Source organism: Shinella fusca (genome assembly GCF_014203155.1).
Taxonomy (GTDB): domain Bacteria; phylum Pseudomonadota; class Alphaproteobacteria; order Rhizobiales; family Rhizobiaceae; genus Shinella; species Shinella fusca.
The window spans coordinates 56,912-282,531 of the sequence record NZ_JACHIK010000002.1; the positions used below are offsets into that span (position 1 = coordinate 56,912).

At 66.8% G+C, this 225,620-nt stretch carries 201 protein-coding genes and 1 pseudogene (2 of these 202 running past the window's edge); 129 read left to right on the top strand and 73 right to left on the bottom strand.

Annotated features, from left to right (window positions below):
* From HNQ66_RS02615 to HNQ66_RS02625, 3 genes are all read left to right on the top strand, one after another.
* A protein-coding gene (locus HNQ66_RS02615; RefSeq protein ID WP_184140566.1) for an amidohydrolase crosses the window boundary here: on the top strand, window positions 1-571 show its end. The gene continues 1,100 nt to the left of window position 1, outside the view; the window shows 571 of its 1,671 coding nt (coding positions 1,101-1,671); its start codon lies off the left edge, out of view; the stop codon is at window positions 569-571.
* Between the two features lie 111 nt (window positions 572-682).
* Entirely contained in the window at window positions 683-970 is a 288-nt protein-coding gene (locus HNQ66_RS02620) for a type II toxin-antitoxin system RelE/ParE family toxin (RefSeq protein ID WP_184140568.1), read from the top strand.
* Window positions 970-1,266 (top strand): addiction module antidote protein, encoded by a 297-nt coding sequence (locus HNQ66_RS02625; RefSeq protein ID WP_184140570.1) that lies wholly within the window; start codon window positions 970-972, stop codon window positions 1,264-1,266. The genes HNQ66_RS02620 and HNQ66_RS02625 overlap by 1 nt, the downstream gene beginning before the upstream one ends.
* A 10-nt stretch (window positions 1,267-1,276) precedes the next feature.
* Here HNQ66_RS02625 and HNQ66_RS02630 read toward each other — a convergent pair whose 3' ends face one another.
* From HNQ66_RS02630 to speB, 6 genes are all read right to left on the bottom strand, one after another.
* Window positions 1,277-2,059: a carbon-nitrogen hydrolase family protein gene (locus HNQ66_RS02630; protein ID WP_184140572.1), complete on the bottom strand. Its 783-nt coding sequence runs from the start codon at window positions 2,057-2,059 to the stop codon at window positions 1,277-1,279.
* A gap of 4 nt (window positions 2,060-2,063) precedes the next feature.
* Window positions 2,064-2,861, bottom strand: a complete 798-nt coding sequence (locus HNQ66_RS02635; protein ID WP_184140574.1) for an ABC transporter permease — start codon at window positions 2,859-2,861, stop codon at window positions 2,064-2,066.
* A complete protein-coding gene (locus HNQ66_RS02640) occupies window positions 2,858-3,712 on the bottom strand; it encodes an ABC transporter permease (RefSeq protein ID WP_184140577.1) in 855 nt (284 codons plus the stop codon). Before HNQ66_RS02640 ends, HNQ66_RS02635 begins: the two co-directional genes overlap by 4 nt.
* Window positions 3,709-4,743 (bottom strand): ABC transporter ATP-binding protein, encoded by a 1,035-nt coding sequence (locus HNQ66_RS02645; protein ID WP_184140578.1) that lies wholly within the window; start codon window positions 4,741-4,743, stop codon window positions 3,709-3,711. Before HNQ66_RS02645 ends, HNQ66_RS02640 begins: the two co-directional genes overlap by 4 nt.
* Before the next feature lie 77 nt (window positions 4,744-4,820).
* Window positions 4,821-5,909: an ABC transporter substrate-binding protein gene (locus HNQ66_RS02650; RefSeq protein ID WP_210308654.1), complete on the bottom strand. Its 1,089-nt coding sequence runs from the start codon at window positions 5,907-5,909 to the stop codon at window positions 4,821-4,823.
* 64 nt (window positions 5,910-5,973) lie between these two features.
* Entirely contained in the window at window positions 5,974-7,026 is a 1,053-nt protein-coding gene (gene speB / locus HNQ66_RS02655; protein WP_184140579.1) for an agmatinase, read from the bottom strand.
* A gap of 172 nt (window positions 7,027-7,198) precedes the next feature.
* Between speB and gcvA the strand changes: the two genes are divergently transcribed.
* The 6 genes from gcvA (at window position 7,199) to HNQ66_RS02685 (ending at window position 14,129) form a co-directional block, all read left to right on the top strand.
* A complete protein-coding gene (gene gcvA / locus HNQ66_RS02660) occupies window positions 7,199-8,209 on the top strand; it encodes a transcriptional regulator GcvA (RefSeq protein WP_184140581.1) in 1,011 nt (336 codons plus the stop codon).
* A gap of 17 nt (window positions 8,210-8,226) precedes the next feature.
* Window positions 8,227-9,399 carry an aminotransferase gene (locus HNQ66_RS02665; protein ID WP_184140583.1) on the top strand — a complete coding sequence of 391 codons (1,173 nt, stop codon included), beginning with the start codon at window positions 8,227-8,229 and terminating at the stop codon, window positions 9,397-9,399.
* 52 nt (window positions 9,400-9,451) lie between these two features.
* Entirely contained in the window at window positions 9,452-9,664 is a 213-nt protein-coding gene (locus tag HNQ66_RS02670; protein WP_184140585.1) for a heavy-metal-associated domain-containing protein, read from the top strand.
* A gap of 64 nt (window positions 9,665-9,728) precedes the next feature.
* Entirely contained in the window at window positions 9,729-12,206 is a 2,478-nt protein-coding gene (locus HNQ66_RS02675; RefSeq protein ID WP_184141306.1) for a heavy metal translocating P-type ATPase, read from the top strand.
* On the top strand, window positions 12,203-12,610 hold the full coding sequence (gene cueR / locus HNQ66_RS02680; RefSeq protein ID WP_184140587.1) for a Cu(I)-responsive transcriptional regulator: 408 nt from the start codon (window positions 12,203-12,205) through the stop codon (window positions 12,608-12,610). Before HNQ66_RS02675 ends, cueR begins: the two co-directional genes overlap by 4 nt.
* 85 nt (window positions 12,611-12,695) lie before the next feature.
* Window positions 12,696-14,129 (top strand): aldehyde dehydrogenase family protein, encoded by a 1,434-nt coding sequence (locus HNQ66_RS02685; RefSeq protein WP_184140589.1) that lies wholly within the window; start codon window positions 12,696-12,698, stop codon window positions 14,127-14,129.
* Window positions 14,130-14,165: 36 nt separating this feature from the next.
* Here the strand turns inward: HNQ66_RS02685 and HNQ66_RS02690 are convergent, their stop codons facing one another.
* Together HNQ66_RS02690 and HNQ66_RS02695 are read right to left on the bottom strand one after the other, a co-directional pair.
* Window positions 14,166-14,525 carry an IS1 family transposase gene (locus HNQ66_RS02690; RefSeq protein WP_184140591.1) on the bottom strand — a complete coding sequence of 120 codons (360 nt, stop codon included), beginning with the start codon at window positions 14,523-14,525 and terminating at the stop codon, window positions 14,166-14,168.
* Window positions 14,522-14,872 carry an IS1 family transposase gene (locus tag HNQ66_RS02695; protein ID WP_184140593.1) on the bottom strand — a complete coding sequence of 117 codons (351 nt, stop codon included), beginning with the start codon at window positions 14,870-14,872 and terminating at the stop codon, window positions 14,522-14,524. Before HNQ66_RS02695 ends, HNQ66_RS02690 begins: the two co-directional genes overlap by 4 nt.
* A gap of 250 nt (window positions 14,873-15,122) precedes the next feature.
* On the opposite strand from HNQ66_RS02695, the gene HNQ66_RS02700 reads away from it, so the two are divergent.
* From HNQ66_RS02700 to HNQ66_RS02710, 3 genes are all read left to right on the top strand, one after another.
* Window positions 15,123-15,404 carry a type II toxin-antitoxin system RelE/ParE family toxin gene (locus tag HNQ66_RS02700; protein WP_184140595.1) on the top strand — a complete coding sequence of 94 codons (282 nt, stop codon included), beginning with the start codon at window positions 15,123-15,125 and terminating at the stop codon, window positions 15,402-15,404.
* Window positions 15,405-15,417: 13 nt separating this feature from the next.
* Window positions 15,418-15,717: a HigA family addiction module antitoxin gene (locus tag HNQ66_RS02705; protein WP_184140597.1), complete on the top strand. Its 300-nt coding sequence runs from the start codon at window positions 15,418-15,420 to the stop codon at window positions 15,715-15,717.
* A gap of 217 nt (window positions 15,718-15,934) precedes the next feature.
* Window positions 15,935-16,813: a DMT family transporter gene (locus tag HNQ66_RS02710; RefSeq protein ID WP_184140599.1), complete on the top strand. Its 879-nt coding sequence runs from the start codon at window positions 15,935-15,937 to the stop codon at window positions 16,811-16,813.
* A 6-nt stretch (window positions 16,814-16,819) separates the two neighbouring features.
* Here HNQ66_RS02710 and HNQ66_RS02715 read toward each other — a convergent pair whose 3' ends face one another.
* Window positions 16,820-18,604 (bottom strand): IlvD/Edd family dehydratase, encoded by a 1,785-nt coding sequence (locus HNQ66_RS02715; protein ID WP_184140601.1) that lies wholly within the window; start codon window positions 18,602-18,604, stop codon window positions 16,820-16,822.
* A 147-nt stretch (window positions 18,605-18,751) separates the two neighbouring features.
* Here HNQ66_RS02715 and HNQ66_RS02720 point away from each other — a divergent pair, with 147 nt between their 5' ends.
* On the top strand, window positions 18,752-19,654 hold the full coding sequence (locus HNQ66_RS02720; protein ID WP_184140603.1) for a DMT family transporter: 903 nt from the start codon (window positions 18,752-18,754) through the stop codon (window positions 19,652-19,654).
* Here the strand turns inward: HNQ66_RS02720 and HNQ66_RS02725 are convergent.
* Window positions 19,651-20,466 carry a MerR family transcriptional regulator gene (locus HNQ66_RS02725; RefSeq protein WP_184141308.1) on the bottom strand — a complete coding sequence of 272 codons (816 nt, stop codon included), beginning with the start codon at window positions 20,464-20,466 and terminating at the stop codon, window positions 19,651-19,653. The genes HNQ66_RS02720 and HNQ66_RS02725 overlap by 4 nt on opposite strands.
* 174 nt (window positions 20,467-20,640) lie before the next feature.
* Here HNQ66_RS02725 and HNQ66_RS02730 point away from each other — a divergent pair, with 174 nt between their 5' ends.
* Window positions 20,641-21,918, top strand: coding sequence for a 4-aminobutyrate--2-oxoglutarate transaminase (locus tag HNQ66_RS02730; RefSeq protein WP_184140605.1), 1,278 nt, complete (start codon window positions 20,641-20,643; stop codon window positions 21,916-21,918).
* 85 nt (window positions 21,919-22,003) lie between these two features.
* Window positions 22,004-23,485: an NAD-dependent succinate-semialdehyde dehydrogenase gene (locus HNQ66_RS02735; protein ID WP_184140607.1), complete on the top strand. Its 1,482-nt coding sequence runs from the start codon at window positions 22,004-22,006 to the stop codon at window positions 23,483-23,485.
* A 36-nt stretch (window positions 23,486-23,521) separates the two neighbouring features.
* Here the strand turns inward: HNQ66_RS02735 and HNQ66_RS02740 are convergent, their stop codons facing one another.
* The 4 genes from HNQ66_RS02740 to HNQ66_RS02755 are packed head-to-tail and all read right to left on the bottom strand — an operon-like array spanning window position 23,522 to window position 25,879.
* Window positions 23,522-23,917, bottom strand: coding sequence for a type II toxin-antitoxin system VapC family toxin (locus tag HNQ66_RS02740; protein ID WP_184140609.1), 396 nt, complete (start codon window positions 23,915-23,917; stop codon window positions 23,522-23,524).
* Entirely contained in the window at window positions 23,917-24,156 is a 240-nt protein-coding gene (locus HNQ66_RS02745) for a type II toxin-antitoxin system VapB family antitoxin (RefSeq protein ID WP_184140611.1), read from the bottom strand. Before HNQ66_RS02745 ends, HNQ66_RS02740 begins: the two co-directional genes overlap by 1 nt.
* Window positions 24,157-24,214: 58 nt before the next feature.
* Window positions 24,215-24,859, bottom strand: coding sequence for a maleylacetoacetate isomerase (gene maiA / locus HNQ66_RS02750; RefSeq protein ID WP_184140613.1), 645 nt, complete (start codon window positions 24,857-24,859; stop codon window positions 24,215-24,217).
* A gap of 3 nt (window positions 24,860-24,862) precedes the next feature.
* Window positions 24,863-25,879, bottom strand: coding sequence for a fumarylacetoacetate hydrolase family protein (locus HNQ66_RS02755; RefSeq protein ID WP_184140615.1), 1,017 nt, complete (start codon window positions 25,877-25,879; stop codon window positions 24,863-24,865).
* Between the two features lie 84 nt (window positions 25,880-25,963).
* Here HNQ66_RS02755 and HNQ66_RS02760 point away from each other — a divergent pair, with 84 nt between their 5' ends.
* Complete coding sequence (locus HNQ66_RS02760) at window positions 25,964-26,524, top strand: DUF2585 domain-containing protein (RefSeq protein ID WP_246434148.1); 561 nt, start codon at window positions 25,964-25,966, stop codon at window positions 26,522-26,524.
* Window positions 26,525-26,526: 2 nt separating this feature from the next.
* On the opposite strand, the gene hmgA is transcribed toward HNQ66_RS02760, so the two are convergent.
* Entirely contained in the window at window positions 26,527-27,867 is a 1,341-nt protein-coding gene (hmgA, locus tag HNQ66_RS02765) for a homogentisate 1,2-dioxygenase (RefSeq protein ID WP_184140619.1), read from the bottom strand.
* 80 nt (window positions 27,868-27,947) lie between these two features.
* On the opposite strand from hmgA, the gene HNQ66_RS02770 reads away from it, so the two are divergent.
* From HNQ66_RS02770 to HNQ66_RS02800, 7 genes are all read left to right on the top strand, one after another.
* On the top strand, window positions 27,948-28,406 hold the full coding sequence (locus HNQ66_RS02770) for a MarR family winged helix-turn-helix transcriptional regulator (protein WP_184140621.1): 459 nt from the start codon (window positions 27,948-27,950) through the stop codon (window positions 28,404-28,406).
* A gap of 88 nt (window positions 28,407-28,494) precedes the next feature.
* Window positions 28,495-28,749, top strand: coding sequence for a WGR domain-containing protein (locus HNQ66_RS02775; protein WP_184140623.1), 255 nt, complete (start codon window positions 28,495-28,497; stop codon window positions 28,747-28,749).
* A 211-nt stretch (window positions 28,750-28,960) separates the two neighbouring features.
* Entirely contained in the window at window positions 28,961-30,163 is a 1,203-nt protein-coding gene (gene repA, locus HNQ66_RS02780) for a plasmid partitioning protein RepA (RefSeq protein ID WP_380778155.1), read from the top strand.
* Window positions 30,164-30,165: 2 nt separating this feature from the next.
* A complete protein-coding gene (gene repB, locus HNQ66_RS02785; protein ID WP_184140627.1) occupies window positions 30,166-31,185 on the top strand; it encodes a plasmid partitioning protein RepB in 1,020 nt (339 codons plus the stop codon).
* A gap of 156 nt (window positions 31,186-31,341) precedes the next feature.
* Window positions 31,342-32,625 carry a plasmid replication protein RepC gene (gene repC, locus HNQ66_RS02790; protein ID WP_184140629.1) on the top strand — a complete coding sequence of 428 codons (1,284 nt, stop codon included), beginning with the start codon at window positions 31,342-31,344 and terminating at the stop codon, window positions 32,623-32,625.
* Between the two features lie 90 nt (window positions 32,626-32,715).
* Window positions 32,716-33,009, top strand: a complete 294-nt coding sequence (locus HNQ66_RS02795; protein WP_184140631.1) for a DUF6074 family protein — start codon at window positions 32,716-32,718, stop codon at window positions 33,007-33,009.
* Between the two features lie 96 nt (window positions 33,010-33,105).
* Entirely contained in the window at window positions 33,106-33,834 is a 729-nt protein-coding gene (locus HNQ66_RS02800) for an SDR family oxidoreductase (protein WP_184140633.1), read from the top strand.
* On the opposite strand, the gene HNQ66_RS02805 is transcribed toward HNQ66_RS02800, so the two are convergent.
* Window positions 33,785-34,708, bottom strand: a complete 924-nt coding sequence (locus HNQ66_RS02805) for a LysR family transcriptional regulator (RefSeq protein WP_184140635.1) — start codon at window positions 34,706-34,708, stop codon at window positions 33,785-33,787. The two genes, HNQ66_RS02800 and HNQ66_RS02805, sit on opposite strands and share 50 nt — an antisense overlap.
* Before the next feature lie 146 nt (window positions 34,709-34,854).
* On the opposite strand from HNQ66_RS02805, the gene HNQ66_RS02810 reads away from it, so the two are divergent.
* The 5 genes from HNQ66_RS02810 (at window position 34,855) to HNQ66_RS02830 (ending at window position 41,252) form a co-directional block, all read left to right on the top strand.
* Window positions 34,855-36,678 carry a sensor histidine kinase gene (locus HNQ66_RS02810; protein WP_184141310.1) on the top strand — a complete coding sequence of 608 codons (1,824 nt, stop codon included), beginning with the start codon at window positions 34,855-34,857 and terminating at the stop codon, window positions 36,676-36,678.
* Window positions 36,675-38,030: a sigma-54-dependent transcriptional regulator gene (locus tag HNQ66_RS02815; RefSeq protein WP_184140637.1), complete on the top strand. Its 1,356-nt coding sequence runs from the start codon at window positions 36,675-36,677 to the stop codon at window positions 38,028-38,030. Before HNQ66_RS02810 ends, HNQ66_RS02815 begins: the two co-directional genes overlap by 4 nt.
* A 197-nt stretch (window positions 38,031-38,227) precedes the next feature.
* Complete coding sequence (locus HNQ66_RS02820; protein ID WP_184140639.1) at window positions 38,228-39,211, top strand: tripartite tricarboxylate transporter substrate binding protein BugD; 984 nt, start codon at window positions 38,228-38,230, stop codon at window positions 39,209-39,211.
* Between the two features lie 62 nt (window positions 39,212-39,273).
* The gene (locus HNQ66_RS02825) at window positions 39,274-39,735 is read left to right on the top strand and encodes a tripartite tricarboxylate transporter TctB family protein (protein ID WP_184140641.1); all 462 of its coding nucleotides are present in this window, start codon (window positions 39,274-39,276) and stop codon (window positions 39,733-39,735) included.
* A gap of 11 nt (window positions 39,736-39,746) precedes the next feature.
* Window positions 39,747-41,252: a tripartite tricarboxylate transporter permease gene (locus tag HNQ66_RS02830; RefSeq protein WP_184140642.1), complete on the top strand. Its 1,506-nt coding sequence runs from the start codon at window positions 39,747-39,749 to the stop codon at window positions 41,250-41,252.
* Between the two features lie 56 nt (window positions 41,253-41,308).
* Here HNQ66_RS02830 and HNQ66_RS02835 read toward each other — a convergent pair whose 3' ends face one another.
* Window positions 41,309-42,067, bottom strand: coding sequence for a DeoR/GlpR family DNA-binding transcription regulator (locus tag HNQ66_RS02835; protein WP_184140644.1), 759 nt, complete (start codon window positions 42,065-42,067; stop codon window positions 41,309-41,311).
* A 225-nt stretch (window positions 42,068-42,292) separates the two neighbouring features.
* On the opposite strand from HNQ66_RS02835, the gene HNQ66_RS02840 reads away from it, so the two are divergent.
* Together HNQ66_RS02840 and HNQ66_RS02845 are read left to right on the top strand one after the other, a co-directional pair.
* Entirely contained in the window at window positions 42,293-43,204 is a 912-nt protein-coding gene (locus HNQ66_RS02840) for a choline/ethanolamine kinase family protein (RefSeq protein WP_184140646.1), read from the top strand.
* Complete coding sequence (locus HNQ66_RS02845) at window positions 43,201-45,642, top strand: GcvT family protein (RefSeq protein ID WP_184140648.1); 2,442 nt, start codon at window positions 43,201-43,203, stop codon at window positions 45,640-45,642. The genes HNQ66_RS02840 and HNQ66_RS02845 overlap by 4 nt, the downstream gene beginning before the upstream one ends.
* Here the strand turns inward: HNQ66_RS02845 and HNQ66_RS02850 are convergent.
* On the bottom strand, window positions 45,639-46,301 hold the full coding sequence (locus HNQ66_RS02850; protein ID WP_184140649.1) for a GntR family transcriptional regulator: 663 nt from the start codon (window positions 46,299-46,301) through the stop codon (window positions 45,639-45,641). The genes HNQ66_RS02845 and HNQ66_RS02850 overlap by 4 nt on opposite strands.
* A 153-nt stretch (window positions 46,302-46,454) precedes the next feature.
* Between HNQ66_RS02850 and HNQ66_RS02855 the strand changes: the two genes are divergently transcribed.
* Genes HNQ66_RS02855 through aguB form a run of 4 tightly spaced genes read left to right on the top strand, consistent with a single transcriptional unit; the run spans window position 46,455 to window position 51,472 of the window.
* Complete coding sequence (locus HNQ66_RS02855; protein WP_184140650.1) at window positions 46,455-47,216, top strand: LamB/YcsF family protein; 762 nt, start codon at window positions 46,455-46,457, stop codon at window positions 47,214-47,216.
* Between the two features lie 5 nt (window positions 47,217-47,221).
* Window positions 47,222-48,817, top strand: coding sequence for a 5-oxoprolinase subunit B/C family protein (locus HNQ66_RS02860; protein ID WP_184140651.1), 1,596 nt, complete (start codon window positions 47,222-47,224; stop codon window positions 48,815-48,817).
* Window positions 48,814-50,541 (top strand): acetyl/propionyl/methylcrotonyl-CoA carboxylase subunit alpha, encoded by a 1,728-nt coding sequence (locus HNQ66_RS02865; RefSeq protein WP_184140652.1) that lies wholly within the window; start codon window positions 48,814-48,816, stop codon window positions 50,539-50,541. The genes HNQ66_RS02860 and HNQ66_RS02865 overlap by 4 nt, the downstream gene beginning before the upstream one ends.
* A gap of 43 nt (window positions 50,542-50,584) precedes the next feature.
* Window positions 50,585-51,472 (top strand): N-carbamoylputrescine amidase, encoded by an 888-nt coding sequence (aguB, locus tag HNQ66_RS02870; protein ID WP_184140653.1) that lies wholly within the window; start codon window positions 50,585-50,587, stop codon window positions 51,470-51,472.
* A gap of 3 nt (window positions 51,473-51,475) precedes the next feature.
* Here the strand turns inward: aguB and HNQ66_RS02875 are convergent, their stop codons facing one another.
* Complete coding sequence (locus tag HNQ66_RS02875) at window positions 51,476-52,261, bottom strand: glutaredoxin family protein (RefSeq protein ID WP_184140654.1); 786 nt, start codon at window positions 52,259-52,261, stop codon at window positions 51,476-51,478.
* 51 nt (window positions 52,262-52,312) lie between these two features.
* Between HNQ66_RS02875 and HNQ66_RS02880 the strand changes: the two genes are divergently transcribed.
* On the top strand, window positions 52,313-52,717 hold the full coding sequence (locus HNQ66_RS02880; RefSeq protein ID WP_184140655.1) for a MerR family transcriptional regulator: 405 nt from the start codon (window positions 52,313-52,315) through the stop codon (window positions 52,715-52,717).
* A gap of 16 nt (window positions 52,718-52,733) precedes the next feature.
* Here HNQ66_RS02880 and HNQ66_RS02885 read toward each other — a convergent pair whose 3' ends face one another.
* The 3 genes from HNQ66_RS02885 to HNQ66_RS02895 form a co-directional block, all read right to left on the bottom strand.
* The gene (locus tag HNQ66_RS02885) at window positions 52,734-59,507 is read right to left on the bottom strand and encodes a beta strand repeat-containing protein (RefSeq protein WP_184140656.1); all 6,774 of its coding nucleotides are present in this window, start codon (window positions 59,505-59,507) and stop codon (window positions 52,734-52,736) included.
* Between the two features lie 209 nt (window positions 59,508-59,716).
* Complete coding sequence (locus HNQ66_RS02890) at window positions 59,717-60,739, bottom strand: LLM class flavin-dependent oxidoreductase (RefSeq protein WP_184140658.1); 1,023 nt, start codon at window positions 60,737-60,739, stop codon at window positions 59,717-59,719.
* Between the two features lie 122 nt (window positions 60,740-60,861).
* A complete protein-coding gene (locus HNQ66_RS02895; protein ID WP_184140660.1) occupies window positions 60,862-61,440 on the bottom strand; it encodes a tyrosine phosphatase family protein in 579 nt (192 codons plus the stop codon).
* Between the two features lie 255 nt (window positions 61,441-61,695).
* On the opposite strand from HNQ66_RS02895, the gene HNQ66_RS02900 reads away from it, so the two are divergent.
* The 3 genes from HNQ66_RS02900 to HNQ66_RS02910 are packed head-to-tail and all read left to right on the top strand — an operon-like array spanning window position 61,696 to window position 64,408.
* Window positions 61,696-62,547: a D-amino-acid transaminase gene (locus tag HNQ66_RS02900; RefSeq protein WP_184140662.1), complete on the top strand. Its 852-nt coding sequence runs from the start codon at window positions 61,696-61,698 to the stop codon at window positions 62,545-62,547.
* Window positions 62,548-62,573: 26 nt separating this feature from the next.
* Window positions 62,574-63,611, top strand: coding sequence for a DmpA family aminopeptidase (locus tag HNQ66_RS02905; RefSeq protein ID WP_184140664.1), 1,038 nt, complete (start codon window positions 62,574-62,576; stop codon window positions 63,609-63,611).
* Window positions 63,608-64,408: a M55 family metallopeptidase gene (locus tag HNQ66_RS02910; protein ID WP_184140666.1), complete on the top strand. Its 801-nt coding sequence runs from the start codon at window positions 63,608-63,610 to the stop codon at window positions 64,406-64,408. The genes HNQ66_RS02905 and HNQ66_RS02910 overlap by 4 nt, the downstream gene beginning before the upstream one ends.
* Here the strand turns inward: HNQ66_RS02910 and HNQ66_RS02915 are convergent.
* Both HNQ66_RS02915 and HNQ66_RS02920 read right to left on the bottom strand, forming a co-directional pair.
* The gene (locus HNQ66_RS02915; protein ID WP_184140668.1) at window positions 64,398-65,345 is read right to left on the bottom strand and encodes a LysR family transcriptional regulator; all 948 of its coding nucleotides are present in this window, start codon (window positions 65,343-65,345) and stop codon (window positions 64,398-64,400) included. The genes HNQ66_RS02910 and HNQ66_RS02915 overlap by 11 nt on opposite strands.
* 35 nt (window positions 65,346-65,380) lie before the next feature.
* Complete coding sequence (locus HNQ66_RS02920) at window positions 65,381-65,944, bottom strand: cupin domain-containing protein (RefSeq protein WP_184140670.1); 564 nt, start codon at window positions 65,942-65,944, stop codon at window positions 65,381-65,383.
* 265 nt (window positions 65,945-66,209) lie between these two features.
* Between HNQ66_RS02920 and HNQ66_RS02925 the strand changes: the two genes are divergently transcribed.
* The 6 genes from HNQ66_RS02925 (at window position 66,210) to HNQ66_RS02950 (ending at window position 74,932) form a co-directional block, all read left to right on the top strand.
* Window positions 66,210-67,955 (top strand): ABC transporter substrate-binding protein, encoded by a 1,746-nt coding sequence (locus HNQ66_RS02925; RefSeq protein ID WP_246434153.1) that lies wholly within the window; start codon window positions 66,210-66,212, stop codon window positions 67,953-67,955.
* 105 nt (window positions 67,956-68,060) lie between these two features.
* Window positions 68,061-69,905 (top strand): dipeptide ABC transporter ATP-binding protein, encoded by a 1,845-nt coding sequence (locus tag HNQ66_RS23740; RefSeq protein WP_184140672.1) that lies wholly within the window; start codon window positions 68,061-68,063, stop codon window positions 69,903-69,905.
* A complete protein-coding gene (locus HNQ66_RS02935; protein WP_184140674.1) occupies window positions 69,902-70,870 on the top strand; it encodes an ABC transporter permease in 969 nt (322 codons plus the stop codon). Before HNQ66_RS23740 ends, HNQ66_RS02935 begins: the two co-directional genes overlap by 4 nt.
* Window positions 70,867-71,820, top strand: a complete 954-nt coding sequence (locus HNQ66_RS02940) for an ABC transporter permease (protein WP_184140676.1) — start codon at window positions 70,867-70,869, stop codon at window positions 71,818-71,820. The genes HNQ66_RS02935 and HNQ66_RS02940 overlap by 4 nt, the downstream gene beginning before the upstream one ends.
* A 9-nt stretch (window positions 71,821-71,829) precedes the next feature.
* Complete coding sequence (locus tag HNQ66_RS02945; RefSeq protein ID WP_184140678.1) at window positions 71,830-73,128, top strand: alpha/beta fold hydrolase; 1,299 nt, start codon at window positions 71,830-71,832, stop codon at window positions 73,126-73,128.
* A 16-nt stretch (window positions 73,129-73,144) separates the two neighbouring features.
* Complete coding sequence (locus tag HNQ66_RS02950) at window positions 73,145-74,932, top strand: aminopeptidase P family protein (protein ID WP_184140680.1); 1,788 nt, start codon at window positions 73,145-73,147, stop codon at window positions 74,930-74,932.
* On the opposite strand, the gene HNQ66_RS02955 is transcribed toward HNQ66_RS02950, so the two are convergent.
* A complete protein-coding gene (locus HNQ66_RS02955) occupies window positions 74,929-76,314 on the bottom strand; it encodes an NAD(P)/FAD-dependent oxidoreductase (RefSeq protein ID WP_184140682.1) in 1,386 nt (461 codons plus the stop codon). The two genes, HNQ66_RS02950 and HNQ66_RS02955, sit on opposite strands and share 4 nt — an antisense overlap.
* Before the next feature lie 75 nt (window positions 76,315-76,389).
* Window positions 76,390-77,292 carry a LysR family transcriptional regulator gene (locus HNQ66_RS02960; protein WP_184140684.1) on the bottom strand — a complete coding sequence of 301 codons (903 nt, stop codon included), beginning with the start codon at window positions 77,290-77,292 and terminating at the stop codon, window positions 76,390-76,392.
* Between the two features lie 184 nt (window positions 77,293-77,476).
* Between HNQ66_RS02960 and HNQ66_RS02965 the strand changes: the two genes are divergently transcribed.
* Both HNQ66_RS02965 and HNQ66_RS02970 read left to right on the top strand, forming a co-directional pair.
* Window positions 77,477-79,216 carry an amidohydrolase family protein gene (locus HNQ66_RS02965; protein ID WP_184140686.1) on the top strand — a complete coding sequence of 580 codons (1,740 nt, stop codon included), beginning with the start codon at window positions 77,477-77,479 and terminating at the stop codon, window positions 79,214-79,216.
* Between the two features lie 158 nt (window positions 79,217-79,374).
* Entirely contained in the window at window positions 79,375-80,085 is a 711-nt protein-coding gene (locus HNQ66_RS02970) for a YczE/YyaS/YitT family protein (RefSeq protein WP_184140688.1), read from the top strand.
* 49 nt (window positions 80,086-80,134) lie between these two features.
* Here the strand turns inward: HNQ66_RS02970 and HNQ66_RS02975 are convergent, their stop codons facing one another.
* The 3 genes from HNQ66_RS02975 to HNQ66_RS02980 are packed head-to-tail and all read right to left on the bottom strand — an operon-like array spanning window position 80,135 to window position 83,979.
* Window positions 80,135-82,135: a beta-N-acetylhexosaminidase gene (locus tag HNQ66_RS02975; protein ID WP_380777963.1), complete on the bottom strand. Its 2,001-nt coding sequence runs from the start codon at window positions 82,133-82,135 to the stop codon at window positions 80,135-80,137.
* A 7-nt stretch (window positions 82,136-82,142) separates the two neighbouring features.
* Window positions 82,143-82,613, bottom strand: a complete 471-nt coding sequence (locus HNQ66_RS23490) for a GNAT family N-acetyltransferase (RefSeq protein ID WP_380777965.1) — start codon at window positions 82,611-82,613, stop codon at window positions 82,143-82,145.
* Window positions 82,614-82,653: 40 nt separating this feature from the next.
* The gene (locus HNQ66_RS02980) at window positions 82,654-83,979 is read right to left on the bottom strand and encodes an MFS transporter (protein WP_184140692.1); all 1,326 of its coding nucleotides are present in this window, start codon (window positions 83,977-83,979) and stop codon (window positions 82,654-82,656) included.
* Window positions 83,980-84,238: 259 nt separating this feature from the next.
* Between HNQ66_RS02980 and cyoA the strand changes: the two genes are divergently transcribed.
* The 5 genes from cyoA (at window position 84,239) to HNQ66_RS03005 (ending at window position 89,198) form a co-directional block, all read left to right on the top strand.
* Entirely contained in the window at window positions 84,239-85,342 is a 1,104-nt protein-coding gene (cyoA, locus tag HNQ66_RS02985) for a ubiquinol oxidase subunit II (protein ID WP_184140694.1), read from the top strand.
* Between the two features lie 84 nt (window positions 85,343-85,426).
* Complete coding sequence (gene cyoB, locus HNQ66_RS02990; protein WP_184140696.1) at window positions 85,427-87,430, top strand: cytochrome o ubiquinol oxidase subunit I; 2,004 nt, start codon at window positions 85,427-85,429, stop codon at window positions 87,428-87,430.
* A gap of 4 nt (window positions 87,431-87,434) precedes the next feature.
* The gene (cyoC, locus tag HNQ66_RS02995; RefSeq protein ID WP_184140698.1) at window positions 87,435-88,055 is read left to right on the top strand and encodes a cytochrome o ubiquinol oxidase subunit III; all 621 of its coding nucleotides are present in this window, start codon (window positions 87,435-87,437) and stop codon (window positions 88,053-88,055) included.
* On the top strand, window positions 88,052-88,438 hold the full coding sequence (cyoD, locus tag HNQ66_RS03000; protein ID WP_184140700.1) for a cytochrome o ubiquinol oxidase subunit IV: 387 nt from the start codon (window positions 88,052-88,054) through the stop codon (window positions 88,436-88,438). Before cyoC ends, cyoD begins: the two co-directional genes overlap by 4 nt.
* Before the next feature lie 37 nt (window positions 88,439-88,475).
* Window positions 88,476-89,198, top strand: a complete 723-nt coding sequence (locus HNQ66_RS03005) for an SURF1 family protein (RefSeq protein ID WP_184140702.1) — start codon at window positions 88,476-88,478, stop codon at window positions 89,196-89,198.
* A 194-nt stretch (window positions 89,199-89,392) separates the two neighbouring features.
* On the opposite strand, the gene HNQ66_RS03010 is transcribed toward HNQ66_RS03005, so the two are convergent.
* The gene (locus tag HNQ66_RS03010) at window positions 89,393-90,403 is read right to left on the bottom strand and encodes an AraC family transcriptional regulator (protein WP_184140704.1); all 1,011 of its coding nucleotides are present in this window, start codon (window positions 90,401-90,403) and stop codon (window positions 89,393-89,395) included.
* Window positions 90,404-90,606: 203 nt separating this feature from the next.
* Here HNQ66_RS03010 and HNQ66_RS03015 point away from each other — a divergent pair, with 203 nt between their 5' ends.
* Genes HNQ66_RS03015 through HNQ66_RS03025 form a run of 3 tightly spaced genes read left to right on the top strand, consistent with a single transcriptional unit; the run spans window position 90,607 to window position 95,041 of the window.
* The gene (locus HNQ66_RS03015) at window positions 90,607-92,808 is read left to right on the top strand and encodes a TonB-dependent siderophore receptor (protein ID WP_184140706.1); all 2,202 of its coding nucleotides are present in this window, start codon (window positions 90,607-90,609) and stop codon (window positions 92,806-92,808) included.
* A gap of 41 nt (window positions 92,809-92,849) precedes the next feature.
* Window positions 92,850-93,953, top strand: coding sequence for an ABC transporter substrate-binding protein (locus HNQ66_RS03020; RefSeq protein WP_246434154.1), 1,104 nt, complete (start codon window positions 92,850-92,852; stop codon window positions 93,951-93,953).
* 8 nt (window positions 93,954-93,961) lie between these two features.
* Window positions 93,962-95,041 (top strand): siderophore-interacting protein, encoded by a 1,080-nt coding sequence (locus HNQ66_RS03025; RefSeq protein WP_184140708.1) that lies wholly within the window; start codon window positions 93,962-93,964, stop codon window positions 95,039-95,041.
* 7 nt (window positions 95,042-95,048) lie between these two features.
* On the opposite strand, the gene HNQ66_RS03030 is transcribed toward HNQ66_RS03025, so the two are convergent.
* The 12 genes from HNQ66_RS03030 to HNQ66_RS03085 all read right to left on the bottom strand — a co-directional run bounded on the left by HNQ66_RS03030 (window position 95,049) and on the right by HNQ66_RS03085 (window position 112,101).
* A complete protein-coding gene (locus HNQ66_RS03030; RefSeq protein ID WP_184140711.1) occupies window positions 95,049-97,751 on the bottom strand; it encodes a sensor histidine kinase in 2,703 nt (900 codons plus the stop codon).
* 141 nt (window positions 97,752-97,892) lie between these two features.
* A complete protein-coding gene (locus HNQ66_RS03035) occupies window positions 97,893-99,284 on the bottom strand; it encodes a virulence factor family protein (protein WP_184140713.1) in 1,392 nt (463 codons plus the stop codon).
* Complete coding sequence (gene mprF, locus HNQ66_RS03040) at window positions 99,281-101,878, bottom strand: bifunctional lysylphosphatidylglycerol flippase/synthetase MprF (protein WP_184140715.1); 2,598 nt, start codon at window positions 101,876-101,878, stop codon at window positions 99,281-99,283. The genes HNQ66_RS03035 and mprF overlap by 4 nt, the downstream gene beginning before the upstream one ends.
* 105 nt (window positions 101,879-101,983) lie before the next feature.
* Entirely contained in the window at window positions 101,984-102,901 is a 918-nt protein-coding gene (locus HNQ66_RS03045; protein WP_184140717.1) for a LysR family transcriptional regulator, read from the bottom strand.
* Window positions 102,902-102,960: 59 nt separating this feature from the next.
* Window positions 102,961-104,493, bottom strand: a complete 1,533-nt coding sequence (locus HNQ66_RS03050) for an ABC transporter ATP-binding protein (protein ID WP_184140719.1) — start codon at window positions 104,491-104,493, stop codon at window positions 102,961-102,963.
* Window positions 104,494-104,498: 5 nt separating this feature from the next.
* Window positions 104,499-105,431 (bottom strand): ABC transporter permease, encoded by a 933-nt coding sequence (locus tag HNQ66_RS03055; RefSeq protein ID WP_184140721.1) that lies wholly within the window; start codon window positions 105,429-105,431, stop codon window positions 104,499-104,501.
* Window positions 105,432-105,508: 77 nt separating this feature from the next.
* Entirely contained in the window at window positions 105,509-106,570 is a 1,062-nt protein-coding gene (locus tag HNQ66_RS03060) for an ABC transporter permease (RefSeq protein ID WP_343059415.1), read from the bottom strand.
* 103 nt (window positions 106,571-106,673) lie between these two features.
* Window positions 106,674-107,654, bottom strand: coding sequence for a BMP family protein (locus tag HNQ66_RS03065; RefSeq protein WP_184140725.1), 981 nt, complete (start codon window positions 107,652-107,654; stop codon window positions 106,674-106,676).
* A gap of 43 nt (window positions 107,655-107,697) precedes the next feature.
* The gene (locus tag HNQ66_RS03070; protein ID WP_184140727.1) at window positions 107,698-108,684 is read right to left on the bottom strand and encodes a BMP family protein; all 987 of its coding nucleotides are present in this window, start codon (window positions 108,682-108,684) and stop codon (window positions 107,698-107,700) included.
* Window positions 108,685-108,735: 51 nt separating this feature from the next.
* Window positions 108,736-110,031 carry an amidohydrolase family protein gene (locus tag HNQ66_RS03075; protein ID WP_184140729.1) on the bottom strand — a complete coding sequence of 432 codons (1,296 nt, stop codon included), beginning with the start codon at window positions 110,029-110,031 and terminating at the stop codon, window positions 108,736-108,738.
* Between the two features lie 221 nt (window positions 110,032-110,252).
* Entirely contained in the window at window positions 110,253-111,053 is an 801-nt protein-coding gene (locus tag HNQ66_RS03080; RefSeq protein ID WP_184140731.1) for an aldolase, read from the bottom strand.
* 151 nt (window positions 111,054-111,204) lie between these two features.
* On the bottom strand, window positions 111,205-112,101 hold the full coding sequence (locus HNQ66_RS03085; RefSeq protein ID WP_184140733.1) for a LysR family transcriptional regulator: 897 nt from the start codon (window positions 112,099-112,101) through the stop codon (window positions 111,205-111,207).
* A gap of 161 nt (window positions 112,102-112,262) precedes the next feature.
* Here HNQ66_RS03085 and HNQ66_RS03090 point away from each other — a divergent pair, with 161 nt between their 5' ends.
* From HNQ66_RS03090 to HNQ66_RS03135, 10 genes are all read left to right on the top strand, one after another.
* On the top strand, window positions 112,263-113,663 hold the full coding sequence (locus HNQ66_RS03090) for a nucleobase:cation symporter-2 family protein (protein WP_184140735.1): 1,401 nt from the start codon (window positions 112,263-112,265) through the stop codon (window positions 113,661-113,663).
* Between the two features lie 64 nt (window positions 113,664-113,727).
* A complete protein-coding gene (locus HNQ66_RS03095) occupies window positions 113,728-114,591 on the top strand; it encodes an FAD binding domain-containing protein (RefSeq protein WP_184140737.1) in 864 nt (287 codons plus the stop codon).
* Window positions 114,588-115,070 carry a (2Fe-2S)-binding protein gene (locus tag HNQ66_RS03100; RefSeq protein WP_184140739.1) on the top strand — a complete coding sequence of 161 codons (483 nt, stop codon included), beginning with the start codon at window positions 114,588-114,590 and terminating at the stop codon, window positions 115,068-115,070. The genes HNQ66_RS03095 and HNQ66_RS03100 overlap by 4 nt, the downstream gene beginning before the upstream one ends.
* Window positions 115,067-117,373, top strand: a complete 2,307-nt coding sequence (locus tag HNQ66_RS03105) for a xanthine dehydrogenase family protein molybdopterin-binding subunit (protein WP_184140741.1) — start codon at window positions 115,067-115,069, stop codon at window positions 117,371-117,373. Before HNQ66_RS03100 ends, HNQ66_RS03105 begins: the two co-directional genes overlap by 4 nt.
* The gene (locus tag HNQ66_RS03110; RefSeq protein WP_184140743.1) at window positions 117,370-118,509 is read left to right on the top strand and encodes a CobW family GTP-binding protein; all 1,140 of its coding nucleotides are present in this window, start codon (window positions 117,370-117,372) and stop codon (window positions 118,507-118,509) included. Before HNQ66_RS03105 ends, HNQ66_RS03110 begins: the two co-directional genes overlap by 4 nt.
* Window positions 118,510-118,911: 402 nt before the next feature.
* Window positions 118,912-119,835 (top strand): amidohydrolase family protein, encoded by a 924-nt coding sequence (locus HNQ66_RS03115; protein ID WP_184140745.1) that lies wholly within the window; start codon window positions 118,912-118,914, stop codon window positions 119,833-119,835.
* A 16-nt stretch (window positions 119,836-119,851) separates the two neighbouring features.
* Window positions 119,852-120,799 (top strand): amidohydrolase family protein, encoded by a 948-nt coding sequence (locus HNQ66_RS03120; protein WP_160786443.1) that lies wholly within the window; start codon window positions 119,852-119,854, stop codon window positions 120,797-120,799.
* 208 nt (window positions 120,800-121,007) lie between these two features.
* A complete protein-coding gene (locus HNQ66_RS03125; protein WP_184140747.1) occupies window positions 121,008-122,381 on the top strand; it encodes a UbiD family decarboxylase in 1,374 nt (457 codons plus the stop codon).
* 3 nt (window positions 122,382-122,384) lie between these two features.
* Window positions 122,385-122,969 carry a UbiX family flavin prenyltransferase gene (locus HNQ66_RS03130; RefSeq protein WP_184140749.1) on the top strand — a complete coding sequence of 195 codons (585 nt, stop codon included), beginning with the start codon at window positions 122,385-122,387 and terminating at the stop codon, window positions 122,967-122,969.
* A 1-nt stretch (window position 122,970) separates the two neighbouring features.
* Window positions 122,971-123,909, top strand: a complete 939-nt coding sequence (locus tag HNQ66_RS03135) for an XdhC family protein (RefSeq protein ID WP_184140751.1) — start codon at window positions 122,971-122,973, stop codon at window positions 123,907-123,909.
* Between the two features lie 4 nt (window positions 123,910-123,913).
* On the opposite strand, the gene prmB is transcribed toward HNQ66_RS03135, so the two are convergent.
* Window positions 123,914-124,828, bottom strand: a complete 915-nt coding sequence (gene prmB / locus HNQ66_RS03140; protein WP_210308655.1) for a 50S ribosomal protein L3 N(5)-glutamine methyltransferase — start codon at window positions 124,826-124,828, stop codon at window positions 123,914-123,916.
* 112 nt (window positions 124,829-124,940) lie between these two features.
* Here prmB and HNQ66_RS03145 point away from each other — a divergent pair, with 112 nt between their 5' ends.
* Both HNQ66_RS03145 and HNQ66_RS03150 read left to right on the top strand, forming a co-directional pair.
* A complete protein-coding gene (locus tag HNQ66_RS03145) occupies window positions 124,941-125,738 on the top strand; it encodes a pseudouridine synthase (RefSeq protein ID WP_184141318.1) in 798 nt (265 codons plus the stop codon).
* A 49-nt stretch (window positions 125,739-125,787) separates the two neighbouring features.
* Entirely contained in the window at window positions 125,788-127,149 is a 1,362-nt protein-coding gene (locus HNQ66_RS03150) for an amidase (RefSeq protein ID WP_184140753.1), read from the top strand.
* Between the two features lie 2 nt (window positions 127,150-127,151).
* Here the strand turns inward: HNQ66_RS03150 and HNQ66_RS03155 are convergent, their stop codons facing one another.
* The 5 genes from HNQ66_RS03155 to HNQ66_RS03175 all read right to left on the bottom strand — a co-directional run bounded on the left by HNQ66_RS03155 (window position 127,152) and on the right by HNQ66_RS03175 (window position 134,820).
* Window positions 127,152-128,018, bottom strand: coding sequence for a sulfurtransferase (locus HNQ66_RS03155; protein WP_184140755.1), 867 nt, complete (start codon window positions 128,016-128,018; stop codon window positions 127,152-127,154).
* 16 nt (window positions 128,019-128,034) lie between these two features.
* Entirely contained in the window at window positions 128,035-129,765 is a 1,731-nt protein-coding gene (locus HNQ66_RS03160) for an NADPH-dependent assimilatory sulfite reductase hemoprotein subunit (RefSeq protein WP_184140757.1), read from the bottom strand.
* 8 nt (window positions 129,766-129,773) lie between these two features.
* The gene (locus HNQ66_RS03165; protein WP_184140759.1) at window positions 129,774-131,576 is read right to left on the bottom strand and encodes an assimilatory sulfite reductase (NADPH) flavoprotein subunit; all 1,803 of its coding nucleotides are present in this window, start codon (window positions 131,574-131,576) and stop codon (window positions 129,774-129,776) included.
* 254 nt (window positions 131,577-131,830) lie between these two features.
* On the bottom strand, window positions 131,831-132,673 hold the full coding sequence (locus HNQ66_RS03170) for a LysR family transcriptional regulator (protein WP_184140761.1): 843 nt from the start codon (window positions 132,671-132,673) through the stop codon (window positions 131,831-131,833).
* A gap of 134 nt (window positions 132,674-132,807) precedes the next feature.
* Window positions 132,808-134,820 (bottom strand): methyl-accepting chemotaxis protein, encoded by a 2,013-nt coding sequence (locus tag HNQ66_RS03175; protein ID WP_246434156.1) that lies wholly within the window; start codon window positions 134,818-134,820, stop codon window positions 132,808-132,810.
* Between the two features lie 516 nt (window positions 134,821-135,336).
* Between HNQ66_RS03175 and HNQ66_RS03180 the strand changes: the two genes are divergently transcribed.
* On the top strand, window positions 135,337-135,828 hold the full coding sequence (locus tag HNQ66_RS03180; protein ID WP_184140763.1) for a GAF domain-containing protein: 492 nt from the start codon (window positions 135,337-135,339) through the stop codon (window positions 135,826-135,828).
* Between the two features lie 4 nt (window positions 135,829-135,832).
* Here HNQ66_RS03180 and HNQ66_RS03185 read toward each other — a convergent pair whose 3' ends face one another.
* The 5 genes from HNQ66_RS03185 to HNQ66_RS03205 are packed head-to-tail and all read right to left on the bottom strand — an operon-like array spanning window position 135,833 to window position 138,560.
* Window positions 135,833-136,021 (bottom strand): hypothetical protein, encoded by a 189-nt coding sequence (locus HNQ66_RS03185; RefSeq protein ID WP_184140765.1) that lies wholly within the window; start codon window positions 136,019-136,021, stop codon window positions 135,833-135,835.
* A 41-nt stretch (window positions 136,022-136,062) separates the two neighbouring features.
* Window positions 136,063-136,326 carry a cell division topological specificity factor MinE gene (gene minE / locus HNQ66_RS03190; protein ID WP_184140767.1) on the bottom strand — a complete coding sequence of 88 codons (264 nt, stop codon included), beginning with the start codon at window positions 136,324-136,326 and terminating at the stop codon, window positions 136,063-136,065.
* Window positions 136,323-137,138: a septum site-determining protein MinD gene (gene minD / locus HNQ66_RS03195; protein ID WP_184140769.1), complete on the bottom strand. Its 816-nt coding sequence runs from the start codon at window positions 137,136-137,138 to the stop codon at window positions 136,323-136,325. The genes minE and minD overlap by 4 nt, the downstream gene beginning before the upstream one ends.
* A gap of 35 nt (window positions 137,139-137,173) precedes the next feature.
* Window positions 137,174-137,914: a septum site-determining protein MinC gene (gene minC / locus HNQ66_RS03200; RefSeq protein WP_184140771.1), complete on the bottom strand. Its 741-nt coding sequence runs from the start codon at window positions 137,912-137,914 to the stop codon at window positions 137,174-137,176.
* A 52-nt stretch (window positions 137,915-137,966) separates the two neighbouring features.
* Window positions 137,967-138,560, bottom strand: a complete 594-nt coding sequence (locus HNQ66_RS03205) for a histidine phosphatase family protein (RefSeq protein WP_184140773.1) — start codon at window positions 138,558-138,560, stop codon at window positions 137,967-137,969.
* Window positions 138,561-138,780: 220 nt separating this feature from the next.
* Between HNQ66_RS03205 and HNQ66_RS03210 the strand changes: the two genes are divergently transcribed.
* The 10 genes from HNQ66_RS03210 to HNQ66_RS03255 all read left to right on the top strand — a co-directional run bounded on the left by HNQ66_RS03210 (window position 138,781) and on the right by HNQ66_RS03255 (window position 148,166).
* Window positions 138,781-138,990 carry a CbtB domain-containing protein gene (locus HNQ66_RS03210; protein ID WP_184140775.1) on the top strand — a complete coding sequence of 70 codons (210 nt, stop codon included), beginning with the start codon at window positions 138,781-138,783 and terminating at the stop codon, window positions 138,988-138,990.
* A 9-nt stretch (window positions 138,991-138,999) separates the two neighbouring features.
* Window positions 139,000-139,749, top strand: coding sequence for a CbtA family protein (locus tag HNQ66_RS03215; RefSeq protein WP_184140777.1), 750 nt, complete (start codon window positions 139,000-139,002; stop codon window positions 139,747-139,749).
* 64 nt (window positions 139,750-139,813) lie between these two features.
* Window positions 139,814-140,398, top strand: a complete 585-nt coding sequence (locus HNQ66_RS03220) for a hypothetical protein (RefSeq protein ID WP_184140778.1) — start codon at window positions 139,814-139,816, stop codon at window positions 140,396-140,398.
* Window positions 140,399-140,529: 131 nt separating this feature from the next.
* On the top strand, window positions 140,530-142,140 hold the full coding sequence (locus HNQ66_RS03225) for an ABC transporter substrate-binding protein (RefSeq protein WP_184140780.1): 1,611 nt from the start codon (window positions 140,530-140,532) through the stop codon (window positions 142,138-142,140).
* A gap of 231 nt (window positions 142,141-142,371) precedes the next feature.
* On the top strand, window positions 142,372-143,361 hold the full coding sequence (locus HNQ66_RS03230) for an ABC transporter permease (RefSeq protein ID WP_184140783.1): 990 nt from the start codon (window positions 142,372-142,374) through the stop codon (window positions 143,359-143,361).
* Window positions 143,358-144,188 (top strand): ABC transporter permease, encoded by an 831-nt coding sequence (locus HNQ66_RS03235; protein WP_184140785.1) that lies wholly within the window; start codon window positions 143,358-143,360, stop codon window positions 144,186-144,188. Before HNQ66_RS03230 ends, HNQ66_RS03235 begins: the two co-directional genes overlap by 4 nt.
* Entirely contained in the window at window positions 144,185-144,967 is a 783-nt protein-coding gene (locus tag HNQ66_RS03240) for an ABC transporter ATP-binding protein (RefSeq protein WP_184140787.1), read from the top strand. Before HNQ66_RS03235 ends, HNQ66_RS03240 begins: the two co-directional genes overlap by 4 nt.
* Window positions 144,964-145,731 carry an ATP-binding cassette domain-containing protein gene (locus tag HNQ66_RS03245; protein WP_184140789.1) on the top strand — a complete coding sequence of 256 codons (768 nt, stop codon included), beginning with the start codon at window positions 144,964-144,966 and terminating at the stop codon, window positions 145,729-145,731. The genes HNQ66_RS03240 and HNQ66_RS03245 overlap by 4 nt, the downstream gene beginning before the upstream one ends.
* Window positions 145,732-145,739: 8 nt before the next feature.
* On the top strand, window positions 145,740-146,840 hold the full coding sequence (locus tag HNQ66_RS03250) for an aminotransferase class V-fold PLP-dependent enzyme (RefSeq protein WP_184140791.1): 1,101 nt from the start codon (window positions 145,740-145,742) through the stop codon (window positions 146,838-146,840).
* A 96-nt stretch (window positions 146,841-146,936) separates the two neighbouring features.
* A complete protein-coding gene (locus HNQ66_RS03255) occupies window positions 146,937-148,166 on the top strand; it encodes an aromatic ring-hydroxylating oxygenase subunit alpha (protein ID WP_184140793.1) in 1,230 nt (409 codons plus the stop codon).
* Between the two features lie 207 nt (window positions 148,167-148,373).
* Here HNQ66_RS03255 and pncB read toward each other — a convergent pair whose 3' ends face one another.
* The gene (gene pncB, locus HNQ66_RS03260) at window positions 148,374-149,678 is read right to left on the bottom strand and encodes a nicotinate phosphoribosyltransferase (RefSeq protein ID WP_184140794.1); all 1,305 of its coding nucleotides are present in this window, start codon (window positions 149,676-149,678) and stop codon (window positions 148,374-148,376) included.
* Between the two features lie 7 nt (window positions 149,679-149,685).
* Entirely contained in the window at window positions 149,686-150,474 is a 789-nt protein-coding gene (locus tag HNQ66_RS03265; RefSeq protein WP_184140796.1) for a pyrroline-5-carboxylate reductase, read from the bottom strand.
* 239 nt (window positions 150,475-150,713) lie between these two features.
* On the opposite strand from HNQ66_RS03265, the gene HNQ66_RS03270 reads away from it, so the two are divergent.
* Complete coding sequence (locus tag HNQ66_RS03270) at window positions 150,714-151,829, top strand: ABC transporter substrate-binding protein (RefSeq protein WP_184140798.1); 1,116 nt, start codon at window positions 150,714-150,716, stop codon at window positions 151,827-151,829.
* Between the two features lie 234 nt (window positions 151,830-152,063).
* Here HNQ66_RS03270 and HNQ66_RS03275 read toward each other — a convergent pair whose 3' ends face one another.
* The gene (locus tag HNQ66_RS03275) at window positions 152,064-152,927 is read right to left on the bottom strand and encodes a MurR/RpiR family transcriptional regulator (RefSeq protein WP_184140800.1); all 864 of its coding nucleotides are present in this window, start codon (window positions 152,925-152,927) and stop codon (window positions 152,064-152,066) included.
* A 165-nt stretch (window positions 152,928-153,092) separates the two neighbouring features.
* Here HNQ66_RS03275 and HNQ66_RS03280 point away from each other — a divergent pair, with 165 nt between their 5' ends.
* The 3 genes from HNQ66_RS03280 to HNQ66_RS03290 all read left to right on the top strand — a co-directional run bounded on the left by HNQ66_RS03280 (window position 153,093) and on the right by HNQ66_RS03290 (window position 156,414).
* Window positions 153,093-154,586: a M81 family metallopeptidase gene (locus HNQ66_RS03280; RefSeq protein ID WP_184140802.1), complete on the top strand. Its 1,494-nt coding sequence runs from the start codon at window positions 153,093-153,095 to the stop codon at window positions 154,584-154,586.
* A gap of 54 nt (window positions 154,587-154,640) precedes the next feature.
* Window positions 154,641-155,033 carry a RidA family protein gene (locus HNQ66_RS03285; RefSeq protein WP_184140804.1) on the top strand — a complete coding sequence of 131 codons (393 nt, stop codon included), beginning with the start codon at window positions 154,641-154,643 and terminating at the stop codon, window positions 155,031-155,033.
* A 67-nt stretch (window positions 155,034-155,100) separates the two neighbouring features.
* Complete coding sequence (locus tag HNQ66_RS03290; protein WP_184140806.1) at window positions 155,101-156,414, top strand: replication-associated recombination protein A; 1,314 nt, start codon at window positions 155,101-155,103, stop codon at window positions 156,412-156,414.
* Here the strand turns inward: HNQ66_RS03290 and HNQ66_RS03295 are convergent.
* Window positions 156,411-157,001, bottom strand: coding sequence for a CDP-alcohol phosphatidyltransferase family protein (locus HNQ66_RS03295; RefSeq protein WP_184140808.1), 591 nt, complete (start codon window positions 156,999-157,001; stop codon window positions 156,411-156,413). The two genes, HNQ66_RS03290 and HNQ66_RS03295, sit on opposite strands and share 4 nt — an antisense overlap.
* Window positions 157,002-157,121: 120 nt before the next feature.
* Between HNQ66_RS03295 and HNQ66_RS03300 the strand changes: the two genes are divergently transcribed.
* The 6 genes from HNQ66_RS03300 to HNQ66_RS03325 all read left to right on the top strand — a co-directional run bounded on the left by HNQ66_RS03300 (window position 157,122) and on the right by HNQ66_RS03325 (window position 162,632).
* Entirely contained in the window at window positions 157,122-158,858 is a 1,737-nt protein-coding gene (locus tag HNQ66_RS03300; RefSeq protein WP_184140810.1) for a bifunctional alpha/beta hydrolase/class I SAM-dependent methyltransferase, read from the top strand.
* A gap of 7 nt (window positions 158,859-158,865) precedes the next feature.
* Window positions 158,866-160,200: a phosphatase PAP2/dual specificity phosphatase family protein gene (locus HNQ66_RS03305; protein WP_184140812.1), complete on the top strand. Its 1,335-nt coding sequence runs from the start codon at window positions 158,866-158,868 to the stop codon at window positions 160,198-160,200.
* Window positions 160,197-160,622, top strand: coding sequence for a hypothetical protein (locus HNQ66_RS03310; protein ID WP_184140814.1), 426 nt, complete (start codon window positions 160,197-160,199; stop codon window positions 160,620-160,622). Before HNQ66_RS03305 ends, HNQ66_RS03310 begins: the two co-directional genes overlap by 4 nt.
* Window positions 160,619-161,260 carry a lysophospholipid acyltransferase family protein gene (locus HNQ66_RS03315; protein ID WP_184140816.1) on the top strand — a complete coding sequence of 214 codons (642 nt, stop codon included), beginning with the start codon at window positions 160,619-160,621 and terminating at the stop codon, window positions 161,258-161,260. Before HNQ66_RS03310 ends, HNQ66_RS03315 begins: the two co-directional genes overlap by 4 nt.
* Window positions 161,257-162,189, top strand: a complete 933-nt coding sequence (locus HNQ66_RS03320) for a phosphatidate cytidylyltransferase (protein ID WP_184140818.1) — start codon at window positions 161,257-161,259, stop codon at window positions 162,187-162,189. Before HNQ66_RS03315 ends, HNQ66_RS03320 begins: the two co-directional genes overlap by 4 nt.
* 104 nt (window positions 162,190-162,293) lie before the next feature.
* Window positions 162,294-162,632 carry a RidA family protein gene (locus HNQ66_RS03325; RefSeq protein ID WP_184140821.1) on the top strand — a complete coding sequence of 113 codons (339 nt, stop codon included), beginning with the start codon at window positions 162,294-162,296 and terminating at the stop codon, window positions 162,630-162,632.
* Window positions 162,633-162,790: 158 nt separating this feature from the next.
* Here the strand turns inward: HNQ66_RS03325 and HNQ66_RS03330 are convergent, their stop codons facing one another.
* Entirely contained in the window at window positions 162,791-164,107 is a 1,317-nt protein-coding gene (locus tag HNQ66_RS03330) for an aspartate aminotransferase family protein (protein WP_184140823.1), read from the bottom strand.
* Window positions 164,108-164,109: 2 nt separating this feature from the next.
* Window positions 164,110-165,159, bottom strand: coding sequence for a phosphotransferase (locus HNQ66_RS03335; RefSeq protein ID WP_184140825.1), 1,050 nt, complete (start codon window positions 165,157-165,159; stop codon window positions 164,110-164,112).
* A 132-nt stretch (window positions 165,160-165,291) separates the two neighbouring features.
* Here HNQ66_RS03335 and HNQ66_RS03340 point away from each other — a divergent pair, with 132 nt between their 5' ends.
* From HNQ66_RS03340 to HNQ66_RS03365, 6 genes are all read left to right on the top strand, one after another.
* A complete protein-coding gene (locus tag HNQ66_RS03340; RefSeq protein ID WP_184140827.1) occupies window positions 165,292-165,972 on the top strand; it encodes a GntR family transcriptional regulator in 681 nt (226 codons plus the stop codon).
* Window positions 165,973-166,046: 74 nt separating this feature from the next.
* Window positions 166,047-166,787, top strand: a complete 741-nt coding sequence (locus HNQ66_RS03345; RefSeq protein ID WP_184140829.1) for an SDR family NAD(P)-dependent oxidoreductase — start codon at window positions 166,047-166,049, stop codon at window positions 166,785-166,787.
* Between the two features lie 179 nt (window positions 166,788-166,966).
* Complete coding sequence (locus HNQ66_RS03350) at window positions 166,967-168,019, top strand: ABC transporter substrate-binding protein (protein ID WP_184140831.1); 1,053 nt, start codon at window positions 166,967-166,969, stop codon at window positions 168,017-168,019.
* A 197-nt stretch (window positions 168,020-168,216) separates the two neighbouring features.
* Window positions 168,217-169,296, top strand: coding sequence for an ABC transporter ATP-binding protein (locus tag HNQ66_RS03355; RefSeq protein WP_380777992.1), 1,080 nt, complete (start codon window positions 168,217-168,219; stop codon window positions 169,294-169,296).
* A complete protein-coding gene (locus HNQ66_RS03360) occupies window positions 169,293-170,471 on the top strand; it encodes an ABC transporter permease (protein ID WP_184140835.1) in 1,179 nt (392 codons plus the stop codon). The genes HNQ66_RS03355 and HNQ66_RS03360 overlap by 4 nt, the downstream gene beginning before the upstream one ends.
* 2 nt (window positions 170,472-170,473) lie before the next feature.
* On the top strand, window positions 170,474-171,256 hold the full coding sequence (locus HNQ66_RS03365; RefSeq protein ID WP_184140837.1) for an ABC transporter permease: 783 nt from the start codon (window positions 170,474-170,476) through the stop codon (window positions 171,254-171,256).
* Here the strand turns inward: HNQ66_RS03365 and HNQ66_RS03370 are convergent.
* The gene (locus HNQ66_RS03370; protein WP_246434158.1) at window positions 171,253-172,647 is read right to left on the bottom strand and encodes an aminotransferase-like domain-containing protein; all 1,395 of its coding nucleotides are present in this window, start codon (window positions 172,645-172,647) and stop codon (window positions 171,253-171,255) included. The genes HNQ66_RS03365 and HNQ66_RS03370 overlap by 4 nt on opposite strands.
* A 113-nt stretch (window positions 172,648-172,760) precedes the next feature.
* Here HNQ66_RS03370 and HNQ66_RS03375 point away from each other — a divergent pair, with 113 nt between their 5' ends.
* The gene (locus HNQ66_RS03375) at window positions 172,761-173,624 is read left to right on the top strand and encodes a DMT family transporter (RefSeq protein WP_184140839.1); all 864 of its coding nucleotides are present in this window, start codon (window positions 172,761-172,763) and stop codon (window positions 173,622-173,624) included.
* Window positions 173,625-173,659: 35 nt separating this feature from the next.
* On the opposite strand, the gene putA is transcribed toward HNQ66_RS03375, so the two are convergent.
* The gene (putA, locus tag HNQ66_RS03380) at window positions 173,660-177,340 is read right to left on the bottom strand and encodes a trifunctional transcriptional regulator/proline dehydrogenase/L-glutamate gamma-semialdehyde dehydrogenase (RefSeq protein ID WP_184140841.1); all 3,681 of its coding nucleotides are present in this window, start codon (window positions 177,338-177,340) and stop codon (window positions 173,660-173,662) included.
* 280 nt (window positions 177,341-177,620) lie between these two features.
* On the opposite strand from putA, the gene HNQ66_RS03385 reads away from it, so the two are divergent.
* The 5 genes from HNQ66_RS03385 to HNQ66_RS03405 all read left to right on the top strand — a co-directional run bounded on the left by HNQ66_RS03385 (window position 177,621) and on the right by HNQ66_RS03405 (window position 180,181).
* On the top strand, window positions 177,621-178,091 hold the full coding sequence (locus HNQ66_RS03385; protein WP_184140843.1) for an Lrp/AsnC family transcriptional regulator: 471 nt from the start codon (window positions 177,621-177,623) through the stop codon (window positions 178,089-178,091).
* A gap of 63 nt (window positions 178,092-178,154) precedes the next feature.
* Window positions 178,155-178,346, top strand: a complete 192-nt coding sequence (locus HNQ66_RS03390; protein ID WP_184140845.1) for a DUF3008 family protein — start codon at window positions 178,155-178,157, stop codon at window positions 178,344-178,346.
* 81 nt (window positions 178,347-178,427) lie between these two features.
* Window positions 178,428-178,661: a DUF2171 domain-containing protein gene (locus HNQ66_RS03395; RefSeq protein ID WP_184140847.1), complete on the top strand. Its 234-nt coding sequence runs from the start codon at window positions 178,428-178,430 to the stop codon at window positions 178,659-178,661.
* 119 nt (window positions 178,662-178,780) lie between these two features.
* Complete coding sequence (locus HNQ66_RS03400) at window positions 178,781-179,800, top strand: GlxA family transcriptional regulator (protein ID WP_184140849.1); 1,020 nt, start codon at window positions 178,781-178,783, stop codon at window positions 179,798-179,800.
* A 57-nt stretch (window positions 179,801-179,857) separates the two neighbouring features.
* Complete coding sequence (locus HNQ66_RS03405; protein WP_184140852.1) at window positions 179,858-180,181, top strand: hypothetical protein; 324 nt, start codon at window positions 179,858-179,860, stop codon at window positions 180,179-180,181.
* A gap of 194 nt (window positions 180,182-180,375) precedes the next feature.
* On the opposite strand, the gene HNQ66_RS03410 is transcribed toward HNQ66_RS03405, so the two are convergent.
* Window positions 180,376-180,681: a hypothetical protein gene (locus HNQ66_RS03410; protein WP_184140854.1), complete on the bottom strand. Its 306-nt coding sequence runs from the start codon at window positions 180,679-180,681 to the stop codon at window positions 180,376-180,378.
* Between the two features lie 185 nt (window positions 180,682-180,866).
* On the opposite strand from HNQ66_RS03410, the gene HNQ66_RS03415 reads away from it, so the two are divergent.
* The 3 genes from HNQ66_RS03415 to HNQ66_RS03425 are packed head-to-tail and all read left to right on the top strand — an operon-like array spanning window position 180,867 to window position 186,236.
* Window positions 180,867-181,625: an ImuA family protein gene (locus HNQ66_RS03415; protein WP_184140856.1), complete on the top strand. Its 759-nt coding sequence runs from the start codon at window positions 180,867-180,869 to the stop codon at window positions 181,623-181,625.
* Window positions 181,540-183,063: a DUF6504 family protein gene (locus tag HNQ66_RS03420; protein WP_184140858.1), complete on the top strand. Its 1,524-nt coding sequence runs from the start codon at window positions 181,540-181,542 to the stop codon at window positions 183,061-183,063. Before HNQ66_RS03415 ends, HNQ66_RS03420 begins: the two co-directional genes overlap by 86 nt.
* Window positions 183,060-186,236: an error-prone DNA polymerase gene (locus HNQ66_RS03425; RefSeq protein WP_184140860.1), complete on the top strand. Its 3,177-nt coding sequence runs from the start codon at window positions 183,060-183,062 to the stop codon at window positions 186,234-186,236. Before HNQ66_RS03420 ends, HNQ66_RS03425 begins: the two co-directional genes overlap by 4 nt.
* Window positions 186,237-186,243: 7 nt before the next feature.
* Here the strand turns inward: HNQ66_RS03425 and HNQ66_RS03430 are convergent, their stop codons facing one another.
* A complete protein-coding gene (locus HNQ66_RS03430) occupies window positions 186,244-188,241 on the bottom strand; it encodes a CocE/NonD family hydrolase (RefSeq protein ID WP_184140862.1) in 1,998 nt (665 codons plus the stop codon).
* A 178-nt stretch (window positions 188,242-188,419) separates the two neighbouring features.
* On the opposite strand from HNQ66_RS03430, the pseudogene HNQ66_RS03435 reads away from it, so the two are divergent.
* Both HNQ66_RS03435 and HNQ66_RS03440 read left to right on the top strand, forming a co-directional pair.
* Window positions 188,420-189,832 (top strand): annotated as a pseudogene (locus HNQ66_RS03435) (NAD(P)-dependent oxidoreductase); the annotation flags it as partial.
* 59 nt (window positions 189,833-189,891) lie between these two features.
* The gene (locus tag HNQ66_RS03440) at window positions 189,892-190,263 is read left to right on the top strand and encodes a hypothetical protein (RefSeq protein ID WP_184140866.1); all 372 of its coding nucleotides are present in this window, start codon (window positions 189,892-189,894) and stop codon (window positions 190,261-190,263) included.
* Between the two features lie 6 nt (window positions 190,264-190,269).
* On the opposite strand, the gene HNQ66_RS03445 is transcribed toward HNQ66_RS03440, so the two are convergent.
* The 4 genes from HNQ66_RS03445 to HNQ66_RS03460 are packed head-to-tail and all read right to left on the bottom strand — an operon-like array spanning window position 190,270 to window position 194,213.
* Window positions 190,270-191,388, bottom strand: a complete 1,119-nt coding sequence (locus HNQ66_RS03445) for a DmpA family aminopeptidase (protein ID WP_380778000.1) — start codon at window positions 191,386-191,388, stop codon at window positions 190,270-190,272.
* Window positions 191,385-192,215, bottom strand: a complete 831-nt coding sequence (locus tag HNQ66_RS03450) for an ABC transporter permease (protein WP_184140870.1) — start codon at window positions 192,213-192,215, stop codon at window positions 191,385-191,387. The genes HNQ66_RS03445 and HNQ66_RS03450 overlap by 4 nt, the downstream gene beginning before the upstream one ends.
* 11 nt (window positions 192,216-192,226) lie before the next feature.
* A complete protein-coding gene (locus HNQ66_RS03455) occupies window positions 192,227-193,129 on the bottom strand; it encodes an ABC transporter permease (protein WP_184140872.1) in 903 nt (300 codons plus the stop codon).
* 1 nt (window position 193,130) lies between these two features.
* Window positions 193,131-194,213, bottom strand: coding sequence for an ABC transporter ATP-binding protein (locus HNQ66_RS03460; protein ID WP_184140874.1), 1,083 nt, complete (start codon window positions 194,211-194,213; stop codon window positions 193,131-193,133).
* 161 nt (window positions 194,214-194,374) lie between these two features.
* On the opposite strand from HNQ66_RS03460, the gene HNQ66_RS03465 reads away from it, so the two are divergent.
* Together HNQ66_RS03465 and HNQ66_RS03470 are read left to right on the top strand one after the other, a co-directional pair.
* Window positions 194,375-195,445 carry a polyamine ABC transporter substrate-binding protein gene (locus HNQ66_RS03465; RefSeq protein WP_184140876.1) on the top strand — a complete coding sequence of 357 codons (1,071 nt, stop codon included), beginning with the start codon at window positions 194,375-194,377 and terminating at the stop codon, window positions 195,443-195,445.
* 56 nt (window positions 195,446-195,501) lie between these two features.
* Window positions 195,502-196,356: a MurR/RpiR family transcriptional regulator gene (locus HNQ66_RS03470; RefSeq protein ID WP_184140878.1), complete on the top strand. Its 855-nt coding sequence runs from the start codon at window positions 195,502-195,504 to the stop codon at window positions 196,354-196,356.
* 4 nt (window positions 196,357-196,360) lie between these two features.
* On the opposite strand, the gene phnF is transcribed toward HNQ66_RS03470, so the two are convergent.
* Window positions 196,361-197,113, bottom strand: a complete 753-nt coding sequence (phnF, locus tag HNQ66_RS03475; protein ID WP_343059432.1) for a phosphonate metabolism transcriptional regulator PhnF — start codon at window positions 197,111-197,113, stop codon at window positions 196,361-196,363.
* A 90-nt stretch (window positions 197,114-197,203) separates the two neighbouring features.
* Here phnF and phnG point away from each other — a divergent pair, with 90 nt between their 5' ends.
* The 13 genes from phnG (at window position 197,204) to phnN (ending at window position 209,129) form a co-directional block, all read left to right on the top strand.
* Window positions 197,204-197,656 carry a phosphonate C-P lyase system protein PhnG gene (gene phnG / locus HNQ66_RS03480; protein WP_184140882.1) on the top strand — a complete coding sequence of 151 codons (453 nt, stop codon included), beginning with the start codon at window positions 197,204-197,206 and terminating at the stop codon, window positions 197,654-197,656.
* Window positions 197,656-198,264: a phosphonate C-P lyase system protein PhnH gene (gene phnH / locus HNQ66_RS03485; protein ID WP_184140884.1), complete on the top strand. Its 609-nt coding sequence runs from the start codon at window positions 197,656-197,658 to the stop codon at window positions 198,262-198,264. Before phnG ends, phnH begins: the two co-directional genes overlap by 1 nt.
* 3 nt (window positions 198,265-198,267) lie before the next feature.
* Window positions 198,268-199,368, top strand: coding sequence for a carbon-phosphorus lyase complex subunit (locus tag HNQ66_RS03490; protein WP_184140886.1), 1,101 nt, complete (start codon window positions 198,268-198,270; stop codon window positions 199,366-199,368).
* Window positions 199,365-200,249, top strand: coding sequence for an alpha-D-ribose 1-methylphosphonate 5-phosphate C-P-lyase PhnJ (locus HNQ66_RS03495; RefSeq protein WP_184140889.1), 885 nt, complete (start codon window positions 199,365-199,367; stop codon window positions 200,247-200,249). The genes HNQ66_RS03490 and HNQ66_RS03495 overlap by 4 nt, the downstream gene beginning before the upstream one ends.
* A 214-nt stretch (window positions 200,250-200,463) precedes the next feature.
* On the top strand, window positions 200,464-201,240 hold the full coding sequence (gene phnK / locus HNQ66_RS03500; RefSeq protein ID WP_184140891.1) for a phosphonate C-P lyase system protein PhnK: 777 nt from the start codon (window positions 200,464-200,466) through the stop codon (window positions 201,238-201,240).
* Between the two features lie 2 nt (window positions 201,241-201,242).
* On the top strand, window positions 201,243-201,947 hold the full coding sequence (phnL, locus tag HNQ66_RS03505; RefSeq protein ID WP_184140893.1) for a phosphonate C-P lyase system protein PhnL: 705 nt from the start codon (window positions 201,243-201,245) through the stop codon (window positions 201,945-201,947).
* Between the two features lie 151 nt (window positions 201,948-202,098).
* Window positions 202,099-202,947, top strand: a complete 849-nt coding sequence (gene phnC, locus HNQ66_RS03510; protein ID WP_184140895.1) for a phosphonate ABC transporter ATP-binding protein — start codon at window positions 202,099-202,101, stop codon at window positions 202,945-202,947.
* An 80-nt stretch (window positions 202,948-203,027) separates the two neighbouring features.
* On the top strand, window positions 203,028-203,933 hold the full coding sequence (gene phnD / locus HNQ66_RS03515; RefSeq protein ID WP_184140897.1) for a phosphonate ABC transporter substrate-binding protein: 906 nt from the start codon (window positions 203,028-203,030) through the stop codon (window positions 203,931-203,933).
* 212 nt (window positions 203,934-204,145) lie between these two features.
* Complete coding sequence (phnE, locus tag HNQ66_RS03520) at window positions 204,146-205,108, top strand: phosphonate ABC transporter, permease protein PhnE (RefSeq protein WP_184140899.1); 963 nt, start codon at window positions 204,146-204,148, stop codon at window positions 205,106-205,108.
* 9 nt (window positions 205,109-205,117) lie between these two features.
* A complete protein-coding gene (gene phnE, locus HNQ66_RS03525) occupies window positions 205,118-206,617 on the top strand; it encodes a phosphonate ABC transporter, permease protein PhnE (protein WP_184140901.1) in 1,500 nt (499 codons plus the stop codon).
* Between the two features lie 94 nt (window positions 206,618-206,711).
* A complete protein-coding gene (locus tag HNQ66_RS03530; protein WP_184140903.1) occupies window positions 206,712-207,419 on the top strand; it encodes a DUF1045 domain-containing protein in 708 nt (235 codons plus the stop codon).
* 1 nt (window position 207,420) lies between these two features.
* Complete coding sequence (locus tag HNQ66_RS03535; RefSeq protein WP_184140905.1) at window positions 207,421-208,560, top strand: alpha-D-ribose 1-methylphosphonate 5-triphosphate diphosphatase; 1,140 nt, start codon at window positions 207,421-207,423, stop codon at window positions 208,558-208,560.
* A complete protein-coding gene (phnN, locus tag HNQ66_RS03540; RefSeq protein ID WP_184140907.1) occupies window positions 208,557-209,129 on the top strand; it encodes a phosphonate metabolism protein/1,5-bisphosphokinase (PRPP-forming) PhnN in 573 nt (190 codons plus the stop codon). Before HNQ66_RS03535 ends, phnN begins: the two co-directional genes overlap by 4 nt.
* 2 nt (window positions 209,130-209,131) lie before the next feature.
* On the opposite strand, the gene HNQ66_RS03545 is transcribed toward phnN, so the two are convergent.
* Window positions 209,132-209,503 carry a DUF454 family protein gene (locus HNQ66_RS03545; RefSeq protein WP_184140909.1) on the bottom strand — a complete coding sequence of 124 codons (372 nt, stop codon included), beginning with the start codon at window positions 209,501-209,503 and terminating at the stop codon, window positions 209,132-209,134.
* A gap of 87 nt (window positions 209,504-209,590) precedes the next feature.
* Entirely contained in the window at window positions 209,591-209,878 is a 288-nt protein-coding gene (locus HNQ66_RS03550) for a DUF2934 domain-containing protein (protein ID WP_184140911.1), read from the bottom strand.
* Window positions 209,879-210,338: 460 nt separating this feature from the next.
* Here HNQ66_RS03550 and HNQ66_RS03555 point away from each other — a divergent pair, with 460 nt between their 5' ends.
* From HNQ66_RS03555 to HNQ66_RS03600, 10 genes are all read left to right on the top strand, one after another.
* Window positions 210,339-210,656: a hypothetical protein gene (locus HNQ66_RS03555; protein WP_184140913.1), complete on the top strand. Its 318-nt coding sequence runs from the start codon at window positions 210,339-210,341 to the stop codon at window positions 210,654-210,656.
* 94 nt (window positions 210,657-210,750) lie between these two features.
* On the top strand, window positions 210,751-213,669 hold the full coding sequence (locus HNQ66_RS03560) for a monovalent cation/H+ antiporter subunit A (RefSeq protein ID WP_184140915.1): 2,919 nt from the start codon (window positions 210,751-210,753) through the stop codon (window positions 213,667-213,669).
* Entirely contained in the window at window positions 213,669-214,007 is a 339-nt protein-coding gene (locus HNQ66_RS03565; RefSeq protein WP_184140917.1) for a Na+/H+ antiporter subunit C, read from the top strand. Before HNQ66_RS03560 ends, HNQ66_RS03565 begins: the two co-directional genes overlap by 1 nt.
* Complete coding sequence (locus HNQ66_RS03570; protein WP_184140919.1) at window positions 214,004-215,638, top strand: monovalent cation/H+ antiporter subunit D; 1,635 nt, start codon at window positions 214,004-214,006, stop codon at window positions 215,636-215,638. The genes HNQ66_RS03565 and HNQ66_RS03570 overlap by 4 nt, the downstream gene beginning before the upstream one ends.
* Before the next feature lies 1 nt (window position 215,639).
* Complete coding sequence (locus HNQ66_RS03575; RefSeq protein WP_184140921.1) at window positions 215,640-216,116, top strand: Na+/H+ antiporter subunit E; 477 nt, start codon at window positions 215,640-215,642, stop codon at window positions 216,114-216,116.
* On the top strand, window positions 216,113-216,394 hold the full coding sequence (locus HNQ66_RS03580; protein WP_184140923.1) for a K+/H+ antiporter subunit F: 282 nt from the start codon (window positions 216,113-216,115) through the stop codon (window positions 216,392-216,394). The genes HNQ66_RS03575 and HNQ66_RS03580 overlap by 4 nt, the downstream gene beginning before the upstream one ends.
* A 5-nt stretch (window positions 216,395-216,399) precedes the next feature.
* Entirely contained in the window at window positions 216,400-216,771 is a 372-nt protein-coding gene (gene mnhG / locus HNQ66_RS03585; protein WP_184141323.1) for a monovalent cation/H(+) antiporter subunit G, read from the top strand.
* A 418-nt stretch (window positions 216,772-217,189) separates the two neighbouring features.
* Complete coding sequence (locus HNQ66_RS03590) at window positions 217,190-219,592, top strand: DNA translocase FtsK (protein WP_425503347.1); 2,403 nt, start codon at window positions 217,190-217,192, stop codon at window positions 219,590-219,592.
* 245 nt (window positions 219,593-219,837) lie between these two features.
* Window positions 219,838-220,881, top strand: a complete 1,044-nt coding sequence (gene fba / locus HNQ66_RS03595) for a class II fructose-bisphosphate aldolase (protein ID WP_184140927.1) — start codon at window positions 219,838-219,840, stop codon at window positions 220,879-220,881.
* Between the two features lie 164 nt (window positions 220,882-221,045).
* Window positions 221,046-222,194: an alpha-hydroxy acid oxidase gene (locus tag HNQ66_RS03600; protein WP_184140928.1), complete on the top strand. Its 1,149-nt coding sequence runs from the start codon at window positions 221,046-221,048 to the stop codon at window positions 222,192-222,194.
* Between the two features lie 6 nt (window positions 222,195-222,200).
* On the opposite strand, the gene HNQ66_RS03605 is transcribed toward HNQ66_RS03600, so the two are convergent.
* The 3 genes from HNQ66_RS03605 to HNQ66_RS03615 form a co-directional block, all read right to left on the bottom strand.
* Complete coding sequence (locus tag HNQ66_RS03605; protein ID WP_184140930.1) at window positions 222,201-223,589, bottom strand: type I glutamate--ammonia ligase; 1,389 nt, start codon at window positions 223,587-223,589, stop codon at window positions 222,201-222,203.
* Window positions 223,586-224,959, bottom strand: a complete 1,374-nt coding sequence (locus tag HNQ66_RS03610) for an aspartate aminotransferase family protein (protein WP_184140932.1) — start codon at window positions 224,957-224,959, stop codon at window positions 223,586-223,588. The genes HNQ66_RS03605 and HNQ66_RS03610 overlap by 4 nt, the downstream gene beginning before the upstream one ends.
* Window positions 224,960-225,035: 76 nt before the next feature.
* A protein-coding gene (locus tag HNQ66_RS03615; RefSeq protein ID WP_184140934.1) for a helix-turn-helix domain-containing protein crosses the window boundary here: on the bottom strand, window positions 225,036-225,620 show its 3' portion. 465 nt of this gene lie beyond the right edge of the window; 585 of the gene's 1,050 nt are visible here — the last part of the coding sequence; the start codon falls outside the window, past its right edge; the stop codon is at window positions 225,036-225,038.

The window sequence follows — 225,620 nt, forward strand, 5'->3', positions numbered from 1 at the left end:
GCGCATGGTGCTGAATGGCTACGAGGCCGCCATCAGGGCGAACGGCAAGCGCGACAGCCGCAACCGCATCGAACATATCGAGGTGGTGCATCCCGACGACATCCCGCGCTTTAAGGAACTCGGCACCGTCGCCTCCATGCAGCCGACCCATCCGCCGGGCAGCGCCGGCCTGCCGGTCGAACCCTACCTTTCCTATATCGGCGAAGCGCGCTGGCCCTACGCCTTCGCCTGGCGCACGCTCACCGATGCCGGCGCGCCCATCGTGTTCGCCACCGACTGGCCGGTCTCCCCGCTCGATCCCATGAACTGCATCGAATGCGCCATGATGCGGGACGTGTGGAAGGAAGGCATGAAGGACGAGCGGCTTTCGCTGCACGAAACGCTGGCCGCCTACACGAGGAACGGCGCTTGGGTCGAGTTCATGGAGGACCGTAAAGGCATGCTGAAGCCCGGCTATCTCGCCGACATCATCGTGCTCTCCGCCGATGTGGAGGCAACGGATTTTGCAAGTCTCGCAAAGGTGCGCCCCGTCACGACCATGTGCGACGGCCGCATTATCTACCAGGCCTGATCGTTGCAGGCCGGCTCATCAACGCGGCGGATTCTCCGCCTGTGGATTCGGCTGTAATCTATAGTTCACGATCTCCTTGACGCCATCTCCATTGTAGTCTAAAGATTACAGATGGTCGAGGTTCGTGAGACAGACGTTTTTTCCCGGTGGTTCAAATCCCTCCGGGACGTCAAAGCCCAGGTGCGAATCCAAACGCGGATCAACAGGCTGACAATCGGGCTCTTAGGCGACGTCAAGTTCTTTGGCGGCATCGGAGAGCTTCGTATCGATTATGGCCCCGGATACCGCATCTACTTCGTGCAGCGGGGCAATGAGCTGATCATTCTGCTTTCCGGCGGCGACAAGGCAACGCAGGAGCGCGATATCAAGCGCGCTATAGACATGGCGAAGGAGGTCTGATGGCAATCAAAACCACGAAATGGGACCCGACGGCTATTCTAACCAGCAACGAAGCTATTGAGGCCTATGTCGAGGCTGCCTTCGAAGATGGCGATCCCAAAATGATCGCAATGGCCCTTGGGGATATTGCCAAGGCAAAGGGCATGACCCAGGTCGCCAGAGATGCCGGCATTACCCGCGAAGCGCTTTACAAGTCCCTCAGTGAAAAGGGCGATCCGAAGCTTTCCACGCTTCTTGCGGTGATGAAAGCCCTTGGCTTGCGTTTTACGGTGACCACGGCGCACGAGGCGGCTTGATCCGCCCTACTCAAGCCTGTCGGCCGAGGTCGAGGAGATAGGTGTTTTCCGCGCGGGACTGCGCATAGTTCTCGGGGCGGATCTCGGCGAAGAGCAGGGTTTCGCCTTCGGCTGGGGCTTCGGCGAGCAGCGTGCCGTCCGGTGCGGCGATGCGCGAAAGGCCCGCATAGGTGAAATTGTCGTCGGCGCCGCAGTGATTGACATAGGCGACGAAGACCTGGTTCTCGAAGGCGCGTACCCGGATCATTTGCCCGGCGATGAAGCTGCCGGAGGCGCCCTTCGGCAGGGCCGTCGGCACGACGACGAGGTCGGCGCCGGCAAGCGCGAGGCGGCGCACGTTCTCCGGAAACTCCACGTCGTAGCAGATCAGCATGCCGAGCCGGATGCTGCCGATATCCACCATCACCGAATCCGGGACGGCGGGCTTGAAGGCGGCGCGCTCGTAGTCGCCGTAGAGATGAGACTTTCGGTAGACGGCGTTCGTCCCGATGCCGTCGGTGAAAAGCGCGCTGTTGTAGGTCGAGGAGCCCTCCCGCTCGGCAAATCCGGCGATGACGGCGATGCCGTTGTCCCGCGCGATGGCGCTGAGGCGTTCGGCCACCGTGCCGCTTGCGGGCGAAGCCAGCCTTTCGAAAGCCGCCCTGCCCACCCCGTAGCCGGTGACGGCAAGTTCCGGGACGATCAGCAGCATCGCGCCGCCGGCCGCGGCATCGGCGGCCGCCGATGCGATCCGCTGAAGGTTGGCCTCGTCGTCGCCAGCTATGGCATGCATCTGGAGGGCGGCGATCCGCATGGCGTTAATCCCTTGACGACATGGCGCCGAGCAGTTTCGGCAGGTCCCCGAAGCGGGCGACGAGGCCGAAGATGGTCGCGGCGATCGCCACGAACAGGATCGTCACCGAGGCCATCGTCGGCGTATAGCCGTAGCGTAGCGCATTGAAGATCTTGATCGGCAGCGTCTCCATCGTGAACCCGATCGTCATGTAGGCGACGATATATTCGTTGAGCGACAGCACGAAGGCGAAGGCATAGCCGGAGATGAGATAGGGCAGGATCAGCGGCAGGACAACGGTGCGGAAGACCGTGCGGTCGTCGGCGCCCATGGTCGCAGCCGCCTCCACTAGCGAGCGGTCGATGGAGGAAAAGCCGAGCGAGAGCGTCACCAGCGGCAGCGTCACGAAGAAGATGGCGTGGCTGATGACGGCGGTCGCCGGCTGGCCGTAAAAGCCCGTCGTCGCCCAGAAGGTAAGGAGGCCGAGCGCGGTAATGACCGGCGGCAGCGTGAAGGGCGCGATGCCGAGAAGCTGGAAGACGTTCGCCCAGGGCGCATGGCGCCGCCACAGGAACCAGGCGAGCGGCAGCGCGATGAGGAGCGCCAGCGCGGCCGAAAGCGCCGCAAGCGTGATGGAGGCGACAAGGGCGTTCCGCCATTCCGGATTGGCGAAGATCTCGCCGTACCAGCCGAGCGAGAAGCCCTTCGGCGGGAAGGCGAGGTCCTGCTTGGCATTGACCGAGACACCGGCCACGACGATGATCGGCAGGACGAGGAAGAGGCCGACGAGGCCGAAATAGACCCGTTGCAGGAGCGCGTTCATGCGGCTTCCCCTTTTCGCCCGGCATAGACGGTGAGCGCGACAAGGCCGAGCGTGACCAGCACGAGGAAGACGGCCATGGCGGCGGCGAACGGCATGTTCGACTGGTAGATCGCCTGGTCGGTGATGAGCACGGAGAGCGTCCAGTGCTGCGGCCGGCCGAGGATCTGCGGCAGGAGGTAGGAGCCAAGCGCGAAGATGAAGACCATGATGAGTGTCGCAACAACGGTGTTCCTGAGCGCTGGCACGACGACGGTGAAGAAGGCCTTGAGCGGCGAGGCGCCGAGCGTGCGCGCGGCCTCCGTCAGCGTCGGGTCGAGCCGGACGAGCGCGGGATAGAGCACGAGCACGGTATAGGGCAGCGCCTGGTAGACCATGGCGGTCAGCACCGCGCCGAAGCTCGGATTGAGCGCGATCGGCTCGCTCATGATGCCGAGCATGACGAGGAGATTGGTGATGCCGGCCGTGCGCGAGAAGAGCGTCGACCAGGCAAAGCCGATGATCACCTCCGACAGCGACAGGACCGACAGTAGCGCGACGAGCCAGAGCACCTGCGTCCTGCGCTTCGTGCGCGAGAGGAGATAGGTGAAGGGCAAAGCTATGACGACGCAGCATATTGCGACCGCGACGGCGAGGAACAGGGAGAAGCCGAGCACCTTGCCGAAGAACAGGCTGAGGAAGCGGGCATAGTTGTCGAAGACGAAATCCGGCGAATAGAAGCCGGCCGGATCGCGCCGGAAGAACGAAACGGCGATCATCGTGGCGAAGGGCACGACGAAGAAGACGATCAGCATGCCCGCCGGGAAGGCGAGCGGGGCATAGTCCGTCAGCTTCTGCGGGGCCTCGCGCCTCATGACTTCAGCACCACGCAGTCGGCTGGATCGAGCGCGATGCCGACGCTCTGGCCCACGGCGACATCGGGCCGGGCGTTCGGCACGGAGACGGCGACGATCTGTTTGCCGGCCGCCTCCACGAAGGTCTCGATCGTGCCGCCGAGGTCGCGGATGAAGATGACGGTGCCGGTGATCGGCGCATTGCCGGGCACGGTGAGGTGGACGTCCTCCGGGCGCACCGAGACGATGCCGGAGGCAAGGCCATTCGGCACGACAAGGCCGGGGATTGATGCGCCGAGCACCGTTGCGCCCGTGCCGTCCGCCTTGAAATCGAGAAGGTTCGTCATGCCGATGAAGTCGGCGACGAAGGTGTCGGCCGGACGACGGTAGATGTCGACCGGCGGGGCCGCCTGGCGGATCTCGCCGCCGTTCATGACGACGACGGTGTCGGCCATGGTCATCGCCTCGCGCTGGTCGTGGGTGACGACGATGGTGGTGATGCCGAGGCGCTGCTGGAGCTGGCGCAGTTCCACCTGCATCGCCTCGCGGAGCTTCGCGTCGAGCGCCGACAGTGGCTCGTCGAGCAGGAAGAGTTTCGGCGAGATGGCGAGCGCACGGGCGATGGCGACGCGCTGGCGCTGGCCGCCGGAGAGCTTTGCGACCGGCCGGTCGGCATAGCCGGAAAGGTGGATCATCGAAAGAAGCTCGTCCACGCGCTTCTTTTGCTCGTCCTTGCCCGCGCCGCGGATGCGCAGCGAATAGGCGATGTTCTCGCCGACCGTCAGGTGCGGGAAGAGCGCCAGCGACTGGAAGACCATGCCGAGGTCGCGCTTGTGCGTCGGGACGTTGGTGATGTCCTTGTCGTCGAGGCGGATTTCGCCTTCCGTCGGCAGATCGAGGCCCGCGACCATGCGCATCAGCGTGGTCTTGCCGCAGCCGGAGGGGCCGAGGAGGCAAACGAAGGTGCCGTGCGGCACGGTGAGCGCCACGTTCCTGACGGCCGTGAACGTGCCGAATTGCTTGGTGACGTTCTGAAGGGTCAGTCCGGACATCGGGTCTCCGCTCGGGCCTTGGTTTCTGGCGCCCGGCCGCATCCCGCAAAGGGCGGCCGGGCGGAAGGGTATCGCCGTCAGCCGGCGATCATCTCCGTCCACTTCTGGTTCAGCCAGTCGGCCTTGGACGTATAGAGGTCATAGCGCGGGATGATCGGCTCGATGTCGGAGGAGACCGCGGCGAATTCCTCGGCCGTAAGGTCGAGCAGGTCGCGCTTGACGGTCGGCGCGGTGCCGACCTTGCGCGACAGCGTCGCCTGGATGGCCGGCTGGCACATGTAGTTGATGAAGGCATGCGCCTCCTCGGTCTTCTGCGAGGCGCGCGAGAGTGCCCAGCAGCCCGAATCCATGATGCCGCCTTCCTTCGGGAAGGTGGAGCGCACCGGCTGGCCATCCTTGGCTGCAAGGCCCGTCACGTCGTGGTAGTACTGGCCCATCGGGATTTCGCCGGACTTCAGCGACTGCTCGAACTGCGCCTCGTCGCGATACCACAGCCGCACGTTCGGCTTGACCTCGGCGAGCTTCTCGAAAGCCTTGAGAAGGCCCTCTTCGGTGTCGAGCGCATTCGTGCCGCCGAAATGGGTCTTGGCCGTCACTTCGAGCAGGAACGAGTTGGAGACGAGGGCAAGGAGGCCCAGCTTGTCGGCATTCGCCGGATCCCAGAGCGCGGCCCAGGAGGTCGGCGCCTCCTTGTAGACATCGGTATTGGTGACGAGCGTGATGTACCAGGCGACGGCGCCGATGCCGGCGATGCGGCCGTCCGGATACTTGTTGACGAAATGGTCGATCAGGTTGGAGCCGTTCGGGATATTGCCCATGTCGAGCGGCGCCCAGAGCTCGGTCGACTGGCCCTTCAGCATGGCGACCTGCGACATCATCGAGACGTCGGCCGGCGCCTGGCCTGCCTTGGCGGCCTGTTCGAGCTGGACCAGCCAGGCCTCGCCCGTCGGCTCGGCGACGGATTCCACGGCGATGCCGGTCGCCTTGGTGAAGTCCTCGAAGATGTTCTTGTCGAAGGAATCCTTGAAGTAGCCGCCGTAGACGCCGACCTTCAGCGACTTGTCCTGCGCGCGCAGGATGGCGGGCATGGCGAGCAGCGAGGCGCCGGCAACGCCCGCGCCGAGCACGGCGCGGCGGCTAACAGTGGTCTTGAGGATATCACCCATCGTCGTTTTCTCCTGTTTATAGGCCGGGCTCCGGCCGGTTCGTTCCCTTGTATTCCATTCTACGTCAGGCCGTCCGGGCGACGGAAGGGCTGAATACCATGAGGCTGAGGATTTCGAAGAGCACCTGCGCGCCGGCCTGCGCGGTGTTGGTCGTCGCGTCGTATTGCGGGGCAACCTCCACGACGTCGCCGCCGACGAGGTTGACGCCTTTGAGGCCGCGGATGAGCTCCAGCACCTCGCGGGTGGTGAGTCCACCGATCTCGGGCGTTCCGGTGCCGGGCGCAAAGCCCGGGTCGAGACTGTCGATGTCGAAGGAGAGGTAGGTCGGCCCGTCGCCGACGATGGCCTTCGCCTTCTCGATGATCGCCGGGATGCCGAGGCCGGGGATCTCCTCGGCATGGATGACGGTCATGCCGGAATCGTAGGAGAACTCCCAGAGATATTCCGATGAGCCGCGGATGCCGATCTGGATGGTGCGGGCGGGATCGAGCACGCCGTCGAGCACCGCATTGCGGAACGGGCCGCCGTGGTGGAATTTCGTCTGGTCGAACATGCCGCCCGTGTCGCAATGGGCGTCGATATGGATCATGCCGACCGGCTGTTTCCTGCCGACCGCCTTCATGATCGGATGGGTGATCGAATGGTCGCCGCCGACGGCGAGCGGGATCACGCCGGCATCGACGATCTGGTTGAAGCGCTTCTCGATGTCGTCGTGGCTGAGCTCCAGCCGATAGCGGCTCTGGAACGGCACATCGCCGATATCCGCCACGCGCAGCTCCTGCACCGGCGCGCAGTCGAGCACATGGTTGTAGGGGCCGATGCGCTCGATGGAGCGCAGGGCCCGCGGCCCGAAGCGCGAGCCCGGCCGGTTGGTGACGCCGAGGTCCATCGGAACGCCGGTGATGGCGACCTGGAGGTTGCCGAAATCCGGGTTCTCCGCCTCGACGGGCATGTGCGGGGCGGACAGGAACGTCGGCACGCCGGCATAGGGCGCAAGGCGCGTGCCGTTCTTGGTGAAGATCTTGTCGGCGACCTTGCGGAAGGCGGGATCGAACATCTCGCCGCCGTGGCTCGCGCCGTACTTCGCCCTCAGTTCGTCGAGCTTGCTGCCGCCCATGGGATACCTCGCCTCGCGGATGCGGGCAGGCCGGGGCCGGCGAAAAGGATTTCGATGTGTTCCCCGGGGCCTTGCCCTCGTTTTTCACAGTATCGGTGCAAATCGTCTGGAAAAGCAATTCACGTTGTTATAGCAGTTGCCGTGAGAAAAATTCACATAAGGCTTTCCTCTCGTGTCCTCCCGCCTGCCGCCGCTCAATCCGCTGCGCGCCTTCGAGGCGACGGCCCGCCGCGGCGCGGTCTCGGCCGCCGCGCGCGAACTGAACGTCACGCACGGCGCGGTGAGCCACCAGATACGGGCGCTGGAGGATTCGCTCGGCACGTCGCTCTTCGAGCGCGGCGGCAGGCGGCTGAAGCTGACGCCGCAGGGTGCCCTGCTGCTGCCCGCCGTCACCAACGCCTTCGGCGAGATCGCTGCGGCGACGGCCCTGATGCGGCAGCCGGAGACCCACGGCGACCTTACCGTCACCTGCGTGCCCGCCCTCCTCTCGCTGTGGCTCATCCCGCGCCTCAATACCTTCACCGACCAGTTCCCGGGCGTGCGCGTCACGCTCGTCGCCTCCAACGATCCGGGCAACCTGCGCTCGCTCGACACCGATGTCAGCGTGCTCTACGGCGACGGCAACTGGCCGGACTGCTGGACGCGGCTGTGGTCGAACCTCGCGCTGTTTCCGGTCGCGAGCCCCACCCTCCTCAACAGCCGGCCGCTGCGCTCGGTGCGCGATCTTTCCGACCACACGCTCTTCCACGGCGACGACGGGCGCGAATGGAACACCTGGCTTTCGGCGGCCGACGCCGTGGGGCTGGTGAACGGCCGCCAGCACTTCATGAGCGACGCCCGCCTTTCCACCGAGGCGGCGCTGCACGGCCAGGGCATCGCGCTCGGCGACACGATCACCGCCAGCAACCTGATCGCCCGCGGCGAGCTGGTCGTGCCCTTCGATCTCACGGTGCCGGCGAACGACGCCTTCTATGTGGCCTGCCGACAATCGGCGCGGCAGGCGCCCATCGTCAAGGTGTTCATCGATTGGCTGTTCGCCTCGCTGGAACAGAGCCTCGCCGAGCCGCAGGCCTCCGCCCGCCTCGTCCTTCGCGGACGTGCAGGCCGTGCGGCCGAGCCGCCCCGCCCCCTTTCCGCGCCGGCCAAGCGCCGCGCCGATCCACCGCGCAAGACCCGCGCCTGACACTCACGGAAACGCCCATGCCCCGCTTCAATCCGCTCGTCGAAACCCTTGCCGCCCCACCCATCCCCGCCGTCTTCGCCTGGGGCCGGGCCTATGACGGGCGTTCCGGGCCGATGATCGACCTCTCGCAGGCCGTGCCCGGCTATCCGCCCCATCCCGAGATGCTGCGCCTGCTCGGCGAGTGCGCCGCCGCGCGTGCCTATACCGGCTACGGCCCCATCGAGGGCGAGGACGCGCTGCGCGCGGCCTATGCGGCGCATCTCACGGAGGTCTACGGCGCGCCGCTTGCCGCCGGCAACACGCACATCACGTCCGGCTGCAACCAGGCCTTCATCTGCGCCGCCATGGCGGTGGCCGGCGCAGGCGATGCCGTGCTGATGACCGATCCCTACTATTTCAACCAGGAAACGACGCTCGCCATGCTCGGCATCCGCACGCGGTTCGCCGCCTGCGATCCCGAGAACGGTTTCCTGCCGGGCCTCGATACGCTCGCCGCGGCCATCACGCCGGACGTGCGGGCGCTCGCCCTCGTTTCGCCGAACAACCCGACCGGCGCCGTCTATCCGCCGGACCTGCTGGCGGCGATCTACGATCTTTGCGCTGCGCGGGGGATATGGCTGATCCTCGACGAGACCTATCGCGATTTCCTGCCGGAGGGCGCCGGCCGGCCGCACGATCTCTTCGCCCGCAAGGGCTGGGAGGAGACACTGATCGGCCTCTACAGCTTCTCGAAATCCTTCTGCATTCCCGGCCATCGCCTCGGTGCGATCACGGCGGGCGCCGCCGTGGTGGAGCAGATCGCCAAGATCATGGACAACCTGCAGATCTGTCCGCCGCGCTCGGCGCAGGCCGCCGTCGCGGCCGCCCTGCCTCTCCTTTCCGGCTGGCGCGAGGAGAACCGCCGCGAGATCGCCCGCCGCGTCACGGCCCTCGAGGAGACGATGGCCGGCGTGCCCGACTGGCGGGTCGCCGCCGTCGGCGCCTATTTCGCCTTCATCGGGCACCCCTACGGCGACAAGTCCTCGGCCTTCGTCGCGGAGAGGCTGGCGAAGGAAGCGGGCGTTCTCTGCCTGCCGGGAAGCTATTTCGGCGCGGGACAGGAAGGCTATCTCCGCTTTGCCTTCGCCAACGCCGACGTCTCCACCATCGGCCTCCTGAAGGACCGGCTGAACGGTTTCGAGAGGGCTTGACCTTCCCATGGGGGAAGGGTTCAGCCTGAGCCAACCTATCGGGAGGCCTCGCATGACGGACCAAGATACCCTCGCCTTCACCGTTGCGGACATGACCTGCGGCCATTGCGTCAAGGCGATCACGGGGGCGGTTCTTGCCGCCTATCCGGCAGCAAGGGTCGAGATCGACCTGCCGGCAAAGCGCGTCCTCGTCGAAAATGCCGGCGACCGGGCGGCGGTCGCCGCCGTGATCGAGGCCGAAGGCTATTCGCCGGCCGATGCCTGAAAGGGCTTGACCTTGACATGATGGGAAGGTGCAGGCTTCGTTCGATACGGATGAAAGGCGCACCATGCTCACCACCCCGCAAAACCGGCAAACGATAAAGCTCTCCATCGAGGACATGACCTGCGCCTCCTGCGTGCGTCGTGTCGAAAAGGCGATAGGCAGGGTGCCGGGCGTTGCCGGCGCGGCCGTCAACCTTGCGACCGAGCGGGCGGACGTCACCTTCGCCGGCGTGCCGGATGTTCCGGCGGTCGTCGCCGCGGTGCGCGATGCCGGCTACGGCGTTTCGGAAGAGGTACTGGAATTTCCCGTCGAGGGTATGACCTGCGCCTCCTGCATCGGCCGTGTCGAGAAGGCGCTGAAGGCCGTTCCCGGCGTTCTCGACGCCACGGCGAACCTCGCGCAGGAGCGCGCCCGCGTGCGCTTCCTCAAGGGCGCAGCCTCTTTCGACGACTTTGCCGCCGCCGTCGAGCGCACCGGATACAAGGCCATCCGCGAAACGGCCGCTGCGCCCGAGGAGGATCGCCGCGCCGCCGAGGCGAAGAGGCTCCGGCGGGACCTCATCATCGCCGCTGTTCTCACGGCGCCGCTCTTCGTCATGGAGATGGGTGCGCATGCCTTTCCCGCCTTCGGCCACTACATCCACGAAACGCTCGGCATGCAGGAGAGCCGCATCCTCCAGTTCGTGCTGGCGACGCTGGTGCTGGCGGGGCCGGGCCTGCGCTTCTTCCGCAAGGGCATTCCGGGGCTCCTGCGCCTTGCGCCGGACATGAACGCGCTGGTCGTCCTCGGTACGCTCGCCGCCTGGGGCTTTTCGACCGTCGCGACCTTCGCGCCCGGTCTCCTGCCGGGCGGCGCGGCCAATGTCTATTTCGAGGCGGCGGCGGTCATCGTCACGCTCATCCTCGCCGGGCGCTACCTGGAGGCGCGGGCCAAGGGCCGCACCGGCGAGGCGATCCGCCACCTTGCCGGCCTCAACGCCCGCTCCGCCCGCGTGCTGCGCGGCGGCAAGGCGCTGGACGTGCCGCTGGAAAGCGTCGTGGCGGGCGATATCGTGCTGGTGCGGCCGGGCGAGAAGGTGCCGGTCGACGGCGAGGTGACGGAGGGCGCCTCCTATGTCGACGAATCCATGATCACCGGCGAGCCCATGCCCGTCTCGCGCCGGCCGGGCGACAGGGTGACGGGCGGCACGGTCAACACGACCGGCTCGCTCACCTTCCGCGCCACGCGGGTCGGCGCCGACACGGTGCTCTCGCAGATCATCCGCATGGTCGAGGATGCGCAGGCGGCCAAGCTGCCGATCCAGGTGCTGGTCGACCGCGTCACGCAATGGTTCGTGCCGGCGATCATCGCGGCCGCGCTCCTGACCTTCGGTCTCTGGCTGGCGCTCGGCCCCTCCCCTGCCCTTGCCCATGCGCTGGTCAATGCGGTCGCCGTGCTCATCATCGCCTGCCCCTGCGCCATGGGGCTCGCGACGCCCACGTCCATCATCACCGGCACGGGCCGGGCGGCCGAACTGGGCGTGCTCTTTCGCCAGGGCACGGCGCTCCAGACGCTGGAGGCCACCAACGTCGTCGCCGTCGACAAGACGGGCACGCTCACCCTCGGCCGCCCGACGCTGACGGAGATCGTGCCGGCTGATGGTTTTTCGCGGGATGACGTGCTGGCGCTGGTCGCCGCCGCCGAAGGCCATTCCGAGCACCCCATCGCTGCCGCCATCCAGGCCGCCGCAACGGCGGAAGGCCTCGACCTTGCTCCCGCCTCCGGCTTTGCCGCCATTTCCGGCGAAGGCATCGTCGCTGAGGTTACGGGCCGCAAGGTGGAGGCCGGCTCGGCGGGTTTCATGGCGAGTAAAGGGCTCGACGTCTCGGTTTTCGCCGCCCGCGCCGCGGCGCTTGCCGCCGAGGGTGCCTCGCCGCTCTATGCCGCCGTGGACGGAAAGCTCGCCGCGCTCTTCGCCGTCACCGATCCGGTCAAGCCGACGAGCAGGCAGGCGGTCGCCGCACTGAAGGCGCTCGGCGTCGAGGTGGCGATGATCACCGGCGACAACCGCCGAACCGCCGAAGCCGTCGCACAAAGCCTCGGTATCGGCCGGGTGATCGCGGAGGTGCTGCCCGAAGGCAAGGTTGCGGCGGTGCGTGAGCTTGCGGCCGGCGGCGCGAAGAAGGTCGCCTTCGTCGGCGACGGCATCAACGACGCGCCGGCGCTCGCGGCCGCCGATACGGGCGTTGCCATCGGCACGGGCACGGATGTCGCCATCGAGAGCGCCGACGTGGTGCTGATGGCCGGCGACATGCGGGGCGTCGCCACCGGCATTTCGCTTTCGAGGGCGACCATGCGCAATATCCGCCAGAACCTTTTCTGGGCCTTCGGCTACAATGTCGCGCTGGTTCCCGTTGCCGCGGGGCTCTTCTATCCCGCCTTCGGCCTCCAGCTCTCGCCGGCACTCGCGGCCGGCGCCATGGCGCTTTCCAGCGTGTTCGTCGTGTCGAACGCGCTCCGGCTGAAGCGTTTCCAGCCGCCATTCAGGAGGGACGGGACATGAATATCGGCGAAGCGGCATCGGCAACCGGCGTTTCGGCCAAGATGATCCGGCATTACGAGGAGATCGGCCTCATCCGCCCGGCCGGCCGCACGGGTGCCGGCTACCGCGTCTACGGGCCGAAGGATCTTTCGACGCTCTCCTTCGTCCGCCGGGCGCGCGACCTCGGCTTTTCCATCGCCCAGATCCGCGACCTGCTCGCGCTCTGGCAGGACCGCGACCGCGCCTCGGCGGACGTCAAGCGCATCGCCAGCGCGCATGTCGAGGAGATGAAGGCGAAGATGCGGCTTCTTGAGGAAATGGTGCAGACGCTGGAGCACCTCTCCGCCCATTGCCACGGCGACGACCGGCCGGATTGCCCCATCCTCGAACAGCTTGCCGGCGGCGGATCGGAATGCTGCGCTTGACCTTCGCCGCCGGCTGGCTAGCATCCCGGGCCAAAGGCGCGGAGCGCGCCGCGGTGGCCGCTACGAGGACAACAGGGAGACGGGAATGCTCGACAAGCGCAAGTTCTACATCGACGGCCAATGGGTGGACCCGCTGAAGCCGCACGACCTTCCGGTGCTCAATCCGGCGACGGAAAAGCCCATCGCCGTCATCTCCATGGGCACTGCCGCCGATATCGACCGCGCCGTTGCGGCCGCCAGGAAGGCCTTCGCGAGCTACAGCCGCACGAGCGTGGATGAGCGTATCGCGCTCCTCGAAAAGCTGCTCGCCATCTACAAGCGCCGCTATGACGAGATGGCCCGCACCATCACGCAGGAGCTCGGCGCGCCGATCACCATGAGCACCGAGCAGCAGGCCGATGTCGGCGTCGGCCATCTGCGGGGCTTTATCGACGCGCTGAAGCGCCTGAAGAGCCGCGAGGTGCTGCCGAACGGCGACGTGGTGCGCCGAGAGCCCATCGGCGTCTGCGGTCTCATCACGCCCTGGAACTGGCCGATCAACCAGATCGCGCTGAAGGTGGTGCCGGCGCTTGCGACGGGCTGTACCTGCGTGCTCAAACCCTCCGAATTCACGCCGCTCAACGCCATGCTCTATGCCGAGATGGTCGACGAGGCGGGCTTCCCGGCCGGCGCCTTCAACCTTGTCAACGGCGACGGCGTGGAATGCGGGGCGGCCCTCTCCCGCCACAAGGACGTCGACATGATGTCCTTCACCGGCTCGACCCGCGCGGGCATCGCCGTCAGCAAGGATGCAGCCGACACGGTCAAGCGCGTGACGCTGGAGCTCGGCGGCAAGTCGCCCAATCTCGTCTTCGCCGATGCCGACCTCGAGGACCGCGTCGCGGGCACGATCCGCGAATGCTTCAACAATTCCGGCCAGTCCTGCGATGCGCCAACCCGCATGCTCGTCGAGCGCTCCGTCTACGACAAGGTGCTGGAGATCGCCGAGCGCACCGGCAAGGAGGCGAGGGTCGGTAATCCGGAGGAGGAAGGCGAGCATATCGGTCCGCTCGTCTCGCATATCCAGTTCGGCCGCGTGCAGGCGCTGATCGAGGCGGGCGTGACGGAAGGCGCGCGCCTTCTCGTCGGCGGGCCCGGCAAGCCGGACGGTTTCGAGACCGGCTACTTCGTCAGGCCGACGATCTTCGCCGACGTCAACAACGACATGCGCATCGCCCGCGAGGAGGTGTTCGGCCCGGTCCTGTCGATCATTCCCTTCGATACGGAAGAGGAGGCCATCGCGATTGCCAACGACACGGCCTACGGCCTTGCCGCCTATGTCCAGACGGGCAATCCCGACCGCGCCGAGCGCGTCGCCGCCCGCCTGCGCGCCGGCATGGTGCACATCAACGGCGGCCCGCACCGTTACGGCAGCCCCTTCGGCGGCTTCAAGCAGTCCGGCAACGGCCGCGAAGGCGGCATCTTCGGTCTTGAAGACTTCCTGGAGGTCAAGACGGTCCATCGGCCGGACGCGGCTTGACGATAGACCTCAACCCCTCCCTTATAGGGGGATTGTTCATCTTGGACTCGCGAGGCGCTTTCTTGCGATGAAGATGTCGATTGTGATCTGAAGCATTTCGAGTGTCTTGGAGGCCCGCTTTGTTTTTCGGTTGAAGCGGGCCAGCATGTCGCGGAACGAGGCGTTCGAGGACTCGATGAGATGGGTCTGCGCCTTGGTCTGCCGATGCGGCTCGGTCGCCTTGATCCGCTCGAAGGCCAGATGATAGCAGGAGTTGGCATCGGTGAAGATGGCGCTGATCTGGCCGACGGCGGCCTTGGCCAGATCGTAGATGGCGATGGCGCTGCGCACGCCCTGGTCGCCGATATGGTATGCGACGACCCGGCGGTGGCGACGGCTATAGGCCGTCCAGATCACCGCCCGCCGCTGTTTTTTTGGACATAGGTGTAGATCTCGTCCATCTCGATGACATCGGGTATCCCGGTGTCGGTCGGCTCGGCCTGGGCCAGCTTGTGCTGCAGGACCGCATGCTCCTTGCGAATCCAGTTCAGCACCGTCGCGGGCGAAGCACGAAGCACCCGGCCGATCGCCCGAATGCCCATGCTGTTCATGTACATCTCGATCGCCATGGCCTTGGTCTGGGCGCTGAATTTGGGCGGGCTGTCGGTGCTATAGCGCCCGCAGGCGCGGCATCGGTAGCGTTGATGCCCGGCCTTGCTGCCGCGCTTGATCAGATCTGTGCCGCCACAGCTTGGGCAATCCATCGTGGGCCTCCCCGCAAATCACCTCTATAACAGAATCCAAAAAGCGATCCGGGTAAACAGTCCCCCTTATAGGGGAGGGTGTCTCCGCTTTCTCCGCCCGCAAATGAGGGCGCGACGATCCGTCAGGCTTTCTCCGGTACCACCGCCGGGCGCTCGGCTGGCGGAGATTGGTATCCAAGTCTTGACGTTCTCACCTCAAATATTCCTGTACCGCTATTGAAATACGTACTACTATTTAGTACGTATTGCCATGATCCTGAGTTTCAAAGGCAAGGCTGCGGAAGCCCTCTATCATGGAAACCGCGTGGCAGGCATCCATCCCGATGTCGCAAAGCAAGCCGTGAAGAAACTTTTCATGCTCGATACCGTTGAGCGGGTTCAGGATTTAAGGGTGCCGCCGGGCAACCGCCTGGAGGCACTTACAGGAGACCGAACTGGGCAATTCTCAATTCGTGTGAATGCCCAGTTTCGTATCTGCTTCACTTGGTATGACGGCGACGCATACGACGTCGAGTTCGTCGACTACCACTAGAAAGGGACCGACTATGGCTAGAGAAATCCCTCTCCCCCATCCGGGGGAAGTCCTCAAGGAGGAATTCCTCGATGCAATGGACATTTCCGTCTATGCGGCTGCGAAAGCAATCGGTATTTCGCGAAGCCAGCTGAACTCAATCTGCAGGGGCGAGCACCGGATTACCGCACCCATTGCCTTGCGCCTTGGCAGGTACTTCAACGTTGACGCTGCATGGTTCATGAACATGCAGATGAAGTACGATCTGGAAACTTCCTCGGAGGAACTGGGACCGCAACTCGATGCTATTCAGCCGTTAGAAGTGGCGGCGTAATTGGATGGCCACCACGTCCGTGGCGTTTCTATACCGCCCCGCGAATGGGAAGAAATAAGAGCGCTTTGCTTTCTCTCTTTTCGAGGGAGGTGCCTGTAGGCAGAGGCGGGCTTGCTTCTCACGCAAAGTTTTCCTTCAAATCGCCTTCGCTCATCTGGCTGAAACCGATCCGGTCTGATAGCTCGCTCGGCATTGCCGCTTTCTGGACGTTTTCTCCTTGTCCCCCACCGCTTCTTCCCCGCAAGCGCGCCTTGCGCTCATCGCTCTCCTGATCGGGGGAGCCGCCATCGGCGGTTCGCCGATCTTCGTGCGCTTTTCGGAAGTCGGGCCGATGGCGACGGCCTTCTGGCGCGTCGCGCTTGCGCTCCTGCCGTTCTTCATCGCCTCGCGGGCGGTCGCACAGGGCGATGAACGGCCGTCGGGGCTGCGCGACCATATCGTCCTGCTCCTGCCCGGCGTCTTCCTTGCCGCCGACCTTGCGGCCTGGCACCTCTCGCTGCACATGACGTCGGTCGCCAATGCGACGCTGCTTGCCAACCTTGCGCCCGTCTTCGTGACGCTCGGCTCCTGGCTGCTCTTCCGCACGCGCATCACGCCGGTCTTTCTTGCGGGACTGGCGCTCGCGCTTGTCGGCGTCATCGTCCTGAAGGGCGGGCCGGCGGCGATCGGCGGCGGGCAGCTGGCGGGCGATGCGACGGCCGTTGTCGCAGCGATCTTCTACGCCTTCTACATGCTCTCGCTCGGCCATGTGCGCGCGCGCTTCTCGACGTTGCGCATCATGGTCTGGACGACCTTCTCCGCGATGATCTGCATCCTGCCGGTCGCCTTCTTCGTTGAAGGCAACATGGTGCCTGTGACGCTCTTCGGCTGGGCCATGGTGCTCGGCCTTGCCCTTATCAGCCATGTCGGCGGCCAGGGCCTCGTCACCTTCGCGCTCGCCTACCTGCCGACGGCCTTCTCCTCGCTGACGCTGCTTCTCCAGCCGGTCGTCGCCGCCATCCTCGCCTGGATTCTGCTTGCCGAGTCGGTCGGCCTGATGCAGGGGATCGGCGGCGCGATCGTGCTTGTCGGCATCCTCGTCGCCCGGCGCGGCTGATCGCCGTCAGTGATTGTGCCGCGGCGGGGTCTTTGCGATCTGCCGGAAATCGGCGGCGCCCTCGATGACGGCGCCGTCCGCAAGCTGGGTGACGGTCTGGCGGTACAGCCGCTGCCAGGGGGTGGCATCCGCCGGCACCGGCGGAATGCCATCGGCCTTGCGCCTTTCGATCTCGCTGTCGTCGACCAGCATGTCGCATCGCCCCTTTTCGAGATCGATGCGGATCGTGTCGCCGGTGCGCAGCCAGGCAAGGCCGCCGCCGGCCGCGCTTTCCGGCGAAGCGTTGAGGATCGAGGGGCTGTCCGCCGTGCCGGATTGCCGTCCGTCACCGATGGTCGGCAGGCTGGTGATGCCGCGCTTGAGGAGATGATCCGGCGGCTGCATGTTCACCACCTCCGCCGAGCCCGGCCAGCCGAGCGGCCCCGCGCCGCGGATGACGAGGATGGTGCGCTCGTCGACGCCGAGCGACGGATCGTTGATGCGCCGGTGATAATCCTCCGAGCCGTCGAAGACGACCGCCCGCCCCTCGAAGACGCCCTCGCGGCCCGGCTCGCTCAGATAGCGCTGGCGGAACTCCTCGGAGATCACCGAGGTCTTCATGATGGCGAAATCGAAGAGATTGCCGCTGAGCGCAAGGAAGCCCGCCCGCTCCTTCAGCGGCGCGCCATAGGGGCGAATGACCTCGCGGTCGCTGGCTTGCCTGCCTTGAAGGTTTTCCGCCATGCTGCGCCCCGTCACGGTGGGACAGGATCCGTCCAGCTTCTCGGCGTCGAGCAGTTCGCGCATGATGGCCGGCACGCCGCCTGCCCGGTGGAAGCGCTCGCCGAGGAAGCGGCCGGCCGGCTGCACGTCGGCAAGCAGCGGGATATCGTAGCCGTGGAGCTGCCAGTCCTCCGGCTTCAGTTCCGCCCCTGCGTGCTTTGCCATGGCCATCAGGTGCGGCTGGGCGTTGGTCGAGCCGCCGATGGCGGAATTGACGCGGATGGCGTTGAGGAAGGCCTGCCGCGTCAGGATATGCGAGGGGCGAATATCCTCCAGCACCAGTTCCACCGCGCGCCGCCCGGTGCGGTAGGCCATCTGGCCGCGCTCGCGATAGGCCGCGGGAATGGCCGCGCAGCCGGTCAGCGACATGCCGAGCGCCTCGGCGAGCGCATTCATGGTCGAGGCCGTGCCCATCGTGTTGCAATGGCCGATCGAGGGCGCGGAATCCATCGCCGCCTGCAGGAACTCGGCTTCGTCGATGGCGCCGGCGGAAAGCTTGCGGCGCGAGCGCCAGATGACGGTACCCGAGCCGACGAGCTCGCCGTCGTTCCAGCCGTCGAGCATCGGCCCGCCGGAAAGCACGATGGCGGGAATGTCGATGGTGGCGGCGGCCATCAGCGCGGAAGGCGTGGTCTTGTCGCAGCCCGTGGTCAGCACCACGCCGTCGAGCGGATAGCCGTAGAGGATCTCGACGAGGCCCAGATAGGCAAGGTTGCGGTCGAGGGCGGCGGTCGGCCGCTTGCAATTCTCGAAGATCGGATGGGTCGGGAACTCGATGGGGATGCCACCCGCATCGCGGATGCCGTCACGCACGCGCTTGGCGAGCTCTATGTGGTGGCGATTGCAGGGCGTCAGGTCGCTGCCGCTCTGTGCGATGCCGATCACCGGCTTGCCGGCGCGCAACTCCTCGGGCGTGATGCCGTAGTTCATGAAGCGCTCGAGGTAGAGCGCGGCCATGTCGATATGGTCGCGGTTGTCGAACCAGTCCTGCGATCGCAGCCGGCGTCCGGCGGTCTTTTCATTCGTCATCGGGAAGCCTCGTGAATGGATGCCCAGTGTTTCACCCCCGCCCGGAAGGATCAACCGGCGCTTTCCTGATGAAGCCATCAAAATTGCTGACTGGATCGCCCGGCGGGAATATGTCACAGGGCTGCGGATCGAAGAGCCGAGTGCGCCATGTCCGACATCGCCGTTTCCCCGCCCCATGCTTCCGGCTCCGCGCGCCTCGGCGTGCTGTTGATGCTGCTCGGCATGCTGATGTTCTCGCTGAACGACGTGCTCGGCAAATGGCTGGTCTCGACCTATTCGGTCGGCCAGCTCATGCTTATCCGCAGCATCGCTGCGCTGATGGTGCTGGCGCCGTTCTTCTGGCGCATGGGCTGGCGGCGCCTCGTCGATGTCGACCGGCCGAGGCTGCATCTCCTGCGCTCGGCGCTCTTCGCCTTCGAGGCCTCCGGCTTCTACTTCGCCGTCGCCTACATGCCGCTCGCCGACGCCATGACCTACTGGCTCGCCGCGCCGATCTACGTCGCCGCGCTCTCGCCGTTCCTGCTCGGGGAAAAGGTCGGCTGGCGCCGCTGGAGCGCCATCGTCGTCGGCTTCGTCGGCGTGCTCATCGCCTTGTCGCCGTCGAAGGACACATTCACGCTGCCCGCGCTCATCGCGCTTGCGGGAAGCCTTGCCTTCGGTCTTGCCATGGTGCTGGGCCGCACGTTGCGCGCGGCGCCCGATACCACGCTCGTCTTCTGGCAGGTGGCGAGCGCGGCCATTTTTTCCGGTGTCTGGTGCCTTGCCGATCCCGCCGGCTGGACGCCCGTGCGGTCCGTCGATTTCGGGCTTCTCGGCCTCCTCGGCATCGTGGCGATGAGCGCGCACATGCTGGTCAACCGCTCGCTGAAGCTCGCGGATGCGGCAACCGTCGTGCCGCTGCAATATACGATGCTGCTCTGGGCGGTGATCTTCGGCTGGATCTTCTTCGGCGATGCGCCACGTTCCGCCATGCTCGTCGGTGCCGGCTTCATCGTCGCCTCCGGCCTCTTCATCTTCTTCCGCGAGCAGCAGTTGAAGCGTCGAAACTAGAAGGTCGGCGGCGTGTTGATCCAGATCAGCACCGTCTCGCCGTCGTGGCGGTTGCGCCAGGCATGGCGGCGGGCGCTTTCGAAATAGAGGCTGTCGCCGGGGCCAAGGTCGTGGAACTCGTGGCCGTCCAGCACGATCTCTACCTGCCCGGACAGCACATGCACGAATTCCTCGCCCTCGTGCCGGTAGGCGCCGTCCGAGGAGGCGCCGGGGGCGAGCACGAAGCGGTGGCAGTCCATCATGTTGCGCCCGTCGGCCAGCACCTGCACGGTGACGCCCGGCGAGGTTTCCGGCCAGAGCTTCCATTCTCCCGCGCGCACCACGGAGCGCTCGGCCGTTTCCTCCTCGCCCGAAAGCTTCGAGACCGTAGTGCCGTAATAGTCGGCAAGGTCGTGCAGCACGCGAAAGGTGACGCCCTGTGAGGTGCGCTCGAAGGTAGAGAGGACGGAGGTGGCGATGCCGATGTCGCCGGCCACCTGCTCCAGCGTCCTGCCGGCGGCATGGCGCAGGCTCCGGAGCTTGCGTCCGATGCCCTGCGGCGCGTCGCCGTCCGCCGAAGCGGTTTCGCCGGCCGGATCCTCCGCCTCCAGCGCCTCGCGGATGGCGGCGGGGTTGAGGCCGCGCTCGGTGCGATACCATGCGATGCGCTTCAGCCGCGCGACGTCCTCGGCGCTGTACTGGCGATGGCCTGTCTGCGAGCGGCCCGGCACGACGAGGCCCTGCGTTTCCCACAGCCGCAGCGTCGAGGCCGAGACGCCGGCGAGCCGCGCGGCCTCCGCTACCTTGTAATGAACGGGTTCGTTCGCACCCATCATGCCAAATCCCCGATTCTGTCGTATCGTCCGCCTATAGCACCTCTTGTAGAGTGCGCCGGGATATCGAAAATCGCCGTTGCATTCTTGCAGAAAAAATGTAGGAATTCCACTTGAGACTTGCAGAAAAAATGCAAGTTATTCGATACAGCCCTCCAGATCCAGGATAGCGCCATGACCGCAACGCCTCTGACAGACCGCAAGAATGCCGCGATTTCCCGCGGTGTCGGCATGACCACGCAGATCTACGCCGACCGGGCGGAGAACGCGGAAATCTGGGACAAGGAGGGCAATCGCTACATCGATTTCGCCGCCGGCATCGCCGTGGTCAACACCGGCCACCGCCATCCGCGCGTCATCGAGGCCGTCAAGAACCAGCTCGACCGCTTCACGCATACCTGCCACCAGGTCGTGCCCTACGAGAACTATGTCGAGCTCGCCGAGCGGCTGAACGCCATTACTCCCGGCAACTTCGCCAAGAAGACGATCTTCGTCACGACGGGCGCGGAGGCCGTCGAGAACGCCGTGAAGATCGCCCGCGCGGCCACGGGCCGGCAGGCCGTCATCGCCTTTTCCGGCGGCTTCCACGGCCGTACCTTCATGGGTATGGCGCTGACCGGCAAGGTCGTGCCCTACAAGGTCGGCTTCGGCGCGATGCCGGGCGACGTCTTCCACGCGCCCTTCCCGGTCGAGATGCACGGCACGACGGTCGAGCAGTCGCTCGCCGTCCTCAAGAAGCTCTTCGCCGCCGATGTCGACCCGAACCGGGTTGCCGCGATCATCGTCGAGCCGGTGCAGGGTGAAGGCGGCTTCTATCCGGTCCCGGTTCCCTTCATGAAGGCGCTGCGCGAGATCTGCGACCAGCAAGGCATCCTTCTCATCGCCGACGAGGTGCAGACCGGCTTTGCCCGCACCGGCAAGCTCTTCGCGATGGAGCACTACGGCATCGCCGCCGACATCATGACCATGGCCAAGGGCCTCGGCGGGGGCTTCCCGATCGCCGCCGTCACAGGTCGCGCCGAGATCATGGACGCACCCGGCCCGGGCGGCCTCGGCGGCACCTATGCCGGCAGCCCGATCGGCGTTGCGGCGGCCCATGCCGTGCTCGACGTCATCAAGGACGAGGACCTGTGTAACCGCGCGGAAAATCTTGGCGCGCGCCTCAAGCAGCGCCTTGCCTCGCTCCGCGACAAGGTTCCGGAGATCGTCGACATCCGCGGTCCGGGCTTCATGAACGCCGTCGAGTTCAACGACGTCACGACGAAGCAGCCGAGCGCCGATTTCGCCAACAAGGTGCGCCTCAAGGCTCTCGAAAAGGGCCTGATTCTGCTCACCTGCGGCGTCCACGGCAACGTCATCCGCTTCCTCGCGCCGATCACCATCCAGGACGAGGTCTTCGCCGAAGCGCTCGATATCCTCGAAGCGGCGATGGTCGAAGCCCGCGCGGCCTGATCGATAGCTGAACCCCATCCTTCAAGGGCAACACCCGGAGCATCGCTCCGGGTGAACGCTCTTTCCTGTCCGAAAGGAACGAAACATGGCCTTCTACGATGCCCTTACCCGGCACCTGAACTCGACCGATTTCCTGCGCGATGCAGGCTATGTCAACGGCAACTGGATCGGCGGCAACGGTGCGGCGACCTTCGACGTCTTCAACCCCGCGACGGGCGAGAAGCTCGCGACGCTGCCCGAGATGGGCGCAAGCGAGACGGCGGCCGCCATCGATGCCGCCCATAGCGCGCAGGTCCTGTGGGCCGCCCGCCCGGCCAAGGACCGCAGCGCGCTCCTGCGCAAGTGGAACGACCTGATCGTCGCCAATGCCGACGAACTGGCCGCGATCCTCACCGCCGAGATGGGAAAACCCCTGCCCGAGGCGCGCGGCGAGATTCTCTACGCGGCGTCCTACGTCGAGTGGTATGCGGAAGAGGCCAAGCGCATCAACGGCGAAACCATCCCCGCCTCGTCCGCCGACAGGCGCATGCTCGTCATCAAGCAGCCGGTCGGCGTCGTCGGCACCATCACGCCGTGGAACTTCCCGGCCGCGATGATTGCCCGCAAGGTCGCTCCGGCGCTCGCCGTCGGCTGCACGGTCGTCTCCAAGCCCGCCGAGCAGACGCCGCTCTCGGCCATCGCCCTTGCCATTCTCGCCGAGAAGGCGGGCATTCCGGCGGGCGTCTTCAACATCATCCTCGGTACGGACGGCCCGGCCATCGGCAAGGAACTCTGCTATAATCCGAAGGTGCGGAAGATTTCGTTCACCGGCTCGACGGAGGTCGGCCGCATCCTGATGCGCCAGTGCTCCGACCAGATCAAGAAGGTGAGCCTGGAGCTCGGCGGCAACGCGCCCTTCATCGTCTTCGACGATGCGGACCTCGACGCCGCCGTGGAAGGCGCCATGGCCTCCAAGTACCGCAATGCCGGCCAGACCTGCGTGTGCGCCAACCGGCTCTATGTGCAGTCCAACGTCTATGACGCCTTCGCCGAGAAGCTGGCGAAGAAGGTCGCCGAACTTTCCGTCGGCGACGGCTTCGACAAGGGCACGACCATCGGCCCGCTGATCGAGGAAGCCGCCATCGACAAGGTCGAAACCCATATCGCCGATGCTCTCTCCAAGGGCGCGAGCGTGGTCGCCGGCGGCAAGCGTATTCCCGGCAGGGGCACCTTCTTCGAGCCGACCGTTCTGAAGGGTGTCACGCGCGATATGACGGTTGCACGCGAAGAGACCTTCGGCCCCGTCGCTCCGCTCTTCCGCTTCGACACGGTCGAGGACGTGATCGCGCAGGCCAACGACACGGAATTCGGCCTTGCCGCCTATTTCTTCGCCGGCGACCTCAAGAAGGTCTGGAAGGTGGCGGAAGCCCTGGAATACGGCATGGTCGGCGTCAACACCGGCCTCATCTCCTCTGAAGCTGCCCCCTTCGGCGGCATCAAGCAATCCGGCCTCGGCCGCGAAGGCTCCGCCCACGGCGCGGACGACTACCTGGAGATGAAGTACATCTGCATGGGCGATGTGGCCTGACAAGCTCGAACCCGCTCCGCTTCGGCGGTGCGGGTTTCATACGGATTCAATATCTGTCCGGGAAAAATCATCGCCCTTGAAGAGCAGTGGCATATCGAGGTGGCGCGCGCAGGCATAGGCGAAACAGTCACCGAAATTGAGCCCGGCGGGATGCCGCCCCTTGCCGAAGCGTTGGTAAGCCTCGACGGCCGCGGCCACCATGGTTGGAGCGATTGCGATGACCTCGATTTCAAGAGGCCGAATATAGGCTTCCACTTCGCGCAATGCTGTTTGGGGATCGAGCCCGAGAATACGGCTATAGGCTACGCTGGCTTCCCACAACGCCATCGGCGACGTCATTCGCGAATCGGCAGCTATCAGACGCGCTGAAAGGGCCTCCGCATCGCTCTCGTTCGTCATCATGGCGACGATGGCCGAGGCGTCGATAAACATCAGTCTTCGTAGAGACTGTCGATGAAGGCCTTATCGGCCGTAAGGCCGGTCGGCTTGTATTTCCTGTTCAGCTCTCGCGTCATGGCAACTGCCTTCTCCACAAGCGTCGGCTCGATTTCAGCGCGCTCCAGCTCATGCGCCAGCGCCTGCCGCACCGCCTCGGTCTTGCTGATCTTGCGCAGCGCAGATAGCCGGTCGGCGAGCCGGTCGACTTCCTGGTCCTTGACATAGAGCGGCATGGTATATCCTTCTTCAGCTAAAGGTATATATAGCACGCTCCCTTCCGAATATCAAAGCTTACGCCGCCTTCACCGTTTCCGGATGGGCCGCCTGGAAGGCCGGCAGCGCGCGGCAGGTTCCCGTGATGCGTCGCACGCGGTCGAGGCCGGAGAGGTCGACGCCCCAGCGTTCGGCGTTGTAGACCTGCGGGACTAGGCAGAAGTCGGCCATGGTGGGGGTGTCGCCGTGGCAGAAGATGCCGGTGGCCGGGTCGTCGAGGAGGTGCTCGACGGCGGCAAGGCCTTCGCCGATGAACTTCTTCATCCAGCCGACGCGGACCTCCTCCCCTCCCCCGGTGATCTCCAGGACATGGGCGGCGACGCCGGAGTTGCAGACGGCGTGGATTTCCATGGCGATGGCGTAGGAGAGCGTGCGCACGCGCTGCCGGCCGAGCGGATCGGCGGGCAGGAAACGCGCCTCGGGGCGCGTTTCTGCAAGATATTCGATGATCGCCAGCGACTGCGTCAGCATGTGCCCGTCGATCAGGAGCGCCGGCACCAGCCCTTGCGGGTTGCGGGCGCGGTGCTCCGGGGCGCGCTGCTCTCCGGCGAGGAGGTCGACGGCCTCGCGGGCATAGGAAAGGCCGAGGCTTTCGAGTGCGATGCGCAGGCGGTAGCTTGCCGACGAGCGCCAGTAATCGAAGAGCACGATGTCGCCGCTCATCGTTCAGCCTTTCTCGGCGCGCTGCACGGTCTGCTCGATCGCGCCGAAGATGGAATGGCCGGCCTTGTCCTTCATCTCGATGCGCACGGTGTCGCCGAATTTCAGGAAGGGCGTCTTCGGTGCGCCGGTGGCGATGGTCTCGATGGTGCGGATCTCGGCGATGCAGGAATAACCGGCCCCGCCCTCCGAAACCGGCTTGCCGGGCCCGCCGTCCAGCTTGTTGGAGACCGTGCCGGAGCCGATGATCGAGCCGGCGACGAGGGGACGGGTCTTTGCCGCATGGGCGACGAGCTGGCCGAAATCGAAGGTCATGTCGACGCCCGCATCGGCGCGGCCGAAGGGCTTGCCGTTGAGCGAGACGAGGAGAGGCAGATGCAGCTTGCCGCCGTCCCAGGCCTCTCCCAGTTCGTCCGGCGTCACCGCGACGGGCGAGAAGGCGGAGGAGGGTTTCGACTGGAAGAAGCCGAAGCCCTTGGCAAGCTCGCCCGGGATGAGACCGCGCAGCGAGACGTCGTTGACGAGCATGACGAGCTTGATCGCCGCGCGGGCCTCCTCGACGCTCGCGCCCATCGGCACGTCGTCGACGACGACGGCGACCTCGCCCTCCATGTCGATGCCAAAGGCCTCGTCCGCCGCAAGGATCGGTTCGCGCGGCCCGAGGAAGCTGTCCGAGCCGCCCTGGTACATCAGCGGGTCGGACCAGAAGCTCTCCGGCATCTCGGCGTTGCGGGCCTTGCGGACGAGCTCGACGTGGTTGACATAGGCCGACCCGTCCGCCCACTGGTAGGCGCGCGGCAGCGGCGAGGCGGCGTGGTGCTCGTGGAAGCGGACCGTCGGCTGCGAGCCGGTCTCCAGCCCCTCGGCCACGCGCTCCAGCCGCGGGGCGACATGGGCCCAGTCATCGAGGGCGGCCTGCAGCGTGCGGGCGATATGCCCGACCTCCGAGCAGCGCGTCAGGTCGCGCGAGACGACGACCAGACGGCCGTCGCGGGTGGAATCCTTCAGTGTCGCAAGTTTCATGCCCTACTCCCGATCTTGTTTCCGGCCGCAATATGGTGTCATCTGCCGGCCGCCTGTCTCCACCCTCATGCGAGGAAATCCCGCTTGAACCCAACGGTCCGAAATTCCCTGCTGGTCGTCGCCGGCTTTGTCGCCGTGACGGCCATCATCCTTTATACGATGGGTCAGCCGCCCATCTGCAAGTGCGGATATGTCAAACTCTGGCAGGGCGTCGTCGTTTCCTCGGAAAATTCGCAGCATATCTCCGACTGGTACACGCCGAGCCACATCATCCACGGTATCCTGTTCTTCGGCCTCTTCTTCCTTCTCCTGCCGAAAGCGAGCGTGACGGTGCGTCTTGCGCTGGCGCTCGTCGTGGAATGCGGCTGGGAAATCCTCGAAAACACCGACATGGTCATCAACCGCTATCGCGAATCGACGATCTCGCTCGACTATTTCGGCGACAGCGTCATCAATTCGAGCGCGGATATCCTGGCGATGGTGATCGGCTTCTTCCTCGCCTCGCGCCTTCCCGTCTGGGCGAGCGTCGTGCTCATCGTCTTCTTCGAGGCGCTGACCACCTGGCTCATCCGCGACGGGTTGACGCTCAACATCCTGATGCTCGTCTGGCCCATGGAGGCAGTGAAGGCCTGGCAGGGCGGCTAGCTTCACTTGATGCCCGGCGTGCCGTCGAACTTGCGTTCCAGCCCGTCCCAGCATTCGAGATAGTCGTCCTGCAGCGTCTCCAGCTCGGCAGCGAATTTCGTGAGCTGCTGGGGAAAGCGCGTCTCGAACATGAAGGCCATGGTGTGGTCGAGCTTCACGGGCTTCAAGTCGCCGTTGGAAGCCTTCTCGAAGCCCGGCGAATCCGGGCCGTGCGGCAGCATCATGTTGTGCAGGCTCATGCCGCCGGGCACGAAGCCCTCCTCCTTGGCGTCGTACTGGCCGTGGATGAGGCCCATGAACTCGCTCATGATGTTGCGATGATACCAGGGCGGGCGGAACGTATGCTCTGCCACCAGCCAGCGCGGCGGAAAAATGACGAAGTCGACATTGGCGGTGCCCGCTTCTTCGGTCGGCGCCGTCAGCACCGTGAAGATCGACGGGTCGGGATGGTCGAAGAGGATCGCGCCAACGGGCGAATAGGTGCGAAGATCGTATTTGAACGGCGCGTAATTGCCGTGCCAGGCGACGACGTCGAGCGGCGAATGGCCGATCTCCGTGACGTAGAACTTGCCACACCATTTGACGTGTACCCGGCAGGGCGTTTCCTTGTCCTCGTAGGCCGCGACGGGCGTCTTGAAATCGCGCGGATTGGCAAGGCAGTTCGCGCCGATCGGCCCGCGGTCCGGCAGGGTGAATTTCGCGCCGTAGTTCTCGCAGATATAGCCGCGCCAGGTATCGCCCTCGCCGATGCGTGAGACCTTGAACATCATGCCGCGCGGGATGAGGCAGATTTCCAGCGGCTCCACGTCCATGATGCCCATTTCGGTGAAGACGCGGATGGCGCCGAGCTGCGGCACGACGAGCAGCTCGCCGTCGGCGTCGAAGAAATAGTCGTCCGTCATGTCGGCGTTGAACGTGTAGGCGTGCGCGGCCATGCCGACCTGGGTGAGCACGTCGCCCGCCGTCGTCATCGTGCGGATGCCTTTGAGGAAGTTGAGGCTTTCCGCCGGCGCAGGCAGAGGGTTCCAGCGGAGCTGCCCGAGCGGCAGGGAATGGTCGTCGAGGCAGGGCGCGGTCTTCCAGTGCGGATAGCTGGCGTTCGAGAAGCGCCGCGTGTGGCGTACGCTCGGGCGGATGCGGTAGAGCCAGGAACGCTCGTTGGTGCCGCGCGGGGCGGTGAAGGGCGAGCCGGAAAGCTGCTCGGCATAGAGGCCGTATTCGCATTTCTGCGGGCTGTTCTGGCCCTGCGGCAGGGCGCCGGGCAGGGATTCCGTCTCGAAGTCGTTGCCGAAGCCCGGCATGTATTTCAGGCTGTTGGCGCTCTCCGTCGCACGATCCGGCATGGCTTGCCCTCCTCTGCAAGGCTGTCTATCGTCAGATGGTTGCAGGTGTAACTGTCGATTTTGTAACCATCAAGGCGATCATGGATTTCCGGCTCGAGACCTTCCTGCCCTATCGGCTCAACCAGGCGGCCGAACGGGTCAGCCAGCGCTTTGCCGCGCAATACCGCGCGCGCTACCGCATGACGCGGCCGGAATGGCGCACGCTCGCCGCGCTCGGCACCTACGGCCGCATGACGGCGACGGAGATCGGCGTCAATTCCAGCATGCACAAGACGAAGGTGTCGCGCGCGGTGCGGGCGCTGGAGGAAAAGCGCTGGCTGAAGCGCAGCGAGAATGCGGACGACCGCCGCATCGAGCACCTGGTACTGACCGCGGGCGGCCGGCGCATCTACGACGAGATGATCGAACTTGCCCGCGCCTATCAGGCGGAACTCGCGCATCTTCTGGGCGAGGACGGCCTTGCCAGGCTCGAGGCGGGCCTTGCCGCCGTCGAATCCGGATTGCCGGCGGCGACCGCGTGGCGGGGGCCGAGCGACTGAGAATGCATCACGCGGATGAATCGATCCGGCTCCATCGATTCAGGACTTTCATTGGACGGCGTTTCGGCGCTCCGGCAGACTCGGGACCATGGAAGATCGTAGCCCTGCCCTTTCGACACCCCGCCGTTTCCACCGCGTGGACCGAGTGCGCAACATGGCGCGCTTCTACATGCTCTCGCTCGAACCGACGCTTTTCGGCGAGATCGCGGTTCTCCGGCACTGGGGCCGCATCGGCATGGGCGGGCGGCAGAAACTCAGCCTTCACCCGACGCTCGCGGAGGCCGAAAATGTCCTGGCGCGGCAGATCGCGCGGCGTCGCCGACGCGGCTATGTCGAGGCATGAGGAAACCCGCCGTTTTCCCCAGTTGATTCGGACATGCCGATAGGCAGGCCGGCGTCAATGGATTAATCTCTCCAAATTACTGATGGGCCAGCGCTTTCGCGCTCGGCGCGTTAACCATTATTGCCTTGCTCCCCGGTCAGAATCAGTTTCTAAATGCGTTTTAAACCGCAAAATGGGTTTGAAATCGCACTTTGAGATTCTTGGCATGAATATGGCTACAACGTTCGGGCAGGCAATTTCCGAGGTCGATCAACTGATCATCGGCCAGGCGCACGAACTTTCCGACAAGCTGAAGCAGCATCGGCTGGAGATGTTTCCGCCGGTCGCGCAGAAGAGCCTGCGCCAGTTCCAGCTCAGCGAGGCGGCGCGGTTCCTCGGTGTCACCAGCGGGTATCTGCGCAACCTGTCGCTGGAATCCAAGGGGCCCCTGCCGCAGGTGACGCCGTCCGGCCGCCGCTCCTATACGGCCGAGCAGTTGCAGGAGATGCGCGCCTATCTCGAGCAGAACAGCCGCGGCCAGCGCTACGTGCCGCGAAGGCGCAATGGCGAGCATCTGCAGGTCATCGCGGTCGTCAACTTCAAGGGCGGCTCCGGCAAGACGACGACGACGGCGCATCTGGCGCAGCACCTGGCGCTCACCGGCCACCGGGTGCTCGCCGTCGACCTCGACCCGCAGGCGAGCCTTTCGGCGATCCACGGCTTCCAGCCGGAATTCGACGTCGACGAGAACGAGACGCTCTACGGTGCGATCCGCTACGACGACCAGCGCCGTCCGCTGAAGGAGATCATTCGCAAGACGAATTTCCCCGGCCTCGACATCGTGCCCGGCAATCTCGAACTGATGGAGTTCGAGCACGACACGCCGCGCATCCTGGCGCAGGGCAACAGCGGCGATTACGGCCGCATCTTCTTCGCGCGGCTCGACGAGGCCCTGTCCTCGGTCGCCGACGACTACGACGTCGTGGTGATCGACTGCCCGCCGCAGCTCGGCTTCCTGACGATGAGCGCCATCTGCGGCGCGACGGCAGCGCTGATCACCGTGCATCCGCAGATGCTTGACGTCATGTCCATGTGCCAGTTCCTGCAGATGCTCGGCGAGGTGCTGAACACGCTGAAAAGCGCGGGCGGCAACATGAACCTCGACTGGTTGCGCTATCTCGTCACCCGCTACGACCCGGCCGACGGGCCGCAGACGCAGATGGTCGCCTTCATGCGCTCGCTCTTCAAGCAGCATGTGCTGACCAACCCGATGGTCCGCAGCGTCGCCATCGCCGATGCGGCGCTCACCAACCAGACGCTTTACGAGGTCGAGCGCAGCCAGTTCACCCGCGCCACCTATGACCGGGCGCTGGAATCCATGGAGGCGGTCAATACGGAGATCGTCGAGCTCATTCACAAGGCATGGGGGCGTTGATCATGGCGCGCAAGAACGTTCTTTCGAACCTGATGGCACCGGCGGAGAAGTTGACGCCGGTAAACCCCGTCGAAGAGCACCGGCAGCATGTGACCTACAAGGGCATCGGCGCGCTCGGCGCGGTGACCCGCAGCATCGATGCGCTCGCCGCCAAGGCGGATGCGGCCAAGGAGATCGAGGCGAAGCTGACGGCCGGCGAGGTGGTCATCGAGCTGGAGGCCGACCAGATCGAGGATTCCTTCATCTCGGACCGCCTCGCCCACTCCGACCAGCAGTTCCAGGAGCTCGTCGAGGCGATGCGCGTGCGCGGGCAGGATTCGCCGATCCTCGTTCGCCCGCATCCCACCAGGCAGGGCGTCTACCAGATCGCCTTCGGCCATCGCCGCGCCAAGGCGGCGCGCCTGCTCGGCCGACCCGTCCGTGCCGTGGTAAGGGCGCTTTCCGACCGTGACCACGTCATCGCGCAGGGCCAGGAGAACAGCGCCCGCGCCGATCTCTCCTTCCTCGAACGCGCGACCTTCGCCGGGGAACTGGAGGCGCGCGGCTTCGACCGCGAGACGATCATGGCGGCGCTGAGCGCCGACAAGACCACCGTTTCCAAGATGCTTTCCGTGGTGAACCGCATTCCGAAGGCGGTGCGCGCGGGCATCGGGCCGGCGCTCGCCATCGGCCGCGACCGCTGGCACGAGCTGGCGACACGCTTCGACGAACCGGCCAACGAGGACCGCGCCGTCGAATTCCTCGCCCGTGATCGCGTCAAGGCGCGTTCGCCGGAAGAGCGGTTCAACCTCGTCAGCAGTTTCCTCTCGAAGAGCGACGTGCCGATGGCCGTCCGCCGGCCTGTCGTGCCCGCCATATGGGAACGCAGGAACGTGAAGGCCAGCATCAAGGCCAATGGCCGCCAGTACACGATTGCGCTGAAGGCGGCGGAAGCGGCCTCCTTCGGCGCCTACATCACCCGCAACCTTGACCGCCTCTACGAGGCGTACAGGGCGGAAAGCAAAGACAAATCAGGAGATTGATCCGCAAAAGAAAAAGGCCCCCTCAACGTTACCGTCGCGGAAGCCCTTCTCATCGTTTAGCAGCCTGAGAATCGCACTTCCCCGAATCGCAGTCAAGCCTTTTCGGCACCGGTTCCGGTGATGGGGTCTCTTTTGCCTGTTGAAAGGTGAAGAGACATGGAAACGGACGGCATAACGACGCCCTTCGGGCGGCGGTCGATGACGCTTGGCATGCTGGCAAGCCAGGCGCTGGCGAGGACGATCGCGCCGGAAGCGAGCGTCGACAAATGGAAGCTCTATCGCTGGCTCTGCGAGGCAAAGCCGAAGCTCGGCATCAGCGACCGGGCGCTCTCCGTGCTGAATGCGCTGTTGAGCTTTCATCCGAAGACCGAGCTTTCCGGCAAGGATGGCCTGGTGGTGTTTCCCTCGAACGCCCAGCTTTCCCTGCGCACGCATGGCATGGCGGAAACGACGCTGCGCCGGCATCTTGCCGCGCTCGTCGCGGCGGGGCTCCTCACCCGGCGTGACAGCCCGAACGGCAAGCGCTACGTGCGGCGAGACGGCGAGGGTGCCGTCGGCGAGGCGTTCGGTTTCTCTCTCGCGCCCCTTCTCGCCCGGGCAGGGGAGATCGAGCAGACGGCGGCACAGGTGACGGCCGGGCGCCTCCTGTTGCGGCGCCTGCGCGAGCGCGTGACGCTCGTTCGTCGCGACATCGCCAAGCTGATCGAGACCGGCCTGGAGGATGGCCTTGCCGGTGACTGGATGGGGTATGAGGCGGCCTATCGCCGGCTCGTTCTTTCCCTGCCGCGGGTTGCGACGGTGGAAATCCTGACGCCGATCCTCGCCGAACTCGAAGCCCTTCGCAACGATATCCTCAACAGCCTGGAACAACAGGTTATTTTTCAAAATATGGCGGGCAATGCCGATCAAACTGAGCGGCACAAACAGAATTCAAAACCCGACTCCACCTCTGATCTTGAACCTCGCTTCGAACCGAAGCAGGGAGGCGATGCCGAACCCGGCGATCAGCCGCCCACCCCGTTGGACCGGATGGACGACAGGATATCGGAAGGGAGACGGACCAGCCAGAAGAAGCCGGCGCCGGCCGAGCCGCACAAGCCCTATCCGCTGGGCCTCGTCCTTCAGGCCTGCCCGGAAATCGTGGCGTTCGGACCCGGCGGGGCCATTTCGGGCTGGCGGGATCTGATGACCGCCGCGGTGGTCGTGCGTTCGATGCTTGCGATCAGCCCGTCGGCCTATGAGGCGGCGTGCGAGGTGCTCGGGCCGGAGAATGCGGCGACGGTCATCGCCTGCATTCTTGAGCGGGCCGGGCACATCAACTCGGCCGGCGGATACCTGCGGGATCTGACGCGCCGGGCCGAACGCGGCGAATTCACCCTCGGTCCCATGCTGATGGCGCTGGCGCGGGCAAACGGTACGCCGGCAAAGTGTGCCGGATAAGGGCGGGGAAGGCGATGGATTCGGCTTTGGAAACCGCACGTTAACCATGGGCTTCCTAATCATGGGCGGAAGACAAGGAAGACCGAATCAATGCCGTCACATGCCTCGGCGCAACAGCGCCGCCGTTCGACCCCTGCCAAGACCAGCCCGGTCGTCCCCTTCCCCGCCGAGCGCCGCACGGCGCATGTGCGACGTTGCGCCGGCGAGCTGGACGGTCTTCACGGCGAGGACGCGCGTCTCTACTGGCTGCGGGTCTGCCGGGAACTGGCGGCGGAGCTGCGCAAGTTCGGTTCGGACGAGAGCCAGGCACGCGCTGCCGTCTTCGCCTTCCAGGAAGAGGTCCAGCAGGAGCTTCTTCGCCTGCATGACGGTACGGACGATTGACCATCGGAAATTCCGATTGAACCATCGGTTTCTTCCGTTTCCCTCCGGAGCCGCCTCCGGGGCATCTGCATTCCGTAACCAATCGGGAGATGCAAGATGCAGAACGATCTTTCAGGACAATGTATTGTCATCGCCGGGGGAAGCTCCGGCATGGGCCTCGCGCTGGCGGAAAGGCTCGCCTTGCGGGGCACCCGCACCGTCATTCTTGGCCGCAACGCGGAAAAGCTGTCCGCCGCCCGTGAAAGCCTCGGCGGCAATGCGCGCGCCATAGCCTGCGATATCACCGACGAAGCTCAGGTGGCGCGCATGTTCGCCGAACTCGATGCCGTCGACCATATCGTCGTCACGGCGGCCGACATCGAAGGCGCCTACCGGCTGCTGCCGGATATCGAGCTTGCCGCGGCTCGGCGTGTCATGGAAAGCAAGGTCTACGGGCCGTTGCTCCTCGCCAAGCATGGAGCGCCGAAGCTCAGGGCCAACGGGTCGATCACCTATACGTCCGGCATCGCCGCCTATCGTCCTTCGGCACGCGGCTCCGTCGTCGCTTCCGCCAATGCCGCGCTTGAGGGACTGGTGCGGGCGCTTGCGGTGGAACTCGCGCCGATCCGGGTCAACGCGGTCTCGCCCGGCTGGGTAGACACGCCGATCTGGTCCTTCGTGGCCGGTGATGCGAAGGCGGCCACGCTGCAGGCCATGGCCGAGCGTCTGCCCGTCGGCCGTGTCGGCCAGCCGGAGGATATCGCCGATGCGATCCTGTTCCTGATGCAGAACGGCTTTACGACGGGCTCGGTGCTGCATGTCGAAGGCGGGCATCGGCTGATCTGAGGCCGGTTCGCGCGAAATCGAGGAAGGCCGCGATGGCGCGGCGTCGGACCGTGCCGTGCCGCCAGAAGAGGTGGAGCGGTGCGGCGGCGTCCGCCCGCGGCCATTCGAGCTCGGTTACCCGGTCAGCCCCGGCATTGCCGGCAAGGGCGAGCCGCGGCACGAGGGCAAGGCCGCCGCCCGCCGCGACCATCTGAACGATCGCGCCGATGCTGGCGACCTCGGCGGCGGGAGTCGGCGACGCGAACCCGGCCGCTTCGAACCCTTCCTCGAACATGCGGCGATAGGTGCAGCCCCTCGCCGTTGCGATGAAGGCTTCCCGCGCGAGGCGGTCGAACCCCCCTCCCCCGTCGTGGCAGGAGGCGGGGGCGATGAGCACGAGCGGTTCGTCGGCAACCTTGCGCGATTTGAAACGGTCGTCGGCCCCCGGGCCGAAGAAGGACAGTGCGAGATCGAGGTCGCCGGCGGCAAGCTGGCGGGAGAGCTCGCCGCTCGATGCGACGGTGACCCGGATCGCGATGTCGGGATGGGTTGCGGCGAACTTCGGCAACAGCATCGCCAGCTTGCTTGCGGCAATGGTTTCGAGCGTGCCGATGGAGAGCGTGTCGGCGGCAATGCCCGACGCCTGGCGCACGGCGATCCGCGCCTCCTCACCGATGAGCACCAGCCGCTCGGCAAAGGGCAGGAATGCGCGGCCGGCCTCGGTGAGGGTGATGCCGGAGCGGGCGCGATGAAAAAGCGCTGTCTCCATCTCAGCTTCCAATGCCTGGATCTGGTCGCTGACGCTCGACTGGGCAAGATGCACCTCGGCGGCTGCCCGGGTGATGTTGCCGCAGCGGGCGACGGCCAGGAACGTCTTCAATTGTCTTGGATGCATGAACCGCCCCGGCTGTTGTGCAAGTTGTCTTCTAGCAAATCGTCGGCGATGCCGAAACCGCTACGAGCCCTTCGTCCTCCTCCCCTCCCCCTATGAAACGTGAAGGCCTATCGGTAGGATGGAGGGCGGAGAGGAGCCGCCATTCGATGAAACTTCGCCATGCCCTGGCCTTCACGATCCTGCCCATCATCGTCATGCTCGCCATTCTTCAGGGCGGCGCGCTGTTGACCCGCAGTTACATGGAGGAGGCCTCGCTTCAGGCGAGTTCGGCCTTGCGGCTTGCCGTCGCGGCGCTTGCCGGCCATCTCAGCCGTTACGAGCCCCTGCCCGCGCTGATCGCCGACCATGAGATCATCGAAGAGCTGCTGCGGACGCCCACCGAGCCCGCCCTTCGCCAAGCGGCGAACGAGTATCTGAAGGGAATCAACCAGTTACTGGAATCCTCGGATATTTATGTCTTGACACCGGACGGTAACACGATTGCCGCCAGCAACTATGACGTTCCCGGCACGTTCATCGGCCAGAATTTCCATTACCGTCCCTATTTCCAGAGCGCCATCGTTGGGCAGCAGGCCCGGTTCTATGCACTCGGCACGACGTCGCTGAAGCGCGGCTACTATTTCTCGGCCCCTGTCGAGGAGAGTGGGAAGATCCTCGGGGTCATCGTCTTCAAGGTGGATATCGACTCCATCGAGAATTCCTGGCGCGGCGGTGAATACAAGATCTTCGTCGCGGATCCCGAAGGCATCATCTTCATGACCGGCAGCCCGGAATGGCTCTATACGGGCATCCTGCCGCTCGATGCGCCGCGGCTGGCGCGCACCCAGGCATCGCGCCGCTATGCGGAAGCCGAACTCCGCCCCCTGCCCGTCTCCGAGGCAGTTTACCACGGTCAACAACTGATGCAGATCGCTGAGGGCGGCACGCGACGCGAGTATCTGCGGCTGTCGCATTACATCCCCGAGGCCGACTGGACCGTGAACGTCCTGCTCGACACGGCGTCCGTCCGCACGCAGGCCCGCACGACGCTGGTCGCCGTCCTGCTCTTCATCTGCCTTGCCGCCCTCGCCGCCGCCATCCTCTGGCAACGCCGTGCCCGGGTGGTCGAGCGGTTGCGGCTTCAGGAGGAGGCACGCAACACGCTGGAGAAACGGGTGGAGGAACGCACCGCCGATCTTGCGCGCGTCAACGAGCAGATCGAGCTGGAGATCGCCGAACGGAGGCTCACGGAACAGGAGTTGCGCAAGACGCAGGCCGACCTTATCCAGGCGGGCAAGCTTGCCGGTCTTGGCCAGATGTCGGCCGCGCTGTCTCACGAGTTCAACCAGCCGCTCGCCGCCGCCAAGACCTATGCCGACAGCGCCGCCCTTCTCATCGATCGCGGCCGCGTGCCGGAAGCGCAGGACAACGTGCGGCGCATCTCAGCCCTCATCGACCGTATGGCCTCCATCAGCCGTCACCTGCGCAACTTTGCCCGCAAGCCGAACGAGAAGCTGGGTCCAGTTCCCCTCCCCGAGGTCATCGCCGACACGATGGAGATCGTCGCTCCGCGGCTGAAGGCGGCGGATGCGCGGCTTATGGTGGATCTGGAGGAAGAGGGGTTGGTGGTGCAGGCCGGGCCGGTGCGCCTGCAGCAGGTCCTCGTCAATATCGTCAGCAATGCTGCGGACGCCGTGGAGGGGCTGGGGAACCGGGAAATCACGCTGTCGGCACGACGCACGGCCGGACGCATCGCCATCGAGGTTGGCGACCGCGGGCCCGGCGTGCCGGCGGCCATTGCCGAGCGTATCTTCGATCCGTTCTTCACCACGAAGGGCGTTGGCCGTGGCCTCGGGCTTGGCCTTTCCATTTCCTACAACATTATCAAAGACTTCGGTGGGAATCTCTCCGTCTCCGATCGACCGGGCGGCGGCGCCGTCTTCCGCGTCGTGCTCGACAGCGCGGCAGAGGTGCAGGAGGCAGCGGAATGACGGATGCCCGCGTCCTCCTGATCGACGACGAGGAAGAGATGCGCCGGTCCACCGCGCAGGCACTGGAACTTTCCGGGCTCGATGTAGCGACCTTCTCCAGCGCGGAGCGGGTTTTGGAGCTGGTCGGCTACGCCTTCGCCGGTGTGGTCGTCAGTGACATCCGCATGCCCGGCATGGACGGCATGACGCTGCTCCAGCGCATTCGCGAGGTGGACCCGGAGGTGCCGGTGATCCTCGTCACGGGCCATGCGGATGTGCAGCTCGCCGTCAGCGCGATGCGTGCCGGCGTATACGACTTCATCGAAAAACCTTTCGCCGCGCAGCATCTGGCCGGCATTGCCCGGCGGGCGATGGAACGCCGCGCGCTTGTCCTCGACAACAGGCGCCTGCGCGCCGTTGCCGGCAAGCGGGACGATATCGAGGCCCGCCTGCCCGGCCGCACCCAGGTGATGGTCGACCTCCGCTATCGGCTTCGCGCCATCGGCGCGGCAGATGCCGATACGCTCATCATCGGCGAGACCGGCGTCGGCAAGGAGGTGGTTGCGCGGGCGATGCACGACATCAGCGCCCGCGCGAGCAAGCCATTCATCGCCATCAATTGCGCCGCGCTTCCGGAGAACCTCATTGAAAGCGAGCTTTTCGGCCACGAGATCGGCGCCTTTCCGGGGGCCCTCAGACCGCGTTACGGCAAGTTCGAGCACGGCCGCGGCGGCACGATCCTGCTCGACGAGATCGGTTCCATGCCGGTGGATGTTCAGGCCAAGTTCCTGCGTGTGCTGCAGGAACGCGTCATCACGCGCCTCGGCTCGAACGAGGCCGTGCCGCTCGATGTGCGCTTTCTGGCGACAAGCAAGGTGGATCTGGCGCACGAGGTGGCGGCCGGGCGTTTCCGCGCGGACCTCTTCTACCGTCTCAATGTCGCGACGCTGCATGTGCCGTCGCTGGAGCAGCGGCGGGCGGATATCCCTCTTCTTTTCCTCCAGCTCGTGCGGGAGGCGGCGGCGCGCTACGGCCGCGCCGACGTCGAGGTGCCGGCGGAGCTGATCGCCGACGTCGCCGGCCGCTCCTGGCCGGGCAATGTGCGGGAGTTGCGCAATGCGGCCGACCGTTTCGTGCTCGGTCTCGACGGTGCGCCGGAGGAGGCCGGCGGCGACGGCGCTCCGCAGCGCCTGGCCGACAAGGTCGCCGCCTATGAGCGTGGCCTCATCGCCAGCGCTCTCGCCGCGCATGGCGGGAGCCTCAAGCCCGTCTACGAACAACTCGGCGTTTCCCGCAAGACGCTTTACGAGAAGATGCAGAAATACGGGCTCGACAGGAATCTCGGCACGGACCTGCTTCAGAGCGACCTGTAAGCTCCGATGGGTGGAAATCCACCCATCTCTGCCGCGCTTTGTCCCCGCTTCCACCCATGGCAACCGGTTTACGGCGGTAAACTTGACGGGCTTTAGCCGTCGCCGCTTGCCCCGAATGCCCCATGCGTCACTGTCTTCCCAACCAGCACCGGCACGGGAGGAGCCATGCCGGCTGGTCGTTTCATCGGGAGGATTTGATGAAGAGCCTGAAGACCCTGTTCGGCGCCACGGCCGCGCTCGCCGCAACGCTGCTTGCCACCTCGGCCCTTGGCCAGACCTATCCGGAGCGCACCATCACGATGGTCGTTCCCTTCTCCGCCGGCGGGCCGACCGACACGGTGACGCGCCTTGTGGCGGAAGCCATGTCGAAGGACCTCGGCCAGCAGATCGTCGTGGAGAATGTCGGCGGGGCCGGCGGAACGCTCGGCGCCGGCCGCGTGGCGAGTGCCGATCCGGACGGCTATACCCTGCTTCTCCACCATATCGGCATGGCGACAAGCGCGACGCTCTACCGCAAGCTCGCCTATGACACGCTGAACGCCTTCGAATATGTCGGCCTCGTCACCGAAGTGCCGATGACCATCGTGGCGCGCAAGGACTTCGAGCCGACCGACCTCAAGGGCCTGATCGACTACATGAAGGCCAACAAGGATACCGTCACGGTCGCCAATGCCGGCATCGGCGCGGCGTCGCACCTGTGCGGCATGATGCTGATGAGCGCGCTCGACACGCAGTTCACCACCGTTCCCTACAAGGGCACCGGCCCGGCCATGACGGACCTGCTCGGCGGCCAGGTCGATGTGATGTGCGACCAGACGACCAACACGACCAAGCAGATCCTCGGCGGCACGATCAAGGCCTATGCGGTGACCTCGCCGGCGCGCCTTTCCAACCTGCCCGACGTTCCGACGGCGGAAGAGGGCGGGCTTTCCGGATTCCAGATCGGCATCTGGCACGGCATCTACGCGCCGAAGGGCACGCCGAAGGACATCACCGAGCGCCTGTCGAAGTCTCTGCAGCTCGCGCTGAAGGACCCGAACGTCGTCGCGCGCTTCGCCGAGCTCGGCACGGCGCCGTCCTCCGAGGCCGACGCGACGCCGGATGGCCTCAAGGCCAAGCTGGAAAGCGAAGTCGCACGCTGGAAGCCCGTCATCGAGGCCGCCGGCCAGTACGCCGACTGAGGCTTTGCGTCTGCCGGGCGGCGGCCGCGCCGTCCGGCTTCCCGGCGAGGAGAGGGGACTTCATGAGACAGTTACAATTCGACACGACGAATGCGATATGCGGGATCACCCTCATCGCGCTCGGCGGCTTCTTCATCTATCAATGCCTCGGCCTGGAGCTGGGCACCGCGCTGCGCATGGGGCCGGGATACTTCCCGCTCATCCTCGCCGTCATCCTGGCTATTCTCGGTGTCGTGGTTCTGGTGCAGGCAACGCGCGTCAGCGGCGAGCCGATAGGGCCGATCGCGCTGCGCGGCATGCTCTTCATCCTGCCTGCGCCCGTCTTCTTCGGGCTCACGGTGCGCGGCCTCGGCTTCGTGCCGTCGCTGTTCTTCGCCGCTCTCATCGCCGCCTTCGCCTCCTCGCGCATGAAGCCCCTGATGGCTGTGGCGCTGGCGGCGGCCATCACGGTCTTCTCCGTGGCGGTGTTCAGCTATGCCCTCGGCCTGCCGTTCGAGCGGTTCGGCCCCTGGACGCGGCTTTAAGGGAGACGGCCATGGATCTCATCAGCAATCTCGCGCTCGGCTTCACGACCGCCGCTTCGCCCGCCAACCTTCTCTTCTGCCTGATCGGCGTCCTGCTCGGCACGCTGATCGGCGTCCTGCCCGGCATCGGGGCGACGGCGACCATCGCCATGCTCCTGCCGATCACCTTCCAACTCGAGCCGGTCTCCTCGCTGATCATGCTCGCCGGCATCTACTACGGCGCGCAGTACGGCGGCTCGACCACGGCGATCCTCATCAACATGCCGGGGGAGTCCTCGTCCGCCGTCACGGCGATCGACGGCTACCAGATGGCCCGCAAGGGGAGGGCAGGGGCGGCGCTCTCCATTGCCGCGCTCGGCTCCTTCTTCGCCGGCACGGTCTCCACCTTCCTCGTGGCGATCTTCGCGATCCCCTTGACCGGCATCGCGCTGAAATTCGGCGCGGCGGAGTATTTCTCCCTGATGGTGGTCGGCCTCGTCTCCTCCATCGCGCTCGCGCACGGCTCCATCGTCAAGGCGCTCGCCATGGTGGCCCTCGGCCTGCTGCTCGGGCTCGTCGGCACGGATATCTATACCGGTACGCCGCGTTTCACTCTCGGGATTCGTGAGTATTCCGATGGACTTAACTTCGTCGCCGTGGCGGTGGGCGTCTTCGGCATCGCCGAGATCCTGCGCAACCTCGAAGGGGAGAAATCGCGCAGCGTCCTGATGGCGAAGGTCTCCGGCCTCTGGCCGACGCGGGACGATTTCCGCCGCATGGTCGGGCCGGTGCTGCGCGGAACGGCCATCGGCTCGGCGCTCGGCATCCTGCCCGGGGGAGGGGCGATCCTCGCAGCCTTCGCCTCCTATACGGTCGAAAAGCGTGTTGCCGCCCGGCCGGAGGAGTTCGGCCAGGGAGCGATTGCGGGCGTCGCCGGGCCGGAGTCGGCCAACAATGCGGGCGCGCAGACATCGTTCATCCCCTTGCTTACGCTCGGTATTCCGGCAAACCCGGTCATGGCGCTGATGGTCGGGGCGATGATCATCCAGGGCATCGTTCCCGGTCCCAACGTGGCGGCGGAGCAGCCGACCCTCTTCTGGGGCATCATCGCCTCCATGTGGATCGGCAACCTGATGCTGGTCGTGTTGAACCTGCCGCTGATCGGCCTCTGGGTGAAGCTGCTGACGGTGCCCTACTACGTGCTCTTCCCGATCATCATGGCCTTCTGCTCGATCGGCGTCTACAGCGTGAACTCCAACGTCTACGACCTCTATGCGGTCGCGCTGTTCGGCCTCGGCGGCTATCTCCTCGTCAAGCTGCGCTGCGAGCCGGCGCCGCTGCTGCTCGGCTTCGTGCTGGGGCCGCTGCTGGAGGAGAACCTGCGGCGCGCCATGATCCTGTCGCGCGGCGACCCGACGACTTTCTTCACGCGCCCGATCAGCGCCGTGCTGCTGGCCATCGCGCTTGCGGTCCTGGTCGTCGTCTTCCTGCCGTCGGTCAAGGCGAAACGCGAGGAAGTCTTCCAGGAAGAAGAATAACGGAAGACACCTGCGGGGACGGAAGGGGTGGCGGCGGCGCGCCGCCCCTTCTGCGTTCAGGCGAGGGCGACGTTGACGCCTGCCGTCTTCAGCGCCGCGGCGATGTCGCGGGGCGGCGCCTTGTCGGTGAAAAGATCCGTGATGGCGCCGAAATCGCAGACGCGCACGAGCCCCTGCCGGCCGAACTTCGTATGGTCCGTGACGACGACGGCGCGCCGGCCCTGCGCAAGCACGGCGCGGGCGAATTCGGCTTCCTCCAGATCGTAGTCCATCACGCCGATGGCGGCGTCGATCGCCCCCGTCGAGATGACGGCGTGGCCGACCGTGAAATGGCTGATGAACTCGATGGCCGAGACGCCGAAGGCCGCGCCGTTGTCGCTGCGCAGCTCGCCGCCGGCCATGTAGACGCGGTTGTCGTTGACGGTCGAAAGCGTGCGGGCAATGTCGGAGGAATTGGTGACGACCGTCAGGCGCCGGTGGCCGAGCAGTTCGCGGGCAAGGTAGCTCGTCGTCGTGCCGGTATCGAGCATGACCGAATCGCCGTCGCGGATCGTCGCTGCGACGGCGACGGCAATCGCCTTCTTCGCCTCGCTGTTCTCGCGCATGCGCTTTTCGAAGGGCGCTTCGCCGACGACGGAGGGCAGGGCCACCGCACCGTGCATCTTCACCACGGTCCCGTTCGTGGTCAGCGGCTTGATGTCGCGCCGCACGGTTTCCAGCGAGACGTCGAGCTGCCGTGCGAGGTCCGCGATGGTGACGGTGCCCTGCTGCTGCAGAAGCCGGAGAATATCGTTGTGGCGCTTGGAATGGTTCATGTCGTTCTGGCCCGGGAGCGGTCGCCTTCTTCATAATCCCTGACGGCGCGTCGCGCAAGAAAGCCGCAGAAACGGTCAGAAAAACAGAAAAAGCCACATTTGAGGATTGACAGCCGGTTTCTTCCGGCATGACATGAGCCCGGCCACAGCCGGCAGGATAACCGACGAACGACGCCCGGAACAAGGGTGCGAAACGTCCCGGCAGCCGCTTTCGGGAGGAAGGCGATGGAGGGGCATGTCGAAGTCGGCCGCGCCGCGGAAGACCGCATTCGGGCGCTGCCCTGCTGGCGCGGGCGCATCGATATTGCGCCGCTGAAAGGCGGCATCAGCAATGAAAGCTACCTCGTGACGGACGGAGCCGGGCGGCATGTGGCGCGCTTCGGCCGGGACTATCCTTTTCACCACGTTTACCGCGACCGCGAGCTGATGACGGCGCGGGCGGCGCACGCGGCAGGCTTCGGGCCGGAAGTGCGCTATGCCGAGCCGGGCGTCATGGTCTCGGCCTATCTCGGCGCGAAAACCTATGGGGCAGGGGACGTCGCCGCACAACGGCGGCGCGTGGCGGACCTCCTCAGCCGCTTCCACACGCGGATGCCGGCCGAAGTGAGCGGCGCTGCCTTCCTCTTCTGGCCCTTCCATGTCGTGCGCGACTATGCGCGCACCCTTGCGGCCGGCGGCAGCCGTATGGCGGCGCACCTGCCGGCCTACCTGGCGCTTGCCGACGAGCTGGAGGCGGCACAGGCGCCGCTGCCCATCGTCTTCGGCCACAACGACCTCCTGCCTGCCAATATCCTCGACGATGGGCAGCGGCTCTGGCTGATCGATTTCGAATATGCCGGCTTTTCGACCGCCATGTTCGACCTTGCCGGCACCACCTCCAATGCCGGGCTCTCGCCGGAGGAGGCGGAGGATTTCCTTGCGGCCTATTTCGGCGGTGCGCCCGATCCGGCCATCCGCCGCGCCCATTCCGCCATGCAATGTGCCTCGCTGCTGCGCGAGGCGATGTGGAGCATGGTTTCCGAGCTGCACCTTGCCGCGCCCGGCGCCGATTATGTCGGCTACACGGCGGAGAACCTCGACCGCCTCGACAGGGCGCTCGACCATTACAGAACGACATACGGAAAGAACGCACAATGACCCTGCCATCCCATGCCGAGATCGTTGTCATCGGCGGCGGCATCATCGGCTGCTCGACGGCCTATCACCTGGCGCGCGATCACAAGGCGGACGTGGTGCTGCTGGAGCAGGGCACGCTGACCTCCGGCTCGACCTGGCATGCGGCGGGCCTCGTCGGCCAGCTGCGCTCCTCGGCCTCGATCACCCGCGTGCTGAAATATTCCGTCGACCTCTACAAGGGGCTGGAAGCCGAGACCGGCCTTGCCACCGGCTGGAAGATGACGGGGTGCCTGCGCCTTGCCACCAATGCCGACCGCTGGACGGAGTTCCGCCGCCTCGCCACGACGGCGAAGAGCTTCGGCATGGACATGCACCTCCTGACGCCCCGGGAGGTGAAGGCCATGTGGCCGCTGATGGAGGTGGACGACCTCGTCGGCGCGAGCTGGCTGCCGACGGACGGGCAGGCAAGCCCTTCCGACATCACCCAGTCGCTCGCCAAGGGCGCGCGCATGCATGGCGCGCGGATCGTCGAGAACGTGCGCGTCACGGGTTTCGAGATGGAAGACGGCCGCATCGTGCGGGTGCGCACCACGCTTGGCGACATCGCCTGCGAGAAGGTCGTCAACTGCGCGGGCCAATGGGCGCGGCAGGTGGGCGCCATGGCGGGCATCAACGTGCCGCTCCAGCCCGTCAAGCACCAGTATATCGTCACGGAAAAGGTGCCGGGCCTTTCGACCGATGCGCCGACGATCCGCGATCCCGACCGCCGCACCTATTTCAAGGAGGAGGTGGGCGGCCTCGTCATGGGCGGCTACGAGCCGAACCCGCAGCCATGGACGACCGGCGACGTGCCGGACGACTGGGCCTTCCGCCTCTTCGACGACGATTTCGACCATTTCGAGCAGCATATGGTCGAGGCCATCGCCCGCATTCCGGCGCTGGAGAAGGTCGGCGTCAAGCAGATGATCAACGGTCCGGAGAGCTTCACGCCGGACGGCAATTTCATCCTCGGCGTCGCGCCGGAATGTCGCAACATGTTCGTCGGCGCCGGCTTCAACGCCTTCGGCATCGCCTCGGGGGGAGGGGCGGGCTGGGTGCTGGCGCAATGGGTCGTCGACGGCGAGGCGCCGCTCGACCTCTGGGTGGTCGATATCCGCCGTTTTTCCGCAATGCACCGCGACCGGCAATGGGTGCTCGACCGCACACTGGAAGCCTACGGCAAGCACTACACCATCGCCTTCCCGCACGAGGAATACGAGAGCGGCCGCCCGCGCCTCGTCTCGCCGCTCTACGAGCGGCTGAAGGCGCACGGCGCCGTCTTCGGCTCGAAGCTCGGCTGGGAACGGCCGAACTGGTTCGCGCCTGACGGGACGGAGCCGAAGGACGTCTATTCCATGGGCCGGCAGAACTGGTTTTCCGCCGTTGGCGAGGAGCACCGCCATGTGCGCGAGGCCGTCGGTATCTTCGACCAGTCCTCCTTTGCCAAATACGAGATGGCCGGGCCGGATGCCGGCAAGGCGCTCGACTGGATCTGCGCCAACGACGTCGCCAAGCCGGCCGGCCGCCTCTCCTACACCCAGCTTCTCAACAGCCGGGGCGGCATCGAGGCGGACCTGACGGTGGCACGGCTTTCCGACGACAGGTTCTACGTCGTCACGGGTACGGGCTTCCGCACCCACGACCTCGGCTGGATCGCCGACCACGTTCCCGCCGGCCTCGACGTCACGCTCACCGACGTGACGGAGGAGTTCGGCACGCTCTCGCTGATGGGGCCGAAGGCGCGCGACGTGCTCGCCGCCGTGACGGAGGCGGACGTCTCGAATGCCGGCTTCCCCTTCGGCCATGCGCGCGAGATCGCCATTGCCGGCGAGAGGGTGCGGGCGCTCCGCGTCACCTATGTCGGCGAGCTCGGCTGGGAGCTGCATGTGCCGATCGGCGCCACGGGCGTCGTCTTCGACGCGCTGATGGCGGCGGGTGCGCCCCTCGGCATCCGCCCGGTCGGCTACCGCGCGCTGGAATCGTTGCGCCTCGAAAAGGGCTATCGCGCCTGGGGCTCGGACATCACACCGAACGACACGCCTTTCGAAGCCGGCCTCGGCTGGGCGGTGAAGCTGCGCAAGGACACGGATTTCCTCGGCCGCTCGGCGCTGAAAGGCGCAAAGGACGAGCCGCGCCGCAAGGCCTTCGCCGGCTTCACCGTGGACGATCCCGAGATCGTCCTGGTCGGCCGGGAGACGATCCTGCGGGACGGCGAGCCCGTCGGCTATCTCACCAGCGGCGGCTACGGCTATACGCTCGCAAAGAACATCGGCTACGGCTATGTGCGCCGGGCCGAGGGGATCGACGACGCCTTCCTGAGGAGCGGCCGCTACGAGCTGGTCGTCGCCATGGAGCGCACGCCAGCGACGATCCACCTGGAGCCGCTCTACGATCCCGCCGGCGCGCGCGTGAAAGGCTAAGCGGGCTCGCAGGCGCGTTCCAGCGCCTTCAGCATCGTCCGCTCGGCAAGGTTCAGGTAGGTCTCCATCTCGGCCGCGGCGTCGTGCGGCCGGCCCGCCTCGAGGCGCGCCACGATGGTCTCGTTCATCTCCACGAAGGGCGCATGCAGGTTTTCCGGGTCGTTAAGAAGGCCGAAGCACAGCCGCAGCTCGGCGGAGATGCGCTCGTAGAATTCGTTGAGCCGGGCGCTGTCGGCAAGGTCGACGACAGCGGCGTGGAAGGCCATGTTGGCGCTGCCGACGCCGGCCCAGTCCTGCCGGTCGCGCGTGACGCGGCCTTGGTCCGCCGTCTCGCGCATGACCCTGATCGCCGGATGCTGCCCCCAGGCCTGACGCAGCGCGCCGCATTCCAGCATGCGCCGCACGCGGTATATGTCGATGATGGAGGCCATGGTGGGAACGGCGACGAAGACGCCGCGATTGGCCTCGTGGCGCAGGAGCCCGTCCTTGGTGAGCAGGCGGAAGGCCTCGCGGAGCGAATTGCGCGAAACGTCGAAACGCTCGCTGAAGGCGGCTTCCGACAGGCGCTGGCCGGGGGTAAGCTCGCCGGAGATCAGCAGCGCGCGAATGCGCCGCGCCAGTCGGTCGGCGAGCGACATTCCATCTGCATCCTCGGTCATGTCGGTCTCCGCGCCACGTTCCCGACCGCTCTAGCACGAATGGGCGAGGACCGGAACAAGGGAGGATTACGAGATATTGTTGAACAATATTGACATTCTTGTCAGGCAATGCATGATCCAGCGACCCCAAAGACGGCCGGAAGGAGACGAGAAATGGCAGCGATCGATCTCAACAGCGATCTGGGCGAAAGCTACGGCGCCTGGCGCATGGGCGACGACAAGGCCATGCTCGCCGTCGTCTCCTCGGCCAATGTCGCCTGCGGCTTCCATGCCGGCGATCCGGCGGGCATTTATCGCACGGTGAAGGCGGCGGCGGAAAACGGCGTCGTCATCGGCGCCCACGTTTCCTATCCCGACCGGGTCGGCTTCGGCCGGCGCGACCTCGACGCGACCCCCGAGGAACTGATTGCCGACGTGATCTACCAGATCGGTGCGCTGAAGGGCATCGCCGCGGCCGCCGGAACGGCGGTGCGCTACGTGAAGCCGCACGGCGCGCTCTACAACCGCATCGCCTACGACGCCCGGCAGGGGCAGGCGGTGATCGACGGCATCCGGGCGGTCGATCCCTCGCTCGTCCTGATGGGCCTTGCCAATGCGCCGATCCTCGACCTTGCACGCCGCGCAGGCCTTGCCGTCGTCGCCGAGGCCTTCGCCGACCGGGCCTATACGCCGAAGGGAGAGCTGGTCTCCCGCCGCGAGGCGGGCTCCGTGCTGCACGACGCGAAGGTGATCGCCGACCGCATGGTCGGCCTTGCCCAGAGCGGCACGCTGGAGGCCATTGACGGCAGCACGATCCGCGTCGAGGCGCAGTCGATCTGCGTGCATGGCGACAGCCCCGGCGCCGTCGCCATCGCCGAGGAAATCCGCCGCCGCTTCACGGCCGAGGGCATCGCCATCCGCTCCTTCGCCGGTTGAAGGCGATGCGCTTCCTTCCCGTCAGCCTGGACACGATCCTCGTCGAGCTTGCCGGTCTCGACGAGACGCTTGCGCTCTTCGCCTCGCTTGAGGCCGTCCCCGTGGCGGGCATCGTCGAAATGGTGCCGGCCGCCCGCACGCTGATGGTCCGCTTCCGCCCCGGACGGCTGACGCCGGAGGCGCTGGCGGCAAGCCTTGCCACCCGCGATCTTTCCGCCAAAGCCGCGCCCTCGGAGCATCTGGTGGAGATCCCGGTGCGCTATGACGGGGAAGACCTCGGCGACGTCGCGGAATTGACGGGCCTTGCCGTGGCGGAGGTCGTCCGGCGCCATACGGAGAGCGAATTCACCGTCGCCTTCTGCGGCTTCGCGCCGGGCTTCGGCTATCTCGTCGGCGGCGATCCGGCCTTGCATGTGCCGCGCCGCAGGAGCCCGCGCACCCGCATTCCCGCCGGCTCGGTGGCGCTTGCCGGCGCCTTCAGCGGCGTCTACCCGCAGGCAAGCCCCGGCGGCTGGCAGATCATCGGCACGACCCCGCTGAAGATGTGGGATATCGCGCGCGACCCCGGCGCGCTGTTCCAGCCCGGCTATCGCGTGCGCTTCTTCGACATGGAAAAATCCGGCAAGGCCGTCAGCCTTCCCGCTCCCGCCGTCCGTCCGGCGCGCACGATCCCGGCCGATGCCCCGCAGTTCACGGTGCTGGCCGCGCCCATGCCGGCGCTCTTCCAGGACCTCGGCCGCTTCGGCCAGACGGGGCAGGGGGTCTCCGCCTCCGGTGCGCTCGACCGCGGCGCCTTCAACGCGGCGAACCGCATCGTCGGCAATCCGGTCAATACGCCCTGCCTCGAACTCACCCTCGGCGGCTTTTCCTTCGAGAGCAATTGCCGCGCGGTGATCGGCCTTGCCGGCGCGCCGTCCCTCGTCATGGTGCGCGATGCCGCCGGCCGGACCCACGATCATCCGGCCTTCCGGCCCATCGCGCTGGAGCCGGGCGATGTCGTGACCGTCGGCCATCCGACGCGGGGCACGCGGTCCTATCTTTCCGCGCGCGGCGGCTTCGACGTGGCGCCGGTGCTGGGAAGCGCGGCAACCGATACGCTCGCCGTCGTCGGGCCCGAGCCGGTGACGGCCGGGAGCGTGCTTGTCCTGCGCGGCGGGGACGGGCTCTCCAGCGTTTCCATGGACGAGCTTGCCGCCTTCGATCCGCCGGCTGCCGGCGAGGTGGTGACGCTCGATGTGGTGCTCGGGCCCCGCACCGACTGGTTCACGCAAAAGGGCATCGAGACGCTGGCAGGCCAGCTCTGGCAGGTAACGCCGCAGTCGAACCGCGTCGGCATCCGCCTTGCCGGCGACGTGCCGCTGGAGCGCAGGGACAGCGCCGAACTGCCGAGCGAGGGCACGGCGACGGGCGCAATCCAGGTGCCGCACAGCGGCCAGCCCGTGCTTTTCCTCGCCGACCATCCGCTGACCGGCGGCTATCCCGTCATCGGTACGGTCGCGGACCACCATCTCGATCTCGCCGGCCAGATCCCCGTGAACGCCCGCATCCGTTTCCGCCCCATCGCGCCCTTTGCCGAGATCGGCGTCAGGAGAGAGCCATGAAGAAAGTGCTGATCGCCAATCGCGGCGAGATCGCCGTGCGTATCCTGCGCGCCTGCCGGGATTACGGCCTGCAGTCGGTCGCCGTCTATGCCGACCCGGATGCGGACGCGCTCTTCGTGCGCCTTGCCGACGAGGCCTATGGGCTTGGCGGCGTGCGCCCGGCGGAAACCTACCTCGATATCGAAAAGCTGATCGCCATTGCGAAAAGGGCGGGCGCGGACGCGGTGCATCCGGGCTACGGCTTCCTTTCCGAACGGGCGGAATTCGCCCGCGCCGTCATCAATGCCGGCCTCGTCTGGATCGGCCCGGACCCTCAGGTGATCGAGGCGCTGGGCGACAAGGTCGAGGCGCGGCGCATCGCGTCGAGCGTCGGCGCGCCGCTCGTCGCCGGCAGCGACGGGCCGGTTTCATCGGCGGCCGAGGTGATCGCCTTCGCCGAGCGGCACGGCCTGCCGGTCGCCATCAAGGCGGCGCACGGCGGCGGCGGACGGGGCCTCAAGGTGGCCTGGAAGCTGGAAGAGGCCGCCGATCTCTACGAATCCGCCGTGCGCGAGGCGACGGCCGCCTTCGGCCGCGGCGAATGCTTCCTCGAACGTTTCCTCGACCGGCCGCGCCATATCGAGGCGCAGGTGCTCGCGGACCGTCACGGCAACGTGCTGGTGCTGGGCACCCGCGACTGCTCGCTGCAACGGCGCAACCAGAAGCTCATCGAGGAGGCGCCCGCGCCCTTTCTTTCCGCCGATCAGCGCGAAAGCATCCATTCGGCGGCCAAAGCCATCTGCGCGGCGGCCGGCTATTGCGGCGTGGGCACGGTGGAATTCCTGCTCGGCGCGGACGGCACCATCTCCTTCCTCGAGGTGAACACCCGCCTTCAGGTCGAGCATCCCGTGACGGAGGAGACGACCGGTATCGACCTCGTCGTCGAGCAGTTCCGCATTGCCGAGGGCCTGCCGCTCCGCCTCGACGAAACGCCCGCGCCGCGCGGCCATTCCATCGAGTTCCGCATCAATGCGGAGGACCCCGGCCGCGGCTTCCTGCCGACACCCGGCAGCATCACTACCTTCGATCCGCCGTCCGGCCCCGGCATCCGCCTCGATAGCGGCGTTACCGCCGGCTCGACGGTGCCGGGCGTCTTCGATTCGCTGATGGCCAAGCTGATCGTCACCGGCGCGACGCGCGAGGAGGCGCTCTGCCGCGCCCGCCGCGCGCTCGCCGAATTCCGCATCGAGGGCGTGGCGAGCGTCCTGCCCTTCCACCGCGCGGCCGTCGACAGCGCGGATTTCATCGGCCGGGACGGGTTCAGGGTCCATACCCGCTGGATCGAGACGGATTTCACCGAAATGCCGGACGCCATGGCCCGGCCGGAGCCGGTCGAGGACGCCGGGATGGTCCGCACCCATATCGAGATCGACGGCAGGCGGGTCTCGCTCGCCCTGCCGGCGCTCCTCCTCGCAGGGCTCGGCGCGGCCGGGGAGGGGAGGGCTCCCGCCCCCGCTTCCGGCATAGCGGCGCAGGACGCCATTCCCGCTCCTGTCTCCGGCACCTTGCAGGCCTTCCGCATTGCCGATGGTGCGACCGTTGCCGCGGGCGACCTCGTGGCGGTGATGGAGGCGATGAAGATGGAAACGCAGGTTCTTGCGCCGAAGGCTGGACGGCTTCGGTTCCGGGTGAAGGAAGGCGACTACGTTCAGGCCGGCGATGCGCTGATGGCATTCGAGGGCTGAACCGTCTACGATGCGGCAATCGCGGAAAGAGGGAGTGTCCGCAATGCGCAATGTCACCGTGGCCGCCACGCAGATGGCCTGCATCTGGGACGAGAAGGCCAATATCGAACGGGCCGAACGGCTGGTGCGCGCGGCGAAGGCGAAGGGCGCGGATCTCGTGCTGATCCAGGAACTCTTCGCCGCGCCCTATTTCTGCCAGGACCAGATCCACGATTTCTTCGCGCTCGCCCAGCCTTTCGAGGGCAATACGCTGATCGCGCATTTCGCGCGGCTTGCCGCCGAGCTCGGCGTGGTGCTGCCGGTGAGCTATTTCGAGCGCGCGGGGCAGGCCTATTTCAACAGCCTCGCGGTGATCGACGCGGACGGCAAGTTGCTCGGCAACTACCGCAAGAGCCATATACCGGACGGGCCCGGCTATACGGAGAAATTCTATTTCTCGCCGGGCGATACCGGCTTCAAGGTCTGGCAGACGCGGGCGGGCTGCATCGGCGTCGGCATCTGCTGGGACCAGTGGTTCCCGGAGGCCGCCCGCTCCATGGCCCTGCAGGGCGCGGAAATCCTGCTCTATCCGACGGCCATCGGCTCCGAGCCGCACGATCCGCAGCTCGATTCCTCCGGCCACTGGCAGCGCGTCATGCAGGGCCATGCAGCTGCGAACCTGATGCCGCTGGTCGCCTCGAACCGGATCGGCACGGAGGAGGGGCGGAACGGCACTGAGATCACCTTCTACGGCTCGTCCTTTATCGCCGATCCGACCGGCGCCAAGGTAGCCGAAGCCGATCGGGTAACGCAGAGCGTGCTGACGGCGACCTTCGACCTCGACGCGATCGCCCACCAGCGCCGTTCCTGGGGCCTTTTCCGCGACCGCCGGCCGGAACTCTACGGCCGGCTTGCCACGCTCGACGGGCACACGGAGGCCGCGGCCCGCTGAGTGCTACATGGCGTGGCCACCGATGAAGCCGAGCGCTCCGGCCGCCATCCATACCGCCATGGCGACCATCATCAGGTTCTCCGTCAACGAGACGAAGCCGAGCGGTACGTTGCTGGAGCCGCCGACACAGGCGCATTTCAGTTCGCGCCGGTCGATATAGACCGCCTTGAACACCGAGACCGCGCCGATGGTGCCGATGAAGAGGGCGATGGGCACCGACAGCCAGGTGAGCGCACCTGCCGCCATCAAGATGCCGGCAAGGCCTTCCGCATAGGGGTAGATGTAGCCATAGGGTACCCAGCGCTTTGCCAGGAGGTCGTAGTTGAGGAACATGGTCGAGAAGGTCTCGACGTTCTGGAGCTTCTGCATGGCGAGCGCCACCATGGAGAAGGCGATGAACCATTCGGCCGCGCGAAGGGTAAACGGCGAGCCGCTTGAGGCGAAGCTCGCGGCCATTGCGGTGAGCGCCGTCAGCGCGAAGAGCACGACGACCGGGCGGTAGCTCGTCGCCTTCGGGTCGGCGACGGGCTTGCCGAGAAAGCGGCGCAGATCGTCGTAGCCGCCGATGCGGGCCCCGTCGATGAAGACCTGCGGCGTGGTTTCGACCTCATGCTCGGCCTTGAAGGCATCGGTTTGCGCGCGGCTCTTCAGGTGCCGGTCGTCGACCGCATAGCCGGAGCGGCGCAGGAGGTCCTTCGCCTTCAGCCCGTAAGGGCAGGTGTGGCTCGGCATCACCATGCGGTAGAGGGTGGCCTTGCGGCCGGTGGAAGTCCGGGTCCTGTCCAACATCTCACGTCTCCTGTCTTGTGAAATCGTTGGCAAGACCATAAGTTCCGTACCATGGTACGGAGTCAACACCTCGAAGACCTGACGATCGGAAAATTCGCCGCGGCCGCGGATGTCGGCGTCGAGACGGTGCGTTTCTACCAGCGCCGGGGCCTGCTTTCGACGCCGCGGCGCATCGACGGCATCCGCCGCTACGGCTCCGCAGACGTCGCGCGCCTGCGCTTCATCCGCCAGGCGCAGGCGGCGGGCTTCACGCTGGAGGAGATCCGGCGCCTGCTCGATCTCGATTCCGGCGAGGACCGGGCGACGGTGCGGGAGATGGCGGCAAAGCGCCTTGCCGAGCTCGACGCGCGCATGGAGGCCCTGCAGCAGGCAAGGACCTCGCTGCAGACGCTCGTCTCGGAATGCGCGGTGGGCAGGACGGGGCCGTGCCCTATCCTGAAGTCCTTCGAGGCCTGAGCCGGCGGATACCGGCTCAGATTTCCAGATAGGACGAGATGATCGCCGCGACGTCGGATTGCGGGTCGCTTTCCGTCTGGACCTCGTCCGCCGCGGGCGCGGCGATGTCGCCGGTGCTCGACACGCTGAAGGCCGAGACGCCGGAGGCCTGCGGCAGGGCGGCGATCTGCGAGGAGGTCATCGAGGCGAGCTGGCCCGGGGTGAAGGCGCCCGCCTGCTCGACCGTGAGGCCGGCGAGGGCCGCCGTATGCAGGCCCGATATCGCCTCCGACCCCAGCGCCAGGATCTGGTCGACGGAAAGGGCGTTGAGGTCGTCGGAGCCGAGCGCGGCCGCCTGCGTGGCGGTCAGCGCGCCGACCTGCTCGACCGAGAGGGCGCTGACCTGGCTGGAACTCAGGGCGCCCATCTGGCCATAGGTGAGGGCGGCGATCTGGCTGGTCGAAAGGGCGGCGATGCTCTCCGTCGACAGCGATCCCATGACGGCCGTCGGCAGGCCCCGGATCGCCCCGATGCCGAATGCCGCCAGTTCTTCCGTCGAGATGGTCTGCATCTGTGCCGTCGTCAGGCCGGCAACGCCCGGCTGGGTGAGCGCCCCGATCTGGGCCAGCGAAAGCGCTTCCACCTGGTCGGTGCTGAGGGCGGCGACCTGCGCGCTGCTGAGGCCGGCGATCTGCCCGGTGCCGAGCGCGGCGATCTCGGCTTCCGAGAGCGTCGCGAGATAGGCGGGCGGGAGGCCCTTGATCGCCGCGCCGCCGATGGCGGCGAGCTTGGCGGGCGTCAGGGTATCGAGCGCCTGGCTGGAAAGTCCGCCGAGCGCGGCGGCGCTAAGCGCCGCGATCTGGCTCGTCGAGAGTGCATCGGCCTGTGCGAGGGTGAGGCCGGACGCCTGCAGGCCGGTAAGGCCGGCAAGGCCGCCCGGGCTGAGGGCCGCGATCTGCTTTGCCGTCAGGGCCGCGATATCCGCCACGCCGAGCGCGGCCACCTGACGGGAGGTGAGAGCCGCGACCTGGCTCGTCGAGAGCGCAGCGACCTGCGCGGTGGAAAGAGCCGCGATCTGGCCCGTCGTCATGCCGCCGACGCCGGCGGGGCTGAGCGCCTCGATCTGCTCCGGCGTGAAGCCGGAAAGGATCGCCGACGACAGGCCCGCCATGGCCGAGGAGCTGATCGCCGCGATCTCGGCGGTCGTGAAGAGCGCGATGTCGTCGGCATCGAGCGCACTGACCTGCTGGGAGGTGAGCGCGCCGATCTGCGTTGCCGTCAGCGCCTCGATCTGATCGGCGCTGAGCGCGGCGATCTGGCTGGTGGAGAGGCCGGAAATGCCGCCCGTGCCGAGCGCGGCGATCTGGCCCGTGGAGAGGCCGGCGAGCGTGGCGGTCGAAAGGCCGACGATGGATCGCGAGCCGATCGCCGCCATGTCGGCGGTGGAGAACAGGGCGATCTCGGCGGAGCTGAAGGCTGCGAGCTGCTGCGAGGTGAGCGCGCCGACCTGCGCTGCCGTCAGCGCCTCGGCCTGCTCGCTGGAAAGGGCGGCGATCTGGCCGGTGGAAAGGGCGGCGATGCCGTCGGTGCCGATCGCTGCGATCTGTGCGGTGGAAAGGGCGGCAAGGTCGTTCGCGTCGAGCGCGCCGATCTGAACGGAGCCGAGCGCCGCCATCTGGCTGCTCGTCAGGGCTTCGAGCTGGCCGCTGCCAAGAGCGTCGATCTGCGCGCTGGTGAGGCCCGCGACGGCAAGCGCGGCGACCTGCGCGTGGCTGAGGCTTGCCACGGCCGCCGTCGTGAGGCCGCCGACCGCCCGCGAATCGATGGCGGCGATGTCGGCGGGCGAGAAGGCCTGAAGGCTTCCGGTGCCGAGGGCGGCGACCTGCGCCGAGGTCAGCGCGGCGACCTGCGTGGTGGTCAGCGCCTCGGCCTGCGCGGTGGAAAGGGCCGCGATCTGATCCGTCGTCAGGCCGACGATGCCCGCCGACCCGAGGGCCGCGATCTTCGTCGACGAAAGCGCGGCGATGCCGTCCGTGCCGAGCGCGGCCACCTGTTTTGAGCCGAGAGCCGCTATCTGCGCCGTCGTCAGGCCCGCGATCTGCGCGCTGGAGAGCACGTCGATCTGGGCGCTCGTCATGCCGGCAAGGCCGGTCGGTCCGAGGGAGGCGATCTGCTCCGTCGTCAACGAGGCGAGCACGTCGGTCGAAAGGCCCGACATGGCGCCCGAGCTGATCGCCGCCATGTCGGCCGTGGAGAAGGTGTCGATGTCGTCCTTGCCGAGGGCTGCGATCTGCCGCGAATTGAGCGCGGCGACCTGCGTGGGGGTCAGCGCTTCGGCCTGTGCGGTGGAAAGGGCTGCGATCTGGTCGGTCGAAAGGCCGGCGATGGCCGCGTTGGAGAGCGCGGCGACCTGGGACGGCGTCAGGGATGCGATGTATTCGGTGCCGAGATTGGCGATCTGGCGCGCGCCGAGCGCGGCCACCTGCGTGGGCGTCAGCGAATCGAGCTGCTCGCTGGTGAGCGCGACGATCTGCCGGGAGGTGAGGCCGGTGATGGCGCCCGTGCTGAGGGCGGCGATCTGCGCGGTCGAAAGGGAGGCGATGGCTTCGCTCGAAAGCCCCGCGATGGCATCCGAGCCGATGGCGGCGATATCGCGGGTCGAGAAGGTGGCGATCTCCTCGATGGAGAAGGCGGCAAGCTGCGTGGAGCTGAGCGCGCGGGTCTGGTCGGAGGTCAGCGCCTCGGCCTGCGCGGTGGAAAGGGCGGCGATCTGGCCGGTGGTGAGGCCGGGGATGCCCGCGGTGCTGATGGCGGCGATCTGTGCCGTCGAGAGCGCGGCTATGGTGTCCGTCGAAAGGCCGGCGATCGCGCCCGCGCCGATGGCGGCGATCTCCTGGGTGGAGAAGGTCGCGACATCGTCGGCGCCGAGGGCGGCGAGCTGCGTGGAACTGAAGGCGGCGATCTGCGTGCGGTTGAGGGCCTGGGCCTGCGTGGTGGTAAGCGCCACGAGCTGTTGCGTGGTCATCGCGGCGATGGCGGACGCGCTGATGGCGGCGATCTGCGCGGTCGAGAGCGAGGCGATCGTCGCCGGCGAGAGGCCGGCAATCGCATCCGCGCTGATCATCGAGATATCCTTCGTGGAGAAGGCGGCGATGTCGTCGGTGCCGAGCTCGGCGATCTGCCTGGACGTGAGCGAGCCGACCTGGACGGCCGTCAGCGCCTCGGCCTGCGCGGTGCTCATCGCCGCGATCTGCTGCGAGGTGAAGCCGGTGATGCTGCCCGCGTTGAAGGCGGCGATCTGCATCGTCGTCAGCATGCCGATCTGGTCGGTGCCGAAGGCGGGAACCTGCGAGGAGGTGAGGGCGGCGATCTGGTTGCTGCGGAGCGCCCTGATCTGGCTGCTGTCGAGGGTGGCGATCTGGCCGGAGGTGAGGCCGGCGATGCCGGCGGCGCTGAGCGCGGCCATCTGCGTCGTGGAGAGCGCCGCGATGTCGCCGGTGGTGAGCGCTGCGATCTGGCCGGAGGTGAGGGCGGCGATCTGTCCGGTCGTCAGTGCCGCGACCTGGTCGGTCTGCAGGGCGGCGATCTGGCCGGTGGAGAGCCCGGCGATGGCCGACGCGCGCAGCGCCGCGAGCTGGGCCGAGCTGAGCACGGTGACGTCATGCTCGAGTGCGGCGGCCTGCGCGGCCGTCAGGGCCGCGATCTGCGCGGTGGAGAGCTCGCCGACCTGCGTGGAGCTCAGCGCCTCGATCTGGCCTGTCGTGAGGCCTGAGAAGGCGCTGGTGGTGAGCGCGCCGATCTGTTCGGAGGTGAGCGATGTGAAGACGTCGGGATCGAGACCCGTGACGGCGCGATTGCTGAGGGCCGCGATCTGCGCGTTGGAAAGCGCCTGCATGTCCTGGGTGGTGAGGACCGCGGTCTGCACGGAGGTGAGGCCGCTGATCTGGCTCGTCGAGAATGCGGCAAGCTGGCTCGTCGACAGCGCCTCGATCTGCTCGGCCGTCATCCCGGCGAGCGTGTTGCGGTTGACGGCGGCGATCTGTGCGGTGGAAAGGCCGGCGAGGGCGGCCGGATCCAGCCCCGCGATGGCCTTGTTGGAGATCGCCGCGACGGCCGTGGTGGAAAGGACCGCAAGATCGGCCGAGGTGAGGGCGGAAAGCTGCGTCGCGGTGAGGGCCTTGACCTGCGCGGTGGAAAGCGAGGCGACCTGGGTCGTGGTGAGGGCGCCGATCTGGTCGGCCGTCAGCCCGCCGATCAGGTTGGCGCCGATGGCGGTGATCTGCGCGGTGGTGAGCGAGGCGACGAAAGCGGTGTCGAGCCCGGCAAGCTGCGTCAGCGTCAGGTTGCCGATCTGCGCCGTGGTGAAGGCCGCGATCTGGCTTGCCGAAAGCCCGGCAAGGCTTTCCCTGTCGAGGCCCGGGATGGATTTCGAGTTGATCGCGGCGATGTCGTCGGTGGAGAAGGTGGCGATGCCGTCGGGACCGAGCGCCATGATCTGGCTGGAGCTCATGCCGCGGATCTGGTCCGGGTTGAAGGCCTCGATCTGCGCGGGGGTCAGGGCGTCGAGCTGGACCGTGGTGAGGCCCGCGATGGCGTTCGAACCGAGAAGCGAGATCTGTTCCGTGGTAAGGGCCGCGATGGCGTATGTCGGCAGGCCCGACATGCCCTTGCTCGAAAGGGCGGCGATCTGCTGCGCGGAGAGCGCGGCGAGCGCCGCCGTGTTGAGGCCGGCGACCTGCGCGGCGCTGAGGGCCCCGACCTGCGCGGTGGAAAGATTGCCGATCAGGTTGGAGCCGATGGTATACATCTGGATCGGCGTGAAGCCCGCAAGGCCGGCAAGGCTGAAGGCGGCGAGCTGATTGCCGGTAAGGCCCGCGATGGCCTCGGTGCGGATGCCCGAAATGGCCCGGCTCGACAGCGCGGCGATATCGGCGCTGGAGAAGGTCGTGAACGCTTCCGGCGCCATGGCGGCGATCTGCGCGGCATTCAGATATCGAACCTGCGCCGGCGTGAAGGCCTCGACCTGGTCGATGCCGAGGGCGGCGATGTGCGCGGACTTGAGGGCGGTGATCTGGCCGGATGTCAGCGCGGCGATCTGCCCGGTGCTGAGGGCGGTGATCACGTCGGTGCCGAGGGCGGCGATGGCACTGTTCTGGATGGCCGCGATATCGGTGCTGGAAAAGCCCTCGAAGGAGGCCGGGCTGAGGGCACCGATCTGCCCCGCCGTCATCGCCCTGATCTGGCTCGGGCCGAGCGCGGCCGCCTGCTCGACGTCGAACTGGCTGACCTGTGCGGTCGAAAGGCCGCTGATGGACTTCACGTTCAGCGCGGCGACCTGCGCAGTCGTAAGGTTGGCGATGGCGCCGGTGCCGAGGCCGGACAGCGCATTTGCCGAGAAGGCGGCGATGTCGGCCGGCGAGAAGGCCGCGATGGTCTCGGAATTGATGGCGCTGGTCTGCGCAGCGGTGAAGGACTTGACCTGCGTGGGCGAGAAGGCATCGAGCTGCGAAAGGTCCAGCGCACCGATCTGCGCCGCGGTCAGGCCCCGCACCGCGTTGGCGTTGATCATGGCGATCTGGCCGACGGAGAAGGAGGACAGGTTCTCCGGGCTGAAGGCCGCGATCTGCCGCGCGTCGAACGCGTTCACCTGGGTCGGCGTCATCGCCTGGACCTGCTCGGGCGTCAGCACGGCGATCTGCGCGGGGGTGAGCCCCCGCACGGCCTTGGGCGCGATGGCGGCGATGCTTGCGTTCGAGAGCCCCTTGATGGCCTCGATGCTGAGGGCGCTGATCTGCGCCGCGCTCATCGAGCCGATCTGCGCGGGCGTCAGGGAATCGACCTGTTCGGGCGAAAGGGCTGCGACCTGCGCGGCGGTGAGGCCTTCGACCGTCTTCAGCGACAGGGCGGCGATCTGGTCTTCGGACAGCGAGCCGATCATGTCGGCCTTGAGGCCGGAGACGGCCCGCGAGGAGATCGCGGCGATATCCGCAAGCGAGAAGGTGGCAAGGCCCTGGGTGCCGAGGGCGGCGATCTGCTGGGCGTTGAGGGCCGCGACCTGCAGGGGCGTCAGCGCCTCCACCTGCGACGTGCCGAGCGCCGTCATCTGCGTGGAGGAGAAGCCGGTGATCGCGCTGGTGCTGAGGGCCGCGATCTGCGCTTCGGAGAAGGCGGAGATGGCGGCGGCGCTGAGGGCGCCGATCTGCGACGACGTGAGAAGGGCGACCTGCGCGGTCGTGAGTGCCGCGATCTGGTCCGATGTGAGGGCATCCGCCTGCGTGCGGCTGAGGCCGGCGACGGTCAGCGGTGCCAGCGCGCTGATCTGCGCGGTGGAAAGGCCGGCAAGGACGGCCGGGCTCAGGCCCTGCACGGCCTTGTAGCTGATCGCCGCCATGTCCTCGGTGGAGAAGGCGGCAAGGTCTTCGGGATCGAGCGCGGCAAGCTGGGCGGCGCTGAGGGCCTTGACCTGCGCGGCCGTCAGGGCCTCCGCCTGGTCGGAGGAAAGCCCTTTCACCTGACCTGTTGTGAGGCTCGAGACCTGGTTGGTCGTCAGGCTTTCGATGGCATATTTGTCGAGCGCGCCGATCTGCTCCAGCGACAGGCCGATGATGGCGCCCTGCGTGATCGCGCCGATCTGCCCGGAATTGAGGATGCCGATGTCCTCCGTTTCCAGCGCAGCGATCTGCGAGGAGGAAAAGGCATTGATCTGGCCGGTGGAAAGCGATGCCACGTCCTCCGTCGTCCAGTCCTTGATGGCGGCCGCCGAGAGCAGCTTGATCTGGCTGATGCTGAGGGAGGAAACGATCGACGTCATGGGCAAAGTCCTGAAATAGGAAAACGAAAGAACAAAAATCCACGGGTTCGGCAGATTGCTCGATACAGGGGTGAGCTTGTCCGAGCCTGAAGCCCGGCGGAGTTTGTGCCGAAGGTGGGAAAAGTGTGTTCTGTCGCGCGCTTGCCGCCAGGCCGGAAATGCCCTGCCCGAAAAGGAAACGCCGCGGAATGGCTTCCGCGGCGTTTTCGTCAGCGCCAGCCGAGGGCCGGCGCGACGTGCTTCAGGATCGCCTCGATGACATGGGCGTTGTATTCGACGCCGAGCTGGTTCGGCACGGTCAGGAGCAGCGTGTCGGCCTCGCGGATCGCCTCGTCGGCGGCAAGCTGGTCGATCAGCTTGTCCGGCTCGTCGGCATAGGACCGCCCGAAGATCGCGCGGGTCTTGTCGTCGATGAAGCCGATCGAATCCTGCTCCTTGCCGCCGCGGCCGAAATAGGCCCGGTCGCGGTCGTCGACGAGGGCGAAGATGCTGCGGCTCACGGACACCCGCGGCGTGCGGCTGTGGCCCGCTTCCTTCCAGGCCTCGCGATAGGCGCGGATCTGTGCTGCCTGCTGGACATGGAAGGGCTCGCCCGTCTCGTCGTCCTTGAGGGTCGAGCTCTGCAGGTTCATGCCGAGCTTTGCGGCCCATTCGGCGGTGGCGTTGGAGCCTGCGCCCCACCAGATGCGCTCGCGAAGCCCTTGCGAATGCGGCTCGAGGCGCAGGAGGCCGGGCGGGTTGGGGAACATCGGCCGCGGGTTCGGCTCGGCGAAGCCTTCGCCCTTCAAGACGTCGAGAAACACTTCGGCATGGCGGCGGCCCATGTCGGCATCGCTCATGCCCTCCTGCGGCTGGTAGCCGAAGTAGCGCCAGCCGTCGATCACCTGCTCGGGCGAGCCGCGGCTGATGCCGAGCTGGAGGCGGCCTTCGGAGATGAGGTCGGCCGCGCCGGCGTCCTCGGCCATGTAGAGCGGGTTCTCGTAGCGCATGTCGATGACAGCGGTGCCGATCTCGATCGTCTTCGTGCGCGCGCCGACGGCGGCCAGCAGCGGGAAGGGAGAGGCGAGCTGGCGGGCGAAGTGATGCACCCGGAAATAGGCGCCGTCCGCGCCGAGCTCTTCGGCCGCCACGGCAAGGTCGATCGACTGGAGAAGCGTGTCGCCGGCCGAGCGGGTTCCGGATTGGGGGGAGGGTGTCCAGTGCCCGAAGGAGAGGAAACCGATTTTCTTCATGGTGTCAGCCTCGACGCTATGCGTCCGTTGGAGGGAGTGTTGGGCCAAACATGGTGGATCGCCCCCGGCTTGAAAAGCCGCTCCCGGAGAACGGTGCGTTCACAGATCGAGGCCGATGGGCCTCAGACCGCCATGCGCAGTTCCGCCTCGCGGCCGAGTTCCGTCATCCACTCAACGAATTGCGGGCGGGCCTTGACCTGTCGGCCGTAGTGGCGGGCGAGCGCGGCGGTGAGGTCGCCCCTGCGGCCGAGCAGCGTATCGGCGAAGCCGACCATCTGCGAATTCGGCCAGGCCTGCGGGCGGATCGTCACCAGCCGCTCGAAGAGGCTGTCGGCGGCCTCGCCGGGGTTTGCCTGCGCCATCAGCGTCAGCATCGCGGCCGTCGAGCGCGACACGCCCATATGGCAATGGACGAGGATGTGGCCGGCCGCATCGGCGTCCTGCCGCGTGGAGAATTCCTCGCCGAAGCGCAGGATCGACTCAACATGATGCGGCGTCGGCATGGTGCGGCCGGGCAGAGCGTCGATGATGTCATGGAAGCGCAGGACGGTGCGATGATGGGTCCCGTAGGCGCCGAACGCTTCCAGCTCGGCACGTTCCGGGTCGATCAGCGAGAGGACATGGGTCACGTTGCGAGTGCTGTGGCCGCCAAGCTCCTCGATCCCGCAAACAGTGAGTTCGGGAGAAAAAATCACATCCATCGTCGTCTCTTTCACTTCTGTGCCGGAGGGCATGGCCTCAAGGGCGGATCGCGCGAAGCGCCTTGCCCATCATGCCCGGCGAGGCGGCAAAAACAAGACGTGGCGTCGGCCCGCCTTCGCTTTCTTTTCGATAACATATTGAAAATGCTTATATCAGTCCATTTCTGCATGGGCTTTTGTCCAAATTGAATTGGCATGCGGCGGTAAGTCCCGCCAATGTCCGACGCACGGCAAGCGAGGCGTGAAGAGGACCATATGGGCAGGATCGTTTACGTCCACGGGCAGTTCGTCCCGGAGGAAGAGGCGCGGATCGGGCTTTTCGACCGCGGCTTCCTGTTCGGCGATGCCGTCTACGAGGTGACGGCGGTGATCGCCGGGCGCATGATCGACAACGACCTGCATCTGGCCCGCCTCGAACGCTCGCTCGGCGAGCTGGATATCCGGCTTTCCCTGTCGCGTGCCGATATCGAGGCGGTGCAGGCCGGGCTGATCGGCCGCAACGCACTTTCGGACGGCGTCGTCTATCTCCAGGTCTCGCGCGGCGAGGCGGACCGGGATTTCTTCTATCCCGGGGCGATGGAGCCGAAGTTGATCGGCTTCACGCAGGCAAAGACCCTGACCGGCACGAAGGCGCAGGCCGAGGGCATCGCGGTCGATCTCCAGCCCGATCCGCGCTGGCACCGGCGTGACATCAAGACGACGATGCTGCTCGGCCAGGTGATGGCCAAGCAGGCGGCGCGCGGGCGCGGCTTTGCCGACGTCTGGCTGGTGGAGGACGGCGTGGTGACGGAAGGGGCCTCGTCCACCGCCCACATCGTCACCCATGACGGCCGCATCCTCACCCGCGCCGCGTCTGAGGCGACCCTGCCGGGCTGCACGCAGCGCGCCCTCGCGCGGCTCTGCGAGCGGCACGGCCTGCGGATCGAGGAACGCGCCTTCACGCCGAAGGAGGCGCGGGAGGCGGCCGAGGCGTTCCAGACATCGGCCTCCAGCCTCGTCACGCCGGTGGTGCGTATCGGCGACCAGGCGGTCGGCGACGGGCGGCCGGGACCGATGACGCGCAAACTCCAGGCCCTCTATCTGGAAGCGGCCGGCGTTCCGGCCTAAAAGGGCAGGAGCGGAAGAGGGGCGACATGCAGACGGCACGGCAATGGGGGCTGATCCCGAAGGGGCGGCTCGAACCGGGCGCGGAAAACGCGATCACCGACGTGCCGGGCGTTGCGGTCGGCCATCGCTCGCTGCGCGGCGAGGGCGTCTTCACCGGCGTGACGGCGGTGGTTCCCCATCCGGGCGACCTCTTCCGCGTCAAGCCGCGGGCGGCCGTCGAGGTCATCAACGGCTTCGGCAAGTCGGCCGGCCTCATGCAGGTCGCCGAGCTCGGCACCATCGAGACGCCGATCCTGCTCACCAACACCTTCGCCGTTTCGGCCTGCACCGAGGCCCTCATCCGCCGCGCCATCGCCGCCAATCCGGCGATCGGCCGCAAGACCTCGACCGTCAATCCGCTCGTCTTCGAATGCAACGACGGCGCCATCAACGATATCCAGGCGCTGGCCGTCACTCCCGCCGATGCCGGGGCGGCGCTGGATGCCGCCCGCACCGGGCCGGTCGAGCAGGGCGCCGTCGGCGCAGGCTCGGGCATGACGGCCTTCGGCTTCAAGGCGGGGATCGGCACGGCCTCGCGGACGCTGCGTATCGCCAGGCGCGATTTCACGCTTGGCACGCTGGTGCTCGCCAATTTCGGCGCGGTGGGCGATCTCGTCCTGCCGGACGGGCGGCGTCCCGAACCGCGCGCGCCGGCAAGCCCCGAGCGCGGATCGGTGATCGTCGTCATGGCAACCGACCTGCCGCTCGGCGACCGGCAATTGCAGCGCGTCGCACGGCGCGGCGGCGCGGGCCTTGCCCGGCTCGGCGCCTTCTGGGGCAACGGCAGCGGCGATGTCGTCCTCTGCTTCACCACGGCCGATCCGGTCGAGCATGCGCCTTCGTCGCCCGTGACCATGCAGCAGCGCCTTTCGGACGACCATATCGACCTTGCCTTCCGCGCCGCTGCCGAGACGACGCAGGAAGCCGTCCTCAACGCGCTCTGCGCGGCGCCGGCCACGCCCGGCCGCAACGGCCGCCTCTATCCCGCACTTGCCGACTGGCTCAAGGAGAACTCCGTCCCATGAAAGTCTTCATCTCCGCCGATATCGAAGGCACCGCAGGCATCGCCCATTGGGACGAGGCCGAGCGCACCCATGCCGACTGGGCCGAGTTCCGCGCGCTGATGACGGCGGAAGTCGTCGCCGCCTGCGAGGGCGCGCGCGCCGCCGGGGCGAGCGAAGTGGTGATCAAGGACGCCCATGACAGCGGCCGCAACCTCATCCTCGACCGGCTGCCGGACTATGTGCGGATCGTCCGCGGCTGGTCGGGCCATCCCGATGCCATGATGTTCGGCCTCGATGCCGGCTTCGCCGCGGCGATCTATACCGGCTACCATTCGAAGGCGGGCAGCGAGGCGAACCCGCTCGCCCATACCTCGAACCTGCGTATCTCGCGCCTTATCCTCAACGGCGAGGTCGCCTCGGAATTCACGGTGAACGCGCTCTGCGCGGCCGGCTACGGCGTGCCGTCCGTCTTCCTCGCCGGCGATGCGCAGATGTGCGCCGAGGCGCGCGCGATGGTGCCGGGCCTTGCCACGGTCGAGACGCTGGAGGGCGCGGGCCGCGCCTCCACCTCCCTCTCGCCGGCCTGGTCGCGCCGCCTGATCCGCGAAGGGGTCGCCGCCGCGCTCTCGGGCGATTTCGCCGCGGCGCTGCCCGCCCGCGCCGAGCGCTACGAAGTCGTCATCGAGTTCAACAACCCGACGGACGCCTATCGGGCCGGCTGGTATCCGGGCGCCTATGCGCACGGCCCCCGCGCCGTCGCCTTCGCGCATGCCGATTTCGCCGAAATCCTCCGGGCGCTGGTCTTCCTCAAGGTCTGACCGCGGAAGCCTCCAGCACCCGCCCGGCGGTGCGCCAGAGGTCCTCGACCCTGCCGCTTCGGCTGCCGGCGTGTCGATAGAGGCGGATTTCGAGGTCGAGGTTCCAGCCCTCGTCCGCCGAGGCGGGAACGAGCCGGCCCGCTTCCATCTCGTCGCGCGCAAGGCTTTCCGGCAGCCAGCAGACGCCCGCGCCGGTGACGGCCATGGTCATCAGCCCGGCGCTGATCGTGTTCTCGTGCGTCGTGCGCCGCCGGAAGGGCGGGCGGCGCAGGAAGAGGCGCGAGAGCGCGACGCCGAAGAACGAATTGAACCCGTAACTGAGATAGGGGACGGCAAGGCGCGGCTGCGCAACGGCGCGGTCGATGAGGTTCAGTCCCTTCTGCTCGCTGCCGGCGACCGCAAGGCGCGGCGCGGCGAGCGGGATCAGCCGGTCATGGGCGACCGTCAGCGAGGCAAACCGGCCGCGGTCGAGATGGAACGGCACTTCGGGGTGGGCGTAGGTAAGGAAGAAATCCGCCTCGTCGCCGATAAGCGCGTCGAGATTGGCTTCGATCCCGCCGCGGTCGGGCAGAAGGGAGGTGCTGAAGGCGCCGCCCGCTGTTTCCAGCGCCTTCAGCCATTGTGGGAAGAAGGTCACCGTCAGCGTATGGAGCGCGGCAAAGCGGACGAGGCCCGGCTCGTGCGACGGGCGCAGCGCCTCGCGCGCGGCATAGAAGGTGCGGATCGCTTCCTGGGCGACCGGCAGGAAGGAGCGCCCCGCCGGCGTCAGTTCGGCCGGCATGGTCGCGCGGCTGATCAGCGTCGCGCCGAGCCAGCCTTCAAGCTGCTTGATGCGGCGGCTGAAGGCGGACTGCGTGACGTTGCGCAATTCCGCCGCCCGCGAGAAGCTGGATGTGTCGGCAAGCGTCACGAAATCCTCCAGCCACTTGATCTCCATCGCCGCCGTCCTCCATGCCTTGCCGCCGGCCGCGCTCAGGAAAAGAGCGGCTGCGTGCGCACCCACAGTTCCAGTGTCGTCTCGTTGCCGAGCGTTGCGGAGCGGTGCGGCAAATGGGACTGGAAATGCATGGAATCGCCCTTGTTGAGGATATGGCGCTCGCCGCCCACCTCCAGCAGGATGCAACCCTCGATGATATAGACGAAGTCCTCGCCCTCGTTGTGCATGATTTCCGAGACATGGCCCGGTGGGCGGCGTACGAGGGTGGGGTGCAGCTTGGCATCGGCGAAGCCGGCGCCGAGCAGTTCGTAGGTCCGGCGGGCGTCGCCGAGGCTGAAGGCCTCCCGCTCGCCCTGCCGCGAGACGGCGCCCGTGGCGCGCGGCGGCGCCTTGACGAAGGCGTCGACGCTGGTGCCCAGCGCCTCGGCGATGTTGCAGAGCGAGGCGAGCGAGGGCGTCGAGGCGCCGCGCTCGATCTGCGAGAGGAAGCCGATGGACGGCCCGACGCGCTCCGAGACCTGCTGGAGCGTCATGTCGATGGCGCGCCGGCGCTTGCGGATCTTCTTGCCGAGGGGTTCCTCCGCGACGCTGTCTGCCACGCCCTTCTTCCTCGCTCCTGCCTCTTGCGACATTACCGAACCTGTTCCGCAGATTGGAGATGGCCGGAATATGGGCCAAGCGATCCGCGATGTCGATGTACCGGACGGCGCAAGGCCCGGGGTTTTCGGCGCGCGCCGCGACCCGCCTTGCCTCCCGATCCGGCATCTGCGAAAATTTTTCTACTGCGCCTCAATTTCTTTTGCAATGGTTCAATTTTTGAGTAATGACTTTCGCATGTGAGGATGAAGCTCAAGGGAGGAGCCCATGCGCATGGAGACGAACTGGAAGTTCCTGATGGCGACGGCCGCGGTGATCGGCCTGATGCAGGCCGGCGGCGCGCTGGCGCAGGAGGAGCCGCAGACCGGCGGCGTGCTGCGTATCCTGGCGACGGGCGAGCCCGACCACATGGACCCGACGCTCGCCGGCATGGTGCCGACCAACAACCTCATGCGTGCGATTTCCCGCCAGCTCGTCAGCTACGAGGCCTCGACCGATCCGGACGTGGCGATCAAGCCGGTGGGGGACCTTGCGACCGAGGTTCCGCAGCCGACCGATGGCGGCCTCACCTATACGTTCACGCTGCGCGACGGGGCGATGTGGAATGCGCCCTCCGGCGCGCGCCAGATCACCTCGGCCGATGTGGAGCGCGGCTTCAAGCGCCTGTGCAACCCGCATATGCAGGCCTCGACGCTCACCTATTTCACGGCGCTGATCTCCGGCCTTTCGGAATTCTGCGACGGTTTTGCCAAGGTCGAGCCGACGCCGGCGGCGATGAAGGCCTATATGGAGGGCAATGACGTTACCGGCATCGAGACGCCGGACGACAGGACGGTGGTCTTCAAGCTGAAGGAGCGGGCCGGCGACTTCGTCTACATGCTGTCCCTGCCGATGCCCGCACCCGTCGCGCTGGAGACGCTGGACTACGTGCCCGACAGCCCGGATTTCCGCGCCAACTTCATCGGCAGCGGCCCCTATACGATCGGCGAATATACGCCCGACACCAGCCTGAAGCTCGTGCGCAACCCGGCCTGGAAGCCGGAGAGCGACCCGCTGCGCAAGGCCTATGTCGATGAGATCGACATCACGATGGGCCTGCAGGCCGACGCCATCATGCAGCAGCTCCAATCGGGCGACGGCGACCTTGCCTATGACATCAACGTGCCGACCGCGATCCTCGCGACGCTTGCCGCCACGGGCGACGAGAAGCTGACGGCGATGTCCTCGGGCAACACGAACTTCCTCTTCATCAACACCGTCTCGGACAACAACAAGGGGGCGCTGAAAGATCTTCGCGTGCGCCAGGCGCTGGAATATGCCGTCGACAAGGCGGCCATCGTGCAGCAATGGGGCGGCTCGACCGTCGCCGAGCCCGCCAACGGCATCTTCGGCATCGGCGTCCTCGGCTACCACAAGTTCGATCTCTATCCCTCGCCGGACGCCAAGGGCAACCCGGAAAAGGCCAAGGCGCTCCTGGCCGAGGCGGGCTTCCCGGACGGCATCACGCTGAAGATGCCCTATCGCAACAAGGACCTGGAAGTCGCGACCGCCGCCACGCTTCAGGCGAGCCTTGCGCGCGCGGGCATCACGCTGGAAATGACGCCGGTGACCGCCGCCGACTACTATTCCAAGTTCATGACCAACCCGGTCAACACGAAGGAAGGCACCTGGGATATCGCGCCCGTGGGCTGGACGCCGGACTGGGTGGGCGGCGCCGCACGCTCCGTCTTCCAGCCGCAATTCACCTTCGACGGCACGCACCAGACCTACAATTACACGGACTACAACAACCCGAAGGCCAACGAGATCGCCGGGCAGGCGATCAACGCCACGACGCCCGAGGAGACCGCGAAGCTCTGGGCCGAGGTCGATGAACTGGTGATGGCGGATGCGCCCGTCGTGCCGCTGATCGCCAACAAGAACCCGCGCTACCGCAGCGAGGCCGTCAAGAACTACAAGCCCTACGCGCTCGGCGTCGAAGGCGACTGGACCAACCTGTGGATCGAACGCTGAGCCGATAGACGGCCACGCCGGCTTCGGCGTGGCCTTGCGGCTTCCCGCGCATCCCGGGATGCGCGGGGGCGTTTATCATTTCTCTTCGATAGATGAGGGGCGGACGTGGCTATTCTCGAGGCGAAGGGCCTCACCGTCGATATTCCGACCGAGGACGGCACTGTGCATGCGGTGCGCAACGTCTCGTTCGCGATCCGGCCGGGCTCGCTGTTCGGCATTGCCGGCGAATCCGGCTCGGGCAAGAGCGTGTTGACGCAGGCGGTGATGGGGCTGCTGCCCAATGCCGATATTTCCGGCGAGGTCTGGTTCGAGGGCAGGAACCTCATCGGCCTCCCGCAGGAGGAGATGCGGCGGCTTCGCGGCGGGCGCATCGGCATGATCTTCCAGGATCCGCTCTCCAGCCTCCATCCCTTCTACACCATCGGCGCGCAGATCGCCGAGGTGCTGCACGCCCATGAGACGATCGGCCCGGCCGAGGCGCGGGCGCGCGTCGTCGACATGCTGGGCAAGGTCGGCATTCCCGCGCCTGCCGAGCGCTTCGACGACTATCCGCACCAGTTTTCCGGCGGCATGCGCCAGCGCGTGATGATCGCCATGGCGTTGATCCTCAAGCCCGCGCTGATCATCGCCGACGAGCCGACGACGGCCCTCGACGTCACCGTGCAGGCGCAGATCGTGGAATTGCTCGATGCCATGCGGCGCGACTTCGGCACGACCGTCATCCTCATCACTCACGATCTCGGCCTGCTCTCCTCCGTCGCCGACGACGTGATGGTGATGTATGCCGGCAACCGGCTGGAATACGGCAGGGCGGCCGACGTCTTCCGCGCCCCGGCCCATCCCTATACCGCCGGCCTGCTGCGCTCGACGCCGGCCAGCTACCGGCCGGGCGCGGAGCTTGCACCGATCGGCGGCCGGCCGCCGAGCCTGCTCGCGACGCCCGCCGGCTGCGTCTTCGCTCCGCGCTGTCCCGAGGCGCTGGCGCGCTGCGCGAGTGAGCGCCCGCCGCTGCGGGTCTATGACGACGGGGTCGAATCCCTCTGCTGGCTGGAGGCTGGCGCCGGCAGGGCGCGACCCGCCATGGCGGCGGCCGCTTCCGTCGTGAAGGCCGCCGACCCCGAGCCGGTCGCCGAGATTGAGGACGTATGCCTCACCTACCAGACCGGCAGCTTCTTCGGCGCGAAGCGTTCTCTGGAGGTGCTGAAAGGCATCGACCTGACGGTCGGGCGCGGCGAGACCGTCGGCCTCGTCGGCGAGAGCGGCTGCGGGAAATCGACGCTGGCGCGCATCGTCGCCGGGCTGGTGCCGGCGACATCCGGGCACGTGCGCGTGCTCGGCAAGGACATGGCGAGCCTCGATGCGCGGGCCTGGCGTAAGATGCGGCGCGAGGTGCAGCTCGTCTTCCAGGACCCGTTCGGCTCGCTCAACCCGCGCCGTCGCGTCGGTGCCATCATCGGCGATCCTTTCCGCCTGCACGGCATCGCGAGCGGCGAGGAGCGGCGCGAAAAAGTACGCCGGCTGATGGAGATGGTGGGCCTCAATCCCGAGCACTACAACCGTTTCCCCGCCGAGTTTTCCGGCGGCCAGCGCCAGAGGATCGGCATCGCCCGGGCGCTGGCACTCAATCCGGCGCTGATCATCTGCGACGAGCCCGTCTCGGCGCTCGACGTGTCGATCCAGGCGCAGGTGCTGAACCTCCTGCGCGAATTGCAGCGCGACCTCGGCCTCACCTATCTCTTCATTTCCCACGACCTTTCGGTCGTGCGCCATGTCTGCGACCGCATCGCGGTGATGCAGGGCGGGCGGATCGTCGAGCTGGAGACGGCCGAGCGGCTGTTTGCCGATCCGCAGCACGATTATACCCGCACGCTGCTTTCAGCCTCCAGGATGCTGCCGGCCTTTGCGGACGGCGGCGGGCGCGTGCTTGTAGAGACGCGGGGGTTGGCATGAGCGAGACCACGGTGAACGAACCTTCCCCCGAGGCCGACGTCGTCCAGCGCGGCTCCTTCGCGCTGACGGTCCGCCGGCTCCGGCGCGATACCGCCAGCATGGCGGCGCTCTGCGTCATCCTCGCGGTGATCCTGCTGGCGATCGTCGCGCCGTGGGTGGCCGGGATCACCGGCCATTCGCCGATCGAGCAGTTCCGCGAGACGGGCCTGTCGCCGGCCGGCATTCCGGTGGGGCCGGGGGCGGAATTCTGGCTCGGCACGGACCAGCTCGGCCGCGACGTCCTCGTGCGGCTCGCCTATGGAGCGCGGGTCTCGCTGCTCGTCGGCGTCTTCGCCTCCATGCTCGCCTCGCTGATCGCCGTCGTCGTCGGCACCACGGCGGGCTATTTCGGCGGCACGGTCGACCTCGTCCTCAGCCGGCTGACGGACCTCGTGATGAGTGTGCCGTTCCTGCTCTGCGCGCTGGCGCTGGTCTCGGCCTTCGGGCCGAGCCTTGCGCTCTCCGTCGTCGTCATCGTCTTCTTCAGCTGGGCGCCGATGGCGCGCGTCATCCGCGGGCAGGTCATCTCGCTGCGGCGGCAGGATTTCGTGCTGGCGAGCCGTTCGCTCGGCGCCGGGCCGCTGTCGATCATGGTCGTCGACATCCTGCCCAATCTCGCCGTGCCGATCATCGTCTACACGACCATGCAGATCCCCAATTCCATCGTCTTCGAGGCGACGCTCTCGTTCCTCGGCATGGGTATCGTGCCGCCGACGCCGAGCTGGGGCGGCATGCTGGCGGATGCCTCGTCCAATTCGCTCTATCTCGTCGCCTGGTGGCTGATCTTCGTGCCGGGCACCGCACTCCTGATGACCACGCTCGCCTTCAACATCCTCGGCGACGGCCTGCGCGACGCGCTCGACCCGAAGAGCGCCCGCACCGTGCGCCGCCTCAGGCGCCAGCCGAAGGCAGGGACCAAGCCATGATCCGTTTCCTTGCCAGCCGTGTCGGCTTCGGTGCCGGCGTGCTCCTCGTCCTGTCGGCCTTCGTCTTCTTCCTGTTCTTCGTCGCGCCCGGCGATCCCGCCCGCATGATCGCCGGCGACAAGGCGACGGAGAGCCAGCTCCAGCAGATCCGCAAGAATCTCGGCGTCGACCGGCCGATCGTCGTGCAATACGGCGCCTTCATGCAGAAGGCGCTCTCCGGCGACCTCGGCTTTTCCTACCGCAACCAGCAGCCGGTCGCGCCGATCATCCTGCGGCGCATTCCGGTCACGCTGTCGCTGGTGCTCGGCGGAGCGCTGCTCTGGCTTTCCATCGGCGTGCCGATCGGCATCATGTCGGCGCGCCATGTCGGAAGCCTGCGCGACCGGCTGGGGCAGGCCTTCATCCTCGTCGGCCTCAGCTTCCCGACCTTCGTGCTCGGCATGATGTCGCTCTATCTGCTCTACTTCATGCCGAAGCAGGCGGGTTTCACACTGTTTCCGGCCGGCGGCTACAAGGCGCTCACGTCCGATCCGTTGGTCTGGGCCTGGCATCTCGCGCTGCCCTGGACCACGCTGGCGCTGACCATGGCGGCGATCTATGCGCGCCTGACGCGCGGCCAGATGCTGGACGTGATGGGCGAGGACTATATCCGCACCGCCCGGGCCAAAGGCCTTTCGGAGCGCCGCGTCGTCTGGAAGCACGGCCTTCGCGCCGCGCTGACCCCGCTCGTCACCCAGCTCGGCGCCGATATCGCGCTCCTGCTCGGCGGCGTCATCGTCATCGAGCAGGTCTACGGGCTCCAGGGCGTGGGCGCGCTCGCCGTGCAGGCGGTCGCCAACCAGGACAGGCCGATCATCATCGGCGTCGTCCTGCTCGGCGGCCTGTTCATCGTCATCGCCAATATCGTGGTCGACCTGCTTTACGTGCTGCTCGATCCGCGCGTCCGTTGAGGAAATCCCATGATCGTCTCCGAATACACCATTCCCGGCCTGCATGTGCGCGATCATGTCGTGACCGTCCCGCTCGACTGGTCGAAGCCGGACGGCAGGACCATCGAAGTCTTCGCCCGCGAGGTGGTCGATCCCGCCCGCAAGGACGAAAAACTGCCGCTCCTCTGCTTCCTGCAGGGCGGGCCGGGCGGCAAGTCCCCGCGTCCGACCAAGAGCAGCCCGCCCTGGCTGGCCAGGGCGCTGAAGACGCACCGCATCCTCCTGCCCGACCAGCGCGGCACGGGCCGCTCCACCCCCGTGGACGCGGCGACAATTACCGGCTTCGACGGCGAGGCGGGCGCCGATTACCTTGCCTGCTTCCGTGCCGATTCCATCGTCGACGACCTCGAGCACCTGCGCAAGACGATCTTCGGCGGCGCGCGCTGGCAGACGCTCGGCCAGAGCTACGGCGGCTTCCTGACGCTCACCTATCTCAGCCGCGCGCCCGAGGGCCTTTCGGCCTGCTACGTCGCCGGCGGCCTGCCGGGCCTCGATCCCTCGGCGGAGGCGGTTTACCGCCACACCTATCCGCGCGTGCGCGCCAAGAACGAGATCTTCTACAAGCGCTATCCGGACGACAGGGCGCTGGTCGCCCGCATCGCCGATTTCCTCGACGCGAACACTGTGACGCTGCCGGACGGCGGCCGCCTGACGGTGCGCCGCTTCCAGAGCCTCGGCCTCGATTTCGGCATGGGTCCCGGCTTCGAGAACATCCACTGGCTGCTCGACGAGGCCTTCGCCGCGCCGGATCGCCTGTCCGACCAGTTCCTCGGCGCGCTGATGCACGCGACCGCCTATAGCGGCAATCCGCTTTTTGCGGCAATCCACGAGGCGATCTACGGCGAGGGCGAGGGGGCGACGGAATGGGCTGCCGGGCGCGTGCTGGCCGAATTCCCGGAATTCGACGCCAAGGCGCGCCCGCTCCTCTTCACCGGCGAGATGATCTATCCGTGGATGTTCGAGGAGATCGCGCTGCTGAAACCCTTCCGGGCCGCCGCCGAGGCGCTTGCCCGCCGCCCCCGGTATGGGCGGCTCTACGACAGGGCGCGCCTTGCGGAAAATGCCGTCCCGGTCTCGGCGGTCGTCTATTTCGACGACATGTATGTCGATGCGGGCCTGTCGCTTGCAACGGCCAGGGCCGTTGGCAATCTCGACGCCTGGGTCACCAACGAATTCGAGCATGACGGTATCCGCCAGTCGGGCTCGGTCTTCGAGCGGCTCCTGTCGATGGTCGCCGAAAAGGGCGGGCCGCTGAAGGCCGACCACTGAAGGAAAGACAATAAGCATGACGACGAAGGAGAAGGTGGCGGCGTTGCGCGGCTGGATGGCGGCGGCGGGGCTCGACGGGCTGATCGTGCCGCGCACCGATGCGCACCAGAGCGAGGTCACCGCCCCGCGCGATGATTGCCTGCGCTACCTCACCGGCTTTTCCGGCTCGGCGGGGCTGGCGCTCGTGCTGTCGGATGAGGCGCTGATCTTCGTCGACGGGCGCTACCAGGTGCAGGTGCGCCAGGAGGTCGCCCCGGCGCTCTTTGCCGTCCATCACCTTTATGACGATCCGCTCGACGGCTGGCTGAAGGCGAATGCGCGGCCCGGCTGGCGTATCGGCCTCGACACCATGCTGGTGCCCGGCAGCCTCCATGACAGGCTGGCGGAGGGTTGCGCGGCGGCCGGTGCGAGCCTCGTCGCGCTCGATGCAGATCCCTTCGACGCCGTCTGGCGGGACCGTCCGCCCCGTCCGCTCGGCGCGATCCGCGCCATGCCGCCGGAGATGGCCGGTGAAACGGCCGGGAGCAAGCGGATGCGTATCGCCGGGAGCCTGAAGGGGAAGGGCGCCGATCTTCTCGTCGAGACCCTGCCGGACAATATCGCCTGGCTCCTCAACGTGCGCGGCTCGGACGTGCCGATGAACCCGGTGCCGCATTCCTTCCTCGTGCTGGAGGAGGACGGCCGCGCGGAATGGTTCGTCGACCGCCGCAAGTTCGGCAACGATCTCGATGCCTACGAGCTTGCCGATGTGGCCCTGTCGCCGCCGGAACGCTTCCTCGACCGCCTTGCCGAAACCGTCGCCGGAAGGACGGCGGCGATCGATGCGGATTTCGCGCCGCAGGCCGTGCGGGCGCGCATCCTTGCTGCCGGCGGCAGGCTTGCGCCGCAGACGAGCCCGATAACGCTCGCCAAGGCCGAGAAGACGCCGGCCGAATTGCAGGGCTATCGCGACTGCCATCTGGAGGACGGCATCGCCGTCGCCGATTTCCTCGCCTGGCTTTCCGCTGAAGCGCCGGTGCGGGCGGGCACGGAAACGCCGCTCGGCGAGCTGGAGGCCGAGGCGCGGCTGCTCGCCTTCCGCAGCGAGCGGCCCGGTTTCCTCGAGCCGAGCTTCCGCACGATTTCCGCCGCCGGTGCCAATGCCGCCATGTGCCACTATGCGGCAAGCCCCGAGACCAACGCGCCGCTCGAGACGGATGCGCCCTATCTGGTGGATTCCGGGGGGCAATATGCCAACGGCACGACGGACCTGACGCGCACCGTGATGTTCGGCGTGCCGACGGCGGAGATGCGCCTTGCCTATACGGCCGTACTGAAAGGCTTCATCTCGCTGATGTCGGCGCGGTTCCCGGCGGGAACGCACGGGCACCAGCTCGACGCCTTCGCCCGCCGCGCGCTCTGGGATCTCGGCCTCGACTACGACCACGGCACGGGCCACGGCGTTGGCCATAACCTGCTGGTCCACGAATATCCGCACCGCTTCGCGCGCCAGCCGAACCTGCACGGCCTCACGCCCGGCAATATCATGACCATCGAGCCCGGCTACTACCGGGAGGGCGCTTTCGGCATGCGCATCGAGAACCAGGTGGAGGTGGTGGCCGACGCTCCCGGCTTCTGCCGCTTCGCCACGCTCACCTTCGTGCCCATCGACCTGACCATGACAGACCTCGATGCCCTGAGTCCGGCCGAAACCGCCTTCCTTGATGCCTACCACGCGGAAGTGCGCGCGAAGCTCGAAGCCCATGTCCGCCCCGAGACGCGGTCGTGGCTGCTGGAGGAGACGAGGCCCGTCGCCGAGCGCTAGTGCCCGGTGATGCGGTCTGCGATGGCCGCGAGGCGCGAGGTCTGCGGCAGGCCGGCGAACTCCCGTTCGTCGGCCATGCGGTAGAGCTGGTACATGGAATGGACGCCGAGCCAGCGAAAGGGTTCGGGCTCCCACGGGCGCACCGTGCGGTTGACCCAGGGAAGCCCCGTCAGGTCGCTTTCCCGGCGCAGGACTAGGTCGCAGAGCGTGCGGCCGGCAAGGTTCGAGCTGGAGACGCCGAGGCCGACATAGCCGCCGGCCCAGCCGATGCCGGTCGAAGGATCGAAGCCGGCGGTGGTGCACCAGTCGCGCGGCACGCCGAGCACGCCGCACCAGGCATGGTCGATCTTCAGCGCCTTCGTCTGTGGTAGCAGGCGCAGGAGGATGGCGTGCAGGGCCTCGACGGTCGCCTGCTGCGTCTTTCCGGCATCGTCGGTGCGTGAGCCGAAGCGATAGGGCACGCCCCGCCCGCCCATGGTGATGCGGCCCTCGCGGGTGCGCTGGGCATAGCAATAGGCGTGGGCCGCATCGCCGAGGAGTTCGTGTCCCTCCCAGCCGATCTCCTGCCACAGCGCATCCGGCACGGGCTCGGTGACGATCTGGGCGCTGTTGAGCGGCAGCCAGGTGCGCTCGCAGCCGGGAAGGCCGGCCGTGAAGCCCTCCGTCGCGCGGATGATGACGGGTGCGCGCACGCTGCCGCGGTCGGTCTCGACCAGGCCTTTCTCGAAGCGTGTGACGGTGGTGCCTTCGTAAATGGCAACGCCGAGGCCTTCCACGACGGCGGCAAGGCCGCGCACGAGCTTGGCCGGCTGCACGCGCGCCATGTCGTGGATGACGAAGGCGCCCTGTACGTTCTTGATGCGGATGCGCCGGAATGCCTCCTCCGCCGAGAGCATCTCCATCCGTTCGGCCGGCATCTCCCAGTCGAGGTAGAACTGGTATTCCTCGCGGGCGCGCTCCAGTTGCGGAGCGTTGGTCGCCACGGTGATGTTGTCGACGCGCAGGATATCGGCGTCGATGGCTTCGTTTGCGCAGACGCGGATCACCTCGTCCACCGTGCCGGCCATGGCGCGCTGCATGTCGACCACCGCGCCGCGGCCGGAGGTCTTGAGGTACTTTTCCCGCGACCAGCCGAAGCCGCCGGAAAGCCAGCCGCCGTTGCGCCCGGACGCGCCGAAGCCGGCGAATTCCCGCTCGACGACGACGATGTCGAGGCCGGGATCGGCCTTCTTTAGGTAATAGGCGGTCCACAGGCCCGTATAGCCCGCACCGATGATGCAGACATCGGCCTGCCGGTCGCCGGGAAGGGCGGGGCGCCTTTGCGGAAGGCCGCCGATATCGGCATACCAGAAGGAAACGTTGCCGTTCGTCTTGACGTCCATGGAAGGGCTTTCGGTTCGGGCGGGCAGGCCGCGAGCATAGGAACCGGCACGCCCGGCCGCAACAGGCTCCACCCGCTATTCCACGATGGCGCGCAGCGCCCGCGCGATCTCGTCGGCGAACATGGAGGCGGCGAGCGCCCGGCCGCGCTTCTCGCGCTGGACGAGGGAGAGCACGTTCTTGCCGAAGGTGCGGTCGCGGATCTGCACATAGGTCAGCATGCCGTTACGCTGCTCCTCGGCGATGTCGAACTTGCTGAGGAAGGCGATGCCGTCGCCGGCGGCGGCAAGGCATTTCATCGCCTCGATGGAATTGGTGAGGAAGGCGGGCTCCACCGCAAGACCGGCCTCGGCGAAGGCGTCGGCGACGATGCCGTGGATCAGCATGCTCTTCTCGGCGAAGATCAGCGGATAGGGCTCGCAGAAGGAGAGCGGCAGCGTCTCCATGCCGGCAAGCGGATGCTCCGGCGAGACGACGGCGCCGAGGCGCGTATCCGCCTTCCACAGCGTCTCGAGCTGGGGCGTCGCCGGCAGGTTGAAGGCAAGGCCGAGATCGGCCTCGCCGTCGATCACCGCCTGCACGATGTCGCGCACGAACATCACGCGGATGGAGATCTTCAGGCGCGGGTGCCGGGTGCAGAAGCTCGCCGCCGCCTTCGGCACGATGCCGCCGGCAAGGCCGTTCATGGTGGCGATGATCACCTCGCCGCTCTGCAAGGTCTTGATGTCGCGAATCTCCGCCTCGACCTGGCTGTATTCCTTGATCGTCCGGCGTATGTGGGCGACGAGGATCTCGCCGGCCGGCGTCAGGCGCAGGCCGCGCGGCAGGCGCTCGAACAGCGGCTCGCCGATGGCTTCCTCCAGTTGCAGCACATGCTTGTTGATGGCCGACGGCGCCACGTTCAGCCGCTCGCCGGCCGCCCGGATCGAGCCCAGCCGCGCAACTTCGTCGATATAGCGCAGCACGCGGGAGTGCAGCATGGCGTTCTCCTTCAACCGTTCTCGAAAAGCGTACGTTATGCGCATAAAATACTGCTTTTCGGAAACGGTGCAATGGCGTCTTATGCCATTCGGGAAGCGCGGGGGCGGGAGCCGCCGCTTCCGGGGGAAACCCCGAACGATTGCCGGCCCCGGCGACGGGGCCGAAGAGACCGGAGGACCAGTCATGAACCAGCATGTGAACATCGCGGAAGCCGCGCACTACGACACGGTGCGGGCGATCTTCGCCATCCTCAACGGCGAGCGGGAAGCCGACCTGCTCCTGAAGAACCTGAACATCCTCGATGTTCACGGCGAGACCGTCTACCACGGCTCGATCCTCGTCTACGACAAGCGCATCATCGCGCTCAATCCGGACGAGGAGATCCTGAAGGTGAAGGAGGTCTTCGACGGCAAGGGGCTCTATGCGATCCCCGGCCTGATCGACGCCCATATCCATTTCGAATCCCAGCTTGCCCATCCGACGGCGCTCGCCGAGGCCATGGTGCCCTGCGGCACGACGACGATCTATTCCGAATGCCTCGACCTTCTGAGCGCGGCGGCGGAAGAGGGCGTGGAAGCGGCGCAGAAGCTCTTCAAGGACTACGACAAGCTGCCCTATCGCCTCTATGCCTTCGCGCCGGGCAAGAAGACGGCGGCCGACGTCACCGAGGCGGTGCTGAAGATGGAGCCGGTGATCGGCCTCGGCGAGTTCGAGCACTTCACCTATTCCTCCGGCAGCGACGACGATTTCCGCAAGGCCGCCTGGGTGCGCGCCAAGGGTGGCTTCATGAACGGCCACTGGGGCGTCACCGCGCTCTCCGACATGATCCTCAACTACCTTCCGGCCATCGGGGTCTCCAACAACCACGACGTCTGGAACGAGAAGGATATCGAAAAGAGCATCCGCTACGGCTTCCCGACGCACATCAAGTTCGGCGTCGGCTCGGCCGAGGTCATCAAGGTGCTGCTGCGCGCCATCGTCGACCGCAAGTGGCCGACCGACAACTTCATGCTCTGCACGGACAATATCTCCGTCGAGCGCCTGCTGACCATGGGGCACATGGACTGGATCATCTCGCTCTGCGCCGAGATGGGCATCAACCCGATCCATGCGATCAAAATGGCGACCTACAACACGGCGCGTTCCTTCCACATGGAGGACAGGATCGGCTCGCTGACGCCCGGCCGCTTCGCCGACATCGTGCTGACCGACAGCCTGTCGAAGATCAACCCGCTCTTCGTCTTCAAGGACGGCGAGCTGGTGGCCAAGGACCGCAAGCTGCTGAAGAATGCCGATATCGACTATTCCGGCATGTGCAAGAAGGGCGTTCCGGGTCTTGCGGACCTGACGGCGGACCAGCTCGACATCGTGCCGCTGGAAATCTCAGAGGACGGCAGCAAGGCCAAGGTCTACCTCTTCGACGTCTACGGCCGCGGCCATGCCAAGTTCTACCAGGAAGTCTGGGTGCCGTTCACGGACGGCAGGGTCGTGCCGGAGGTGGACGGCGTGAAATACTCGCGCCTCTCCGTCATCCAGCGCTATGCGAACGGCAAGCGGCACATCGTCAACGGCCTCTTCAAGGGCGTGTCGATCGACCGCGGGGCGGTCGCGACCTTCTGGCCGGCGCCCAAGCCCTATTTCGTCGTGATCGGCGAGGAGAGCGCGGAGATGTGTCATTGCGTGAAGCAGGTGGACACCTATGCCGGCGCCTGCATCGTCACCGAGAACAAGGTGGAGAAGGCGGTGATGCCGCTCGATATCTACGGCGTCATGGCGAACATGACCGTCTCGGAGCTGACGGCCGCGGCAAGTTCCATCGACGCGGCGCTGGAAGACCTCGGCAACCGCAACGAGGGTGAGCCGGTCGTCAACAAGCTGCTCAGCCTCTTCATCTCGCTGCACCGCTTCCGCTTCATGGCGTGAAGCTCACGAAAATTCCGGCAGGCGCTCCGGCGCCTGTTGGAAAGACAGGATTGCGGATTGACCGGGAGAAGGAGTTCCGGGAAACCCGCAGGAACCAATTCAGGCGCGGCCGGCCGGGAGCAAGGGAGGCCGCCGTGCAACACCATCGGGAGGAAACCATGGCACATCGTCCGGCGGAAGCCGATATCGTCGACACCGGCAGCCTTACCCGGCGCTGGATCATGTATGTACTGGGCATCTACATCCTGACGCTGGGCGTGAGCCTTGCGATCCGGGCGGGTGTCGGCATCTCGCCGCAGAGCAGCCTGACGCGCACCATGACGCTCGTCTACACGCCGCTCAGCCAGGGCACCTACAACTTCATGCTGGAACTGCTGATGCTGTTCCTGACCTACCTGGTGCTGCCGAAGGACTTTAAGCTGAAGAACTTCGCGGCCCTGATCCCGGCCTTCGTTCTGGCCGTGTTCCTCGACCTCAACCTCAAGCTCACCGAGTTCATCGCGCTGGAGGATTACTATTACCGGGTCGCGCTTCTGGTCTTCGCCGATGCGGCGCTCGCCTTCGGCCTCTTCCTGATGATCCGCGCCAACCTCGTGCTGATGCCGATCGACATGTTCGTCAACACGATCTTCAAGCGCACCGGCTGGAAGTGGGGCAACATCAAGACAGGCTTCGACTGCACGCTGCTCGTCATCTCCGCGCTGATCGGCCTTGCCTTCCTCGGCGAGATCAAGTTCATCCGCGAGGGCACGATCCTCAACGCCATCCTCGTCGGCCAATACATCAAGCTCTATTTCTTCCTCTACAGGAAATTGAGCGCGAGGAACGCGGCGCCGGCTGCGGGCAACCTCGAAGCCGCCGCGGAATAGGCGGTGGGCATCGGAACCGAAATGCGAAGGCGCCCCTTGCGGGCGCCTTTCAGTGTCCGGAAGATCCGTAAAGCACCGGCATCAGGCCGGCAGCGGCCTTGAAGCGGCTCCAGGACTTGCGCCCGGGCAGCGTCCATCCGGTCTCGGCGACGGCGGAAAGGCGCGGGAAGACGAGGCGGTCGAAGACCGCGCGTTCCTTCATCGCCTCCGACCAGATGCAGGCCTGCACGCCGAGCAGCCTTTCCTTCTGGGAAGCGCTCCAGCCCGCGACGGGATCGAAGGCGTAGGTCGCCTCCGGCGTCGAGGAGCCGGCCCAGCTTGCGCCCGGCTCGGCCCAGTCGGGGCTCATGGCCATGTCGAGGTAATAGGCCTGTCCCGGCGTGACGACGATCCGGTAGCCTTCCCCGGCAAGCGTGGCGGAGACCTCTCCGTCGCGCCAGCCGCACAGATAGGTCGTCTCCCTGTCGAAGGCATTGCCGTGCGCGGCCTCCTGCCAGCCGCCGGTGACGCATCCTTCGGCGGCGAGGAACGTCTGGATGCGCTTGAGGAAGATTGCCTGCAACGCTGCCGCGCCGGAGCCCTCGATGTCCTCGGCAAGGTGCGACTGGCTGACGGCGTTCAGCCGCCGCGCATGGGCTTCGGCCATTGCGGGGCCGCCGATAGCGCGCAGCCTTTCGAGCGCTTCCGGGGAGCCGGACCATGCTGCGAGCGGCACTTCGTCCGCCCCGATATGGATGGTCCTGAAGGGGAAGAGGTCGATGACCTCACGGAAGATCGCCTCCAGCACCTCGTAGGTCTTTTCGCGCGCAGGGTTGAGGCAATTGTCGGGAAAGCCCTGCACGGACTGGTAGCCGCCTTTCTCCTGCGGGTCGCGCAGTTCCGGGATCGCCTGCTGGAGGGCGTGGCTGTGGCCGGGCACGTCGATCTCCGGCACGATCTCGATGCCGAAGCCTGCCGCATGGGCGACGATGTCGCGCACCGCCGCCTTGCTGTAATAGCCGCCGCTCCTTTCCGGGCCGGTGCCGAGCAGGGGCGGGATGGCAAGGCCATGGCCGCGCCACGCGCCGATGGCGGCAAGCGCCGGATAGGCGTCGATCTCGATGCGCCAGGCCTCGTCGTCGGAAAGATGCCAGTGGAAGCGGTTCACCTTGTTCCAGGCGAGGACGGAAAGCAGCTTCCTGATCTCGGCGCTCGCGTAGAACTGCCGCGCGGTATCGAGGAGGAGGCCGCGCCAGGCCATGGCGGGCGCGTCGCCGATCGTTCCCTCCCGGGGAAAACCGTAGGCCGAGGGAAAATGATGCGCGCCGCGCCAGATCTGGCCGAGCGTGACGAGGCCGTAGAGGAGACCCGTCCGGGTGGACGCCGATACCGCGACCGAGGCCGGCGCGAAGGCGATCTCGTAGGCTTCCGCGCCGAACCCTTCGCGGCAATGCAGATGAACCGGCCGGCCGCCTTCCTCCTCCGGCCGCACGATGCCCTCGACGGCGAAGAGGTCGTCGGTGAGCCGGGCGAAGGCTTCCGCGGCCGCCTCCGCTTCACGCCCCTCGGTGATGAGGGCAAGGCCGGCCGGCGCGCCGGCAAGGCTGCTGACGGAGACGGCGTTGGGCCAGGGAATGACCGCGATGGGCGCGGGCGGGGCGGCGGGAACGGGAAAGGGCTCCGCGCCGCGCTTGGGCGGCGTATTGCGGCCGGCGAATTTCGTGGCGGCGGTGGCAAGGGCGAGGGTGGAGCCGTCGGCAAGCACGAGATAGGCCCCGCGCGCGCCGTCCGTCCAGTGCTGGAAGGCCCAGCCGAGATCGTGCAGCGTGACCGTCCAGGTCGCGCCGGGTGCGAGGATGAAACCCTGCGGCGGGAGGAGCTCCACGAAGGTCGAGAATATCCGGCCGATGGTCCCGCCCTCGGCTTTTGCCGTCGGGGCGATCTGGCCGGGGCCGCTGAAGCAGAGCCGGAAGCCGGCAAGCGCTTCCCCCGATGTGTTCGCAAGGCTGAGGCGATAGGCCATTGCCCTGTCGCCGCCGGCCGGAACGAACGTGGTTTCGAGGGCGGGCATGGCGTTCTCAGATGTCGAGCATGCCGGCATAGATGCCGGGCGCGGAATCGGGGATCGGCATGGCGCCGACCGTCTTCTCGTAGAAGGCGGAGGGGCCAACGTCGCCGATGATCGCATAGGCATAGCCCATCGCCTTGAGGTCGAAGAGGCTGGCGAGCAGGAGAGCATGGCCGATGCCGAGCCCGCGTGCGCCTTCCTCGACGCCGGTCGGGCCGAAGAAGCCGCGGGCGATCGCCTCGTGGCAGGCAAAGCCGACGAGCCTGCCGGCGCGGGTGGCGACGAAGGCGCTCGGCGGCTGGCGCGTCAGCGCGACGGACATCTCGCTCGCCCAGCCCCTGCCGAAGGTCGCGGCGATCCAGTCGGTGACGAGGCCGGCCTCGGGCGCGAGCGGCCGGCGGATCGTCACCCCGGCCTCCGCCATGCGCGCGTCGAGCGCCGGCGCGGGGGCAAGGCGCGTAAGGTTGACGAGATAGTCCAAGGAGAACCTCCGCTCGGGGGCATCCGCCCCCGGATACTGCCTAATGCTGGTCGAGCACCCGCGTCAGGGTGAGCGCGGCGATGGTGCAGATCGCGCCGGAGATCAGGTAGCCGCCGATGAAGATGATGCCGAAGCTGGAGGCAAGGCCGAGCGCCACGAGCGGGGCGAAGGCCGCGCCGACGAGCCAGGCGAGGTCCGAGGTCAGCGCCGCGCCGGTATAGCGGTAAGGCTGCGTGAAGCGCGAGGAGACGGCGCCCGAGGACTGGCCGAAGGTAAGGCCGAGGATGAAGAAGCCGATCAGGATATAGGCGTCCTGCCCCTTGCCGCCGGCATCCAGCAGGAAGGGCGCGGAGAAGGAGAAGATCGCGATGAGGATCGCGCCGGCCATCAACTGGTTGCGCCGGCCGATCCGGTCGGCGAGGATACCGGACAGCACGATGCCGATCGCGCCGACGCCGGCGCCCGCCACCTGCACCCAGAGGAATTCTGCCGCCGACTGGCCGCCCTTGAGGGTGACCCAGGAGAGCGGGAAGATCGTGACGAGATGGAACATCGCGAAGCTGGCGAGCGGCACGAAGGCGCCGAGCACGACGTCGATCGCGTGCTTGCTCAGCATTTCGAAGATCGGCCGCGGCTCCAGCTCCTGTGCTTCCATGGCGGCGCCGAATTCCTTGCTGGCGACGATGCGAAGGCGCGCGAAGAGCGCCACGACGTTGATCGCGAAGGCGACGAAGAAGGGATAGCGCCAGCCCCAGGCGAGGAAATCGGCCTCGGAAAGGTTGCTGACGAAATAGCCGAAGAGGATGCTGGCGAGCGCGAAGCCGAAGGGCGCGCCGAGCTGCGGGATCATCGCGTACCAGCCGCGGTGGTTGGGGGGCGCGCTGAGGCTGAGGAGCGAGGCGAGCCCGTCCCACGCCCCGCCGAGCGCGAAGCCCTGCCCCAGCCGGAAAAGTGCGAGCAGCGCCACGGCCCAGTAGCCGATCGTCTCGTAGCCCGGCAGGAAGGCGATGGAGGCGGTCGAGCCGCCGAGGATGACGAGCGCGACCGTCAGTTTCGTGCCGCGGCCATAGTTGCGGTCGATCCACATGAAGATGAAGGAGCCGACCGGCCGGGCGAGGAAGGCGAGGGGGAAGAGCGCGAAGGCCATCAGCGTGCCGGCCACCGCACTCGGCGCGAAGGGGAAGATGAGCTTCGGGAAGACGAGGATGGAGCCGAGGCCGTAGACGAAGAAATCGAAGAATTCCGAGGTGCGGCCGATAACCACGCCGATGGCGACGCTGCCCGGCGACAGCGGCTTGCCGTCCGCATGCATGCGGCGGGCGTCCCGTTCCAGGCCTGACGAAGTGGGATTAGCGACCGAACTCATGAATTTCTCCGAGCGATGTGCGCCATGTCGTTCAAGTGTTGACTATTCGGCGTCGAATATCAAGAATTGGCTTGTACATTCGAGCGTCGCCCGACGACGGCGCCCTACGCATCTGGGCTAGTACAAATCCGCCCCGGCGGACAGCCCCCGACGTCTTGCCGCGGTGCGACACAATGCTGCGCTGCGACGAACCACCTCATTTCCAAGTGCGACAGCGCCCGCTTAATGCCGACTAGACAGAACGCAAGTCGAGGCCGAAATGCCGAAGCCATTCAGTTTAGCCCGAATCTCGATCGTCCTTCCCCTCATGCTCGCGACCTTGTCCGGATGCGACATGGTCGTCATGGCGCCCTCCGGCGATATCGCGGTGCAGCAGCGGGACCTGATCGTCATCTCGACGGTGCTGATGCTGCTGATCATCGTGCCGGTGATCTGCCTCACGCTGTTCTTCGCCTGGCGCTACCGCCAGTCCAACAAGGCGGCGACCTACGATCCGGAATGGCACCATTCCACGGGCCTTGAGGTCATCATCTGGTCGGCGCCGCTCGCCATCATCATCGCGCTCGGCGCCATCACCTGGGTCAGCACCCACAAGCTCGATCCCTACCGGCCGCTCGACCGCATCGATGCCGCCCGCCCGGTGAGCGGCGAAGTCAAGCCGATCACCGTCGAGGTGGTGGCGCTCGACTGGAAGTGGCTGTTCTTCTACCCCGATTACGGCATCGCCACGGTCAACGAGATGGCCGCGCCCGTCGACGTGCCGATCAATTTCAAGCTCACCGCCTCCTCGGTGATGAACTCCTTCTACGTGCCCGCGCTCGCCGGCATGATCTACACCATGCCCGGCATGGAGACGAAGCTGCATGCCGTGATCAACAAGGCCGGCGACTACGAGGGCTTCTCGTCCAACTACAGCGGCGACGGCTTTTCCCACATGCGCTTCAAGTTCCACGGGCTCGACCAGGCCGGCTTCGACCAGTGGGTCGCGCAGGTCAAGCAGAACGGCACGGCGCTCAACCGCGACGCCTACCTCAAGCTGGAAAAGCCGAGCGTCAAGGAACCCGTGCGCTACTACGCCTCGGTCGATGACGGGCTCTACGAGGCCGTGCTCAACATGTGCGTGCGCGAAGGCCAGATGTGCATGAAGGACATGATGCATATCGACATGATGGGCGGTGCCGGCGTCGAGAGCCAGGAGAACAGGGCGAAGCTCCAGCACGACAACCGCCATGCCGACCAGGCGTCCGGGGAAGGGGGAACGGCCGCGACCTTCCCCGACACCGGCAATCCCTCGCACAGCGAGGAACCGGCTGAAGGCGTCGAGGAGCCGGCCACGATGAACCACGACGGGCACCAGATGTAACAGCTCTCCATGTCCGCCGGCCCCGGCGGGCACCCCGGACCCGCGGTCCCGCGGGCTGCAATGGAAACGATATTGGACGATCCCATGTTCGGTAATACCAGCCTCACGCACTTCCTCTTCGGGCGGCTCTCCTGGGAAGCGATCCCCTACCACGAGCCGATCCTCGTGGTGACCTTCGCGGTCGTGGCGCTCGGGGGCCTCGCCCTCCTTGCCCTCATCACGAAGTACAGGCTCTGGGGCTATCTCTGGCACGAATGGTTCACCAGCGTCGATCACAAGAAGATCGGCATCATGTACATCATCCTCGCCATCATCATGCTGCTGCGCGGCTTTTCCGATGCCGTCATGATGCGCATCCAGCAGGCCATCGCCTTCAACGGCAGCGAAGGCTACCTGCCGCCCCACCACTACGACCAGGTCTTCACCGCCCATGGCGTGATCATGATCTTCTTCGTGGCGATGCCCTTCGTCACCGGCTTCATGAACTATGTCGTGCCCTTGCAGATCGGCGCGCGCGACGTCTCCTTCCCGTTCCTCAACAATTTCTCCTTCTGGATGACGACGGCCGGCGCGATCATCATCATGATGTCGCTCTTCGTCGGCGAGTTCGCGCGCACCGGCTGGCTTGCCTATCCGCCGCTCTCGGGTGCGGCCTACAGCCCCGGCGTCGGCGTCGACTATTACATCTGGGGCCTGCAGGTGGCGGGCGTCGGCACGACGCTGTCGGGCATCAATCTCATCGCGACCATCGTGAAGATGCGCGCGCCCGGCATGACCTTCATGAAGATGCCGGTCTTCACCTGGACCTCGCTCTGCACGAACATCCTGATCGTCGCCACCTTCCCCATCCTGACGGCCACGCTCGCGCTGCTCTCGCTCGACCGCTATGTCGGCACGAACTTCTTCACGAACGACCTCGGCGGCAACCCGATGATGTATATCAACCTCATCTGGATCTGGGGCCATCCGGAGGTCTACATCCTCGTGCTGCCGGCCTTCGGCATCTTCTCCGAGGTGGTGGCGACCTTCTGCGGCAAGCGCCTCTTCGGCTATGCCTCGATGGTCTATGCGACCTGCGTGATCATGATCCTGTCCTATCTCGTGTGGCTGCACCACTTCTTCACGATGGGCTCGGGTGCATCGGTCAACGCCTTCTTCGGCATCACCACGATGATCATCTCGATCCCCACGGGCGCGAAGATGTTCAACTGGCTCTTCACCATGTATCGCGGACGCATCCGCTACGATGTGCCGATGCTGTGGACCGTCGGCTTCATGGTGACCTTCGTCATCGGCGGCATGACGGGCGTGATGCTGGCCATCCCGCCAGCCGACTTCGTGCTGCACAATTCGCTCTTCCTCATCGCCCACTTTCATAACGTCATTATCGGCGGCGTGCTGTTCGGCCTGCTTGCGGGCGTCAACTACTGGTTCCCGAAGGCCTTCGGCTACCGGCTCGATCCCTTCTGGGGCAAGCTGAGCTTCTGGTTCTGGCAGATCGGCTTCTTCGTCGCCTTCATGCCGCTCTACGTGCTCGGCCTCATGGGCGTCACGCGCCGCGTCTCGCAGTTCGAGGACCCTTCGCTGCAGATCTGGTTCATCATCGCCGCCGTCGGCGCCTTCCTGATCGCGCTCGGCATCCTCGCCTTCATCGTCCAGCTCGTCGTCAGCTTCCTGCGCCGCGATGAGCTGCGCGATACGACGGGCGATCCGTGGGACGGCCGCACGCTGGAATGGTCGACTTCCTCGCCGCCGCCGGACTACAACTTCGCCTTCACGCCCGTCGTGCACGATCACGACAGCTGGTACGACATGAAGAGCCGCGGCTACGAGCGCCCGCTGACCGGCTTCAGGCCGATCCACATGCCGAAGAACACCGGCACGGGCATCATCCTCGCCGGCATCAGCACCGTGCTTGCCTTCGCGCTGATCTGGTACATCTGGTGGCTGGCCGCCCTCTCCTTCATCGCGATCGTCGCGGTCTCGATTGGCCACACCTTCAACTATCACCGCGACTTCTTCATTCCCGCCGATACCGTGGTGGCGACGGAAGAAGCCCGCACCAAGACGCTTGCAGAACGGACCTGAGCCCATGAGCGCGACCCAAGTCCAGGAAACCGAAAAGCCGCAGTTCTACCTGACGGAAGAACACCATCCGGAAAACAGCACCATGCTGGGCTTCTGGATCTACCTGATGAGCGACTGCCTGATCTTCGCCGTGCTCTTCGCGACGCACGGCGTGCTCGGGCGCAGCTATGCGGCAGGCCCGTCGCCAGCCGACCTGTTCGACCTCGGCCTCGTCGCCTTCAACACGGCGATGCTGCTCCTGTCCTCCATCACCTACGGCTTCGCCATGCTGCAGATGGAGCGGGGCGCGAAGATGGAGACGCTGGTGTGGCTCGCCGTCACGGGCCTCTTCGGCGCGACCTTCCTCGGGGTGGAGCTTTACGAGTTCCATCACCTCATCCTCGAAGGGGCGGGCCCGACGCGCTCGGCGTTCCTCTCCTCCTTCTTCACGCTGGTCGGCACGCACGGCCTCCACGTCACCTTCGGCACGATCTGGCTGATCACGCTGATGATGCAGGTGGGCAAGCATGGCCTCACCCCCGAGAACCGCCGCCGCCTGATGTGCCTTTCCATGTTCTGGCACTTCCTCGACGTCATCTGGATCGGCGTCTTCTCCTTCGTCTATCTCCTGGGAGTCCTCGGATGAGCCACGAAAGCGCCTCTGAAGCACATCACGCCCACAGCCACGGCCACGAGGCCGGGCACGGCTCGTTCAAGGGCTACATGACCGGCTTCATCCTGTCGGTCATCCTGACGGCCATTCCCTTCTGGCTCGTCATGGCGGGCGTGCTGGAAAGCAAGCTGCTGACGGCCGTGCTCGTCATGGGCATCGGCGTCGTGCAGATCCTCGTGCACATGATCTACTTCCTGCACATGAACCCGCGCTCGGAAGGCGGCTGGACGCTGATGGCGCTGATCTTCACGCTCATCATCGTCGGCATCGCGCTCGCCGGCTCCCTCTGGGTCATGCATCACCTCAACGCCAACATGATGCCGATGACCCAGGAGATGATGAAGAACATGCCCTGACGGGGCGGGACGATGACGATGGACGTGATGCTGTAGCATGCCCCAGCCCGCTTCCCGCCGCCGGCGCCTCATCGCCTTCCTCGTCCTTCTCGTCGCCGTCTTCCTCGCGCTCGGCACATGGCAGGTCCAGAGGCTTTTCTGGAAGCTCGATCTCATTGCCCGGGTGGAAGCGCGGATTCACGCCGCGCCGGTGCCGGCTCCTTCGAGCAACGAATGGGGCGGCGTGAATGCGCGGGACGACGAATATCGCCGCGTCATCGCGACCGGGTTCTTCGAACACGACAAGTCCGTCCTCGTGCAGGCGGTGACGGCGCTCGGCGCCGGCTTCTGGGTGGTGACGCCGCTGCGCCTTGCCGACGGGTCGGCGATCCTCGTCAACCGGGGCTTCGTGCCCGCCGACAAGCGCGATCCGGCCGCGCGCCTGGCAAGCGAGATCGCCGCCGGCCCCGTCACGGTGACGGGCCTTCTGCGCATCACGGAGCCTGGCGGCGCGTTCCTGCGCTCCAACGATCCGGCGCATGACCGGTGGTACTCCCGTGATGTCGCCGCCATTGCCGCGGCCGAAGGGCTTTCCGATGTCGCGCCTTATTTCATCGATGCGGATGCGACGCCCAATCCGGGCGGCCTTCCCCTCGGAGGCCTCACGGTCGTCGCCTTCCGCAACAGCCACCTCGTCTACGCGCTGACATGGTATGCGCTGGCCGCCATGAGTGCGTTCGGCGTCTACCGCATCCGCCGCCTCGCTGATCGCTCGTCGTGAAAAAAAGAAGCCCCGCACGAAGCGGGGCAGCGAGCGCCACGGTTTGGCTCCCAATGACGCGGGGAAGCTCGCGGGTTGCGCGAGTGATATCCAACTAGGGTTTCGCCGGGGCACAGGGAAGGTCTGATTCGGCGAATCCGGTACGGTTGTGCAAATAAACTTTCAGGCAGCCGTCGCGGCTTGCGCCGTGCCCTTCAGGAAAGGCCCGTGCGCCGGACGGCGGTCGGCACGATGCCGAAGCGGCGGCGGAAGGCGGTGGCGAAATTGGCGGGGCTGGTATAGCCGGCGATGGCGCTCGCCTCCTGTACCGTGGCCTCGCCGCGGCCGAGGGCGGTGAAGGCGCGCTCAAGCCGCACGTTGCGCACATAGTCGAAGACACTACGGCTCTCGGCGGCGCGGAAGAGGCGCTGCAGGCCGCTCGCGCTGATGCCCGCCTCGCGGGCGATCGCCTCCACGCTCATCGGCTCGCCGGCATGGGCCTCGACGAAATCCTTCGCCCGCTGCAGGCAGACGGCGTCCTGGCGGGTCAGCGTCGCGCCGCCGGCCTCGCGGCGGTCGGACCGCAGCACCGCCGCCATGGTCTCGGCCACCAGTTCGACGGCCCGGCCTTCCAGATAGAGGTCGCGCAGTTCGGGAACGAGCGGGGAGGGCGAGAAGATCTGCCGCACGAGGTCGATCATGCGCGGGGTCAGCGTCCAGCGGTGCTCGGCAAGATGGTTGCGCAGCAGCCGGGCGCCGCCTGTCCCGTCCGTGACGGCTTCGAGCGCGTCGCGGTGCAGCCATTCGGGCGTTGCCGACACCACGAGATGGCGAAGGTGCTGGCGCCCGCGGGAGGCGCGGGCGAAATGCTCCGGGCAGGAATTCACGATGGCCACGCCTTCGGCAAGGCCCCCTTCGCCATGGAAGGCGAAGCGCCGGCCGCCGATCGCAAGATCGACGCTGCCCTCCAGGAAGAAGATGCAGGAGAGCTCTTCCGGCAGGAGCGAGGTGGCGGTGAAGGCCCGCTCCTCGATGGCGTCGCTGACATGCAGCAAGAGGCCGCGGCGCAGTTCCCGGTGCAGGAACGCGCCCTTCATCAGCGTATCGTCGGGGGAAAGCCGCTCCTCCGGGCTTTCGAGCGCAATGCCTTCGTGGCGCATGAAATCGCGCACGCGAAGATGGCCTGCGTCGGCCCGGTTTCCGGCATCGCCGCTTGCGGCTGCCATTGCTTTCCCTTCTGTTGCGTTTCCCGACCCGGGGTGGAGATTTCCCGTCGCGCAAAGGCATCTGCGCGTTCCGCAAAGGAACCGGCGTTGCCGGCCGTGCGAATGTTGCCCTAGGAATAACTTAACTTGATTAACAAGGTCAAGTTATTGCAGAAGGCAGGGACGTTGGGGTCGTGAACATGAATTTGGGACAGGAAACGGCGATGAGGAGGGCAGGGCGCCGGCGGCTTTGGCTCGCCTCGACGGTGGCGCTCGCGGTGGGCGCGGCGGCGGGGCCGCTGTCGGCGCAGGATGCGGCGACGACGGAGCTTCAGGCCGTCACCGTGGACAATGCCGGCGACAATGCGAAAGGCCCCGACCGCGGCATCGTCGCCAGGCGCAGCCTCAGCGGCTCGAAGACGGACACGCCGCTGCGCGAGACGCCGCAGGCTGTCAGCGTCGTCACGCGTGACGAGATCGATGCGCGCGGTGCAAACTCCGTCCGCGAGGCGCTTCGCTACACGCCCGGCGTCATGGCGGAGGCCAATGGCGACGACGTGCGCGGCGGCTGGATGTGGATCCGCGGCTACAATGCCTATGCCCGGCTCTGGCTCGATGGCCTCGCCATGGCGGGGGATACGGAGGGATATGCCTCCACCCCGATCAATTCCTATGCGCTGGAGCGCGTCGAGGTGATCAAGGGACCGTCCTCGGTCCTCTACGGGCAGACATTGCCCGGCGGCCTGGTCAACCAGGTCAGCAAGCGGCCGCAGACCGACGCCCATAACGAGGTGGAGGTGACGACGTCGTCCCTCGGCGGCATCCAGACCTCGGTGGATTTCACCGGGCCGGTCGGTGCCGACAGCGATTGGTCCTATCGTCTCGTCGGGCAGGCGCGCGACCTCGGCAGCCAGATCGACGAGGAGCGCAACAGGCAGCTCATGCTGCTGCCGAGCCTCACCTGGTCGCCCGACGAGGACACCTCGCTTACCCTCTACGGCTTCTATCAGAAGGTGAACCCGAAGAATTTCAGCGGGCGCTTCTATCCGGCCTTCGGCACGCTGATACAGAACCCGGCCGGGCAGATACCGACCAGCACCCATATGGGTGACTATCTCTCCAATGCGAACGAGTTCGACGCCAATCTCTATACGGCCGGCTACGAGTTCTCGCACAATCTCACCGAAGACCTGACCTTCCGGCAGAACCTGCGCTACAGCCATGCCGACCAGAACATGTTCCTGGCCGTCGTGAATCCGGCCTGGACATGGACGACGAAGCCGCCTTCGGGCACCACGCTCGGCCGCGTCGTCTCTGCGTCCGACGACAGGCTGTCGTCCATCGATATCGACAACCAGCTCGAAGCGCGCTTCGATACCGGCGCGCTGGACCATACGATGCTGTTCGGGCTCGAATACATGCATCTCAAGTCCGATCGGTATTTCGGCAGCGCGAAGATAACCAGCCAGGATTACCTCAACCCTGTCTACGGCGGCACCTATGCCTTCCCGGCCTGGACGACCTCCAGGGTATCCGAGCAGGACCAGATCGGCGCCTATATCCAGGATCAGGTCCGCTACGACGGCTGGCTGGCGACGCTCGGCCTTCGCTACGACCATTCGGAGATCACGACGACAGACCGCATAAAGAATGTCACCTACGAGAACGAGGACGGCGCGCTTTCGGGCCGGGCCGGGCTTGCCTATCTCTTCGACAACGGCCTGACGCCCTATGCGAGCTTCTCCACGTCGTTCCTGCCGACGATCGGTGCCGACGTCGACGGCGATCCTTACAAGGCGCAGGAATCGCAGCAGTTCGAGGCAGGCATCAAGTACGAGCCGGAGGGCGAGCGCGGCATGATCGGCGTCTCGGTCTTCGACCTGACGCTGGAGAATGCGCTGACGCCCGTCTACAGCGGCACGGGCACCACGCTCGGCTATGTCCAGACCGGCGAGCAGCGCATCCGCGGCCTCGAGATCGAGGGCAAGTACGAGCTGACGCCGGAACTGGACCTGATCGCCTCCTATGCCTATTCCGACTCCAAGGTGCTGGAGACGAATATCGCAACGCAGGTCGGGCAGGACATGCTCCGCGTGCCGAGGCATCAGGGCGCCCTCTGGGTGCAGTACCGGCCGGAATGGGCCGAGGGCCTGTCGCTGAGCGCGGGCGTTCGCGCCATGTCGTCCTACCATACCGACACGACCTATCTGGATGCGCTCAGGATCCCGGGCCTCGCGCTCGTCGATATCGGCGCGCAGTTCGACCTCGGCGCCCTGAACAAGGACTTTTCCGGAACGACGCTGCGCCTCAACGTCTCCAACCTGTTCAACGAGGTCTATGTCGTCCAGTGCACCAACGATATGGGCGGAAGCTGCAACTACGGCCCGGGCCGGACCGTCATGGCAAGCCTGAAATACGAATGGTGAGCTTGTTGACGCGATTTCCGTCGATGAAGAGAGCCGGCGGCATGCCGCCGGTCCTCCGTTTCCTGATGGTGGCCGCGGCCCTCGTGCTGGCGTGGTCCATCCCGGCGCGGGCGGAGATCGTGCTGTCCGACGCGGCGGGGCGTACCGTCCGCCTCGCCGGGCCCGCGCACCGCATCGCCACGAACGAAAGCCTCATCCTCATCTCGCTCGCCCTCGTCGACGCCGATCCCGTCGCGCGCATCGCGGGCTGGGCCGCGCCGCAGCGCATCGACCGCGGCATGTACGAGACCTACCGCCGCCGCTTTCCCGCCATCGACGCGATCCCGGCCGTCGGCGCCGTTTTGCCCGGGAAAACCTCCGTCGAGGCAATCCTGTCCGTCAAGCCGGACCTCTTCGTCGTCTCCATCTGGGAGGCCGGCTGGAACGAGACGGCGGCGACGCTGGAGGCGGCCGGCGTGCCGGTTCTCTTCCTCGACGGGCCGGTGAACGACGGCAAGGGGCCGGCCGAGACGACGGCCTTTTCCGTGGAACTGCTGGCCAAGGCCGTCGGGCGGGAGGAGAAGGGCAGGGCCTACGGCGATTTCGTGCGGGCGCGCTACAAGCGCATCACGGACAGGACCGCCGCCCTTTCCCCGGTCTCCGTCCTCGTCGACGCCCATGCGGGCGCCACCTGCTGTTCGACGCCGGGCAGCGGCAACCGGATGACGGAGGCGCTGCGCCTTGCCGGCGGGAAAAGCATCGGCGCGGATGTGCCGGGCTATGACGGCCGGCTGAGCCCGGAATTCGTGCTCGGGGCGGATCCGTCGGTCTATATCGCGACCGGCGGCCCGCATCTTGCCGCCCAGGGCGGCCTCGTTCTCGGCGGCGGCATCGACCGGGCTTCGGCGGAAAGATCCTTCGACGGCATTCTCGGGGAAGGAATGCGCGACGCGCTGACGGCGGTGCGCAGCGGGCGGGCCCATGCGGTTTCGCACCAGCTCTCCATCTCCGTCGTCAATATCCTCGTCTTCGAGTGCTTCGCCAAGTGGCTGCATCCCGACGTCTTTTCCGATGTCGACCCCGCCGCGACGCTCGCCGAAATCAACGACCGTTTCCTGGCGGTGCCGCTCGAAGGCACGTTCTGGATCGACCACGAAACCGAATAGGACGCCGCATGCAAGGCAGACACTATACCGCTCAGGCCCGCATCGCCCTCCGCGATCCCGATCCCGTCATCGCGGAATTCTGCGAGCACATGACCGAGCATAATGCCGTGGTGAGCGCCGGCCCGACCGGCCCGCTGCTGCGCATGGGCGGGATCAGCGCGCAGTTTTCCCGCGCCGGGGGTGAAACGGTGGTGGAAGTCGCCGCGCCGGACCTCGAAGGCCTCTATCTCGCCCGCATGTCGGTGGCCTCGCATATCCTGGAATTTGCCGGGGACGACCCGCCGGAGATCGCCTGGACGGGCGACGGCGGCGAGATCGTCCGGCCGCCGAATTTCCAGATTCTTCAGGTCGTCGGCTGTCGGCAGGTGACGCCGCACATGCGCCGGCTGACCCTTTCCGGCGAGAACGTCGCGCGCTTTGCCGGGCTCGATGCGCTGCACCTCAACCTGATGGTCCAGCGCCCGGAGGCCGCCGAGCCGCAATGGCCTCGCGTCGGGGCGAACGGTGTGATCGCCTGGGACAATCCGGATCTGCGCCCTCTCATGCGCAAATATACCGTGCGCAGCGTCGATCTTGCCGCCGGCACGCTCGACATCGATTTCGTGCTGCATGCCGATGCCGGGCCGGGCTCGGCCTTTGCCGAACGCGCCGCGGTCGGCGACCGTGTCGGGGTGGTGGGGCCGGGCGGCGGTGGCCTTGCTGCGGCCGACTGGTATCTTTTCGCCGGCGACGAGACGGCGCTTCCGGCCATCGCACGGATGCTGGAGCACCTGCCGGCCGATGCGCGCGGCCTTGCCTTCATCGAAGTCGCCGATGCGGCGGAGATCCAGGCGCTCGCCGGGCCGGCCGGCATTGCCGTTGAATGGCTCCTGCGCGACGGCCGGCCGGCGGGCGGCACCAGTCTTCTTGCCGATGCGGTGCGCGCCGCCGCCTTTCCGGCGGAGGGCGGCAAGGTCTATGTCTGGGCCGGCTGCGAATTCGAGGCTTTCCGGGCGATCCGCAGCCATGTGCGGCAGGAACGAGGGCTTGCCGGCAGCGAGCACCTCGTCGTCTCCTACTGGCGGCGCGGCACTCCCGAGAGCGAGTAGGCCTCGCTCATTTCGCCTTCTCGGCCTTTGTCCTGTCTCCGATCGGGAAACGGATGACGATGCGCGTGCCCTTCTTCTTCACGGCGGGGCTTTCGGCATGGATGCGCCCGCCCATCGCCTCCACGAAGCCGCGCGCGATGGAAAGGCCGAGCCCCGTGCTCTGCTGCGTGCGGCCGTCCGGCTTGCCACGGCGGTGGAACTTGTCGAAGATGCGGTCGATGTCGGCCGGCGCGATGCCCTTGCCGAGGTCGGTGACCGAGATCAGCACGTCCGTCCCGTCGCGCCGCGCATAGACGTTGACCGGCTCCTCGCCGCCATATTTCACGGCATTGTCGAGCAGGTTGAAGAGCACCTGGCCGAGCAGCACGCTATCGCCCTCGATGGGCGGCAGGTCGGGAGCGATCCCCGTCTCGATGACCTTGCCCGGATAGTATTTGCGCGCCCGCTCGACGGCCGAGTGGATGAGTTCGGAGACGTCGATCCAGTCGCTCTTCGGCTTCAGCGTGCCCGATTCGATGCGCGTCATGTCGAGGAGGTTGGAGACGAAGCGGTTCATGCGGCTTCCTTCCTCCTCGATCGAGCGCAGCAGTTCGTCGCGTTCCTCTGCCGTCGTATCGGCGGCCGGCTGGCGCAGGCTCCGGACGGCGGAAAGGATGGTGGCGAGCGGCGTGTGCAGGTCGTGCGAAACGGAGGAAAGCAGCGCCTCGCGGTAGCGCTCGCCTTCGAGGCGCGCGGCCTGCGTCACGCTTTCGTCGGAAAGCCGCGCCCGGTCGAGGGCGATGGCCGTCTGGTCGAGGATGGCGGTCAGCGCCCGTTCGGCGTTGAGGTCGAGGCGCTCGTCGGAATGCTCGATGCCGCAGACGCCGACCAGCCCGTGCGGGCCCATCAGCGGACGGAACTCGAAGCGGCTCGCCGGCAGCGTTCCCGTGCCGAAGCCCGCCGGCTCCTGCTTGTCGCGCGTCCAGCGCGCGGCGGTGAAATCGGTGGCGTCGAGATCGGTATCCGGCGGCCAGACGGCGGCGACCTTGAGGTCGCCCTTCTCCGGGACCAACAGCGCGACGTTGCGCTTGAGGCTGGCCTGGAGATAGGAGACCGCGAGCCAGATCGCATCGTCCCCGGTCGCGGTCGTCGCGAGCTTGCGGGAGAAATCGTAGAGCGATTGCAGGGCGGCGGCGCGCACGCGCGAAACTTCCGCCTGTTCCTTGATGCGTGAGGCGAAGCTGCCGGCGATCACCGCCACGGACACGAAAACGACGAGCGCGAAGACCTCGTGCGGCGCGGTGATCGTGAAGGTGTGCAGCGGGTCGATGAAGAGGAAGTTGTAGGCGAGCGCCGAAAGAAGCGCGGCGATGAAGGCCGAGGCATAGCCGCCGACCACCGCTGCGCCGAGCACGGCGAGCAGGAAGAGCAGCGAGATGTTCGGCAGTTCGGCGAACTGGTAGACGAGCTTGCCCGCCACCGCCGTCACGCCGACGAGGCCGGCCGCGACCAGCGCGGCATGGCGCAGTGAAGCGATGCTGACGGCCGGAAGGGCGGCAGCCGGCATGGCCGGCTTGTCCGCCTTCTCGGGCGTCACGAAATAGACGCCGAGGCCGCTGGCGCGGCGCGACAGCGCATCCGGCAGGGAGCGGGAGAAGAACCGCATCCAGCCCCGCTGGCGCCGGGCGCCGATGACGATCTGCGTGGCGTGCTCGCGCCGCGCGAGCTTCAGGATCTCCTCGACGAAATCCGTGCCGGCCACCCGGCGCGTCTCCGCACCCAGTTGTTCGGCCAGCCGGAACAGCGCCTCGATGCGCTGCAGGCGCTCCGGCGTTTCTTCTTCACGGTCCGCCCGCTCGATGGAGACGACGAGCCAGGGCGCGTGGAGGCCTGTGGCGAGCCGCGCGGCGACGCGCAGCACCTTTTCCGAAAGATCGTCCGGCCCGACGCAGACCAGGAGCCGCTCGCCGGCCGCCCACGGGCCCTCGATAGCATTCTGGCGGAGGTAGTCGACCATCTGGTCGTCGACCCGGTCGGCGGTGCGGCGCAGCGCAAGTTCCCGCAGTGCCGTCAGGTTGCCGAGGCGGAAGAAACGGTCGACGGCGCGGCTGATGCTTTCCGGCAGGTAGACCTTGCCTTCCTTCAGCCGTTCGATCAGCTCGGTCGGCGGCAGGTCGACCAGCACGATCTCGTCGGCCTTCTTCAGGACGAGGTCCGGCACGCGCTCGCGCACCGTCACGCCGGTGATCTGCGCCACGATGTCGGCGAGGCTTTCGAGATGCTGGATGTTGAGGGCCGTCCACACGTCGATGCCGGCGGCAAGCAGTTCCTCGACGTCCTGGTAGCGCTTGGGATGGCGGCTCGCCTCCGGGTTGGAATGGGCAAGCTCGTCGACGAGCACGATGCGCGGATGCCGGGCGAGCGCGCCGTCGAGGTCGAATTCCTCCAGCACCTTCTCGCCCTGGACGACCTTGCGGCGCGGCAGCACTTCGAGCCCGTCGAGAAGGGCGGCCGTCTCGCTGCGGCCATGCGGCTCGACGAGACCGACGACGATATCCACGCCCTCGGCCTTGAGTTTGCCGGCGCGCGTCAGCATGGCGTAGGTCTTGCCGACGCCGGGCGCGGCGCCGAGGAAGACGGTCAGCTTGCCGCGCTGCTCCTTTTCGGCGGCGCCGGCGGGCATTGCATCGGTGTCGGGTTTGCGATCGTCGTCACGGTCGTCGTCCGCCATACTTTCTCTCATGTTCCGCACGGCCTGCGCTGTCCAAGCTGTAGCATGTTCGCGCGCAGTTCGCCGATGATTCCGAAAGACGGCTTTCTATACGGTTTTCCCCCCGTTCCGCCATGCCTGTTTCAGGCGGTCTTTTTCCCGCTATTTTTCAAGCCGCCGCTTGAGACCTTCGATGATGCGGGTCGCGAGCGTGTCATAGTCGCCGTCGAAGTGGTGGCCGCCCTTGATGCGGATGGATTCGACGCCCGATGCCTTCAGCGTCGGGCAGGGATCGTCGTCCTCCTCCGAGCCGTAGATGCATTGCACGTCCCCGGGATCGATCTTCGCGATGTCTTTGACGGGGTCTCCGCCCGCGCCGGCTCCGGCAACGCCCAGCCAGCCTGTCACGGAAACCTCGTAGTCGACCTGGCGGGAGAGCGCCATGAGCGTGACCTGCGGCACGCGGGCCCTGTCCTCCGGCGAAAGGAGGTTGTAGGTGGCCGGCATGATGTCCGCGCCGAAGGAATAGCCGACGAGCAGGACATGGCTCACGTTCCATTTCTTGCGGAACGTATCGATGATGCGCGCAAGGTCGTCCGCCGTCTCCTGCGGCTTGCGCTCGGACCAGAAGTAGCGCAGCGAATCGACGCCGACGACCGGAATGCCGCGCTGCTGGAGGGCGCCCGCCACCTCCTTGTCGATGTCGCGCCAGCCGCCGTCGCCCGAATAGACGACGGCCATCGTGTCGTAGGCCGGCGCCGCCTTGAGGATGGTGAGCGGCAGGCCGAGCGGGGAATCCGTGTCGCTTTCCGCATCCATCCGGTCGGCGAGGGCCTGCCCGAGGACGTCCCCGGCGGTTGCCGACGCATCGCGCACGTCGATGTCGGGATGGGCCTTCCTGAGCGCGGCGACATGGTCGCGGCCGTCCTGCGCCGCATCGGCGGTGAAGAGCACGGTGATCGCGGCGGGAAGCGGGCCGTCCGTCAGGCCGTAGACGGTGCGGCCGTCCGCTTTCGTCTTGGCGGCGGGCGTGCAGAGGATCCTGTCGAGGGCGATGCCGGCGTCGGGATCGACGGCGACGGCCTCGCCGACGGTCGCGGCCGGGCTCTGGGCGACCATGGCGAGCGCCAGCGCGCCGCCCTCGCCGATGCCGGCGACGATCGGCGGGTGGTAGCTCGTGGAGCCGCCCGCGCGCTGCACCTGATGGGCGAGCGATTCGATATCCGAGATCATGTAGACGCAGTCGTCGGACGCCTTGGGATCGTCGCTCTCGGTGTTGGCCTGCAGGGCCTTCAGATAGGCGGGCAGGTCGATGCCGATGACGGCGGCGCCCTTGTCGACGAGGGCGGCGGCCTGCTCGTCCTCTGCATCGCCCCATCCGTCCGCGCCGGAGATGAGGAAGATGCTCGCCTCCGGCGCATCGTCCGGCATCAGGATATGGCCGGGCGGGATCATGCCCGTGTCGAAGGTCTGCCCGCCATCATCGGCGGCCGCGGCAAGCGGCAGGAGGAGGGCGGCAAGCAGCCCGGCGGCGAGGCGAGGGGAAAATGTCATTTCGCAATCACTCCTTTGACGCCGCCGCCGATGAGGAAGGTCACGTCCATGAGGGCGAGCGCCGCGCCCGTTCCGTTCGATACCGCAAGATAGCGCGGCTCCCAGCGCGGATGGAATTTCGACTTGAAGGCGCGCAGGCCCTTGAAGTTGTAGAAGCGCTCGCCGTGCTCGAAGAGCGTTCCGCCGACCCGGTCCCAGACCGGGGCCGCTTCGCGCCGCGCCATGCCCGAGAGCGGCGCCATGCCGAGGTTGAACTGCCGGTAGCCCTCGGCCTTGAGGTATTCGAGGATGCTGGCGAAGAGGAAATCCATCGTGCCCTTCGGCGCCTCGGGGGCAAAGCGCATCAGGTCGACGGTGGCTTCGTGCCTGGTGTTCGTCACCATCAGCGTCGCGAAGGCGACGATCTTATCCTCCAGCCGCACGACGGCGACGGGCTGGGCGGCGACGTAGGCATCCTCGAAGGCACCGAGGGAGAAGGTCTTCTCCTTCGTCTCGTGCTCGGCGAGCCAGCCGTCCGAAATCGCCCGGAGATCGGCAAGGACGGCGTCGACCGCGCCCGGCGGCACGACGGAGAAAGTGAGGCCGTCGCGAAGGCCGCGGTTGTACGACTGGCGCAGGTTCGCAAAGCGGCTTCCCTTCATCTCGAAACCGGCGAGATCGATGACGGCGAGCTCCCCCAGCTTGAAGGCGCGCAGGCCCACATCCGCGCAGGCCGAAAGCAGCGGCGGCGAAATCTGGTAGAAGGCGGGCCGCCCGCCACCCGCGCGCGCCGCGCTGACGAACTGCCAGACGAGCTCGGGAAACTCCTCCTCCGCGCCGATCGGGTCGGCGAGCGCGATCCACGAGCGGCCGTGGATGCCGTACATGATGAAGGACCGGCCGGATGGGGAGAACAGCAGCCGCTTGTCGCCCATGCGCACGAGATTGGCGTCGGCGAGGTCCTGTTCCATGGTGATGGCGACGGCGCGCTCCAGTTCCTCCTTCGTCGGCCCTTCCGTGCGGAAATGCGCCGGGCGGAGCAGGCTGGAGAGCGCGAGCGCCGATGCGGCGATGGCAAGGCCGAGAAGCGCGCGCAGGCCGCGCGGGGCCTCCTCGGAGAATTCGAACTGCCACCACAGGTCATGGCCGTATTCGGTGTCGCGGTAGACGAAGAGCAGGATGACGAAGGCGGTGACGAGGATGACGCCGATGGCCGCGAGCCAGGAGGGGCCGAGCGTCTGGCGCAGCAGCGAGCTGTGCCGGTCGAAGGCGCGGGCATTGACGAGGAGCGCGACGATGAAGAGGGCGAGCAGCGCCGCCTCGAAGACGGCGATTGCCTTGAGGAAGGCGAAGGCGAAGGCGACCGCCGCGCCCCCGAGCGCCACCCACCAGGCCCCGTCCAGCCGCTGGCCGAGGCCGCGCGCGGCCACCACCAGCAGCAGGCCGAGGAGGCTGGAGAGGAAATGCGCGCCCTCGACGATGGGCAGCGGCAGGTAGGTTGCCAGCACGTCGAGGTCGGAATCGGGCGTCGGCACCACGCTGGAGAAGATCAGCATGGTGCCGAGCACCAGCGACAGCGTCGCGATCAGCGCCGGGGCCAGCTTGCCGGCAAGCTGCGCGGCCTCGGCCACGCGCGGGCGCAGGGTGAGCTGCCGCATTTCCGTGACGAGCAGCAGGATCGTCGAGAGGAGGAGCGGCAGGACGTAATAGATCAGCCGGTAGAGCACGAGGCTGCCGAGGAGCTGGTCGATGCTGATGACATTCGACAGGCCGGCCATGATGACCGCCTCGAAGACGCCGAGCCCGGCCGGTACATGGCTGAGGACGCCGAAGCCGATCGCCACCGCATAGACGGCAAGGAAGGTCGGCCAGCCGACATGGGTTTCCGGCAGGAGCACGTAGAGCACGGATGCGGCGGCGGCGATGTCCAGCGCCGAGACGAGGAACTGGCGGGAGGTGGTGCGGCTGTCGGGCAGGCGCAGGCTGAAGCCCCGGATATCGATTCCCTTGCCGGCGCGGCCGATGAAGAACACGGCCGCCAGGACGGCGAGAACGGCAAGGACGATGGCCCGCAGCCAGCCGGCGTCGATGCCGAGGATGCCGGCGACGCGCGGGGCGACGGCGAGGGTGGCGAGCGCGCTGACGGAGAGGAGCCCGAGGCCGAAGGAGAGCGTGACGAAGGCGATGACGCGGGCGATCTCGCCGGGCGAGAGGCCAAGCCGGGAATAGGCGCGGAAACGGATCGCCCCGCCGCTGAGCGGGCCGAAGCCGACGGTGTTGCCGACGGCATAGGCGATGAAGGCCGTGACGGCCACGGAGGGGAACGGCGTCCTGCGGCCGACATAGTCGATGGCGTTGACGTCGTAGAGGACGAGCGCGAAGAAGCTGAGGCCCGTAAAGAGGATCGCAAGGGCGATGGCGCTCCAGGACGTGTCGGAAAGCGCCGCCAGCACCTCGTCGTAGCGCACTTCGGCGGTGAGGCGGTAGACGCCCGAGGCGACGAGGGCGAAGATCAGCAGGCTGGCCGCACCCAGGATGTAAAACCGATAGGTCAGGAAGAACCGCACGATCAGCGCCGGCCGATCCTCGACAATCCCGTTATTCTCATTCGACATGGTTCGATCCGCGCTGGGCAACGGCTGCATATCGATCCGGCTTGTGGCAAATGTCGGGCAGGTTGTGACGGGAGATAGCCTTCCCGCAGGATATTTCGCGCGGTGCTAGTCGGCGAGGCCGGAAAGGGCCTCGCGATCGGCGGCATAGGCGATGAAGACGGCCTTGAGATGTTCCGCCGCCGGCGAAAGGCTGTGGTGGCGGCGCTGGAGCAGCGAGACGTCGCGCATGACCATCGGCTCGATGAGATCGACGGTCGTCACCCGCACGGCCGAGGCGAGCTGGCTGGAGTTTTCCGGCAGCACGGCGACGCCCATGCCGGCGGCGATCATGCTCATGGCGGTGGTGGAGAACCGCACCTCGTATTTCGGCCGGTAGTTGGGCACGACGCGCAGGAGATTGTGCTCGACGATGTTGCGCAGCGGGTTGGCCGCGGCAAGCGTGATGAGGGTTTCGTCCTTCAGTTCCGTCCAGCGCACGGACTTGCGCTTGGCGAAACGGTGGTCTTCCCGGCAGACGAGCATCAGCTTGTCGCGCAGCAGGGCCGTCGCGGCGATCTCGGGATCGTCCTCCGACAGCGTGCCGACGGCGATATCGACCTCGTTGCGCTTCAGCGCCGGGCTGATCTGCTCTTCCGGCATGTCGCGGATGCTGACGGAGATTTCCGGATACATGCGCATGAAGCGCGCAAGGATCGGCGGCACGATGGTCGCGGCCAGCACGATCGCCGCGGCGATGGTGACCTGGCCGCGCTTCAGCGAGGCGTTGTCGCGCACGTCGCCGACCGCAAGCTCCAGATCCTTCAGGATCTTGCGCGCCTGCGGCAGGAATTCCTGGCCGACGAGCGTGAGGGAGACCATGCGCGTGTGGCGGTCGAACAGCCGCACGCCGATCTCCGTCTCGAGGTCGCGGATGAGGATGCTGACCGCCGACTGGGTGATGTGCAGGTTCCGGGCGGCGAGATTGAACTGGCCAAACTCGGCCACCGCGATGAAGGCCCTGAGTTGCCGCAGGGTTATGTTCATGTCCGCGCCGCCTTCCTGTTCGTGCGGTTCGTATAAAACGCTACCGCGCGTTCTCCTGTCTAGCCTGCAAGCGCCGGTTGCTCCGTTTTGCCGGCCATCAGCAGGCCGAGCTCGTCGAGGCGGCTGCGGTCGGGCGGCAGCTCGCCGAGGATCTCGCCGTGGAACATCACGAGGATGCGGTCGCAGATGGCGAACAGCTCTTCCAGCTCCGTGGAGATGAGCAGGACGGCGCGGCCGTTGTCGCGCTGCTTCAGCATCTCCTCCATGACGAATTCCATGGCGCCGATGTCGATGCCGCGGGCAAGCTGGTTGACGAGGATGAAATCCGGGTTGCGGGCGAGTTCCCGCGCGACCACCAGCTTCTGCTGGTTGCCGCCGGAAAGCGAGCCGATCGCCTGGTTCTCGTCGCGGCTCTTCACGCGGAAGCGCTTGATGAGGTCGCGGGTGTGCTCGCCGATCGCCCGGCCGTTGAGCATGCCGCGGGCGGCGAAGGGTGCCTGGTCGTAGCGCTGGAGGATCGCGTTCTCGCTGAGCGAGAGCGACATGACGATGCCGTGCTTGTGGCGGTCCTCCGGGATATGGGAGAAGCTGCTGGCATTGATGCGGGCGGGATCGAGCCCGGTGATGTCCTTGCCATTGAGCACGACACGGCCGGAATCGACCGGCAGCAGTCCGGAGAGCGCCAGCGACAGTTCCGTCTGGCCATTGCCCGAGACACCGGCGATGCCGACGATCTCGCCGGCCCGCACGTCGAGGCTCACCCCGCGCACGGCGGGAAGGCCCGTTTCGGCGCGGCAGGTGAGGTTTTCGACGGAGAGCACGATGCGGCCGGCGGGCTCGGGGCTGCGCGGCAGCTCCATGCGCACGTCGCGGCCGACCATCATGCGGGCGAGCTCGCGCGCATTCGTCTCGCCGACATCGACCGTATGCACCACGCGCCCGTCGCGCATGACGCTGATGCGGTTGGAAACGCGCATCACCTCGTCCAGCTTGTGCGAGATGAAGACGACCGTCTTGCCGTCCTTGACGAGATCGCCCATCAGCGAGAGCAGCCGGTCGGTCTCCTGCGGCGTCAGCACGGCGGTCGGCTCGTCGAGGATGAGGAGGTCGATGCCGTGGAAGAGGGCCTTCAGGATCTCCACGCGCTGCTGCTCGCCGACGGAAAGGTCCTCGACGACGGCATCGGGGCGCACGTCGAGGGCGTAGCGGTCGGAAAGCGCGCGGATTCTCGCATGGACCTTGTCCATGTCGTTGATGACGCGCAGCGCCGAGCCCTGGCCGAGGATGTAGTTTTCCGCGACCGTCAGGTTGGGCACGAGCATGAAATGCTGGTGCACCATGCCGATGCGCTGGCGGATCGCCTCGCGCGGGCTGTTGAAGCGCACGACCTCGCCCCTGTAGACGATCTCGCCCTCGTCGGGCCGCACCATGCCGCAGATCATGCTCATCAGCACGCTCTTGCCCGCGCCGTTCTCGCCGAGCAGCGAGTGGATCTCGCCCTCTTCGATTTCCAGCGACACGCCGTCGCTGGCGACGATGGGGCCGAAGCGCTTGCGGATGTTGTCGATGCGCAGGAAGGGTTTGTTGGACATGTCCGTTACCTCATCTCGTAGGGCTGGCCGAGCTTGCTGGGAGCCGCGCCCTTGCCGCGGACGACGATGAGCGTGACGATCGTCATGATGTAGGGAAGCGCCTGGAGGACCTGGTAGGGCACGACCACCGATGCCTCGGCCTGCAGCATCAACTGAAGGGCATAGAAGAGTCCGAAGAGCAGCGAGACGAAGAAGGCCCCCGTCGGCGACCAGCGGGCGAAGACGACGACGGCGAGCGCGATGAAGCCGCGGCCGGACGTGATGCCCTCGACGAACTGGTTGGAATGGCCGAGCGTCAGGAAGGCGCCGCCGAGCCCGGCAAGCCCTGTGCCGACCAGCACGGCGGCATAGCGGTAGCCCGCGACGTTGCGGCCGGCGACGTCGACGGCCTTCGGATGCTCGCCGACGGCCCGCAGTGTCAGGCCGAAGGACGTGCGGTAGAGCACGAGGGCGGCGAGGATCGTCACGAGGATCGTCGAATAGACGATGAGGTTCTGCCGGAAGAAGGCCTCGCCGAGGAAGGGCAGGTCGCTGAGGAAGGGAATGTGGACCGGCTGGGCGATCTCGATGCCCTTGCCCGTCGAGACGTAGTAGGTGCGGAAGAGGAAGGCCGTCAGCCCCATGCCGAGAAGATTGAGCGCCGCGCCCACCACGATCTGGTCCGCCTTGATGGTGATCGTGAAGAGGGCGAAGAGGAGGCCGAACGCCATGCCGCCGAGAATGCCGGCAAGAAGCCCGATGAGGATGCTGCCGGTGGCGGACGCCGTGGCGAAGCCGCAGAAGGCGCCGACGAGCATCGTGCCTTCCAGCCCGATATTGAGCACGCCCGCACGCTCGGAGAAGACCTCGCCGATCGAGGCGAAGATGAGGGGGGTCGCAAGCCTCCAGGCGGCGCCCATGAGCGTCGCGAGGAAGGTGAGGAACATCATGTCGTCCATGGTGAGGTCCTTCGGGAATGTCGCCCAGGTTTTTGTTTTCCCGCAGGACCGGCGGCCCTGCGGGAGTTTCCATTCTTTCAGGCCACGATCCTGAGGATGTCGCGCAGCTTGGCAAAGGCGACGACCGAGAGGATGACGATGCCCTGGATGACCAGCACGAGGACCTGCGGCACCTGCGAGGTGATCTGGAGGACTTCCGAGCCGGAGCGGAGCGTCGCGAAAAGCCCGCCCGACAGGATCGCCGCCAGGGGATTGTTGTTGGCGAGCAGCGCCACCGCGATGCCCTCGAAGCCGTAGCCCGGCGAGATGTTCTGGTAGAGCCGGTGGGTGACGCCGGCCACCTCGAAGGCGCCGGCAAGGCCGGCCATCGCACCGGAGATGCAGATGGCGACCATCACGTTGCGGGCGACGTCCATGCCGGCATAGCGCGCCGCATGCGGATTGAGGCCGACGACGCGCAGCGCAAAGCCCCGGCTGCTCCTTTGCAGGAAGATATAGAGTGCGACGGCCAGCACGACGGCGATGAGGATGCCGATATGCAGGCGCATGTCGGAGACGATGCGCGGCGTCCAGGCTTCGCGCACGAGGCGCGCCGATTGCGGATAGGCGGCGCTCGCATCCTTCATCGGGCCGGTGACGAGATAGCTCGTCAGGATCAGCGCGATATAGTTGAGCATGATCGTGGTGACGATCTCGCTCGCCCGGAAGCGGACCTTGAGGTAGCCGGCAATGCCGGCCCAGGCCGCGCCCGCGAGCGCACCGGCCAGCATGACGAGCGGCGCATGGATCCAGACGGAGAGGCCGTCGAGGCTGGTGCCGACCAGCGTGGCGGCGATCGCCCCCGCATAGAGCTGGCCCTCCGCGCCGATGTTCCAGATGCTGCACCGGAAGGCGACGCAGAGCCCCGCGCCGATGAGGATGAGGGGCGTCGCCTTCAGGAGGATCTCGCCGACCGCCCGCATGTCCTGGAACGAGCCGAAGACCATGACGGTGATGGCGTCGAGCCCGTTGAAGCCGTTGAGCCAGAGAAGGACGGCCCCGCAGGCGAGCGCCACGGAGACCGCCGCGATGGGGGTCACCGCGCTGAGTGCGATCTGCGAGAGCTTGCGGTAGAAAGTATGGGCTGCTTGAGGATACACGGTCTCGCGCACTCCCTGGTTAACCTGTTCCATGATAGGTCCGGATGTTGGCGTGGCGCTGGACGGTGCGCTGCGGCCGGAGGGCCGGCCGCAGCACAGCCGATTACGGGGTGTCGGTCTTGATCTCGCCGGCCGCGATCTTGTCGCTGATCGCCTTGACCTCGGCGCGGATGTCTTCGGGCACCGTGACCGGGCCGTCCTCGCGGAAGGTGAAGGAGATGACCTTCGGGTCCTTCAGGCCGAAGACGACGTTCTCGGTCGGCGGGTTGCCGTCCTTGATCGCCCGGGCGACTTCCACCACACCCTGCGCATAATCGGCGACGTAGAGGCCGAGGATGTTGTTGGGCGCGACCGGCGTGAAGTCGCTGAAGATCGAGAAGGTGCGCACGTCCGGGCCGGATTCGGCGATGGCCTGGTAGCCGCCGACGGTGGCGCCCGAAGCGTTCGGCACGACGAAGTCCGCACCCTGCGAGATCATGCTGAGGGCCGCTTCCTTGGCCGCCGTCGTATCGGTGAAGTTGCCGATATAGGCCTCGCTGATCGGGAAATCGGGATTGACGCTTTTCGCGCCGTTCTTGAAGCCGGTGAAGGCCTGCTGGATCGGCGGGATCTCCATGCCGCCGACGAGGCCGGCCTTGTGGCCCATCTTCGCGGCGATGACGCCCATCAGGTAGAAGGGCTGGCTGGTATCGGTGTTGAGGCCGATGACGTTGCCTTCGTGGATCGCGCTCGACGAGATCAGGAAGTAGGTGTCGGGATAGTCCTGCGCCACTTCAAGCGCGGCGTCCTGGAACTCGAAGCCGTGGCCGAGGATGACCTTGTAGCCCTGGCTCGCATAGTCGCGGAACGCCTTCTCGAAGGAGGCGGGGTTCTGTTGCAGCTCGACATAGCTGATCTTGGCGCCGAGCTGGGATTCCACGCCCTTCAGCGCGTCGTAGCCGATGCGGTTCCAGCCCTCTTCCGAGACGCTGCCGGGCACCAGAAGGCCCATCTTGAAGTCTTCGGCCTGAGCCATTGCCGGGATGGAAACGGCGATGGACAGCGCCGCCACTCCTTCCAGGAAAGTCCGTCGTGAAAGTCTCATTGCTCTTCCTCCCATTAAGATGATTTCCCCGGAGGGGCATCGGTTACTTCGTGCGCGTCTCGATCTCGCCTGCGGCGATCCTGGCGCTCACCTCCTCCACATATTTGCGGACGTCTTCCGGCACGGACCGGGCGGCCGCGTCGTTGAACGTGAACTTGATCACGTCCTTGTCCGCCAGGCCGAAGTCGACATTGCTCTGCGGTATCGTGCCGTCCTTGATCCCCGAGACGATGCGCACGATGCCCTGCCCGTAATCGGCGATGAACGTGCCGAGAATGTTCTTCGGCGCGACGTCCGTGTAGTCGCTGTAGACGCTGAAGGTGCCGAGCCGGTCGCCCGTCTCCTGCGCCGCCTGGATGACGCCCAGTCCCGCCGCATTGGCATTGGGAACGACGAAATCGGCGCCCTGCGAGATCATGCTGAGCGAGGCTTCCTTGGCCGCGCTCGCATCGGTGAAGCTGCCGATATAGACGGTGGAGACCGGAAAGTCCGGATCGACGCTCCTGGCGCCCTTCGCAAAGCCTTCGAAGGCATGCGCGATGGGCGGGATCTCCATGCCGCCGACAAGGCCGGCGCCCTTGCCCATCTTCGCGGCGATCACGCCCATCAGATAGAAGGGCTGGCTGGCATCGGTGTTGAGCCCGATCACCTTGCCTTCGTGGATGTAGCTCGACGAGACGAGGAAGACGGTATCGGGAAAGTCCTCCGCCGTCGTCAGGGCCGCATCCTGGAACTGGAAGCCGTGGCCGAGGACGACCTGGTAGCCGTGGCTGGCATAGTCGCGGAACGCCTTTTCGAAGGCGGCCGGGTTGTCGGGCAGCTCGACATAGCTGATCTTGGCGCCGAGTTCCTTCTCGACGCGCTTCAGCGCGTCGTAGGCGATGCGGTTCCAGCCTTCCTCGGCGACGCTGCCGGGAACGAGGAGGCCCATCTTGAAGTCCTCGGCATGGACGGGCCCGGCCATTCCGGCAAGGGCCAGTGCAACGGTGGACGCAAGCAACGAACGACGTGAAATCGCGGTCTTTCCCATTTCATTCCTCCCAATAGATTGCAGTTCCAATCCCCCGGAGTCGCCGCTCGGTTATGCATCCTCCTTTTCGCGGATGGTCTCGGTCGCCGTCTGCGAGACGAGGCGGCCCTTCGAGAAGACGAAGGCGCGATCCGGCCCGCCGGCAACCAGCGTGTCGGTATCGATGCAATCGGTGACGACGAAGTCGGCGCGCGCGCCGGCCTTCAGGCCGTAGTCCTTGCCGAGGCCCATCAGGCGAGCCGGCGCCGTCGTGATCATGTGGTGGGCGGCGGAGAGCTCGTCGCCGCGCAGATGGCCGGCGAGCAGCGTCCAGCGGGCGATTTCCAGCATGTCGCCCGAGCCGGTCGGCACGAACGGGTCCTGGATATTGTCCGAGGCCGTGGCGATGGTGACGCCCATCCGGTGAAGTTCGGCGACGCGGGTAAGCCCGCGCGGCGGCAGCATCTCGTAGTCGCGGCCCTGAAGGTAGAGGTTCGCTGCCGGCAGCGTCACCGCGCCGACATCGAGGTCGAGCATGCGCTGGGCGATGCGCTGGAAGTCGCGGCGGGGCAGGGCGCTCAGCACGGAGATGTGGCTGAACACGGTGCGGCCGCGCATGTCGAAGCGCTCGACCCGGTCGAGGGCGGCATCGAGCAGGTGGACGCCGGCGTTGAGATGCTCGTCGAGGTGCAGGTCGACCGGCTTGCCGGCCTTCACGGCGGCGGAAAAGAGGATGTCGAGATAGCGCGGCGGGTCCTCGGAAACGGCGGGTGTTCCCCCGACAGCATCGGCCAGCGCCACCGCGCCGTCGATGTTCTTGCCGAGCCAGTCGAAGTCCTGGCCGGGATGCGGCGTCATGAAGGCGACGAGCTGCAGGGTGATGCGGTCCTTCTCGGCGTCGCGCACGCCCGCCAGCGTCTCGATGCCGTGGAAGCCGGCATCCTTGTCGACGTTGATATGGCTGCGGATGGCCGTGGTGCCGCGGGAAAGACATCGCTCGACGGTGCGCGTCGCCCGCTTGTGGATGTCGTCGGGCCCGGCGGTGCGGGCATATTTGGCGAAGGCCTCGCGGGCGCCCTGCAGCGTGCCGGAGGGATTGGGCGTGAAGCGCAGCACGCCGGTCTTGTCGAGGTGCTGGTGGGCATCGAGGAAACCGGGCGTGACCAGCATGCCGGCGATATCGACGCAGGCTCCGCACGAACTCGTGTCGAGGAAGGGTTCGACGGCGACGACGCGCCCGTCCGCTCCCACGATGATGTCGCTTGCCGATTGCGAGCCGTCCTCGAGGATGACGGTGCCTCCCGTAAGCGCAAAGGACTGACCGGAGGCCAGACTTGCGAGCGACGCAGTTGGATTTTCGCGTACCATTCGTTCCCGCCTTTTTCGTTATGTAAGGAACCTAAGCACGGGCCATTAATTCAAACAAATTCATTATTTCAATTGTTTGATAACAGATTCCAAATAATCGCAGTTGCTAAGATTTTTTGCGTTTGCAAAAATCGCGTCAGAAAACAAAGTATTTTCAATAGCCTGTGTGAGTGATGCGTTTGCGCCGCCTGAAAGGCGCGCGGCGCAAACGCGTTCCGCCCTCAATGGCGATATTGCGGTTCCTCGGCGTCGAGTTGCCGGCGGATGGCCGCCAGATGGGCTCTTGCGGAATCCGCGTCCCCCTCGCGCATCTGGCGGTAGGCGGCCTCGGCGATCGCCGGATCGACGGGCGTGACCGTGCGGCCGGTGGACATGGCGAGCACCTGCACCTCGGCGGCCCGTTCGAGGTAGTAGAGGTCGTCCCAGGCCTCCGCGATGGTCGGCGCCAGCACCAGGACGCCGTGGTGCTTCATGAAGACGATATCGGCCTCGCCCACCGTTCCGGCGATGCGGGCGCCCTCGGAATAGTCGAGGGCGAGACCGTTGTAGTTCTCGTCGACCGCGGTGCGGCCGTAGAACTTGAGCGCCGTCTGCCCGGCCCAGATCAGCGGCTGGCCGTCCGTCATGGAAAGCGCGGTCGCATAGGGCATGTGGGTGTGGAAGGCGACCCTGGCGCGCGGCAGGCGACGGTGGATCTCGGCATGGATGTAGAAGGCCGTCGCCTCCGGCTCGCCCTCGCCGTCGACGACGGTGCCGTTGAAGTCGCAAACGAGGAGCTTCGAGGCTGTCAGCTCGCGGAAGGCATAGCCGTAGGGATTGACGATGAAGAGGTCGTCATGGCCCGGCACGACGGCCGAGAAATGGTTGCAGATGCCTTCCTCAAAGCCGTTGCGGGCGGCCATGCGGAAGCAGGCGGCAAGGTCTTCCTTCGCCGTGCGGATGGCGTCGGTGGAAAGGTCGGGGCGATTCGGCCGGCCGGTCTCGTCGCAAGAGGCGGCGCGGTCTTTGAGGGAATGAGCCATGGGTGCTCCTGGTCTTGTGTGGCTGGGAGCGGCGGCCGCCGGAGCGCGCATCGGCGCCGGCGCCGCGCGCAGCAGGGACCGCTGCGCCCTGCCTGCCTGCGCCTCGCGCAGTCCAGCAGCGCCATCAGATAACGCCCGAATTTTTCGCGGGTCAATGGACGGACTTGATCAGGAAATCGCGAAACCTGCGGGCCGCCGGTGAAAGCGAGCGGGAGCGCTTCTGGATCAGGCTGACCTCGCGCTTGATGTGCGGCTCGGTCGGCGTGCGCACGATGAGGCCCATTGAGGTCGCAAGGCGCGTCACCGCCGAGGTCATGATGGCGACGCCCAGTCCGCCCTCGACCATGCCGATGATCGTCAGCGGCAGCGCCACCTCCTGCATGGCCTTGTCGAGCGGCAGCATGATGCCGTTGCGCGCCAGCTCGTTCTCCAGCCGCTCGCGGATCGGGTTGCCGCGCTGCGGGCCGATCAGCTTGCGCTCGGCAAGGTCCGTCCAGCGCAGCGTCGCGATCTTGACCAGCGGGTCCTCCGCATGGAGCACGACGAGGAACTCGTCCGTCGTCAGCCGCGTGCCGACGAGATCGGGGTCGTCGTCCGGCACCGTGCCGATGCCGAGGTCTGCCGAACCGTTGGCGACCTGCTCCAGCACGGTCTTCTCCGCGACGTCGTGCAACTCCACCGTGATCTCCGGGTAGAGCTTGGTGAAGCCGTGGACGAGCTGCGGGACCATGAGCGCGGCCTGCACCGTGCCCGCCGCCATCGTCACCTTGCCGCGCCGGAGCGCGTTCAGCTCCCGCGAGCTTTCCACCATGCCTTCGATGTCGGCGACGGCGCGCGCGGCGATCGGCAATATGTCCATGCCGGCCTGCGTGAGGCGCAGGAGCCGCGTATGCCGGTCGAAGAGGCGCAGGTTCAGGTTCGTCTCCAGTTGCCGCACCAATGTGCTCACCGCCGATTGCGACGAGCCGAGCTTGTCCGCCGCAAGGGTGAACTGCCCGAGATTGGCCACGGTGACGAAGGCCCGGAGCTGCTTCAGCGTGATGTCCATGGCGACCATTTATCCAATTATTGGATGAATAAATATAATTATGCCGATTGTTTACTGATTTGGCCAGCCTCATGATCCTCGGTGTACGGCGTGCGGTGCCGAACCTAAGAGGCCAAGATGCCCCCCACCGCGCCGGAACCTGTTCGCTGGGAGGAAAGCGAATGTCCAATCCCGATACCACGACGGATCCCGTCGAAAGAATGTACCCGGTCCCGAGCCTTCTGGCACTGGGCCTCCAGCATGTTCTCGTCATGTATGCCGGCGCGGTCGCCGTGCCGCTCATCATCGGCAGCGCACTGCACCTGCCGAAGGAGCAGGTCGCGATGCTCGTCAGCGCGGACCTCTTCTGTTGCGGTCTCGTGACCATCATCCAGTCGCTCGGCATCTGGAATGTCGGCGTTCGCCTGCCCATCATGATGGGCATCTCGTTTACCGCCGTGCCCTCGATCATCGCGACGGGCACCAATCCGGACCTCGGCATGCCGGGCGTCATCGGCGCCGTCATAGGATCCGGTATCTTCACCATCCTCGTGGCGCCGTTCTTCGGGCGCTGGGTGCGCTTCTTCCCGCCGGTCGTCACCGGCACGGTGATGCTGGTCATCGGCCTGTCGCTGATGCGCGTCGGCGTCAACTGGGCCGCAGGCGGCCAGCCGATGATCAAGGGACCGGACGGCATGATCCCGAACCCGGCCTACGGCGCGCCCTTCGCGCTCGCCATCGCCGCGCTCGTCCTCGTGTCGATCCTCCTGCTCACCCGCGTTCTCAAGGGCTTCCTGTCCAATCTCGCGGTGCTGATCGGCATCGGCATCGGCTTTGCCGTCGCCATCGCCTTCGGCAAGGTCGATTTCGGCGGCGTAGGAGATGCCGACTGGGTGCGCGTCATCCATCCGCTCGCTTTCGGCTGGCCGGTCTTCGAGTTCTGGTCGATCCTGTCGCTCTGTGCCGTCATGACGGTCATGATGATCGAATCGACGGGCCAGTTCCTGGCGGTCGGCGACATGGCCGGGCGCAAGATCACCCAGGAGGACCTGACGCGCGGCCTTCGCACCGACGGCGTCGGCAACATCATCGGCGGCCTGCTCAACACCTTCACCTACACGACCTATGCGCAGAATGTCGGCCTGCTCCAGATCACCGGCGTGCTCAGCCGCTGGGTGGTCGCCACGGGCGGCGCCATCCTGATCCTGCTCGGCGTGCTGCCGAAGGTCGCCTTCGTCAGCGCATCGATCCCCAGCTACGTGGTCGGCGGCGCGGCGATCGTCATGTTCGGCATGGTTTCGGCCACCGGCGTGAAGATCCTCGCCAAGGTGGATTTCGTCGCCAACCGCCGCAACCTCTACATCGTCGCCGTCAGCGTCGGCCTCGCCATGGTGCCGGTCGTGGCGGAGAACATCTTCGACAAGCTGCCCGATGCGCTGGACAAGTTCCTGCATAGCGGCGTGCTCGTCGGCACCTTCGCCGCCGCGCTTCTCAACATCCTCTTCAACGGCGTGCCCGCACGCGAGGAGGACGACCACAGCCACGGCCTGAAGAACGGCGCAGCCGCGCCCGACGCGGCCTGAAGGCAACATACGCAACATCTCCGGCGGCTCCACGCCGCCGGATCCCTGAACAAAGAGGAAAGCCATGAGACGCTTTGACTATCATCGGGCGGAAACGCTGGAGCACGCCTCCCGTCTTCTCACCGAACTCGGTGACGATACCTTCCTGTTCGCCGGTGGAACGGACCTTCTGGTCGAGATCCGGGAGCGGCTGCGCCGCGTGCGCAACGTCGTCGACATCAAGGCGATCCCCGGCCTTTCCGACATCACCTACGACGAGACGCGCGGGCTGACCTTCGGCGCCCTGGTGACGGTCGGCCGGCTGGAGCGTCTGCCGCTGGTGCGCCAGCGCTATCCGAACCTGCGCGCGGCCTTCGCCTCGCTCGGCTCCATCCAGGTGCGCAACCGCGCGACGGTCGTCGGCAATATCTGTCGCGCCTCGCCGTCCGCCGACACCATTCCGCCGCTGATCGCGGACGGCGCCTTCGTCCATATCTACAGCCGCACCGACATGCGCGTGGTGCCGCTTTCCGAATTCTTCACCGGGCCGGGCAGGACCGTGCTCGCCAAGGGCGAGATCGTCACCGGCATCACGGTGCCGCCGGCCGCCGACAACAGCGGCAAGGCCTATCTCAAGCACGGCCGGCGCAAGGCGATGGAGCTGTCCACCGTCGGCGTCGCCGTCAGCCTCCTGATGGAGGAGGGCGTCTGCAGCGATATCCGCATCGCGCTCGGCGCCGTCGGCGCGACCGTGCTGCGCGCCTCGCAGGCCGAGGCCATGCTGCGCGGCACCGCGCTCGACGCGGCAACCGTCAAGAGCGCCGCGGACAAGGCGATGGAGGAGTGCACGCCGATCAGCAACGTGCGCGCCAGCGCCGATTACCGCCGCGACATGGTCGGCGTGCTCACGGGCCGCGCCATCAAACAGGCATTGGAGACTTTCGCATGAAGAAGATCGTCGAATTCACCGTGAACGGCGAGCCGCGCGAGATGACGGTGGACACCTGCCGCTCGCTGCTCGACGCGCTGCGCGAGGAGGTCGGCCTTACCGGCACCAAGAAGGGCTGCGACGTCGGCGACTGCGGCGCCTGCACCGTCATCGTCGACGGCGAACCGGTCAATGCCTGCCTCATGCTGGCCGTGGAGGCCGAGGGCCGCTCGGTCCAGACCGTCGAAGGGCTTCAGCCTGGCGTCGACAGGCTTCATCCGCTGCAGGACGCCTTCATGCGGCACGGGGCGTCGCAATGCGGCTTCTGCACGCCGGGCATCCTGATGATGGCCAAGAAGCTGCTCGACGACAACCCGAACCCCACCGACGAGGACATCCGCTTCGGCCTGTCCGGCAATATCTGCCGCTGCACGGGCTACACCAAGATTTTCGACGCGATCAAATCCGCCGCGCGCGAGATGGAGGCAGCAAGATCATGAACATGACGACCCCGATCGAAAAGCGCGAGTTCAAGATCGTCGGCAAGAGCGTCAAGCGCGACGACGTCCTGGAAAAGGTGACAGGCGAGGCGCAGTATACCGGCGACGTCAAGCTGCCGGGCATGCTCTACGGCAAGATGAAGCGCGCCGCCGTCGCCCATGCGCGCATCAAGAGCATCGACGTCAGCAAGGCGCTCGCCTATCCGGGCGTCAAGGCCGTGCTGACGCATGAGAACGTGCCGCGCGTCCTGCACTATGGCTCGCCGCATCCGCGCTCGGCCTCCTGCACCAAGGACCAGTACATCCTCGACGACCGCGTGCGCTTCTGGGGCGAGGGCGTCGCCGCCGTCGCCGCCATCAGCGAGGAGATCGCCGACGAGGCGCTCGACCTCATCGAGGTGGAATACGAGCCCCTGCCGGCCGTCTTCGACCCGGACGAGGCCGTCAAGCCGGGCGCGCCGATCCTCCACGAGGTCGGCCCGGGCGGCAACCTGGTGCTCGACCCGGTCCGCGTCAACCGCGGCGACGTCGAGGCGGGCTTCGCCGAGGCCGACTTCGTGCTCGAAGGCGTCTTCTCCGGCGGCCGGCCGCATCCGGCCTATATGGAGCCGAACATCTGCATCGCCGACTGGGACGGCTCCAACAAGCTCACCGTCTGGATCTCGACGCAGACCTCCTTCATGGTGCGCGGCATCCTTGCCGAAGTGCTCGGCCTGCCGCTCACCAAGGTGCGCGTCCTTGTCGACCATATGGGCGGCGGCTTCGGTGCCAAGCAGGATTGCTTCCAGCACGAATTCCTCTGCGCGCTCCTTGCAAAGGAGACGCGCCGGCCGGTGAAGATGGAGTTCACCCGCCACGAGACGTTCGTCGCCGGCCGCGCCCGCCATCCCTGCAAGGTCTGGCTCAAGCAGGGCTTCCGCAACGACGGCACCATCGTCGCGCGCGACATGAAGCTCGTCTACGATTCCGGCGCCTACGGCTCGCACGGCCCGGGTGTCACGACGGTCGGCACGAATGCCGCGACCTCGCTCTATCGCTGCGAGAACGTGCGCATCGAGGGCCGCTGCGTCTACACCAACACGCCGATCACCGGGGCCTTCCGCGGCTACGGCGTGGTGCAGAGCTACTATGCGCTCGATATCCAGATGGACGAGGCGGCAGAACGGCTCGGACTGGACCCGGCCGAGGTGAAGCTGAAGAACGCCGTCCGCCAGGGCGACATCGCGCCCTCCGGCCATGCGATCGTCGGCCACGGGCTCGAGACCTGCATCAAGCACGGCATCGACGCCATCGGCTGGAAGAAGCTGCGCGAGCGCGACCGCACGCCGGACCCGAAGCGCCCGCATATCCGCAAGGGCTGGGGCGTCGGCTGTGAGATGCACGGCTCCTCCGCCTATCCGGGCATCAAGGAGCAGGGCAACGCCACGGTGAAGGTCAACGAGGACGGCACGGTGACGCTGCTCACCGGGGCCGCCGGCCTCGGCACCGGCGCGCATACCGCGCTGGCGCAGATTGTCGCCGAAGAGCTTGGCGTGCGCTTCGAGGATGTCGGCGTCATCCACGGTGACACCGACGTCGTGCCGTGGGATATCGGGGCCTTCGCCAGCCACACGACCTATCTCGTCGGCAGCGCCGCCAAGATCGCCGCCGGCAAGGCGCGCGAAGCCGTGCTGGAACGGGCGGCGATGAAGCTGCAGGTCCAGGTCGGCGAGATCGATGCGAGCGAAGGCCGCGTCTTCGTGATCGCCGAACCCGGCCGCTTCATCAGCGTTGCCGAGGCCATAGGCCCGTCGAAGGGCATACCGGCCGCCAACATCGTCGGCAACGGCACCTACGAGCCGACGAAGTCCTATTCCTTCGCCGCCCACTTCACCGAAGTGGACGTCGACACGGAAACCGGGATCGTCGAGGTCAAGCGGGTCATCCCGGTGCACGATGTCGGCCGGGTCATCCACCCGATCGCCGCGCAGGGCCAGATCGAGGGCGGCATCCAGCAGGGTATCGGCCACACGCTGACCGAGGACTACGTCATCGACAAGAAGACCGGCCGCTCGCTCAACGCGGGCCTCGTCGACTACAAGATGCCGCTGTCCATGGACATGCCGGACATCGAGACGATCATCCTGGAAGCCGCGCCCGATCCGGGCGGACCGTGGGGTGCCAAGGGCGTCGGCGAGGACCCGATCATCGCCATCGGCCCCTCCATCGCCAATGCCATCCACGACGCCATCGGCGTCCGCTTCCACCACTATCCGATCACCCCGGAAGACATTCTGAAAGCCTTGAGGGAGAAGGACGCATGAACATGCACATCCAACCCGCCGAACGCAAACTCCCGATCACCATCCTCACGGGGTTCCTGGGGTCGGGCAAGACGACGCTGCTCAACTACATCCTCACCGAGCGCCACGGCCACCGCATCGCGGTGATCGAGAACGAATACGGCGAGGTGGACGTCGACAGCGACCTCGTGCTCGCCTCGGACGAGGAGATCTTCCAGATGCAGAACGGTTGCATCTGCTGCTTCGTCGACGTGCGCAACGACCTGATCGACGTGATGAAGAAGCTCCTCAGCCACAAGGACAAGTTCGACCACATCATCGTCGAGACCTCCGGCCTTGCCGACCCGACGCCGGTCGCCACCGCCTTCTTCGTCGACCGCAGCGTCGCCGAGGAAGTCGAGCTCGACGCCATCGTGACGCTGGTCGACGCCATGCATATCGACCAGCACCTCTACGACCCGGTGCTCGACGGCAGCGACAACCAGGCGGTCAACCAGATCGTCGCGGCCGACCGCATCCTCGTCAACAAGATCGACCTTGCCGAGGAGGACGCTCTCGGCTCGCTGGAGGGCTCGCTGCGCAAGCTCAACCAGACGGCGCCGATCCTGCGCTCCAGCTACGGCAAGGTCGACCTTTCCAATATTCTCGGCGTCAACGGCTTCCGCCCGTCCTATGTGCGCGAGCGGGCGGAGATCCTCGACATCGACCTCGACGACGACCGCGACGCACATGGCCATCACGACCACGATTGCCACGATGCGGCCTGCGACCATCCCGATCACGACCATGCCCATGATCACCATCACGGCGACGAGGGCGGCAAGGCCGGCCCGATCTCGCTGCGCCCGCACCGGCACGACGCGACGGTGAAGTCCCATTCCTTCGTCTATCCGGAGCCCTTCGACGGTGAGAAGCTCGCGGCTTTCCTGAAGGATTACCTCGCCGAGCACGGCGACGACATCTTCCGCACCAAGGGCATCGTCTCGGTGGCGGACGACGAGCGCTTCTTCGTGCTCCAGGCCGTCCACAAGCTGGTCGATTTCCGGGCCGATCACGCCTGGGGCGAGGACAAGCCGAAGTCGAAGTTCGTCTTCATCGGCCGCAATCTCGACCGTGAGGGTATCGACAGAAACTTGCGTGCATGCCTGGCGGCCTGACGGCGCTTCTCCCGCTCTCAAGCCGCTTTCGCAAGTCCTCTGTCTGAACCGCCCGCGCACCCTCCAGCGCGCGGGCGGTCGCTGCCGTTTGTGCGGAAAAATCCTTTTAAAAATAATGGGTTAGATTGATTATTTTATTGACATAAAGCCCGCCCTGTGGTCTTTTCGCAGGCGAGTAGAAGCACCGACAATTGCTCACCGTCTGTTGGAAGATGAGGCTGCGATGTCGATGCTGACTACGAAAGGAACGCCCGGTTGCCCCCGCCTTGGGGACGATGCGCCGGCCCGTTCCCTCCGTCATTGGCATTTCCTGAGATCGCGGATCCACGCCCGGCTTTTGCCGGCATGGCGTTCATCGCGCGGCCCCGCATCGACCGGACCCTCTACGACAGGAGAACAGGAATGATAATCGACCTAAGCTGCTACCCCACCGACCTGGTGGACCTGGCTTGGCGCCATGACGGACCGCCGTTCACCGGCGACAAGCTTCTGAAGATGATGGACGGCCCGTACTACGTGAACGGCAAGCCGCGCCGCATCGACAAGGCCTTCATCCAGCCGCCGCAGGGCAACACCATCTACACCCACGAGGTCATGGACCTGGAAGGCAAGGCCGCCATCCGCCAGTACATGGGCTATACGGAAAAGATGGTGACCGAGCATCCCGACCGCTTCCTCGGCTGCTTCGTCTACAACCCGCGTTACGGCGTGCAGAACGGCGTCGACGAAATCGAACGCTACGCCAAGGAATTCGATTTCAAGATGGTCCAGCTCCAGGCAAACATGCACGCCTACCGCCCGGACCGCGCACTCGACTGGCTGCGCCCGGCCATGAAGAAGTGCGCCGAGCTCGGCCTGATGGTGAAGGTGCATACCGGTGACGGTCCGTACTCGATCCCGACGGAATTCTATCCGATCATCCGCGAGTTCCCGGAAATCAACTTCATCCTCGCGCATTTCGGCGTGCAGACCGGCGGCGTCTACGTGTTCGAGCCCATGCAGATGGCCCTCGACACGCCGAGCGTCTATGTCGAATCCGGCTGGTGCCTCCAGTCGCGCATCGTCGAGTTCGCCAAGGTCCTGCCCAAGCACAAGATCCTCTTCGGCTCAGATACGCCGCCGAACGAGCCGGGCATGTGGATCAACCTTCTGGAAGTCCTCTGCCACGAGCCGCCGCAGGGCCTCAACCTCGATGAGGACACGCTGGAGGACTACCTCGGCAACAACCTCGCCCGCATGATCGGCCTGGAGCCGACCGCCCCGCCGGCAACCGTCGAGGAAGCCGAGGCGTATCTGCGCCAGCACGGCGTCCAGATCGCCGCGTAAACGAACGGAGTGAACAATGATCATCGATACCCATCTTCACCCGACCAACCTCGTCGACGAGGCGTGGCGTCATACGGGTACGCCCTTCACGGGCGAGCGCATGCTCAAGCTGATGGACGGCCCCTACATGATCAACGGCAAGCCGCGCCGTATCGACATGGGCTTCATCCAGCCGCCGCCGGGCAATACCGGCTACCGTGACGGCAACCGCAAGGGCCGCGAGGGCATCCGCGACTACATGGCCTATATCGCCGAGCTGTGCGAGAAGTATCCGGACCGCTTCATCGGCAACTTCAACTACAACCCGCGCTGGGGGCCTGAGAACGGCGCTGCGGAGCTGGAATTCCACGTCAAGGAATACGGCTTCAAGATGCTGAAGCTCCATGCCAACATGCACGGCTACCGTCCCGACCGCGCGCTCGAATGGCTGCGTCCGGCGATGAAGAAGTGCGCCGAGCTCGGCGTCGTCGTCCTCATCCACACCGGCGACGGCCCGTACACCATCCCGACGATGTTCTACCCGATCATCCGCGAGTTCCCGATGGTCAACTTCATCATCGGTCACTTCGGCATCCAGACGGGCGGCAACTATTCGTTCGAGTCCTTCTGGATGGCGATGGATACGCCGAACGTCTACTGCGAATCCGGCTGGTGCTTCCAGTCGCGCATCGTGGAGTTCGCCCAGCAGCTTCCGAAGAACAAGATCGTCTTCGGCACGGACAGCCCGCCGAACGACCCGGGCATGTGGCTGCGCGAGCTGGAAGTGCTCTGCAAGGATCCGCCGCACGGCATCAACCTCTCCGAGGACGACCTGGAAGGCTATCTCGGCAACAACATCGCCAAGCTCGTCGGCATCGACCCCTCGCCGCCGCCGCGCGACCTGAAGGACGCCCAGGCGCGCCTGACGGACAGCTACGCCGGCGTCGACCGCGCCACCGGCAAGCACCTGCTGCAGCCGGCCTGACGAATGACGCCCGCCGCTCAGGGCGGCGGGCGAAGGCCCCCTCATCCGGCCCTGCGGGCCACCTTCTCCCCGGAGGAAGAAGGGGAGGTGCGGACCTCACGGTTTTCCCCCTTCTCCCCTCGGGGAGAAGGTGCCGGCAGGCGGATGAGGGGGCTTTTATACATCGGGCGGCCGCCGCGCCGCCAACCCCGAGCACCGAGGCCGAGAGATGACCGAGTACCACAAGCAAGACGTCCGCCGCTTCCTGGCCGATTACCGGGACCGGCATCCCGAGGACGTCATCACCATCGACCGGCCGGTCTCGGACGATCAGGACGCCACGGCCCTGATCTGGACCCTTGCGGACAAGGGGCAGCATCCGCTGCTGCACCTGAAAAACGTCAGCGGCGTCGGTGCGCAAGTTCTCTGCAACATCTTCGCCTCGCGCGAGCGCATCGCCCGGCTTCTCGGTTCGACCGCCGACAGGTTGCACGAGGCCTACCAGGCCCGCGCCAACAAGCCCTTCGCGCCGGAGGTAGTGGAAAGCGGCCCGATCACCGAGGAGATCATCTCCGGCGACGCCGTCGATCTCCACGCGCTGCCGATGCTGAAACACTTCGACACCGACCGCACGAAATACATCACCAGCGGCATCATCATCGGCGAGAACCCGGAAACGGGCGCCGGCAATCTCAGCTATCACCGGGCGATGATCCATTCGAAGAATTCGCTCGCGACGTCGCTGCATTCGCGCGGCCATCTCTGGCGCCTGATGAACACGGCGAAGGAGAAGGGCAAGCCGATGCCGGTCGCCATGGTGATCGGCGGCCATCCGCTGTTCATGATCGCCGCCTCCGCGCGCCTTGCCTTCGGCGAGGACGAGCGCGACGTCGCCGGCGGCCTGATGGGCGAACCGCTCCAGGTCGTGCGCACGCCGAAATACGGCATCCGCGTTCCCGCCCATGCCGAGATCGTGCTGGAAGGCGTGATCGATCCCGAGGCCCATGTTGAGGAGGGGCCGTTCGGCGAGTTCACCGGCTATTCCTCCGACCGCTCGACCAACAACCTCTTCACCGTCGAGACGATCATGCGCCGACGCGACGCCATGCTCGTTTCCGTGGCGGGCGGCAATTCGGCCGAACACCTCAACCTCGGCCGCGTGCCGCGCGAAGCCGAGGTGGTGGAGAAGCTGAAGGCCCGCTTCCCCTCGATCACGGCGGTTCACTATCCGTCCTCCGGCACCCATTTCCACGCCTATATCGCGATGAACCAGACGCGCGAGGGCGAGGCGCGGCAGGTCATGCTCGGCCTTCTCGGCTGGGACCAGTACCTGAAGAACGTCGTGGTGGTGGACGCGGACGTCGACATCACCAAGGACTCGGAAGTGCTCTGGGCGCTCGCCACCCATTTCCAGCCGCACAAGGACGTCGTCATCATCGAGGGCCTGCCGGGCAATGCGCTCGACCCGTCGGCGAGCGGCATCGGCACGACCTCGCGCATGGGGCTCGATGCGACGCGCGGGCCGAATTTCCACGGCGTGCGCGCGCGCATCAGCGACGAGGCCAATGCGCGCGCCGCCGCACTCCTTGCAAGCGCGGGATAGGCGATGAGCGAGCGGCCAGCACGCATGATCGTCGGCATTTCGGGCGCTTCCGGAGCCATCTACGGCAAGCGCATCCTCGAAGTGCTGCGCGACCTCGGGGTCGAGACGCATCTGGTCATGTCGCGCGCCGCCTGCATCACGCTGGCGGCCGAGGCGGACTTCACGAAGCAGGACCTCGAGGCGCTGGCGACGACCACCCATTCCAACAAGGATATCGGCGCGGTCTGCTCCTCCGGCTCCTACAAGACGCTCGGCATGATCGTCGCGCCCTGCTCGGTGAAGACCATGGCCGAGATCGCCACCGGCACGACGGACAACCTCCTCTCGCGTGCCGCCGACGTGGTACTGAAGGAACGCCGCCGGCTCGTGCTGATGCTGCGCGAGACGCCGCTGCATCTCGGCCATATCAGGAACATGGCGCAGGTGACCGAAATGGGTGGTATCATCTACCCGCCCGTTCCCGCCTTCTACGCCCGGCCCAAAAGCCTGGAGGACATGGTCGACCACACGGTCGGCCGGGTCCTCGATCTCTTTGACCTCGACGCCGGTATCGTGCGACGATGGCAGGGAACGCAAGGAGTGGAGTGACATGGCCGCCCTTATCGCCTCCGACCCGCAGACGCTGACGCTAGAACCGCGCGCCGCATTCCTTTCCGACGACGCCGACGAGATTCTGGGCTTTGCCGCCCGATGTCTCGAGGAGGGCCACAAGGCGGCCCTCGTCACCCTCGTCGAGATCCATGGCGGTGCGGCCCGCGCCATCGGTGCGCAGATGGCGGTGCGCGGGGACGGGCTTTACTGCGGCTTCGTTTCCGGCGGCTGCACCGAGGCGGCCGTGGCGGCGGAGGCCGCGAGCGCCATTGCCAAGGGCGTCGACCGGAACCTCCGCCTCGGCGAAGGCTCACCCTTCTTCGATATCGTGCTGCCCTGCGGCGGCGGCATCACCCTTGCCATCCATGTCCTGCGCGATGCCGATCCGCTGCACCGGGCGCTCGCCGCACTGGAGCGGCGCATGCCTGTGCGCCTGCGCTACGATCCCGGCGCGCAGGCGCTTTCCCTCGCTCAGGGCGCAGGCCCGACCGGCTGGGAGAATGACTGTTTCATTCGTCGGTACCGGCCGAAGGAGCGGCTAGTTCTGGCCGGCGGCCCTGCCGAGACGGGGCGGGTCGCCGCGGTCGCGACGGCGGCCGGCTATGAGGTGATCGTCGTCGAGCGCGGCAAGGTGCCCGCACCGGGCGACGTCGATGCGGATACGGCGGTCGCGATCCTCTTTCACGACGTCGATCGGGAAGTGCCGCTGCTCGAGCAGGCGCTCGCCACCGACGCCTTCTACATCGGCGCGCTCGGCAGCCGGCGTACGCATGAGAAGCGCTGCGCCGCCCTTCGCGAACGGGGCGTCGAGGCCGCCGCGCTGGCGCGCATCCGCGCGCCCATCGGGATTTTCGACAAGGCGCGCGATTCCCGCTCGCTCGCCGTTTCCGTCGTCGCGGATATCGCGCAGGCGCGGCTGGCCGGCGCGGCGGAATAGACCGTCAGGCGCCGAGCGCCTCGGCGGAGATCCAGAAGACCGCGTCCTGCGATTCGGCCGTTTCCAGCCAGAGGAAATCGAGATGGGGGAATTCCTCTTCGAGGATTTCCCGGCCCGACCCGATCTCGCAGATCATGCCGCCCTCCGGCGTCAGGTGGTCGCCCGCTTCCGTCAGAAGCCGGCGCACGAGGTCGAGCCCGTCCTCGCCGCCGTCATGGGCCATGACCGGCTCGGCCCGATGCTCGGCCGGGAAGCCCGCAAGCGCCGCATGGTCGACATAGGGCGGGTTGGTGATGATGAGGTCGTAGCGGCGGCCGGCAAGCGGGGCGAAGAGGTCGCCATGATGGAGGCTCACCTGGTCCTCCACGTCATGTTCGGCAAGGTTGATCTTCGCCACTTCCAGCGCATCGGCTGAGAGGTCGACGGCGTCGATTGCAGCCTGCGGGAAGAATTTCGCGGCCAGAACCGCAAGGCAGCCCGAACCCGTGCAGATGTCCGCCGCGCTTTCCACCGACAGCGGATCCGGCAGGAAGGAGGAGCCTTCCGAGTTCAGATATTCGCCGAACAGGATCTCGCCGATATGCGAGCGCGGCACGATCACCCGCTCGTCGACATGGAAGCGCACGCCCTGGATATAGGCATGGCCGGTGATGTAGGAAGACGGCTTGCGGGTCGTCACGCGCGTTTCGATGCGCTCCGCCAGCAGTCGGCGCTCGGCCGGCAGCAGGCGCGCGTCGAGGAAGGGATCGAGCGTGTCGATCGGCAGGTCGAGCGAATCGAGCAGCAGGAAGGCCGCGTCGTCGCCGGCGGTCGTCGTGCCGTGGCCGAAGCCGAGGTCGGCGGCGTTGAAGCGGGAAATCGCGTAGCGCCAGTAATCGCGCAGGGTCACGAGTTCGCTGGTAATGTCGTCCTTGTTCAACGGCGTCTCACTTCGAATGGTGCGAATTGGGCTGGACGCCCCCGCCGTTGAGTGGCAAGGGCCGATGGGTCAACCGATAGCGGGGCCGCTGCACGGCTTCAAGGGCGCCATCATGAAAGACATCCGCAAAGGGCAGAAATCCGCCGCCGGCCGCAGGGCGCCGCCCGCGCCCGCCGGCAAGCGCGCGACCCTGCCGCGGGCGCTCTCCAAGCTCGGCTTCTGTTCGCGCACGCAGGCCGAGGAACTGGTGCGGGCCGGACGGGTGAGCGTCGACGGGCATATTGCGACGAGCCTTGAAACCTGGGTCGACGTGGAGACGGCGGCCATCGCCGTCGACGGCAGGCGGGTGACCGCCGAAAAGCGCGTCTACCTGATGCTGAACAAGCCGCGCGGCCTCGTCACCACCCGGCACGACCCGCAGGGCCGCCCGACGGTCTACGATTGCCTTGCCGGGCTCGACCACACCCATCTTTCGCCGGTCGGCCGGCTCGACAAGGCGAGCGAGGGGCTGCTGCTCTTCACCAACGATACCGAATTTGCGCAGGCGCTGCTGGATCCTGAGACCCATGTGGCGAAGACCTACCATGTGCAGGTGGACCGGCATGTCGATGCCGATGTGCTGGAGGCCTTAGTGGCTGGTGTGCGGCATGACGGCGAGTTCCTGCGGGCGAGGCGCGCGCACCTCCTTCGCGAGGGCGGGCGGAACGCCTGGCTGGAGATCGAGCTGGAGGAGGGGCGCAACCGCCAGATCCGGCGGATGCTGGAGGTGCTGGATATCGCCTGCCTTCGCCTCCTGCGCGTCTCCATCGGCAATCTCGCCCTCGGCGACCTTGAAAAGGGCGCCGTGCGGCCGCTGACGGAAGCGGAGGTGGCGGACCTTCGCCGTCTTGCCGGGAAAACCGCTTTGTGAAAGACAATTGCCGCCATGCCTTGCGGCGTGCAGAAGAGGACATTCGACAATGCCTGCCAATCCGCGTTCCATCGCCCAGCTTTCCGTGCTCCTGCAATCGGGCGCGCTCGATCCTGTCGCGCTGCTGGAGGAGACGCTGGACGCGGTGGAAGTGTACCCCGACAAGGCGGTCTTCACGGTGCTGACGAAGGAGCGGGCGAGGGCGGAGGCCGAGGCCTCCCGCCGACGGTTGCGCGAAGGGCGTTCGCTCGGCGCCCTCGACGGCGTGCCGATCGCCTGGAAGGACCTCTTCGACATGGCGGGCCTGCCGACGACGGCCGGCTCGCGCGTGCTGGCGGACGCGGCGCCCGCCGAACGGGACGCGGCCGTGGTGCGGGCGCTGGCCGGGGCCGGGATGGTCAGCATCGGGCGGGTCAACATGAGCGAGTTCGCCTTTTCCGGCCTCGGCATCAACCCGCACTACGGCACGCCGCGCAATCCGGCAGCGCCGGTCGGCGAGCACCGCATTCCCGGCGGCTCGTCCTCGGGCTCGGCGGCTGCGGTCGCCGCCGGCCTCGTTCCAGTCTCCATCGGCACGGATACCGGCGGCTCGGTGCGCATCCCGGCCGCCTTCACCGGCATCGTCGGCTACAAGGCCTCGCGCGGGCGCCATTCCATGGAGGGCGTCTTCCCGCTCGCCCGCACCCTCGATTCGCTCGGGCCGCTCTGCCGCACCGTGCAGGATGCCGTCTGGGTGGATGCCGCCATGCGCGGCAGGCCGGCCAGCGAAGCGCTGCCGCGCGCCGACCTTGCCGGGCTTTCCCTTGTGATCCCCGAGACCGTGTTCTTCGATGGTGCGGAGCCGGAGGTGGTCGCGGCCTTCGAGGCCGGCGTCGAACGGCTGGCGAAGGCCGGCGCGCGCATCCGCCGCGAGGCCTTCCCGGAATTTGCCGAGATCTTCGCGGTGATGGCGCGGCACGGTGCGCTGGTTACGGCCGAGGCCTTCGTGCTGCACCGCGAGCGCATCAAGGGCGAAGCGGCCGCAGGCATGGACCCGCGCGTCGTCAAGCGCACGCTGCTCGGCGAGAAGATCACGCTGGCCGATTATCTGGAAACGCAGGCCGCCCGCGAAAGGCTGACGGCCGCCGTCGAAGCGCGGCTCGGGCCGGAAAGCCTGCTGATCAGCCCGACGCTGCCGCATGTCGCCCCGCTCACCCAGCCGCTGGTGGACGACGAGGAGCTGTTCTTCGCCACGAACGGCAAGACGCTGCGCAACACGCTCGTCGGCAATTTCCTCGACTGGTGCGGCGTCTCGCTGCCCTGCGGGACGGGGGCCGCGGGCATGCCGGCGGGCCTCCTCGTCTCGGGGCCGAGGGGAAGCGACGCGCGGGTCCTCGCCGTCGCCTCCGTTGTCGAAGGGCTCGTCGGCTAGGCTTACTTGCCGAGCCAGACGGTGCCGGTCTTGTTGACGACCGGCACGCCGACGGCGTTGCCGTATTCGGTCCAGGAGCCGTCATAATTGCGGGCATCGTAGCCGAGCAGGCGCTTCAGCGCGAACCAGGTGTGGCTGGAGCGCTCGCCGATGCGGCAATAGGTGATGACCGGCTTGCTGCCGTCGATGCCCTTTTCGGCATAGATGCGGCGGATCTCATCGAGCGGCTTGTAGGTGCCGTCCTCGTTGACGATGGTCGCCCACGGCACGTTCTCGGCGCCGGGGATGTGGCCGGCGCGGATGGACAGTTCCTTGACGCCTTCCGGCGCGAAGACCTTGCCGAGATATTCGTCGGGCGAGCGGATGTCGACCAGCTTGCCGTCGATGCGGCCCTCGGCGAAGTCGAGCGTGTTAACGAGGCGGGCGCGCAGGCTGTTGTCGCGCTCGGGCAGTTTGAGGCTGGTTGCCGCGTAGGCGGGCACCTCGGCCGTCAGCGGCAGGCCGCGGGCTTCCCACAGCTTGCGGCCGCCGTCGAGCAGCTTTGCCCGCTCGCCGAAGCCGTAGACATCGAGCACCCAGACGCCCCAGGCGGCGAACCAGTTGTTGTGGTCGCCGTAGATGATGACGGTCGTATCCTTGTCGACGCCCGCCTGGCGAAGCTGCTCCTGCAATTTCTCACGCGAGGCGATGTCGCGGTTGACGGTGTCGACGAGGTCCGTGTGCCAGTTGAGGTCGACGGCGCCGGGGATATGGCCCTTCTCGTAGACGCCGGTATCGACGCTCACCTCGAAGACCCGCACCTTGGGATCGTCGAGATGGTCCTTCAGCCAGTCCACGGTCACAAGCGAATCGGTTGCTGCTTTCGTCATGATGCTTTCCTTTCCGTCAGTCGTTGAAATGGCGGCCTTCCGTGACCTCGGCCACGTAGCCGGCGCGGATGGCGAAATCGCCGAAATGCTCGCCCGGCTGCCGCTCGCGGGCGAAGTGGCCGATCACCGTGCCGAGAAGCTCGAGGATCGCCGGCTCTGCCACGTTCTCCAGCACCATCTTGTTGAGGCGCTGGCCGGCAAAACCGCCGCCGAGATAGAGGTTGTACTTGCCGGGCGCGCGGCCCGTCAGCGCGATCTCGGCGATGTAGGGCCGTGCGCAGCCGTTCGGACAGCCGGTCATGCGGATGGTGATGGGCTCGTCCGACAGGCCGTGCTCGGCGAGGATGGCGTCGATCTTCGTGATCAGCGTCGGCAGGTAACGCTCGCTCTCGGCCATGGCGAGGCCGCAGGTCGGCAGCGCCACGCAGGCCATGGAATTGCGCCTGAGGCCGCTGCCGCCGTTGAGCCTGTCGAGCCCGTGCGCCTTCAGGAGCGCGTCGATCTTCGGCCGGTCGGCGGGGTCCACCTCGGCGATGATGAGGTTCTGGTTGGGCGTCACGCGGAAGGTGCCGCGATGAGCCTCGGCAATGGCGCGTATGCCGTCGAAGAGCGCGAGGTTCTCGAAATTCTTCACGCGGCCGTTCTCGATGCGCAGCGTATAGTGCTCGCGCCCGTCCTCGCCGCGCTGCCAGCCGAGCGTGTCGCCGTTGGTGGTGAAGGCGTAGGCGCGCGCCTCGCCGAGGGCGAAGCCCAGCCGGTCCTCGATCGCCGCCTTGATCCAGTCGAGCCCCTTGTCGTCCACCGTATACTTGAAGCGGGCGCGGCTGCGGTCGGCGCGGTCGCCGTAGTCGCGCTGCACACCCATGACGGCGTCGCAGGTCTCGATCACCTTGTCCTTGGCAACGAAGCCGATGACGCTGGCAAGGCGCGGATAGGTCTTCGGCGCCTGGTCCGTCCGCCCCATGCCGCCGCCCACCGCCACGTTGAAGCCGAGGAGCCGGCCCTTTTCGACGATGGCGATGAAGCCGAGGTCCTGCGCGTAGACGTCGATATCGTTGACGGGCGGGATGACGAAGCCGATCTTGAACTTGCGCGGCATGTAGGTGCGCCCGTACATCGGCTCTTCCGGCGCCTCGCCCTTCGTCTGGCGCTCCTCGCCGTACCAGATCTCCGGATAGGCGCCGGTCTTCGGCGTGGCGTGGTCGCTTGCGCCCTTGGCGAGCGCGTAGACCTCGGCGTGCAGCGCCGAAAGCTCGGGATTGATCGAGGCCATGACGCCGCGCGCGTCGTCGCCGCAGGCCGCCTTGGTGTCGAGCGCGACGTCGTTCAGCCCCTGCATGACGGCGCGCAGGTTTTTCTTGTGGATGTAGTGGAACTGGAAGGTCTGGCGTGTCGTCAGGCGCAGCATGTCGCCGGCATAGGCACGTCCCAGCGCATCGAGCTTCAGCCATTGCGCGGGTGTCAGCACGCCGCCGGGAAGGCGCACGCGCGCCATGAAGCGATAGGCGGGCTCCAGCTTCTGCCGGCGCCGCTCGTCGCGGATGTCGCGGTCGTCCTGCTGGTAGACGCCATGGAACTTCATCAGCTTGATGTCGTCGCCGGGAACGGCGGCGGTCAGCGGCGCAGCGAGCCCCTCGGCGATGGTGCCGCGCAGCTGGTCGCTGTTCGCCTTCATCGTCTCGTCCGGCGTGAGCCTTTCGAGGGGCTGGGAGATGTCGTGGCTGCGGTCGGTTTCAAGAAGGGTCATGTCGGTCCTCAATAGACGTCGATCTGGTAGCGGCGGCTTTCCTGCAGTGCGGCGAGGTATTCCTCGGCGGCAGCCTTGCCACGCCCGCTTTGCTCGGTGACGATCGTCAGGAGGGCGCGGTGGACGTCGGGCGCGAGCTTGGCCCCGTCGCCGCAGACATAGAGATGCGCGCCCTCTTCCAGCCAGGCGTAGACGTCGCGCGCCTCTTCCTGGAGGCGGTGCTGCACATAGGTCTTTTGCGCCCCGTCGCGCGAGAAGGCGACGTTCATGCGGGACAGGACGCCGTCCTTCAGAAAGCCCTGCCATTCCGTCTGGTAGAGGAAGTCGCTGTCGAAGTTGCGCTCGCCGAAGAAGAGCCATGCGCGGCCGTCCGCGCCTTGCGCCTCGCGCTCCTGCAGGAAGGCGCGGTAGGGGGCGACGCCCGTGCCCGCGCCGATCATGATGATCGGCGCATCGCCCGCCGGCAGGCGGAAGCGCGGGTTCTCCTGCACATAGACGGGCAGGACGGTTTCCGGCGCGGCGCGGCGCGAGAACTGGCCGGAGGCGACGCCGAAACGCTCCTCGCCGTTCAGCGCATATTGCACGGTGGAGACCGTCAGATGCACCTCGTCGGGAACGGTCGTCGCGGAGGAGGCGATGGAATAGAGCCGCGGCTGGAGCGGGCGAAGGCCGGCGGCGAGCGCCGCCGCATCGACACCCCTTACCGGGAAGCGGCGCACGATATCGATGACGTGGTTTTCGCGCAGGAATGCCGAGCGGGCATCGCCCGTCAGGTCCTTCAGCTCCGTCGAGCCGGTCACCTCGGCCCACTGGTCGAGGAAGCGCGGGGTAGCGGCGGTGATTTCCAGAACGCCACCGAGCGCCTCGCTGAGCGTCGTCGCCTCGCCCTTGAGCGTCAGGGGCTCGGCGCCGGAAAGATCGAGCGCCGACAGGAGGCTTTCGACGAGCGCCGGATCGTTGCGCGGCACGATGCCGAGGGCGTCGCCTGGCGCGAAGGAGAGGCCGGAGCCCTCCAGCGAGAGTTCGATATGCCGCGTCTCCTTGCTCGATCCCCGGCCGGTGAGCGCCAGGTTCTCGATGACGATGGCCGGGAAGGGGTTGCGCTTGTCGTAGGCTGTGGCAGCGGATACGGCCAGGCTGGCGGCGGGTGTCGCGGCGACGGCGCGCGGCGGGGCGAGCAGGCCGACGGCCGTCTCGATCCAGCCGGCGGCGGGGTCGTCATAGTCGACGTCGCAGTCGATGCGCGGGTGCAGGCGCTCGGCGCCGAGCTCGGCAAGGCGCTCGTCGATCCGCCGGCCCGCGCCGCAGAAGAATTCGTAGGTGGAATCGCCGAGCGCCAGCACGGCATAGCGCAGGCCCTCGAGCTTGGGCGCCTTGCGGCTTTCGACGAATTCGAAGAAGCCGGCGGCGGAGGTCGGCGGCGCGCCCTCGCCATGGGTGGAGGCGACGATGAGAAGGTCCTGCTCCTCCTTCAGCCGGCGCGGCTTGTAGTCGGCCATGTCGGCGAGGACCGGGGCGAAACCGGCCGCGCGTGCCGCTTCGGCAAGGCGGGTGGCGACGCCCTTGCCGTTGCCGGTCTCGCTGCCGTAGAGGATGGTGAGCGTGCGCACGGGAGCGGCCGCGGCGACCGGCGCCGGATCGAGGCCGGCGGGCAGGAGATGGGCCGCATCGGGACGGCCGGCATCGGCAAGGCCGGCGAAATAGCCGCTCAGCCAGAGCGCCTGGTGGGGCTTGAGCTGGGTGGCGACGGTGCGCACCGTCTTCCACTGTTCTTCGTTCAGCCCGGGTCCGTTGAATTCCAAGAGAGTCATGCGTCCGCTCGCCTCCTGAGGCCGGAAAACCGGCATTTCCAAAGAGTTCGCGGGCACTATTGGCGGCCGTTCGGAGGTGTGACAAACGAATGATATTGTCCGCTGACTGCAAGAAAATTGCAGTCAACCCATCTTGAGACGCGTGTTCCAAAGGGGCGGGGAAGGGCGTTTCAGGCATTTTACCGCGAGCAGATTTGTTGGGACAACGTTCCCTTTGCCGAAGTGCAACTTTTTTCGCCTTTTCGGCCGTCCGGCTAGGCGGAAACCTGCTTCAGGCCGGAAAGGGCGTCCTGTACGTCCCGGCGCCCCTCCGACGATTCCGCATAGACGGCATAGACGGGATAGGTGAATTCGGGCGCGCCTTCGACCCTTTCGAGCGTGCCCGCCGCAAGATAGGGCGCCACCGTTCCCTTGCGGAAATAGCCCGTGCCGCCGACGCGCAGGATATAGTGAAGGGCAAGCAGGCCGAAATCCACCTGAAGCGCCGGCTCGGCGAAACCGGCCTGCCCGAAACCGGACTGGCCGGCGAATTGCGTGCCCCATTCGACGCGCACATGGTCCGGTTCCTCGCCTTCCTCCAAGCCGGCGACGTTCTGCACGAGGATGAGCTGCTCTTCCTCCAGAAGATCGATCCGGAAGCCGGGCATCAGCTTCGGCGCATAGAGGACGGCGACATCGAGCACGCCCGTGCGCAGCTGCTCCAGCAACTGGTCGGGAATGCCGACGCGGGCGTGGACGGCGATATGCGGGCAATTGCCCTTCATCCAGACGAGCCATTCCAGCATGAGCGGGTTCCACAGGCTCATCTCCCCGCCGACAGCCACGACCGCGGTGCGGCCGGGCGGCACGGTGAGCTGCTGGCGTGCCCGCTCCCATACCTGCACGAAGGACTGCGCGAAACGCTCGAATTCGCGGCCCGCCGGCGTGAGCGCCGCACCGTTGCGCGTGCGCACGAAGAGCTTGCGGCCCAGCGCCTCCTCCAGCGTGCGGATGCGCGCGCTCACCGTCGTCTGTGTGATATGCAGCCGTTCGGATGCCTTCAGGAAGCTGCCGGTATGCACGATCTCCAGAAAGGTGCGCGCCCGGTCGATATCCATGCAATCATCCTTCAGTGCAATTTTTTTGTCCTGACACTATAGTCCTTTTCATCCGAAAGCCCATTCGGGAATGCGAAAACCCGCCCGCGATATTTCGCGGGCGGGTTCAGTCTGGCGGCTTTCCGCCGGGGCGGTCAGAACTCCTGCCATTCCGCCCGGGTGTCGAGGGCCGCATTGCCGCTGAAGGCGGCGGCGACCTTGCGGCCAAGCGTGCGGGCGGGGGAGGCCTGCGGGCGTGCGGCCTGCCCGGATGCCGCTTTCGCCGCCGGCATGCCGGCGAGGCGGAACCGGCCGACGAGGTCGCGAAGGCGCACCGCTTCCGTCGCCAGCGTATTGGATGCGGCGTTGGATTCTTCCACCATCGCCGCGTTCTGCTGCGTCGTCTGGTCCATGGCGTTGACGGCGGTGTTGACCTCCGCAAGCCCGACGGACTGCTCCTTCGCGGACGTTGCGATGGATTCCATGTGCGTGTTGATCTCGATGATGAAGCCGCTGATGGTCTTCAGCGCCGAACCCGCATCGCGCACCAGCTTCACGCCGTTGTCCACCTCGGTGGAGGAGTTGTGGATCAGCTCCTTGATCTCCTTTGCCGCCTGTGCGGAGCGCTGGGCGAGCTCGCGCACTTCCTGGGCGACGACGGCAAAGCCCTTGCCGGCCTCGCCCGCGCGCGCCGCTTCCACCCCGGCATTCAGCGCCAGAAGGTTCGTCTGGAAGGCGATCTCGTCGATCACGCCGATGATGTTGGAGATCTGCTGGGCGCTCTCCTCGATCTTGCGCATCGCTTCCTCCGCGTAGGAGACCACTTCGGCGGACTGGGCGGCGGCGTGGTTGGCCTGCCCCGCGACGCTGCGCGCCTCCTCCGTGCGCTTGCTGGAATTGGCGACGTTGACGGTGATCTCGTCGAGTGCTGCCGCGGTTTCCTCGAGCGAGGCCGCCTGCTGCTCGGTGCGTTTGGAAAGATCGTCCGTGCCGGCGGCGATTTCCCGTGTGCCGTTGTCGAGCGTCGAGATGGCGTTCGATATATCGCTGAGCGTCGTGGCGAGCTGGGCGACCGACTGGTTGAAGTCGTGGCGCAGCGGCTCGAAATCGGGCGCGAAGATTTCGTCGATCTGGAAGGCGAGGTCGCCGGCGGCGAGGCGCTTCAGGCCCGCCGCAAGGCCGGAGGTGGCCACGCGCAGCCGTTCGGCCGCATCGGCCTCGGCCTTTTCCTGCATGGCGATCCGTTCGGCTTCGGCGCGCTTGCGGCCTTCCACCGCTTCCTCCTCCAGGCGCCGGTTGGCGATGGCGCTCTGGCGGAACACTTCGAGCGCCTTGCCCATGTCGCCGATCTCGTCATTGTTGCGGGCAAGGACGATCTCGGTGTCGAGCTGACCGTCGGCGACAAGGCCCATGGATGCGCCGAGGCGCGACATGCCGCCGATGATGCGCCTGAACGTCACGTAGCCGACGATGGAGAACATCAGCGCCAACGCGGACATGGCCGTGACGATCAGCGTCCAACAGAGGCCGGCCCGGCCGTTGGCCTCGTCGATGACGCTTTGCGTGCGCGCCTCCATCTTCTCGAAGAAGGTATCGACCGGCTGCATCACGTTGGCCTTGAACTTGTGATAGTCGGGCGAGTTGAGCATCCGGGTCGCTTTTTCGCGCGCTTGCGGGCCGAGGGTGGCGGCGTTGTCGACCAGGGTCATCGCCTCGGTCTCCAGCTTGATGAGCGCGTCCGAGCGCTTGCCGGCCTCGTCGAGAAGGCCGAATTCCTCGTCGGTGAAGCCGGCCTGCTTCATCAGGTCGTGCAGCGAGACGGCCGGGCCGTCCGGCCGCGGCTTGGCGACGCCCCCGGCGACGAAATCCCAGTAGATCCGTTCATAACCTTCCGGCCGCGGACGCGTGCCGTTGCGGATTTCGATGACGGCGTTGTACTGGTCCTTGAAGGCCGGATCGCCCGTCTCGGCATAGGTGCGCACCATGCGCGTCAGGTCGTCCGATGATTGCCGGAAGCCGTCGGCGAGCACATAGGACTGGTATTTCTGGTCGTAAGCCCGGGTGACGTCGTCGGCTGCGCCGGCATATTCCCAGAGGCTCACCACGAGCCCTGCCATCACCACGCCGGTAGCCGACGCCAGGGCGATGAATTGCGTCTTGATTTTCATGATGGTCATTCCCGACGTGGACACACCTTTCCTGCCGCGCCGAAATCATTTCGGACGTCACGAAGACATGCCACCGATGAGTGCAACGCCGGCAGCATCGCCGGAATAACTATAGACTGTCGAAGCGAATGGTTAGCAAATCGATAAAACCATGCAACTTTGGTCTAAGAACACGCAATTTCTCCTCCCTATTTCTAGGGATGTCGAATTTTCAATTTTATGTTGTGGTGTCGATTCTATCACTAATTTTATCGTATGAAGTATTTAAGGAATAAGTATTTGTATATTCGCATCAATACTTATATATTCATATATAATAAAATAAAGGCGCGCGTAAGGCCCTGCCGGCAGGGTGAAACTTGCGTATAGTCAGAAAAGAAGATGTATATCGCGATACGATATATTTCTGAAAGGAACCGTTCGCCCCGGAAACGAGAGGTGCAGGCCCGGGACTTGCGCCTTGCCAGCGGCCTTGCCGGGGTCTATCGACGGCGAAACGCACGTCGAGGAACTGCCATGCACCACATCGGAAAAATCGAGGCGGCCGACAAGCCGGGCTTCTACCGTGAGCTTTTGGCGCAGGCAGAAGGGCTCCTGCACGGCGAGCGCGACGCCATCGCCAACGCGGCCAATCTTGCCGCGCTGATCTTCGATGCCGTCGAGGACCTCAACTGGGCCGGCTTCTATTTCCTGAAATCGGAGAGGGAACTGGTGCTCGGCCCGTTCCAGGGCAAGGTGGCGTGCGTGCGCATTCCGGTCGGCAAGGGCGTGTGCGGCAGCGCAGTCGCCGAGCGGCGCAGCCGGCGCGTCGAGGACGTCGACGCCTTTCCCGGCCATATCGCCTGCGACGCCGCTTCGCGCTCGGAACTCGTCGTGCCGCTCATCAGGGACGGCGCCGTCCTCGGCGTCCTCGATCTCGACAGTCCGTCGCCGGGCCGCTTCACGCCGGAAGACCAGGCCGGTTTCGAGGCGCTCGCCGCGCTCTACGTCGCGGCGAGCGATCCTTAAATCCCTAGTGGGTGGTGGTGCCGGACGGTTCGCCCGCCTTGGGGGCGATGCCGGCGGCCTGCTCGCAAATCTCCACATGCCGCGCCAGTGCCGTGTTGGACAGCACCGCGCTGATGGTGGTGATGTCGCGGCCCTGGTACTTGGGGGTCTGCTGGGCGGCTTTCAGCCTTTCCAGAAGGGTAAGACGGCTCATGGCATCCTCCTTTTGAGCGGTTGAGGTTGAAGCTCGAAGGCTCAGGCGGCCTTCTTGCCGGCGTTGAACGGAATCTCGATGTCGACGGCGAGCGTGGAGACCTGCGCGCCGCGTTCCATCTTGATGGAGACCTTTTCGTCGTCGACCTGCATGTGCTTGGAAATCGCTTTGAGGATTTCGTCGCGCAGCTTGTTGACGAGGTCGGAGTCGCCGGTGGCGGCGCGCTCGTGGGCGAGCAGCACCTGCAGCCGCTCGCGGGCGGCCGGGGCCGACTGGGCGCGGGAGAAGAAGCGGAAAGGATTCATGCCGCCTTCCTTCCGAAGATCTTGCCGAGGAAGCTGCGCTTCTCGCCCGGCACCGTGACCGGCAGGGTCTCGCCTTTCAGGCGCCGCGTCGCCTCGAAATAGGCGAGCGCCGGGGCGCTGCGGCCGTCGGCGAGGGTAACGGGCGCGCCGACGTTCGAGGCGCGCAGCACGTCCATGCTTTCGGGAATGATGCCGAGCAGCGGGATCGACAGGATCTCCAGCACGTCCTCGACCTTCAGCATGTCGCCGCGCTCGGCGCGGGCCGCGTCGTAGCGGGTGAGCAGGAGGTGCTTTTCGATGCGCTCGCCGTTCTCCGCCTTCAGCGTCTTGGAATCGAGAAGGCCGATGATGCGGTCGCTATCGCGCACCGAGGAGACTTCCGGATTGGTGACGACGATGGCGACGTCGGCGTGGCGCATGGCGAGCGTCGCGCCGCGCTCGATGCCGGCGGGACTGTCGCAGATCACCCAGTCGAACGCGTTCTTGAGGGCGGTGATGACCTTCTCGACGCCTTCCGGCGTCAGGTTGTCCTTGTCGCGGGTCTGCGAGGCAGGCAGCAGGTAGAGCGTCTCGACGCGCTTGTCGCGGATCAGCGCCTGGGTGAGCTTTGCCTCACCCTGGATGACGTTGACGAGGTCGTAGACCACGCGCCGTTCCGCGCCCATGACGAGATCGAGGTTGCGCAGGCCGACGTCGAAATCCACGACCACGACCTTCTCGCCGTTCTGCGCCAGCGCGGCGCCCAGAGCTGCCGACGACGTCGTCTTGCCGACGCCGCCCTTGCCCGATGTGACAACGATTACCTTGCCCATATACGTCTCCAGTAAATGGCTGTTCGCCTTGTTGTTCAGCCGAGTGTCGCGGCCTTGATCGTTTCGCCTTCGAGCCAGATCTGCACGGGCTTGCCGCGCAGTTCCGGTTCCATGTCGTCCGCCGTCTTGTAGAAGCCGTCGACGGCGATCAGCTCGGCTTCGAGCTTGCGGCAGAAGATGCGCGCCGAGGCATTGCCCGTCGAGCCGGCCATCGCCCGGCCGCGCAAGGGGCCGTAGACGTGGATCGAGCCGCCGGCGACCACTTCGGCGCCCGAGGCGACCGAGCCGACGATGGTGACGTCGCCTTCCGGAAAGAAGATCGACTGGCCCGAGCGGACCGGCCGCGTCACGACCAGCGAGGGCGTTACGCCCACCGGCGCCGGCATGGCGGGAACCGCCGGTACAGGCGTGACCGGGCCGGCCGCTTCCGCCGGTTCGCTCTCGGGCGCCTCGATGTCGCCGGCCGGGCGGCCGTCGGTCATGGCCGGCGGCAGGTCGGGGCCGAGCAGCGAGGAACGTGCGCCCTCGATGCCCATGACGCGCACGTTGCGCGCCCTCAGCGCCTCGACCAGCATGTGAAGCTCCGAGCGGTCGATGTCGAGGCCGTCGACGTCGAGCACGACCGGGCGGCGCAGGAAGAAGCCGGCCGAGCGGGCGGCCAGGTCGTCGAGGCGCACCAGCCAGTCCTCGAAGGGCAGCTCCGGGGTCAATGCAAGCGCAAGGAAGGACCGCCCCTTGAGGCGGATCGGCCGGGGTTGAGTTAACACGTCAGTCATCTTGGTTAATTTTCAGTTGCTTCGATGTAGCGGTGGAATGGTTAACAAATGGTTAACGGATTGCCGGGCCGAAGCCGCGCAGCGCCCAGCGTGTGCCCTCGCTCGAAAGCGAAAGCAGACAGAAAGGCTCGGCATCGATGCGCCAGACCGAGGAGAGCGGCGCGCCGAGAACATGGGCGAACAGGAGCTTGAGGATGACGGGATGCGTCACGGCGAGCCGGTGCCCGCCGGTGCCGTGCAGGCTTTCCAGCCAGACGGCGGCTCGCGCCTGCGCCGTTTCGAACGATTCGCCGCCATGCGGCGCGGCCGCCGGATTCGCCATCCAGCGCCGAAGGTCCTGCGGCGCCTCGGCGGCGATGTCGGCAAGGGTGCGGCCCGTCCAGCGGCCGAAATCGACGTCGGCGAGGGCAGGGCAGGCAACGGCATCCGGCGCGAAGGCCGCCGCCGTTTGCGCCGCGCTCGCCTCCGGCCCGTGCAGCACCGCCTCGAAGCGGCCAAGCGTGCCGGCAAGGCGGCTTGCCCGCTCCGCTTCGCCCGCCGGCAAGGGCTCGTCGGAGGAGAATCGGGCCTGCCGGCTGGCGGGCGTCGCGCCGCGGCAGAGCACGGTCAGGCGGCTTGCGCGGGCGGCCGTGGATGGCGTCGTCACTCTTTGCCCCTTCCAATTCGTCTTTTGCCGCCGAATCGGCCGGCAAGTCCCCGGATTTCATTGACAGGCGGGAAACACCGTTGATAGATATTCCACTTGTCTCGGGAAGCCAGTGGAATTCTGGCGCGGTCGCGCCACTGTAATCGCAAATTCGCGAAAGCCAGACCTCGAGAGTTTCAAATTCGCCCCACTAGCGAACGCGTATTCTGAGAGGGACCAAATGTCTGATATTACCTTGAGCCACGGCACGGCCGTAACGCCCATTCCCGCAGCGCAGCTCTTCCCCTGGGCTCTTTTCGGCGGCATCCTGATGCTGCTCGCGCTTTATTTCGTCAGCACCGAAGAAGGTGCCGCACGTCTCCTGTCGGGTCTGGAAGTTCACGAATTCGTACACGACGGGCGCCATCTCCTCGGCTTTCCCTGCCATTGAGGTGACGACATGACCGGACACCTTTTGCTGAGGGGCATGATCGCCGGCCTCGTCGCCGGCCTCATTGCCTTCGGTTTCGCACGTCTTTACGGCGAACCGCAGGTCGACCGCGCCATCGCGTTCGAAGAGCTGATGGCCGCGGCGGAAGCACCCGCCGGTGCGCCCGAGGAACCCGAGGCGGTCAGCCGCCAGACACAGGCCGGCATCGGCCTCTTCACCGGGGTCGTCACCTATGCCGTCGCCATGGGCGGCATCTTCTCGCTGGTCTTCGCCGGCCTTTACGGCCGCGTCGGTCGCCTCAGCCCGCGCGCGCTTGCGCTCGTTCTGGGCGCTGCTGCCTTCGTCGCCCTCGTCGTGGTTCCGGACCTCAAATATCCGCCGAACCCGCCGGCCGTCGGCGATCCCGAGACGATCGGCGTTCGCACCGGGCTGTTCTTCGTGACGCTCGCCGCTTCCATCTTCGCGCTCTCCCTTGCCGTGGCCTTCGCCCGCCGTCTTGGCGAGCAGTGGGGCCGCTGGAACGGCGCGATCGTCGCCGGCGTCGCCTATGTGGCGTTCCTGACGATCGTCTTCCGCCTCCTGCCGGCAATCAACGAAGTGCCGGAGAATTTTCCGGCGCTGACGCTCTACGAATTCCGCCTTGCGACGGTAGGGCTGCAAGCCGTTCTCTGGACGGCCCTCGCGCTCGTCTTCGGCTATCTGGCGGAACGCAGCCTCCAGCAGTCCGGCAACTATCGCGCACTCGCCGCGAAGTTCTGACTTTCGATCCAGCGAATGCCGCGGTCCGCCGCGGCATTCCGCCGGCCTGAAGAGGACCATCGCCTTGCGTCTGCTTCTTCTCCTGACGTTCATGGTCGCCGCTTGCGGCCCGGCCCTTGCCCACAGCAGCCGCGTATCCTCCTTCAACGCAACCGGCCTTGCCATTCCGAGCCTTTCGCACGGCGCCCTTGCGGTGCTGGACGAACACTACGGCGCCATCCTCGGTATCGCCGCCGGGGCCAGGGAAACCGACCCGGTCTTCCGCAAGCTGGAAAACTACGCGCGCATCCAGAACTACTATTGCCTGTGGGGCCTGGGGCCGCGGGCGATCGCCGACGAGGCGAGCCCCTTCAACGAATGTTCCCATGCCTATCTTTCCGCCGCGCGGATGCTGCTCCTGCACATGCGCGCCATGCCGAGCGTGGCGGCGGCGGCAGGCGATCTCGTCTCGACGATCGACGCCGAGATGATCCGGCGCGGCAGCGCGCTGATCCTGTGCGAATATTCCGAAGAACCCTTCTACACCAGCGCCTTCATCACGCCCCACTGGGAAAACGCGATCGAGCACAAGCCCACGCTGTTCGCCGCCGCCTCTCCCCTTCTTGCGGTGGCCGGGCTCGTCTTCCTGCGCTTGCGGCGCGTTACCTGAGCGCAATGTGCCAGGCATGCTTCGCGGCGCATGGAATTTGTCCTCGCAAGGCATAGTCTGAGAATTTCCTGCCTGTGTTGGCGGCGCGATTGGCGCCAATATCCGGCAGTCCCGTCATTGAGGAGCAACCGATGCTGACCGCGATTCCGACCCGGCGAACCTTCCTTCAGGCAGGCGCCGCCCTTCTCGCCTCCACCGCCCTGCCGACCCTTGCCCGCGCGCAGGCCGCATCTGCCGGCGGGCGGCTGATCGTGGCGGCCGATTCGGAGCCGAAGAACCTCAATCCGGCCATCGTCGCCTCCAACGGTGTGTTCTTCGTGGCGAGCAAGGTGATCGAGCCGCTGGCCGAGGCCTCCTTCGAGGGCAAGGATGGTCTTTCGCCGCGCCTTGCCACCGCCTGGGAAGGATCCGAGGACGGGCTTTCCGTGACGTTCAAGTTGCGCGCGGGCGTGACCTGGCACGACGGCAAGCCCTTCACCTCCGCCGACGTCGCCTTCTCGGCTCTCAGCGTCTGGAAGCCCCTGCAGAATCTCGGCCGCATCGTCTTCGCCAATCTGGAGACCGTGGAAACGCCCGATGCGGCCACCGCCGTCTTCCGCTTTTCCAAGCCGACGCCGCTCCAGCTCATCCGCAACGCCCTGCCGGTCGTCAGCAGCGTCATTCCGAAGCACCTCTACGAGGGCACGGACATCGCCGCCAATCCGGCGAACGTCCAGCTCGTCGGGACCGGCCCGTTCCGTTTCGCCGAATACAAGCCCGGCGAATATTACCGCCTGACCCGCAACGACGCCTATTGGGGCAAGCCGCAGCCGAACCTCGACGAGATCGTCTTCCGCGTCCTGCCGGACCGCGCCGGGGCGGGTGCCGCGCTGGAGGCGGAGGAGATCCAGCTCGCCGCCTTCTCCGCCGTGCCGCTCACCGACCTCGACCGCATCTCCAGGGTGCCGGGTATCAAGGTCATCACCAAGGGCTACGAGGCGCTGACCTACCAGCTCGTCGTGGAGATCAACCACCGCCGCAAGGAACTCGCCGACCTCAAGGTCCGCCAGGCCATCGCCCATGCCATCGACAGGAAATTCGTCGTCGACACGATCTTCCTCGGCTATGCGGCCGCCTCCACCGGCCCCGTGCCGAAGAACGCGCCGGAATTCTACGACGCCGACGTGCCGACCTACGATTTCGACGTCGCAAAGGCCAATGCGCTGCTCGACGAGGCGGGCTATGCCAAGGATGCGGACGGCAAGCGCTTCTCGCTGAAACTGCGTCCGGCGCCCTATTTCAACGAGACGCGCCAGTTCGGCGATTACCTGCGCCAGGCGCTCGCCGCCGTCGGCATCGATGCGGAAATCGTCAACGCCGATTCGGCCGCGCACCAGAAGGCGGTCTATACCGACCACGATTTCGATCTCGCCGTCGCCCCGCCGGTCTTCCGCGGCGATCCGGCGATCTCCACCACCATCCTCGTCCAGTCCGGCATTCCGGCCGGCGTCGGCTTCTCCAACCAGGGCGGCTATGCGAATGCCGAGCTCGACGCCGTCATCGCCAAGGCGGCCGAGACCATCGATACCGCCCGGCGCACCGAGCTCTACCGCCAGTTCCAGAAGCTCGTCGCGGCCGACCTGCCGCTGATCAACGTCGCCGAATGGGGCTTCATCACGGTCGCCCGCGACAGCGTACTCAACGTCGCCAGCAACCCCCGCTGGGCCGTCTCCAACTGGGCCGATACCGCGCTTCAGGGGTGATGGCGAGGCAATGAAGGCACCTGCCGCGAACACCCCCCTCTGGCCTGCCGGCCATCTCCCCCTCAAGGGGGGAGATCGGATGGAGCTGCGTTTTGCCCGTTTCCAGCGATGCCGTTTGAACGGGGTGGGTGCATCTTGCCAATCTCCCCCCTTGAGGGGGAGATGGCCGGCAGGCCAGAGGGGGGTGCCACAGACGCGTTGCCCACGGCGCACAAGTCTGCGGCAGGCGGCATGAACCGCGCGCTCCGCCTCATTGCACGCCGCGCGCTCGCCAGCATCCCGGTGCTGCTGATCGTCGTCGTCCTGACGTTCCTGCTTCTGGAGACGGCGGCGGGGGATGCGGTGGATGCCTATCTTCTTTCCATCGGCGGCGGGGACGCCAGTGTCGCGCAGTCGCTGCGCGCGGCCTACGGGCTCGACCAGTCCATGCCGGCGCGGCTGTGGCTCTATCTTTCCTCGCTCGCCCGGCTCGACCTCGGCTGGTCCGTCGCCTTCGACCGGCCGGTGCGCGACCTCATCGTCGAGCGCCTGCCGAATACGCTGCTGCTGATGGGCAGCGCCACCGCGCTGTCCTTCGGGCTCGGCTCGGCGCTCGGCATCCTCGCCGGCGCGCGGCCGGGCAGCTTTCGCGACCGGGCGCTGTCGACGGTTTCGCTCGTGCTCTATGCGATCCCGAGCTTCTGGCTCGGCCTCGTCCTCAGCATCGTCTTCGCCGTGCAGCTGCGCTGGCTGCCGACCTCGGGGATCGAGACCATCGCCTCCGGCCGCACCGGCCTTGCTCGCGCGGTCGATATTGCCGTCCATCTCGCGCTTCCCGTCGGCACGCTGGCGCTCATCTACATGGCGCTGTTCCTGCGCGTGATGCGCGCCGGCATGGCGGAGGTCTGGGGCATGGATTTCGTGCTCTTCGCCCGCTCCAAGGGGCTTTCGCGCATGCGGATCGTGCTCAGGCACGTCGCGCGCAATGCGCTGCTGCCGCTCGTCACCATGCTCGGCCTGCAGGCGGCGGCGATGCTCGGCGGCAGCGTCGTCATCGAGAGCATCTTCGCCATTCCCGGCTTCGGCCGCCTTGCGCAGGAGGCCGTCAGCGGGCGCGACACGGCACTCCTTACCGGCATCATCGTCACGAGCGCGGTGCTGGTCATCGCGGTCAACCTCCTCGTCGACATCGTCTACGCCCTGCTCGATCCGCGCGTCGGCGCCACGGAGCGCGGCGCATGAGGACGATGCGGCGATTGCTGGCGACCCCGGAAGGCGCGGTCGGGCTTGCCCTTCTGGCATGCCTCGCGCTCGTCGCCCTCTTCGCGCCGGTGCTTTCGCCGGGCGATCCGCTGCGCATTGCCGGCCGGGCGCTGACGACGCCGTTCAGCGATCCCGCCTTTCCGCTCGGCACGGACCGGCTGGGGCGCGACGTGCTGGCGGGCCTCATCCACGGCGCGCGCACCTCACTCGCCGTCGGCCTTGCCGCGGCGGCGGCGGCGCTCGCCATGGGCCTGTGCGTGGGGCTTGCGGCGGGCTTTGCCGGGGGGCTCCTCGACGAGGCGCTGATGCGCATGGTCGATGCTTTCCAGATCGTGCCGGGCTTCCTTCTGGCGCTTGCCTTCGTCAGTGTTGTCGGCCCCTCCGTGCCGGTGGTGGTGCTGGCCATCGCGCTGGGCGCCTGGGCCGATCCGGCGCGGCTCACCCGGGCGCAGGTCCTCTCCGTCCGCGAGCGCGACTATGTCGCCGCCGCGCGGGTCGCCGGCATGCATCCGGTGGAGATCGCCGTCCGGGAAATCCTGCCGAACGTGCTGCCGCCGGTGCTGGCGCTCTCGGCGATCATCGTCGCCGCAGCCATCCTCACCGAGGCCGCGCTGTCCTTCCTCGGCCTTGGCGATCCGAACGTGGTCACCTGGGGCTCGATGATCGCCGAAGGGCGCAACGTGCTGCGCTCCTCGCCCTGGCTGTCGATCTTCCCGGGCATCGCGCTCGTCCTCACGGTCGTCGGCGTCTATCTGCTCGGCGAGGGGCTGACCCGGGCGCTTTCCGGCCGGAGGGCAGCGGCATGACGGCGCTCTGCGAAATCCGCGGTCTTTCCGTCGCCTATCCCGGCGCGTCCGTGCCCGCCCTTGACGGCATCGACCTCGATATCCGCGCCGGCGAGCGGCTGGCGGTGATCGGCGAGAGCGGCTCGGGCAAGAGCACGCTCGCCTGCGCGCTTGCCGGCCTTTTACCGGACGGCGCGCGGGTCGAAGGCGGGATGCGCTGGGCCGCGGGGTCGCCGCCGCGGCCGGGCCGCGACCTCGGCTTCGTCTTCCAGGATCCGGCGGCAAGCCTCAATCCGGTGCTGACTATCGGCGAGCAGGTGGGGGAGGGCGCCCGCCGGCATCTCGGCCTGTCGCGGCGACAGGCGCTTTCGCTCGCGGTGGAGATGCTGGAGAAGGTACGGCTCCCCGATCCCGGAAAGGTGGCGAAGGCCTTTCCGCACCAGCTTTCCGGCGGCCAGCGCCAGCGCGTGGCGATCGCCGCCGCGCTTGCCGCGAAACCCGGAATGCTGATCGCCGACGAGGCGACGAGCGCGCTCGACATGGTGGTGCAGGCGGAAATCGTCGCGCTGCTCGACGATCTCGTGCGCGCGGCCGGTATGACGCTGCTCTTCATCACCCACGATATCGCGCTCGCCTCCGGCTTTGCCGACCGCGTCGCGATCTTCCGCAAGGGCGCGCTGGTCGAGACCGGCCCGACCCGGACGGTGCTCGCAGCGCCGGCGGCGGCCTATACGAAAACGCTGATTGCCAGTCATCGCGACCTTGCGACGCCGCCCCTCATTCACGAGGCGGCGCCATGACCCTGCTTGTTGCCGAAGGCCTTTGCAAGCGCTATGCCGCCGGCCGCGGCGTGACGGCACTCGACGGCGTCTCGCTTCACCTGTCGCCCGGCGAGACGCTCGGCCTGGCGGGCGCCTCCGGCAGCGGAAAGTCGACGCTGGCGCGCGTCCTCACGCGCCTCGCCGAGCCGGATACCGGCAGCATCCGCTTTGCCGGCGAGGACTGGCTGGCGCTTTCCGGCGCGCCGCTGCGCCGCAGGCGGGCCAGGATGCAGATGGTCTTCCAGGATGTGCTCGGCGCGTTCAACCCGCGCGCCACGGTCGCCTCCGCGCTGGAGGATCCCTTGCGCATCCACGCCGTCGTGCCGAAGGGCGAGCGGGCGCGCGAGGTCGCCGCGCTGCTCGACCGCGTCGGCCTGCCCGCCGCCTATGCCGGCCGGTCGATCCGCGAGGTCTCCGGCGGCGAGCGTCAGCGCATCGCCATCGCGCGGGCCATCGCCACGCATCCGGCGCTGATCGTGCTGGACGAAGCCGTCTCGGCCCTCGACGTCTCCGTGCGCGAAAAGATCCTCGAGCTGCTGGTGACGCTTCAGGAGGAGCGGGGCATCGCCTATCTCTTCGTCTCGCACGACCTTTCGGTACTCGCCGCCGTCGCCCATCGCATCGCCGTCATGGAGGCGGGCCGGATCGTCGAGACCGGACCTACTTCCCGCGTGATCGCCGATCCGCAATCGCCCGCCGCCCGCGCGCTGGTGCGCGCCGTGCCGCGCCTTGTCATCGAATAGGAGCCGCCATGCCGTTCGACCGCTGGAATGCCCTCAACGACGTCCCCGTCTTTCCCGCCGAACGCTTCGGCGCGGTCGCCGACCGGCTTGGGAAAATCCTGGCGACCCGCAACGATATCCTGCTCTTCCAGACGGAGGCCGTGGTGGCGCTGGAGGCGGTGGCGGCAAGCCTTGCCCGTCCGGGCCTGAAAGCGATCAACATCGTCACCAGCCCCTTCGGCGCCTGGACCGGCGGCTGGCTGCGACGCGGCGGGGCGGAGGTCGTGACGCTGACTGCCGAACCCGCTCGCCCTATCGGCATTGCGGCCGTAACGGCGGCCTTCGATGCCCATCCCGATGTCAAGGCGGTCTTCTTGTGCCATGCCGAATCGGCGAACGGCGTGCTCAATCCGCTGGAGGAGATCGTCGCGGCCGCCCGGGCGCGCGGCATCGTCACGGTGGTGGATGCCGTCGCCTCGGTGGGCGGCCATCCCCTTGCGGTCGATGCCCTCGGCGTCGATATCGCGGTGATCGGGCCGCAGAAGTCGCTGGCCGGCCCTGCCGGCGTCTCGGCGGTTTCGGTAAGCCCGGCCGCGTGGGCGCTCATAGGCAGGGAGGGAGGGCCGCGGGACTCCAGCCTTTCGCTCCTCGACCGCAAGGCCTGGCTCGATGCCGGCCGCGGGGCGCTGCCCGGCACCTCGGCGCAACTGGAATTCTTCGCGCTGGAAGCGGCGCTCGACCGCGTGGAGGCCGAAGGGCTCGACGCCATTCTTGCCCGCCACGCCACGGCGGCGCGGGCGACGCGGGCCGGCCTCCTCGCGCTGGGCGCCGAACCCTCCGCCGAGGCCGGCCGCGCCTCCCATCTCGTCACGACGACATGCCTGCCGGAGGGCGTGGACATGGAGGCCTTCCTTGCCGCCGCCGCGCCGCTCGACACGGATTTCTCCGCCGGCGTCGGCCCGGGCGCCGAGAGGCTGGTGCGGCTCAACCATACCGGCCGGCGCGCGCGCTTCGAGACGGTGCTTTCGGGCGTCGTCGGCTACGGTATCGCGCTTGGCAAGGTCGGGCAGACGGCGGATGTCGCCGCAGCGGCGGCAGCGGTCGCGGCGCACTATCGGGCGGATGTCTAATCGACACCGTCGATTAATCGCGGCCATTCGGCCATCTTGCCGGAAACCGGGGGCCTATCGATACTTGACGGATATCAGCCGCGCGAGATCGATCCCATGGGACACATTGCCGAAGCCGTCATAACCGAGACACCCGACCGCATCGACCGCCTCGTTTCGGAGCATCGGCCGGGCTACGGCCTTGCCCGGCCGTTCTACCACGACCCGGAAATCTACCAGCGCGACATGGAGCGGGTCTTCCGCCGCCACTGGCACTGTATCGCCCATGAGAGCGTGATCGCGAACGTCAACGACTTCGAGGTCTTCCGCATCGACACCGAGCAGGTGATCGTCACCCGCGCGGCGGATGGCACGGTCCATGCCATGCTGAACGTCTGTCGTCATCGCGGCGCGGAGGTCTGCACCAAGCCGAAGGGCAATGCCCGCGCCTTCGTCTGTCCCTATCACGCCTGGACCTACGGCAACGACGGCAACCTGAAAGCCGCCCGGCTGATGCCGAAGGATTTCAGGCGCGAGGACCATGGGCTGAAGAAGCTCCATGTGCGGGTGGTCGAAGGCCTCATCTTCATTTCCTTCGCCGAAGATCCGCTCGACTTCCTGGAGGTGGAGAACCTCCTGCACGCGACCTGCGGCCAGTACGGCTGGGCGAGCGCGAAGGTGGCGCACCGGGAAAGCTATCCGGTCGACGCCAACTGGAAGCTCGCCGTCGAGAACTATGTCGAATGCTACCATTGCGGCCCGGCCCATCCGGAATATTCGCAGACCCATGCGCTGGAGCAGCCGCTGCACATGATCGAGGCGCTGAACGAGGCCATGGAGGCGCGCACCTGCGCGCTCGGTATCGAGGTGGGCTCGGGCAACCATTGGCAGACCTCGCGGGAAGGCCGCGAAGCAATCCACGCCTTCCGTTATGCGCTCTATGACGGCGTGGAGAGCGGCAGCGAGGACGGCAAGGCGGTGGCGCCGCTGATGGGGCGCTTTTCCGCCTTCGACGGCGGCGTGACGTCCATCCATCTCGGCGGCACGACCTTCCTCGTCTGCTATCCCGACCACGGCATGATCTACCGCTTCATCCCCAAGACGGCGGAAAGCTGCGAGATGGAGCTGATCTGGCTCGTCGACGGCAAGGCGGAGGAGGGGCGCGATTACGACCTTTCCAAGCTCACCTGGCTGTGGAAGGTGACGACCGAGGAGGACAAGACGATCATCGAGCATACGGCCCGCGGCGTGCGCTCGCACTATTTCGTGCCCGGCCCCATCGCGCCGATGGAGCAGAACGAGTTGCGCTATATCGACTGGTATCTCGACGAGATCGGCCGCGCCTGAGGTTTGGGAGCAACGCAGCATGTGCATAGCTGCGTTGCACAATAAATGTTTCCCATTTGGTCAAAAAACGAGCATAGTGCCCTCAGCTGATGCACAGGACGGCTTTTTCCTCCCAGTGCCGTCGCAGCAGCTGTTCCCCTCTGGAGGTTTTTAACCTTCACATCTCATGGGCCGCGGTTTCCGCCGGCCCATTTTTTTTGCCCGCCGTCAGACGTCGACGGGCCGTGCGTCCTGTCCGCTCACGCCGAAGACGCGCCGGTAGCGCTCGATCTCGGCGGGATCGCCCGTCGCCTTCAGCGGATTGTCGGAGAGCTTGACGGCCGGGCGGCCGTTGGCGCTCGTCACCTTGCACACGAGCGAGATGGGGTCGAGGCCCGTGCCGCCGTCCGGGTCGCAGCCGCGGAAATCGTTGGTGAGGTTGGTGCCCCAGCCGAAGCTCATGCGCACGCGGCCTTGGAAATGTCGGTAGGTCTCCTCGATGCTGTCGATGTCCATGCCGTCGGAGAAGATCAGCAGCTTGCTGCGCGGATCGCGTCCCTTCCCCCGCCACCAGCGGATGATCTGCTCGCCGCCCTCGATGGGCGGCATGCTGTCGGGGCGGAAGCCCGTCCAGTCGGCCACCCAGTTCGGCGCGTTGGCAAGGAAGGAGGCGGTGCCGAAGGCATCGGGCAGCGCGATGAGGAGGTTGCCGTTGTAGTGCTGGCGCCACTCCTCCAGCACCTCGTAGGGTGCGCGGGCGAGCGCTTCGTCGCCTTCGGCGAGTGCCGCCGCGACCATCGGCAACTCATGGGCATTGGTCCCGATGGCTTCGAGGTCGGCGTCCATGGCGAGGAGCACGTTGGAGGTGCCGATGAAACGCTCGCCGAGCCCCTCCTTCAGCGCCTCCACGCACCAGCGCTGCCAGAGGAAGCCGTGCCGGCGGCGCGTGCCGAAATCGGAGATGACGAGGTCGGGCAGGTGCCGCAGCCGTTCGACCTTCTCCCAGAGCCGGGCCTTGGCGCGGGCATAGAGCACGTCGAGCGTGAACTGGCCGCGGTTGCGCATCGCCGCGCGCGATTTCAGCTCGTTGATGATGGCGAGCGCCGGGATTTCCCACATGGTCGTGTGGGTCCAGGGGCCGGAGAAGTGCAGCTCGTACTGCCCGTCCGCCTTGTGCAGCGCGTATTCCGGCAGGCGGAAATCGGCAAGCCAGGCGATGAAATCCGGGCCGAACATGCGCGCCTTGCCGTAGAAGCTGTTGCCGGCCAGCCAGATCAGCTCCTTCTTGGTGAAGCGGATGTTTCGGGCATGGTCGAGCTGGGCGCGCAGTTCCCCCTCGTCGATGATGTCGGCAAGGCGCACGCGCGTCGTGCGGTTAATGAGCGAGAAGGTCGCCTGCACGTCCGGGTGAAGCTGCCGGATCATCTGCAGCATCAGCAGCTTGTAGAAGTCCGTGTCGAGCAGGCTGCGCACGATGGGATCGAGCCGGAACGTGTGGTCGTAGGCGCGGGTCGCGATGTCGGTGACGGCCATTGTCTTCCTAACCCGTGATGCGCTGGTGGACGCGGTCGAGTGCGCGGGAGAGGGCCGAGAGCCCGCCCTTCTCCCCGAAGTCGCGCAACACCTGCTCGTTGAGGCCGCCCTTCGTGGCAAATTCCCCGGCAAGATGCGCGAAGGGGAGCTTCGGATCGGCGGCAAGCGCCGTCTCGGAAAGGCCGGCAAAGAGCGGCGCGAGATAGGCGCGGCCCTTCTCCTCCGGCAGACCCTTGTCCGAAAGCCAGTCCGTCGCCTGCTGCATGATGCCGAAATAGGTGGCCATCAGGGCGCTTGCTGCGGCGAGAAGGTCGTACTCCGCCTTCGTCTCGCATTCGACGGCCGTGCCGAGCGCGGCAAACAGCGCCGCCGTCTCCCCGTCCGGCGGAAAGATCGCGGTGACGCCCTTGCGCTGCGCCACGAAGGGCAGGGGGATCGTCTGTGTCAGGTGCACGTCCGCGCCGATCCAGTCGAGGAGGGTCGGCCGGGCGGTTGCGGCGACGACGCTGATCACCGTCTGGCCGTCGCGAAAGCGCAAGGGGCGGACGACCTCCTCGGCGATCTGCGGGCGGATGGCGAGCACGACGGTCTCGCAGCCGTCGACGATCGCCTGGTTGTCCTTCGAGACGGCAACGGCCGGGAAATCGGCGGCGAGCCTTGCGGCGATCTGCGCATTGCGGGCCGAGACCATGACCGCCTCCACTGCGGGCGGGGACGCAAGAAGCCCACGCACCATGGCGTCGGTGATCGCGCCGGTTCCGATGAACCCGATCCTGCGGGCAAAGGGCTTGGTCATTCTGAGGTTCCGTTCCTGTCGCGTCGGCATAGGGCCAGAAAAACCGGCGCGCAGCAATTGCAAATTTCCCCTTCCGCCGGGCATGCGGGTGCCTTGCGGCCCCGGCGCCCGCCATGCCAGTGTGCGTATCGCGGGAAGAGCCCGCAAGCCGGCCGATGAAGAAGAGCAGGCTGCGGGCGGGGAACGATCTTGCAGGTAACGACCCGCGCGGACGCGGGCGAAAAAGGGAGTTGAGAGACATGAGACGCATCCTGATCCTCGGCGCGGCCTTCGGCCTGCTCATGGGCACGGCCGCGCGGGCGGACGACATCACCTTCGCGGTGGCCGGCCCCATGACCGGGCCGCTCGCCACCATCGGCGACCAGTTCAAGCAGGGCGCGCAGGCCGCCGCCGACGCCATCAACGCCAAGGGCGGCGTCATGGGCCGGCAGGTCAAGCTGCAGTTCGAGGACGACCAGTGCGACCCGAAGCAGGCGGTCTCCGTCGCCAACCGCATCGCGGCGAGCGGCATCAAGTTCGTCGACGGCCATGCCTGCTCGGGTTCGAGCATTCCGGCCTCCGCCGTCTATGCGGAAAACGGTACGCTGATGATGAGCCCGGCTTCCTCCAACCCGGTGATGACGGACGACGCTGCCGCCAAGGGCTGGACCAACATCATGCGCCTCTACACGCGCGACGACGCGCAGGGCGCCTTCATCGGCCCATGGATCGCCATGCAATATGCCGGCAAGAATGTCGCCGTGCTGCATGACAAGACGGCCTATGGCCAGGGCGTTGCCGACGCCGTGCGCGCCACGATGAACGAGAACGGTCTGAAGGAGGCGATCTACGAAGGCATCAATGCCGGCGAGAAGGACTACAACGCCCTCGTCACCAAGCTGAAGGACGCCAAGGTCGAGGTCGTCTATTTCGGCGGCTACCATCCGGAAGCCGGCCTCATCCTGCGCCAGGCCGCCGAGCAGAACTACAAGTTCCAGCTCATCATGCCCGATTCCATCGCCTCGCCGGAATTCTGGCAGGTGGCGGGCCCGGCCGGCGAAGGCACGCTCTTCGTCTTCCCGTCCGATCCGCAGGCCAAGCCCGAGGCGAAGGAGGCCGTCGAGAAGATTTCGGCCGGCGGCTTCAAGCCGGAAGGCTTCACGCTCTTCTCCTATGCCGTGATCCAGGCCTTCGCGCAGGGCATCGAGCGCGCCGGCTCCGACGATCCGACGAAGGTCGCCGAAGCCCTCAAGAACGGTCAGCCGATCGACACCGTCGTCGGTTCCGTCCTTTTCGACGAGAAGGGCGACCTGAAGGACGCCAGCTACGACATCAACCGCTGGAGCAACGGCAGCTACGCCTCGATCAAGAAGTAGGCAAGGTGCGGGAGGCGGCGAGGGCCGCCTTCCGTCCCGAAGCAGGGCAGTCGACCATGAAGACCCTCTCTGCCTGCCGGCATCTCCCCCACAAGGGGGGAGAAAGGCTGGCAGCCCGCTCTTCTCTCAATCCGTGAATGCCGAGGGTGCCGCGCGTTAAGTCCCTCCCCCTTGTGGGGAGGGGTTGGGGAGGGGCCTTTGCTCCATATGCGATACCCTCCCCACCCCGCAGGATCAGTCGCCGAGCGCCTGCCGGTCGTCGCCGTCGCGGCGGCGGACAAGCTCTTCCTTGATGCTGCGCAGGATCCTCGTCGCCTTCTCGCGATCCGCATAGGCGACGAGGTTGGCGAGGATGTCGATGACGGCGAGATAGGCGTAGCGCGTCGAGGTGGGGCGGAAGATATTCCTGCCCTCCGGCAGGTCGACGGCAATGACGACGTCGGCCGCCTTCGCCACCGGCGAGCCGCTCTGCGTGACGACGATGGTGGGAACGCCTCGCCCGCGCGCAAGGTCGAGGCAGCGCACCAGCATCGGGTCGCGCCCGCTGAAGGACGAGCCGAAGACCACCGTGCCCGGCCCGGCGGCGGCGGCGAGCATGGCGTTCATGCCGTGGTCGCTGGAGGCGCTGACCGGGCAGCCGAGCCGGAAGAGCCGGTTGTGCAGTTCATGGGCCATCATCGCGGAATTGCCGCTGGCGCCGAAGGCATGGATGAAATCGGCCCCGCGCAGGAGATGCGCGGCCTTGCTCATCGCCGCGAGGTCGAGCTGGCGGTGCATCTGGAAAAGCGCGTTCTGCGCCTTGGCGACGATATCCTCGGCGACCTCCTCCGGCGTCTCGGTCGGCGTTTCCGGTGCGAAATAGCGAAGGCCCACATAGGGCATCTTGGCGAGCTGCACCTTGAAATCGGGAAAACCCTGGCAGCCGAGCCGGCGGCAGAAGCGCGTCACCGTCGGCGGCGAGACGCCCGCCCGCTCCGCCAGATCGTTGATCGACGCGTTGACGGCAAAATCGATATCCTCCAGCACCAGGCGGGCGAGCGCCTTTTCCCGTGCGGAAAACGTGCCCTCTTCGTCCGAAAGGGCGTGAAGAAGGTCCATGCATGCTCCTAACAGATGATGTGCCGTCCCGCCGTTCGTATCATACCCGGCGTGCCGCTTCATATGTAAATTATTTTCATAAAATGGCATTCCGTATTGACGAAAACGGAGAAAATAGCTCATTTCTGAAAACAGATTACACATCGAACGTCAGGAATGATCGGCATGCGCATCTTCACCGCGTCGCTCGCCACCGAGACCAACACCTTTTCCCCCGTGCCGACGGACCTCAACGCCTTCAAGGCGGCGTTCTATGCGGGGCCGGGAGAGCATCCGGAAACGCCGACGCTCTGCTCCTCCGTCGTGCCGATCCTGCGCCGGCGTGGGCGTGCCGAGGGTTTCACGGTCATCGAGGGCACGTCCTGCTGGGCGGAGCCGGCCGGCCTCATCCAGCGGCAGACCTATGAGGGCCTGCGCGACCTGATCCTCGGCGAGCTTGCCGCCGCTCTGCCCGTCGATGCCGTCGTGCTGGGCCTGCACGGGGCGATGGTGGCGCAGGGCTACCACGACCCGGAGGGCGATTTGCTGACCCGCATCCGCGATCTCGTCGGCCCCGGCGTACTGGTCGCCGCCGAATTCGACCCGCACAGCCATCTGACGGCCAAGCGCGTCGAAAATCTCGACCTGATGGCGGCTTTCCTCGAATTCCCACATACGGATTTCGAGGAGCGCGGCGAGCATGTCGTCGATCTTGCGCTACGCACCCTGAAGGGCGAGATCCGCCCGGTCATCTCCACCTTCGACTGCCGGATGATCACCATCTACCCGACGAGCCGCGAGCCGATGCGCTCCTTCGTCGACCGGCTGAAGGCGCTGGAAGGGCGCGACGGCATCCTCTCCGTCTCCGTCATCCACGGCTTCATGGCCGGCGACGTGCCGGAGATGGGAACGCGCATCGTCGTCGTCACGGACGGCGACAGGGCGAAGGGCGATGCGCTGGCGCAGCGGCTCGGCCACGAGCTTTACGGCCTGCGCAGGACGACCGCCATGCCGATGCTCGATACCGAGGCCGGCCTCGACCGGGCCATCACCATCCGCGCCGGGCGGCCGGAAAAGCCGGTGACGATCGCCGATGTCTGGGACAATCCCGGCGGCGGCGTGGCGGGCGATGCGACGCATATCCTGCGCCGGATGATAGAGCGCGGCTTCGAGGACGTGGCTGTCGCGACGATCTGGGACCCCATCGCCGTCACCTTCTGCCATGCGGCGGGCGAGGGGGCGGAGCTGGCGCTGCGCTTTGGTGGCAAGTCGGGGCCGGAGGGCGGCGAGCCGCTCGACCTGCGCGTGACGGTCGAGCATGTCTTCGATGCCGGCTGGCAGAGCTTCCGCAACAGCCGCGTGACGCTCGGCAGCACGGCGGTCGTGCGCCCGGTCGGCACGAGCATCGACATCGTGCTGATCACAAGCCGCACCCAGACCTACGAGCCGGACATCTTCTCCAACCAGGGCGTGGATTTCACGAAGAAGGCCTTCCTGCTGGTCAAGTCGACCAACCATTTCCATGCCGGCTTCGAGCCGGTTTCCTCCGAGATCGTCTATATCGCCGCGCCGACCTCCTATCCGACCGATCCTGCGACGACCGCCTACCGCAAGGCGCGCCTCGACATCTGGCCGCGCGTCGCCGATCCGCTCGGGCTCGATCAGCCGATTTCCGGTTGACGGACGGCGTGAAAGCCTATGTCGCTTCCTGCAACACCACAGAGGAGAATCGCCATGGCCGGACACGACGCCCCCTTCTTCATCGAGGATACGGACGAGAGCGAGATTTCCTCCGACGTCGCCGGCCTCGGCAACCTCCTGATGACGACGCATATCCCGCTCAGGGCCGACGGCTCCATCGAGACAGGCGATATCCGCACGCAAAGCACATGCACGCTGGAGAGCCTGAAGACCTCGCTGGAAAAGGCCGGCAGCAGCCTTGCCGACGTGATCCACCTGACGATCTACCTCACCGACATGGCCGAGCGCCCGGTCTTCAACGAGGTCTACTGCGCCTATTTCAAGAAGCCCTATCCGGTGCGCTGCGCGGTCGGCGTTAGCGCGCTCGCCGATCCCGGCATGCGCGTCGAGGTGACGGCGATGGCCGTGCGGCGCCGACCCGCCTGACGGTTTCCTTTGACCCCCATCGCGCGGGCCGCTAGACGGGGCCAGCCGATTTCCGATGGAGGTTCCGATGAGCGATCTTTTCGACGCCGCGCCGCGCACCGGCTCCATGCCGCTTGCCGCCGAACTGCGCCCGGCGACGCTGGACGACGTCATCGGCCAGGAGAAGATCATCGGCCCCGGCACGATGCTGCGCCGGCGCATCGCCGCCGGCCGGCTCGGCAGCATCATCCTCTACGGGCCGCCGGGCCTCGGCAAGACCTCCATCGCCCGGGCCATCGGCACCATGCTCGGCAAGAATTTCCGTCCGCTGCACGCCGCCCACAACAATGTCGCCGACATCCGCAAGATCGCCGACGAGGCGCGCATGCGCCCGACGCTGCTCTTCGCCGACGAGGTGCACCGCTTCAGCGCCACCCAGCAGGACCATCTCCTCGCCCTCTGCGAGGAGGGTGTCGCCGACTTCATCGGCGCGACGACGGGCAATCCCTACCACACGCTCACGCCCGCGCTGATCTCCCGCTCGACGATCCTGAAGCTGGAGCCGTTGAGCATCGAGGAGATGGAGGAGGTGGTGCGGCGCGGCCTTGCCCATCTTACGAACCAGGGCATCGAGGTTCAATTGGAGCCGGAGCAGCTTCGCCGCATCGCCGGCCGCTCCGGGGGCGACGCCCGCCGCGCGCTGACCGTGCTGGAGAGCCTTGCCGTCGGTCATGCGCCGGGAGAGCCGGTCGTCGTGACGGAAGCGATGGTCGAGGAGGCCTACGCGGCCGCGCCCGTCAACCACGACCGCATGGGCGATGCGCATTACGACGTCGTCTCGGCCTTCGTGAAATCCATGCGCGGCTCGGACCCCGACGCCACGCTCTACTGGCTCGCCCGGCTCGTCCATGGCGGCGAGGACCCGCGCTACATCGCCCGGCGCATCATGATCCACGCGTCCGAAGACGTCGGCCTTGCCGACAACACCGCGCTCCAGACGGCCGTGGCGGCGCTGCATGCGGTGGAGAAGATCGGCTATCCCGAAGCGCAGATCGTGCTCGCCCATGCCGCGCTCCACGTCGCCCGCGCGCCGAAATCCAATTCCGCCTGCCGCGGCATCTCGCTGGCGCTCGCCCATGTGGCGGCCGAACCGCCTTCCGCCGTGCCGATGCACTTGCGTGACGCCCACTACAAGGGCGCGGCCGCCCTCGGCCATGTCGGCTATGCCTTCCCGCATGACGACACGCGCGGCTGGAGCGAGCAGGCCTATGCGCCCGACGTGCCGCGCGGCGCCTTCTACCAGAGCGATGCCCGGGATGCGGCGACCTTCGAGCGGCGCGCCGACGAGCACTGGGACGAGGTGACGGGACGTTCGACGCCGCGCCGTTTCCGCAAGCGCTAGGCGAGGCCCGCCCGCACGCGGTTGGCGACGGTCCAGGCAAGCAGCACGCAGGCGATGGGCTGGATGTGCCAGGTCCAGGCCGGCAGCGTGCCGAAGGCGGCGACGAGCGCGCCGAGCGCGCCGAAGAGCAGCGCCCGGTCGCTCTTGCCCATCGGCCCTTCGTAGCTGCGCCCCTTGCCGTGCGCGACGCCAAGCACGCCGGCAAATTCCGTCAACGCCGAGAGGAAGACGACGGCGGAAAGCCACGGCAGCGAGAAGGGCGCGACGAGCGCGAAGGGCGCATAGAGCGCGGCATCGGACACCACGTCGGCAAGCTCGTTGAGATAGCCGCCGAGCGGGCTTTGCTGGCCGTGCTCGCGGGCGAGCATGCCGTCCACGGCGTTGAAGGCCATGCGCAGGAACATCCAGACCGGGACGAGCGCGAAGAGCGCAGGCCGCGGATCGAGCGCGAGAAGCGCGCCGATCCCCAGCGAGACGACCGCCGCGACGATGGTCACCTGGTTGGCGGTGACGCCGAGCGCGGCGAGCCGCCCGACGAGCGGGCGCAGCAGGGACTGGAAGGAGGATTTCAGCTTGTAGATCGACATGAAGGCGCGGTCCGCACGAGTATTCCCCTGAAAAGAAAGCCCAATCGCACGAAAATCAACTGCAAACATGCCCGCTCATCCGTATAGGTGGGGATGACATCGACGCAGAGGGAAGACGGCATGATCGAAACGGCGTTCGCGAGCCATGACGGCGTGGAACTCTTCTACCGCCATTGGCCCGCCCGCTCCGGCACGGCGAAGGGCGCTGTCGTGCTCCTGCATCGCGGCCACGAGCATGGCGGCCGGGTGGCCCATATCGTGGAGGAACTGGGGCTCGACGATTTCGATTTCTATGCCTGGGATGCGCGCGGCCACGGCCGTTCGCCGGGCAAAAGGGGCCATTCGCCGTCCTTCGCCCATTCGGTGCGCGACCTCGACTGTTTCGTGAAGCATATCGTCGAAACCGGGGGCTTCCCGATGGAGCGGATCGCCGTCGTCGCCCAGAGCGTCGGCGCCGTGCTGGCCGCGACCTGGGTGCACGACTACGCGCCTTCCATTCGTGCACTGGTGCTCGCCTCGCCCGCCTTCGACGTGAAGCTCTACGTGCCTTTCGCGAAAGAGGGCATTGCACTCTGGCAGAAGCTGAAAGGCCCGTTCTTCGTCAATTCCTACGTCAAGGCCCGCTTCCTGACGCACGATCCGGCGCGCATCGCCTCGTTCGAGGCCGATCCGCTGATCACCCGTCCCATCGCCTCCAACATCCTGCTGGAACTCTACGAGGCGGCGGGCCGCGTGGTGGCGGATGCCCGTGCCATCACGGTGCCGACGCAGGTCCTCATCTCCGGCAGCGATTTCGTCGTGCGCCATGCGCCGCAGCACCGCTTCTTCGAAAATCTCGGCAGCACGATCAAGGAGCGCCACATCCTGCCCGGCTTCTACCACGACACGCTCGGCGAGCGGGACCGGGCCACGGCGCTGGAGAAGGTGCGGGCCTTCGTCACGGCGCGTTTCGTCGAACCGCCGGTCGTCGCCGACCTGCGGCAGGCGCATCTTTCCGGCGCGACGCGCGACGAGGCCGACCGGCTGGCAAGCCCGCTGCCGCTTCTTTCTCCCCGAGGGCTCTATTGGGCGCTCACGCGGGCCTCGATCCGCCTCGGCGGCCTCATCTCCAAGGGCATCGCCACGGGCCTTCGCACCGGCTTCGATTCCGGCTCGACGCTGGATTATGTCTATGAAGATGAGGCGCGCGGCCTCGGTCCCGGCGGGCGGCTGGTCGACCGGCAGTTCCTGAGCGCCATCGGCTGGCGCGGCATCCGCCAGCGCAAGGTCCATCTGGAAGAACTGATCGGCAGGGCGCTGGCGCGGCTTGCCGGCGAGGGCAGGCCGCTGCGCGTCCTCGACATCGCCGCCGGCCACGGACGCTACGTGCTCGACGCCGTCGCGGCCTCCGCGGCGAAGCCGGAAAGCATCCGCCTGCAGGATTATTCGCCGATCAATGTCGAGAAGGGCACGGCGCTGATCGCCGCGCGCGGCCTGCAATCCGTCGCGTCCTTCCGCCGCGCTGACGCCTTCGACACGGAAGGGCTGGCGCGGATCGATCCCAAGCCGACGCTCGCCATCGTCTCCGGCCTTTACGAGCTCTTCCCGGACAATGCGCTGATCGAGGCCTCGCTTACGGGTCTTGCGCGGGCGATGGAGCCTGGCGCGCTGCTCGTCTATACCGGCCAGCCCTGGCATCCGCAGCTCGAGATGATCGCCCGGGCGCTGACGTCCCATCGCGGCGGGGCGGCATGGATCATGCGGCGACGCAGCCAGCAGGAGATGGACCAGCTCGTTACCGCCGCCGGCTTCCGCAAGATCGAGCAGCGCATCGACAGATGGGGCATCTTCACCGTGTCGCTGGCCGAGCGCGTCTGAGGCCGGCATGGGGGAGGGCGTCGCACCCGTTCCGGTCCTGTCACGTCGCGCCGCCGTACGCGCGGCGGCGCTATGGCTCGCCGTCCTCGGGCCGTTCTTCTATCTTACCTACGGCACGTCGAACTGGCTGGCCTCGCTGCGCACGGACGTGCCGAACCTCGCCTTCGGCTGGGAGCGGCACATTCCCTTCGTTGCCTGGACGATCGTGCCCTACTGGTCGATCAACGTCTTCTACGCGCTTTCGCTCTTCGTTTGCGACACGCCGGAGGAGGTGGGGCGGCTGGCGCGGCGTTATCTTGTCGCGCAGGTGGTCGCCGTTCTCTGCTTCATCGCCTTTCCCCTGCGGGCGATCTTCGTGCGGCCGGAGACGCACGGCGTGCCGGGCTTCCTGTTCGACGTGCTCGGCGGTTTCGACAAACCGTTCAACCAGGCGCCCTCGCTGCATATCGCGCTGCTGGTGATCATCTGGGATCACTGGCGCGGGCGGCTGCGCGGCGCGTGGCGGACCGTCTGGCATGTCTGGTGCTTTCTGATTGGCCTTTCCGTGCTGACCACATGGCAGCACCATGCCATCGATATCCCGACCGGCGCGCTGCTCGGCCTCTTCGCCCTCTGGTTGTTTCCGACCGAAGGCCCCGCGCTGCCGTCCGGCTTTCGCCCGGCCGGGGAGCCGAAGGCCCGGCGGCTTGCCGCCTGCTACGCGGCGGGTGCGGCTATCTTCCTTGCCCTGTCGATAGCCGCCACGCGCATCACCGGCGCCGGCCTTCTCCTCCTCTGGCCGGCGCTTGCGCTGGCCATCGTCGCCTTCGCCTATGCCGGCGGCGGCGCGGACGCGTTCCAGAAACGGCCGGACGGGCGCATCAGCCTTGCAAGCCGCTGGTTGCTGCTGCCTTACCGGCTCGGCGTGCGGCTCAACGTCCTCTGGTGGACGCGGCGGCTACCGGCGGCGGCGGAGATCGCGGACGGCGTCTTCCTCGGCCGCCTGCCGAGGAAGGGCGCGCTTTCCCCCTATGCCGCGGTGATCGACATGATGGCGGAACTGCCGGGCGTGGCGCTGCCCGGCCTTGACTGGCACGCCTTTGCCTCGCTCGACCTGCTGCCGGTTCCCGTGGCGCGTCTCCGCGCGGCGGCCGATGCGCTCGATATCGCTCGCCGCCGCGGTCCCGTTCTTGTCTGCTGCGCGCTCGGCTTCCAGCGCAGCGCCCTCGTCGCCGCCTGCTGGCTGGTGCGGTCGGGGCTGGCCGGGAATGCCGCGGCAGCCGTCGAGCAGGTGAGGGCCGCCGGCCGGCCGGTGCGCCTTTCCCTCGCCGCCCATGCCCTCATCGAGGAGGCCGCGCGATGACGGATTTGTCGGCAATCGTCGCCCGCCTTCGCCGCCACGGCCTTGCAGGCGGGCTTCTCGCGGTGCTGATCCTCGCCGCCGCGCCGCCGACGGCGGGCGCACACGGCTTTGCCGGGCCGCTTGCCTGGGGATTGCTGCTCGCCTTCTGCCTCCTGCCGCTCGCCCTTTCCGTCCATCTCGTCTTCGACGCCGCGCTCTTCCGTCTCGCCGCCTCTTATGGCACAGAAGAAGCGGGCCTTGCCGCGGTGGACGACGTGCTGGCGCGCATGGGCCTTCGCGAAAAGAGCCCCGCACCGGCTCCGCTTGCCGCACGCCTTGCCGGCTGCCGGCGGCTCGTGCGGCTGCAATGGGCCGCGCTCGCCGTCGCCCTTTGCCTCTATGCCGTCCTGCTGCTCGACGCGGCCGGGGGAGGCGGGGCATGACGACGCTGCTGCAACGGGCTTCCGGCGCGGTTCTGGCGGTCCTGTCGCGCGCCGTCACCGGGGTGCGGCCGATCTGGGCCGGCGCGGCGCCGCGCGGCCGCCAGCGCATCTATTTCGCCAACCATGCAAGCCATGGCGACTTCATCCTCGTCTCGACCTGCCTGCCGCCGGCCGAGCGCGCCCGCACCGCCGCCGTCGCCGGCGCGGACTACTGGAATGGCGGCCCCGTGCGCCGCTTCATCGCGGGCCGGCTGCTGCGCACGGTTCTGGTCGAGCGCAACTGGGTGGAGCGTACGGCTGACCCCATGCAGGTCATGCTGGGTGCGCTCGACGCCGGCCAGTCGCTGATCTTCTTTCCGGAGGGCACGCGCAACATGGGCGAGGCGCCGCTGCTGCGCTTCCGCTCAGGCCTCTACAACCTTGCCGCCGCGCGGCCGGACGTCGAGCTCGTGCCCTGCTGGATCGAGAACATGTCGCGCGTCCTGCCGAAGGGCGCGCTGCTGCCCGTGCCGCTACTCTGCCGCGTCGTCTTCGGCGCGCCGATGGCGCTGGAGGCGGGGGAAGACCGCAAGGCCTTCCTCGAGCGGGCGCGGCAGGCGCTTCTGGCGCTCGCGCCGAAAAGGGATGGAAACGGATGAACGACGACACGACACGCCTCTTCCTCGGCCTCGTCGCCGTGCTTGCGACGGCAAGCCTCGTTGCGGGCGTGCTGTCCTGGCGCGCCGCAAAACCCCTGCCGTCGACGCTGGAAAACCTCAATGCGCGCATCAAAGCCTGGTGGATCATGGTGGCGGGCATCAGCGTCGCCTTCCTCTTCGGCAAGGGCGGCGTGGTCCTGCTCTTCGCCTTCGTCTCCTTCGCGGCGCTGCGTGAATATGTGACGCTCACCAACACGCGCCGCGCCGACCGCTGGACGCTGCTCGGCATGTTCCTCGTCGTCATCCCGGTGCAATATTATCTCATCTGGATCGACTGGTACGGGCTCTATTCCATCTTCGTGCCCGTCTACTGCTTCCTGGCCATGCCGGCGCTCACGGCGATCCGGGGCGACACCTCCCGGTTTCTCGAGCGGGTGAGCGAGCAGCAATGGGGCATCATGCTCTCGGTCTATTGCATCAGCCATGTGCCGGCGCTGGTGACGTTGCCGATTCCCGGCAACGAGGGCCGGGGCCTGCTGCTCATCGCCTTCCTCATCGCGACGGTGCAGGGCAGCGACGTGCTGCAATATATCTTCGGCAAGCTCTTCGGCCGCCACAAGGTCGCGCCGACCGTCTCGCCGTCGAAGACCTGGGAGGGGCTGATCGGCGGCCTTGCCAGCGCCTCGCTGCTCGGCGCGGGGCTCTGGTGGCTGACGCCCTTCTCGCCGCTGGAGGCCGGAACGCTTGCCGCGCTTGCCGCCGTCATGGGCTTCTTCGGCGGCCTCGTCGCCTCCGCCATCAAGCGCGACCGGGGCGTCAAGGATTGGGGCCACATGATCGAGGGCCATGGCGGCATGCTCGACAGGGCTGACAGCCTCGTCTTCGCCGCGCCGGTCTTCTTCCACATCGTGCGCTATGCCTGGACGTGATCTTCACGGATTTGCGCCTGCGCGCGTTGCACTCCGCCGGCCTTTCGGGCATTGATGCCGCGCTGCCGCCATCCGGCAAAACCGTTCCCAGAAGGAGGATTTCCATGATCAAGCGTATCGAACCCGGCAAGCGCTTCTGCAAGGCCGTCGTCGTCAACGGCATCGTCACCACCGCCGGCGTCACGGGCGAAGGCGCCGACGCCACGGCGCAGACCCGCGACATCCTCAACCAGATCGACGGCCTGCTTGCCAAAGCCGGCACGTCCAAGGCCAAGCTCCTCAGCGCCAATATCTGGCTGCGCGACATCGCCCATTTCGCCCAGATGAACGACGTGTGGGACAAGTGGGTCGACCCGGACAACCTGCCGGTACGCGCCACCGTCGAAGCCCGCCTCGCAACGCCCGAGCTCCTCGTGGAGATCCAGGTAACCGCGCTCGTCTGAGCGGGTCCACGCACGGGAAACGCCGGGAGCACTACCTTCCTCTCCTGCGTCATCCTCGGGCTTGACCCGAGGATCCACGATCCGCGGCGTGCCGTTGGATGGATGGTCGGGTCAAGCCCGACCATGACGACGGAAAGGGGTGTGGCCCGGCTTTTTCGTCAGAGCGTCTTCAGCACATCGGCGAGGCCGTCGACCAGCATGTCGGCGTTCTCGCGCGAGAAGACGAGCGGCGGGCGGATTTTCAGGACGTTCGCCCGCGGGCCGGAGGCGCTGATGAGAATGCGCCGTTCGCGCAGGCCGTTGACGATGCGCGTCGTCAGCGTCGCGTCCGGCGATTTGGCCGCCGGGTCGGCGACGATCTCGACGCCGACGAAGAGGCCGGAGCCGCGCACGTCGCCGATGGCGTGATAGCGGTCGGTAAGGCTTTCAAGCCCCTCCCTGAGGTAGCGGCCGACCTCAAGCGCATTTTCCTGCAGGCCTTCCTCGCGGATCGTGTCCAGCACCGCCTTGCCGGCGGCGGCGGCGACGGGGTTGCCGCCGAAGGTGTTGAAATAGCGGGCGCGCGGGCCGAACTCGGCGACGACTTCCGGCCGCAGCACGATGCCGGCCATGGGATAGCCGTTGCCCATCGGCTTGCCGATCGTCACCATGTCAGGCTGGACGCCGTGGCGCTCGAAACCCCACATCGCTTCGCCCGTGCGCCCGAAGCCGGGCTGCACCTCGTCGGCGACGAAGAGGCCGCCGGCCGCATGGATGGCGTCTACCGCGGGCTTGAGGAAGCCTTTCGGGCCGGCGAAGATGCCGTCGCTCGAAAAGATCGTGTCGGTGATCAGTATGGCCGGCTTGATGCCGTGGCGCTTGAGGTCGTCGATGGCCGCCTGAACGTCGCGGCCGAATTTCTCCATCATCACGTCCGGCGCGTGGCGGTAGCTGTCGGGCGCCGGCACGGTGCGCACATGCGGGCCGAGCGTCACGGCCTCGCCGAGCGAGGGGGAGAACTCGGCGACGGCGCTCGTCAGGCCGTGATAGGCAAGGTCCGTGGCGATGATGCCGGTGCCGCCCGTCACGAAGCGGGCGATGCGCACGGCAAGGTCGTTCGCCTCGCTCCCCGTGCAGGTGAACATCGCCTGGCTGAGGGTTTCGGGGAAGGTCGCCGTCAGCGCCTCGGCATAGTCGACGATGCCCTCGTGCAGGTAGCGCGTGTGGGTGTTGAGCACGGCAGTCTGCGCGTTGATGGCCTCTACCACGCGCGGGTGGCAATGGCCGAGCGAGGCGACGTTGTTGTAGGCGTCGAGATATGTTTCGCCCGCAGCGTCGTAGAGGAAGACGCCTTCGCCGCGCACGAGGTGCAGCGGTTTTTCGTAGAACAGGCGGTAGGCCGGGCCGAGCACCTTTTCCCGGCGGGCGATGAGCGCCCGGTCGGCCTCGCTCAGCCGCTCGAAATCCTCGCGCGAAAATGCATTCACCATCGACATGATCAGGCCTCGGAAAGGTTGGGCACGAGCCGTTTCAGCCCGGCGGGAGTGAGATCGGATATGTTCTGCAAGCCGCGCCAGGAGGTGGCGTGGTTGCGCATGATGTAGTCGCGGTTTTCCGGAAACAGCGCGGAACGCCATTCGGCGATGACGACCGACATGGTGAGCCGGGCGCGCAGGAGAAGCGGCAGGACCGCGATCTCCTCCGGCGCCAGCGGGCGGGCCGACAGGAAGCCTTCGAGGAAGGCGCTGGCGCGGGCCGCCCAGTCGTCCGTCGCCAGATGATAGGACAGGCCGACGGCAAGGTCGTTGACGAGCGGCGCGTGCACCATGTCGCCGAAGTCGATGATGCCGACCACTTTGCTCGGCTCGGCCGGATCGAGCAGGATGTTGTGCGGGTTGAAGTCGTTGTGGATGATCTGCCGGCGTGGCAGGGCGGCAAGGGCGGGCAGGGCGCGCTCGAATTCGGCGAGCACGGCGCCGGTCGCCGCCTGCCGCTCCGGCGCGACGTGGCCGGCGACGGCGACGAGGTCGAGCGTGTGGGAGATGTCCCACATCAGCTTTCCGGCCGGCGGGCGGCCGTCATAGCCTTCGAGGCCAAGCCCGAGCTCGGCGAGCGCCCGGCCGACATTGCGGCTCTGCTTTTCGCCCGGCGGCGTGCGGTATTGCAATTCGCCGGGCAGGAAGGTGAGGAGCCGCATGATGCGCGGGCCGTCGGCGGTGGCGAGCGTGTGGCTGGGCGCGCCGGCACGCGTCGGCACGAGGCGCGGCACGGGCACGGCGGGCGCGGCCGCTTCGAGGTGCAGCAGCGCGCCGTCCTGGAATTGCAGCGCCGCCGGGTCCTCGGCGGGATTGGCGATCTTGAGCACGAAGGGTGTGCCGTCTTCCCGTGTGAAGAGGAAGGTCTCGTCCCGTTCGCTGGACAGGCGCTTGACGGTGCCGTCGTGTCCATAGACCGCGGCCACGGCGGCGCGCGCGTCGTCGAGCGTCGTCGGGTTCCACGTCGCGGACATGGAATCGGCCGCGCGGGCGGCGGGCGGTGAGTGTGTCATGCTGGCTCCCATGCGCAGGCCGCATCGCCTTTGAACTGCTGCCCGCGAGGCGTCGAAAACGGCCCGCAGACTTGAAACCCGTCAAAAAAGATGCATCAAGTATCGTGTTACTCGATTTTGCGGACCAGTTCCATGCCCGAATTCACGACACTGGACCATGCGAGCCTCAACGGTGCCGTCTACGGCGCGCTGTGCGATGCGCTGATCGAAGGACGCTTCCAGCCGGGCGACCGGCTGAAGATCCGCGACCTTGCCGAGCAGTTCGGCACCTCCGTCACGCCGATCCGCGACGCGATCCTGCGCCTTGCCAACGACGAGGCGATCACCTTCCGCTCGCCGCGCGACATCCGTATCCCCGGCCTCAGCGAGAGCCGCTACATGGAAATCCGCGCGATCCGCATCCGGCTGGAAGGCCTTGCCGCGGAAACGGCGGCGCAGGTGGCGACGAGCGCGGATATCGAGGCACTGGAGCGCATTCTGCGGGAAAACGAGGCGGCAATCGCCGCCGGCGACCGGCTGAAGGGCACGCAGCTCAACCAGGCCTTCCACTTCATGCTGCCGCAGATCGCCGGGCTTCCGGTGCTCAACGGCATCCTGCGCCGGCTCTGGCTGCAGATGGGACCGCATATTTCCGACGCCTATATCCCGGGCGGGCGGGCAATGATCGACCACCACTATCCGGTCGTCGAGGCGCTGAAGCGGCACGATCCGGCCGCCGCCTCCATGGCGATCGTCGACGACATCCTGCTCGGTGGAAAGCCGATCCTCGAACGCATCGAGCGTGGCGAGGAGCGCATCGCGCGCCGGGCCTAGGCTTTTGCGGCGGGAGGCTTGCAATTCGCCGGCCGCTCATTACGATGTATCAAGCATCAAGGAGATCGCCCCGCATGACCGAAGAACGTCGCTACATGTTGCTGACGGGGGCGAGCCGCGGCATCGGCCATGCCACGGTCAAGCTCTTCCAGTCGAAGGGCTGGCGCATCTTCACCGTCTCGCGCCAGGCGTTCTCCGAGGAATGCGCTTGGCCCTCGGCGCGCGAAAGCCACATCCAGGCCGACCTTGCCGATCTTTCGCAGATCGACCGCCTTGCCGCGACGGTGCGCGAGCGCCTGCCGAACGGCCGGCTGCACGCGCTCGTCAACAATGCCGGCATCTCGCCGAAGGGGCCGGACCGCAGCCGCCTCGGCGTGCTCGATACGGACGCCGCCGCCTGGACGCAGGTGCTCAACGTCAACCTCGTCTCCACGGCGCTGATCGCCCGGGCCCTGATGCCGGAACTGGAGGCCGCGAAGGGCTCGATCGTCAACGTCACCTCGATTGCCGGCTCGCGCGTGCATCCCTTCGCGGGCGTCGCCTATGCCGCGTCCAAGGCGGCGCTGGCGGCTTTGACGCGCGAGATGGCGCATGAATTCGGCCGCCGCGGCGTGCGCGCCAATGCCATCGCGCCGGGCGAGATCGAGACCTCGATCCTTTCGCCGGGCACCGACGCGCTGGTGGCGGCGGAAGTGCCGATGGGCCGGCTCGGCGAGCCGCGCGAAGTGGCCGAGACCATCCATTTCCTCTGCACCGAACAGTCGTCCTACATCAACGGCGCGGAAATCCACATCAACGGAGGACAGCACGTCTGATACGGCCGGCACGGAAAATTCCGTTGACCGCAAATGACCGGAGTGCATCAATCGGCCGACGGCCCAGGGGAAAGGGCAGGCGGCAGCCGCAGCGTCGACACGCCAAAGGCGGGGACGGCGGCAGCATATCGTCATCGGAGCCGGATGGCCGGTTCCATCCAAACGAAAAGGGGAGTGCAATGAAGACAATCTTGAAATCCGGGATCCTTGCTGCCGCCGCGCTCGCGCTTTCGGCGAGCCTTGCGGCGCCGTCTTTCGCGCGGGACCTCACCGTCGTCTCCTGGGGCGGCAACTATCAGGACGCGCAGCGCGAGATCTATTTCAAGCCGTTCGCGGAAAAGACCGGCAAGCCCGTGCTGGACGAGGCCTGGGACGGCGGCATCGGCGTCATCCAGTCCAAGGTGAAGGCCGGCGCGCCGAACTGGGATGCCGTGCAGGTCGAATCCGAGGAACTGGCGCTGGGCTGTGCCGACGGCCTCTACGAGAAGATCGACTGGGACAAGATGGGCGGCAAGGACCGCTTCCTCGACAGCGCGGTCAACGACTGCGGCGTCGGCGCCATCGTCTGGTCGACGGCCATCGCCTATGACGGCGACAAGCTGAAGGAAGGCCCGACCTCCTGGGCGGACTTCTGGAACGTGGAGAAGTTCCCCGGCAAGCGCTCGCTGCGCAAGGGCCCGAAATACACGCTCGAATTCGCCCTGCTCGCCGACGGCGTGCCGAAGGACGAGATCTACGACGTGCTCGGCACGGAAGAGGGCGTCGCCCGCGCCTTCAAGAAGCTCGACGAACTGAAGCCGAACATCGTCTGGTGGGAATCGGGCGCCCAGCCGCTGCAGTTCCTCGCCTCCGGCGAAGTCGCCATGACCTCGGCCTATAACGGCCGCATCACCGGCATCAACCGCACGGAAGGCAAGAACTTCAAGGTCGTCTGGCCGGGCAGCATCTATGCCGTGGATAGCTGGGTCGTGCTGAAGGACGCCGAGAACAAGGACGCCGCGCAGGATTTCATCGCCTTTGCGAGCGAGCCGGACAACCAGGCCAAGCTGCCGGAATTCGTCGCCTACGGTCTGCCGGTCAAGGAAGCCGCCGCCAAGGTGCCGGAAAAGTTCGCCAAGGACCTGCCGACCGATCCCGCCAACATGACGGACGCGATCTCCCTCGACGTCGATTTCTGGATCGACAACGCGGAAACGCTGACGCAGCGCTTCAACGCCTGGCTGGCGCAGTAAAAGGCCTCCCGATCCGGGGGTGGGCGTGCTACGCCCCCGGTCGCGGGTAAGCCTGCCCCCTCCGTCGTCATCCTCGGGCTTGACCCGAGGATCCACAAACGCCGTGCGGAGGCATGGATCCTCGGGTCAAGCCCGAGGATGACGAAAGTGAGGTTTGCGTTCGCCGGCGCGCGAGCTTCCGGCAGCCAGCAGAAGTCATGGAGTATCCCTTGGCCGAATTCATCCGGTTTGACCGCATCACAAAGTTCTACGGCTCGCTCTGCGTGGTGGAGAATCTCGACCTTGGCATCGGCAAGGGCGAGTTCGTCAGCCTGCTCGGCCCGTCCGGCTCGGGCAAGACGACGCTCCTCATGATGCTCGCGGGTTTCGAGCAGCCGACCTCCGGCGCCATCCTTCTCGACGGGGCGGCGATCAATGCCGTGCCGACCCACAAGCGCGACATGGGCGTCGTCTTCCAGAGCTATGCCCTCTTCCCGCATATGACAGTGGGCGAGAACGTCGCCTTTCCGCTGCAGATGCGCGGGCTCGGCCGGGCAGAGATTGCCGGGCGCGTCAAGCGGGCGCTCGATATGGTGCAGCTTTCCGCGCTTTCCGAGCGCCGGCCCTCGCAGCTTTCCGGCGGCCAGCAGCAGCGCGTGGCGCTTGCCCGCGCGCTCGTCTTCGAGCCGCGCGTGGTGCTGATGGACGAGCCGCTCGGCGCGCTCGACAAGCAGCTTCGCGAGCAGATGCAGCTCGATATTCGCGACCTCCACCGCCGCCTCGGCCTTACCATCGTCTTCGTCACGCACGACCAGTCCGAGGCGTTGACCATGTCCGACCGGGTCGCCGTCTTCAACAGGGGCAGGATCGAGCAGATCGGCACGCCGCGCCAGGTCTACGACGAGCCGGCGACCCGCTTCGTGGCCGAGTTCATCGGCGAGACCAACCTCGTCGAAGGTGTCGTCGAGGCGGTCGAGGGGGCGGAGGCGACGGTGCGCCTTTCCTCCGGCGCGCGCATCGTCTCGGCCGTTTCCGCGCCCGTCGCCTCGGGCCAGCCGGTCTATCTCTCCATCCGGCCGGAGCGGGTCGATCTCAGCGAGACGCGCGGCGAGGCGCGCAACGTGCTCGAAACGGAGGTCGCCGATTTCGTCTACCAGGGCGATCACCTGCGCGTGCAGCTCCAGAACGACGCCCATCCGCTGATCGCCAAGCTCGGCCGCCGCTCACGGGAGTTCCCGCCGGGCACCAAGGTCTATGCCGCCTTCTCGGCCGGCGATTGCCGGGTCATCGCGCCATGACGGCGGCCGCGCCCAGGACCGTCCGGTCGCTGCTCCTGCTTGCGCCGCTCCTCGTCTTCCTGCTCGCCTTCTTCGTCTGGCCGCTGTTCAGCATGATGTCGCAGTCGGTGTCCGACACGGCCGTGCTGCGCCTCCTGCCGCGCAGCGCCGAGGTGCTGGCCGGCTGGGACCGCACTTCGCCGCCGACCCTGCCCATGCAGCAGGCGCTGATGGAGGATCTTCGGGCCGTCGACGACGACCAGGCGCTCGGCGACATGGTGCGCCGCCTCAACTCGGCCCGCTCGGGCTTCCGCACGCTGATGGGCAAGACGACGAGCGCGCTCGGCGATACCGACAATCCGCCCGCCGACCTCGTTTCCATCGACAAGCGCTGGGGCAAGCCCGAATTCTGGCTCGCCATCGCCGATGCGCTCTCGCCGCTCACAGACCGCAACCTGCTCGCCGCCCTCGACCTCGGCCGCAATGCCGCCGGCGAGATCGAGCACCTGCCGGCCGACCAGTCCGTCAACAGCGTCATCCTCGTGCGCACCTTCTGGATCGCCGCGCTCGTGACGTTCTTCTGCGCGGCGATCGGCTATCCCTATGCCATCATCGCCGCCTCGCTGTCCGGCTGGAAGCGCGACCTGATGCTCGCCGCCGTGCTGCTGCCGCTGTGGACCTCGCTTCTGGTGCGCACGGCCGCCTGGTTCATCCTCCTGCAGGAACAGGGGCTCATCAACGACCTCCTGCGCTGGCTCCGCCTCATCGACGCGCCGCTGCCGCTGATCTTCAACCGCACCGGCGTCATCATCGCCATGACCCATGTGCTGCTGCCCTTCATGGTGCTGCCGATCTATTCCGTGCTGATCACCATTCCGAAGAACCTGATGCCGGCGGCCGCCTCGCTCGGCGCGCCGCCGCTGCGGGCCTTCCTGCGCGTGCTGCTGCCGCTCAGCTTGCGCGGCGTCGCCTCGGGCGGTCTTCTCGTCTTCATCTCGGCCATCGGCTACTACATCACGCCGGCGCTGATCGGCGGGCCGGGCGACCAGATGATCTCCTCCATCATCGCCTTCTACGCCACGGGCTCGGCGAACTGGGGCATGGCCGGTGCGCTCGGCGTCGTGCTGCTGGTCGCGACGCTCCTCCTCTATAGCGTCTATGCGCGGCTTTCGGCCGACGAGCCGGGGAGGCGCTGACCATGCCGATGAAGCTCGCCAAGACCGCCTTCGCCACGCTGACGATCCTCTTCCTCGTCGCCCCGCTCATCGCCATCCTGCCGCTCGCCTTCACCTCGAGCGTCATTCTCACCTATCCGGTACCCTCCTGGTCGATGCGCTGGTTCCACGAGCTCTTCTTCGCCGATGCCTGGCGGCGGGCGATCGTCAACAGCCTGATCGTCGGCACGGGCACGACGGTGCTCGCCACCGCGCTCGGCACGGCCGCCTCGCTCGGCCTTCGCAACCGGGTCGTCCTTTTCCGCGGCGCGGTGCGCACGCTCTTCCTTCTGCCGATGGTGGTGCCGGCCGTGGTGCTCGGCGTCGGCATGCAGGTGCTTCTGGCGCGCTTCGGCCTCACCAACAGCTATATGGGCGTCATCATCGCCCACACGGTCGTCGCCGTGCCCTTCGTGGTGGTCAGCGTCACCGGCGCCCTTGCCGGCATCGACGAGCGCGTGGAGCTTGCCGCCGAGAGCCTCGGTGCAGCGCCCGCGACCGTCTTCCGCCGCGTGACCCTGCCGCTCGCCATGCCGGGCGTGCTCTCCGGCGCCGTGCTCGCCTTCGCCACCTCGCTCGACGAGGTGGTGCTGACGCTCTTCGTCGCCGGTCCCAACCAGCGCACGCTGGCGCGGCAGATGTTCTCCTCGATCCGCGAGAACATCAGCCCGGCGATTGCCGCTGCCGCCTTCCTCTTCATCGCCGCAACGCTGCTCATCGGCCTTGCCGTCGTCCTGTCGCGCTCGGTGCTGGCCAAGCGCCGCTAGCCTTTCAGGGCATCGGCCAGCACGCGGTAGATGCGCGGATCCTGCATGTGCGCGACGTTGAAGCGCATGAAGCCGGCCGCTCCCTGCGAGACGCTGAAGACATTGCCGGGTGCGAAGACGACGCCGCCGGCGAGGGCCGCCTGCGCGACTTCGCCGGAATCCCGCCCCTCCGGCAGCCGGCACCAGAGGTTGAAGCCGCCCCGCGGCATCAGCCAGGGCTCGATGCCGAGCCGCGAAAGCCGGTCCGCCGTCTCCCGGCGCAGGCGCACCAGCTTGCGGCGCAGTTCCTCCATGTGCTTGCGATAGCCGCCGCCCGCCAGCATGTGCGCGACGATCTCGCTGGAGATCGGGCTCGGCCCGCCGAAATTCGTGGCGATCTGTAAATCCACCAGCGCCTCGATCCAGTCCGGCCGCGCGGCGATGTAGCCGCAGCGCGCGGAGGCGGAAAGCGTCTTGGAGAAGCTGCCGATGCGGATGACGCGCTCCAGCCCATCGAGAGCGGCAAGACGCGTCGAGGGTTCGGGCTCGAAATCGGCAAAGATGTCGTCCTCGACGATGATCGTCTCGCCGGCCGCCGCCGTGTTCAGCAGGCGGTGCGCGATCTGTGGCGAAAGCGTCGCGCCCGTCGGGTTGTGGATCGCCGAATTGGTGATGTAGAGGCGGGGGCGCTCGGCGGCAAGCACCGCCTCGAAGGCCGCGACATCCGGCCCTGACGGCGTATGGGGCACGCCGACCACCCGTGCCTGATGTGCTTTCAGGAGTGCCTGGAAGTTGAAATAGCAGGGGTCGTCCACCAGCACCGTGTCGCCCGGCCGCAGCAGGAGGCGACAGACGAGGTCGAGCGCCTGCGTGCCCGTGCTGGAGAGCATCAGGTGGTCCGGCCCCGCGGCGATGCCTTCTTCCGCCAGCCGGCCGAGCAGCAGCCGGCGCAGGGCCGGCGAGCCGCGCGTGCTGCCGTAATAGGCAAGCAGGTCGCCGTCGCTGCGCGCGAGGCCGCGGATCGCCCGGCGCAGCGCATCGTTCGGCATCCAGTCCGCCGGCAGCCAGCCGCAGCCGGGCTTCAGCACCGCCGCATCGGCATCGAGCGACTGGCGCGAGACCCAGAACGGATCGACCGCGCGCGCCTTCGGCGTTTCGGCCTCCGCCAGACGCAAGGGCGCGGGCGCCGCGCTGGCGACGTAGAAGCCGGAACCCCGCTGCGCGCGGATCAACCCTTCGGCGGCGAGCCGGTCATAGGCTTCGACGACGGTTGAGGGCGACACCTTCATCGCCGCCGCGAAACGACGGATCGACGGCAGCCGGTCGCCGGCCGCCAGCGCCCGGCCGGCGATGCGTTCGCGGATGGCAGCCATGACCTCGGTCGTCCGGCCTCTCGCAGCAGTCTCCAGCATGGCGCGCCTCGTGTATGGGAATTCGAACCAGTACAGTTTTGCGAAATTGTATTGATTTGTTCCTGTCTTGGCCAGCCCTTCGCGCGTAGCGGGAGTAAGGAAAGCGAGGAAACATGAAAACATCCATGGACGGTTGGGGCAGCGGGTTTGCCGGTGTCGTCATCTTCAGCGGCTCTCTGCCGGCGACGCGCGTGGCGGTCACGGATTTCTCGCCGCTGTTTCTCACCTCCGCCCGGGCGGTGATCGCCGCGCTGCTGGGTGCGGCGCTGCTTCTTGCGCTGCGGCAGGAGAAGCCGTCGCGCGGCGATCTCCTCTCGCTCGTCATCGTTGCGCTCGGCGTCGTCGTCGGCTTTCCGCTCCTGACGGCCTTCGCCCTGCAATATGTCACGGCGGCGCATTCCATCGTCTTCATCGGCCTCTTGCCGCTCGCCACCGCCGTTTTCGGTGTCCTTCGCGGCGGGGAGCGGCCGAAGCCGATGTTCTGGCTGTTCTCCTGCCTCGGCAGCGCGACGGTGGCGGGTTTCGCGCTGAGTGCCGGCGGCGAGATTTCCGTTGCCGGCGACCTCCTGATGATCGCGGCCGTCCTTGCCTGCGGGCTCGGCTATGCCGAGGGCGCGAAGCTCTCGCGTCGTCTCGGCGGCTGGCAGGTCATCTCCTGGGCGCTCGTCCTCTCCCTGCCGCTGATGGCGGTGATCGCGCTCGCTTCGCTGCCGGGAACCTGGCAGGGCATTGCCGGCAGCGCATGGGCGGGGCTCGCCTATGTCTCGGTCTTCAGCATGTTGGTGGGGTTCGTCTTCTGGTATCGCGGCCTTGCGCTCGGCGGCATCGCGGCGGTCGGCCAGCTGCAACTGCTCCAGCCCTTCTTCGGCCTGCTCCTGGCCGCCGGCCTGCTGCACGAGAAGGTCAGCCCGCTGATGGTGGCGACGACGCTCGCCGTCGTCGCCTGCGTCGCCGGCGCACGAAAGTTCGCCCGCTAGGCAAGGCGCCGGGGTGGCGCCTTGCCGGATCGGCCTCAGCCGATGGCCATCAGGCTGGCGTTGCCGCCGGCGGCGGCCGTGTTGATCGAGGTCGAGACCTCTTCCAGCAGCCAGTTGAGGCAATAGGCCTCCGGATCGCTCGCCAGTTCCTCGCTCGAAGCGGCCTGCACCAGCACGAGCGGGCCGGGAAGGGCCGCGATCTTGCGGTTGACGCGGCGCACGTCCTCCGCGTCACCCTCGACCAGCGCACCGGCGAAGGGGCCGCTCTTCTCCCAGTCCGCCGACCAGGACAGGCGGGCCGCGACAGAGGCCGGCAGGTCCGAAAGCGCCGGCTTCAGGGACGCGATGTCGTCTATGGCGACCGCATTGCCCGTCGCGAGCGCGGCGGCGACCTGCCGCAGCAGGCCCTCTTCCGTCTTCGGAACGAGCAGCACGCGGCCGCGCGGATGCAGCGCATAGAGGTTGCGTTCGCCGACCGGGCCCGGCAGCTCGCGTTCGAGGCCGAGCGCCGAGCGGTTGGCGAAGCTGCGCGCCGTCTCGCCTTCCGCCGCCTTGCCCTTGCGGTCGAGCCAGGTGATGAAGTCGCGCAGCGCCGGATCGGTATGCACCGAATCCTGCTGCGGCGGCACGGGGGCCTTCTGCACGAGGCGGCCGATATAGAGCGGGCCGCCCGCCTTGGGGCCGGTGCCGGAAAGGCCGCGTCCGCCGAAGGGCTGCACGCCGACGACCGCGCCGATGATGTTGCGGTTGACGTAGACGTTGCCGACCTTGATGCGGCTCGTGACATGCGCGATCGTCTCGTCGAGGCGCGTGTGCAGGCCGAAGGTGAGGCCGTAGCCCGAGGCGTTGATGTCGTCGATCAGCTTGTCGAGATCGGCGCGGCGGAAGCGGATGACGTGCAGCACGGGGCCGAAGACCTCGCGCTTCAGGTCGGAAAGCGTCTTCAGCTCGATGATGGTCGGTGCAACGAAGGTGCCGTGCTCCGTGCCGGCCGGCAGCTGCAGTTGCTCGACCGTGTTGCCGAGGCCGCGCATGCGCTCGATATGCTTGTCGATGCCGTCGCGCGCCTCCGCCGTGATGACGGGGCCGATATCGACATTGAGGCTGTCGGTGCGGCCGAGCGACAGTTCCTTCAGCGCACCCTTCAGCATGGCGAGCGTGCGGTCGGCGACGTCGTCCTGCAGGCACAGCACGCGCAGCGCCGAGCAGCGCTGGCCGGCGCTGTCGAAGGCCGACGCGATGACGTCGCCGACGACCTGCTCGGCGAGCGCCGAGGAATCGACGATCATGGCGTTCTGCCCGCCCGTCTCGGCGATCAGCGGGATCGGCTTGCCGCCGGCCGAAAGCCGTTCGGCAAGCTGCGCCTGGATGAGGCGGGCGACTTCCGTCGAGCCGGTGAACATGACGCCGGCCGTCTTCGACGCGCCGACGAGGGCGGCGCCGACGCGGCCCGCGCCGGGCACGAACTGCAGCGCGCCGACCGGAACGCCGGCCTCGTGCAGGATTTTCACGCTCTCATGGGCGATGATCGGCGTCTCCTCGGCGGGCTTGGCCAGCACGCTGTTGCCGGCGACGAGGGCGGCGGCGACCTGTCCGGTGAAGATGGCGAGCGGGAAGTTCCACGGGCTGATGCAGACGATGGGCCCGAGCGGCAGGTGCGCCGGGCCGAGCGTGCGGCGGGCCTGTTCGGCGTAATAACGCAGGAAGTCGACCGCCTCGCGCACCTCGCCGATGGCGTTGGCCGCCGACTTGCCGGCCTCGCGCATGATGATGCCCATCAGCGCTTCGATGCGGCCTTCCATGATGTCCGCTGCCCGGTCGAGGCTGGCGGCGCGCTCGGCGGGTGCGGTCGCGGCCCAGGCAGCGCCGTGTTCGGCGGCCATGGCGACGATGCGCTCGCCATCCTCGGCGCGGATCTCGGTGACGCGGCCGACGACGTCGCGATGGTCGGCCGGGTTCAGCACGTCGCTCGTCTCGCCCTCGGCCGTGCCGTCGGCCAGAAGCGGCGCGGCATGCCATTCACGGGCGGCGGTGCCGGCAAGCTCGGTCGAAAGGCCGGCAAGCGTCACCTCGTTGGAGAGGTCGAGGCCCCTGGAATTCTTGCGGGCCTTGCCGAAGAGGTCGTCCGGCAGGGCGATCTGGTCGTGCTGCGCGCCGACGACGGGCATGGCGGCGACGATGTCGACCGGATCGGCGATCAGCGATTCCACCGAGACCTTCGGGTCGGAAATACGGTTGACGAAGGAGGAGTTGGCGCCGTTTTCCAGAAGGCGGCGGACGAGGTAGGCCAGCAGCGTCTCATGCGTGCCGACGGGGGCGTAGATGCGGCAGGGCCGGTCGAGCTTGTCCTTGCCGACCACCTCGTCGTAGAGCGGCTCGCCCATGCCGTGCAGGCACTGGAACTCGTACTTGCCGACGGTGAAGTCGGGACCTGCGAGCTGGTAGATCGTGGCAAGGCTCTGCGCGTTGTGCGTGGCGAACTGCGGGAAGACGGCATCCGTCGCGGCGAGCAGCTTGCGCGCGCAGGCGACATAGGCGACGTCCGTGTAGATTTTCCGGGTGTAGACCGGAAAGCCGTCGAGACCGTCGAGCTGGGCGCGCTTGATCTCGGCGTCCCAATAGGCGCCCTTGACGAGGCGCACCATCATGCGCCGGCCGGCGCGGCGGGCAAGGTCGATGATGTAGTCGAGCACGAAGGGGCAGCGCTTGCCATAGGCCTGCACGACGAAGCCGAGGCCGTTCCAGCCCTTGAGGTCCTCGTCGAGGGCGAGGCTTTCGAGGAGGTCCAGCGAAAGCTCCAGCCGGTCGGCTTCCTCGGCGTCGATGTTGAGACCGATGTCGTAGCCCTTGGCGATGGCGGCGAGCGCCTTCACCTTCGGGAGAAGCTCGGTCATGACGCGTTCGGCCTGCGCGCGGACATAGCGCGGATGCAATGCCGAGAGCTTGATGGAAATGCCGGGGCCTTCATAGATGCCGCGCCCGGCCGAGGCCTTGCCGATGGCGTGGATGGCGGCCTCGTAGTCGCGGTAGTACCGCTCGGCGTCGGCGGCCGTCGTCGCGGCCTCGCCCAGCATGTCGTAGGAATAGCGGAAGCCGCGGGCCTCAAGGGGTTTGGAGCGCTTCAACGCCTCGTCGATCGTCTCGCCGGTGACGAACTGTTCTCCCATCATGCGCATCGCCATGTCGACGCCGCGGCGGATGACCGGCTCGCCGGCCCGCGCGATGAGGCGCGTCAATGCGGCGGAAAGGCCGCGGTCGTTGACCGTCGAGGTGAGCTTGCCGGTGACGACGAGGCCCCAGGTGGCCGCGTTGACGAACATCGACTTGCCGCCGCCGATATGAGAGGTCCAGTCGCCCTCGGCGATCTTGTCGCGGATCAGCGCATCGCGCGTATCGGTGTCGGGAATGCGCAGCAGGGCTTCGGCAAGGCACATCAGCGCCACACCTTCCTGGCTCGACAGAGAATATTCCTGCACCAGGCCCTCGACGCCCGTGCCCTTGTGCTTGGCGCGCAGCGCCTCGATCAGCGTGCGGGCGGTGCTGCGGATGTCGTAGCGCTCGCGCTCGGAAACGCGCGCGGCGGCGACGAGCGGCGGCAGGCATTCCGTCTCGGGGCGGCGGTAGGCGGCGGTGATCGCCTGTCGCAGGTCCGTCTGCGGGCGGATCGGCGGGGCGAAATGCGAGAAGGGGGCGGCGGTGTCGGCGGGCTTGTGCATCGGAGGACCTATGAGAAGCGGTTTGGTGTCGTGAAGGTCAGCGGATGAAGGCGACGGCAGGCGCGTTCCGCCTTGGGATGCCGCGGCGGAACAGGTCCGGCGCCATGCTAGCATCGAAGCGGTCGTCTTGCATCCGTCTCCCCCGGTCTCATCGGAACGCGGCAGGATTTCGTTCCGGGAAAACCGGTGCGGACAATATCACGCGGCCGAAAAGCATATGGACTTCGTATCGTTATGATTTAGGCTATATGGATCTATTTTTAGCCATAGGGAGATCGATTTGCCTGATATTTCCCAGATTGAAAGTTCATTGGACGCCTTCGACCGGAAGATACTCGAGGAGCTGGCGGAAAACGGCCGGATCCCGGTGGCCGAGCTGGCGGAGAAGGTCGGCCTTTCCAAGACGCCGTGCCAGAACCGCTTCAAGCGGCTGATCGCCGACGGCTTCATCCAGGGCTTCAAGGCGATCCTCGATCCGTCGAAGATGAACCTCGACCACATCGCCTTTGCCGAGGTGAAGCTGACCCACACGCACGAAGCGGCGCTGACCGGCTTCAACGCGGCGGTGAAGAAGATCAAGGAGGTGGAGGAGTGCCACATGATCGCCGGCCGCTTCGACTATCTCCTGAAGATCCGCACGCGCGACATCAAGAAATACCGGCTCGTCCTCGGCGAGCGAATCTCGAACCTGCCCTATGTCGCCAGCACCTCGACCAACGTGGCGATGGAGACGGTGAAGGAACGCGGCTGAGGCACGCCAAGGAACAACGCGAGACGATTGCGGGTTGATCGGATCATCGCCAAGGAGGATGCCATGCCCGCAAAATCGAAAGCACAGCAGAAGGCCGCCGGCGCCGCCCTTGCCGCCAAGCGCGACGACATGAAGAAGAGCGAACTCAAGGGCGCCTCGAAGGGCATGGAGAAATCCATGTCCGAGAAGGAGCTGGAGGAGCTCGCCTCCACCAAGCGCAAGGGCAAGCCCGAGCACAAGTCCAAGTCGGATTGAGGAACCGGATCGGGACTGGGCCGGAACCACGCGCCGGGTCCGGCGTTCCCCTGGGGTCATCCCCAATGAAGGAGAACCCCAATGGTTGCTGCAACAGACATTCGCGAACACATGGAAGTGCGTGCCGCAGACGGCCGCCATGTCGGCACCGTGGACCATCTCGACGGCGAAAGCCGCATCAAGCTGACGAAGAGCGATTCCACCGACGGCAAGCACCACCTCATTCCGCTGGAATGGGTCGATCATGTCGATGCGCATGTCCATCTCAACAAGAATGCCGACGACGTCCAGCGCCAATGGACGTCGCTGAACTGACGTCGGGCCGAACCGACATCAAGAAGCCGCCGCAAGGCGGCTTTTTCGTACGCGGCAGGAATGGAGCGGACCGGCGAAATCTGTTATGACAGCAGACAGTGGCGGTTTGGGAGGCCCGGATGGCGGTGGATGTGCGCGCATCGAAGGAGATTGGCGGGGCGTCGGCGCCGAAGGCGTTGCGCGTCGGCTTCATCCTGTCGAAGGGTTTCACCCTTTCCGCCTTTGCCCTGTTCGTCGACACGCTACGGCTTGCCAGCGACAGCGAGGATCGCTCCCGGCGTGTCAATTGCGACTGGGACGTGCTGTCCAGCACGCGCAACTTCATCTCCTCTTCCAGCGGCATCCAGGTCGCGCCGACCGCGCCCTTCGCCGATCCCTCCTGTTTCGACTACATCGCCGTCGTCGGCGGGCTCCTCAGCGTGGAGGAGCCGATCGACAGCTATGCCAAGACCTACCTGCGCAAGGCGGCCAATGCGGGCGTCGGGCTCATCGGTCTGTGTACGGGCAGCTTCATCCTGGCCGAGGCGGGCCTGCTCAAGGGGCATACGGCCTGCGTGAGCTGGCTGCACCACCGCGATTTCCGCGCCCGCTATCCCGACATCGAGGCGACCTCGGAGCAGATCTTCCGCTTCGACGGCAAGGTCGCCACCTGTGCCGGCGGCAGCAGCGTCGCAGATCTTGCCGCCACGCTCGTGCGCCACCATGTCGGCGAGGCGGCCGAGCGCAATGCGCTGGAAATCCTGCAGATCCGCCACCGGCGCGACGCGACGGACCTCCAGCCGCGCAACCCGCTGGGGCTGGAGGCGCGCGACCGCCGGGTGCATCTCGCCATCATGATGATGGAGCAGCACACGGAAGACCTTCTTTCCATCGACAGCATCGCCACCATGACCGGCGTTTCCCGCCGGCAGCTCGAACGGCTGTTCGAGGGTGACATGGGCGCCTCGCCGAGCACGATCTACATGCGCATCCGCATGGCCGCGGCCTTCACCATGGTGATCCGCACCAACAAGCCGCTGATCGAGATCGCGCTTGAAACCGGCTTCGAGAGCCTGTCGCACTTCACCCGCCGCTTCCGTGCGGCCTTCGGCGATACGCCCTCGCAGATCCGCCGCGACGGCCGACGCCAGGCGAGCTGAGGGAACCAGAAGGCCTCTTCATCCGTTCGGTCCCTCATTGCTGACAAGGAGACCGCAATGGCAAGCAACGACGTTCAATCCCAGATTTCAGCCCTGCGCGCGGAAATCGCCCAGCTCCAGAAGGACCTCGGCGACAAGGGCGCCGAAGCCTATGACACCATGCGCGAGCGTGCCGGCAATGCGATGGAGGCGGCACGCCCGGCGGTCCGCTCCGCCAGCCGCTATGTCCGCAACGAGGGCGCGGCGGTGGCCCAGGCGGCCCGCGAGCACCCCGCCGCCGTTTCGACACTCGTCCTGACGGCCGGCCTTGCCGGCATCGTTCTCGGCTATCTCATCGGTTCCCTCGAAAGCGAACCGCCCCGCCGCCAGCGCTGGTTCTGATGAGCGCCGATTGGCCCTAAATGCAGGAAAGCCCGGCAATGCCGGGCTTTTTCTTGTCTTCTCCCTGCCTTGTCTCCTCCGTCATGGTCGGGCTTGACCCGACCATCCATATGCCTCGGCACGCCCTGCGTTCGTGGCATGGATCCTCGGCTCAAGGCCGAGGATGACGACGGTGAGCGGAGTTGCCGGCAGGATCACCGATGGCGCAGGCCGCAGAGGTAGCCGATGAGGGCGGCGCCGGCGAGGGCGGCGAGGGGGTTGGCCTGGATGGTCTGGCGCAGGTCGTCGCGCAGGGATTCCGCCTTGGCGGCCGCCAGCTGGCCGGTGCCTTCGGCGATCAGCCCGGCGGATTCCTTCAGCCGGCCGATTTCCGATTTCAACGCCTCGATCTGCTCGTTGATCGTCGCCTCCGCCTCGGCGCTGCGCGCTTCCTGCGAAACCGTGTCGCGACCTTCGACGACGCCGAGCGTGCGCTTGCCGGTGCTCTTTTCGTCAGCCATGGGCATGTCTCCTGAATTGAGGGCCTGAATTGAGAGAATGTCGGAAGGAGAACTTTTATCGCGCGACTTGGTTCCAGGGGATGATTCAAACTGTGATCTTTCCCGTGCGGGAGTCCGGTTGACTCTTTCGCATGATGTGAACAAATAGAGAACATGTGCCGTCAAACCCGGGAGCCGCCACGCCGATGTCCGCCGCCGCAAATGCCGTTGTCGCCGATCTGCGCGACCGCATCCGGCAGTTCGACGGCCGTGCGGCGGGCGACCGGGCGGTGCTGCCCTTCGGCGTGCCGGAGATCGACGGGCGGCTTCCCGGCGGCGGCCTGGCGCTCGCCAGCCTGCATGAGGTCTGCGGCGGCGGCGCGGATGCCGTCGAGGGTGCGGCGGCCATGCTCTTTGCCGCCGGCATCGCCGCGCGCACGAAGGGGCAGGTGCTCTGGTGCCTGACGCGGCCCGATCTCTTCGCCCCGGCGCTGGCGCAGGCCGGCCTTGCCCCTGGCCGGGTCCTCTATGTGGAGGCGGGCGACGAGAAGAGCCTGCTCCTCTGTTTCGAGGAGGGGCTGCGCCATGGCGGGCTCGGCGCGGTGGTGGCGGAGGTCGCGCGCCTGTCGATGACGGCCTCGCGGCGCCTGCAGCTTGCCGCGGAAGCCGGCGGCACGCTCGCCATCGCGCTCCGCCGCTTTCGCCACCGGCGGGAGGCGGATGCCTTTGCGCTGCCGTCTGCCGCCGTGACGCGCTGGCGGGTTTCCCAGCGTCCGTCCGCGCCGCTCCCCGTGCCGGGCATCGGCCGGGCGCGCTGGCTTCTGGAACTCATGCGCTGCCGGGCGGGCGAAACGGCGGAATTCGAAGTGGAGGCATCCGATGGCGAGGGTCGTATCGCTTTTTCTCCCCGGCTGGCCGATCGATCGCCTGCGGCGGGCCATGGGCGCCGCCGCGCCGCCGGCTGACAAACGGCTCGTGCTCGTCGGCCGCGACGGGTCGCGCCGCATCCTGACGGCGGTGAGCCGGCCGGCCGAGCAGGCGGGCCTTCGCATCGGCATGGCGCTCACCAAGGCCCATGCGCTGGTGCCCGACATCCTGACCCTGCCGGCCGATCCCGCTGCCGATGCGGCGGCGTTGGAGCGCCTCGCGCTCTGGGCCCTGCAGCACTATGCGCCCATCGTCTCGCCCGACCCGCCGGACGGGCTCGTCATCGACACGACGGGCGCCGACCACCTGCACGGCGGCGAGGCGCGCATGCTGTCCGGCCTCGTCAACCGCCTCGGCGCCTCCGGCATTTTCGCGCGCGCCGCCATCGCCGACACCTGGGGCGCGGCCCATGCCGCCGCCCGGTTCCTCGCCGATCCGACCTCGATCCTTCCCACCGGCGCGGGGGCGAAGGCCGTCTCATCCCTGCCGATCCCGGGCCTTCGCCTTCCGCCGGAAACCGCAGCGGGCCTGCATGTGCTCGGCTTTTCCACCATCGGCGACGTACTCGCCGTGCCGCGCGCGCCGCTCGTCCAGCGCTTCGGCCCGCTCCTCGGCCGCCGGCTCGACCAGTTGCAGGGCGTGGTCTGCGAGCCTGTCGATCCGCTGCGCGATGCCGAACGGGTTTCTGCGCGAAGGGTCTTCGGCGAGCCGATCGGCGCGCCCGAAACTATCGCGCGCTATACGGTCGCCCTTATCGGCGATCTCTGCCGGGAGCTGGAGAAGCGCGGCCTCGGCGCACGCCGCCTCGACCTTCTCTTCCACCGGGTCGACAATTCCCTGCAGGCCATCCGCATCGGCACGGCGCGCCCGGTGCGCGACGAAAAGCGGCTCGCGCGGCTCCTGTGCGACCGGATCGAGACCATCGAGCCGGGCTTCGGCATCGAGATCATGGAATTGTCGGCGACGCTCGCCGAACCGCTCGTCCTTGCGCAGGCCGCGACCTCGCTGATCGAGACGGAAGAGGCGGACCTTGCCGGCCTTGTCGACGTCATCGCCAACCGCATCGGCGCACGCCGGCTCTACCGCATCGCGCCCGTCGAAAGCGACGTGCCGGAACGCTCCGTCCGCCGCATTGCCCCGCTGGCGCTCGATAGCGGGGCGACGTGGCCGGAAGGCTGGCCGCGCCCCGCCCGCCTGCTCGCCCGGCCGGAGGAGATCGAGGTCATGGCGCTCGTGCCCGACCATCCGCCGGCCTTCTTCACCTGGCGCGGCGTGCGGCGGCGGGTGACGCGCGCCGACGGGCCGGAGCGCATCTTCGGCGAATGGTGGAAGCGCGACGCCGAGCTTGCCGCCGTGCGCGACTACTTCCAGGTCGAGGACGAGGCGGGCGAGCGCTTCTGGCTCTTCCGCTCGGGCAGCGAGGCGGAAGCCCTGAGCGGCACCGGCCGCTGGTTCCTGCACGGGATTTTCGCATGAAGCCGCCGCGCTATGCCGAGCTCCAGGTCACCTCCCATTTCTCGTTCCTGCGCGGGGCGAGCAGTTGCGCGGAGTTTTTCGCGACCGCCAGGGAACTCGGCATCGATGCCCTCGCCGTCACCGACCGCAACAGCCTTGCCGGCGTCGTGCAGGCTTTCCGGGCGGCAAGGGAAACGGGGGTGCGCCTCGTCGTCGGCTGCCGGCTGGACCTTCTCGGCGGCATGTCGTTGCTCGTCTACCCGACCGACCGAGAGGCCTATGCCCGCCTTTGCCGCCTGCTGACCATCGGCAAGAAGAAGGCCGGCAAGGGCAAGTGCCATCTCGACTGGCAGGATGTGGTGGAATGGAACGAGGGCCTGCTGGCCGTGCTGGTGCCCGGCGAGGCGGACGACACCGCGGCCTTCCACCTGCGCCGTCTCTCGGAAACATTTCCCGGCCGCTGCTATCTCGCTCTCACGCTCCGCCGCCGGCCGAACGACCAGCTCCGCCTCCACGACCTCTCCGGCCTTGCCGCGCGATACCGTGTGCCCACGGTCGTCACCAACGACGTGCTCTACCACGAGCCCGCCCGGCGCATGCTGCAGGACGTCGTCACCTGCATCCGCCACAACGTCACCATCGACGAGGCCGGCTTCCTGCGCGAGCGCCACGCCGACCGCTACCTCAAGCCGCCAGCGGAAATGCACCGCCTCTTCGAGCGCTACCCCGAGGCGCTCGCCCGCACGCTGGAGATCGTGGAGCGCTGCCGGTTCTCGCTGGACGAGTTGAAGTATCAGTATCCGGAGGAGCGCGAGTATGCCCATCTCACGCCGCAGGAGGCACTGGAGAAATATACGTGGGAAGGAGCGGCGGAGTGTTATCCGGAAGGCATACCGGATATCGTCCGAGGAAAGCTCAATGACGAGCTTCGCCTCATCGAGAAGATGAAATATGCGCCCTATTTCCTCACCGTCCGGTCGATCGTGCAATATGCCCGCTCCATCGACATCCTCTGCCAGGGGCGCGGCTCGGCGGCCAACAGCGCCGTCTGCTACGTCCTCGGCATCACCGCCATCCATCCCGAGGTGAACGGTCTCCTCTTCGAGCGCTTCGTCTCGGAGCAGCGCGGGGAGCCGCCCGATATCGACGTGGATTTCGAGCACGAACGCCGCGAGGAGGTGATCCAGTGGATCTACAAGACCTACGGCACGGACCGCTCGGCGCTGTGCGCCACCGTCATCCGCTATCGCTCGCGCGCGGCCATGCGCGATGTCGGGCGGGCGCTCGGGATGCCGGAGGACGTGCTGAAATCGCTCTCCTCGCAGGTCTGGGGCTGGTCCAACGACATCCCGCAGAGCCATGCCGGCTCGGCCGGGCTGAATGTGGACGACCGGCGTATCAAATTGCTCTTCGAATTGGCTCGCCAACTGGTCGACACGCCGCGCCACCTCTCGCAGCATCCGGGCGGCTTCGTGCTGACGCGAGACCGGCTGGACGACCTCGTGCCCATCGAGCCCGCCGCGATGGACGACCGGCAGGTGATCGAATGGGACAAGGACGATATCGAAGCCCTGAACTTCATGAAGGTCGACGTGCTGGCCCTCGGCATGCTCACCTGCATGCGCCGGGCCTTCGACTTCCTGAAGGAATATAAGGGGAAAACCTATGCGCTTTCCTCCATTCCGGAGGGGGACGAGGCGACATACGATATGATCTCGAAGGCCGACACGATCGGCACCTTCCAGATCGAGAGCCGGGCGCAGATGTCCATGCTGCCGCGCCTCAAGCCGAGGAAACTCTACGACATTGTCATCCAGGTGGCGATCGTGCGGCCGGGACCGATCCAGGGCGACATGGTGCATCCCTATCTGAGGCGGCGGCAAGAGTTGGAAAAACCGGATTATCCGGATGACGAGAAGTTGAAGGCGGTCCTCGAAAAGACTCTCGGCGTGCCGCTGTTCCAGGAACAGGCCATGCAGGTGGCCATTATCGGGGCCGGCTTCACGCCCGGACGGGCCGACCAGCTCCGTCGCGCCATGGCGACCTTCAAGCAGACGGGTGGCGTGGACAAGTTCCGTGACGAACTGATCGCAGGCATGGTCGAGAACAACTATCCGCGCAAATTCGCCGAGCGTATGTGCCGCCAGCTCGAAGGCTTCGGCTCCTATGGCTTTCCGGAAAGCCATGCCTACAGCTTCGCCATCGTCGCCTATGCCTCGGCTTATGTGAAGTGCCATCACCCGGAGGTTTTTTGCGCGGCCCTTCTCAATTCACAGCCCATGGGATTCTACGCTCCCGCGCAGATCGTGCGCGATGCGCGCGAGCATGGGGTGGAGGTGCGGCCGGTCTGCGTCAACGAAAGCCGGTGGGACTGCACGCTGGAGCCGGCGAGGGAGGCGGGGCGCCTTGCCGTACGCCTTGGGCTGAGGCTGGTGAAAGGACTTGGCAACACGGAAGCGGCGGCCTTCATTTCCAGGCGAGCGGACGAGCCTTTCGCCTCCATCGACGATTTCTGGCGCCGCTCGCGCCTTCCGGCCGAGACGCTGGTCCGCCTTGCCGAGGCCGATGCCTTCCTGCCGTCGTTGGGCCTTTCGCGCCGCGCCGCGCTCTGGGCGATCCGCGGCCTTCGCGACGAGCCGCTGCCGCTCTTCACCGCCGCCGCCGAGCGGGAGGCGGCGACCGTTCCGGAACTGATCGAGCCCGCCGTCGCGTTGCGCCCCATGGCGGCGGGCGGCGAGGTGGTGGAGGATTACGGCCATGTCGGCCTGACGCTGCGCGCCCATCCGGCAAGCTTCCTGCGCGAGAGCCTTGCGCGCCGCCGCTTCCTCTCCTGCGCCGAGGCGGTGCGGCTGAAGGACGGGCAGGCGGTCGAGACGGCCGGCATCGTTCTGGTGCGCCAGCGGCCGGGCTCGGCCAAGGGCGTCATCTTCGTGACCATCGAGGACGAGACGGGCATCGCCAACCTCGTCGTGTGGCGCAAGGTCTTCCTCGCTTATCGCCCCATCGTGATGGGCGCGCCGATGATCGGCGTGAAGGGCCATATCCAGCGGGAGGGCGAGGTCGTGCACATCGTCGCGCGGCAGATCGTCGACCTTTCCGCCGATTTTGCCACCATCGGCCGGCGCGGCGAGGAGGGGCTGGACGGCGCGGGCCACACGGAGGCGATCCGCGTCAGGTCTCGCGATTTCCACTGACAACGCCTTACATGAAATCGCGCGGGATCGCCTTCTCGAACCGCTTCTCGAAGATCGGCGTCTCGCCCTCATAGGCCCGGACATGGGCGGAGATCAGCCAGTCCGTCGCGGTGCAGGCGATGATCGCCGTCGAGACCGTGCGCACGAACCAGCCGGGGCGCTGCATATCGCAGGTCCAGACGGCCGTGCCGGTCATCGAGAGTGGATCGTTTTCGGCGATCGACCAGAGTTCGTCGCGCACCTGCCGCGTGGCGAGCCCGGTGCCGGGATGCTCGTAGAGGCCGGTATCCTCGTAGATCGTATATTCGGTGAGGCCGTTCGTCAGGTCGCGCTCGACGCCGCGCGCCGTCTCGGCGGGGGCAAGCTCGGTGTATTTCGGCAGCGGGTCGGGATTTGCCGGCTCGGGGATCGCAATGACGCGGTGGGCGCCGAGCTTCGGCAGGGCAAGGCCGAGCGAGGCGAGGTCGACCGTCACGCCGGCATCCACCGGTGGCGGCAGCACCATTGGCCAATAGGCGGTGGAGAGCGACAGGCGGATGCGATGGCCGGCGCGGAAGCGGTAGCCCATGGCATCGAGCACGAGGCGGACGCGCACCTTCTTCCCGCGCGGCATGGCCTTCGGCGCGGCATTGCCGTCGCGATGGGCGAGGTTGAGGACGCCGACGGTGACGCGCGTCGCCGTGCCGTCCGGATGGATATCGACGAGGCGCGCGCAGAGATTGGCGATGTCCGCCTCCGTCGCGACGTCGAGCTCCAGCACCGGCTGGCCGAGGAAATCCTGCGCCTCCGCAAGCGGCGCGGTCTCGATCACCAGCGAGCCGGCATCGTCGCCCCGTTGGTCGAGCGCCATTTCGGCATCCGGCTTCAGCGTGAACCATTCGCCGGCCATGGTGCCGGTATCGAGCGGCGATCTGATGTAGCGGTCATGGCCCGATGCGCCGGCAATCGGCAGGCCGGGCGCCAGCGCGCCGTATTGCTCGACGTAGAAGATCGCCATCTCCGGCGCCTCCCAGCGGTCCTTGGCGATCCAGAAGCCGGGGTCGGCCTCGCGGCGGAGCGCCGGGCGCACGGCATCCTGGATATAGGCGCGCACCTGCGGGGTCTTTTCCGCGCCGTTCGCCTCACCGCGCAGCCAGCGGTTCCACCAGGCGATGGCCTCGGCATGGAAATCCATGCGCGGCTTCGGCCAGGCGAAATGCGGGTATTTGTGGATCCACGGGCCGATGAGGGCCTTCGCCCTGTCGCCGAGCCCCTCCACGGCCTTGAGCGGCGTGCTGCGATAGCCGTCCGCCCAGCCGGCGATGACGAGGGCGGGCACGGGGAAGCCGTCAAAATCTTCTGAGATCGAGCCGTGCTTCCAGAAGGTGTCGCGGCGCTGGTGCTGCAGCCATTCTTCCAGGAAGAAGGGTTCCTTTTCCAGCCGCTCCAGCCACATCGCCTTCCAGCGCTCGCCGACGATCCCGGGATCGGGCGAGCGGGACTGGTAGGCGAGCATGGTCGCGGCCCAGGAGAGCTGGGCGGAAAGATGCGTACCGTTCTTGTAGTGGATGTCGTCATTGTAGCGGTCGACAGTGGAGGCGATGGAGATGACGGCCTTCAGCGCCGGCGGCTTGAGGGCCGCGACCTGCAGGCAGTTGAAGCCGCCCCAGGAGATGCCCATCATGCCGACCGATCCGTTCGACCAGGACCGGGCGGCGATCCAGCCGATGAGCTCGCAGGCATTCGCCAGCTCCAGCGGCGTATATTCGCCGTCGATCACGCCGTCCGATTCGCCCGAGCCGCGGATATCCACGCGTACGCCGGCAATGCCGGCGGCGGCGAAGACGGGGTAGGTCGATTCGTCCCGCGGGCTCGTCCCGTCCCGCTTGCGATAGGGCAGGAACTCGAGGACGGCCGGCACGGGGTCGGCCTCCGCGCCTTCGGGCATCCAGATGCGGGCGGCAAGCCGCGTGCCGTCGGCAAGCGTGATCCATTCGTTTTCGATGACGGTGAAGGCGCGGGACATGGCAACTCCTCTTTCCCCGCTTTTATGACGGCGCCGCCGGAGGCGGGCAATAGGCGGGATTTGACCTTCCGTGTCGCTTTTGCGTGCGGCTTGCCCGCTCTCGAAAACTCGCCTACGAAAATGGCAGGCAGAGGAGGGGCACATGGCGGAACGGCAGGCGGCTTTGCGGGACGATGCGCGGCTCGACGATCCCGAGCGCGCCTACAAGGTGCTGATCGCCGATCTCGTCGGCCTGCGTTTCGATGCCGATGGCCGGCCGGATCACGGCGAGGTGCGCGCCCATATCGAGGCGCGCGGCGGCACCTTCCACGAGGGGGGCTACAAGCGTACGGCGCTGCCGCCGGGCATCCATTTCTTCTACCAGCCGGATATAAGCTCCGAGACGGAGATCATCGCCGAGACGGCGGACGGGCGCTACGACGCGCTGATCGCGGCGGCGACCTTCATTCCCAAGCAGGCGATCTTTCCGCTCGGCGGCGTGCGCATCGGCGCGGGCACCGGCAACATGGGCTCGGCCTCCTGGGGCGGTGGAAACGGCGAGGGCGGCGCCGCGCCGCTGATGAACACGCCCGGCATCAACAGCCGCGCGACGGCGCAGATGGCGATGAAGGCGATCCTCAAGGTGCTGCCGGACCTGCCGGTCGGCCTCCTGCATGACCGTGTCGCCGCCGGCGATTTCGATACCGGCCGCGACCTGAAGCTCTATCCCACCGCCAAGCTGGAGGGCCGGCGCCTCGCGGTGCTCGGCTACGGCAATATCGGCCGGGAGGTCGCAAAGCTCGGCCGCGCCTTCGGCATGGAGGTTGCGGTCTATGCCCGCCCGCGCCACCGGCAATGGATCGAGGCGGAAGGCTTTACCTTCGCCGAGACGCCCGTGGCGGCGGCGACCGGCGCGGACGTGCTCTCCGCCCATGTCGGCCTCGGCCGGCTGGAGGAGGAGACGCGCCGCTATGCCAATGCCGGCCTCATCGGCGAGGCGGTGCTTTCGGCGATGAACCACGGTGCGGTCCTCGTCAATTACGACCGCGGCGAGGTGGTGGATACCGCCGCGCTCGACAAGGCGCTGGCAAGCGGCCAGGTGCGCCACGCCGCCATCGACGCCGATCTCTTCAGGAATGCGACGAGCGGCACCCTGAGCGGCCCGATGCTGCCCTATCTGAAGCTCGCCGAGCGCCATCCCGGCAAGCTGGAGCTGCTGCCCCATGCGGCCGCGGATACGGATCATCCCTCGCGCGTCGCGGGCGCCTGCCAGGCTGTCGACCAGATCATCGATGTCATCCGCTACCGCCGCGTCGTCAACCTGAAGGGCGACCTGCCGGAGGGCCATGTCGACGGCGGCGCGAAGGTGCCGGCCGGCATCGGCGCCGTCACCATCGCGGCGCTGGCGGCCGCCGCCGTCGATCCGCGCTTTGCCGAGCTGCACGATGTCTCCCGCGAGATCGCCGATACGCTGGAGGCTGTCGTGGAGGCGGTGGAGGAGGGCATGACGCACCAGCCGGCAAAGGGCGATGTCGCCGCGCTCACCCATCTGCTCCTGCGCCAGCGCCGGCTCGTCGAGGCGCTGGGGCTGGACGGCCCGGGTGAAGCCTGAGGAACTTTCGCGGTTCCGGCCGGTTCTTCCTTCTGAACGACAGACAGGGAGTGCCAGTCATGACCCATCAACAGGACGAACGCGGCGATCCGCTGACCCGCACCCACGATCCGGACCGCAAGGAATATGCCGGGCGGGAAGCCCGTCAGGGTGGCCTCGGCCGGCCCGTCCTGAGAGTGCTGGGCATCAGCCTCGTTCTCGTTTTTCTCGTCTGGGGGGCCGTCGAGATCTGGGGCGAGAAGACTGATCCCTCCGCGCCGCTCGACACTTCGCAGACTTCTTCGACCACCAGCGGCACGCCGACCCAGGATACGATCAAGGAAGACGCGCCCGGCGGCGGCAACACCGCGCCGACGGACCGTGACCCGACCCAGTCCTCCGGGACGGGCGGCGACAGCCAGAGCGTGACGCCCGACGGCACCGGTCATTGAGGCTTCCTACCGCCCGTATTGCCGCATGACGGCCATCAGGTCGTCGTGGCGGATGGCGTCGACGCGCAGCCGGTCATACGGCGTGCCGCCGGCGTCCTCGGCTGCCAGCATGGCGTTGACCACGGCCTCCTCCACGCTATCCACCGCCGCCATGTAGACGGGGTCGAGCTGTTCGTCGTTGACGATGGCAAGGTCCAGCATCGCCGGGGCATGGTGTGCCATGGGCTGAGGGTTGGCGGTCGAGAAGGCGAGGAAGATATCGCCGGAATTGTTGCCGCCCGGCGTGCCGCCCCGGCCGATGCCGATGGCGGCGCGGCGCGCGAGGCGCTTCAACTGATGCGGCGCCACCGGCAGGTCTGTTGCAATGACGACGATGATCGAGCCGCGCTCCTTGAGCTGGCTTTGCGGGGTATTGTCCTGCAGATGCCTGCCGACCGGCACGCCGCAGACCGTCAGCCAGTCGCGCTGGCCGTGGTTGGCCTGCACGAGCGTGCCGACCGTATAGTCTCGGCCCCCAAAGGAAACGACGCGCGAGGCGGTGCCCGTGCCGCCCTTGAAGCCGTAGGTGATCATGCCGGTGCCGCCGCCGCAATTGCCCTCCCGGACGGGGCCGGGCGAGAGGTCGTCGAGGGCGGCGCGCACGTCGGCCTCCGTCACCGGCAGGCCGTTGATGTCGCTCAGCGCCCCGTCATAGGTCTCGGCGACGACGGGCATCAGCCAGAGGAAATCGCCGACCTCGTAGGTCGAGGCGTAGCGCTCCAGCATCCAGCGGATGGTTGCATGGTGGGTGATGCCGACGCCGTGGGTGTTGGTGATCATCACCGGGCCGAGGAAGGTGCCGCCGTCCTCGATCCAGTGCGTACCGGTCATCTCGCCGTTGCCGTTGAAGCGGTGCACGCCGGCATAGACGGGCACGGGCGTTTGGCTGCCGCTGTGCGGCAGGATGGCGGTGACGCCGGTGCGTACCGGCAGCTTGCGGCCGGGCCGCGGCACCTCCTCGCGGATGGTGCGGAAGCCGACGGCGACGCCTTCGACATCCGTGATCGCATTGAAGGGGCCGGTGCGGCCGGAAAAGGGCAGGCCGAGTTCGCGGGCGCGGGGTTTCGTCTTTTCGTTCATGATCATTTCTGCCGGGAGCGAAGGTAGAGGCCGAGGGAGGCGATGACGAAGGAGAAGGACAGCATCATCACGGCGATGGCGTTGATCTCCGGCTTGATGCCGCGCCGGAGCATGGCGAAGATGAACATCGGCAGCGTCGTCACGTCGACGCCCGCGATGAAATAGGTGATGACGAGATCGTCCATCGAGATGATGAAGGCGAGCAGCGCGCCGCCGAGGATGCCGGGCAGGAGCTGCGGGAAGACCACCTTGCGGAAGGTCGTCCATTCGTTTGCGCCGAGATCGGCCGAGGCGTGTTCCAGCGTGCGGTCCATGCCGGAGAGCCGGGCGGAGACGACGATGAAGACATAGGAGGTCAGGAACGTGCACTGGCCGATGATGATGGTCTTGAGGCCGAGATTGATGCCCGAATTGACGAAGAAGATGAGGAGCGCGATGCCGAGCACGATGTCCGGCATCAGCATCGGCATGAACAGGACGACGCGGTAGAAGCGCCGGCCGAAGAAATCGAAGTGATAGAGCGCGATGGCGATCGACGTGCCGAAGACGGTGGCGATGAGCGTCGTCGAGGCGGCGATCTTCAGGCTGTTGAAGACGGCCTGCACGAGCTGGTCGGTCGATTCGACATAGAAGGCGTCGCCCGTGATGGCCGTCTTGTAGCCGAGGACCTGGGCATACCAGTCGGTGGTGAAGCCCGACCAGGTCATCATGTTGATCGGGTTGGCGTTGAACGAGTAGACCGCGATCAGCACCAGCGGGATGTAGATGAAGGCGAAGAAGAGCGCGGTATAGGCGACGAGGCTGCCGCGGGCGAGGGAGGCGAAGATCTTCATCGCGGGCCTCCTCAGCGTCCCGGCGCGGCGTCGAGGCCGCGGCGGCTGGAGACGACGACATAGGAAAAGAGCAGGACGAGCATCACGCTCATCACCATCATGGCGAGCGCCGAGCCGAAGGGCCAGTTGCGCGCGGCGAGGAACTGCTGCTCGATGAGGTTGCCGAGCATCATCACCTTCGCGCCGCCGAGAATGGCCGGCACGACGAAATTGCCGAGCGCGGGAATGAAGACGATGACCGCGCCGCCCGCAATGCCGGGCGCCGTCAGCGGCAGGATGATGCGCAGGAACGTGCGAATAGGCCCTGCACCGAGATCGAGCGAGGCGCGCACCAGCGTCCAGTCGAGCTTTTCGACGCTCGCATAGACCGGCATGAACATGAACGGAATGAAGACGTAGACCATGCCGAGGATGATCGCGCCTTCCGTATAGATGAGGTCGACGGGGCGGTCGATGATGCCGGTCTGCAGCAGCACGTTGTTGACGAGCCCGGTCTGGCGCAGGAGCAGGACCCAGACGAAGAGCCGCACGATGAGGCTGGCGAAGAAAGGCAGCGTGATGAGGAAGAGGCAAAAACTCTTCCAGCGGTCGGAAAGCCGGCTGATGCAGAAGGCGGCCGGGTAGCAGACGAGAAGCGTCGCAACGACGGTCAGCGCCGCGATCTTCAGCGAGCGCAGGAAGATCGCGATATAGACCGGGTCGAACTCCTCGAACATCGGATCGGCAAAGCCGAGGATGCGGCCGTAATTGTGCGGATACCAGGTCCATTCCACGCCGCCGTAAAGACCGGGGGCAAGGAAGCTCGTCACGATCATGATGGCGAGCGGGCCGAGGAAGAAGACGGCGAGGAACAGCGAGGCCGGGCCGAGCAGGATGGCAAGCTGGGCACGGCGGCGGGCGGTGATCGTCAGCATGTCAGGCCGCCTCCGCCGGGATGAGGTGGACGGCGGACGGATCGTAGGAAAGGCGCGCGCGGCGCGATTGCTCGATCTCGCCGACGAGGCCGCGCCGCATCGCCGGGATTTCCGCGATGACGCGCCGGCCCGTCGCCGTGCGGCCGAAAAGCTCGAAGGTAGAGCCGACGAAGACGATCTGCTCGAGATCGACGTCGAGGATCGGGCCGGCCTGTCCGGGGTCCGCGAGGAAGAACTGCTCCGGGCGGATGAGCGCGGTCGCCGCGCCCGTCGAGCCCTGCTCTCCGTGGGAAATGGCGATGCCGTCCGTCGTGACGAGCCGGCCGGCGGCGGCCTCGCCCTCGAAGAGGTTGCTCGCCCCGACGAAGGTCGCGACGAAGCTGTTCCTCGGCTTGTCGTAGATGGCGCGGGGCGTGTCGAGCTGCTGGATGCGCCCGCCCGAGAGCACGGCGACGCGGTCCGACATGGTCAGCGCCTCCTGCTGGTCGTGCGTGACGAAGATGAAGGAGATTCCGAGCTCGTGCTGGAGCGTCTTCAGCTCGATCTGCATGGCCTGGCGCAGGTTCTTGTCGAGCGCGGACAGCGGCTCGTCGAGGAGCAGCAGCTTGGGCCGGGCGATGATGGCGCGGGCGAGCGCCACGCGCTGCTGCTGGCCGCCGGAAAGCTGGCGCGGCTTGCGGCCCTCCAGGCCTTCGAGGCCGACCATGCGCAGGGCCTCGGCAACGCGCCTTGCCCGGTCCTGCCGCCCGATGCCGGCGACCTCCAGCGCATAGCCGGTGTTCTCCCCCACGCTCATGTGCGGGAAAAGGGCGTAGTTCTGAAACACGGTGTTGACCGGGCGGCGATAGGGCGGGCGGTCCGTCATGTCTTCGCCGTCGATCAGGATGCGTCCCGAATCGAGCTCGACGAAGCCGCTGATCGCCTGGAGGAGGGTGGTCTTGCCGCAGCCCGACGGCCCCAGCAGCGTCAGGAATTCGTTGCGCCGGACATCGAGGTCGATCCCGCCCAGCGCGGTGATCGTCTGGCCTTCGGGCGTGGCGAAGGTCTTCGCCGCCTTTTCCATGCGGACTATGGATTCTCGCATCGTCGTTCCCCAAAATGTTATAAAAATAACGCTTGTGCGATTTAGATATATGGATACCATTTGCCCATCCAAGTCAACGGCCGCAGAAGCCGGGACGGGAACAGGCGGCGCAAAGGAAAGCGCCGGGCCAGGACGGCCGAACCACCAGAGGAGAATATTCGATGACGAAAACCGATCGCGCCGGCGCATCCGGCTTCCGCGCCTGGACGCGCCGCACCGCCCTTTCGCTTGCCGCCCTCGCGGCGACGGCCGGAATGGCGAGCGCCGCCGAACTCAACGTCTACAACTGGGGCGAATACATCAATCCGGAAGTGCTGAAGAAATTCGAGGAGGAGACCAAGATCAAGGTCAATCTCTCGACCTATTCCTCCAACGAGGAGATGCTGGCGAAGATCCAGGGCGGCGCGACGGGCTATGACATCGTCTTCCCGTCCGTGCACATGCAGGACATCATGGCCAAGCTCGATCTTCTGGAGAAGACCGACATCAACAAATACGAGGGCTTCAAGAACATCGATCCCGCGTTCCTGAGGGCAAAGAGCGACCCGAACGGCGAATATTGCCTGCCCTACGCCTGGGGTTCGGTCGGTATCTTCTACAACCGCAAGGTCCTCGGCAAGGACGTGACCGGCTGGAAGGACCTGATCGAGACGGTCAAGGCCAAGGGCCTGAAGTTCACCCTGCTCGACGATATGCGCGAGGTGCTCGCCGTCGGCCTCATCCTCAACGGCCACAAGATCAATTCCACCGATCCGGCCGAGCTCCAGGAGGCGGCCGACACGATCATCGCCATGAAACCCTATGTCGCGGCCTTCACCTATGACGAGCGGCCGATGGTGCAGGCGGGCGACGTTGCAGCCGGCCACGCCTTCGTCGGCGCCATGGTGGACGTCTTCGGCAACGAGAAGGATCTCGGCTACGTGATCCCCGAGGAGGGGGCGACCATGTACCAGGAGGACATCTGCGTCCTGAAGAGCGCGCCGAACAAGGAGAACGCGCTGAAGTTCCTGCAGTTCTACACGCAGCCGGAAATCGTCGCGCTCAACGTCTCGCAGCAGACCAACGGCACGGCCAACGTGCCGGCACGGCAATTGACCACGGAAAAGATCAAGAATAGCAAGGAAATCAACCCGCCGGCCGAGACGATGGCACGTCTGCAGATCTTCGAGGACCTGGGCCCGGCGCTGCGTCAGGTGGACCGCGTCTGGACGCGGGTCAAGACCGCGCAGTGAGGACGAACGATCCCCGCCCGTCACCGGACGGGCGGGATTTCGAGGAGAGGGGCGACGTGTCGAAACGCATTCTGAAGCTCGTTCAGTCCGACGACCTCAGGCGGTCGAAATCCGACAAGCTGCTGGCGCATTACATCGAGCGCAACATCGCGGACCTTCCCTTCGAGACGGCGCGCTCCATCGCCCAGCGCCTGCAGCTCTCGCCGATGACCGTCGGCCGCTACCTGCGCCGCATGGGCTTCGACGGCCTCGACGAGTTGAAGAACGAACTCCGGCACGGCAGCGCCAATCCGGCCTGGCAGGTCAAGGGACGTTTCGAGGGGCTGGAGCAGGACCGCCAGGAAGGCAAGCTGCTCGCCGGCCTCATCCAGCAGCAGATCGACAATCTCACGCAGATCTACGGCGTGGTCCAGTCGCCGGAATGGCAGAAGACCATCGATGCGCTGATAGGCGCCACGGAAGTCTATGTCGCCGCCTACCAGAACGTGCGCGGCGTCGCGCAGTATTTCGCCAGCCAGCTTTCCTATACGCGCCCGCGCGTGCAGTTCGTCGACGGCCTCAACGGCACCTATTCCGAACTGCTCGACGGCTCGGTGGAGGGCCGGCTGCTCTTCCTGCACGACGTTCGCCGTTTTGCCGCCAAGGCGAGGCCGCTGGCACAGGAGGCCCGGCGCGCCGGCGTGAAGGTCGTGCTCCTGACCGACGAATTCTGCCCCTGGGGGCCGGAGGTCTCGGATATCTGCCTCATCGTGCCGGGCTCGCACGGTCCCCTCTGGGACGGCGCTGCCACCATGACGGCCGTCATGGACCTCATGCTTTCCAACATCATCGTCGTCCTCGGCGAGGAAGTGAACGAGCGCGTGGAGACCCTGACGCGCCTCCAGGACATCTTCGGCGATTTCGAGGCCTGAAGGCCTATTTCTCCTCGCTTTCGGGCTCGACCGTCAGCTTGACGCGGTCGGCGGCAAGGCGCGTGCGGGAGAACTGGATCGGCCGGCCGGCAAGATCGGTATTGATCGCCGTCGCCACGAGGATGATCGCGCCCGGCGAAAGCTTCAGGTGGCGGATGTCCTCGCCCTCGGCATGGATGGCGGAAATCTCCGTCGAGCGGCGCACATAGTCCGGCACGCCGAGTTCGCGGAAGGCGGCGGTGATGGAGCGCGTCCGCTCATAGGCCGCCGCGATATCGGCGAAGCGGTCGGCCGGGAAATAGTGCGTGGCGCGCGAGATCGGCCGCTTGTCGGCGCTGTTTACGGTTTCGAGCCGCACGCAGGCCGTTCCCGCCGCAAGACCCAGCGCGTCGGCGACCACGATGGAGGCGGGCTCCGTCGCCGAGCCGAGCAGCCGCCCCTCCAGTTCCTTCGCCTGGTTGCCGAGGCCCTGCGAGAAGCGGGTGCGGCGCGAGATCGGAAAGCGCAGCCGGTCGCGCCGTTCGATGCGCGTGCCGATGCCCTGGATCGGCCGGACGATGCCTTCCTCCGCAAGCGATGCCATGGCGCTGCGCACCGTATGCCGGTTGACGCCGAAGCGGGCGGCGAGCGCCGTTTCCGGCGGCATCATGCCGGTCTCGTCGAAGTCGCCGTTGTTGATCGCAAGGCGCATGCGGTCGGCGATCTGCCGCCAGAGCGCCACGCCCGATTGCCGTTCCACCATTTTCGCCCCTGCAATTGCCCCTGTCACACCCTTGTCATTCCGGCCGTTTAAGAGGAGACTTAGATGTATAGTTGTCTAGATTAATAGACATTTGGGAGCGTGGCAATGGTATCGGATGGACATTTCGAAGGACGGCAGAAGGCGATGGGCCTCCTGGCGAAGGCGAGCCGGGCCGAACTGCAGGCGGCCTTCGACGCGCTCGACGGCAAGCCGGCGGTCGAGCCGGTACGCGGACCCGAAACGGGCCTCGTCATGGTGCGCGGGCGCATCGGCGGCGGCGGTGCGCCGTTCAATCTCGGCGAGGCGACGGTGAGCCGCGCGAGCGTCCGTCTCGACGACGGCACGGTCGGCCACGGCCAGGCGCTCGGCACGGACGGCGCCAAGGCACGGCTCGCGGCGATTTTCGACGCGCTGTTCCAGCAGCCGGCGCGTGCCGGCGAGGTCGAGGCGCTGCTTGCCGCCGTCGAGGCGCGCATTGCTGGAGAAGACGCCGGGAAGGCTCGCCAGACGGCCGCCACCCGCGTCGATTTCTTTACCATGGTCCGGGGAGAGGATTGATGCCTCACGATACGCTCGCCTTTACCGGCGGTTTCAGGGAGCCGGTCTTCGAGGCCCAGTCCGTCTTCCGCACGCTGATGGATTGCATGGCTCGCCCGGGCACGGTCGGCTCCGCGGCTGTTGCCGTCGCTCCGCCCGCGCCGCTTTGCGCGGCCGTCGGTGCCGTCGCGCTGACGCTCTGCGACAACGACACCCCCGTCTGGCTGACGCCGGCGCTCGCCGCGTCCGCTCTGCCCGGCTGGCTCGCCTTCCACGCCGGCGCGAGTGTGACCGACGATCGGCAGGCCGCCCGTTTCGCCTTTGTCGAGAAAGGCGCGATGCTGCCCGATCCGGGTCTTTTCGCGCAGGGCACGCAGGAATACCCGGATCGCTCCACGACGCTGGTGGTCGAGATCGAAGCCTTCACGGGCGGTCGGCCGCTGACGCTGACGGGGCCGGGCATCCGCACCGAGGAAGAGTTCGCGCCGGTCGGCCTGCCGGACATGTTCGTGTATTTCCGGGCGGAGAACCGGCAGAATTTCCCGCGCGGCGTCGACCTGATCCTCGTTGCCGGCGATGCCGTCCTCTGCCTGCCCCGCACCACCGTCGTCCGCGTGAAGGAGGCCTGAGCCATGTATGTTGCCGTCAAGGGTGGCGAAGCCGCCATTTCCAACGCCCATCGACTTCTCGCCGACCGCCGCCGTGGCGACCGTTCGCTGCCGGCGATACGCATCGAGCAGATCGTCGCCCAGCTCGGCCTTGCCGTCGACCGGGTGATGGCGGAGGCCTCGCTCTACGACCGGGCGCTCGCCGCGCTCGCCGTCCGGCAGGCGCGCGGCGACATGATCGAGGCGATCTTCATCCTGCGCGCCTATCGCACGACGCTGCCGCGCTTCGGCTATTCCAGGCCGGTCGAGACGGGCGCCATGCTCGTCGAGCGCCGCGTCTCGGCGACCTACAAGGACCTGCCGGGCGGCCAGCTCCTCGGCCCCACCTTCGACTATACCCACCGTCTGCTCGACCCGTCGCTCCTGACGGACCAAGAGGTGGAGGCGCCGCTGGAGCGCGAGGAAGCCGGCGAGCCCGTCATGCGCGTTTCCGACATCCTTGCCGGCGAAGGTCTCGTCGAGGACGACGGCAGCCTGCCGGAGGGCCATGTGCCGGGGGACCTCACCCGCGAGCCGCTGGAATTTCCGATGGCGCGGGACCTGCGCCTCCAGGCGCTTTCCCGCGGCGACGAGGGTTTTTTGCTGGCGCTCGGCTACTCCACCCAGCGCGGCTATGCCCGCACCCATCCCTTCGTCGGCGAGGTGCGCATCGGCGAGGTCGAGGTGGAGCTGGACATGCCGGAGCTCGGCTTTGCCGTCTCGCTCGGCCGCATCCAGGTTACCGAGTGCCAGATGATCGCCCAGTTCAAGGGCTCGGCGAAGAACCCGCCGCAGTTCACCCGCGGCTACGGCCTCGTCTTCGGCCAGAGCGAACGCAAGGCCATGGCCATGTCGCTGGTCGACCGGGCGCTGCGCGCCGAGGAGTTCGGCGAGGATATCGTCGCCCCGGCGCAGGACGAGGAGTTCGTCATCTCCCATTCCGACAACGTGCAGGCGACCGGCTTCGTCGAGCACCTGAAGCTCCCGCATTACGTGGATTTCCAGGCCGAGCTCGACCTCGTGCGGCGCATGCGGCGCGACTATGAGGCCGCGCAGGACAAGGACCTTCCGGAGGCCGCAGAATGACGACCGCAGACCTTGCGACCTACAATTTCGCCTATCTCGACGAGCAGACGAAGCGCATGATCCGCCGCGCGATCCTGAAGGCGATCGCCATTCCCGGCTATCAGGTGCCCTTCGCCTCGCGCGAAATGCCCATGCCCTACGGCTGGGGCACCGGCGGCGTGCAGGTGACAGCGGCGATCCTCGGTCCAAAGGACGTGCTGAAGGTCATCGACCAGGGGGCGGACGACACGACCAACGCCGTCTCTATCCGGGCCTTCTTCCAGAAGGTCGCCAATGTGGCGGTGACGACGAAGACGCGCGCGGCAACGATCATCCAGACGCGCCACCGTATCCCCGAGGAAAAGCTGACGTCCGGCCAGACGCTCGTCTACCAGGTGCCGATCCCCGAGCCCTTGCGTTTCCTCGAACCGCGCGAGACCGAGACGCGCAAGATGCATGCACTGGAGGAATACGGCCTGATGCATGTGAAGCTCTACGAGGACATCGCCCGCAACGGCCATATCGCCACGACCTATGCCTATCCGGTGAAGGTGGAGGGCCGCTATGTCATGGATCCGTCGCCGACGCCGAAATTCGACAATCCGAAGATGCACATGTCTGAAGCGCTCCAGCTCTTCGGCGCGGGCCGCGAGAAGCGCATCTACGCCGTGCCGCCCTATACGGAGGTCGTCAGCCTCGATTTCGAGGACCATCCCTTCGAGATCCAGACCTTCGACAAGCCCTGCGCGCTCTGCGGTGCGCAGGACGTCTATCTCGACGAAGTGGTGCTCGACGACAGGGGCGGGCGGATGTTCGTCTGCTCGGACACCGACCATTGCGAACAACGCTGCGCGAGCGGTCACCGCGGCCACCTCGCCCATGACAAGGAGGCTGCGGAATGACTCCTCGTTACGTCATGGCCCGGCGCCACCCCCCTCTGTCCTGCCGGACATATCCCCCTCAAGGGGGGAGATCGGCAAGTAGTGCGATCCTAGCTCGAATTGCAACGTTGGAGATGGGCGGGACCTTGCCCCATCCAATCTCCCCCCTTGAGGGGGAGATGCCCGGCAGGGCAGAGGGGGGTGCCACAGCCTCTCGCACCCCGGAGGCCGTCCGATGACCGACGCCCCGCTTCTCAAGGTCCGCGACATCTCGAAATTCTACGGCGCGCGCATCGGCTGCCGGAACGTCTCCTTCGACCTCTGGCCGGGCGAGGTGCTGGCGGTCGTCGGCGAATCCGGCTCCGGCAAGACGACGCTGCTCAATTGCCTCGCCACCCGCCTCATGCCGACCTCCGGCTCGGTCGAGTACCGCATGCGCGACGGCACCATGCGCGACCTTGCCCGCATGAGCGAGGCGGAGCGCCGCTTCCTGATGCGCACGGACTGGGGCTTCGTTCACCAGAACCCGGCGGACGGGCTGCGCATGGCGGTCTCGGCCGGGGCCAATGTCGGCGAGCGGCTGATGGCCGTCGGCGAGCGCCATTACGGCAATATCCGCGAGACGGCCGGCGATTGGCTCGGCCGGGTCGAGATCAGCGCCGACCGTATCGACGACCAGCCGCGCGCCTTTTCCGGCGGCATGCGCCAGCGCCTGCAGATCGCTCGCAACCTCGTCACCTCGCCGCGCCTCGTCTTCATGGACGAGCCGACCGGCGGCCTCGACGTCTCGGTGCAGGCGCGCCTGCTCGATCTCCTGCGCGGCCTCGTGCAGGATCTCGGCCTCTCGGCCATCGTCGTCACGCATGACCTTGCCGTCGCGCGCCTCCTGTCGCACCGCATGATGGTGATGAAGGACGGCCTCGTCATCGAGCAGGGACTGACCGACCGCGTGCTCGACGATCCGCGCGAAGCCTATACCCAGCTCCTCGTTTCCTCGATCCTTCAGGTGTGACCATGCCGACCCCCCTCGTCGTTTCCGAAGTGGCGAAGAGCTTCACCATGCATCTTCGCGACGGCCTCCGCCTGCCGGTGGTCTCGAACGTCGCCTTCTCGGTCAAGGCCGGCGAATGCGTCGTGCTGGGCGGTCCGTCCGGCATCGGCAAGAGCTCGCTTTTGAAGATGGTCTACGGCAACTATGCCGTCGATAGCGGCCAGATCCTTATCGAGCACGAGGGCCGGGTGGTCGATCTTGCGGGTGCCGACCCGCGCACGATCCTTGCCGTGCGCCGCGCTACGCTCGGCTATGTCAGCCAGTTCCTGCGCACCGTGCCGCGAGTCGCCGCCGTCGACGTCGTCGCCGAGCCGCTGCTTGCGCGCGGCGTCGCCCCGGCGGAGGCGCGGGATGCGGCCGAGGCGATGCTCGACCGGCTCAACCTGCCGCGCGAGCTCTGGCAGCTTCCGCCCGCCACCTTCTCCGGCGGCGAGCAGCAGCGCGTCAACATCGCCCGCGGCTTCATCACCGATCACCGCATCCTGCTGCTCGACGAGCCGACCGCCTCGCTCGACGCGACGAACCGCGCCGTCGTCGTTGCCATGATCGCGGAGAAGAAGGCGGCCGGCGTCGCCCTCCTCGGCATCTTCCACGACGAGGACGTGCGCGCGAAGGTGGCCGACCGCATCGTCGACGTCTCGGCCTTCTCGCCGCGCAAGGCGGCATGACCGCCCGCGGATGGCGGAATTTCAGGCCCTGTGGACTGTAATCTTTCCGACATCGAACTGACATCGCCCCTTCATCGACAGCGTTTAGAGCCAATCCGGAAAACGACACGAGGCCCCTCGGGGACCGGACGCCCGGAAGGAAGGACCTGCCATGTTCCGACTGAAGAATGTCACCCGCCGCTTCGGCGCGCGCCTGGCGGTCGACGACGTGACCTTCGACATCCCCGAGGGCCAGATGGTCGGGGTCATCGGCCGCTCCGGCGCGGGCAAGTCGACGCTCCTGCGCATGATCAACCGGCTTGCCGACCCGAGCGAGGGGACGATCCATTTCGGCGATGTGGAAGTCTCTTCGCTGCGGGGCGCGGGCCTGCGCAACTGGCAGCGCGACTGCGCCATGATCTTCCAGCAGTTCAACCTCGTGCCGCGCCTCGACGTGCTGACCAATGTGCTGCTCGGCCGGCTCAACCATCGCTCGACGGTGTCGAGCATCCTCAATCTCTTCACCCGCGAGGAGCGCATCATGGCGATTGCGGCGCTCGAACGCCTCGGCATCGAGCAGACGGCGCTTCAGCCGGCCGGCACGCTCTCTGGCGGCCAGCAGCAGCGCGTGGCCATCGCCCGCGCACTCATGCAGAACCCGAAGATGCTGCTCGCCGACGAGCCGATCGCCTCGCTCGACCCGCTGAACGCCAAGATCGTCATGGATGCGCTACGCGACATCAACGAGCGCGAGGGCATCACCGTCGTCACCAACCTGCACACGCTGGATACGGCCCGCGCCTATTGCGAGCGCATCATCGGCATGTCGGCCGGCCGCGTCGTCTTCGACGGCCCGCCGCGCGAGCTCACCGCGGAGGCCGTGCGCACGATCTACGGCACCGGCGCGAACGGGTCGGAGATCGACGAGAGCGTCACCTCCACGGCGATCCGCAATCCGGTCCGCCAGGACAACATCAGGGAATCCGCCAGCCCCACGCCGCTGGTACTGGCCGGCCTCTGAGCCCGCCGGGATCGAACGGCCCGCGTCAAGGGCCATAACCTTTCGAGGTCCGGCGACGCCGGCCAAACAGGAGAAAGATCATGCTGAAGAAAGCCCTTCTCGGCGCCGTCGCGCTCATCGCGCTTGCCGGCCACGTCCAGGCCGAGGACCTCAAGGAATTCCGCGTCGGCATCATCGGCGGCGAGAACGAAGCCGATCGCCTGCGCAACTACCAGTGCCTTGGCGATCACCTGAAGGCAGAGCTCGGCTTCCAGAAGGTCTCCTTCTTCCCGGCCGCCGACTACGACGGCGTCATCCAGGGCCTGCTCGGCGGCACGCTCGACTATGCCGAGCTCGGCGCCTCGGGCTTCGCCAAGATCTACCTTGCCGATCCGAAGGCCGTCGAGCCGATCCTGACGACGGTGCAGACGGACGGCTCGACCGGCTATCATTCCATCATGGTCGCCCGCAAGGATTCAGGCATCACCAAGCTGGAAGACCTCAAGGGCAGGAAGCTCGGCTTCGCCGACCCGGATTCCACCTCCGGCTATCTCATCCCGCTCGTCACGCTGCCGGAGGCGATCGGCGCGCCGGTCAAGGAATATTTCGCCGAGACCGGCTTCGGCGGCGGCCACGAGAACCTCGTCCTCGAAGTCATGAAGGGCACCTTCGATGCCGGCACGACCTTTGGCTCGGGCGTCGGCGCGTGGAAGGACGGCTACACGTCCGGCAACCTGCACAAGATGGTCGAGAAGGGCATTCTCGACATGAACGACCTCGTCGAGGTCTGGAAATCGCCGCTCATTCCGAATGGCCCGATCGTCGTGCGGACCTCCATGGACAACGACATGAAGACGAAGTTCAAGCAGTTCATGCTCGACCTGCCGAAGAAGGACGCCGCCTGCTTCTCTGCCGTCATGGGCGGCGATTTCACCGCCTTCACGGAAGTCAATGTCGATTTCTACAAGCCGATCATCGACGTCCGCAAGGCGACGATCGGCGGCTGACAGGAGCACCGGCGCTGGCCGCAAGCCGGCCGGTGCCTTTTCTGTCAATAACGTTGCCCCACCCACAACGTCATCCTCGGCCTTGAGCCGAGGATCCACGCCACATCCGGAGCATGGATGGTCGGGTCAAGCCCGACCATGACGGAAGAGAGGTTGCGGGCCTTGTCGATAATCAGACGAGCATACAGAACTCTGCCGAGGCGCAATAAACCATGGCCATGACCACGCTTCACGACGGCTTCAGCGAGAAGGGCGCGCTCATCGAGCAGCACTTCCAGGAGCTGAGCGCCCGCCGCCGGCTCTATACCTGGTTCGGCCTTGCCGCTCTCGTGGTCGCACTCGGCGGCTCGCTATGGTTCGCCAACGAGACGAATGCGGGAAAATTCCTCGACCGCCTGCCGCATTTCTTCGACTTCGTCGGCGACATGGTGCCGCGCGACGGCTGGGAGGTCTTCCGCGCGCTGTTCGACCTGCCGTCGCCCTATGACGACGGCAGCTTCAAGTACGATTATCCGGAAGGCCGGCTCTACGTGATCGGCAGCCTCTATGTGCCGGAATATTTCCACAAGATGCTGGAAACGCTGAATATCGCGTTCTTTTCCACCGTCATCGGCATGGTCTTCGGCTTCCTGCTTTCCTTCCTCGCGGCAAAGAACCTCGTCGCAAACCGGATCGTTCGCGGTTCGGTGCGCCGCTTCATGGAGGTGCTGCGCGCCTTTCCCGAGGTGGTGCTTGCCGGCTTCTTTCTCGCGATCCTGTCGATCGGGCCGCTGCCGGCCGTCATCGCCGTCTCGATCCATACCGTCGGGGCGCTCGGCAAGCTGTTCTTCGAGGCGGTCGAGAATGTCGACATGAAGGCCGAGGAGGGGCTTCGCGCGGTCGGGGCGAGCTGGGTGGAGCGCGTCTGGTTCGCCATCGTGCCGCAGGTGGCGCCGAACTTCATGAGCTATTTCCTCCTGCGCCTCGAAATCAACGTCCGCGCCTCGACCATCATCGGCGCGGTCGGCGGCGGCGGCATCGGCGAATTGCTGCGACTTTCTATCGGGCAGGGCCACGCGGCCAAGACGCTCGCCATCGTGCTTCTCCTGCTTCTCACCATCGTTGCCGTCGATCAGGTCTCCGCCTGGCTGCGCCGCCGTCTCGTCGGCGACCAGGCCTTCCGGTCGGCCGCATAGGAGTGCGTCATGACGACCCTCAATCCCGCACGGAGGGACGAGATCGCGGCGCGCCATCCCGCCGTCCTCGACCGCCCGGTCCGGCAGCGCTTCCGCATTCCCCTCATTGCCGGGGGCTTGGCGCTCTACGTGGTCTATTGCTGGTGGTTCTTCGCCATCGGCCATGTGCTCGGTACCGCCAACTGGGGCATTGCCGGAACCTATCTCGCCGACTGGGTCTCCTACGAGGTGCGCCCGGAGGTGACGATCCACGCGGACGGCTCGATGGAGCTCGGCTATCCGCGCTTCTCGCCCCTCGGCCCCAATGCCGAGCCGGACTGGGTGGAGATCGAGCGGGGCACGATGACCCGCACGGTTCCCGCGGCTCGCGTCGCTGCAAAGACAGACGAAAAGCCCGCCTCGATGGGCTTCATGGGTGCGGGCGGCAGCGTCGGCGGCACGGCCGCCGCGGCCGGGGCAGACGCGACTGCGACGCGCGAGGAAGAGGTGGTCAGGCGCGCGAAGATCATCCTCAATTCCTCCACCAGCGTCGAGGTCCTGCCGTCGCGCGTGACCGTGGAGCATGGCGGCGAGCGGTTGGCCGTCGATATCGGCGGCGGCACGGCAAGAGCCGAGGGCGCCTTGCCCGGCTGGGCGGTGCAGAAGGAGCCGGGCGGCAAGATCACGGTCTCCTTCGGCCTTTCCGGCTGGGGTGAGATCGAGGCCGACGACGTCACGATCCGCCGCCGCTTTCCCGGCTGGGTGAACTTCCTGTTCGACACGAACTCGCCCTTCCACGGCAGGCCCCTGCCGGAGGTCTTCTCGCTGGTGACGTCCGGCGAGCGGATCGATCCGACCCGGTCGAACCTCGCGCTTGCCTGGGACAACATCCTCTACAATGGCGAATGGCAGCATCTCGACGTCTGGACGAAGCTGCTCCAGACGATCGTGATGGCTTTCGTCGGCACGCTCTTCGCGATGCTCCTTGCCTTCCCGCTGTCCTTCCTTGCCGCGCGCAACATCACGCGCAGCCGGCTTTCCAATCAGGTGACGAAGCGGCTCTTCGATTTCCTGCGCTCGGTCGACATGCTCATCTGGGCGCTGTTCTTCACGCGCGCCTTCGGCCCCGGGCCGCTTGCCGGCATGTCGGCGATCTTCTTCACGGATACGGGCACGCTCGGCAAGCTCTATTCCGAGGCGCTGGAGAATATCGACGACAGGCAGCGCGAGGGCGTAAAGTCGGTCGGTGCCGCGCCCGTCGCGGTGCAGCGCTTCGGCGTGCTGCCGCAGGTCCTGCCGCTCTTCGCCTCGCAGGCGCTTTATTTCTGGGAATCGAACACCCGCTCGGCCACCATCATCGGCGCGGTGGGCGCAGGCGGCATCGGCCTGAAACTCTGGGAGGCGATGCGCACGAATTCGGACTGGGAGAACGTCGCCTACATGGTTCTCCTCATTCTCGCCGTCGTCTTCGTCTTCGACGGCATATCCAACGCGCTGCGCTCGCGCCTGATGGGCAGGCCGGCGCATTAATCGGCGTGGCGGCATGGTGCTGCCACACGAATCCCGTCACTATGCGGCGCCGCCTTCCGGCGGCGCCGCAGACTTCCCACAGGAACAGCCCCCCGTGCGTTACGCCCTCTATTTCACCCCGCCCGCAAGCGATCCCTTGACCCTGACCGCCGCGGCCTGGCTGGGGCGCAATGCCTTTACCGGCGCGCCGCTGGAGCAGCCGGCCGTCGCCGGCTTCGACGCGGCGACGCTTGCCGGGCTGACGGCCGATCCGCGGCGCTACGGCTTCCACGCCACGCTGAAGGCGCCGTTCACGCTTGCCGAGGGCCGCAGCGAGGCCGAACTCGTAACCGAGATCGGCCGTTTTTCCGCCGAAGCCGCGACCTTTGAAATCCCGGAGGTCATCGTCGGCCGGCTCGGCTCCTTCTTCGCGCTGGTGCCGGGCGATCATTGCGAGGATCTGCAAGCCTTCGCCGGCGAGGTGGTGCGCCGCTTCGAGCGGTTCCGCGCCCCGCTCACTTCCGCCGACATCGCCCGCCGCAGGCCGGACGAACTGTCCGCCGAAGAGCGCCAGAACCTCGTGCAATGGGGCTACCCTTACGTCTTCGACACGTTCCGCTTCCACATGACGCTGACCGGGCGCGTTCCAGCCGAGCGGCGCGATGCCGTGGAAGCCGTGCTTCTCGACCGTTTCTCCGCCTTCCACGGCCGGCCGCTGCCCATCGGCGGGCTCGCACTCTTCCGCGAGCCTGCGCGCGGCGCCGATTTCACCGTTCATTCCCTCTTCCCGCTCGGGGGAGAAGCCAACAGAAAGACCGCCTGACATGACCCGCGAAACCGTTCTTTCCAATGCCCGCATCGTGCTGGAGGACAAGATCCTCGACGGCACGCTCGTGCTGCGCGACGGCCTTGTCGCCGACATCTGCGAAGGCCCTTCCGCCAATGGCGAGGACATGGAGGGGGATTTCCTCATCCCCGGCCTCGTCGAGTTGCATACCGACCATCTCGAAGCGCATTATTCGCCGCGTCCCGGCGTGCGCTGGGGCAAGACGGCGGCGATCCAGTCGCATGACGCGCAGGTCGTCACCTCCGGCATCACCACCGTCTTCGATTGTCTGCGCATGGGCTCGGATGCGGACGGCGGCTTCGAGAAGGGCGAGATGCGCGCCATGGCCGACGCCATCGCCGCGGCGCAGGACGAGGACCGGCTGCGCGCCCAGCACCTCATCCACCTGCGCTGCGAGGTCTCGACCGAAAACGTGCTCGACCACTACGAGGAATTCGAGAACGACCCGCTCGTGCGCCTCGTCTCGCTGATGGATCATGCGCCCGGCCAGCGCCAGTTCCAGACGATGGATCAGTACATCCTCTACTACAAGAAGAAGCGCGGCCTGACGGACGACGAGTTCGCCGACTTCTGCAAGCGCCAGCAGGCGCTTTCCGCCCGCTATGCCAAGCCCCACCGCGATGCCATCGCCGCCTCCTGCGCCGCCCGCAACATCTCGGTCGCAAGCCACGACGACGCGACGCTGGAGCATGTCGAGGAGGCGATCGGCTATGGCATCCGCCTTGCCGAGTTCCCGACGAGCGTCGAGGCGGCGAAGGCCTCGCACGGGGCGGGCATGAGCGTCCTGATGGGCGCGCCGAACATCGTGCGCGGCAAGTCGCATTCCGGCAACATCGCCGCCCGCGACCTTGCCGGCATGGGCGTGCTGGATGTGCTCTCCTCCGACTACGTGCCCTTCAGCCTGATGCACGCTCCCTTCATCCTCGCCGACGAGGTGGAGGATATCGACCTGACGAAGGCGATCTCGATGGTCTCCGCAACGCCTGCCCGCACGGTCGGGCTCGACGACCGCGGCACAATCGCGCCGGGCCTTCGCGCCGACATCGTGCGCGTGCGCCGGCCCTCCGGCGTGCCGGTCGTGCGCTCCGTCTGGCGGCAGGGCAGGCGGGTGGCATGAACATGGTGGACGAAGGGGCGATGGTCGTCGTCGTCGGCCCGAGCGGGGCGGGCAAGGACAGCGTCATGGCCTATGCCGCCCGGCATTTTTCCGGGGAAAGCCGTGTGGCTTTCGTGCGCCGCGTCATCACCCGCCCGGCCGATGCCGGCGGCGAGGCGCATGAGGCGATCGATGCGGACGGGTTCCGCAGGCGCGCGGCCGAGGGCGCCTTCGCCGTCTCCTGGGAGGCGCACGGCCTTTCCTACGGCATTCCGCGCGAGACGCTGGACCGGCTTACGAACGGCATGACGCTGATCGCCAACGGCAGCCGCTCGGCCTTGCCGGATTTCGCCGAGACCTTTCCGCGGCTGAAGGTCGTTCTGATCACCGCCCGCCCGGATGTGCTGGCCGCGCGCCTTGCCGCCCGCGGCCGGGAGAGCGGCGAGGCGATCGCCCGGCGCCTTGAGCGCGCGGTGCCGGAGATCGTCATTACCGCCGATACGGTCGTCATCGACAATAGCGGCCCGCTCGAAGCGGCGGGAGAGGCCTTCGTCGAATTGCTGGCCTCCACCCTTGCAGGCAGGGGGTGAGACTACCGCGTGCCGCCCCGGGGCAGGGGGCGGGTGAGAATGAAGAGCGCGCTTGCCGAAAGCACGAGGCCGACGGCGACGGCCGCAAGCGGCGAGGGCTGGGTGCGATACCAGAAGAAGCCGTAGCTTGCGGCGATCAGGCAGACCGCGACGACCTTCGTGCGTGCGGAGATCGCGCCCTCGCGCTGCCAGTTCACCAGAGGCGGGCCGAGCGTGCGATGATTGAGCAGCCAGTGCTCCAGGCGGGGAGACGAGCGCGAGAAGCACCAGATGGCAACGAGCAGGAAAGGCGTCGTCGGCAGCAACGGCAGGAAGGCGCCGACAATGCCGAGCGCCGTCATCACAAGGCCGGCGGTCATATAGATCGCGCGCACCCAAACCCCCGTCGAAAACGCCGTGCCGCCCAGATAGAGTGTTTTGCCGGTGCCTCCAAGGGGCCCGAATGCCGCAGGACCGGTCCCTCAGGCCAGCTTGCTCTCGACGGTCCCCTTGGCCGGTTTCGCCTTCGCCGCCGCCTTGGCGGTCTTTGCCGCCGAAGCGGCCTTGGCCTGCGTCGTGCCGGCGATTTCGATCAGCGGCTTCTTCGTCTTTGCCGGCGCCGTCTCGGTGCCGAGCGCCACGCGCTCGAACTCCTCGCGCTCGCGCACGGCCTGTTCCCAGTGCTCGCCGTCGTGTCCGTGCGGCCGGCCGGCTGCTTCCCACAGCGCATAGGCCCGCTTGCTGATCCATTCCCTTCGCGCATCCGTCATGGTCTGTCCTCGTTCAAGGTGAAGTGACGCCGTGCCGGTACGCTACGGGTTTCTCGGGCAGGAACCGGAACACGGAACTCGCCGGACGGCCGGGAACCTTCCGCGGCGGGTCCGGATATTCAACGCACCATACGCTCCGGGCGATACCCTCGGGCGGAGCAGGTCTGCTTCATGCGATTCGCACCGTCAGGATGCGCCCAAAGCGCGGGGCCTTCAAGCTGGCGGGGTGCGACAGGATGGCTCGCCCCGCCATGACGGAAAAACACCCTCCGGCTGCGACGAAACGGCCGAATTTCGCAAAAGTTTCACCGCTCCGGGTGGACAGCGCCGATCTCGCCAACGTATTGTCCGCATGAGAGAATATTCACCGCGAACGGCAAAGCGAGAGGCAAGGCGTTTGGCAGCATCAAGGCGACAGCATCGACCGATCCGTCGGGCGCTTTGCCTTTTCTGCACCGGATTGGCCTGTCTGCTCCTGCTGGTGGCCTCGCCCTCGATTTCCATTGCGGCCGGCATCCCGGCAAAGGCGTTTCGCTGCGGCGCGCAGAAGGCGGCGGGCCAGTCGGCAGGGCTCGAAGGCCTGCAATGCCGCACGCGGATCGCCGGCGAGGCGCCGCCGCCCGGTTCCGCCGGTCTCCTGGAGCCGTTCGAAGCGGTTTCCGCCCTTCCGGCGAAAGCCGGCGCCGTGCCCGCTTCGGCTTCCGTCCACAGGATCGACACGCGGCGCCCGGCAACGGCGGGCGCGCGGGCGCCTCCGGTGTGGCGGATACCTGCCTGACGGCTGCGCCGCCTTGTCGGTCGCGCGCAGCCTTCCCCGATGCCGGCCTGCCGGATGAGAGAAGTTCTGACGTTCGAAAGCGATCGACCCAACGATGACAGGTGAAGCGATTCTGGTGCTGCTGGTGTGCCTCCCCTTTGCGGGAAGCCTTGCCGCGACCATCCTTTTGCGCACGGATTCCCGCGTTCTCGCGGCCCGCATAGCCGGCGCGGTGACGCTTGCCAGCCTCGTGATGACGGCCATGCTCTACCCCGCCGTCCGGGGCGGCGCCAAGGTGCGGCTCGATCTCGAATGGCTGCCGCAGCTCGGGCTGAACGTCACCCTGCGCATGGACGGATTCGCCTGGCTCTTCGCCATGCTCGTCACCGGCATCGGCTGCCTCGTCGTGCTCTATGCCCGCTACTACATGTCGGAGGAGGACCCGGTCCCGCGCTTCTTCTCCTTCCTGCTCGCCTTCATGGGCTCGATGCTCGGCATCGTGCTTTCCGGCAACGTCATCCTGCTCTCGGTGTTCTGGGAGCTGACGAGCATCTTCTCGTTCCTCCTCATCAGCTACTGGCACAACAATGCCGCCGCGCGCGACGGCGCGCGCATGGCGCTGACGATCACCGGCATCGGCGGCTTCTGCCTGCTGGCCGGCTTTCTGGTACTCGGCCATATCGTCGGCAGCTACGATCTCGACGTCATCCTTTCGTCCGGCGATACGATCAAGGCCCATCCGCTCTACCTGACGACGCTCGTCCTCATCCTCGTCGGCGCGCTGACGAAGAGCGCGCAGGTGCCCTTCCATTTCTGGCTGCCCAACGCCATGGCAGCGCCGACGCCGGTTTCGGCCTATCTCCATTCGGCGACCATGGTGAAGGCCGGCGTCTTCCTGCTCGTGCGGCTCTGGCCGGCGCTCTCGGGCACCTACGAATGGTTCATGCTGGTGGGCATCGCCGGCACCTGCACCTTGCTGCTCGGCGCCTATTTCGCCATGTTCCAGCAGGACCTGAAGGGCCTGCTCGCCTATTCGACGATCAGCCATCTCGGCCTCATCACGACGCTGCTCAGCCTCGGCAGCCCGCTGGCAGCGGTCGCGGCGATCTTCCACATGATGAACCATGCGACCTTCAAGGCCTCGCTCTTCATGGCCGCCGGCATCATCGACCACGAGACCGGCACGCGCGACATGCGGCGATTGAGCGGCCTCTTCAAATACCTGCCGATCACCGGCACGCTCGCCATGGTGGCGAGCGCGGCGATGGCGGGCGTGCCGCTGCTCAACGGGTTCATCTCCAAGGAGATGTTCTTCGCCGAGGCGGTGGAGACCCATGCCGATTCCGTGCTCGACCGCATGCTGCCCTATGTGGCGACGCTCGCCGGCGCCTTCTCCGTCGCCTATTCGATCCGCTTCATCCACGTCGTCTTCTTCGGCCCGCCGCCGACGGACCTGCCCAAGCCCAAGCCGCACGAGCCGCCGCACTGGATGCGCTTTCCCATCGAATTCCTGGTCTTCGCCTGCCTCGTCGTCGGCATCGTGCCGAGCCTGTCGATCGGCCCGTTCCTGCATTCGGCCGTCCTGTCGGTGCTCGGCCCGCGCACGCCCGAATACAGCCTCGCCATCTGGCACGGGGTCAACACGCCGCTGGTCATGAGCGTGATCGCGCTGATCGGCGGGGCCGCGCTCTATGCCTTCCTCAAGGATTATCTCGCGCGGTGCGACGACGGGCCGCCGCTCTTCCGCCATCTCGTCGGCCAGCGCATCTTCGAGCGCGTGCTGGTCACCGTCTCGTGGAAATGGGCGCGCTGGCTGGAAAGCCGTCTCGGTACCCGCAATCTGCAGCCGCAGCTTCGCCTCGTGACGGCGGCGGGCCTGCTTGCGGGCGTGATTCCGCTCTATATCGCCGGTTTCTCGCCCAAGCCGCCGGTCCTCGGCGAGGTCGACCCGATCTTCGCGGTCGTCTGGTGCATCGGCGCGTTCTGCGCGCTCGGGGCGGCCTATCAGGCGAAGTACCACCGGCTTGCCGCGCTCGTCCTGCTCGGCGGGGCGGGCATCACCACCTGCATCACCTTCGTCTGGCTGTCGGCGCCGGATCTTGCCATCACGCAGCTCGTCGTGGAGATCGTCACGACCGTGCTGCTGCTGCTCGGCCTGCGCTGGCTGCCCAAGCGCTCCGTGAAGGTGGACGATTCCGTGGCGCTCGCCGCGCGCGGCCGCCGCTTCCGCGACTTCCTGCTCGCCATTTCCTGCGGCTTCGGCATGTTCCTCTTCTCCTACGCGATCATGAAGCAGCCGGTGCCGGACGCCATCGCCAGCTATTTCCTCGAAAAGGCCTATACGGAGGGCGGCGGGCGCAACGTGGTCAACGTCATCCTGGTCGATTTCCGCGGCTTCGACACGTTCGGCGAGATAGCGGTCCTCGCCATCGTCGCGCTCACGGTCTTTGCGCTGCTGCGCCGCTTCCGCCCGGCGGCGGACAGCATCGAGAAGCCCGAGCAGCAGCGCATCCAGAACGCCTATGACGCGGCGGCCCCGGAGCGCTCGGCGGGCGATACGGTGCGCGACTACCTTCTGGTGCCCTCCGTCATCATGCAGTGGATGTTCCCGGTCGTCGTCACCTTCGCTATCTACCTCTTCCTGCGCGGGCATGACCTGCCGGGCGGCGGCTTTGCCGGCGGCGTCACCATGGCGATCGCCTTCCTGCTGCAATATCTCGCCGGCGGCGTGCGCTGGGCGGAGGACAGGCTGCGCATCCTGCCGCTGCGCTGGATGGGCTTCGGCCTCGTCGTGGCGGCGGCCACCGGCATGGGGGCCTGGGCCTTCGGCTATCCGTTCCTGACGACCCATTCGCAATATGTGGAACTGCCCTTCATCGGCAAGGTGCCGGCGGCCAGCGCGCTCCTCTTCGATCTCGGCGTGTTCTCGCTGGTGGTCGGCGCGACGGTGCTGATCCTCATCGCGCTCGCCCACCAGTCCATCCGCGTGCATCGCGTGCGCGGCCTCGAAGCGCCCAAGGCGGAGGAGGCCTGATGGAACTCGTCCTATCGATCGGCATCGGCATCATGACGGGCTCCGGCGTCTGGCTCATCCTGCGCCCGCGCACCTATCAGGTCATCGTCGGGCTCTCGCTGCTCTCCTATGCGGTCAATCTCTTCATCTTCGCCGTCGGCGGCGTGAAGTCGGACGCCGCGCCGCTCCTGGAGGAGGGCGTCGCCGTTTCCACCATGACCGACCCCGTGCCGCACGCACTGGTGCTGACGGCCATCGTCATCGGCTTTGCCACGACCGCGCTCTTCCTCGTGGTGCTGCTCGCGGCCCGCGGCCTTACCGGCACGGACCATGTCGACGGCAGGGAGCAGCCGAAATGAGCGGGTGGCAGCAGCATCTCATCATCGCGCCCATCGTCATCCCGCTCGTCGCGGGCGCGCTTCTCCTGTTCTTCGACGAGCGCGAGCGCGTGCTCAAGGCGATGATCAGCCTCGTGTCGTGCCTTGCGCTCGCCGCCGTCGCCATCAGCCTGTTCCGGCTTGCCGGCGGCGCGGAGGGCTTCGAGGGCGTCTACCTCCTCGGCAACTGGCCGGCGCCCTTCGGCATCGTGCTGGTGGTGGACCGGCTCTCGGCGCTGATGCTCGTCCTCGCCTCGATCCTCGCCATCCCGACATTGGTTTATGCGCTTGCCCGCTGGCACGCCGCGGGCGCGCATTTCCACTCGCTGTTCCAGTTCCTGCTGATGGGCCTCAACGGCGCGTTCCTGACGGGCGACCTCTTCAACCTCTTCGTCTTCTTCGAGGTGATGCTGGCAGCCTCCTACGGCCTCCTGATGCACGGCTCCGGCTCCATGCGCGTCAAGGCGGGCATGCATTACATTGCCGTCAACCTTGCCGCCGCGCTCTGCTTCCTCATCGGCGTCAGTGCCATCTACGGCTCGGCCGGCACGCTCAACATGGCCGACCTTGCGGTGCGCATCGGCGAGATCGAGGGCGAGCGGCGCATGCTCTTGGAGGCGGGCGCCGGCATCCTCGGCATCGTCTTCCTCATCAAGGCGGGCATGTGGCCCCTGAACTTCTGGCTGCCGGGCGCCTATAGCGCGGCGACAGCGCCCGTCGCCGGCATCTTCGCCATCATGAGCAAGGTCGGCATCTACGTCATCCTGCGCCTGTCGCTGCTCGTCTTCGGGCAGGGGGCCTCCGCCGGCCTCGGCCTCAACGTGCTGCTCTACGGCGGCATGGCGACCATCGCCTTCGGCACGATCGGGGTCCTCGCCTCGCAGGCGCTCGGACGGCTTGCGAGCTATTCGGTGCTCGTCTCCTCCGGCACGCTGCTGGCCGTCCTCGGCCTCAACAACGGCGTGGTGACGGCGGGCGCGCTCTTCTACATGGTCAGCTCCACGCTGACGATCGGCGCGTTCTTCCTGCTCATCGAACTGGTCGAGCGCGGGCAGGATGCCGGCGCCTCGGTCCTCGCCGTGACGATGGAAGCCTATGGCGATGCCGACGAGGAGGAGGAAGAGGTCGAGGTGGGCGTCACCATGCCCGGCACCATCGCCGTGCTCGGCACCTGCTTTGCCGCCTGCGGCATCCTCCTGTCGGGCCTGCCGCCGCTTTCCGGCTTCGTGGCGAAGTTCGCCATGCTGACGGGCATGATCGGCACGGGCGTTACGGGCGAGGGGCCGATCCCGGCCTCCGTCTGGTGGATCGTCGCCCTCCTCATCCTGTCGGGGCTCGCCGCGCTCATCTCGATGACCCGCGCCGGCATCCGCACCTTCTGGGCCTCGATGGAGGGCACGGTGCCGCGCGTGCTCGTCATGGAAATGGCGCCGGTCATGCTGCTGATCGCCCTGACGCTGGCGCTCACCGTCAAGGCCGGCCCGGCAATGACCTATATGGAGGAAACGGTCCGCAACCTGCATGAGCCCGCCGCCTATATCGATGCGGTCATGAACGCACGGCGCGCCGGCGTTGCCGAGCCGAGCGGGCCGGACGGCGGGGGAGGGATCTGACATGCTGCCCTATCCGCTGCTTTCCGCCTCGCTCGTCCTGATGTGGCTTGCGCTCAACGGCTTCACGCTCGGCCATCTCCTCCTCGGCTGCATCGTCTCGGTCTTCGCCTCCTGGGGCATGGCGGCGTTGCGCCCCGCCGAGCCGCACTTCGGCAAATGGTATCTCCTGCCGAAGCTCTTTGCCGTCGTGCTCTACGATATCGTGCTCTCCAACATCGCCGTGGTCTGGCTGATCGTCACCGGCGGGCGGCGTGAGCGAAGATCCGGCTTCGTCACCGTGCCGCTCGACCTTGAGAACCCCATCGGGCTGGCGGTGCTCGCCGTCGTGGTGACGAGCACGCCGGGTACGGCCTGGCTCGAATACAATTCGGTGCGCCGGACGGTGCTGATCCACGTCCTCGACCTCGTCGACGAGGCGGAGTGGCAGCACCTGATCAAGACGCGCTACGAGGCGCTGCTGATGGAGATCTTCCGATGAGCCACACGATCCTCCTCTGGTCCGTCGCCTTCGCGCAGGTGTGCCTCGCCATCGCCATGGCGCTCGCGGCGCTGCGGATGTTCCGGGGCCCGCGTGCCCAGGACCGGGTGCTCGCGCTCGACACGCTCTACGTCAATTCCATGCTGCTGCTGATGGTGTTCGGCATCCGCACCGGCAAGACGATCTATTTCGAGGCCTCGCTGGTCATCGGCATGCTCGGCTTCGTGGCGACCGTGGCGCTCGCCAAATTCCTCATGCGCGGGGAGGTGATCGAATGAGCACGATGGAACATGCCGGCGACCTGCCGGGCTGGGTGGCCCTTCTCGTCTCCGCCTTCCTCGTGATCGGCGCGGGGCTGACGCTCGTCGGCACGATCGGCTTTGCCCGCCTGCCGACCTTCTACGAGCGCATCCACGCCCCGACGCTCGGCACGAGCTGGGGAACGGGCGGCATCGTCATGGCGTCGATGATCTTCTTCACGGTGCTTTCGACCCGGCCCGTCGTGCACGAGATCCTCATCGGCATCTTCGTGACCGTCACCACGCCGGTGACGTTGATGCTGCTCGCCCGTGCCGCCCTCCACCGGGATCGCTCGGAGGGCAATCCGAACGTGCCGGCCGAAGCGCCCGCTGAGGATCCCGTTCCCGGCGAGTGACGCTTTCTCGCGAATTTTTTTGCGCCGGCCGCGACCCCTCGCGGCCGGGCGAAACGGTGGCTCGAAGCGGGATCGTCACGAGGATTCTGCTGTCCTCCAAAGACATTGTTAACCTTCATTTCCTAACCATCTACGCATCCCTATCGGCAATGATCGTCGAGTTTGCAGGTTCATGCGTATTTCCAGAACAAACTTCTATCCCATCCTTGAGACCGAAGGGGAAAACGACGAAAGCACGTCGTATTACTCCTATGAAAACAATGATTTGCCCGAAGAGGCCGTAGAGGCCCCGGTCTGGCATGCCGAAGGCGAGGCCGTCGCCAACGACGAAGCCTACCGGCCGCGCTTCCGCTCGCCGGCGCTGCGCAGCTACGATCCCGGCCAATATGCCGACGGAAGCTGGGAGAGCCATTTCTACATGGCCCCGAACGTGCGCTTCACCCGCACGCCCGACAAGATCGCCGCAAGGATCGAAGAGGCCGCCGCCGAAGAAGGCGTGACGGCCGAGCCCGTCGCCGAGCAGCCGGCCGCGCGGCAGGAGCCGGAGGCCCAACCCTCGCAGCCCCCGCAGCTTTCGCAGGCGGAACTGCTCCAGCGCCTGCGCGAGGCTCTGGACGATCGCCGCCGCCGCTTCGAGGCGCAGCAGCAGGCCGCCGTTGCCGCGCCGGTCGATCCTGTGCCTCAGTTCGTTCAGGCGGTCGTTTCCGCGGCGCGCAACACCGCGCCCGCCGACGCGCCCGTCGCCTACAGGCCGGCCGTGGCGCCGAAGCCCCTGCCGGCGCTCCAGCCCGTCGCAAAGGCGGACGCGCGCACCACGGTCAGCCGCTTCGCCAATCTGTCCGACCATGCCTTCTTCGAGACGATGGTTCCGGACGCGGTTGCAAGTGACCTGCCGGCAAGGCCAGCGGTCACCGTCATGCGCATGCCGCTGCCCACTCCCGCGCCGGCCGCAATCGCCGCGCCCGTCCTTCCGGTCGCGGCAGCGCCGAAGGCCGAAAAGCGTGAGGAACCGTCCTCCATCGCCTCGCTCTTCCGCGTCGTCGATTGCCGTCCGCCGGTCGCGCGTGCGGCCGTCGCGGAGCCGGTCGTCGCCGTTCCCGAGGTGGCGGTCGAGCCCGCCGCCGAAACGCCCGTCGCCGAGCCGGTGCCGGCCGTCGTCGAGAGCAAGCCGGCTCCCGCGGTCGCCGTTGCCGAGCCCGTTCGCGAAACGCCGTCCTCGGTGCTGTCGCGCGCCCGTCCCTTCCAGGTGACGATGGCGACGCCCTCCGGCGATACCTACGAATATCCGCCGCGCGAACTGCTGCAGGAACCGCCGCGCACGGTCGGCTTTGTGCTGACGCAGGAGCAGCTCGAGCAGAATGCCGGCCTTCTCGAAAGCGTGCTGGAGGATTTCGGCGTGCGCGGCGAGATCATCCATGTCCGCCCCGGCCCCGTCGTCACGCTCTACGAATTCGAGCCGGCGCCGGGCGTGAAGTCCTCGCGCGTCATCGGCCTTGCGGACGACATCGCCCGCTCCATGTCGGCGCTCTCGGCTCGCGTCGCGGTCGTGCCGGGCCGCAACGTCATCGGCATCGAGCTGCCGAACGCCACGCGCGAGACGGTCTATTTCCGCGAGATGATCGAGAGTCAGGATTTCGCCCGGACCGGATTCAAGCTGCCGATCTGCCTCGGCAAGACCATCGGTGGCGAGCCCGTCATCGCCGAGCTTGCCAAGATGCCGCACCTGCTCGTCGCCGGCACGACCGGCTCGGGCAAGTCCGTCGCCATCAACACCATGATCCTGTCGCTGCTCTACCGCTTCCGCCCGGAAGAGTGCCGCCTGATCATGGTCGATCCGAAGATGCTGGAACTGTCGATCTACGACGGCATCCCGCACCTCCTCACCCCCGTCGTCACCGATCCCAAGAAGGCCGTCATGGCGCTGAAATGGGCGGTGCGCGAGATGGAGGACCGCTACAGGAAGATGTCGCGCCTCGGCGTGCGCAACATCGATGGCTACAACAACCGCGTCGCCGCGGCGCGCGACAAGGGCGAGACGATCTCGATCAGCGTCCAGACCGGCTTCGACAAGGGAACCGGCGAGGCGATCAACGAGGAACAGGAACTCTCCCTCGAGCCGATGCCCTATATCGTCGTCATCGTCGACGAGATGGCCGACCTGATGATGGTCGCCGGCAAGGAGATCGAAGGGGCGATCCAGCGGCTCGCCCAGATGGCCCGCGCCGCCGGCATCCACCTGATCATGGCAACGCAGCGTCCCTCGGTCGACGTCATCACCGGCACGATCAAGGCGAATTTCCCGACGCGCATCTCCTTCCAGGTGACGTCGAAGATCGACAGTCGCACCATTCTCGGCGAGCAGGGCGCCGAACAGCTTCTCGGCCAGGGCGACATGCTGCACATGGCCGGCGGCGGGCGCATCGCACGCGTCCATGGCCCCTTCGTCTCCGACGAGGAGGTCGAGAAGGTCGTGCTGCACCTGAAGGCCCAGGGCCGGCCGGAATATCTGGAGACGGTGACGGCGGACGAGGAGGAAGAGGAAGACGAGAAGCAGGCGGCCGTGTTCGACAAGGGCGATGTGGCGGCCGAGGACGGCGACGATCTCTACGAGAAGGCCGTCAAGGTCGTCATGCGCGACCGCAAGTGCTCGACCTCCTACATCCAGCGGCGTCTCGCCGTCGGCTACAACCGCGCGGCATCCCTCGTCGAGCGCATGGAGAAGGAGGGTCTTGTCGGCCCCGCCAACCATGTCGGCAAGCGTGAGATCGTCAGCGGCGAGCGCGGCAGCTTCCAGCAGCCGGATGCCGGCGACGACGACTGAGACGGTCGTCCGCGGCGATTGCCCGATCAACGGGCAATTGTCCTACTTATTTGAATTGGATGGTTTTTTCCGGTCCGGCGCGCGAAAGCGGGCCGGATTTTTACCCTGTCCACGAGAAATTTCCGCTTGCTGCTCCATTTAATCGATTTGGCTTGCGGCGGGCTCCGTGAGCCCTGTTGCATATGGCGGACGATGTGTGAATAGTGCCGCCAATGCCGCGAAATCTGCGGCCAAGGAGGACAGGAATGGCATTGATCACCATGCGGCAACTGCTCGATCACGCAGCGGAGAACGACTATGCGCTGCCCGCATTCAACGTCAACAATCTGGAATATGTCCAGGCGGTGATGCGTGCGGCGGATGCGACGGATTCGCCGGTGATCCTCCAGGCAAGCCGCGGTGCGCGCTCCTATGCGGGCGATGCGTTCCTGCGTCACCTCATCCTCGGCGCCGCCGAGGAATATCCGCATATCCCGGTCTGCCTGCACCTCGACCACGGCGACCAGCCCTCCACCTGCATTTCCGCCATCACCAACGGCTTCACCTCCGTGATGATGGACGGCTCGCTGCTCGCCGACGGCAAGACGGTCGCCAGCTACGATTACAATGTCGGCGTGACGGCGGAAGTGGTGAAGATCGCCCATGCTGCCGGCGTCTCGGTCGAAGGCGAGCTTGGCTGTCTCGGCAACCTGGAAACGGGCGCCGGCGACAAGGAGGACGGCCACGGCTTCGAAGGCAAGCTCTCGCGCGACGAGCTCCTGACCGATCCGGACCAGGCGCTCGACTTCGTCACCAGGACGGGCGTGGATGCACTCGCCGTCGCCATCGGCACCAGCCACGGCGCCTACAAGTTCACCCGCGCGCCGGACGGCGAGATCCTGTCGATCGAGACGATCGCCAAGATCCACGCCAAGCTGCCGAACACCCACCTCGTCATGCACGGCTCCTCCTCGGTGCCGCAGGACCTTCAGGACCTCTTCACCGCCTATGGCGGCGAGATGAAGCAGACCTGGGGTGTGCCGGTCGCCGAAATCCAGAAGGGCATCCCGCTCGGCGTGCGCAAGGTCAATATCGACACGGACCTGCGCCTTGCCATGACCGGCTCGATCCGCAAGAACTTCAAGGAAAAGCCGGACAATTTCGACCCGCGCAATTACCTGAAGCCGGCCACCGCGCGCATGATGGAAGTCTGCAAGGAGCGCTTCGAGGCCTTCCGCACCGCCGGCAAGGCATCCGGCATCCGCGTCAAGCGCCTGCCCGACATGGCGAAATTCTACGCCGCGCAATAAGCGCCGTCGGCACCCTCCGTTTCCTCCCGGCCCCGCCGGGAGGCCCCTGCCTTTTTCTCATGGCCCGGCGGCAGGAATCCGTTGCGGGCAACCGTCCCTCCTCGTAAAAGATGGCGACCCGGACGCGTCGGCGCTCCGGTAGAAGGCGATCGAGCGAGGACGACATGAGCGTGGAACAGGCCCTGACAATCGCAGACCTCAAGGAACAGGCGCGCCGCCGCGTGCCGAAAATGTTCTTCGACTATGCCGATTCCGGTGCCTGGACCGAAGGCACATACCGCTCCAACGAAGACGACTTCCACAAGATCAAGCTGCGTCAGCGCGTGCTCGTCGACATGACGAACAGGTCGCTGGCAAGCGAGATGATCGGTGAGACGGTTTCCATGCCCATCGCGCTGTCGCCGACGGGTCTCACGGGCATGCAGCACGCCGACGGCGAGATGCTCGCCGCGCAGGCGGCCGAGGAGGCGGGCGTGCCCTTCACGCTGTCGACGATGAGCATCTGCTCCATCGAGGACGTGCGCTCCGTCACCACGAGGCCCTTCTGGTTCCAGCTCTACGTGATGCGCGACAAGGATTTCGTGCGCAACCTCATCGGCCGCGCCAAGGCGGCCGGCTGCTCGGCGCTGATCCTGACGCTCGACCTCCAGATCCTCGGCCAGCGCCACAAGGACCTGCGCAACGGCCTTTCCGCCCCGCCGAAATTCACGCCGAAGCACATCTGGCAGATGGCGACGCGGCCCTTCTGGTGCCTCGACATGCTCGGCACGAAGCGCCGAAGCTTCGGCAACATCGTCGGCCACGCCAAGGGCGTGACGGACCTCTCCTCGCTTTCGTCCTGGACGGCCGAGCAGTTCGACCCGCAGCTTTCGTGGAAAGACATCGAATGGATCCGGGACCTGTGGGGCGGCAAGCTGATCCTCAAGGGCATCCTCGACGAGGAGGACGCCCGCATGTCGCTGGAGAGCGGCGCGGACGCCATCATCGTCTCGAACCACGGCGGCCGCCAGCTTGACGGCGCGCCGTCCTCGATCAGCATGCTGCCGCGCATCGTCGATGCGGTCGGCGATCGGATGGAAGTCCATCTCGATGGCGGTATCCGCTCCGGCCAGGACGTGCTGAAGGCGCTCTGCTACGGCGCCAAGGGCACCCATATCGGCCGCCCCTTCCTCTACGGTCTCGGCGCCGGCGGCAAGGCCGGCGTGCGACGTGCCATCGAGATCATCCGCAAGGAGCTCGACACGACCATGGCGCTCTGCGGCGAGCGCGACGTGAAGAACCTCTCGCGCAACAACCTGCACAAGGACGTGTGAGGCCGTTTACACGATCTCGCCGTAAAGCGTGCGTTCGAGGGCGGTCACTTCGCTGGCGAAGCGGCGGTATTCGGCGCGCTTGAGGGCGAGGAAGACGTGGTGCAGGCGCTCGCCGAGGGCGTCCTTCAGGAACGCGGAGCGGGTCGCCGTCTCGATGGTGCTGCGCCAGTCGGGCGGCAGGTCGTCGCTTGCGGTTTCGGCATAGGCGGTCGTCTCGGGGCCGGGATCGGCCTTTGCGAGGATGCCCTTGCGCATGCCGGCAAGGACCGTCGCGCCGACGAGGTAGGGGTTGGAATCGATGCCGGCGGCGCGCTGTTCGAGATGGCGGCCGGCGGGCGCGCCTGCCGGAATGCGCACGGCGACACTGCGGTTGTTGGTGCCCCAGGTCGGCGTGGTCGGGGCATAGCTCTGGGCCGAGAAACGCCGCCAGGAATTGAGATGCGGGGCGAAGACGAGCATGGATTCGTGCATCGTCTCGAGAAGCCCGGCAACGGCGTGTTTCAGCAGCGGGGCAAGCGTTTCATCCCGGTCGGCGAAGAGGTTGTTGCCGGCTGCGTCGGCAAGGCTGGCATGGACATGCATGCCGGAGCCAGCGCGTCCGGCGAAAGGCTTCGCCATGAACGAGGCCATCATGCCGTGGCGCAGGGCGAGGGCGCGCAGGAGGCGCTTCAGCATGGCGAGGTCGTCGGCGGCCCGCAGCGCATCGCCGTGGTGCAAGGTCAGCTCGAACTGGCCCTGCGCATATTCCGATATCATCGTCTCGACGGGCAGGCCCTGCGCCTCCGCGCCGCGATAGACGGCGTCGATGAAAGGCTCCAGCCGGTCGAGTTCGCTGATGCCGTAGACCTGGATGCCCTCCGGCCGTTCGCCGGAGAGCGGCAGGCGCAGCGGCTGGAAATTGCCGTCCGCGGTGCGCTCGCGGTCGAGAAGGTAGAATTCCAGCTCGTAGGCGAGGATCGGGTGGAAGCCGTCGCTCTCAAGGCGGTTCACCTGCCGGGCAAGCGCATGGCGCGGATCGGCCGCCATCGGCGTGCCGTCGAGCTCGAAAAGGGCAAGCCGCACCTCGCCGCGCGGCGGCGACGTCCACGGCAAGGGCACGAGCGAACCGGGTATGGGCCATGCCCGCCGGTCCGCATCGCCGTCCGACCAGACGAGGCCGGTCTCCTCCACGTCCTCGCCGGTGACGTCGAGGCCGAGGATGGAGCCGGGAAGATGCCGCCCGGAGCGGAAGATAGCCAGCAATTCGTGCCGCCGGACGATCTTGCCGCGGGCGATGCCGTTGAGGTCGATCAGCACGAGATCGAAGGCGCTGATCTCCGGATGGGCGGCAAGAAAGGCCTCCGCCTCGGCGATGTCGGCGGCTTCGGGCGGACGGGCGGCAAGGTCGCGGCTCACGCGGCGGCCCTCCGCTCGGAAAGGCGGCCGAGGACGGTCGCGAAGGCCGCGACGAGCCCGTCGGCCTGGCTCTCAGAAAGGGCGGGGCTGACGAGCACCATGTTGTGGAACGGCGTCAGCAGGTAGCCGAGATTGAGCATGGAAAGATGCAGCGCCGCCTCGATCGTGTCGGACGCGGCCGCGCGGGCCTCCGCGGCATTCCTGACCGGCACGGGCGAGAAGACGACCTCCAGCCGCGCGCCGACGCGCGAGACGGTCCAGTCGAGCCCGGCGGCGGCGATGGCGGCGGTGAAGCCAGCCTCGATGCGGTCGGCATTGGCCTGCATCCTGCCGTAGGCCTCCTCGGTCATCACCTGTTCGAGGCAGGCGCGCAGGCAGGCAAGTTGCAGCGCGCTGCCGGAAAGCGTCGTGCCGATGCCGGAATGGCCGTGGCCGCTCTGCTCGCGGCGGATGACGTGCAGCCGGTCGGAGATCGCCTGCGTCATGCCCCAGACGCTGACCGGAACGCCGCCGCCGATCGGCTTGCCCATGACCATGAGGTCGGGTTCGAGCCCATGCACCGCCGTATAACCGCCGAGGCCCGTGGAGATCGTATGCGTCTCGTCGATGAGGAGCAGCGTGCCGGCGGCCCGCGTCAGCCGGCGCAGCGCGTCGTGGAAGCCGGGCGCGGGCGGGATCATGCCGCAATTGGTCATCACCGGCTCGGCGAGCACGCAGGCGATGTCGTGGCCGGCAAGCGCCTTTTCCAGCGCCGTTTCGTCGTTGAAGGGAATGGAAACGGTGAGTTCGCCGAGGTCGCGGACCTGGCCGAGCAGGTTGCGGCGCGAGACGGTCCTGCCGTCGACAAGATCGACCAGCGTGTCGTCCACCGCGCCGTGGTAGCAACCGTCGAAGACCAGCAGCTTCGCCCGGCCGGTGACGGCGCGCGCGACGCGGATGGCGAAACGGTTGGCATCGCTCGCCGTCGCGCCGAGCTGCCAGCGCGGCAGGCCGAAGCGTTCGACCAGCAGGCGGCCGACGACGGCGGCGTCCGAGGATGGCAGCATGGTGGTGAGGCCGCGCGTGCCGGCATTCCTCAGCGCTTCAAGGACCGGCGCGGGGCCATGGCCGAACATCGCACCCGTATCGCCGAGGCAGACGTCGACGATGCGGTTGCCGTCGAGATCGACGAGCTCGGCCCCGCTTGCCTGATCGACGACGAGGGGAAAGGGCGTTGGCCAGTCGAGCATCCAGTGCTGCGGCACGCCGTCGAAGAAGCCGGAGGTCGCCTCGTCATGTGCGGCTGCCGAGCGCGGCCGTTTTGCGCGGAAAACCTCCGCCTCCGCCTCGATCAGCGCGCGGGCGCGCGCCTCCAGCTTCTCCCTCTCCATCCCGTTCTCCAGCTGCTCCCCAAAATGTGATCACATATTGGTTGATGTGATTTCAAGTGTCAAACGGCAAGATGGCCTACAGCGAGCCGACGATGCGCAGCCAGTCGTGCACCGTGGCGGCGGCCCGCCGTTCCGCCGAACCGCGGGCGAGGGGCTTCCTGGCGTCCAGGCCGCGCACCTCGCTCGGGCTCATGGCGAATTGCTGGCGGAAGGCGCGCGAGAAGGCGGAGATATCGGCAAAGCCGCAGGCATAGGCGACCTCGCCCACCGTCCGCTTGCCATCGTCGACGAGCATGTCGAAGGCCGCGCGCAGACGGCGCGTGCGGATGTGGTCGGTGACGCCGCCGAACGGCTCGAAAAGCCGGTAGAGCGAGGCGCGGGAGAGGCCGAAGACCTTGCAGAGATGATCGGGGTCGAGATCGGGCCGGGCGATGTTCTGCTCGATATAGCGCCGGATTTCCATGATGGCCGCGCCGCGCACGGTCGGCGAGGGCTGGCTGCGCGCGGCGACCTGCGGCGCGATGAGCGTGGCGACGAGATTGGCCGTGGCGGTGACGATCGCCGGGGCTTCGGCCTGGCTGATATCCGCAAGGTCCTCGAAAAGGGTGCGCAGATGGTTGCCGATCAGCCGGGCCGGACTGGTGGAGCGCTTGAGCACAAG

Coding starts and splice junctions, on each gene's coding strand:
- minE (WP_184140767.1), bottom strand. CDS start 136,326: ATGAATCCTTTCCGCTTCTTCTCCCGCGCCCAGTCGGCCCCGGCCGCC.
- HNQ66_RS03495 (WP_184140889.1), top strand. CDS start 199,365: ATGACGACCGCAGACCTTGCGACCTACAATTTCGCCTATCTCGACGAG.
- HNQ66_RS03440 (WP_184140866.1), top strand. CDS start 189,892: ATGACCCATCAACAGGACGAACGCGGCGATCCGCTGACCCGCACCCAC.
- HNQ66_RS03370 (WP_246434158.1), bottom strand. CDS start 172,647: ATGCTGGAGACTGCTGCGAGAGGCCGGACGACCGAGGTCATGGCTGCC.
- cyoD (WP_184140700.1), top strand. CDS start 88,052: ATGAGCCACGAAAGCGCCTCTGAAGCACATCACGCCCACAGCCACGGC.
- HNQ66_RS02875 (WP_184140654.1), bottom strand. CDS start 52,261: ATGTTGGACAGGACCCGGACTTCCACCGGCCGCAAGGCCACCCTCTAC.
- HNQ66_RS03285 (WP_184140804.1), top strand. CDS start 154,641: ATGGCCGGACACGACGCCCCCTTCTTCATCGAGGATACGGACGAGAGC.
- HNQ66_RS03185 (WP_184140765.1), bottom strand. CDS start 136,021: ATGAGCCGTCTTACCCTTCTGGAAAGGCTGAAAGCCGCCCAGCAGACC.
- HNQ66_RS03390 (WP_184140845.1), top strand. CDS start 178,155: ATGCCCGCAAAATCGAAAGCACAGCAGAAGGCCGCCGGCGCCGCCCTT.
- HNQ66_RS03455 (WP_184140872.1), bottom strand. CDS start 193,129: ATGCTGACGATCACCGCCCGCCGCCGTGCCCAGCTTGCCATCCTGCTC.
- HNQ66_RS02905 (WP_184140664.1), top strand. CDS start 62,574: ATGCAGACGGCACGGCAATGGGGGCTGATCCCGAAGGGGCGGCTCGAA.
- HNQ66_RS02730 (WP_184140605.1), top strand. CDS start 20,641: ATGACCGCAACGCCTCTGACAGACCGCAAGAATGCCGCGATTTCCCGC.
- HNQ66_RS03330 (WP_184140823.1), bottom strand. CDS start 164,107: ATGTCGATGGTGAATGCATTTTCGCGCGAGGATTTCGAGCGGCTGAGC.
- HNQ66_RS03010 (WP_184140704.1), bottom strand. CDS start 90,403: ATGGCAGCCGCAAGCGGCGATGCCGGAAACCGGGCCGACGCAGGCCAT.
- HNQ66_RS03115 (WP_184140745.1), top strand. CDS start 118,912: ATGATAATCGACCTAAGCTGCTACCCCACCGACCTGGTGGACCTGGCT.
- pncB (WP_184140794.1), bottom strand. CDS start 149,678: ATGGCCGTCACCGACATCGCGACCCGCGCCTACGACCACACGTTCCGG.
- HNQ66_RS03005 (WP_184140702.1), top strand. CDS start 88,476: ATGCCCCAGCCCGCTTCCCGCCGCCGGCGCCTCATCGCCTTCCTCGTC.
- repC (WP_184140629.1), top strand. CDS start 31,342: ATGGAAACGGACGGCATAACGACGCCCTTCGGGCGGCGGTCGATGACG.
- maiA (WP_184140613.1), bottom strand. CDS start 24,859: ATGAGCGGCGACATCGTGCTCTTCGATTACTGGCGCTCGTCGGCAAGC.
- HNQ66_RS03215 (WP_184140777.1), top strand. CDS start 139,000: ATGACCGGACACCTTTTGCTGAGGGGCATGATCGCCGGCCTCGTCGCC.
- phnH (WP_184140884.1), top strand. CDS start 197,656: ATGCCTCACGATACGCTCGCCTTTACCGGCGGTTTCAGGGAGCCGGTC.
- HNQ66_RS03410 (WP_184140854.1), bottom strand. CDS start 180,681: ATGGCTGACGAAAAGAGCACCGGCAAGCGCACGCTCGGCGTCGTCGAA.
- HNQ66_RS02665 (WP_184140583.1), top strand. CDS start 8,227: ATGCCCCGCTTCAATCCGCTCGTCGAAACCCTTGCCGCCCCACCCATC.
- HNQ66_RS02635 (WP_184140574.1), bottom strand. CDS start 2,861: ATGAACGCGCTCCTGCAACGGGTCTATTTCGGCCTCGTCGGCCTCTTC.
- HNQ66_RS03405 (WP_184140852.1), top strand. CDS start 179,858: ATGGCAAGCAACGACGTTCAATCCCAGATTTCAGCCCTGCGCGCGGAA.
- HNQ66_RS03035 (WP_184140713.1), bottom strand. CDS start 99,284: ATGACATTTTCCCCTCGCCTCGCCGCCGGGCTGCTTGCCGCCCTCCTC.
- HNQ66_RS02670 (WP_184140585.1), top strand. CDS start 9,452: ATGACGGACCAAGATACCCTCGCCTTCACCGTTGCGGACATGACCTGC.
- HNQ66_RS03345 (WP_184140829.1), top strand. CDS start 166,047: ATGACCGAAGAACGTCGCTACATGTTGCTGACGGGGGCGAGCCGCGGC.
- HNQ66_RS03465 (WP_184140876.1), top strand. CDS start 194,375: ATGACGAAAACCGATCGCGCCGGCGCATCCGGCTTCCGCGCCTGGACG.
- HNQ66_RS02910 (WP_184140666.1), top strand. CDS start 63,608: ATGAAAGTCTTCATCTCCGCCGATATCGAAGGCACCGCAGGCATCGCC.
- phnG (WP_184140882.1), top strand. CDS start 197,204: ATGGTATCGGATGGACATTTCGAAGGACGGCAGAAGGCGATGGGCCTC.
- HNQ66_RS02725 (WP_184141308.1), bottom strand. CDS start 20,466: ATGGGTGCGAACGAACCCGTTCATTACAAGGTAGCGGAGGCCGCGCGG.
- HNQ66_RS03245 (WP_184140789.1), top strand. CDS start 144,964: ATGACCCTGCTTGTTGCCGAAGGCCTTTGCAAGCGCTATGCCGCCGGC.
- HNQ66_RS02820 (WP_184140639.1), top strand. CDS start 38,228: ATGAAGAGCCTGAAGACCCTGTTCGGCGCCACGGCCGCGCTCGCCGCA.
- speB (WP_184140579.1), bottom strand. CDS start 7,026: ATGGGCGGCAGCAAGCTCGACGAACTGAGGGCGAAGTACGGCGCGAGC.
- HNQ66_RS02650 (WP_210308654.1), bottom strand. CDS start 5,909: ATGGGTGATATCCTCAAGACCACTGTTAGCCGCCGCGCCGTGCTCGGC.
- HNQ66_RS03550 (WP_184140911.1), bottom strand. CDS start 209,878: ATGACGGATGCGCGAAGGGAATGGATCAGCAAGCGGGCCTATGCGCTG.
- HNQ66_RS03400 (WP_184140849.1), top strand. CDS start 178,781: ATGGCGGTGGATGTGCGCGCATCGAAGGAGATTGGCGGGGCGTCGGCG.
- aguB (WP_184140653.1), top strand. CDS start 50,585: ATGCGCAATGTCACCGTGGCCGCCACGCAGATGGCCTGCATCTGGGAC.
- HNQ66_RS03350 (WP_184140831.1), top strand. CDS start 166,967: ATGAAGACAATCTTGAAATCCGGGATCCTTGCTGCCGCCGCGCTCGCG.
- HNQ66_RS03425 (WP_184140860.1), top strand. CDS start 183,060: ATGAAGCCGCCGCGCTATGCCGAGCTCCAGGTCACCTCCCATTTCTCG.
- HNQ66_RS03250 (WP_184140791.1), top strand. CDS start 145,740: ATGCCGTTCGACCGCTGGAATGCCCTCAACGACGTCCCCGTCTTTCCC.
- cyoB (WP_184140696.1), top strand. CDS start 85,427: ATGTTCGGTAATACCAGCCTCACGCACTTCCTCTTCGGGCGGCTCTCC.
- HNQ66_RS03360 (WP_184140835.1), top strand. CDS start 169,293: ATGACGGCGGCCGCGCCCAGGACCGTCCGGTCGCTGCTCCTGCTTGCG.
- phnD (WP_184140897.1), top strand. CDS start 203,028: ATGCTGAAGAAAGCCCTTCTCGGCGCCGTCGCGCTCATCGCGCTTGCC.
- HNQ66_RS02855 (WP_184140650.1), top strand. CDS start 46,455: ATGGCAGCGATCGATCTCAACAGCGATCTGGGCGAAAGCTACGGCGCC.
- HNQ66_RS02800 (WP_184140633.1), top strand. CDS start 33,106: ATGCAGAACGATCTTTCAGGACAATGTATTGTCATCGCCGGGGGAAGC.
- HNQ66_RS03235 (WP_184140785.1), top strand. CDS start 143,358: ATGAGGACGATGCGGCGATTGCTGGCGACCCCGGAAGGCGCGGTCGGG.
- HNQ66_RS02625 (WP_184140570.1), top strand. CDS start 970: ATGGCAATCAAAACCACGAAATGGGACCCGACGGCTATTCTAACCAGC.
- hmgA (WP_184140619.1), bottom strand. CDS start 27,867: ATGCCGGATCGTGCGACGGAGAGCGCCAACAGCCTGAAATACATGCCG.
- HNQ66_RS03580 (WP_184140923.1), top strand. CDS start 216,113: ATGAGCCACACGATCCTCCTCTGGTCCGTCGCCTTCGCGCAGGTGTGC.
- putA (WP_184140841.1), bottom strand. CDS start 177,340: ATGCACAAGCCCGCCGACACCGCCGCCCCCTTCTCGCATTTCGCCCCG.
- HNQ66_RS03305 (WP_184140812.1), top strand. CDS start 158,866: ATGGGGGAGGGCGTCGCACCCGTTCCGGTCCTGTCACGTCGCGCCGCC.
- HNQ66_RS03445 (WP_380778000.1), bottom strand. CDS start 191,388: ATGATCATGAACGAAAAGACGAAACCCCGCGCCCGCGAACTCGGCCTG.
- phnE (WP_184140901.1), top strand. CDS start 205,118: ATGACGACCCTCAATCCCGCACGGAGGGACGAGATCGCGGCGCGCCAT.
- phnK (WP_184140891.1), top strand. CDS start 200,464: ATGACCGACGCCCCGCTTCTCAAGGTCCGCGACATCTCGAAATTCTAC.
- HNQ66_RS02895 (WP_184140660.1), bottom strand. CDS start 61,440: ATGGATGTGATTTTTTCTCCCGAACTCACTGTTTGCGGGATCGAGGAG.
- HNQ66_RS03135 (WP_184140751.1), top strand. CDS start 122,971: ATGGCCGCCCTTATCGCCTCCGACCCGCAGACGCTGACGCTAGAACCG.
- HNQ66_RS03570 (WP_184140919.1), top strand. CDS start 214,004: ATGAGCGGGTGGCAGCAGCATCTCATCATCGCGCCCATCGTCATCCCG.
- HNQ66_RS02850 (WP_184140649.1), bottom strand. CDS start 46,301: ATGACCGAGGATGCAGATGGAATGTCGCTCGCCGACCGACTGGCGCGG.
- HNQ66_RS03155 (WP_184140755.1), bottom strand. CDS start 128,018: ATGACGAAAGCAGCAACCGATTCGCTTGTGACCGTGGACTGGCTGAAG.
- HNQ66_RS03270 (WP_184140798.1), top strand. CDS start 150,714: ATGAGACGCATCCTGATCCTCGGCGCGGCCTTCGGCCTGCTCATGGGC.
- repA (WP_380778155.1), top strand. CDS start 28,961: ATGGCTACAACGTTCGGGCAGGCAATTTCCGAGGTCGATCAACTGATC.
- HNQ66_RS03315 (WP_184140816.1), top strand. CDS start 160,619: ATGACGACGCTGCTGCAACGGGCTTCCGGCGCGGTTCTGGCGGTCCTG.
- HNQ66_RS03105 (WP_184140741.1), top strand. CDS start 115,067: ATGAACATGACGACCCCGATCGAAAAGCGCGAGTTCAAGATCGTCGGC.
- HNQ66_RS03375 (WP_184140839.1), top strand. CDS start 172,761: ATGAAAACATCCATGGACGGTTGGGGCAGCGGGTTTGCCGGTGTCGTC.
- HNQ66_RS02735 (WP_184140607.1), top strand. CDS start 22,004: ATGGCCTTCTACGATGCCCTTACCCGGCACCTGAACTCGACCGATTTC.
- HNQ66_RS02960 (WP_184140684.1), bottom strand. CDS start 77,292: ATGCTGCACTCCCGCGTGCTGCGCTATATCGACGAAGTTGCGCGGCTG.
- HNQ66_RS02645 (WP_184140578.1), bottom strand. CDS start 4,743: ATGTCCGGACTGACCCTTCAGAACGTCACCAAGCAATTCGGCACGTTC.
- HNQ66_RS02975 (WP_380777963.1), bottom strand. CDS start 82,135: ATGCCCGCCCTCGAAACCACGTTCGTTCCGGCCGGCGGCGACAGGGCA.
- HNQ66_RS03450 (WP_184140870.1), bottom strand. CDS start 192,215: ATGAAGATCTTCGCCTCCCTCGCCCGCGGCAGCCTCGTCGCCTATACC.
- HNQ66_RS03300 (WP_184140810.1), top strand. CDS start 157,122: ATGATCGAAACGGCGTTCGCGAGCCATGACGGCGTGGAACTCTTCTAC.
- HNQ66_RS03130 (WP_184140749.1), top strand. CDS start 122,385: ATGAGCGAGCGGCCAGCACGCATGATCGTCGGCATTTCGGGCGCTTCC.
- HNQ66_RS02675 (WP_184141306.1), top strand. CDS start 9,729: ATGCTCACCACCCCGCAAAACCGGCAAACGATAAAGCTCTCCATCGAG.
- HNQ66_RS03430 (WP_184140862.1), bottom strand. CDS start 188,241: ATGTCCCGCGCCTTCACCGTCATCGAAAACGAATGGATCACGCTTGCC.
- HNQ66_RS02740 (WP_184140609.1), bottom strand. CDS start 23,917: ATGTTTATCGACGCCTCGGCCATCGTCGCCATGATGACGAACGAGAGC.
- HNQ66_RS02715 (WP_184140601.1), bottom strand. CDS start 18,604: ATGACGAATGAAAAGACCGCCGGACGCCGGCTGCGATCGCAGGACTGG.
- fba (WP_184140927.1), top strand. CDS start 219,838: ATGGCATTGATCACCATGCGGCAACTGCTCGATCACGCAGCGGAGAAC.
- HNQ66_RS03295 (WP_184140808.1), bottom strand. CDS start 157,001: ATGTCGATCTACAAGCTGAAATCCTCCTTCCAGTCCCTGCTGCGCCCG.
- HNQ66_RS02755 (WP_184140615.1), bottom strand. CDS start 25,879: ATGAAACTTGCGACACTGAAGGATTCCACCCGCGACGGCCGTCTGGTC.
- HNQ66_RS03265 (WP_184140796.1), bottom strand. CDS start 150,474: ATGACCAAGCCCTTTGCCCGCAGGATCGGGTTCATCGGAACCGGCGCG.
- minD (WP_184140769.1), bottom strand. CDS start 137,138: ATGGGCAAGGTAATCGTTGTCACATCGGGCAAGGGCGGCGTCGGCAAG.
- HNQ66_RS02705 (WP_184140597.1), top strand. CDS start 15,418: ATGGCTAGAGAAATCCCTCTCCCCCATCCGGGGGAAGTCCTCAAGGAG.
- HNQ66_RS03080 (WP_184140731.1), bottom strand. CDS start 111,053: ATGGCTCATTCCCTCAAAGACCGCGCCGCCTCTTGCGACGAGACCGGC.
- HNQ66_RS03165 (WP_184140759.1), bottom strand. CDS start 131,576: ATGACTCTCTTGGAATTCAACGGACCCGGGCTGAACGAAGAACAGTGG.
- HNQ66_RS03145 (WP_184141318.1), top strand. CDS start 124,941: ATGAAAGACATCCGCAAAGGGCAGAAATCCGCCGCCGGCCGCAGGGCG.
- HNQ66_RS03100 (WP_184140739.1), top strand. CDS start 114,588: ATGAAGAAGATCGTCGAATTCACCGTGAACGGCGAGCCGCGCGAGATG.
- HNQ66_RS03160 (WP_184140757.1), bottom strand. CDS start 129,765: ATGACCCTTCTTGAAACCGACCGCAGCCACGACATCTCCCAGCCCCTC.
- HNQ66_RS02965 (WP_184140686.1), top strand. CDS start 77,477: ATGAACCAGCATGTGAACATCGCGGAAGCCGCGCACTACGACACGGTG.
- HNQ66_RS03180 (WP_184140763.1), top strand. CDS start 135,337: ATGCACCACATCGGAAAAATCGAGGCGGCCGACAAGCCGGGCTTCTAC.
- HNQ66_RS02845 (WP_184140648.1), top strand. CDS start 43,201: ATGACCCTGCCATCCCATGCCGAGATCGTTGTCATCGGCGGCGGCATC.
- phnL (WP_184140893.1), top strand. CDS start 201,243: ATGCCGACCCCCCTCGTCGTTTCCGAAGTGGCGAAGAGCTTCACCATG.
- HNQ66_RS03415 (WP_184140856.1), top strand. CDS start 180,867: ATGTCCGCCGCCGCAAATGCCGTTGTCGCCGATCTGCGCGACCGCATC.
- HNQ66_RS03150 (WP_184140753.1), top strand. CDS start 125,788: ATGCCTGCCAATCCGCGTTCCATCGCCCAGCTTTCCGTGCTCCTGCAA.
- HNQ66_RS03055 (WP_184140721.1), bottom strand. CDS start 105,431: ATGGACGACATGATGTTCCTCACCTTCCTCGCGACGCTCATGGGCGCC.
- mprF (WP_184140715.1), bottom strand. CDS start 101,878: ATGTCGAATGAGAATAACGGGATTGTCGAGGATCGGCCGGCGCTGATC.
- minC (WP_184140771.1), bottom strand. CDS start 137,914: ATGACTGACGTGTTAACTCAACCCCGGCCGATCCGCCTCAAGGGGCGG.
- HNQ66_RS03420 (WP_184140858.1), top strand. CDS start 181,540: ATGGCGAGGGTCGTATCGCTTTTTCTCCCCGGCTGGCCGATCGATCGC.
- HNQ66_RS03050 (WP_184140719.1), bottom strand. CDS start 104,493: ATGTCCAACAAACCCTTCCTGCGCATCGACAACATCCGCAAGCGCTTC.
- HNQ66_RS02745 (WP_184140611.1), bottom strand. CDS start 24,156: ATGCCGCTCTATGTCAAGGACCAGGAAGTCGACCGGCTCGCCGACCGG.
- HNQ66_RS03125 (WP_184140747.1), top strand. CDS start 121,008: ATGACCGAGTACCACAAGCAAGACGTCCGCCGCTTCCTGGCCGATTAC.
- HNQ66_RS02685 (WP_184140589.1), top strand. CDS start 12,696: ATGCTCGACAAGCGCAAGTTCTACATCGACGGCCAATGGGTGGACCCG.
- HNQ66_RS03015 (WP_184140706.1), top strand. CDS start 90,607: ATGAGGAGGGCAGGGCGCCGGCGGCTTTGGCTCGCCTCGACGGTGGCG.
- phnC (WP_184140895.1), top strand. CDS start 202,099: ATGTTCCGACTGAAGAATGTCACCCGCCGCTTCGGCGCGCGCCTGGCG.
- HNQ66_RS02915 (WP_184140668.1), bottom strand. CDS start 65,345: ATGGAGATCAAGTGGCTGGAGGATTTCGTGACGCTTGCCGACACATCC.
- HNQ66_RS02980 (WP_184140692.1), bottom strand. CDS start 83,979: ATGAGTTCGGTCGCTAATCCCACTTCGTCAGGCCTGGAACGGGACGCC.
- HNQ66_RS02640 (WP_184140577.1), bottom strand. CDS start 3,712: ATGAGGCGCGAGGCCCCGCAGAAGCTGACGGACTATGCCCCGCTCGCC.
- HNQ66_RS03280 (WP_184140802.1), top strand. CDS start 153,093: ATGCGCATCTTCACCGCGTCGCTCGCCACCGAGACCAACACCTTTTCC.
- HNQ66_RS02620 (WP_184140568.1), top strand. CDS start 683: ATGGTCGAGGTTCGTGAGACAGACGTTTTTTCCCGGTGGTTCAAATCC.
- HNQ66_RS03565 (WP_184140917.1), top strand. CDS start 213,669: ATGGAACTCGTCCTATCGATCGGCATCGGCATCATGACGGGCTCCGGC.
- HNQ66_RS03535 (WP_184140905.1), top strand. CDS start 207,421: ATGACCCGCGAAACCGTTCTTTCCAATGCCCGCATCGTGCTGGAGGAC.
- repB (WP_184140627.1), top strand. CDS start 30,166: ATGGCGCGCAAGAACGTTCTTTCGAACCTGATGGCACCGGCGGAGAAG.
- HNQ66_RS02830 (WP_184140642.1), top strand. CDS start 39,747: ATGGATCTCATCAGCAATCTCGCGCTCGGCTTCACGACCGCCGCTTCG.
- HNQ66_RS02890 (WP_184140658.1), bottom strand. CDS start 60,739: ATGAAGAAAATCGGTTTCCTCTCCTTCGGGCACTGGACACCCTCCCCC.
- HNQ66_RS02825 (WP_184140641.1), top strand. CDS start 39,274: ATGAGACAGTTACAATTCGACACGACGAATGCGATATGCGGGATCACC.
- HNQ66_RS03610 (WP_184140932.1), bottom strand. CDS start 224,959: ATGGAGAGGGAGAAGCTGGAGGCGCGCGCCCGCGCGCTGATCGAGGCG.
- HNQ66_RS03025 (WP_184140708.1), top strand. CDS start 93,962: ATGCAAGGCAGACACTATACCGCTCAGGCCCGCATCGCCCTCCGCGAT.
- HNQ66_RS02810 (WP_184141310.1), top strand. CDS start 34,855: ATGAAACTTCGCCATGCCCTGGCCTTCACGATCCTGCCCATCATCGTC.
- HNQ66_RS02775 (WP_184140623.1), top strand. CDS start 28,495: ATGGAAGATCGTAGCCCTGCCCTTTCGACACCCCGCCGTTTCCACCGC.
- HNQ66_RS03075 (WP_184140729.1), bottom strand. CDS start 110,031: ATGGTACGCGAAAATCCAACTGCGTCGCTCGCAAGTCTGGCCTCCGGT.
- HNQ66_RS03590 (WP_425503347.1), top strand. CDS start 217,190: ATGGCCCCGAACGTGCGCTTCACCCGCACGCCCGACAAGATCGCCGCA.
- HNQ66_RS02865 (WP_184140652.1), top strand. CDS start 48,814: ATGAAGAAAGTGCTGATCGCCAATCGCGGCGAGATCGCCGTGCGTATC.
- HNQ66_RS03120 (WP_160786443.1), top strand. CDS start 119,852: ATGATCATCGATACCCATCTTCACCCGACCAACCTCGTCGACGAGGCG.
- HNQ66_RS03095 (WP_184140737.1), top strand. CDS start 113,728: ATGAGACGCTTTGACTATCATCGGGCGGAAACGCTGGAGCACGCCTCC.
- HNQ66_RS03045 (WP_184140717.1), bottom strand. CDS start 102,901: ATGAACATAACCCTGCGGCAACTCAGGGCCTTCATCGCGGTGGCCGAG.
- cyoA (WP_184140694.1), top strand. CDS start 84,239: ATGCCGAAGCCATTCAGTTTAGCCCGAATCTCGATCGTCCTTCCCCTC.
- HNQ66_RS03020 (WP_246434154.1), top strand. CDS start 92,850: ATGCCGCCGGTCCTCCGTTTCCTGATGGTGGCCGCGGCCCTCGTGCTG.
- HNQ66_RS02970 (WP_184140688.1), top strand. CDS start 79,375: ATGGCACATCGTCCGGCGGAAGCCGATATCGTCGACACCGGCAGCCTT.
- HNQ66_RS02770 (WP_184140621.1), top strand. CDS start 27,948: ATGGATTTCCGGCTCGAGACCTTCCTGCCCTATCGGCTCAACCAGGCG.
- cyoC (WP_184140698.1), top strand. CDS start 87,435: ATGAGCGCGACCCAAGTCCAGGAAACCGAAAAGCCGCAGTTCTACCTG.
- HNQ66_RS03210 (WP_184140775.1), top strand. CDS start 138,781: ATGTCTGATATTACCTTGAGCCACGGCACGGCCGTAACGCCCATTCCC.
- HNQ66_RS02945 (WP_184140678.1), top strand. CDS start 71,830: ATGATCGTCTCCGAATACACCATTCCCGGCCTGCATGTGCGCGATCAT.
- HNQ66_RS02835 (WP_184140644.1), bottom strand. CDS start 42,067: ATGAACCATTCCAAGCGCCACAACGATATTCTCCGGCTTCTGCAGCAG.
- HNQ66_RS03365 (WP_184140837.1), top strand. CDS start 170,474: ATGCCGATGAAGCTCGCCAAGACCGCCTTCGCCACGCTGACGATCCTC.
- HNQ66_RS03320 (WP_184140818.1), top strand. CDS start 161,257: ATGAACGACGACACGACACGCCTCTTCCTCGGCCTCGTCGCCGTGCTT.
- HNQ66_RS03065 (WP_184140725.1), bottom strand. CDS start 107,654: ATGAGACTTTCACGACGGACTTTCCTGGAAGGAGTGGCGGCGCTGTCC.
- HNQ66_RS02925 (WP_246434153.1), top strand. CDS start 66,210: ATGCGCATGGAGACGAACTGGAAGTTCCTGATGGCGACGGCCGCGGTG.
- HNQ66_RS02880 (WP_184140655.1), top strand. CDS start 52,313: ATGGTACGGAGTCAACACCTCGAAGACCTGACGATCGGAAAATTCGCC.
- HNQ66_RS03310 (WP_184140814.1), top strand. CDS start 160,197: ATGACGGATTTGTCGGCAATCGTCGCCCGCCTTCGCCGCCACGGCCTT.
- HNQ66_RS03030 (WP_184140711.1), bottom strand. CDS start 97,751: ATGGCGGACGACGACCGTGACGACGATCGCAAACCCGACACCGATGCA.
- HNQ66_RS03225 (WP_184140780.1), top strand. CDS start 140,530: ATGCTGACCGCGATTCCGACCCGGCGAACCTTCCTTCAGGCAGGCGCC.
- HNQ66_RS03110 (WP_184140743.1), top strand. CDS start 117,370: ATGAACATGCACATCCAACCCGCCGAACGCAAACTCCCGATCACCATC.
- HNQ66_RS03460 (WP_184140874.1), bottom strand. CDS start 194,213: ATGCGAGAATCCATAGTCCGCATGGAAAAGGCGGCGAAGACCTTCGCC.
- HNQ66_RS02815 (WP_184140637.1), top strand. CDS start 36,675: ATGACGGATGCCCGCGTCCTCCTGATCGACGACGAGGAAGAGATGCGC.
- HNQ66_RS03170 (WP_184140761.1), bottom strand. CDS start 132,673: ATGGATATCGACCGGGCGCGCACCTTTCTGGAGATCGTGCATACCGGC.
- HNQ66_RS03340 (WP_184140827.1), top strand. CDS start 165,292: ATGCCCGAATTCACGACACTGGACCATGCGAGCCTCAACGGTGCCGTC.
- HNQ66_RS03290 (WP_184140806.1), top strand. CDS start 155,101: ATGAGCGATCTTTTCGACGCCGCGCCGCGCACCGGCTCCATGCCGCTT.
- HNQ66_RS03560 (WP_184140915.1), top strand. CDS start 210,751: ATGACAGGTGAAGCGATTCTGGTGCTGCTGGTGTGCCTCCCCTTTGCG.
- HNQ66_RS02885 (WP_184140656.1), bottom strand. CDS start 59,507: ATGACGTCGATCGTTTCCTCCCTCAGCATCAGCCAGATCAAGCTGCTC.
- HNQ66_RS03275 (WP_184140800.1), bottom strand. CDS start 152,927: ATGGACCTTCTTCACGCCCTTTCGGACGAAGAGGGCACGTTTTCCGCA.
- HNQ66_RS03090 (WP_184140735.1), top strand. CDS start 112,263: ATGTCCAATCCCGATACCACGACGGATCCCGTCGAAAGAATGTACCCG.
- HNQ66_RS03325 (WP_184140821.1), top strand. CDS start 162,294: ATGATCAAGCGTATCGAACCCGGCAAGCGCTTCTGCAAGGCCGTCGTC.
- HNQ66_RS02700 (WP_184140595.1), top strand. CDS start 15,123: ATGATCCTGAGTTTCAAAGGCAAGGCTGCGGAAGCCCTCTATCATGGA.
- HNQ66_RS03240 (WP_184140787.1), top strand. CDS start 144,185: ATGACGGCGCTCTGCGAAATCCGCGGTCTTTCCGTCGCCTATCCCGGC.
- HNQ66_RS03175 (WP_246434156.1), bottom strand. CDS start 134,820: ATGAAAATCAAGACGCAATTCATCGCCCTGGCGTCGGCTACCGGCGTG.
- HNQ66_RS02840 (WP_184140646.1), top strand. CDS start 42,293: ATGGAGGGGCATGTCGAAGTCGGCCGCGCCGCGGAAGACCGCATTCGG.
- HNQ66_RS03230 (WP_184140783.1), top strand. CDS start 142,372: ATGAACCGCGCGCTCCGCCTCATTGCACGCCGCGCGCTCGCCAGCATC.
- HNQ66_RS03255 (WP_184140793.1), top strand. CDS start 146,937: ATGGGACACATTGCCGAAGCCGTCATAACCGAGACACCCGACCGCATC.
- HNQ66_RS03355 (WP_380777992.1), top strand. CDS start 168,217: ATGGAGTATCCCTTGGCCGAATTCATCCGGTTTGACCGCATCACAAAG.
- HNQ66_RS02695 (WP_184140593.1), bottom strand. CDS start 14,872: ATGGATTGCCCAAGCTGTGGCGGCACAGATCTGATCAAGCGCGGCAGC.
- HNQ66_RS03070 (WP_184140727.1), bottom strand. CDS start 108,684: ATGGGAAAGACCGCGATTTCACGTCGTTCGTTGCTTGCGTCCACCGTT.
- mnhG (WP_184141323.1), top strand. CDS start 216,400: ATGGAACATGCCGGCGACCTGCCGGGCTGGGTGGCCCTTCTCGTCTCC.
- HNQ66_RS03575 (WP_184140921.1), top strand. CDS start 215,640: ATGCTGCCCTATCCGCTGCTTTCCGCCTCGCTCGTCCTGATGTGGCTT.
- HNQ66_RS02630 (WP_184140572.1), bottom strand. CDS start 2,059: ATGCGGATCGCCGCCCTCCAGATGCATGCCATAGCTGGCGACGACGAG.
- HNQ66_RS02720 (WP_184140603.1), top strand. CDS start 18,752: ATGTCCGACATCGCCGTTTCCCCGCCCCATGCTTCCGGCTCCGCGCGC.
- cueR (WP_184140587.1), top strand. CDS start 12,203: ATGAATATCGGCGAAGCGGCATCGGCAACCGGCGTTTCGGCCAAGATG.
- HNQ66_RS02940 (WP_184140676.1), top strand. CDS start 70,867: ATGATCCGTTTCCTTGCCAGCCGTGTCGGCTTCGGTGCCGGCGTGCTC.
- HNQ66_RS02935 (WP_184140674.1), top strand. CDS start 69,902: ATGAGCGAGACCACGGTGAACGAACCTTCCCCCGAGGCCGACGTCGTC.
- HNQ66_RS03490 (WP_184140886.1), top strand. CDS start 198,268: ATGTATGTTGCCGTCAAGGGTGGCGAAGCCGCCATTTCCAACGCCCAT.
- phnN (WP_184140907.1), top strand. CDS start 208,557: ATGAACATGGTGGACGAAGGGGCGATGGTCGTCGTCGTCGGCCCGAGC.
- HNQ66_RS02805 (WP_184140635.1), bottom strand. CDS start 34,708: ATGCATCCAAGACAATTGAAGACGTTCCTGGCCGTCGCCCGCTGCGGC.
- HNQ66_RS03085 (WP_184140733.1), bottom strand. CDS start 112,101: ATGGACATCACGCTGAAGCAGCTCCGGGCCTTCGTCACCGTGGCCAAT.
- HNQ66_RS02860 (WP_184140651.1), top strand. CDS start 47,222: ATGCGCTTCCTTCCCGTCAGCCTGGACACGATCCTCGTCGAGCTTGCC.
- phnE (WP_184140899.1), top strand. CDS start 204,146: ATGGCCATGACCACGCTTCACGACGGCTTCAGCGAGAAGGGCGCGCTC.
- HNQ66_RS02955 (WP_184140682.1), bottom strand. CDS start 76,314: ATGGACGTCAAGACGAACGGCAACGTTTCCTTCTGGTATGCCGATATC.
- HNQ66_RS03395 (WP_184140847.1), top strand. CDS start 178,428: ATGGTTGCTGCAACAGACATTCGCGAACACATGGAAGTGCGTGCCGCA.
- HNQ66_RS02795 (WP_184140631.1), top strand. CDS start 32,716: ATGCCGTCACATGCCTCGGCGCAACAGCGCCGCCGTTCGACCCCTGCC.
- HNQ66_RS02900 (WP_184140662.1), top strand. CDS start 61,696: ATGGGCAGGATCGTTTACGTCCACGGGCAGTTCGTCCCGGAGGAAGAG.
- HNQ66_RS03600 (WP_184140928.1), top strand. CDS start 221,046: ATGAGCGTGGAACAGGCCCTGACAATCGCAGACCTCAAGGAACAGGCG.
- HNQ66_RS03335 (WP_184140825.1), bottom strand. CDS start 165,159: ATGACACACTCACCGCCCGCCGCCCGCGCGGCCGATTCCATGTCCGCG.
- HNQ66_RS02950 (WP_184140680.1), top strand. CDS start 73,145: ATGACGACGAAGGAGAAGGTGGCGGCGTTGCGCGGCTGGATGGCGGCG.